The sequence below is a fragment of the Leclercia barmai genome (assembly GCF_049312895.1).
GTDB classification, from domain to species: domain Bacteria; phylum Pseudomonadota; class Gammaproteobacteria; order Enterobacterales; family Enterobacteriaceae; genus Enterobacter; species Enterobacter barmai.
The window spans coordinates 284,136-514,821 of record NZ_JBMNWZ010000002.1; the positions used below are offsets into that span (position 1 = coordinate 284,136).

211 protein-coding genes, 7 tRNA genes, 1 pseudogene and 1 other annotated feature (2 of these 220 only partly in view) are annotated in these 230,686 nt (G+C 56.1%); of the genes and pseudogenes, 85 read left to right on the plus strand and 134 right to left on the minus strand.

The features are described from left to right. On the minus strand, positions 1-1,220 hold the 5' portion of the coding sequence (gene aspS / locus ACOYA6_RS09725; protein ID WP_039030830.1) for an aspartate--tRNA ligase. 553 nt of this gene lie to the left of the window's left edge; only the first 1,220 of its 1,773 coding nucleotides appear in the window; it begins with the start codon at positions 1,218-1,220; the stop codon falls past the left edge of the window. 240 nt (positions 1,221-1,460) lie between these two features. Here aspS and ACOYA6_RS09730 point away from each other — a divergent pair, with 240 nt between their 5' ends. From ACOYA6_RS09730 to cmoB, 5 genes are read left to right on the plus strand one after another with little or no spacing between them, the layout of a single operon-like run. Then, positions 1,461-2,027, plus strand: coding sequence for a hydrolase (locus ACOYA6_RS09730; protein ID WP_422654604.1), 567 nt, complete (start codon positions 1,461-1,463; stop codon positions 2,025-2,027). Continuing rightward, complete coding sequence (locus tag ACOYA6_RS09735; RefSeq protein ID WP_138369353.1) at positions 2,024-2,842, plus strand: DUF72 domain-containing protein; 819 nt, start codon at positions 2,024-2,026, stop codon at positions 2,840-2,842. The genes ACOYA6_RS09730 and ACOYA6_RS09735 overlap by 4 nt, the downstream gene beginning before the upstream one ends. A gap of 51 nt (positions 2,843-2,893) precedes the next feature. Then, the gene (locus tag ACOYA6_RS09740; protein WP_106993335.1) at positions 2,894-3,289 is read left to right on the plus strand and encodes an MAPEG family protein; all 396 of its coding nucleotides are present in this window, start codon (positions 2,894-2,896) and stop codon (positions 3,287-3,289) included. A 40-nt stretch (positions 3,290-3,329) separates the two neighbouring features. Beyond that, positions 3,330-4,070, plus strand: a complete 741-nt coding sequence (gene cmoA, locus ACOYA6_RS09745) for a carboxy-S-adenosyl-L-methionine synthase CmoA (RefSeq protein ID WP_039030834.1) — start codon at positions 3,330-3,332, stop codon at positions 4,068-4,070. Then, positions 4,067-5,038, plus strand: a complete 972-nt coding sequence (gene cmoB / locus ACOYA6_RS09750; RefSeq protein ID WP_422654605.1) for a tRNA 5-methoxyuridine(34)/uridine 5-oxyacetic acid(34) synthase CmoB — start codon at positions 4,067-4,069, stop codon at positions 5,036-5,038. The genes cmoA and cmoB overlap by 4 nt, the downstream gene beginning before the upstream one ends. Positions 5,039-5,306: 268 nt before the next feature. On the opposite strand, the gene cutC is transcribed toward cmoB, so the two are convergent. Together cutC and ACOYA6_RS09760 are read right to left on the minus strand one after the other, a co-directional pair. After that, complete coding sequence (gene cutC / locus ACOYA6_RS09755) at positions 5,307-6,050, minus strand: copper homeostasis protein CutC (RefSeq protein ID WP_422654606.1); 744 nt, start codon at positions 6,048-6,050, stop codon at positions 5,307-5,309. Positions 6,051-6,059: 9 nt separating this feature from the next. Next, positions 6,060-6,620, minus strand: a complete 561-nt coding sequence (locus tag ACOYA6_RS09760; RefSeq protein WP_422654607.1) for a VOC family protein — start codon at positions 6,618-6,620, stop codon at positions 6,060-6,062. Positions 6,621-6,794: 174 nt separating this feature from the next. Between ACOYA6_RS09760 and argS the strand changes: the two genes are divergently transcribed. Then, a complete protein-coding gene (gene argS / locus ACOYA6_RS09765) occupies positions 6,795-8,528 on the plus strand; it encodes an arginine--tRNA ligase (RefSeq protein ID WP_039030838.1) in 1,734 nt (577 codons plus the stop codon). A gap of 77 nt (positions 8,529-8,605) precedes the next feature. Here argS and bglB read toward each other — a convergent pair whose 3' ends face one another. The 16 genes from bglB to ACOYA6_RS09845 form a co-directional block, all read right to left on the minus strand. After that, the gene (bglB, locus tag ACOYA6_RS09770) at positions 8,606-9,745 is read right to left on the minus strand and encodes a beta-galactosidase BglB (RefSeq protein WP_139563136.1); all 1,140 of its coding nucleotides are present in this window, start codon (positions 9,743-9,745) and stop codon (positions 8,606-8,608) included. A gap of 4 nt (positions 9,746-9,749) precedes the next feature. Continuing rightward, complete coding sequence (locus ACOYA6_RS09775; RefSeq protein WP_039030840.1) at positions 9,750-11,333, minus strand: MFS transporter; 1,584 nt, start codon at positions 11,331-11,333, stop codon at positions 9,750-9,752. 260 nt (positions 11,334-11,593) lie between these two features. Continuing rightward, positions 11,594-11,986 (minus strand): flagellar protein FlhE, encoded by a 393-nt coding sequence (flhE, locus tag ACOYA6_RS09780; RefSeq protein WP_039030841.1) that lies wholly within the window; start codon positions 11,984-11,986, stop codon positions 11,594-11,596. Further along, positions 11,986-14,064 carry a flagellar biosynthesis protein FlhA gene (gene flhA / locus ACOYA6_RS09785; protein ID WP_422654608.1) on the minus strand — a complete coding sequence of 693 codons (2,079 nt, stop codon included), beginning with the start codon at positions 14,062-14,064 and terminating at the stop codon, positions 11,986-11,988. The genes flhE and flhA overlap by 1 nt, the downstream gene beginning before the upstream one ends. Next, the gene (gene flhB / locus ACOYA6_RS09790; RefSeq protein ID WP_039030923.1) at positions 14,057-15,205 is read right to left on the minus strand and encodes a flagellar biosynthesis protein FlhB; all 1,149 of its coding nucleotides are present in this window, start codon (positions 15,203-15,205) and stop codon (positions 14,057-14,059) included. Before flhB ends, flhA begins: the two co-directional genes overlap by 8 nt. A 274-nt stretch (positions 15,206-15,479) precedes the next feature. Then, on the minus strand, positions 15,480-16,124 hold the full coding sequence (cheZ, locus tag ACOYA6_RS09795) for a protein phosphatase CheZ (RefSeq protein WP_039030843.1): 645 nt from the start codon (positions 16,122-16,124) through the stop codon (positions 15,480-15,482). 10 nt (positions 16,125-16,134) lie between these two features. Then, positions 16,135-16,524: a chemotaxis response regulator CheY gene (cheY, locus tag ACOYA6_RS09800; protein WP_039030844.1), complete on the minus strand. Its 390-nt coding sequence runs from the start codon at positions 16,522-16,524 to the stop codon at positions 16,135-16,137. Between the two features lie 16 nt (positions 16,525-16,540). Further along, positions 16,541-17,590 (minus strand): protein-glutamate methylesterase/protein-glutamine glutaminase, encoded by a 1,050-nt coding sequence (locus tag ACOYA6_RS09805; protein ID WP_039030845.1) that lies wholly within the window; start codon positions 17,588-17,590, stop codon positions 16,541-16,543. Further along, positions 17,587-18,453 carry a protein-glutamate O-methyltransferase CheR gene (gene cheR, locus ACOYA6_RS09810; RefSeq protein WP_039030846.1) on the minus strand — a complete coding sequence of 289 codons (867 nt, stop codon included), beginning with the start codon at positions 18,451-18,453 and terminating at the stop codon, positions 17,587-17,589. The genes ACOYA6_RS09805 and cheR overlap by 4 nt, the downstream gene beginning before the upstream one ends. A 19-nt stretch (positions 18,454-18,472) precedes the next feature. Continuing rightward, a complete protein-coding gene (gene tap / locus ACOYA6_RS09815) occupies positions 18,473-20,074 on the minus strand; it encodes a methyl-accepting chemotaxis protein IV (protein ID WP_422654609.1) in 1,602 nt (533 codons plus the stop codon). 44 nt (positions 20,075-20,118) lie between these two features. Then, the gene (tar, locus tag ACOYA6_RS09820; RefSeq protein WP_422654610.1) at positions 20,119-21,774 is read right to left on the minus strand and encodes a methyl-accepting chemotaxis protein II; all 1,656 of its coding nucleotides are present in this window, start codon (positions 21,772-21,774) and stop codon (positions 20,119-20,121) included. Between the two features lie 83 nt (positions 21,775-21,857). After that, a complete protein-coding gene (locus ACOYA6_RS09825; RefSeq protein ID WP_039030849.1) occupies positions 21,858-22,823 on the minus strand; it encodes a Csu type fimbrial protein in 966 nt (321 codons plus the stop codon). Then, on the minus strand, positions 22,820-25,204 hold the full coding sequence (locus ACOYA6_RS09830) for a fimbria/pilus outer membrane usher protein (protein WP_422654611.1): 2,385 nt from the start codon (positions 25,202-25,204) through the stop codon (positions 22,820-22,822). The genes ACOYA6_RS09825 and ACOYA6_RS09830 overlap by 4 nt, the downstream gene beginning before the upstream one ends. Then, positions 25,180-25,938, minus strand: a complete 759-nt coding sequence (locus ACOYA6_RS09835) for a fimbrial biogenesis chaperone (RefSeq protein WP_039030851.1) — start codon at positions 25,936-25,938, stop codon at positions 25,180-25,182. Before ACOYA6_RS09835 ends, ACOYA6_RS09830 begins: the two co-directional genes overlap by 25 nt. Before the next feature lie 14 nt (positions 25,939-25,952). After that, the gene (locus tag ACOYA6_RS09840; RefSeq protein WP_039030852.1) at positions 25,953-26,471 is read right to left on the minus strand and encodes a Csu type fimbrial protein; all 519 of its coding nucleotides are present in this window, start codon (positions 26,469-26,471) and stop codon (positions 25,953-25,955) included. Between the two features lie 45 nt (positions 26,472-26,516). Next, complete coding sequence (locus ACOYA6_RS09845) at positions 26,517-27,068, minus strand: Csu type fimbrial protein (RefSeq protein WP_231568148.1); 552 nt, start codon at positions 27,066-27,068, stop codon at positions 26,517-26,519. A 448-nt stretch (positions 27,069-27,516) separates the two neighbouring features. Here ACOYA6_RS09845 and ACOYA6_RS09850 point away from each other — a divergent pair, with 448 nt between their 5' ends. Then, positions 27,517-28,773, plus strand: a complete 1,257-nt coding sequence (locus tag ACOYA6_RS09850) for a dicarboxylate/amino acid:cation symporter (protein WP_422654612.1) — start codon at positions 27,517-27,519, stop codon at positions 28,771-28,773. A gap of 423 nt (positions 28,774-29,196) precedes the next feature. On the opposite strand, the gene cheW is transcribed toward ACOYA6_RS09850, so the two are convergent. The 6 genes from cheW to flhD form a co-directional block, all read right to left on the minus strand. Beyond that, entirely contained in the window at positions 29,197-29,700 is a 504-nt protein-coding gene (gene cheW / locus ACOYA6_RS09855) for a chemotaxis protein CheW (protein ID WP_032611989.1), read from the minus strand. A 21-nt stretch (positions 29,701-29,721) separates the two neighbouring features. Further along, the gene (gene cheA / locus ACOYA6_RS09860; protein ID WP_039030854.1) at positions 29,722-31,749 is read right to left on the minus strand and encodes a chemotaxis protein CheA; all 2,028 of its coding nucleotides are present in this window, start codon (positions 31,747-31,749) and stop codon (positions 29,722-29,724) included. 4 nt (positions 31,750-31,753) lie between these two features. After that, positions 31,754-32,683, minus strand: a complete 930-nt coding sequence (motB, locus tag ACOYA6_RS09865; RefSeq protein ID WP_422654613.1) for a flagellar motor protein MotB — start codon at positions 32,681-32,683, stop codon at positions 31,754-31,756. Further along, complete coding sequence (motA, locus tag ACOYA6_RS09870; protein ID WP_039030856.1) at positions 32,680-33,567, minus strand: flagellar motor stator protein MotA; 888 nt, start codon at positions 33,565-33,567, stop codon at positions 32,680-32,682. Before motA ends, motB begins: the two co-directional genes overlap by 4 nt. 123 nt (positions 33,568-33,690) lie before the next feature. Continuing rightward, positions 33,691-34,269 carry a flagellar transcriptional regulator FlhC gene (gene flhC, locus ACOYA6_RS09875; protein WP_039030857.1) on the minus strand — a complete coding sequence of 193 codons (579 nt, stop codon included), beginning with the start codon at positions 34,267-34,269 and terminating at the stop codon, positions 33,691-33,693. Positions 34,270-34,271: 2 nt separating this feature from the next. Then, positions 34,272-34,622, minus strand: a complete 351-nt coding sequence (flhD, locus tag ACOYA6_RS09880) for a flagellar transcriptional regulator FlhD (protein ID WP_039030858.1) — start codon at positions 34,620-34,622, stop codon at positions 34,272-34,274. A 790-nt stretch (positions 34,623-35,412) separates the two neighbouring features. Here flhD and uspC point away from each other — a divergent pair. After that, positions 35,413-35,841 carry a universal stress protein UspC gene (gene uspC / locus ACOYA6_RS09885; protein ID WP_039030859.1) on the plus strand — a complete coding sequence of 143 codons (429 nt, stop codon included), beginning with the start codon at positions 35,413-35,415 and terminating at the stop codon, positions 35,839-35,841. An 18-nt stretch (positions 35,842-35,859) separates the two neighbouring features. On the opposite strand, the gene otsA is transcribed toward uspC, so the two are convergent. The 6 genes from otsA to ACOYA6_RS09915 all read right to left on the minus strand — a co-directional run bounded on the left by otsA (position 35,860) and on the right by ACOYA6_RS09915 (position 42,670). Next, positions 35,860-37,284 carry an alpha,alpha-trehalose-phosphate synthase gene (gene otsA / locus ACOYA6_RS09890; protein ID WP_039030860.1) on the minus strand — a complete coding sequence of 475 codons (1,425 nt, stop codon included), beginning with the start codon at positions 37,282-37,284 and terminating at the stop codon, positions 35,860-35,862. Then, positions 37,259-38,065, minus strand: a complete 807-nt coding sequence (gene otsB, locus ACOYA6_RS09895; protein ID WP_138369369.1) for a trehalose-phosphatase — start codon at positions 38,063-38,065, stop codon at positions 37,259-37,261. Before otsB ends, otsA begins: the two co-directional genes overlap by 26 nt. A gap of 164 nt (positions 38,066-38,229) precedes the next feature. Further along, positions 38,230-39,210: an arabinose ABC transporter permease AraH gene (araH, locus tag ACOYA6_RS09900; protein ID WP_039030862.1), complete on the minus strand. Its 981-nt coding sequence runs from the start codon at positions 39,208-39,210 to the stop codon at positions 38,230-38,232. 14 nt (positions 39,211-39,224) lie between these two features. Next, positions 39,225-40,739, minus strand: coding sequence for an L-arabinose ABC transporter ATP-binding protein AraG (gene araG / locus ACOYA6_RS09905; RefSeq protein ID WP_138369370.1), 1,515 nt, complete (start codon positions 40,737-40,739; stop codon positions 39,225-39,227). A 68-nt stretch (positions 40,740-40,807) separates the two neighbouring features. Further along, positions 40,808-41,797 (minus strand): arabinose ABC transporter substrate-binding protein AraF, encoded by a 990-nt coding sequence (araF, locus tag ACOYA6_RS09910; RefSeq protein WP_039030864.1) that lies wholly within the window; start codon positions 41,795-41,797, stop codon positions 40,808-40,810. A 315-nt stretch (positions 41,798-42,112) separates the two neighbouring features. Then, a complete protein-coding gene (locus ACOYA6_RS09915) occupies positions 42,113-42,670 on the minus strand; it encodes a DJ-1 family glyoxalase III (RefSeq protein ID WP_039030865.1) in 558 nt (185 codons plus the stop codon). Between the two features lie 543 nt (positions 42,671-43,213). On the opposite strand from ACOYA6_RS09915, the gene ACOYA6_RS09920 reads away from it, so the two are divergent. Together ACOYA6_RS09920 and ACOYA6_RS09925 are read left to right on the plus strand one after the other, a co-directional pair. Further along, positions 43,214-43,717: a non-heme ferritin-like protein gene (locus ACOYA6_RS09920; protein WP_138369372.1), complete on the plus strand. Its 504-nt coding sequence runs from the start codon at positions 43,214-43,216 to the stop codon at positions 43,715-43,717. A 170-nt stretch (positions 43,718-43,887) separates the two neighbouring features. Next, the gene (locus tag ACOYA6_RS09925; RefSeq protein WP_422654614.1) at positions 43,888-45,231 is read left to right on the plus strand and encodes an anaerobic C4-dicarboxylate transporter; all 1,344 of its coding nucleotides are present in this window, start codon (positions 43,888-43,890) and stop codon (positions 45,229-45,231) included. Between the two features lie 79 nt (positions 45,232-45,310). On the opposite strand, the gene ACOYA6_RS09930 is transcribed toward ACOYA6_RS09925, so the two are convergent. Beyond that, positions 45,311-45,562: a DUF2766 family protein gene (locus ACOYA6_RS09930; protein ID WP_422654615.1), complete on the minus strand. Its 252-nt coding sequence runs from the start codon at positions 45,560-45,562 to the stop codon at positions 45,311-45,313. A 95-nt stretch (positions 45,563-45,657) separates the two neighbouring features. After that, positions 45,658-45,741, minus strand: coding sequence for a stress response protein AzuC (gene azuC, locus ACOYA6_RS09935; protein WP_098946254.1), 84 nt, complete (start codon positions 45,739-45,741; stop codon positions 45,658-45,660). Between the two features lie 212 nt (positions 45,742-45,953). On the opposite strand from azuC, the gene ACOYA6_RS09940 reads away from it, so the two are divergent. Further along, positions 45,954-47,375: an MFS transporter gene (locus ACOYA6_RS09940; protein WP_422654616.1), complete on the plus strand. Its 1,422-nt coding sequence runs from the start codon at positions 45,954-45,956 to the stop codon at positions 47,373-47,375. 41 nt (positions 47,376-47,416) lie between these two features. Here ACOYA6_RS09940 and ACOYA6_RS09945 read toward each other — a convergent pair whose 3' ends face one another. Continuing rightward, positions 47,417-48,055 (minus strand): RpiB/LacA/LacB family sugar-phosphate isomerase, encoded by a 639-nt coding sequence (locus ACOYA6_RS09945; RefSeq protein ID WP_422654617.1) that lies wholly within the window; start codon positions 48,053-48,055, stop codon positions 47,417-47,419. 295 nt (positions 48,056-48,350) lie between these two features. On the opposite strand from ACOYA6_RS09945, the gene yecR reads away from it, so the two are divergent. The 3 genes from yecR (at position 48,351) to tyrP (ending at position 50,906) form a co-directional block, all read left to right on the plus strand. Next, a complete protein-coding gene (yecR, locus tag ACOYA6_RS09950; protein WP_422654618.1) occupies positions 48,351-48,692 on the plus strand; it encodes a YecR family lipoprotein in 342 nt (113 codons plus the stop codon). 206 nt (positions 48,693-48,898) lie between these two features. Further along, complete coding sequence (ftnA, locus tag ACOYA6_RS09955) at positions 48,899-49,396, plus strand: non-heme ferritin (protein WP_039030871.1); 498 nt, start codon at positions 48,899-48,901, stop codon at positions 49,394-49,396. A gap of 298 nt (positions 49,397-49,694) precedes the next feature. Continuing rightward, positions 49,695-50,906 (plus strand): tyrosine transporter TyrP, encoded by a 1,212-nt coding sequence (gene tyrP / locus ACOYA6_RS09960; protein WP_422654619.1) that lies wholly within the window; start codon positions 49,695-49,697, stop codon positions 50,904-50,906. Between the two features lie 96 nt (positions 50,907-51,002). On the opposite strand, the gene ACOYA6_RS09965 is transcribed toward tyrP, so the two are convergent. Then, the gene (locus tag ACOYA6_RS09965; RefSeq protein ID WP_039030873.1) at positions 51,003-51,671 is read right to left on the minus strand and encodes a YecA/YgfB family protein; all 669 of its coding nucleotides are present in this window, start codon (positions 51,669-51,671) and stop codon (positions 51,003-51,005) included. Positions 51,672-52,091: 420 nt separating this feature from the next. Here ACOYA6_RS09965 and ACOYA6_RS09970 point away from each other — a divergent pair, with 420 nt between their 5' ends. From ACOYA6_RS09970 to ACOYA6_RS09990, 5 genes are all read left to right on the plus strand, one after another. Further along, positions 52,092-53,213 (plus strand): branched-chain amino acid ABC transporter substrate-binding protein, encoded by a 1,122-nt coding sequence (locus ACOYA6_RS09970; protein ID WP_039030874.1) that lies wholly within the window; start codon positions 52,092-52,094, stop codon positions 53,211-53,213. Between the two features lie 97 nt (positions 53,214-53,310). Next, positions 53,311-54,225, plus strand: coding sequence for an ABC transporter permease subunit (locus tag ACOYA6_RS09975; protein ID WP_039030925.1), 915 nt, complete (start codon positions 53,311-53,313; stop codon positions 54,223-54,225). A 10-nt stretch (positions 54,226-54,235) separates the two neighbouring features. After that, the gene (gene livM, locus ACOYA6_RS09980) at positions 54,236-55,537 is read left to right on the plus strand and encodes a high-affinity branched-chain amino acid ABC transporter permease LivM (RefSeq protein ID WP_197057139.1); all 1,302 of its coding nucleotides are present in this window, start codon (positions 54,236-54,238) and stop codon (positions 55,535-55,537) included. Continuing rightward, the gene (locus ACOYA6_RS09985; protein WP_039030875.1) at positions 55,534-56,409 is read left to right on the plus strand and encodes an ATP-binding cassette domain-containing protein; all 876 of its coding nucleotides are present in this window, start codon (positions 55,534-55,536) and stop codon (positions 56,407-56,409) included. The genes livM and ACOYA6_RS09985 overlap by 4 nt, the downstream gene beginning before the upstream one ends. Then, entirely contained in the window at positions 56,406-57,122 is a 717-nt protein-coding gene (locus ACOYA6_RS09990) for an ABC transporter ATP-binding protein (protein ID WP_039030876.1), read from the plus strand. Before ACOYA6_RS09985 ends, ACOYA6_RS09990 begins: the two co-directional genes overlap by 4 nt. 21 nt (positions 57,123-57,143) lie before the next feature. Here ACOYA6_RS09990 and ACOYA6_RS09995 read toward each other — a convergent pair whose 3' ends face one another. From ACOYA6_RS09995 to ACOYA6_RS10010, 4 genes are all read right to left on the minus strand, one after another. After that, positions 57,144-58,718 carry a phosphoethanolamine transferase gene (locus ACOYA6_RS09995; RefSeq protein ID WP_422654620.1) on the minus strand — a complete coding sequence of 525 codons (1,575 nt, stop codon included), beginning with the start codon at positions 58,716-58,718 and terminating at the stop codon, positions 57,144-57,146. Positions 58,719-59,005: 287 nt separating this feature from the next. Beyond that, positions 59,006-59,287, minus strand: a complete 282-nt coding sequence (locus ACOYA6_RS10000; RefSeq protein WP_422654621.1) for a heavy-metal-associated domain-containing protein — start codon at positions 59,285-59,287, stop codon at positions 59,006-59,008. Then, positions 59,284-59,640 carry a mercuric transporter MerT family protein gene (locus ACOYA6_RS10005; protein WP_039030879.1) on the minus strand — a complete coding sequence of 119 codons (357 nt, stop codon included), beginning with the start codon at positions 59,638-59,640 and terminating at the stop codon, positions 59,284-59,286. Before ACOYA6_RS10005 ends, ACOYA6_RS10000 begins: the two co-directional genes overlap by 4 nt. Continuing rightward, positions 59,618-60,760, minus strand: coding sequence for a transglutaminase-like domain-containing protein (locus tag ACOYA6_RS10010; RefSeq protein ID WP_422654622.1), 1,143 nt, complete (start codon positions 60,758-60,760; stop codon positions 59,618-59,620). Before ACOYA6_RS10010 ends, ACOYA6_RS10005 begins: the two co-directional genes overlap by 23 nt. Positions 60,761-61,304: 544 nt before the next feature. On the opposite strand from ACOYA6_RS10010, the gene ACOYA6_RS10015 reads away from it, so the two are divergent. The 8 genes from ACOYA6_RS10015 to ACOYA6_RS10050 all read left to right on the plus strand — a co-directional run bounded on the left by ACOYA6_RS10015 (position 61,305) and on the right by ACOYA6_RS10050 (position 67,546). Then, entirely contained in the window at positions 61,305-62,288 is a 984-nt protein-coding gene (locus ACOYA6_RS10015) for an autoinducer 2 ABC transporter substrate-binding protein (RefSeq protein WP_039030881.1), read from the plus strand. A 60-nt stretch (positions 62,289-62,348) separates the two neighbouring features. After that, positions 62,349-63,830 carry a sugar ABC transporter ATP-binding protein gene (locus tag ACOYA6_RS10020; RefSeq protein ID WP_422654623.1) on the plus strand — a complete coding sequence of 494 codons (1,482 nt, stop codon included), beginning with the start codon at positions 62,349-62,351 and terminating at the stop codon, positions 63,828-63,830. After that, positions 63,823-64,803 (plus strand): ABC transporter permease, encoded by a 981-nt coding sequence (locus tag ACOYA6_RS10025; protein WP_138369382.1) that lies wholly within the window; start codon positions 63,823-63,825, stop codon positions 64,801-64,803. The genes ACOYA6_RS10020 and ACOYA6_RS10025 overlap by 8 nt, the downstream gene beginning before the upstream one ends. Next, the gene (locus ACOYA6_RS10030) at positions 64,800-65,765 is read left to right on the plus strand and encodes an ABC transporter permease (RefSeq protein WP_422654624.1); all 966 of its coding nucleotides are present in this window, start codon (positions 64,800-64,802) and stop codon (positions 65,763-65,765) included. Before ACOYA6_RS10025 ends, ACOYA6_RS10030 begins: the two co-directional genes overlap by 4 nt. A gap of 20 nt (positions 65,766-65,785) precedes the next feature. Beyond that, a complete protein-coding gene (locus tag ACOYA6_RS10035; protein WP_039030885.1) occupies positions 65,786-66,130 on the plus strand; it encodes a cupin domain-containing protein in 345 nt (114 codons plus the stop codon). Between the two features lie 197 nt (positions 66,131-66,327). After that, positions 66,328-66,810 (plus strand): Hcp family type VI secretion system effector, encoded by a 483-nt coding sequence (locus ACOYA6_RS10040; RefSeq protein ID WP_039030886.1) that lies wholly within the window; start codon positions 66,328-66,330, stop codon positions 66,808-66,810. Then, positions 66,807-67,286, plus strand: coding sequence for a DUF2778 domain-containing protein (locus ACOYA6_RS10045; RefSeq protein ID WP_072036697.1), 480 nt, complete (start codon positions 66,807-66,809; stop codon positions 67,284-67,286). The genes ACOYA6_RS10040 and ACOYA6_RS10045 overlap by 4 nt, the downstream gene beginning before the upstream one ends. Next, a complete protein-coding gene (locus ACOYA6_RS10050) occupies positions 67,286-67,546 on the plus strand; it encodes a hypothetical protein (RefSeq protein WP_039030887.1) in 261 nt (86 codons plus the stop codon). Before ACOYA6_RS10045 ends, ACOYA6_RS10050 begins: the two co-directional genes overlap by 1 nt. A 79-nt stretch (positions 67,547-67,625) precedes the next feature. On the opposite strand, the gene ACOYA6_RS10055 is transcribed toward ACOYA6_RS10050, so the two are convergent. The 6 genes from ACOYA6_RS10055 to uvrY all read right to left on the minus strand — a co-directional run bounded on the left by ACOYA6_RS10055 (position 67,626) and on the right by uvrY (position 71,168). Continuing rightward, positions 67,626-67,712: transfer RNA gene (locus tag ACOYA6_RS10055), tRNA-Leu, on the minus strand. Positions 67,713-67,724: 12 nt separating this feature from the next. Further along, positions 67,725-67,798, minus strand: a tRNA-Cys gene (locus tag ACOYA6_RS10060). 51 nt (positions 67,799-67,849) lie between these two features. Beyond that, positions 67,850-67,925, minus strand: a tRNA-Gly gene (locus ACOYA6_RS10065). 152 nt (positions 67,926-68,077) lie between these two features. Next, entirely contained in the window at positions 68,078-68,626 is a 549-nt protein-coding gene (gene pgsA / locus ACOYA6_RS10070) for a CDP-diacylglycerol--glycerol-3-phosphate 3-phosphatidyltransferase (RefSeq protein ID WP_032612063.1), read from the minus strand. Positions 68,627-68,682: 56 nt separating this feature from the next. Further along, positions 68,683-70,515, minus strand: coding sequence for an excinuclease ABC subunit UvrC (gene uvrC / locus ACOYA6_RS10075; RefSeq protein WP_039030888.1), 1,833 nt, complete (start codon positions 70,513-70,515; stop codon positions 68,683-68,685). Next, on the minus strand, positions 70,512-71,168 hold the full coding sequence (gene uvrY / locus ACOYA6_RS10080) for a UvrY/SirA/GacA family response regulator transcription factor (RefSeq protein ID WP_039030889.1): 657 nt from the start codon (positions 71,166-71,168) through the stop codon (positions 70,512-70,514). The genes uvrC and uvrY overlap by 4 nt, the downstream gene beginning before the upstream one ends. Positions 71,169-71,640: 472 nt before the next feature. On the opposite strand from uvrY, the gene ACOYA6_RS10085 reads away from it, so the two are divergent. Then, positions 71,641-71,865 carry a DUF2594 family protein gene (locus tag ACOYA6_RS10085; protein WP_039030890.1) on the plus strand — a complete coding sequence of 75 codons (225 nt, stop codon included), beginning with the start codon at positions 71,641-71,643 and terminating at the stop codon, positions 71,863-71,865. A gap of 66 nt (positions 71,866-71,931) precedes the next feature. Here the strand turns inward: ACOYA6_RS10085 and sdiA are convergent, their stop codons facing one another. The 16 genes from sdiA to ACOYA6_RS10165 all read right to left on the minus strand — a co-directional run bounded on the left by sdiA (position 71,932) and on the right by ACOYA6_RS10165 (position 92,844). Next, positions 71,932-72,654, minus strand: a complete 723-nt coding sequence (gene sdiA, locus ACOYA6_RS10090) for a quorum-sensing transcriptional regulator SdiA (protein ID WP_039030891.1) — start codon at positions 72,652-72,654, stop codon at positions 71,932-71,934. A 221-nt stretch (positions 72,655-72,875) separates the two neighbouring features. Further along, positions 72,876-73,628: an L-cystine ABC transporter ATP-binding protein TcyN gene (gene tcyN, locus ACOYA6_RS10095; protein ID WP_039030892.1), complete on the minus strand. Its 753-nt coding sequence runs from the start codon at positions 73,626-73,628 to the stop codon at positions 72,876-72,878. Beyond that, positions 73,625-74,293, minus strand: coding sequence for a cystine ABC transporter permease (tcyL, locus tag ACOYA6_RS10100; RefSeq protein ID WP_138369388.1), 669 nt, complete (start codon positions 74,291-74,293; stop codon positions 73,625-73,627). Before tcyL ends, tcyN begins: the two co-directional genes overlap by 4 nt. Before the next feature lie 20 nt (positions 74,294-74,313). Next, on the minus strand, positions 74,314-75,300 hold the full coding sequence (gene dcyD / locus ACOYA6_RS10105; RefSeq protein ID WP_039030894.1) for a D-cysteine desulfhydrase: 987 nt from the start codon (positions 75,298-75,300) through the stop codon (positions 74,314-74,316). A 106-nt stretch (positions 75,301-75,406) separates the two neighbouring features. Continuing rightward, positions 75,407-76,207 carry a cystine ABC transporter substrate-binding protein gene (tcyJ, locus tag ACOYA6_RS10110; protein ID WP_039030895.1) on the minus strand — a complete coding sequence of 267 codons (801 nt, stop codon included), beginning with the start codon at positions 76,205-76,207 and terminating at the stop codon, positions 75,407-75,409. A gap of 88 nt (positions 76,208-76,295) precedes the next feature. Beyond that, complete coding sequence (gene fliZ / locus ACOYA6_RS10115; protein WP_138369391.1) at positions 76,296-76,847, minus strand: flagella biosynthesis regulatory protein FliZ; 552 nt, start codon at positions 76,845-76,847, stop codon at positions 76,296-76,298. A gap of 55 nt (positions 76,848-76,902) precedes the next feature. Further along, positions 76,903-77,622, minus strand: coding sequence for an RNA polymerase sigma factor FliA (gene fliA, locus ACOYA6_RS10120; protein ID WP_039030897.1), 720 nt, complete (start codon positions 77,620-77,622; stop codon positions 76,903-76,905). 94 nt (positions 77,623-77,716) lie between these two features. After that, entirely contained in the window at positions 77,717-78,847 is a 1,131-nt protein-coding gene (locus ACOYA6_RS10125; protein ID WP_039030898.1) for an FkbM family methyltransferase, read from the minus strand. Positions 78,848-78,859: 12 nt separating this feature from the next. After that, entirely contained in the window at positions 78,860-79,987 is a 1,128-nt protein-coding gene (locus tag ACOYA6_RS10130; RefSeq protein WP_039030899.1) for a Gfo/Idh/MocA family protein, read from the minus strand. Then, positions 79,980-81,164, minus strand: a complete 1,185-nt coding sequence (locus ACOYA6_RS10135) for an ATP-grasp domain-containing protein (RefSeq protein WP_422654625.1) — start codon at positions 81,162-81,164, stop codon at positions 79,980-79,982. The genes ACOYA6_RS10130 and ACOYA6_RS10135 overlap by 8 nt, the downstream gene beginning before the upstream one ends. Next, a complete protein-coding gene (locus ACOYA6_RS10140) occupies positions 81,161-82,324 on the minus strand; it encodes a DegT/DnrJ/EryC1/StrS family aminotransferase (protein ID WP_422654626.1) in 1,164 nt (387 codons plus the stop codon). The genes ACOYA6_RS10135 and ACOYA6_RS10140 overlap by 4 nt, the downstream gene beginning before the upstream one ends. Positions 82,325-82,467: 143 nt before the next feature. Beyond that, on the minus strand, positions 82,468-85,860 hold the full coding sequence (locus ACOYA6_RS10145) for a glycosyltransferase (protein WP_422654627.1): 3,393 nt from the start codon (positions 85,858-85,860) through the stop codon (positions 82,468-82,470). A gap of 18 nt (positions 85,861-85,878) precedes the next feature. Continuing rightward, positions 85,879-89,517 (minus strand): glycosyltransferase, encoded by a 3,639-nt coding sequence (locus ACOYA6_RS10150; RefSeq protein WP_422654628.1) that lies wholly within the window; start codon positions 89,515-89,517, stop codon positions 85,879-85,881. 174 nt (positions 89,518-89,691) lie between these two features. After that, on the minus strand, positions 89,692-90,597 hold the full coding sequence (locus ACOYA6_RS10155) for a flagellin N-terminal helical domain-containing protein (protein WP_422654629.1): 906 nt from the start codon (positions 90,595-90,597) through the stop codon (positions 89,692-89,694). A 182-nt stretch (positions 90,598-90,779) separates the two neighbouring features. Continuing rightward, positions 90,780-91,685 (minus strand): flagellin N-terminal helical domain-containing protein, encoded by a 906-nt coding sequence (locus ACOYA6_RS10160; protein ID WP_422654630.1) that lies wholly within the window; start codon positions 91,683-91,685, stop codon positions 90,780-90,782. A gap of 223 nt (positions 91,686-91,908) precedes the next feature. Beyond that, entirely contained in the window at positions 91,909-92,844 is a 936-nt protein-coding gene (locus ACOYA6_RS10165; RefSeq protein WP_422654631.1) for a flagellin N-terminal helical domain-containing protein, read from the minus strand. Between the two features lie 235 nt (positions 92,845-93,079). On the opposite strand from ACOYA6_RS10165, the gene fliD reads away from it, so the two are divergent. The 4 genes from fliD to amyA all read left to right on the plus strand — a co-directional run bounded on the left by fliD (position 93,080) and on the right by amyA (position 96,867). Beyond that, a complete protein-coding gene (gene fliD / locus ACOYA6_RS10170) occupies positions 93,080-94,483 on the plus strand; it encodes a flagellar filament capping protein FliD (RefSeq protein WP_039032567.1) in 1,404 nt (467 codons plus the stop codon). Positions 94,484-94,507: 24 nt separating this feature from the next. After that, positions 94,508-94,918, plus strand: a complete 411-nt coding sequence (fliS, locus tag ACOYA6_RS10175; RefSeq protein WP_039032566.1) for a flagellar export chaperone FliS — start codon at positions 94,508-94,510, stop codon at positions 94,916-94,918. Further along, positions 94,918-95,277, plus strand: a complete 360-nt coding sequence (gene fliT / locus ACOYA6_RS10180; protein WP_039032565.1) for a flagella biosynthesis regulatory protein FliT — start codon at positions 94,918-94,920, stop codon at positions 95,275-95,277. Before fliS ends, fliT begins: the two co-directional genes overlap by 1 nt. Positions 95,278-95,379: 102 nt before the next feature. Beyond that, positions 95,380-96,867 carry an alpha-amylase gene (gene amyA / locus ACOYA6_RS10185; RefSeq protein ID WP_039032564.1) on the plus strand — a complete coding sequence of 496 codons (1,488 nt, stop codon included), beginning with the start codon at positions 95,380-95,382 and terminating at the stop codon, positions 96,865-96,867. A 44-nt stretch (positions 96,868-96,911) separates the two neighbouring features. Here amyA and yedD read toward each other — a convergent pair whose 3' ends face one another. Together yedD and fliE are read right to left on the minus strand one after the other, a co-directional pair. Continuing rightward, positions 96,912-97,325, minus strand: coding sequence for a lipoprotein YedD (yedD, locus tag ACOYA6_RS10190; RefSeq protein WP_039032563.1), 414 nt, complete (start codon positions 97,323-97,325; stop codon positions 96,912-96,914). A gap of 68 nt (positions 97,326-97,393) precedes the next feature. After that, positions 97,394-97,708, minus strand: coding sequence for a flagellar hook-basal body complex protein FliE (fliE, locus tag ACOYA6_RS10195; protein WP_039032562.1), 315 nt, complete (start codon positions 97,706-97,708; stop codon positions 97,394-97,396). A 227-nt stretch (positions 97,709-97,935) separates the two neighbouring features. Between fliE and fliF the strand changes: the two genes are divergently transcribed. The 14 genes and pseudogenes from fliF to rcsA all read left to right on the plus strand — a co-directional run bounded on the left by fliF (position 97,936) and on the right by rcsA (position 109,434). Then, complete coding sequence (gene fliF / locus ACOYA6_RS10200) at positions 97,936-99,621, plus strand: flagellar basal-body MS-ring/collar protein FliF (protein WP_039032561.1); 1,686 nt, start codon at positions 97,936-97,938, stop codon at positions 99,619-99,621. Continuing rightward, positions 99,614-100,609: a flagellar motor switch protein FliG gene (gene fliG, locus ACOYA6_RS10205; RefSeq protein ID WP_039032560.1), complete on the plus strand. Its 996-nt coding sequence runs from the start codon at positions 99,614-99,616 to the stop codon at positions 100,607-100,609. The genes fliF and fliG overlap by 8 nt, the downstream gene beginning before the upstream one ends. Then, positions 100,602-101,309: a flagellar assembly protein FliH gene (gene fliH / locus ACOYA6_RS10210; protein WP_039032559.1), complete on the plus strand. Its 708-nt coding sequence runs from the start codon at positions 100,602-100,604 to the stop codon at positions 101,307-101,309. The genes fliG and fliH overlap by 8 nt, the downstream gene beginning before the upstream one ends. Further along, entirely contained in the window at positions 101,309-102,679 is a 1,371-nt protein-coding gene (fliI, locus tag ACOYA6_RS10215) for a flagellar protein export ATPase FliI (protein WP_139563187.1), read from the plus strand. Before fliH ends, fliI begins: the two co-directional genes overlap by 1 nt. A gap of 20 nt (positions 102,680-102,699) precedes the next feature. Continuing rightward, positions 102,700-103,143 carry a flagellar export protein FliJ gene (fliJ, locus tag ACOYA6_RS10220; RefSeq protein ID WP_039032557.1) on the plus strand — a complete coding sequence of 148 codons (444 nt, stop codon included), beginning with the start codon at positions 102,700-102,702 and terminating at the stop codon, positions 103,141-103,143. After that, positions 103,140-104,336: a flagellar hook length control protein FliK gene (gene fliK / locus ACOYA6_RS10225; RefSeq protein ID WP_422654632.1), complete on the plus strand. Its 1,197-nt coding sequence runs from the start codon at positions 103,140-103,142 to the stop codon at positions 104,334-104,336. Before fliJ ends, fliK begins: the two co-directional genes overlap by 4 nt. A gap of 111 nt (positions 104,337-104,447) precedes the next feature. Next, positions 104,448-104,915 carry a flagellar basal body-associated protein FliL gene (fliL, locus tag ACOYA6_RS10230; RefSeq protein WP_039032555.1) on the plus strand — a complete coding sequence of 156 codons (468 nt, stop codon included), beginning with the start codon at positions 104,448-104,450 and terminating at the stop codon, positions 104,913-104,915. A gap of 4 nt (positions 104,916-104,919) precedes the next feature. Further along, the gene (gene fliM, locus ACOYA6_RS10235; RefSeq protein WP_039032554.1) at positions 104,920-105,924 is read left to right on the plus strand and encodes a flagellar motor switch protein FliM; all 1,005 of its coding nucleotides are present in this window, start codon (positions 104,920-104,922) and stop codon (positions 105,922-105,924) included. Continuing rightward, on the plus strand, positions 105,921-106,334 hold the full coding sequence (gene fliN / locus ACOYA6_RS10240; protein WP_039032553.1) for a flagellar motor switch protein FliN: 414 nt from the start codon (positions 105,921-105,923) through the stop codon (positions 106,332-106,334). Before fliM ends, fliN begins: the two co-directional genes overlap by 4 nt. A 2-nt stretch (positions 106,335-106,336) precedes the next feature. Further along, a complete protein-coding gene (gene fliO / locus ACOYA6_RS10245) occupies positions 106,337-106,711 on the plus strand; it encodes a flagellar biosynthetic protein FliO (protein WP_422654633.1) in 375 nt (124 codons plus the stop codon). Beyond that, complete coding sequence (gene fliP / locus ACOYA6_RS10250; protein ID WP_039032551.1) at positions 106,711-107,448, plus strand: flagellar type III secretion system pore protein FliP; 738 nt, start codon at positions 106,711-106,713, stop codon at positions 107,446-107,448. The genes fliO and fliP overlap by 1 nt, the downstream gene beginning before the upstream one ends. Before the next feature lie 10 nt (positions 107,449-107,458). After that, positions 107,459-107,728 (plus strand): flagellar biosynthesis protein FliQ, encoded by a 270-nt coding sequence (gene fliQ, locus ACOYA6_RS10255; protein ID WP_039032550.1) that lies wholly within the window; start codon positions 107,459-107,461, stop codon positions 107,726-107,728. 2 nt (positions 107,729-107,730) lie between these two features. Then, positions 107,731-108,507, plus strand: a pseudogene (gene fliR, locus ACOYA6_RS10260) (flagellar biosynthetic protein FliR); the annotation flags it as partial. A 303-nt stretch (positions 108,508-108,810) separates the two neighbouring features. Next, the gene (rcsA, locus tag ACOYA6_RS10265) at positions 108,811-109,434 is read left to right on the plus strand and encodes a transcriptional regulator RcsA (RefSeq protein ID WP_039032548.1); all 624 of its coding nucleotides are present in this window, start codon (positions 108,811-108,813) and stop codon (positions 109,432-109,434) included. 92 nt (positions 109,435-109,526) lie between these two features. Here the strand turns inward: rcsA and dsrB are convergent, their stop codons facing one another. Then, positions 109,527-109,715, minus strand: a complete 189-nt coding sequence (gene dsrB, locus ACOYA6_RS10270; RefSeq protein ID WP_039032547.1) for a protein DsrB — start codon at positions 109,713-109,715, stop codon at positions 109,527-109,529. 128 nt (positions 109,716-109,843) lie between these two features. Here dsrB and yodD point away from each other — a divergent pair, with 128 nt between their 5' ends. Together yodD and ACOYA6_RS10280 are read left to right on the plus strand one after the other, a co-directional pair. Next, the gene (gene yodD / locus ACOYA6_RS10275) at positions 109,844-110,071 is read left to right on the plus strand and encodes a YodD family peroxide/acid resistance protein (RefSeq protein WP_039032546.1); all 228 of its coding nucleotides are present in this window, start codon (positions 109,844-109,846) and stop codon (positions 110,069-110,071) included. Between the two features lie 299 nt (positions 110,072-110,370). Then, on the plus strand, positions 110,371-111,183 hold the full coding sequence (locus ACOYA6_RS10280) for a mannosyl-3-phosphoglycerate phosphatase-related protein (protein WP_138369993.1): 813 nt from the start codon (positions 110,371-110,373) through the stop codon (positions 111,181-111,183). Here the strand turns inward: ACOYA6_RS10280 and dgcQ are convergent. The 3 genes from dgcQ to ACOYA6_RS10295 form a co-directional block, all read right to left on the minus strand. Then, complete coding sequence (dgcQ, locus tag ACOYA6_RS10285) at positions 111,165-112,838, minus strand: cellulose biosynthesis regulator diguanylate cyclase DgcQ (RefSeq protein WP_422654634.1); 1,674 nt, start codon at positions 112,836-112,838, stop codon at positions 111,165-111,167. The genes ACOYA6_RS10280 and dgcQ overlap by 19 nt on opposite strands. A 124-nt stretch (positions 112,839-112,962) precedes the next feature. Further along, complete coding sequence (locus tag ACOYA6_RS10290; protein WP_039032543.1) at positions 112,963-113,145, minus strand: YodC family protein; 183 nt, start codon at positions 113,143-113,145, stop codon at positions 112,963-112,965. Between the two features lie 78 nt (positions 113,146-113,223). Further along, positions 113,224-114,141, minus strand: coding sequence for a DUF808 domain-containing protein (locus ACOYA6_RS10295; protein WP_422654635.1), 918 nt, complete (start codon positions 114,139-114,141; stop codon positions 113,224-113,226). Between the two features lie 177 nt (positions 114,142-114,318). Between ACOYA6_RS10295 and yedA the strand changes: the two genes are divergently transcribed. Then, the gene (gene yedA / locus ACOYA6_RS10300; protein WP_422654636.1) at positions 114,319-115,233 is read left to right on the plus strand and encodes a drug/metabolite exporter YedA; all 915 of its coding nucleotides are present in this window, start codon (positions 114,319-114,321) and stop codon (positions 115,231-115,233) included. On the opposite strand, the gene ACOYA6_RS10305 is transcribed toward yedA, so the two are convergent. The 4 genes from ACOYA6_RS10305 to drpB are packed head-to-tail and all read right to left on the minus strand — an operon-like array spanning position 115,205 to position 118,169. Beyond that, on the minus strand, positions 115,205-115,696 hold the full coding sequence (locus ACOYA6_RS10305; RefSeq protein WP_422654637.1) for a very short patch repair endonuclease: 492 nt from the start codon (positions 115,694-115,696) through the stop codon (positions 115,205-115,207). The genes yedA and ACOYA6_RS10305 overlap by 29 nt on opposite strands. Continuing rightward, entirely contained in the window at positions 115,677-117,110 is a 1,434-nt protein-coding gene (locus ACOYA6_RS10310; RefSeq protein ID WP_422654638.1) for a DNA cytosine methyltransferase, read from the minus strand. Before ACOYA6_RS10310 ends, ACOYA6_RS10305 begins: the two co-directional genes overlap by 20 nt. Positions 117,111-117,159: 49 nt before the next feature. After that, positions 117,160-117,855, minus strand: a complete 696-nt coding sequence (locus ACOYA6_RS10315; RefSeq protein ID WP_139563193.1) for a phosphohydrolase — start codon at positions 117,853-117,855, stop codon at positions 117,160-117,162. A 41-nt stretch (positions 117,856-117,896) separates the two neighbouring features. Beyond that, positions 117,897-118,169: a cell division protein DrpB gene (gene drpB / locus ACOYA6_RS10320; protein WP_422654639.1), complete on the minus strand. Its 273-nt coding sequence runs from the start codon at positions 118,167-118,169 to the stop codon at positions 117,897-117,899. A 637-nt stretch (positions 118,170-118,806) separates the two neighbouring features. On the opposite strand from drpB, the gene ACOYA6_RS10325 reads away from it, so the two are divergent. The 5 genes from ACOYA6_RS10325 to ACOYA6_RS10345 all read left to right on the plus strand — a co-directional run bounded on the left by ACOYA6_RS10325 (position 118,807) and on the right by ACOYA6_RS10345 (position 123,545). After that, entirely contained in the window at positions 118,807-119,883 is a 1,077-nt protein-coding gene (locus ACOYA6_RS10325) for a porin (RefSeq protein ID WP_422654640.1), read from the plus strand. A 133-nt stretch (positions 119,884-120,016) separates the two neighbouring features. Then, complete coding sequence (locus ACOYA6_RS10330) at positions 120,017-121,630, plus strand: sensor histidine kinase (protein WP_422654641.1); 1,614 nt, start codon at positions 120,017-120,019, stop codon at positions 121,628-121,630. Next, positions 121,627-122,352, plus strand: a complete 726-nt coding sequence (dcuR, locus tag ACOYA6_RS10335; RefSeq protein WP_039032534.1) for a two-component system response regulator DcuR — start codon at positions 121,627-121,629, stop codon at positions 122,350-122,352. The genes ACOYA6_RS10330 and dcuR overlap by 4 nt, the downstream gene beginning before the upstream one ends. Positions 122,353-122,571: 219 nt before the next feature. Further along, the gene (mtfA, locus tag ACOYA6_RS10340) at positions 122,572-123,369 is read left to right on the plus strand and encodes a DgsA anti-repressor MtfA (RefSeq protein WP_422654642.1); all 798 of its coding nucleotides are present in this window, start codon (positions 122,572-122,574) and stop codon (positions 123,367-123,369) included. Between the two features lie 100 nt (positions 123,370-123,469). Beyond that, positions 123,470-123,545 (plus strand) — tRNA-Asn (locus ACOYA6_RS10345). 89 nt (positions 123,546-123,634) lie between these two features. On the opposite strand, the gene cbl is transcribed toward ACOYA6_RS10345, so the two are convergent. Next, entirely contained in the window at positions 123,635-124,585 is a 951-nt protein-coding gene (cbl, locus tag ACOYA6_RS10350) for an HTH-type transcriptional regulator Cbl (RefSeq protein WP_039030218.1), read from the minus strand. Between the two features lie 96 nt (positions 124,586-124,681). Further along, complete coding sequence (gene nac, locus ACOYA6_RS10355) at positions 124,682-125,599, minus strand: nitrogen assimilation transcriptional regulator NAC (RefSeq protein WP_039030219.1); 918 nt, start codon at positions 125,597-125,599, stop codon at positions 124,682-124,684. Between the two features lie 319 nt (positions 125,600-125,918). Between nac and ACOYA6_RS10360 the strand changes: the two genes are divergently transcribed. Then, positions 125,919-125,994 (plus strand) — tRNA-Asn (locus ACOYA6_RS10360). A gap of 74 nt (positions 125,995-126,068) precedes the next feature. Here the strand turns inward: ACOYA6_RS10360 and ACOYA6_RS10365 are convergent. The 5 genes from ACOYA6_RS10365 to ldtA all read right to left on the minus strand — a co-directional run bounded on the left by ACOYA6_RS10365 (position 126,069) and on the right by ldtA (position 131,982). Next, positions 126,069-126,596, minus strand: a complete 528-nt coding sequence (locus ACOYA6_RS10365) for a fimbrial protein (protein ID WP_039030220.1) — start codon at positions 126,594-126,596, stop codon at positions 126,069-126,071. Between the two features lie 39 nt (positions 126,597-126,635). Continuing rightward, positions 126,636-127,592, minus strand: a complete 957-nt coding sequence (locus tag ACOYA6_RS10370; RefSeq protein WP_422654643.1) for a fimbrial protein — start codon at positions 127,590-127,592, stop codon at positions 126,636-126,638. Beyond that, a complete protein-coding gene (locus ACOYA6_RS10375) occupies positions 127,576-130,035 on the minus strand; it encodes a fimbria/pilus outer membrane usher protein (RefSeq protein WP_422654644.1) in 2,460 nt (819 codons plus the stop codon). The genes ACOYA6_RS10370 and ACOYA6_RS10375 overlap by 17 nt, the downstream gene beginning before the upstream one ends. A 114-nt stretch (positions 130,036-130,149) precedes the next feature. Next, positions 130,150-130,827: a fimbrial biogenesis chaperone gene (locus ACOYA6_RS10380; RefSeq protein ID WP_039030222.1), complete on the minus strand. Its 678-nt coding sequence runs from the start codon at positions 130,825-130,827 to the stop codon at positions 130,150-130,152. Between the two features lie 201 nt (positions 130,828-131,028). After that, complete coding sequence (gene ldtA, locus ACOYA6_RS10385) at positions 131,029-131,982, minus strand: L,D-transpeptidase (RefSeq protein ID WP_039030223.1); 954 nt, start codon at positions 131,980-131,982, stop codon at positions 131,029-131,031. A gap of 237 nt (positions 131,983-132,219) precedes the next feature. Here ldtA and shiA point away from each other — a divergent pair, with 237 nt between their 5' ends. The 3 genes from shiA to ACOYA6_RS10400 all read left to right on the plus strand — a co-directional run bounded on the left by shiA (position 132,220) and on the right by ACOYA6_RS10400 (position 136,843). Next, entirely contained in the window at positions 132,220-133,530 is a 1,311-nt protein-coding gene (shiA, locus tag ACOYA6_RS10390; RefSeq protein ID WP_039030224.1) for a shikimate transporter, read from the plus strand. Between the two features lie 73 nt (positions 133,531-133,603). Then, entirely contained in the window at positions 133,604-135,058 is a 1,455-nt protein-coding gene (locus ACOYA6_RS10395; protein WP_039030225.1) for an AMP nucleosidase, read from the plus strand. A gap of 18 nt (positions 135,059-135,076) precedes the next feature. Beyond that, positions 135,077-136,843 carry an aminopeptidase P family protein gene (locus ACOYA6_RS10400; protein WP_422654645.1) on the plus strand — a complete coding sequence of 589 codons (1,767 nt, stop codon included), beginning with the start codon at positions 135,077-135,079 and terminating at the stop codon, positions 136,841-136,843. A gap of 85 nt (positions 136,844-136,928) precedes the next feature. Here ACOYA6_RS10400 and ACOYA6_RS10405 read toward each other — a convergent pair. Both ACOYA6_RS10405 and ACOYA6_RS10410 read right to left on the minus strand, forming a co-directional pair. Further along, positions 136,929-137,004 (minus strand) — tRNA-Asn (locus ACOYA6_RS10405). Between the two features lie 80 nt (positions 137,005-137,084). After that, positions 137,085-138,560 (minus strand): EmmdR/YeeO family multidrug/toxin efflux MATE transporter, encoded by a 1,476-nt coding sequence (locus ACOYA6_RS10410; protein ID WP_039030227.1) that lies wholly within the window; start codon positions 138,558-138,560, stop codon positions 137,085-137,087. Positions 138,561-138,753: 193 nt separating this feature from the next. Between ACOYA6_RS10410 and ACOYA6_RS10415 the strand changes: the two genes are divergently transcribed. Next, positions 138,754-138,829, plus strand: a tRNA-Asn gene (locus ACOYA6_RS10415). Positions 138,830-138,939: 110 nt separating this feature from the next. On the opposite strand, the gene ACOYA6_RS10420 is transcribed toward ACOYA6_RS10415, so the two are convergent. The 4 genes from ACOYA6_RS10420 to dacD form a co-directional block, all read right to left on the minus strand. Beyond that, entirely contained in the window at positions 138,940-139,275 is a 336-nt protein-coding gene (locus ACOYA6_RS10420) for a DUF496 family protein (protein ID WP_039030228.1), read from the minus strand. A 166-nt stretch (positions 139,276-139,441) separates the two neighbouring features. Further along, positions 139,442-140,500, minus strand: coding sequence for an FUSC family protein (locus tag ACOYA6_RS10425; protein ID WP_039030229.1), 1,059 nt, complete (start codon positions 140,498-140,500; stop codon positions 139,442-139,444). 102 nt (positions 140,501-140,602) lie between these two features. After that, positions 140,603-141,076 (minus strand): DNA gyrase inhibitor SbmC, encoded by a 474-nt coding sequence (sbmC, locus tag ACOYA6_RS10430; protein ID WP_039030230.1) that lies wholly within the window; start codon positions 141,074-141,076, stop codon positions 140,603-140,605. A gap of 121 nt (positions 141,077-141,197) precedes the next feature. Continuing rightward, positions 141,198-142,364, minus strand: coding sequence for a serine-type D-Ala-D-Ala carboxypeptidase DacD (dacD, locus tag ACOYA6_RS10435; protein WP_422654646.1), 1,167 nt, complete (start codon positions 142,362-142,364; stop codon positions 141,198-141,200). A 210-nt stretch (positions 142,365-142,574) separates the two neighbouring features. Here dacD and sbcB point away from each other — a divergent pair, with 210 nt between their 5' ends. Next, positions 142,575-143,999 carry an exodeoxyribonuclease I gene (sbcB, locus tag ACOYA6_RS10440; RefSeq protein ID WP_422654647.1) on the plus strand — a complete coding sequence of 475 codons (1,425 nt, stop codon included), beginning with the start codon at positions 142,575-142,577 and terminating at the stop codon, positions 143,997-143,999. An 87-nt stretch (positions 144,000-144,086) separates the two neighbouring features. On the opposite strand, the gene ACOYA6_RS10445 is transcribed toward sbcB, so the two are convergent. From ACOYA6_RS10445 to ACOYA6_RS10460, 4 genes are all read right to left on the minus strand, one after another. Then, positions 144,087-145,445, minus strand: a complete 1,359-nt coding sequence (locus tag ACOYA6_RS10445) for an APC family permease (protein WP_039030232.1) — start codon at positions 145,443-145,445, stop codon at positions 144,087-144,089. After that, positions 145,435-145,497 carry a membrane protein YoeI gene (gene yoeI, locus ACOYA6_RS10450; RefSeq protein ID WP_138370007.1) on the minus strand — a complete coding sequence of 21 codons (63 nt, stop codon included), beginning with the start codon at positions 145,495-145,497 and terminating at the stop codon, positions 145,435-145,437. Before yoeI ends, ACOYA6_RS10445 begins: the two co-directional genes overlap by 11 nt. Positions 145,498-145,715: 218 nt before the next feature. Beyond that, positions 145,716-146,636 carry a LysR family transcriptional regulator gene (locus tag ACOYA6_RS10455; protein WP_039030233.1) on the minus strand — a complete coding sequence of 307 codons (921 nt, stop codon included), beginning with the start codon at positions 146,634-146,636 and terminating at the stop codon, positions 145,716-145,718. A gap of 40 nt (positions 146,637-146,676) precedes the next feature. Beyond that, positions 146,677-147,501, minus strand: coding sequence for an SDR family oxidoreductase (locus ACOYA6_RS10460; RefSeq protein ID WP_138369976.1), 825 nt, complete (start codon positions 147,499-147,501; stop codon positions 146,677-146,679). Between the two features lie 174 nt (positions 147,502-147,675). Between ACOYA6_RS10460 and hisL the strand changes: the two genes are divergently transcribed. The 9 genes from hisL (at position 147,676) to hisIE (ending at position 154,981) form a co-directional block, all read left to right on the plus strand. After that, positions 147,676-147,726, plus strand: coding sequence for a his operon leader peptide (hisL, locus tag ACOYA6_RS10465; protein ID WP_001364200.1), 51 nt, complete (start codon positions 147,676-147,678; stop codon positions 147,724-147,726). Continuing rightward, positions 147,702-147,825, plus strand: a sequence feature (His leader region). It overlaps the preceding gene by 25 nt. A gap of 45 nt (positions 147,826-147,870) precedes the next feature. Continuing rightward, positions 147,871-148,770: an ATP phosphoribosyltransferase gene (gene hisG, locus ACOYA6_RS10470; RefSeq protein ID WP_039030235.1), complete on the plus strand. Its 900-nt coding sequence runs from the start codon at positions 147,871-147,873 to the stop codon at positions 148,768-148,770. 94 nt (positions 148,771-148,864) lie between these two features. Beyond that, positions 148,865-150,169 (plus strand): histidinol dehydrogenase, encoded by a 1,305-nt coding sequence (gene hisD / locus ACOYA6_RS10475; protein ID WP_422654648.1) that lies wholly within the window; start codon positions 148,865-148,867, stop codon positions 150,167-150,169. Beyond that, the gene (gene hisC, locus ACOYA6_RS10480; protein ID WP_422654649.1) at positions 150,166-151,227 is read left to right on the plus strand and encodes a histidinol-phosphate transaminase; all 1,062 of its coding nucleotides are present in this window, start codon (positions 150,166-150,168) and stop codon (positions 151,225-151,227) included. The genes hisD and hisC overlap by 4 nt, the downstream gene beginning before the upstream one ends. Then, on the plus strand, positions 151,224-152,291 hold the full coding sequence (gene hisB, locus ACOYA6_RS10485) for a bifunctional histidinol-phosphatase/imidazoleglycerol-phosphate dehydratase HisB (protein ID WP_039030238.1): 1,068 nt from the start codon (positions 151,224-151,226) through the stop codon (positions 152,289-152,291). The genes hisC and hisB overlap by 4 nt, the downstream gene beginning before the upstream one ends. Next, complete coding sequence (gene hisH / locus ACOYA6_RS10490) at positions 152,291-152,881, plus strand: imidazole glycerol phosphate synthase subunit HisH (protein ID WP_138369973.1); 591 nt, start codon at positions 152,291-152,293, stop codon at positions 152,879-152,881. The genes hisB and hisH overlap by 1 nt, the downstream gene beginning before the upstream one ends. Continuing rightward, complete coding sequence (hisA, locus tag ACOYA6_RS10495; protein WP_138369972.1) at positions 152,881-153,618, plus strand: 1-(5-phosphoribosyl)-5-[(5-phosphoribosylamino)methylideneamino]imidazole-4-carboxamide isomerase; 738 nt, start codon at positions 152,881-152,883, stop codon at positions 153,616-153,618. Before hisH ends, hisA begins: the two co-directional genes overlap by 1 nt. Continuing rightward, entirely contained in the window at positions 153,600-154,376 is a 777-nt protein-coding gene (gene hisF / locus ACOYA6_RS10500) for an imidazole glycerol phosphate synthase subunit HisF (RefSeq protein WP_039030241.1), read from the plus strand. Before hisA ends, hisF begins: the two co-directional genes overlap by 19 nt. Next, positions 154,370-154,981 carry a bifunctional phosphoribosyl-AMP cyclohydrolase/phosphoribosyl-ATP diphosphatase HisIE gene (gene hisIE / locus ACOYA6_RS10505; RefSeq protein ID WP_039030242.1) on the plus strand — a complete coding sequence of 204 codons (612 nt, stop codon included), beginning with the start codon at positions 154,370-154,372 and terminating at the stop codon, positions 154,979-154,981. Before hisF ends, hisIE begins: the two co-directional genes overlap by 7 nt. 44 nt (positions 154,982-155,025) lie before the next feature. On the opposite strand, the gene wzzB is transcribed toward hisIE, so the two are convergent. Continuing rightward, positions 155,026-156,006 carry an LPS O-antigen chain length determinant protein WzzB gene (wzzB, locus tag ACOYA6_RS10510; protein ID WP_138369971.1) on the minus strand — a complete coding sequence of 327 codons (981 nt, stop codon included), beginning with the start codon at positions 156,004-156,006 and terminating at the stop codon, positions 155,026-155,028. 194 nt (positions 156,007-156,200) lie between these two features. Between wzzB and ACOYA6_RS10515 the strand changes: the two genes are divergently transcribed. Then, complete coding sequence (locus tag ACOYA6_RS10515) at positions 156,201-157,205, plus strand: NAD-dependent epimerase (RefSeq protein WP_138369970.1); 1,005 nt, start codon at positions 156,201-156,203, stop codon at positions 157,203-157,205. 46 nt (positions 157,206-157,251) lie between these two features. Here the strand turns inward: ACOYA6_RS10515 and ugd are convergent, their stop codons facing one another. The 31 genes from ugd to ACOYA6_RS10670 form a co-directional block, all read right to left on the minus strand. Next, positions 157,252-158,418, minus strand: coding sequence for a UDP-glucose 6-dehydrogenase (gene ugd / locus ACOYA6_RS10520; RefSeq protein WP_039030245.1), 1,167 nt, complete (start codon positions 158,416-158,418; stop codon positions 157,252-157,254). A gap of 252 nt (positions 158,419-158,670) precedes the next feature. Continuing rightward, positions 158,671-160,077: an NADP-dependent phosphogluconate dehydrogenase gene (gndA, locus tag ACOYA6_RS10525; protein ID WP_039030246.1), complete on the minus strand. Its 1,407-nt coding sequence runs from the start codon at positions 160,075-160,077 to the stop codon at positions 158,671-158,673. 149 nt (positions 160,078-160,226) lie between these two features. Beyond that, the gene (locus ACOYA6_RS10530; protein ID WP_422654650.1) at positions 160,227-161,339 is read right to left on the minus strand and encodes an oligosaccharide repeat unit polymerase; all 1,113 of its coding nucleotides are present in this window, start codon (positions 161,337-161,339) and stop codon (positions 160,227-160,229) included. Between the two features lie 42 nt (positions 161,340-161,381). Then, complete coding sequence (locus ACOYA6_RS10535) at positions 161,382-162,272, minus strand: glycosyltransferase (RefSeq protein WP_039030247.1); 891 nt, start codon at positions 162,270-162,272, stop codon at positions 161,382-161,384. Positions 162,273-162,287: 15 nt separating this feature from the next. After that, positions 162,288-163,190: a rhamnosyltransferase gene (locus ACOYA6_RS10540; RefSeq protein WP_422654651.1), complete on the minus strand. Its 903-nt coding sequence runs from the start codon at positions 163,188-163,190 to the stop codon at positions 162,288-162,290. Positions 163,191-163,229: 39 nt separating this feature from the next. Further along, positions 163,230-164,201, minus strand: coding sequence for a glycosyltransferase family 2 protein (locus ACOYA6_RS10545; RefSeq protein WP_422654652.1), 972 nt, complete (start codon positions 164,199-164,201; stop codon positions 163,230-163,232). Further along, positions 164,198-165,460 (minus strand): flippase, encoded by a 1,263-nt coding sequence (locus tag ACOYA6_RS10550; protein ID WP_039030249.1) that lies wholly within the window; start codon positions 165,458-165,460, stop codon positions 164,198-164,200. The genes ACOYA6_RS10545 and ACOYA6_RS10550 overlap by 4 nt, the downstream gene beginning before the upstream one ends. A gap of 138 nt (positions 165,461-165,598) precedes the next feature. After that, a complete protein-coding gene (rfbA, locus tag ACOYA6_RS10555; RefSeq protein WP_039030250.1) occupies positions 165,599-166,477 on the minus strand; it encodes a glucose-1-phosphate thymidylyltransferase RfbA in 879 nt (292 codons plus the stop codon). A gap of 53 nt (positions 166,478-166,530) precedes the next feature. Beyond that, positions 166,531-167,430, minus strand: coding sequence for a dTDP-4-dehydrorhamnose reductase (gene rfbD / locus ACOYA6_RS10560; RefSeq protein ID WP_039030251.1), 900 nt, complete (start codon positions 167,428-167,430; stop codon positions 166,531-166,533). Then, a complete protein-coding gene (gene rfbB, locus ACOYA6_RS10565; protein WP_422654653.1) occupies positions 167,430-168,515 on the minus strand; it encodes a dTDP-glucose 4,6-dehydratase in 1,086 nt (361 codons plus the stop codon). Before rfbB ends, rfbD begins: the two co-directional genes overlap by 1 nt. 370 nt (positions 168,516-168,885) lie before the next feature. Next, a complete protein-coding gene (galF, locus tag ACOYA6_RS10570; RefSeq protein ID WP_039030253.1) occupies positions 168,886-169,782 on the minus strand; it encodes a UTP--glucose-1-phosphate uridylyltransferase GalF in 897 nt (298 codons plus the stop codon). Positions 169,783-169,960: 178 nt separating this feature from the next. Beyond that, positions 169,961-171,346, minus strand: a complete 1,386-nt coding sequence (gene wcaM / locus ACOYA6_RS10575; RefSeq protein WP_422654654.1) for a colanic acid biosynthesis protein WcaM — start codon at positions 171,344-171,346, stop codon at positions 169,961-169,963. Positions 171,347-171,357: 11 nt separating this feature from the next. Then, entirely contained in the window at positions 171,358-172,578 is a 1,221-nt protein-coding gene (wcaL, locus tag ACOYA6_RS10580; RefSeq protein WP_039030255.1) for a colanic acid biosynthesis glycosyltransferase WcaL, read from the minus strand. Then, positions 172,575-173,855 carry a colanic acid biosynthesis pyruvyl transferase WcaK gene (gene wcaK / locus ACOYA6_RS10585; RefSeq protein WP_039030256.1) on the minus strand — a complete coding sequence of 427 codons (1,281 nt, stop codon included), beginning with the start codon at positions 173,853-173,855 and terminating at the stop codon, positions 172,575-172,577. Before wcaK ends, wcaL begins: the two co-directional genes overlap by 4 nt. A gap of 51 nt (positions 173,856-173,906) precedes the next feature. Next, the gene (gene wzxC, locus ACOYA6_RS10590) at positions 173,907-175,385 is read right to left on the minus strand and encodes a colanic acid undecaprenyl disphosphate flippase WzxC (protein WP_422654655.1); all 1,479 of its coding nucleotides are present in this window, start codon (positions 175,383-175,385) and stop codon (positions 173,907-173,909) included. A 1-nt stretch (position 175,386) separates the two neighbouring features. Continuing rightward, entirely contained in the window at positions 175,387-176,781 is a 1,395-nt protein-coding gene (gene wcaJ, locus ACOYA6_RS10595) for an undecaprenyl-phosphate glucose phosphotransferase (RefSeq protein ID WP_039030258.1), read from the minus strand. Positions 176,782-176,894: 113 nt separating this feature from the next. Beyond that, complete coding sequence (gene cpsG, locus ACOYA6_RS10600; protein ID WP_422654656.1) at positions 176,895-178,265, minus strand: colanic acid biosynthesis phosphomannomutase CpsG; 1,371 nt, start codon at positions 178,263-178,265, stop codon at positions 176,895-176,897. Positions 178,266-178,374: 109 nt separating this feature from the next. After that, complete coding sequence (gene cpsB, locus ACOYA6_RS10605) at positions 178,375-179,811, minus strand: mannose-1-phosphate guanyltransferase (RefSeq protein ID WP_422654657.1); 1,437 nt, start codon at positions 179,809-179,811, stop codon at positions 178,375-178,377. A gap of 3 nt (positions 179,812-179,814) precedes the next feature. Continuing rightward, on the minus strand, positions 179,815-181,038 hold the full coding sequence (gene wcaI, locus ACOYA6_RS10610) for a colanic acid biosynthesis fucosyltransferase WcaI (protein ID WP_422654658.1): 1,224 nt from the start codon (positions 181,036-181,038) through the stop codon (positions 179,815-179,817). Continuing rightward, a complete protein-coding gene (locus ACOYA6_RS10615; RefSeq protein WP_422654659.1) occupies positions 181,035-181,508 on the minus strand; it encodes a GDP-mannose mannosyl hydrolase in 474 nt (157 codons plus the stop codon). Before ACOYA6_RS10615 ends, wcaI begins: the two co-directional genes overlap by 4 nt. Before the next feature lie 2 nt (positions 181,509-181,510). Beyond that, positions 181,511-182,476 carry a GDP-L-fucose synthase gene (gene fcl, locus ACOYA6_RS10620; RefSeq protein WP_039030262.1) on the minus strand — a complete coding sequence of 322 codons (966 nt, stop codon included), beginning with the start codon at positions 182,474-182,476 and terminating at the stop codon, positions 181,511-181,513. Positions 182,477-182,478: 2 nt separating this feature from the next. Then, positions 182,479-183,600 (minus strand): GDP-mannose 4,6-dehydratase, encoded by a 1,122-nt coding sequence (gene gmd / locus ACOYA6_RS10625; RefSeq protein ID WP_139563218.1) that lies wholly within the window; start codon positions 183,598-183,600, stop codon positions 182,479-182,481. Positions 183,601-183,627: 27 nt separating this feature from the next. Then, positions 183,628-184,176, minus strand: coding sequence for a colanic acid biosynthesis acetyltransferase WcaF (wcaF, locus tag ACOYA6_RS10630; protein ID WP_422654660.1), 549 nt, complete (start codon positions 184,174-184,176; stop codon positions 183,628-183,630). 15 nt (positions 184,177-184,191) lie between these two features. Continuing rightward, positions 184,192-184,938: a colanic acid biosynthesis glycosyltransferase WcaE gene (gene wcaE / locus ACOYA6_RS10635; RefSeq protein WP_138369958.1), complete on the minus strand. Its 747-nt coding sequence runs from the start codon at positions 184,936-184,938 to the stop codon at positions 184,192-184,194. 11 nt (positions 184,939-184,949) lie between these two features. Further along, a complete protein-coding gene (wcaD, locus tag ACOYA6_RS10640) occupies positions 184,950-186,170 on the minus strand; it encodes a colanic acid polymerase WcaD (RefSeq protein ID WP_138369957.1) in 1,221 nt (406 codons plus the stop codon). Next, on the minus strand, positions 186,145-187,362 hold the full coding sequence (gene wcaC, locus ACOYA6_RS10645) for a colanic acid biosynthesis glycosyltransferase WcaC (protein WP_422654661.1): 1,218 nt from the start codon (positions 187,360-187,362) through the stop codon (positions 186,145-186,147). The genes wcaD and wcaC overlap by 26 nt, the downstream gene beginning before the upstream one ends. After that, complete coding sequence (gene wcaB / locus ACOYA6_RS10650) at positions 187,359-187,847, minus strand: colanic acid biosynthesis acetyltransferase WcaB (RefSeq protein ID WP_103792230.1); 489 nt, start codon at positions 187,845-187,847, stop codon at positions 187,359-187,361. The genes wcaC and wcaB overlap by 4 nt, the downstream gene beginning before the upstream one ends. 2 nt (positions 187,848-187,849) lie before the next feature. Beyond that, positions 187,850-188,689 (minus strand): colanic acid biosynthesis glycosyltransferase WcaA, encoded by an 840-nt coding sequence (gene wcaA, locus ACOYA6_RS10655; protein ID WP_039030281.1) that lies wholly within the window; start codon positions 188,687-188,689, stop codon positions 187,850-187,852. 20 nt (positions 188,690-188,709) lie between these two features. Next, a complete protein-coding gene (gene wzc / locus ACOYA6_RS10660; protein WP_039030269.1) occupies positions 188,710-190,872 on the minus strand; it encodes a tyrosine-protein kinase Wzc in 2,163 nt (720 codons plus the stop codon). 2 nt (positions 190,873-190,874) lie between these two features. After that, the gene (gene wzb, locus ACOYA6_RS10665) at positions 190,875-191,318 is read right to left on the minus strand and encodes a low molecular weight protein-tyrosine-phosphatase Wzb (protein ID WP_039030270.1); all 444 of its coding nucleotides are present in this window, start codon (positions 191,316-191,318) and stop codon (positions 190,875-190,877) included. A 5-nt stretch (positions 191,319-191,323) separates the two neighbouring features. Continuing rightward, on the minus strand, positions 191,324-192,460 hold the full coding sequence (locus tag ACOYA6_RS10670) for a polysaccharide export protein (RefSeq protein WP_138369955.1): 1,137 nt from the start codon (positions 192,458-192,460) through the stop codon (positions 191,324-191,326). A gap of 689 nt (positions 192,461-193,149) precedes the next feature. Here ACOYA6_RS10670 and ACOYA6_RS10675 point away from each other — a divergent pair. Beyond that, the gene (locus ACOYA6_RS10675) at positions 193,150-194,733 is read left to right on the plus strand and encodes a TerC family protein (RefSeq protein WP_039030272.1); all 1,584 of its coding nucleotides are present in this window, start codon (positions 193,150-193,152) and stop codon (positions 194,731-194,733) included. 153 nt (positions 194,734-194,886) lie between these two features. Here ACOYA6_RS10675 and asmA read toward each other — a convergent pair whose 3' ends face one another. The 3 genes from asmA to udk all read right to left on the minus strand — a co-directional run bounded on the left by asmA (position 194,887) and on the right by udk (position 198,079). Then, on the minus strand, positions 194,887-196,740 hold the full coding sequence (gene asmA / locus ACOYA6_RS10680) for an outer membrane assembly protein AsmA (RefSeq protein ID WP_422654662.1): 1,854 nt from the start codon (positions 196,738-196,740) through the stop codon (positions 194,887-194,889). A gap of 26 nt (positions 196,741-196,766) precedes the next feature. Then, positions 196,767-197,348, minus strand: a complete 582-nt coding sequence (dcd, locus tag ACOYA6_RS10685; protein WP_039030274.1) for a dCTP deaminase — start codon at positions 197,346-197,348, stop codon at positions 196,767-196,769. Between the two features lie 89 nt (positions 197,349-197,437). Further along, a complete protein-coding gene (udk, locus tag ACOYA6_RS10690) occupies positions 197,438-198,079 on the minus strand; it encodes a uridine kinase (protein WP_032612454.1) in 642 nt (213 codons plus the stop codon). Between the two features lie 344 nt (positions 198,080-198,423). Between udk and ACOYA6_RS10695 the strand changes: the two genes are divergently transcribed. Beyond that, positions 198,424-201,753, plus strand: coding sequence for a diguanylate cyclase (locus tag ACOYA6_RS10695; protein ID WP_039030282.1), 3,330 nt, complete (start codon positions 198,424-198,426; stop codon positions 201,751-201,753). Here the strand turns inward: ACOYA6_RS10695 and alkA are convergent. Next, positions 201,721-202,587 (minus strand): DNA-3-methyladenine glycosylase 2, encoded by an 867-nt coding sequence (alkA, locus tag ACOYA6_RS10700; RefSeq protein WP_422654663.1) that lies wholly within the window; start codon positions 202,585-202,587, stop codon positions 201,721-201,723. The genes ACOYA6_RS10695 and alkA overlap by 33 nt on opposite strands. 133 nt (positions 202,588-202,720) lie before the next feature. Between alkA and yegD the strand changes: the two genes are divergently transcribed. The 7 genes from yegD to baeR all read left to right on the plus strand — a co-directional run bounded on the left by yegD (position 202,721) and on the right by baeR (position 215,290). Then, a complete protein-coding gene (gene yegD / locus ACOYA6_RS10705; protein WP_422654664.1) occupies positions 202,721-204,073 on the plus strand; it encodes a molecular chaperone in 1,353 nt (450 codons plus the stop codon). Positions 204,074-204,317: 244 nt separating this feature from the next. Next, on the plus strand, positions 204,318-205,550 hold the full coding sequence (locus ACOYA6_RS10710; protein ID WP_139563223.1) for an MdtA/MuxA family multidrug efflux RND transporter periplasmic adaptor subunit: 1,233 nt from the start codon (positions 204,318-204,320) through the stop codon (positions 205,548-205,550). Further along, entirely contained in the window at positions 205,550-208,675 is a 3,126-nt protein-coding gene (locus tag ACOYA6_RS10715) for an MdtB/MuxB family multidrug efflux RND transporter permease subunit (protein WP_422654665.1), read from the plus strand. Before ACOYA6_RS10710 ends, ACOYA6_RS10715 begins: the two co-directional genes overlap by 1 nt. Next, a complete protein-coding gene (mdtC, locus tag ACOYA6_RS10720) occupies positions 208,676-211,756 on the plus strand; it encodes a multidrug efflux RND transporter permease subunit MdtC (RefSeq protein WP_422654666.1) in 3,081 nt (1,026 codons plus the stop codon). Beyond that, complete coding sequence (gene mdtD / locus ACOYA6_RS10725) at positions 211,753-213,168, plus strand: MFS transporter (RefSeq protein WP_223073774.1); 1,416 nt, start codon at positions 211,753-211,755, stop codon at positions 213,166-213,168. Before mdtC ends, mdtD begins: the two co-directional genes overlap by 4 nt. Next, positions 213,165-214,568: an envelope stress sensor histidine kinase BaeS gene (baeS, locus tag ACOYA6_RS10730; protein ID WP_039031111.1), complete on the plus strand. Its 1,404-nt coding sequence runs from the start codon at positions 213,165-213,167 to the stop codon at positions 214,566-214,568. Before mdtD ends, baeS begins: the two co-directional genes overlap by 4 nt. Beyond that, a complete protein-coding gene (baeR, locus tag ACOYA6_RS10735) occupies positions 214,565-215,290 on the plus strand; it encodes an envelope stress response regulator BaeR (RefSeq protein ID WP_039031110.1) in 726 nt (241 codons plus the stop codon). The genes baeS and baeR overlap by 4 nt, the downstream gene beginning before the upstream one ends. Positions 215,291-215,326: 36 nt before the next feature. Here the strand turns inward: baeR and ACOYA6_RS10740 are convergent, their stop codons facing one another. Then, positions 215,327-216,070 (minus strand): MerR family transcriptional regulator, encoded by a 744-nt coding sequence (locus ACOYA6_RS10740; RefSeq protein ID WP_138369945.1) that lies wholly within the window; start codon positions 216,068-216,070, stop codon positions 215,327-215,329. 108 nt (positions 216,071-216,178) lie between these two features. After that, the gene (locus ACOYA6_RS10745) at positions 216,179-217,405 is read right to left on the minus strand and encodes a diguanylate phosphodiesterase (RefSeq protein ID WP_422654667.1); all 1,227 of its coding nucleotides are present in this window, start codon (positions 217,403-217,405) and stop codon (positions 216,179-216,181) included. Between the two features lie 303 nt (positions 217,406-217,708). Between ACOYA6_RS10745 and ycgZ the strand changes: the two genes are divergently transcribed. The 6 genes from ycgZ to yegS all read left to right on the plus strand — a co-directional run bounded on the left by ycgZ (position 217,709) and on the right by yegS (position 221,984). Then, positions 217,709-217,948: a regulatory protein YcgZ gene (gene ycgZ, locus ACOYA6_RS10750; RefSeq protein WP_039031107.1), complete on the plus strand. Its 240-nt coding sequence runs from the start codon at positions 217,709-217,711 to the stop codon at positions 217,946-217,948. Between the two features lie 137 nt (positions 217,949-218,085). After that, positions 218,086-218,403, plus strand: coding sequence for a hypothetical protein (locus tag ACOYA6_RS10755; RefSeq protein ID WP_422654668.1), 318 nt, complete (start codon positions 218,086-218,088; stop codon positions 218,401-218,403). Positions 218,404-218,441: 38 nt separating this feature from the next. Next, entirely contained in the window at positions 218,442-218,720 is a 279-nt protein-coding gene (locus ACOYA6_RS10760) for a biofilm development regulator YmgB/AriR family protein (protein ID WP_072036700.1), read from the plus strand. Between the two features lie 173 nt (positions 218,721-218,893). Beyond that, positions 218,894-220,255, plus strand: a complete 1,362-nt coding sequence (gene trhP / locus ACOYA6_RS10765) for a prephenate-dependent tRNA uridine(34) hydroxylase TrhP (protein ID WP_139563228.1) — start codon at positions 218,894-218,896, stop codon at positions 220,253-220,255. A gap of 362 nt (positions 220,256-220,617) precedes the next feature. Continuing rightward, positions 220,618-220,956 (plus strand): hypothetical protein, encoded by a 339-nt coding sequence (locus ACOYA6_RS23100; RefSeq protein ID WP_072036699.1) that lies wholly within the window; start codon positions 220,618-220,620, stop codon positions 220,954-220,956. A 128-nt stretch (positions 220,957-221,084) separates the two neighbouring features. Next, entirely contained in the window at positions 221,085-221,984 is a 900-nt protein-coding gene (yegS, locus tag ACOYA6_RS10770; protein ID WP_422654669.1) for a lipid kinase YegS, read from the plus strand. A 114-nt stretch (positions 221,985-222,098) separates the two neighbouring features. On the opposite strand, the gene ACOYA6_RS10775 is transcribed toward yegS, so the two are convergent. The 8 genes from ACOYA6_RS10775 to thiD all read right to left on the minus strand — a co-directional run. Next, on the minus strand, positions 222,099-222,872 hold the full coding sequence (locus tag ACOYA6_RS10775; RefSeq protein WP_422654670.1) for an ABC transporter ATP-binding protein: 774 nt from the start codon (positions 222,870-222,872) through the stop codon (positions 222,099-222,101). Positions 222,873-222,881: 9 nt separating this feature from the next. Beyond that, positions 222,882-223,745 (minus strand): ABC transporter ATP-binding protein, encoded by an 864-nt coding sequence (locus ACOYA6_RS10780; RefSeq protein WP_422654671.1) that lies wholly within the window; start codon positions 223,743-223,745, stop codon positions 222,882-222,884. Further along, a complete protein-coding gene (locus ACOYA6_RS10785) occupies positions 223,717-224,622 on the minus strand; it encodes an ABC transporter permease (protein ID WP_039031102.1) in 906 nt (301 codons plus the stop codon). The genes ACOYA6_RS10780 and ACOYA6_RS10785 overlap by 29 nt, the downstream gene beginning before the upstream one ends. Next, positions 224,619-225,656 (minus strand): ABC transporter permease, encoded by a 1,038-nt coding sequence (locus ACOYA6_RS10790; protein WP_422654672.1) that lies wholly within the window; start codon positions 225,654-225,656, stop codon positions 224,619-224,621. Before ACOYA6_RS10790 ends, ACOYA6_RS10785 begins: the two co-directional genes overlap by 4 nt. Continuing rightward, entirely contained in the window at positions 225,653-227,269 is a 1,617-nt protein-coding gene (locus ACOYA6_RS10795) for an ABC transporter substrate-binding protein (protein WP_138369939.1), read from the minus strand. The genes ACOYA6_RS10790 and ACOYA6_RS10795 overlap by 4 nt, the downstream gene beginning before the upstream one ends. Positions 227,270-227,305: 36 nt before the next feature. After that, positions 227,306-228,460 carry a mandelate racemase family protein gene (locus ACOYA6_RS10800; protein WP_422654673.1) on the minus strand — a complete coding sequence of 385 codons (1,155 nt, stop codon included), beginning with the start codon at positions 228,458-228,460 and terminating at the stop codon, positions 227,306-227,308. A 344-nt stretch (positions 228,461-228,804) separates the two neighbouring features. After that, on the minus strand, positions 228,805-229,857 hold the full coding sequence (gene fbaB / locus ACOYA6_RS10805; protein WP_039031098.1) for a class I fructose-bisphosphate aldolase: 1,053 nt from the start codon (positions 229,855-229,857) through the stop codon (positions 228,805-228,807). Positions 229,858-229,975: 118 nt separating this feature from the next. Next, positions 229,976-230,686, minus strand: partial view of a bifunctional hydroxymethylpyrimidine kinase/phosphomethylpyrimidine kinase gene (gene thiD / locus ACOYA6_RS10810; protein WP_422654674.1) — the 3' portion only. Its footprint extends 90 nt past the window's final position; the window shows 711 of its 801 coding nt (coding positions 91-801); the start codon falls outside the window, past its right edge; its stop codon occupies positions 229,976-229,978.

A 230,686-nucleotide genomic window follows, 5' to 3' on the forward strand; every position in this document is an offset into this window, starting at 1 on the left:
CCCAGCGCGTCGGCAACCACTTTCTTGTTGTCCGCGCCGAAGAAGATCATGTCGCCGTCCTGGGCTTCAGTACGCGCCAGAATGGATTCAACGATCTCAGCATTCAGGAATTTCGCCACCGGGCTGGTGATGCCTTCGATGCCTTTCGCGCGCTCGGTGACTTTGATGTAAGCCAGGCCTTTCGCGCCATAAATTTTGATGAAGTTGCCGTAGTCGTCAATCTGCTTACGGCTTAAGGCAGCACCGCCAGGTACGCGCAGCGCGGCGACGCGGCCTTTCGGATCGTTAGCCGGGCCAGAGAAGACCGCGAACTCCACGCCTTTCAGCAGGTCGGCAACGTCCACAAGCTCCATCGGGTTACGCAGGTCTGGTTTGTCAGAGCCGTAGCGACGTTCCGCTTCAGCGAAGGTCATGATTGGGAAGTCGCCCAGATCCACGCCCTTCACGTCCAGCCACAGGCTACGGACCAGCGCTTCCATCACTTCACGCACCTGCTCAGCGGTCATGAAGGAGGTCTCGACGTCGATCTGGGTAAATTCTGGCTGACGGTCAGCACGCAGGTCTTCGTCACGGAAGCATTTCACGATCTGATAGTAGCGGTCGAAACCGGACATCATCAGCAGCTGTTTGAACAGCTGAGGGGACTGTGGCAGCGCGTAGAATTTGCCTTTATGAACGCGGGATGGCACGAGATAGTCACGCGCGCCTTCCGGGGTCGCTTTGGTCAGCATCGGGGTTTCGATATCGAGGAAACCGTGATCGTCCATAAAGCGGCGCACCAGGCTGGTGATTTTCGCGCGGGTTTTCAGGCGATCGGCCATTTCCGGGCGACGCAGATCAAGATAGCGGAATTTCAGACGCGCTTCTTCGGTGTTGACGTGGTTGAAATCCAGCGGCAGTGAGTCTGAACGGTTAATGATGGTCAGATCGGTCGCCAGCACTTCGATTTCGCCGGTCGCCATGTCGCTGTTGATGTTCTTTTCGTCACGCGCACGCACGGTACCGGTCACCTGGATGCAGAACTCATTACGCAGTTCAGCTGCCAGCTTTAACGCATCGGCGCGGTCTGGATCGAAAAACACCTGCACGATGCCTTCGCGGTCGCGCATATCGATAAAGATAAGGCTGCCAAGATCACGACGACGGTTGACCCAACCACACAGGGTCACCTGCTGTCCGACGTGGGACTGACGCAGCTGCCCGCAATATTCTGTACGCATGAGATATCCCTTAACTTAGCCGCAGGCTACAAGGTCGCAGCTTTCTGTATGTCAAACTGGATGAAAAAAGGCGGCTATTATACTGGAAATTCCGCCAGACGATAAGAGAGAAGCGCGCCAGACGCGCGTTTGCTGCTCGCATCTTGCATATTCTCACAAAATTTAACAAAAATATCAGACCTGGAACATGCTGGCTCAGCGTAAGGTATTAGCAAGGCTAACTATTTAACAGGAATAACCATGTTCACACTCGACGCCGCCCGTACCGCCCTAGTGGTGATTGATTTACAGGAAGGGATCCTGCCCTTTGCCGGTGGTCCGCATACCGCCCAGGATGTGGTCAGCCGCAGCGCACGTCTGGCCGAAAAATGCCGCGCCAGCGGATCGCCCGTGGTGATGGTGCGAGTGGGCTGGTCCGCCGATTTCGCCGAGGCGCTGAAACAGCCGGTGGATGCCCAGGCGCCCGCCCATGCCCTGCCGGAAAACTGGTGGCACTACCCGCTGTCTCTCGGCAAACGCGATAGCGATATCGAGGTGACCAAACGCCAGTGGGGCGCATTCTACGGCACCGATCTGGAGTTACAGCTGCGTCGTCGCGGTATCGAGACTATTATTCTGTGTGGGATCTCCACCAACATTGGCGTTGAGTCCACCGCGCGTAACGCCTGGGAGCTGGGCTTTAATCTGGTGATCGCCGAAGACGCCTGCAGCGCGGCCTCGGCCGACCAGCATCTCGGCAGCATGACCAACATCTTCCCGCGCATTGGCCGGGTACGCAGCACCGACGAGATTATCAGCGCACTATGATTTATCTGGGGTTACCCCAATGGTCGCATCCGAAATGGGTGCGGCTGGGGATTACCGGTCTTGAAGAGTATGCCCGCCACTTTAACTGTGTGGAGGGCAATACCACGCTGTACGCGCTGCCTAAACCTGAGGTGGTGGCGCGCTGGCGGGAGCAGACCGGCGACGACTTCCGCTTCTGCTTTAAATTCCCGGCCACCATCTCCCATCAGGCCGCGCTGCGTAACTGCGATGATTTAACCGCCGAGTTTTTCACCCGACTGTCGCCGCTGGCCGACCGCATCGGACAGTACTGGGTGCAGCTCCCCGCCACCTTTGGGCCGCGCGATCTGCCCGCGCTCTGGCAGTTTCTCGACGCCCTGCCCCGGGAATTTACCTACGGCGTAGAGGTCCGTCATCCTGAGTTCTTTATGAAAGGCGAAGCGGAGCAAGCGCTTAACCGTGGCCTGCACGAGCGCGGCGTCAACCGGACGATCCTCGACAGCCGTCCCGTTCATGCCGCCGTTGCGCATAACGAAGCCATCATCGAAGCGCAGCGCAAAAAACCGAAGGTGCCGGTGCATGCGGTGATGACCGCCAGTAATCCGATGGTGCGGTTTATCGGCAGCGACAATATGCCGCAAAACCAGGCGCTGTTTGCCGTCTGGCTGCAGACCCTGGCGAAGTGGGAACAGACCGCCACCCCCTATCTTTTTTTACATACTCCCGATATCGCCCAGGCGCCGGAACTGGTCGATGCTCTCTGGCAGGCCTTGCAGGCCGTGGCGCCGTCCATTGGCGATGCCCCCACTATTCCGCAGCAATCTTCTCTTTTCTGATCTCAGCCCCTATCATATGAAATGCCATCTGCCAAAAAACAGGGAGTTTGTATGGTTTGCGCGCTGTATGCGGTGCTGGGTGCGTTACTGTTAATCAAGTTTTCGTTCGATGTTGCGCGCCTGCGGATGTTGTACCGCGTCTCTTATGGCGACGGGGGTTTCTCTGAGCTGCAAACCGCTATCCGCATTCACGGCAATGCGGTGGAGTACATTCCGGCGGCGCTGATTTTGCTGTTGTTTATGGAAATGAACGGCGCGGAGACCTGGATGTTGCATGTCTGCGGCCTGCTGCTGATCCTTGGACGCCTGATGCACTACTATGGCCTCCATCAGCGCCTGTTCCGCTGGCGTCGTTCCGGCATGAGCGCCACCTGGTGTTCGCTTGTGCTAATGGTGCTGGCTAACCTGTGGTATATGCCGTGGGAGTTGGTTTTCTCCCTGCATTAGCGCACAATACGCCCCTTTATTTTTCCCGGATTTTTACGTTATGTCAGATCGCGACACGCTTTTTTCTGCGCCTATCGCCAGTCTGGGCGACTGGACCTTCGATGAACGGGTGGCTGAAGTCTTCCCGGATATGATCCAGCGCTCGGTCCCCGGCTACTCCAATATCATCTCCATGATCGGCATGCTGGCGGAACGTTTTGTTCAGCCAGACACGCAGGTCTACGATCTGGGATGCTCGCTGGGCGCAGCCACGCTGTCGGTTCGTCGTAACATCAAGCACGACGGGTGCAACATTATCGCCGTGGATAACTCTCCGGCGATGGTCGAACGCTGCCGCCGTCATATCGACGCCTGGAAAGCGCCTACCCCGGTAGAGGTGGTCGAGGGCGATATCCGCCATATTGAAATCAAAAACGCCTCAATGGTGGTGCTGAATTTTACCCTGCAATTCCTGGTGCCCGAAGATCGTCAGCTGTTGCTGGACAAAATTTATCAGGGGCTGAACCCCGGCGGCGCGCTGGTGCTGTCGGAAAAATTCAGCTTTGAAGATGCCACCGTCGGCGAACTGCTGTTCAACATGCATCACGATTTCAAACGCGCCAACGGCTATAGCGAACTGGAGATCAGCCAGAAGCGCAGCATGCTGGAGAACGTGATGCTGACCGACTCGGTTGAGGCTCATAAGGCGCGTCTGCACAAGGCCGGCTTCGAGCACAGCGAGCTGTGGTTCCAGTGCTTCAACTTTGGCTCGCTGGTGGCGCTGAAGGGCGGTGACGCATGATTGATTTCGGTAACTTTTATCAGCTGATTGCCAAAAACCACCTCTCCCACTGGCTGGAAACCCTGCCCGCGCAGATCGCCGCCTGGCAGCGTGAGTCGCTGCACGGTCAGTTTAAGCAGTGGAAGAATGCGGTTGAATTTCTGCCGGAGATGACGCCGTATAAGCTGGATCTGCTGCACAGCGTGACCGCCGAGAGCGAAGAGCCGCTGAGCGAAGGCCAGAAGCTGCGTCTTGAAAATCTGATGCGTAACCTGATGCCGTGGCGCAAGGGGCCGTTTTCGCTGTACGGCATGCAGATCGACACCGAATGGCGTTCAGACTGGAAGTGGGATCGCGTCCTGCCGCACCTCTCCGATTTAACCGGGCGCACCATTCTCGATGTCGGCTGCGGCAGCGGCTATCACATGTGGCGCATGATTGGCGCTGGCGCGCATCTGGCGGTGGGCATCGACCCAACCCAGCTGTTCCTCTGCCAGTTCGAAGCCGTGCGCAAGCTGCTTGGCAACGACCAGCGCGCGCACCTGCTGCCGCTGGGCATTGAGCAACTCCCTGCCCTGGCGGCGTTCGACACCGTCTTCTCAATGGGCGTGCTCTATCATCGCCGCTCCCCGCTGGAGCACCTCTGGCAGCTGAAAGATCAGCTGGTCAGCGGCGGCGAGCTGGTGCTGGAGACGCTGGTGGTTGAAGGGGATGAGAACACCGTTCTGGTGCCGGGGGATCGTTATGCCCAGATGCGTAACGTCTACTTTATTCCGTCGGCGCTGGCGCTGAAAAACTGGCTGGCGAAATGCGGTTTTGTGGATATTCGCATCGCGGACGTTTGCGTCACCACCACCGAAGAGCAGCGCCGTACAGAGTGGATGACCACCGAATCGCTGGCCGAGTTCCTCGACCCGAACGACAGCAGCAAAACGATCGAAGGTTATCCGGCCCCGGTCCGTGCGGTGTTGATTGCCACCAGGCCGTGATTTTTGCCGGGTGGCGGCTTCGCCTTACCCGGCCTACAAAACAACATCTGCCATTTTATCCGAAATATTTCGAGTTGCAGCAAGGCGGCAACGCAGCGAATCCCCGGGAGCTTACATCAGTAAGTGACCGGGGTGAGCGAGGCAGCCAACGCCGCTGCGGCTTGAAATATGAAGGATAAAGGATAAAAAAAGGCCCCTGTTGAAATTGCAGGGGCCTGGTACAAACAAGCATCACATTGGGCGACATGATGCGCGGTAAAAACTGGTCTTAGCGGCGATACTGCTCGATTATCGCCTTCATTCGGGCTACCGACTCTCCCTCTACGCCATAGCGGGAATATTCATCCGCTTCGGCATCCGTCGACATCGACAACCCTGTATTGCGATAGCGCATGGGTGATGGCCACCATTTCCCGGCCGAGCTGTGAAGCTCTTTAACCCCTGCCTGTAAAAACGTCTCCAGGTTGGCGGCGCGAACGCCAGCACCCGCCATTATTATTGGAACACCTGATTGCGCTTTTAGTTCCTTAATTAATGAAATACCTTTTTCAGCAGACGACTGCTGGCCGGATGTCAGCACACGCGCCACCCCCAGTTCCGCCAGCTTTTCAAAGCCTTGCTGCGGATTGATGCACATATCGAAGGCACGATGAAAAGTTACCGCCATCCCCTGTGCGGCGGCCATAATCTGGCGCATACGCGGCATATCGATGTCGCCGTCCTCATTCAGCAGGCCGGTCACCAGCCCCGGATAACCCAGCTCTTTCACGAGGGCGATATCCTCGAGCATGGCGTTAAACTCGCCGCTGCTGTAGCAAAAATCCCCGCCGCGGGGCCGGATAATCGGGTGAACCGGAATACGCACCGCCTGACGCACCGATTTCAGTACGCCATAAGACGGGGTCAGCCCGCCCTCTTTCGGAGCGGCACAGAGCTCAATACGATCGGCACCCTGCTCCTGCGCGGTCAGGGCACACTCCATGCTGTAACAACAGATCTCCAGCAATGCCATAAAACCTCCTTATTCTTCGCTGGCGACAATCTGCTCGATTGTCCAGGGGTGGAACTTCACCGTCACGCTGCCGTCGGTCACCGCCAGGGTGGGATTAGGCAGGCGCTCGCGCTCCCCTTTTGGCGAACTGGTTTTCACAAAGATCCCGGGCTGGCTTAACCCCTCGTCAGAGAGCAGCGCCAGGGCGCGGGCATTCAGGGTATCCGGGTCGCCGGGCAGGACGATTTCGATATGCTCCCAGCCTTCGTGCGGGTAGCGTTTTTCACCCGGCCAGGGCAGCTCGACCACAGTAAAGCGCCAGTGGTCGACGCACACCGGCTCGTGCAGCTTAAACAGGCAGATCGGACGGCCATTAATGATGTTTTCCGAGAGCAGCTCGCCGCACTGCTCAAACCCGCGCCGCCAGCGTTCCGCAGTGGCGTTCTGGTGGCAGCGCAGGGAGATGTGGTCCGCCGCGAGCGGGGCGATATCCAGACCCAGGCGAGCGGAAAGCGCCGTAAAGGCGTCGGTGAAACGCGGTAAATCGGCTGCAATGTCCTGCAGCTCGTCAACAGATTGCCAGTTCGCCATCGTTAATACTCTTATCGTCACGCAAAAGCGTTAATTTACTCTGTTGCCCGCCTGCGACCAACCGCTGATTTGAGCCAGTGCTGACGGCAACGGGCAATTGCAGTATACTCCCGGCCTAATTTCTTTAACTGATGCGACAGCATGATGGTCGCGTCAAAAATGTAAGGTATCCCGGTGAATATTCAGGCTCTTCTCTCAGAAAAAGTCAGTCAGGCACTGATTGCTGCAGGCGCACCTGCAGACTGTGAACCGCAGGTTCGTCAGTCAGCGAAAGTACAGTTTGGCGACTATCAGGCCAACGGCGTGATGGCAGTGGCTAAAAAACTGGGCATGGCGCCGCGACAACTCGCAGAGCAGGTCCTGACGCATCTGGATCTCAAGGGTATCGCCAGCAAAACCGAAATCGCCGGTCCGGGCTTTATCAATATCTTCCTCGACCCGGCTTTCCTGGCGCAGAACGTGGATGCCGCGCTGCAGTCCGACCGTCTGGGCGTGGCGCAGCCGCAGGCTCAGACCATCGTTGTCGACTACTCCGCCCCGAACGTGGCGAAAGAGATGCACGTCGGCCACCTGCGCTCCACCATCATCGGTGACGCCGCGGTGCGCACCCTGGAGTTCCTCGGCCACAACGTGATCCGTGCGAACCACGTCGGCGACTGGGGCACCCAGTTCGGCATGCTGATCGCCTGGCTGGAGAAACAGCAGCAGGAAAACGCCGGTGAGATGGCGCTGGCGGACCTCGAAGGTTTCTACCGCGACGCGAAAAAGCACTACGACGAAGACGAAGCCTTCGCCGAGCGCGCGCGCAGCTACGTGGTAAAACTGCAGGGTGGCGATGCCTACTTCCTCGAGATGTGGCGCAAGCTGGTGGACATCACCATGTCTCAGAACCAGATCACCTACGATCGTCTGAACGTGACCCTGACCCGCAAAGACGTGATGGGTGAAAGCCTCTACAACCCAATGCTGGCCGGTATCGTGGCCGATCTGAAGGCCAAAGGCCTGGCGGTCGAAAGCGAAGGCGCGACGGTGGTGTTCCTTGATGAGTACAAAAACAAGGAAGGCGAACCGATGGGCGTCATCATCCAGAAAAAGGATGGCGGCTTCCTCTACACCACCACCGATATCGCCTGCGCCAAGTATCGCTACGAGACGCTGCATGCGGATCGCGTGCTCTATTACATCGACTCCCGTCAGCACCAGCACCTGATGCAGGCGTGGACTATCGTGCGCAAAGCGGGCTACGTGCCGGATTCCGTACCGCTGGAACACCACATGTTCGGCATGATGCTGGGTAAAGACGGCAAGCCGTTCAAAACCCGCGCAGGCGGCACCGTGAAGCTGGCGGATCTGCTGGATGAGGCGCTGGAGCGTGCCCGTCGTCTGGTGGCCGACAAAAACCCGGACATGCCTGCTGACGAGCTGGAAAAACTGGCCAACGCCGTCGGTATCGGTGCGGTGAAATACGCGGATCTTTCCAAGAACCGTACCACCGACTACGTTTTCGACTGGGATAACATGCTGGCGTTTGAAGGCAACACCGCGCCGTATATGCAGTATGCCTATACCCGCGTGCTGTCTGTCTTCCGTAAAGCTGACATCGATGAAAGCGCGCTGGCCCAGGCGCAGGTGACCATCACTGAAGATCGTGAAGCGCAGCTGGCCGCGCGTCTGCTGCAGTTCGAAGAGACGCTCTCCGTGGTCGCCCGCGACGGTACGCCGCACGTGATGTGTGCCTACCTGTACGATCTGGCTGGCCTGTTCTCTGGCTTCTATGAGCACTGCCCTATCCTCTCCGCCGAGAGCGAAGCGGTTCGTAACAGCCGCCTGAAGCTGGCGCAGCTGACGGCGAAGACCCTGAAGCTGGGTCTGGATACCCTGGGTATCGAAACCGTAGAACGTATGTAAAAACAAACCCGGCTTACGCCGGGTTTATTATTTTGTAGCCCCGGTAAGCGCAGCGCCACCGGGGAATTTCCACCAGATCAGAAGAATTTCCGCAGATATTCCGTCAGACACAATATTGCCATCGCCTGACCGTACGGCATCGAGGTCAACGGGATCTGGCGATAGAACTCCAGATCGCTGCCCATCCCGGTCCCGAACGAGGTTTGCAGCAGCTCACCTTCCGGGGAGATGTTTTTGACAATCCCTCGAATGGCTTTTTCGGCCACCTCCGCATACTCCGGCCCCACGTAGCGCTTGCGCACCGCTTTCAGGATCCCGTAGCTGAACCCTGCCGTGGCGGACGCCTCCAGGTAGGAGTTCGGATCGTCGAGCAGCGTATGCCACAGGCCGCTCTCGTCCTGACACTTCGCCAGCGCGGCAATCTGCGCATTCAGCACCTGCACCAGATAACGGCGCACGGCGTTGTTTTCCGGCAGATCCACCAGTTCGAGGAAATCCGGGATCACGATGGTCAGCCAGCTGTTGCCGCGCGCCCAGCGGGCGTTAGCAAAGTTATGCTGACCGTCGTAACTCCAGCCGTGGAACCACAGGCCGGTCTCCCTGTCCATCAGGTTCTGCACGTGCAGCAGGAATTGATACACCGCCTCTTCCACATACTCTGGCTTGTTGAGCAGTTTGCCAATTTTCGCCAGCGGCAGGACGGTCATCATCAGGGTGTCGTCCCACATCTGCTGGTGGTTCTCTTCCGCCAGGGTGATGTGCTGCATGCCGCCGTGATCGGTGCGCGGCATCTCGTTCATCGCCCACTCGGCCCAGCTCTCCAGCCACGGCAGCCAGGCCGGGTTGCGCGTCTCTTCATAGCGATACGCAAGGGTCAAAAACGGTGACATGGTGTTGACGTTTTTAGTGGTGGCCCCTTCGGCAAAGCGATCGGCAAACCAGCTGTCGATGATGTCGCGCATCGCTTCATCCCCGGTCTGGCAGTAATACTGCCAGATACCGTAGAGACCGACCCCGTGGGTCCACTCCCAGCCCGCCCAGCCTTTGGTGTCGATTACCCGCCCGTCGTCCAGCCGCAGTAAAAACTCGCCGGTTTTATCGTGAATGTTCACCAGGTTATGCGTCACTTTTTGGATCAGCGTTTTCAGCTCATCCCGGGCGATAAAACGCTCTGGCTGACGCAGTAACGGGCTATGTTTGACAGGCCAAACCTTCATAATCTTAACCTCTGTTGTATGTCGAATTCAGTGGAGCACGTTCTTTCAGGGACGGTGCAGCGGGCTTATTACGATTCAGATAACCGATGTTGTTGTTACCCCACAGGCAGTCGTAAGGCATACCGGCCAGCATCTCAACCGTGGCGCGGGCCTGCGGTGTGGCGGTCTCCGGCATTGCCCGGCCAGACTCACGCATTTTGGCCGTCTCTTCACGCAGCGTGCTGTGCGTCTGTAAGTTCAGTTTGAAGCGCAGCGACACCAGGAAGCCGCAGATCAGCACCAGGATAGTGCCCACGCTCAGGATCATCAGAATGGTGTGGCTTACCCCTTCCGGCTGCACCTTCTGGCCGCTCACGAAGCCGGACATCTGCATCACAATCCCCACCAGCATGATGGCGCCCGCCTGAGAGGCCTTACGTGTCAGGGTCATGATCCCGGCGAAGATCCCTTCACGGCGCTGGCCGGTGATGACTTCATCCACGTCAGCAATATAGGTGTAGGTGTTCCAGGGTACGTAGTTGATCCCGCCGCGGCCGAGACCCGCCAGCGCAGAAACCAGCAGCAGCAGCGCGTAGATGTCGCTCATGCCTGCGTAATAGAGCCCGGCGTAGGACATGGACGCCAGACCAAACAGCACTACCACCATGCGGTACGACGGCGCAGGTCCGAAGCGGATGCACAGCGGGATCATGGCGATAACGGCGAGGAACTGGAAGATAGCCATGGTGCCCAGCAGGTTGGAGGCCATGGAGGCTTCCTGCATCAGGACGAAGACCACGTAATAGGTGAAGACCGCGTTGAAGACGTCCTGGGCGATATAGCCCCCGAGGTACATCCCCAGATGCTGGCGGAAAATTTTGATCCGCAGTGTGGAACTCAGCTCAACGAACAGACGGTTCAGGCTCTGGCCAAGGGTCAGCTTTTTCTTCTCCTCTTCGGCGCGCAGCGCGGCTTCGCTCCACTCTTCCCGCGGACGTTCCCAGGTGAAGAACCAGACGAAGGTCAGCATCAGGGCGCACAGCACCGAGAACACCAGACTGGCGTAGAAGAAGGAGACGGCGTTGTCTTTACCAAAGTGGGTCAGCAGAATACCCGGCAGGAAAGAGGCCAGAATCGCCGACATCTGCGCCATGGAGATACGCGCGCCGGAGAATTTGGTTTTCTGTTTGAAATCGTCGGTCATCTCCGGCACCAGCGTTTCGTACGGGACCAGAATCATGGTGTAGACGATATCGAAGATCAGATAGGTCAGCAGGTAGTACCAGAAGCCCATATCCCCGACCCACATCAGCGAGTAGCTGAAGACGCACGGGATACCCAGCAGGATAAAGAACTTACGGCGGCCAAAGCGTTTGCCAAGCCAGGTGGTGCCAAAGTTATCGGTCAGAAAGCCCATCAGCGGACTGACGACGGCATCAAGCACCCTTGCCGCCGCGAAGATGAAGGTGGCCTCAATCGGCGTAAGGCCGCAGAAGGTCGTGTAGAAATACAACAGCCAGGCAGCGGTCAGCGCTGTGGTTCCCGCCCCGAGAAAATCGCCCGATCCGTAAGCAAGATAGTTCGCGAGTCCAATTTTACGTGTTTTCATTACCGTCGACCCTGTAAGTTTCAGATGACTCCCGGTTAACCCGGAGCTAACGGGAGTGACTACAGGGTTACAGTAAGAGTATCGCCATCGGGATACCTTTCTGTTTCTGCCATCACGACGGGGCAACTGGCAAAAATGCAAAGAGATTTACTACGCGCGTCACTCTTTTATAAAACAGCGTTTCTCTTGCTTCAAAAGGCGGGGTCAAAAATGAGAGCCAGTCATCAGAATGGCCTGATAACTGGCGAAAAAGCGGGCGTTTAGCGGTAATTCACAATCACTTCGTTGCGCTGGACCTTCAGAGCGGGGATCAGGCGACCGCCGCCGGGGACTTCCCAGATAAAGCGCAGCGGCTCTACGGCGGGCACGTTATTAAAGGCATTTGTCGTGCCGCTGGCCCCGTCCAGTTCGGTGCAGCGAGCCTGGGAGCAGAGCCGCACCCTAAGCCCGGCGGGGATCGGGCCATTAAGCTCATAGCGCCAGGCCACCAGGGTCATCAGGCCAGACACCGGCTGCTTCGCCGACAGCGGGCGTGACGACGCCGCCACGCCACGGTTGGTGAGGGTCAGGCCGATACTGCTGTCCTGCCATGCCCCCTCCCCTGCGGCCTGGGCCATCATTGGCAGGGCCAGTAACCAGAGTAATTTACGCATCACTGGCCTCCAATGCTGGCGGTCATGCGGATGTGGCGATTGTCCGACAGCTCCATATTCGACAGCACCACCAGCTGCGTCAGGCTGCGGCGCAGGAAGCGCGAGAGCAGCGGACGCAGGGCGTGATTGACCAGCAGCACCGGCGGTGCGCCGAGCATCTCCTGGCGCTGTAACGCCTCCTGGGTTTGCGCCAGCAGACGATCCGCCAGCCCCGGCTCCAGACCGCCGCCGCCCTGCAGCGCCTGCAGGAGCAGACGTTCAAGCGGCGTGTCGAGGCCAATAACCTGCACTTCGCCGGTGCCCGGGAACCACTGCTGGGTGATGGCCCGACCCAGGGCCACGCGCACCACCGCCGTCAGTTCGTGCGGATCGTTTTGCAGCGGCGCATGTTCGGCCAGGGTCTCCAGAATGGTACGCATATCGCGGATCGGCACTTTCTCGTCGAGCAGGTTCTGCAGGACCTTGTGCAGCGTGGTCAGGGTCAGGACGCCCGGAACCAGATCTTCGGTCAGCTTCGGCATCTCCTGGGTCACGCGATCGAGAAGCTGCTGCGCCTCCTGGCGGCCAAACAGCTCTGCCGAGAACTGGCCAATCAGGTGGTTAAGGTGCGTTGCCACGACGGTACTGGCTTCCACCACGGTATAGCCCTGGATTTGCGCCTGCTCTTTCAGGGCGCTTTCAATCCAGATCGCCGCCAGGCCAAAGGCCGGGTCAATGGTCTGTTCACCCGGCAGCGTCCCCGCCGCGGTGCCCGGGTTAATCGCCAGCCAGCGCCCCGGATAGGCGTCACCGCTGCCGATCTCAACCCCTTTCATCAGGATACGGTAGCGCGCAGGAGGCAGATCCATATTGTCGCGGATATGCACCACCGGCGGCAGGAAGCCCATGTCCTGGGCGAATTTTTTACGGATACTGCGGATACGCCCCAGCAGTTCGCCGTCCTGCTGGAAATCAACCATCGGGATCAGGCGATAGCCCACTTCCATGCCCAGGGAGTCTTCCAGCTGAACGTCATTCCAGGTGGCTTCCACCGCCTGGGTGTTTTCCGGCATTTTAACCGGTGCAGGCTCGCTCTTCGGTTTGGTTTCGCGGCCACGTATCCACCAGGCCAGCCCCAGCAGCGCGGCGGTAAACAGCAGAAAGACGAAGTTCGGCATGCCCGGCACCAGGCCCAGCAGACCGAGAACCCCCGCCGACAGCATCAGCACGTTCGGGTTGGCGAACAGCTGAGTCACCATCTGCTCGCCGACGTCCTGATCGGTGGCGACGCGGGTCACGATCACACCGGCTGCGGTGGAGATCACCAGCGCCGGGATCTGGGCGACCAGGCCGTCACCGATGGTCAGCAGGGTGTAGCTCTCTGCCGCGTGGCCCATGTCCATCCCGTGCTGCAGCACGCCGACCAGCAGGCCGCCCACCACGTTGATCACCATGATCAGGATCCCGGCGATGGCGTCGCCGCGAACAAACTTACTCGCACCGTCCATCGAGCCGTAGAAGTCTGCTTCCTGGGTCACTTCGGCACGGCGTTTTTTCGCTTCATCTTCGCCAATCAGACCGGCGTTCAGATCGGCGTCAATCGCCATCTGTTTACCCGGCATCCCGTCCAGCACGAAACGCGCGCCAACTTCTGCGATACGCCCCGCACCTTTGGTGATAACCATAAAGTTGATGATCACGAGGATGATGAACACCACGATCCCGATGGCGAAGTTGCCGCCCACCAGGAAGTGGCCAAAGGCCTCAACCACCTTACCTGCCGCAGCGCCGCCGGTATGGCCCTCCATCAGAATGATACGGGTGGAGGCCACGTTCAGCGCCAGACGCAGCAGCGTGGTGAACAGCAGGATCGTCGGGAAGGCAGCAAACTCCAGCGTGCGCTGGGTGAACATTGCCACCAGCAGCACCATAATGGAGAGCGCAATGTTGAAGGTGAAAAGCAGGTCGAGGATGAATGCCGGCAGCGGCAATACCATCATCGACAGAATTAGCAGGATGAGGATCGGCCCGGCCATAATCTGCCATTGGGTCGATTTCAGGTTGCTCGGCAAGCGCAACATTGCCACCAGATTAGCCATCAGAGTCCTTCTCGTTCATAAAATCCAGCGCGGCAGGCACCGGGAGATTCTCAGGTTTCACAGGCCGTTGACCGCCCGCCAGACGCCAGCGTTTCAACTGCCATACCCACGCCAGTACTTCCGCTACCGCGGCGTACAGCTGGCCCGGGATTTGTTGTCCAATTTCTGCATGCCGGTAGAGCGCACGCGCCAGCGGCGGAGCTTCCAGCATCGGAATACGATTTTCATTACCAATTTCACGGATGCGCAGCGCGATAAGCCCTGCCCCTTTCGCCACCACTTTTGGCGCGCTCATTTTGTCTTCGTCATACTGCAGCGCAACGGAGTAGTGGGTCGGGTTGGTGACAATCACATCCGCTTTCGGCACATCTTCCATCATCCGGCGACGTGCGGCGGCGCGCTGCATCTGGCGAATACGCCCTTTAACGTGCGGGTCGCCTTCCATCTGCTTATGTTCGTCACGAATGTCCTGGCGGGACATGCGCAGTTTTTTAATGTGGCTGTAAATCTGGAAGAAAACGTCAAAGCCGACCATCGGGATAATGGAGAGCACCACCAGCAGCGAACAGAGCCCCACCAGATTGAGCGCGTTGCGCATGGCGGTGAACGGTGATTCGCTGATCAGGCGCATCATCTCCGGCCAGTTGTGCCAGATAAAAAATCCCGCCACGCTGCCCATCAGCGTCGCTTTCATCAACGCTTTCAGCAGTTCGGCAGCGGTCTGGGCCGAGAACATCTTCGCGATACCGGGCAGCGGGTTCAGTTTAGAAAATTTAAACTGCAGCGATTTACCGCTAAACACCAGCCCGCCCAGCATTACCGGCGACACGATAGCCACCAGCACCACGCCGGTAATGAGCGGCAGCAGCGCGACCATCGCGCCTTTGATCAGCAGGATAATCTGGCTGAGGATCAGGTTAGGGTCGTTGACCATGCTGTGATCGAAGCGCAACCCGGCCGAGAGCATACCGGCCAGCCTGCGGGCAAGGGACTCCCCGCCTATCCAGATAATGCACACGCCAACTAATAAAATCAGCAGCGAGGTGAGTTCTCGGGATCGGGGTATTTGCCCGTCCTCACGCGCTTTTTCAAGTCGGTGGGGTGTGGGGGCTTCTGTTTTGTCGTCGCTGTCTTCTGCCACGGCAAGCATCTCGCAGGTAGAGGTCTGGACGATATGATGCCAAAGCCGCGCGTGACCAATGGGTTAATTAGGGGCGATAAAAGGGCTGATTTAGGCTATTCGGTCGTGACAGGGAAAATGAGGGGAACAAAACGCCACCTTTACAGGTGGCGTTTTTGCCTGGCGGCGCTTCGCTTGCACAGGCCTACAAGAACCGCGCAATATTATGATATTGCAGATTTTGTAGGCCGGGTAAGCGCAGCGCCACCCGGCAATTCCAGCATAGCGCAGGTTATCAGAAGCCTAAGCTGTCCAGCAGGTCGTCCACCTGGTCCTGGCTTGCCACGACACCGGCTTTGGTGGTGTCGAGCTGTGGGCCATTCAGCAGGCTTTCGTTTTCGCGTTGCGGACGCGCGGAAGGCTCCGGCATGTTCTCCAGCAGCACCATCAACAGCTGGCGCTCAATCTCCTGGATCACGTCCATCATGCGCTTGATCACCTGACCGGTAAGGTCCTGGAAATCCTGCGCCATCATGATCTCCAGCAGCTGCGCATTGGTGAAGCTGGTATGACCCGGTACGGCACCCAAATACTGACGAGTATCGGTGACCAGTTCGCGGGCGTCGGACAGTTCGATTGGGTTTTCGAACCAGTCGTCCCAGCGTTTGGTCAGCGCTTTTGCGCCCTTTTCCATCTCGTCCTGATGCGGCTGTGACGCTTCAACACTGTTCAGCGCACGCTCTGCCGCCTGGGCAGTCATCTGTACAACATAATCAAGACGGTCACGGGCATCAGGAATTGCTTCCGCCGCCTCTGCAATCGCCTGATCCAGTCCCAGTTCACGCAGGCTGTCGCGCAACATACGCGTCAGGCTGCCGATCCGGGCAATTATGTCGCCGGGTGAATGCTCATCCGTAGGTTTAATCGAAGGCTGCATCATCTCCCGTACCTCACATGCCGAGTTTCTCGAAGATCTTACCGAGTTTTTCTTCCAAAGTTGCAGCGGTGAATGGCTTCACCACATACCCGCTTGCGCCAGCCTGTGCCGCAGCAATGATGTTCTCTTTCTTCGCTTCGGCGGTCACCATCAGCACAGGCAGAGAGGCCATGGCGCCATTTGCACGAATGGTTTTGAGCAGTTCCAGACCGTCCATGTTCGGCATGTTCCAGTCGGAAATGACAAAACCAAAGCCGCCGGCGTTCAGTTTGTTCAGCGCATCAACGCCGTCTTCTGCTTCTTCAACGTTGTTAAAACCCAGCTCTTTCAGCAGGTTGCGCACAATGCGACGCATGGTGGAAAAGTCATCCACAACCAAAAACTTGAGCTCTTTGTCCGCCATAAAACTACACTCCTCGTTAAATACGTATTGCCTGTCCGGCACTGATTTTCGCCAGCATTTGCTGACTAACCTGACTAAGATCGACCACTTCGCTGACGCCACCCATATTGATGGCCTCGCGCGGCATGCCGAACACCACACAACTTGCTTCATTCTGGGCGATGGTCCAGGCGCCAGCCTGGTGCATCGCCAGCATTCCGGCGGCTCCGTCGTTGCCCATCCCCGTCAGGATCACCCCAACGGCGTTGCGCCCCGCGTGTTTCGCCACCGAATGAAACAGCACATCCACCGACGGACGGTGCCGGTTAACCGGCGGCCCGTCATGAATTTTGATTTGATAGTTTGCGCCGCTGCGCGTCAGCTCCATATGCTTGTCGCCCGGGGCGATATAGGCATGCCCCGGCAGAACGCGCTCGCCATCTTCCGCCTCTTTCACGCTGATCTGGCACAGCTTGTTCAGACGTTCCGCGAACGAACGGGTAAAGCCTGGCGGCATATGCTGAGTAATCAGAATACCGGGGCTTGAGAGCGGCAATGGCTGGAGTACATGGCGAATTGCCTCTGTTCCCCCGGTAGAGGCACCGATAACCAGCAATTTTTCCGAGCTCAGCAGCGGGCCGGCTTTCAGCGTGGTCGGCGTTGCCAGCGGCTTGTGCGTGGCAACCCGGGCGCGGGCCGCGGTACGGATCTTCTCCGCGATCATCTCGCTGTACGCCAGCATCCCCTCACGAATGCCGAGCTGCGGTTTGGTGACAAAATCCACCGCCCCCAGCTCCAGCGCCCGCAGGGTGATTTCGGACCCTTTGCCGGTCAGCGAAGAGACCATTACCACCGGCATCGGGCGCAGACGCATTAACTTCTCCAGGAAATCGATGCCGTCCATGCGCGGCATTTCGACATCCAGCGTCAGCACGTCGGGGTTATATTTTTTGATTAAATCCCGGGCTACCAGCGGATCGGGGGCCGTCGCCACCATTTCCATGTCGCTGTGGCTGTTGATAATCTCGGTCATGATCTGGCGCATTAACGCCGAATCATCAACTGACAAGACCCTGATTTTACTCATGCTTTATCCTTACTCAGCGCATATACCGTCTGGCCACGCAGGCTAAACTCGCGCACAAGATTGCTGAAGTTCTCCGAGTGCCCGGCAAACAGTAAACCGTCAGGTTTGAGCAACGGAACAAAGCGGCGCAGGATCTCCTGCTGCGTCGTTTTGTCAAAATAAATCATCACGTTACGACAGAAAATGGCGTCAAACGGCCCCGCCACGTTGTACTGCTTCTCCAGCAGGTTGAGCATGGAGAACTCCACCGCATTCGCCAGCTCACTGCGCACCCGCACCAGCCCTTCGTGCGGACCGGTACCGCGCATGAAGTAGCGCTGAAGCTGCTGGGGTGACAGCGTCTTCAGCTCTTCCTGGCGGTAGATCCCGCTCTGCGCTTTTTGCAGCACTTCGGTATCGATATCGCTGGCGATCACCTTCCAGCGGCCCGGCGCGGTGCCCAGGGTGTCGGCCAGGGTGATGGCGAGCGAGTAAGGCTCCTCCCCGGTCGACGCCGCCGCGCTCCAGACGCGATACTCACCGCTGCGGCGGCGCGCATGCTCCGCCAGCACCGGGAAGTGATGCGCTTCGCGGAAAAAGGCGGTCAGGTTGGTGGTCAGGGAGTTGATAAACGCCTGCCACTCCGCGCTGTTCGGGTTGGCTTCCAGCATCCCCAGATAGCGGCCAAAATCATCCAGCTCGAGCGTTCGCAGGCGACGCACAAGACGGTTGTAGACCATGTCCCGCTTGTGATCGGCAAGCACAATCCCCGCACGCTGGTAGATTAACTGACATATCCGACGGAAATGCGCATCGGACAGCGCAAGGCGCTGTGTCATCTGTAACAATAATGACGATTGCCCTGAGGGCAGTGGTGATGTCATAGCGCCTTCTTAATCACTTTCAGGATCCGACTGGCACGGTCTGCGACCGTCCGACTTCTGTTACTGCTTCAACACGTTCATTCACATTAAAAACAGCCACCAGCGAGGTGAGATGATCCGCCTGGCCGGCTAACTGGTCGGTGGCCGCCGCGGCCTCTTCTACCAGCGCGGCGTTCTGCTGGGTCACCTGATCCATCTGGCTTACCGCCAGCGCCACCTGCTCAATGCCGCGGCGCTGTTCATCGGATGCTGAGGCGATTTCGCCCATGATGTCGTTCACCTGGGTGACCGAACTGACGATCTCGGTCATGGTTTTCGCCGCGGTATCCACCAGTTCAGAGCCCTGCTGGACGCGCGACACCGACTCTTCAATCAGCACCTTAATCTCTTTTGCTGCATTGGCGCTGCGGCTCGCCAGGTTACGTACCTCACCGGCTACCACCGCAAAGCCACGCCCCTGTTCGCCCGCACGGGCGGCTTCGACGGCGGCGTTCAGCGCCAGGATGTTGGTCTGGAACGCAATGCCGTCGATAACGCTAATAATGTCGCCAATCTTTTGCGAACTGGTGGCGATCTCATTCATGGTGTTCGCCACCCGGGAAGCCTGTTCGCCCCCCTTCTTCGCCGTCTGCGCCGCGCTCTTCGCCAGGCCGGACGCCTGACGGGCGTTGTCGGCGTTCTGGCCGACGGTGGCGGTCAACTGCTCCATGCTGGCCGCCGTTTGCGCCAGGGACGCCGCCTGCTGCTCGGTGCGCGAAGAGAGATCGTTATTGCCTTCAGCAATTTCGGAGATCCCGGTGTGCATGGCGTAGCTGCCCTGACGCACCTCGGATACCGTCTCACGCAACGAGCCCTGCATCGTTTTCAGGCTGGCGAAAATGGCCGAAATTTCGTTTTTGCCGTACACCGCCACCGGCCGCGCCAGATCGCCTTTCGCAATGCTGTCGAAATGGCTGCTGATGATCGCCAGCGGCTGGACAATCATCTTGCGCGACCAGATCAGCGCGGCGCTGGTGAGTAACGCCGCCAGCACAATCATGGTGGCGAAAATCACCCCGGACATGTGGTAGCTGTTGCGGCTGTCGTTGCTCGCCATCTGCACAAAGCCGTTCATCTCCTGCTGCCAGGCGTCAGTGCTGGCGTCAAACGCCGCCTGCGACTCCTGCACCGGCGCGGTCAGAAAATCGGACAGCTGGTTGTTCTCAAGCCAGGTGGCCTGGTGCTCCAGATCGCCATACCACTGGCTGAAGGCGCCCTGCATGGCTTTTTTCAGCTCGGCGTCTTTAGCACTTATCGCCGCCTGTTGGTTAAACGTCTTATAGAGCTCGCCCGCCTGCTTCAGGCTGCTGCGCGCGGTGGTCATCAGCCCCTTGATGTCATCGGGCGGATAGCTCAGCGCGGTTAAGGTGCCCGCTTTATTCAGTGCCGTACTGGCCTGCAGCAATACTGCCCGGCTTTGGGTAAGCAGCGCGCGCTGTTGATTGCTGCTCTCCATCTCCTGCAAATTCTGATAACCATCGCGAAAAGCCCAGAACGACAAGCCATTACTGCCAACCTGCAACACCCCGCACAGAATCAAAATCAAAAACAGGGTGGTCGAGATACGAATACGATTTAACATCCACGCTCCCATTTAGCGGCCAGCAGCCGCGATTTAACGTACGATCAAAATGTTTCCCAGTTCTCATCTTTTCCGGTTGCCACTGCGCGTGCGTAAGCCGGTGCATTAACCGGCGCGGCCGGTTGCTGGCTGACGCGCGAGGAAACCGTTTTTGTTGGTTCAGAGGTAAGACGAAACGCCGAGACGGCCATCTTCAGACGGCTCGCCTGCTCTTCCAGCTGTGCCGCAGCAGCGGCGGACTCCTGAACCAGCGAGGCGTTTTGTTGTGTGACGCGATCCATTTCCGATACCGCCAGGGCGACCTGGTCGATACCCCGACTCTGCTCATCCGACGCAGAGGCGATTTCACCCATGATGTCCGTTACGCGGGTAACGGCATTCACGATGTCATTCATGGTCTCGCCCGCGCTCTCCACCAGCACCGAGCCGGTGTCGACGCGTGCGACAGAGTCTTCAATCAGGGCTTTAATCTCTTTCGCCGCGTTGGCGCTGCGGCTGGCGAGGTTACGCACTTCACCGGCCACCACCGCAAAGCCACGGCCCTGTTCACCGGCGCGCGCCGCTTCCACCGCCGCGTTCAGCGCCAGGATATTGGTCTGGAAGGCGATGCCGTCGATGACGCTGATGATGTCGGCGATCTTCTTCGAGCTGCCGGCGATGTCATGCATGGTTTTCACCACGCCGTCCACCACCTTGCCGCCGCGCTGGGCGGTTTCCGAGGCACTGTTCGCCAGCTGTGACGCCTGACGGGCGTTGTCCGCATTCTGCTTCACGGTAGCGGTTAACTGCTCCATGCTGGCCGCGGTCTCTTCCAGCGCCGACGCCTGCTGCTCGGTGCGGGAGGAGAGATCGTTGTTGCCCATGGCGATTTCGCTGGTGCCGGTATAGATGGCATCGGATCCCTGGCGCACGTTGGCCACCGTCTCGCTGAGCGAGCGCTGCATATGGTCAACGCTGACCGCCAGCTGGGTGATTTCGCTGCGCCCGGCGATGGTCAGGGTATGGGTCAGATCGCCGCTGGCAATGTGACGGATATGGTCGATGACGCGGTTTAACGGGTTCAGCAGGGTATGACGAATGCCGTACCAGACGCCCACCAGCACGATGGCCAGCGCCAGAGCAAGGATCCCCATTTGCCATTTGGCGAAGGTGTAATCCTTCACGCTGGCATTGAACGCCTCCTGGTTACGCGCGTCGGACGCGGCGACGTATTCACGCAGGGCGGTACCCAGCGCGTTCTGTTTTGACTGCGTTGCCTGGGCGAAGTAGGCGTCCATATTGCCGCTATCAAGGAACTGGATCAGCTCCGTCAGCGCCGCGGCATAGTCCCGGTATTTGTCATTGATGGTCTGGCTCACCTGCTCCATCGAAGGCTGTGGCGCGATGGCGCTATAAGCTTTGAAGTGTTTGTCCGCTTCCGCAAGCGTCGTGCGGGCGCTGTTCATCAGCTCCGTTTGCTGATGCGAAGGGTCTGAAACCATGCGCGCGGAGGCGCGGCTCAGGTTGATGCGCGTTTGTAGCAGGTAATCCCAGGTAGAGGTGATTTCACTTTGTTGAACCCGGAACTCGTTAGAGACCGCAAAACTGTCCTGGTTGGCCTTAATAGAAGAGAAAAACAGACTGCCGGAAACGAGCTGCAGCAAAGCGAACACAGCCAGCACTAACATCAGCATGGTGACAACGCGCATACGGTTCAACATACAACACCTTCTCATAGATTTGTTCTCGGTGTTATCGGCACAACTGACAGGAACTTTACATTTGCGAAAGGGAAAAGCGCGGGTCAGAACGCGACGTCGACCACGAGGGTATCGCTGTAGTTGCCAGCGGGAGGGGTTGTCTGGTTGGGGAGGACACGGGCGGTGTAGTTATAGCTGCGTAACAGGCCGTCGGCGCTGACCTGAGAGGAGGCACCGCTGGACCAGCGTTCGCTGCCGCTGCTGCCCCAGCGGTTGGCGGTGGCTTCTTTGTAGATCTCATAGCTCATGCGGTTGTTGCCGCTGGCCATCCGGCGCACGTTGTTACTGGCGTTGGCGCCGTTATTGATCCCGATGGTGTAGACGCTGCCCTTGGTGCAGGTGACGGAGATCGCCTGCGAGACGGTGGGAAAGTTCTGCACCAGCGGCGCGCTGTTGAAGTTGACGTTCGGGGTGGTCATCGCGCTGCAGTCGTTAGTGACGGTCATATTGAGGGTGAGGCTGGTCAGGGCGGTACCGGTTTGCGGGGTGGTACAGAGCCCCAGCACGCCAACGGAGCAGACGTTATAGCTGACGCTGAAGTTGAGGGTCACCTGATAGGGCCCGGCGCTGACGTTTTGTCCGGCGACGGTGCGGAAATAGAGCGGAATATTGTACTGCGCTGAACCGAGCAGGTTTAACAGCGTCGAGCCGCTCCAGGTGTAGGCCTTGCCAATCTGCACTTCGCTGCTGGTAGCACACCCGGCCAGGCCGCACAGCCGGGTGGGGATCACGTCGGTAATGGCGGCGTTATCGGTGCGCTTCATCGTCGCCCGGTTATTGGCCGAGATGGTGGCCCCGGTGAAGTTCAGGGTCACCGAATCACTGGTCAGCAAATTGAGCACCCGGTCGCAGTTCACTACCAGCGTGCCGGTGGTGGCCACTTCATTACTGCCGCTGAGGGCAAAAGACGTCACGCTGCCAAAGCTGGCGTTGACGGTGCTGACCCGGCACGCCCCCCAGCTGGCGGCAGAGAACATCAGCAGGAGCAGCACCAGCAGCAGGCGTTTCATGGTTCCACCCGGCAGGTCAGCGGTCCATAGGTTTGCAGCTTATGCTCCGGATTGGCGGTCAGCGTCAGGGTCACGTGGCAGCGTTTCCCTTCCGGGGTAGTGACTTCCAGGGCGTTTACATCCGCCAGATCTTCCAGCCAGGCGAGCCCATCGTAGCCCACCACCACCGGCTCCCTCCCCTGACGCCGCACCTGGCTGCCCAGGGGGATCGCCTCCCCTGCACCATCGTGGAGGATCACGCTGGCGACCCGCTCCTGCTCCATCGGGAAGTCGACCAGATAGCCGCTGTTGCGCCGCAGGGCGATGCGCCGTTCGGTCTCTTTCAGGCGGGTGTCGGCGGGTAAGTTGAGGGTGTTGATGCTGTAGCTCGCCGGGTAGTAGGCCGATACGCCGCTGATCAGCAGATAGCCGTTGCGGTTGGTTTTGCCCACCGGCTGGTTTTCATAGCTGACCGGCACGTCCGGCTGCCCATCAGTGCTGACCACCACAAAGGCGTCGTTGATTTTATTGGCGGCAAAGAGTTCCCCGTCCATCAGCACCAGCGAGCCCATCGCCTCGCCCCACCATGTCATCATGTCGCGCTCGCCGTAGCCACCGCCCTGCAGCTCAATATTGTTGTTACGCCACCCCAGCGTCGCCTGCTGATAGTTGCTGGCCTGCGACTGGCGCGCCCACGCCATATTCCAGCTAAAACCGCCGTCGGTGGGCATCGAGTGGTTGTAGTTGAGGCGCTGGGTGCTGCCGGCATCTGGCGTGTTTTCAAAGGTGACGGCGGCGCTGTCGCGCTCGCCAAGGGGGATCTGCAGCGACAGGGCTACGGTCCAGTCGCCCTGCTGCTGATCCCGGCTGGCGGCGAGATAAATACTGCTGCTGCCCCACAGGTTCCGGCTCCAGGAGAGGTTCAGCAGCTCGGTTTTCTGGTCGTCAAAACTCTGCACCCCGATCCAGGCCGCCCCGATATTGCCGTAATCGCCCATATTCAGGGTGAGCGAATACTGATCGGTATTACGGCTCAGGCTGGCGATGGGCTGGTCGTGTTCATCGTAGACGGTGGGCTGATCGTAAAGCGCCAGGTTGCCGAAGCCGCGATCCCGGCGGCTGTGCTGGGTGGCAATGCTGAAGGCGTTGGTGCTGTACTGGTAGCCCCAGTTGATCTGCCCCCCGGTATCGCCGCGCATTTTGCTCTGGGTCCAGGCGCTGTTCACCACCCCGAAGCGCCCGAGCTTAACGATGGTTCCGGCTCCGCCGAGGGCCAGCTCCTCTGCCCCTTCGGCGTGGCCTTCCAGGGTCAGCCAGTCGGTCAGGCCGTAGCGATAGGAGCCGCTGCCCGCCGCCGGGCCGTAGTCAAAATTTTTAATGCCGTAATTACGCCGCAGGCTGCCCAGGGTTACGGCCCCGTCGCTGAGCCCCTGGCGCAGCAGATCGCTGGTGACGTAGAACGGCAGCGTGGTGCTCACCTGGCGACCCAGCGCATCGGTGGTGACCAGCACTGCATCCCCGGCACCGTTGATGTAAGGCAGATTGGTGAGGGTGAACGGCCCCGGCTGCAGGCGGGTGGAGCCCGCCCGATAGCCGTTGACGAACAGATCCACCGAGGTCGGCACCGCCGCTTCGCCGGAAAACTCCGGCAGCGGCCAGGTGACCAGATCCGGGCGCAGGGAGAAGTCCCGCCCGTAGCTGATCCCGCCCATGCGTACGCTGCTGCTCCAGCTCAGGGCGTCGCTGATCACATCCCCGGCGGTCCAGGTCGTGGCATCCTCTTCGTCGGTGAACATCAGGGTGGTGTCGTAGCGGACATACCCCTCCTGCTGCCCGCTGTCGCCGGAGAGATTTTCCCGTACGTAACCGGTGGAGGATAACGATCCCCGGTTGTCAAAATAGCGAAACTCATGCCACAGGGAGGCCTGGCCGCCGCTGTGTTCGGTGTGGTTAGTGTAGAAGTCGTAGTTAAGCAGCGCCCCTTTGCCGAAGTGGGGCGTGCTGCGGGCCATCTGGCCGCTGAAGGGGGTAACGCGCGCGCCGATCCACTCCCGGGGCACGCTGAGCAGCAGCCGTTGCCCGGTGCTGTCGTACTCGGTGCGCACCCCCTCAAGACGGCTGACGTTCACCTCCCCCGGCGGGACGTGCTCGGGGGGCAGTCCGGCGCGGCGCAAATCGGCGCTGGAGACCAGATACTCATCCTGACGCCGGGTAACGGGCACCACCAGCCCGGTGTCGTAGTGGTTGAGGATCAGCGCCAGCTGGAAGACCGCCTCGTCATTCACCGACTGCGGCACAGGCGGCGGAGGCAACATGTCGTCACCAGGATCGGCCCAGCTTGCTGAACTGACGCAGAGCAGGATAAGCATCGACGGCTTCAGTTGACGGGGGCCGACTGCCATTCGGTATCCCTGGCATTAATCTGCGCCCGCATCTGGCCCGGCTGGTCGATCCCTGACGGCAGCGGCCAGCTGCGCGTGCTGCCCGGGAGCACATACCCCAGCAGGCCGTCGGCAAGCGTGCGCTTCTGGCTCCCTTGTTGTAGCGTGACCTGGCTCAGCCGGACATGCACATTGCCCTGATTGCGTACCTGCAGGGCCGGTTTGCCGTCGTCGCGGACCACCCGCCAGTTCAGATCCCGCGTCTCGACCAGGGCGTGGTGTGCCCCGTCCTTTATGGTGGCTATGCCCTGGCCGTAGACAAACAGCGGAATGGAGTAGCGCATCTGCAGCTTCAGCCCCATCTGCGGGGTCTGGTTATCCTGCGGCTGGGGGATCTCGTCCACGATGATGCGGTAGGCCTGCTCCACCCCGGCCGGAACGTTGCTCTGTTTGATAAGACGGATTAACTGTTTGCTGCCCTTCGCGATGGTCACGATCGGCGGGCTGGCGACCACCTCCTGCTGGGCGGTATAGCGTTCAAGACCGTTTTCCTGCCGCCAGCGCACGATCCTCACCTGCATGGTGGTGGCGCTGTTGCCCTGGTTCTGCACCCACAGCTCCGTCGCTTTGGTATCGGCGGAGAGCCACGGGTCGATAGGCCACAGCAGAATGGTTGCCGCCCCGTGGGCGGTGTTGAGTGTGGCACCCAGCGCCATCAGCAGGCACAGCGTGCGGTATCCTGGAATTGCCTTCATCGTCCTTCTCCCTATCACCATGACAAGGTCACGGTGAGTTGATCGGAATAATTTCCGGCCGGGCTGAAGCCGGTCAGAAGCGCCACACCAAAAAGCGGTAGCGCAATGTTGTTGCTGTTGGTGTAGGCCACAGACACCGCCTGATTCACGCCGATCTCACTGTTGGCCGCCAGTGAACTGCTGCTGTACAGGCGATACGGCACCTGGTTTGTCGCCCCGGCCCGCTGCATGTTGCGCACCGAGGTGTAGTGCTGCCCGCCGTCAATGCTCATGCTCAGCGCGACCCCGGGGGTACAGGCGATGGTCAGCGATCCGTTCGGCACAAAGCTGGTGTTGACCTGCCCCCGCTCCACCCCGCTATGGGTACCAAAATCGAGGGTGCCCAGCAGGCCACCGCTGCCTGCTGCGACTGAACAGCCGGGGGTGATAGTGGCGCTCACCTGAAAGGATTGCGTCGTCACCGCATGGCCGTTTCCCGCTGCAAGCAGCATCATGCTCAGGATAAAAAAAGCGCGCACGTTGCCCTCTCCCATATAGCGGAGCGTTATTCAGTTCACGCTCGTTAAAACGTGCTGACGCTAATAGGTGACGCTGACGTTGATGGTGTCGGTGTAGGTGCCGGGCACCACGGTGACACTGTTGCCCCCGCCGGTGATGCGCCCGTACAGGGTGTAGCTGTCGACGCCTCCGGCGGTGGAAGTCACCGGCAGCGGCGCGTTGTTGGCGATGACGTTGTTAAACCCACCGTCGCTGAACAGGCTGTAGGCCACGCCCTGGCCGGTATTCGCCGTATTCACCAGATAGCGCGCGGGGGTGCCAGGCGTGCCGACCACGGTGCCGGGCGCCGTAGAGTTGGTGTTGCCGGTGATGGCGACGGTGTAGCTGGCGGTGGTGCACTGGATCGTGAAGGTGTTCCCGCCGCTGGCCCCGGTGAGCTGGGTGGTCAGCGTGGAAAAGGTGGCCGGATGGGTACCAAAATCAAGGGTACCGAAGTTAATGCCATCCTGAGTCGGCGAGCCGTTAATCAGGCAGCCGTTGGTCAACGTTAAGGTTGCGCCAATGGTGCCGCTGCTGGTGACGGCCTGGGTATTGCCGGACGCCACTGCCAGAAGACCGCCGCCTAACAGCATCAGGAGTTGTTTATTCATTTGTTGCCCTCCGGAACATGTCACATGGGGTTATCACCGTTTTCTGATAACGCTCAGACTGTTAGCACCCATCATGCTGCTGTCCGGGTGGTTATTGTGAAATTTAGTTTATGGTTCGTTGCTCAACCACTTTTCACGGCCCCTCTCATACTTTTACCGTATTGACATAAATTTACTAATTAAAACAATTGAGTAAGAAATTACTTCTCCGTATATCTAAGCAAAACGGGAAGATATATTGCTTAAAATGTGACCTTCATCACAATATATCGCCATCGAAGTTAGCAACAAAACTTATAAATATTAAAAAATTATTGAAATAGCCCGGAAATTACTTCAATTTAGCTAACGGATATATTCATGCGCTGAATAATAAAAAAGAGAGAAATCAGCAAATTCATTTTAACTTATTAAAATCGGGGTAATTTTGGTGGCAAGTGCAAACAGACTCACGGTCTTTATCGTGATCTTTATGCTGGCGGGCATTTTGTCCGGCGCAATGATTCATGAGTATGCGTCAGCGGATGCAATCTCGGCCTGGTCAGACAACATTACGTTACTGACTGACATCTTTTTACGACTGATCAAAATGGTGATCGCCCCGCTGGTGTTCAGCACCCTGACGGTGGGGATTATGCGTCTGGGCGAGACCGCCACCATTGGCCGCGTGGGCGGTAAAGCGATGGTCTGGTTTATCAGCTCCTCAGTGCTCTCCATCCTGGTCGGTCTGTTTATTGTCACCCTGCTCCATCCGGGCAGCGGCCTGAACCTGGCGATCCCAGCCGGTACCGTAGAGACCGGGCTTGCCACCGGCGGCATGACCCTGAAAGGTTTTCTTTCCCATACCATCCCCACCAGCATTGCCGGAGCGATGGCCAATAACGAGATCCTGCAGATTGTGGTGTTCTCGATGTTCTTTGGCATTGCTGGCGCTTCGCTCGGCGAGAAATTCAACGCCCCGCTGGTGGCCGCGCTGGACGTGGTTTCTCACATCATGCTCAAAGTGACCGGCTACGTGATGTACGTTGCGCCGCTGGCGATCTTTGCCGCCATCTCCTCGGTGATTGCCACCCAGGGGCTGGGGATTTTGCTGAATTACGCCTCGTTTATCGGCGGTTATTATCTGGCGATCGTTCTCACCTGCCTGGTGCTGCTGGCGGTGGGTTATATGGTGCTGAAAAACGAGATTTTCCGTCTGGTGAGCATGCTGAAAGATCCGGTGCTGGTGGCCTTCACCACCAGCAGTTCAGAAGCGGCCTACCCGAAAACGCTGGAGCAGCTGACCCGCTTTGGCTGCTCGCGCAATATCGTTTCGTTTGTGCTGCCGATTGGCTATTCGTTTAACCTCGTCGGGTCGATGGTTTACTGCTCGTTTGCCTCGATGTTTATCGCCCAGGCCTACAATATTCACCTGACTTTCTCAGAAATCACCGTGCTGATGTTAACCCTGATGCTGGCGTCAAAAGGGATTGCCGGGGTACCGCGCTCGGCGCTGGTGGTGCTGGCGGCGACGATCCCGAGCTTCCATATTCCGGTGGCGGGGATCCTGCTGTTGATGGGGATCGATCACTTCCTGGATATGGGGCGGTCAGCGATTAACGTGTTGGGGAACGGCGTGGCGACGGCGATGCTGGCGCAGAATGAGGGGTTGCTGGAGGACGGTGAATTGGTCGGGCAGGAAGTTTGATGGATCGTTGGAAAGGTTCCGTTCACCTTATCTTTAGCAGAATATGACGTTCCGGAACCTGTGAACGTGATAAGGGGGCCACCGCGGCCCCCTTATCAATCCCCGCGGCCCCGCGACGAAATCGGTGCTTCGCACTACGCTCACCTCCCGACCTGACGCCTGCGGTCGGCTCAACTCGACATCCTGTCTCGATTCGCCTCTGGCCGCCATCCCTGGCGTCCAGCCCTTGGCATCCGGTCTCCGGTTCGCCGATTTCAGCGGGGACTCAACACCCGTGCCATATTCAGGCAGCGCTGGAACCGTAGGCCCGGCAAGCGTCGCGCCGCCGGGCGTTGATGCAGAAGGCTACGCCGTGCAATAAAAAAGCCGGGTGGCGGCTACGCCTTACCCGGCCTACAGACTGCGTTGCTGTTTTGCGTTTACCTAGGCAACGTGACTCGCCGCCACATCCAGCAGCGCCATCTCATCGCTGTTCAGCAGCTTCTCAATATTCACCAGAATCAGCATACGGTCCCCGAGCGCTCCCAGACCGGTCAGGTATTCGGTGGACAGGGTAACGGCAAACTCCGGCGCCGGGCGGATCTGCTCGGCGGTGAGGGAGAGCACGTCGGACACGCCGTCAACCACAATCCCGACCACACGCTGGCCGAGGTTGAGCACGATCACCACCGTGTTGTCATCATACTCGACGTCGCCCTGGCTGAACTTCACGCGCAGGTCGACGATGGGCACGATAACGCCACGCAGGTTGGTCACGCCTTTAATGAAATCGGGCGTGTTGGCGATGCGGGTCACCTGATCATAGCCGCGGATCTCCTGCACCTTCAGAATATCGATACCGTATTCTTCGTCACCTAAGGTGAAAACCAGGAATTCCTGCCCTGATGGCTCGCCGGCCAGCTTGGTTACATTACTCATACCGGTCATTTTTTTACCTTCTTAACTGAATCAGGCGGCTGTGTGCGCCATACGTTGTTCACGATTTAATCCCTGAAGCGCCGAAACATCGACGATCAGCGCCACACTACCATCGCCGAGGATGGTGGCGGCTGAAATGCCAGGTACTTTGCGGTAGTTGCTCTCGAGATTCTTCACCACCACCTGATGCTGACCAATCAGCTGATCGACCAGCAGCGCATAGCGGCGACCTGCGCTTTGCAGAATGACCACAATCCCCTGCGTGGCTTCGGTTTTGGCGCCGTCCACGTCAAACACTTTCCACAGTTCGACCAGCGGCAGGTATTCGCCACGCACTTCCAGCACGCGCTCACCGCCTGCCAGCGGATGCAGATCTTCTTCACGCGGCTGGAGTGATTCCATCACCGCATTCAGCGGCAGGATGAACACTTCGTCCGCCACTTTTACCGACATCCCGTCGAGGATCGCCAGCGTCAGCGGAAGCAGAATGCGGATGGTAGTACCTGAACCCTGCTTCGATTTGATCTCAACGTGGCCGCCCATCTCCTGGATGTTACGTTTCACCACGTCCATACCCACGCCGCGCCCGGAGACGTCCGTCACCTGCTCAGCGGTGGAGAAGCCCGGGGCGAAGATCAGCATGCCCACTTCTTCATCGGTCATGTTTTCGCTGACCGCCATCCCCTGGGAAATCGCTTTTGCCAGGATGCGCTCGCGGTTGAGGCCCGCGCCGTCATCGGTCACTTCGATGCAGATGTTACCGCCCTGGTGTTCCGCAGAGAGGATCAGGTTGCCGACCGGGGATTTCCCTGCCGCTACACGGTTCTCCGGCAGTTCGATCCCGTGGTCAAGGCTGTTACGCACCAGGTGCGTTAACGGGTCGATAATGCGCTCGATCAGGCTCTTATCCAGCTCGGTGGAGCTACCCATCAGGGTCAGTTCAATCTGCTTGTTGAGCTTACCGGCGAGGTCGCGCACCAGACGCGGGAAGCGGCTGAAGACGTACTCCATCGGCATCATACGGATGGACATCACCGATTCCTGCAGGTCGCGGGCGTTGCGCTGCAGCTGGCCCATGCTGGTGATCAGATCCCCATGGTTGACCGGGTCCAGCTCGTTAGAACGCTGGGCCAGCATCGACTGGGTGATCACCAGTTCGCCCACCAGGTTGATCAGCTGATCCACCTTTTCAACGGCCACGCGGATACTGGTCGATTCGCTGGAACGTGCGGCCGGCTTTTCGCGCTCGCTACGGTTTGGCGCGGCGGATTCGCCCGGCACGGCTTTCAGCGCCGGCGCGGCAGGTGCAACAGCCGGTACCGCAGGAGCAGCCACCACTTCAGCCTCTTCCACCGCCTCGGCCACCGGGGCATCGGTCACGGTTTCAAAGTCGATCTGCTCAGGTTCAATGACAAAACAGAGTACCGCGACCACGTCATCTTTGCTGATGCCGCCGTCGAGGTTAGCCGCCAGCGTGTCTTTGCCTTTCACCACGTTGCTCAGGGTGGCGAGATTGCTCAGCTCTTCTTCCAGAAGGTTAACTTCGCTCTCTTTCAGACCGGACAGCACCACCCGCAGGCGGTCGTCAGCGGCAGGTGCGGCCACCGGGGCAGCATCCACAACGCTCAGTTTTGCCGGGCTGACGGCAACGGCTGCCGTTTCGCCTTTGGCTTCCAGCGCTAACTGACGCAGCGCGTTGCAGATGTATTCAAAGCTGGCAGCGTCCGGCTCTTCCGAGCTTTTATAGGCATCGAGCTGTTCCTGCATAATGTCTTTCGTTTCCAAAAACAGGTTAATAATGTCGGTATTGAGCTGCATCTCACCGCGTCGGGCTTCATCAAGCAGGTTCTCCATCAGATGGGTGGTCTCCTGCAAAATGGTAAAGCCAAACGTACCGGCGCCCCCTTTAATGGAGTGAGCTGCACGAAATATGGCGTTAAGCTGCTCTGAATCCGGCGCCTCAGGCACCAGATCCAGCAGATGTTGCTCCATATCCGCCAACAGTTCGTCGGCTTCATCAAAAAACGTCTGGTAAAAATCGCTAATATCCATGCTCACGCTATCACCTCGGATTGGCTGGTGGCGATGTTGGAACGGCAGCCGAAGGCTCAGGGCCTGGCTGTTTTAAATCATCCAGTGACTCATTCTGGCTTTCGGCGTTTTCATGCAGGATGGCCTGCTCCGCCTGCTGGTTGAGCACTAAGAGACTAATACGACGGTTGATGGCATCTTCCGGCCCGCGGTCGGTCATGCGCATGGTTGCCGCCATGCCGACGACGCGCAGCACTTTGCCATCGTCCAGCCCGCCGATCACCAGCTCACGACGGGATGCGTTGGCACGATCCGCGGAGAGCTCCCAGTTGCTGTACCCTTTTTCGCCACTGGCGTAAGGGAAGTCATCGGTGTGACCGGAAAGGCTGATTCGGTTCGGGATCCCGTTCAGCACCGGCGCAATCGCACGCAGGATGTCGCGCATGTAAGGCTCCACATCGGCGCTGCCGGTTTTAAACATCGGACGGTTCTGGCTGTCGATAATCTGAATGCGCAGACCTTCCTGGACTAAATCGATCTTCAGGTGTGGACGCAGGGCGCGCAGTTTCGGATCTGCCTCGATCAGCTGATCCAGGTCGCCACGCACTTTTTTCAGGCGGCTCTGCTCCATGCGTCTTTTCAGCTCGTCGATGTTCGGCTCGCGCTTCACTTCGCCCTGCTTCTGCGTGTAATCATCTCCACCGCCCGGGATCGGACTGTCGCTGTTGGAGATGCGCGGACCACCCGAGACCGCCGTGGCCAGCGGGGTACGGAAATATTCTGCGATCTGAATCAGCTCTTTCGGGCTGGAGATAGAGATCAGCCACATCACCAGGAAGAACGCCATCATCGCGGTCATAAAGTCCGCGTAGGCGATTTTCCAGGAGCCACCGTGATGGCCCCCGTGCCCTTTATGCTTGCGCTTTTTGACTATGACGATGGGATGGGACTGGTTTTTCATGCGTCCTCAGTGCTCGTCTGCTGGTTTGGGTTCTTCACCGCGCGCACGTGTTCTTCGAGTTCAATGAACGACGGACGCTCGCTGGAATAGAGGGTTTTACGACCAAACTCGACCGCGATCGGCGGGGCATAACCGTTGAGGTTAGAGAGCAGCGTGATCTTCACGCACTGCATCATTTTGGTGGTTTCGGCGCTCTTCTGGCGTAATACGCTGGCCAGCGGAGAGATAAAACCGTACGCCAGCAGGATCCCGAGGAAGGTTCCCACCATCGCGTGGGCGATAAGTGCCCCCAGCTCTGCCGCCGGACGATCCGCCGAGGCCAGGGCGTGTACTACCCCCATGACCGCCGCCACGATACCGAACGCCGGCAGGGAGTCGCCCACCATCGCCAGGCTGTTGGCCGGGACTTCGGCTTCGCTCTCGTGGGTCTCGATCTCTTCATCCATCAACGCTTCGATTTCGAAGGTGTTCATGTTGCCGCTGATGATCAGACGCAGATAGTCGACGATAAACTCGAGCATCATCTTATCGGCGATAATGCGCGGGTAGCTGGCGAAGATCTCGCTCTCTTTCGGATTTTCAATATCGCGTTCGAGGGAGAACATCCCCTGTTGACGCGACTTGGCCATCAGGCGATAGAGCAGCGCCAGCAGGTCCATATACATACTTTTGGTGTATTTCGAACGACGGAACAGTAACGGCAACGCTTTTAACGTTCCCTTGATCGCCTTGCCGTTGTTGCCAACGATAAACGCCCCCACCCCTGCACCACCGATAATAATCAGTTCGGCCGGTTGATAGAGTGCCCCAAGGTGCCCGCCGGTCATCATGTAACCGCCGAAAACTGTACCGAGAACTACCAGGTAACCTAATACGATAAGCACGACATCATCCTTCCGCTAGTGACTTTAGCCAGGAGACAGAGTTCGGGGGTTTACCCACCCGCGGGGCAAAAAAAAGCAGCGGTAATCTCTTACCGCTGCTGGAATCTTGCCCACAGGTTCGGGTTAAACAGCCTGTTCGATCTGTTCATCCAGCAGTTGTGGATTACTATCGGCAACATCCCGGGAAAGTTTACGTCTTTTTACCGCTCGGGACGGTGGTTGGCACAAACTGCAGGCAAAGCTGCCGGCAGGCTGATGCGCGTGGGTGATAAAGTTACCGCTGCAGCAGTTGCAGCGAGACAGCTCAAGCAGTCCGCTCTCTACAAAACGCACCAGCGTCCATGCGCGGGTCAGGGCCAGCAGAGGACCTTCTTCAGGCTGCGGGCACTGCTCGAGGTAAAGCTTGTAGGCTTTAATCACCGCATCAACGCCGCTGCACAAGCCGGTTTTGAGCAGGTACTGCCAGGCATTACAGAACATGGAAGCATGGATATTTTGCTCCCAGGTCATAAACCAGTCGGTAGAAAATGGCAGCATGCCTTTTGGCGGCGGGCTGCCACGTAACTCTTTATAGAGTTTGATAAGACGACCACGGCTCAGCTGGGTTTCGCTTTCAAGCATCTGCAAACGAGCACCAAGCGTAATCAGTTCCATGGCCAGTTGAATGTCACGCGCTTCCTGAACAATGCTCTTCTCACTCATTTTTATGCTCTTTTCTTACGGGCTACGTCATCAGGCTGGCTGATTTCGTTAAGCAAACGGGTAGAAAGCAGAATGCCGGTGTGAACCTGTTGCAGGTCATCCACGCGGGATTCCTGGGTCAGCTGCGTAATGGTCTGGTGATTGTCAAAACGGAACTGGCAAACCAGCTGGTTAGTTTCAGCGAGTTTCACCATCTGCGGCAGTGTTAAACCGCCAAGCGTTGTGGCCATTTCTTCCTGAATGCCCAGCCGGAACATCGCGGAGGCTTTATCCTGGCTAATCAAACGTTGTGCAAGCAATAAATATGACAGGTTGATGTCATAAATGTGTTTTAGCAATTCGGATGTGTTCATTTATCCCTTCCCGAATAACACTTTAATTTCTTGTGCGGTCGACCCGCACCCCGTGATGTCGCCGGGAAAACCCCGGTAAAAAAAAAGAAAAGGCTAAAACGCATAGTTGAATTAAGTTTTGTATCGATGAATCACGTCAAGAAAAACAAAGTTTGTCTCTTACACATTTATCACTTCTTACAATTAACTAAGATTTTTCCTAATTCGCGGCAACTTTACCCGTCCGGTGTAGGACATACAATGTGGCCCTGCCTGAAATTTAAAAAAAATGTGACGCAGATCACATAATTTGAGTGAATTCGAACCAAAAATCCATCAGCACTCCTTCTAATTTGGCTGTTTTATGAGCGATTAAGCGAAGAATATATTCTTCAGCCCCGAATATTCATGCAGAAGTATGAACTAAGACGGCATGTTACTTGCTGGTTATTGACATAACACAAATTTGTAACAACCGAGGATATATCTATCACAGAAACACTTTGTTTATTTCCATAAAAACATAGCTTTACGAAGATAAATGATTGAAGTAATTGCTTTACGTTACCATTCAACAGCTGAAGGGTTCGCGGGAATTTTGTTTAGAATTTGCAGACTTAAATTGTATGATTTACGTTAAGTGAGCGCATTTTGGACGTTTATGCAAGCCTTGCCCTATTCATTGCATAAGAATAATTAATGAATAATTATGATAAGCATCACACTAATGTCACCTTTGGCTCTTGCGCAAAAAAAGCAATCGCGCTAATGCTGAAGTATGTGCCTTAACCACACACTGAAGGTGGGTAAAATGAGCTATTCCCATATCCTTGTTTCTGTTTCGGTTTCTCCCGAAAGTCATCAATTGGTTGCCAAAGCGGTCGCCATCGCCAGGCCAACGCAGGCGCGTATCACGGTGGTCACGCTGATGGCCGAACCGGAGATGTATAATCAACTGGCAGCACCGATGCTGGAAGATATTCGTGGCGTATTACAGGAAGAAACCAGACAATTTCTCGAGGACCTTATTACCCGTGCAGAATATCCCATCGCGCAAACAGTATGCGCAACGGGAGAATTAAGCGAGCAGATAAGTGATATATGTCAAAAGCAGAATATAGATTTAGTGATATGCGGAAATCATAACCACAGTTTTTTCTCGCGCGCAGCCTGTTCCGCGAAAACAATAATCAACAATGCTCAAGTTGACGTGCTTTTAATTCCACTCAGCGCAGAATAAAACGCTGAGTGGAATATATCAGGCCAGTTTAGGGAAGGTTGCGACCTTTTTTTGCAGATTGCTCTCCACGCTGCGGGGAGTAATCTGGTTCAAATCCTCAATGAAGCGGGCCTGCCAGCGGTCGATGTCATTTTCACGGATCACTTTCATCATCTCCGCGTGACGCGATATACGCTCGGTGAGCGGCATATTCAGCGCGCGATGCAGCGCGTTGGCCACGTCGTCCCGGTCGTACGGATTGACGATCAGCGCCGAGGTCAGCTCATTGGCCGCACCGGCAAACTGCGACAGCACCAGCACGCCCGGGTCGGCCGGATCCTGCGCCGCCACGTACTCTTTCGCCACCAGGTTCATGCCGTCACGCAGCGGCGTCACCAGCCCGACATCGGCATAGCGGAACACTTTCATCAGGATTTTGCGCTCAAAGTGCTGGTTCAGGTAGAAGAGCGGCGTCCAGCCCAGCTGGCCGTAACGACCATTAATGCGGCCGGCTTCGGTTTCAAGCTGATGACGGATGTCCTGATAGGCCTGCACCTCGCCACGGGAGGTTGGCGCGATTTGGGTATAGCGGATCTTACCGTGGTGCTCGGGGTATTTTTCCAGCAGCGTCTCATAGGCATGAAAACGTTCCGGGAGCCCTTTTGAATAGTCCAGACGCTCAACGGAAAAGATGTTTTTTACGTTCTTGAGCTCTTCTTTAAGTTGAGCCAGTTTAGGGGGTAACGGCCCGGATGCCTGGGTAGCGATGTCGTCCGGTTCGATGCCGATGGGATAGACCTCGGTGCGAAAACGCTTACCCCATGCGGAGTGTGAATCGTCGTCATGAGCGGTCAGCCGCGTTTTACTGGCGACGCAGTCGAGGAAGGCCAGACGGTCGTTTTCGGTCTGGAAGCCCAGCAGATCGTAATCGCAAAGCTGTTCGAGCAGTTCATCACCCGGCGGCAGCGCGTTGAAGATCTCAGGCGTCGGGAACGGAATATGCAGGAAGAAGCCAATCCGGTTGTTGACGCCGCGCTTGCGCAGCTCTGCGGCAAACGGCAGCAGATGGTAGTCGTGCACCCACACCACGTCGTCCTGTTTGACTAACGGCTGCAGTTTATCGGCCAGCAGGCCGTTGACCCGCTGGTACCCTTCCCAGGCTTCGCGTTTAAACTTCACCAGGTCCAGGCGATAGTGAAACGCTGGCCACAGTACGGCATTGGAGAACTGGCTGTAATACTCGTCGTAATTCTGTTCACTCAGATTAAACGAGGCCCAGGTGATGTTCCCGCGTGTCACCTTTTTTAGCGGTTTATCCTCATCACCGATATCCCCACTCCAGCCAAACCAGAGCCCACCCGTACTTTTTAACGCCCCCAGCACCCCAACGGCCAGGCCACCTGCGCTGGCTTTTTTATCATCCGGGGGAGCGATGCGGTTAGAAACTACGATCAAGCGACCCATAAGGTTTTCTCCTGTTAATTTGCGCTAATTGTTGTTCTTGTTGATGGTTAGCGGCTTTTATTACCCATTGCCAGACGTCAGGTACCGTTGCCAGCCGCCAGCTGGCTTTGGTCTCACCTGCGCCGACCTTTACAGATACCCCTTTAAGCTGATTCACAACGTCAAAGCCATGCTCATCGGTGAGGTCATCACCAAAGAAAATCGGCGTTCTGCCGAGGAAAGGTGCTTCATGCATAAAGGTCGAGATAGCCTCGCCTTTGTGGATCCCCCTCGGTTTAATTTCGACCACGCATTTACCCGGCTGGAGCGACAGCTGCGGGTTGTCGTGCACAATCTGTTCCGCCAGCGCGAAAATATTCTGCTCATATTGCTGGGCCTGACGGTAGTGGATTGCAAATGCCATCCCTTTGGCTTCAAGTTCGGTGCCAGGCATATACAAAAGCGCCGTCGTCAGCTGCGCATGCAGCGTCTGGATCAGATCCGGAGGGAGTGAAACGGATTGCGAATGACCATGGATGTCGCGGCGCTCCGCCCCGTGTACACCGGCAAGGGGGAAACGGTAAGGTCCGGCGAGCTTGTCCAGCTCGTCCATTGAACGCCCTGATATCAATGCCAGTGCCCCTTCATTCAGCTGTGCCAGCTGATTCAATGCCTGGAGTACTTCTGCGGGAACCACTACCTCATCGGGATGCGGCTTGATGGTGGCAAGGGTCCCGTCGAGGTCAAAAAAGTACGCAACGTTTTCTGATAATACAGGCGGTGAAGTTAACGTATCGGCCACCCTGATCCTCCTTACAGTTGGCGAGATGAAAAACTGTTAACATCTCAGTAGCCATGTAAGTATAGACAGTGTGACGGGGCTCGCCATTTGACACCCCCTTCCCGCTACGGCTGGAAAGGGGGGCTACACTTAAAAGTTAGGTCTGGAAAGGAAGGAAAAAACGGTTAAACGGTACGCTTCGCTTTTTGTTTGTAACGGTCGAAGATCACCGCCGCCAGCAGGATGAGGCCACGTACCACGTACTGGGAGAACGGGGAGATGTTCAGCAGATTCATCGCGTTCTCAACGGTCCCCAGGATCAGGATCCCCGCTACCACATATGAGATTTTTCCGATGCCGCCTTTGAGCGATACACCACCCAATACGCAGGCAGAGATAACGATCAGCTCATAACCGATGGAGGTCATCGGCTGTCCGCTGGTCATACGCGAGGCCAGAATAATCCCTGCCGCCGCCGACACCAGACCGGACAGTACAAAGATGATGATCTTGGTACGTACCACCGGAACACCCGCCAGACGCGCCGCCTCTTCATTACCGCCAATCGCCAGGGTATTACGGCCAAAGGTGGTTCTGTTCAGCAGGAAACCAAAGATAATCAGGCAGCCGACGGTCAGCCAGATGGGTGCTGGCAGCCCGAACCAGTTAGCATAGCCGAGGGTGAAGAAGCGCTCGTCTTCGATCCCCACCGCTTTACCGTCAGAGATGATGTAGGCCAGGCCGCGCACAATCTGCATGGTGGCAAGGGTGGTGATCAGGGCGTTGATTTTCAGACGCGCAATCACGAAGCCGTTCACCAGCCCGCTGAGCACGCCGAGCAGCAGCCCCGCCGCCACGCCAATCCACAGGCTTTCGGTCATGTTAATGACCACGGCGGTAGTGACACCGGCACAGGCGATAACCGAGGCGACCGACAGGTCGAAGTCGCCGGAAGCCAGGCAGAACAGCATCCCGCAGGCGACCATCCCGGACATGGAGATCGCCAGGCCCAGCCCCTTCATATTAATAAAGGTGGCGAAGTTAGGAACAAAGATAGCGCAGCCGAGGAACAGCACGGCAAACACCACCAGCATGCCGTATTGATCCCAGATCCGCCCAAAGCTGAAGGCCGACTTCGGCGCTCCGGATGTAGTGACAGAGGACATCTTATTCTCCTTACTCAGGCGACAGCCTGGCTGACTTTAGGCATGGCGAGGCTTAACGCCTGCTGTTCATTCGCCTGTTCATGTAGCAGTTCACCGGCAATGGCCCCTTCACGCATCACCACGATACGGTCGGCCACGCCCAGCACTTCCGGCAGATCGCTGGAGGCGAAGAGCACCGCCACGCCGCGTTTTGCCAGGGCATAAATTACGTTATAGATTTCGTGCTTGGCCCCCACGTCGATACCGCGGGTGGGTTCATCAAGCAGGATCACCTTCATCTCTTCCGACAGCCAGCGGCCAAGTATGGCTTTCTGCTGGTTACCGCCGGAGAGGTTCATGATCAGCTGTTCCGCCCCCGGCGTTTTGATATTGAGGGAACGGATGTGGTGATCGGCATTGCTGACCTCCCAGGTGTCGTTAATCAGACATCCGGCGCGAATGGTCTTGCGGCGGGCCGAAATATTGATGTTGTCCCGCACCGAGTGCACCGGAATGATCCCTTCGGCTTTACGGTCTTCCGGGCAGAGCATCATCCCGGCGCGAATGGCGTGGGCCGGTTTCTGAATGTCGACAGGCTCGCCGTCGATAAACACCCGTCCTCCGGTGATGCGGGTGCCGCCAAATAGCCCTTTCATCAGCTCGCTGCGCCCTGCCCCCACCAGTCCGAACAGGCCGACGATTTCACCGCTGCGCACGGTGAGGCTGATCGGCGTGCGCACGCCCGGGGCTTTCACCTCGTCGAGGCGCAGCAGCTCGCCGCCGTACTGGCGCGGCTCCCAGTGATAGATATCACCCAGCTCGCGTCCCACCATCGCCTGCACCAGCTGGTCGTGGTTGACCTGCTGCATATCGGTGAAGGTGCGAACATAACGGCCATCTTTAAAGACGGTGATCGCGTCGCTAAGGGCGAAGATCTCTTCCATACGGTGCGACACGTACAGAATGATGCGCCCCTCTTTACGCAGCTCGCGGATCACGCGGAACAGGTTCTCGATTTCACGCGCCGACAGCGAACTGGTCGGTTCATCAAAGGCAATGACTTTGGCATTGCGCGCCAGCGCTTTGGCAATTTCCACCATCTGCCACTGGCCAATGGAGAGGTATTTGAGCGGGGTCTGCGGGTCAATATCGAGCCCAAGGTGCTTGAGCTGCAGACCGGCTTCATAGTTGAGCAGCGACCGGTTAACGAACCCGCCTTTATGGGGAAGCTGCCCAAGATAGATGTTTTCCGCCACGGTCATCTCCGGCACCAGATGCAGCTCCTGGTAGATGATGGCGACACCGGCGTTCAGCGCGGCGGTGGTATCCGCGAAGGCCACCTCTTTGCCCTGCAACGCCAGGGTGCCCGTGGTGGGGGCGTAGTTGCCGCTGAGGATCTTCAGCAGCGTGGATTTTCCGGCGCCGTTCTCCCCCATCAGGGCATGAACCTGACCGGCGTAGCAGTCAAAGCTGATGTCGGTCAGCGCGTTGACACCGGGAAAGGTTTTGCCGATGCCGCGAAAAGAGAGATAGGGTGCAGACTGTTGCATAACGTCTCCGAGGATCGAGTAGTGAACGTCTGGCCCCCCGCGACTGCGGGGGGCACAATCACAGTAAATTACTTACCGCCCAGTCCTTTTTTCTCCAGCTCTGCTTTGAAGTTGTCACGGGTGATCAGCACCACGTCGGTAACTTCGGTGAATTTCGCAGGCTCGGCACCTTTGGTGACCCAGTTGTAAAGCATTTCGCTGGATTTATAGCCGTGTACGTCCGGGCTTGGCAGCAGGGAGCCGTAGAAACCGGTAGCCTGAGCTTTAGACAGTTCGCTCACCGCATCCACGCCGTTGATGCCGATACCGATGACGTCAGCGGCTTTGAAGCCCTGGCCTTCGGTGGCGCGCACGCCGCCCAGCACGGTGTTGTCGTTCATCCCGACGACCAGCCAGTGTTTCACTTCAGAGTGCTGCACCAGCATGGAGTTAGCTGCGTCGAAGGCGCCCGGGATGTCGTTAGATTTGGTTGGCACTTTGTAGATCTGTTTTTCCGGGAAGCCGGCCGCTTTCAGGGCATCCATCGAGCCAGTGGTACGACGACGCGCGGTATCCAGTTCGTCGGCGGTGATCGCCATCACCGCAGTATCTTTCACGTCCCAGCCGCGTTTTTGCATCTCTTTATACAGTTCCTGGCCCTGACGCTCGCCGATTTTGGTCGCCGCCATCATCACCAGCGGGACGGTATCCATCGGCGCGCCTTTGGCGTTGACGAATTGATCGTCCACCGCGATGACTTTCATGTCATAGCCGCGCGCTTTCGCCACGATGGCGGAGCCCAGTTTTGGGTCCGGAGTACAGATGACAAACCCTTTCGCGCCGCTGGCTGCCAGGCTGTCGATGGCGTTCAGCGTTTTTTCACCGTCCGGCACGGCAATTTTTATCACTTCAAAGCCCAAATCCTTCCCGGCTTTGTCGGCAAATTTCCACTCCGTCTGGAACCAAGGCTCTTCCGGTTGCTTCACCAGAAAACCGAGCTTTAAGTTCTCCGCCATAGCGGATTGTGACATAACGGCAGCCAGACCGATGGCCGCCAGCGCTTTAGTAAATTTGTGCATGGTTAACTCCAGCTTTAGCGTTCTAATTTGTAGGGGAAAAACAACTCAAATTGGTTTAATCGGACTTAAAACAAGGCATTAGCGCCAGACATGCAGGAAGCGCGTTTGCTTGAGATAGTTTTAGCGGGAAATTAATCATCCATAAGAGAGCGCCATCACACCGCAGAATTACAGTAATTGCGTACATACATTCAGCGAAAAATGACATAACTATGCGGGTATTTGTCGGACAATTAGAAAGGGTGAAAGCAGATTAGTCCATAAGATTAGCTAAGATATCCTTGTGATCCGGGCGCGCTGGCGCCCGGCGTTCTGTTACCAGGGATAATAGATGTGTTCGGCGTGATCGCGCACCGGGGTTTCATCGCCCAGCAGGCGTGCAGAGAGGGTCAGCGCGAAGTCGAAGGCATGGCCCAGGCCTTTGCCGCTGATAAGGTTGCCATCTTCCACCACCGGAGCATCAACGTACTCGCCGTCATGGATATCCTGCCAGAGATCGCCCGAGCAGACGTAGCGACGGCCTTTCAGCAGGCCATTTCCGCCCAGCACGCGTGCAGCTGCAGAACAGATGGGGGCGATGAATTTGCCCGCTTCGTCATGGGCCGCGACAAAACGCACCACGTCGGCACTGGCGGCCAGATTCACGCTGCCCTGCGGCCCGCCCGGTAACACGACGGCGTCATAGTAGCTGTCTATTTTTTCATTGAGGGTGCTGTCCGCGACCATCGGGATATCATGGTAGCTCACTACCGCGCGCGACTCGGCGCAGGCCAGGGTTTCTACCTCAATGTGGAGACGGCGCAGGATATCAATGGTGATAATCGCTTCCGCCTCTTCAAATCCGGGTGCCAGCAGCACCGCAACTTTTGCCATGATGAACTCCGTTTGATAAAAACATAAAACAACGTTTCATTTTCACAGAGAGCAGAGCGTTAAACTCCTTGCTGGATCACATTACGCACTATTTCCTGCGAAAATGATCTCGCGCAATTTTCAGTAGGTGTAAAAAGAAATTAATCATCAGAATTATCCCATCTCACGCATGTTAATTAAGGTTCATATGTCTGCTAAGCACAATTCTGCGAATAATCAAATAAATCCCCAAATAATGTGAATAACCACATAGGGTTAATTAGCAATAAATACATAAATTTCAAGCATTTAATTATTTTTACCATCCGGTTGGTCATGTCATTCTCTTAAACTATTTTAATTTCCTGATGAAAGGTAAGGTTTAGTAAGGATATATTTATAAGGATTTTCTTATAAGCGCACGGCTGATATTATGAATTCAGCCGGTGCCAGAAATGAATATCGGATCACATACACGGAGAACAGAATAACTTTATTCTGTGGTGAACTATCATTAACGCTGATGATTTACCAGGTTACATAAACGAAGATAAGGGAATAGTTATGGCAGTCTCGGATATGATTAACAAGCTCAACACACAGATGAACCTTGAGTTTCACGCATCAAACCTCTACTTGCATCTCAGCGACTGGTGTTCAGAACATAAGCTAAATGGTTCCGCAACCTTCCTGCGAACCCAGGCGCAGAGCAACGTCACGCAGATGATGCGCGTTTTTGATTTTCTGAAACAATCTGGCGCGATGCCGGTTCTGAAGCCAGTGGATATGTCGGATGAATATTGCACCTGCCTGGAAGCCGTTTTCCAGCGCACCCTGGAAGAGTACGAGCAACGCTGCCAGACGCTTCATCAGTTAACCGATGAAGCGCGGAAAATGCAGGACATCTCCACGCTCAACTTCCTGAATGACATTGAAAAAGATCAGCTGCAGGATGGCGTATTACTGAAAACCATCCTCGAAGAAGTTCGCCAGGCGCGCCGCACCGGCATGGGCCTTGAGCAGACCGATCGTCACCTGCTTAACGTTGTAAACTACCAGCATCATTAATCCTGCATATCCTGCTTAATACCCGGCCCTGTGCCGGGTATTTTCGTTAAAAAAACGTTGCCAACTCTTTGCTTTTTATGAATTTTAACAAATCAGATCTGGCTCCCATCGAATAACCCTTCTTCGTGTAATGATTTGCAAAATTTTGCATTCTTACACGAGGGATACGCATGATTACCGTTGAGTTTCTGGTCATTATTTTGTGCCTGCTAATCGGCACCCGGTTCGGTGGCATGGGGCTGGGCCTGATAAGCGGCATTGGCCTTTTTATTCTCACTTTTGTCTTTGGTCTGCAGCCCGGTAAACCGCCGGTGGATGTGATGCTGACCATCCTTGCGGTTATCGGCTGTGCGGCCACGCTACAAACCGCCGGCGGGCTGAACGTGATGATGCAGTGCGCCGAACGCCTGCTTCGGCGGCATCCACAACACATCATCCTGCTCGCCCCGTTCACCACCTGGATGCTGACCTTCCTGTGCGGCACCGGCCATGTGGTCTATACCATGTTCCCGATTATTGCCGATATCGCGCTGAAAAAAGGGATCCGCCCGGAGCGGCCTATGGCGGTGGCATCTATTGCCTCACAGATGGCCATCACCGCCTCGCCGGTCTCGGTCGCCGTGGTGTCGCTGGTGTCTATCCTGGCCGCGCAGCACGGGATTGGTCACGCATTTGGCATTCTGGAAATCCTTGCCATCTCCGTTCCGGCCTCGCTGTTCGGCGTGGCGATTGCCGCTCTCTGGAGTTTGCGCCGCGGCAAAGATCTGGCCGACGACGAGGAGTTTCAGGCCCGGTTGCGGGACCCCGAGCAGCGTAAATTCATCTACGGCAGCACCGAGACGTTAATGAATGAGCGTTTCCCGAAGCAGGCGTACTGGTCAACCTGGATCTTCTTTGCCGGTATCGCCGTGGTGGTGTTGCTGGGTGCCCTGCCCGAGCTGCGTCCGGCCTTTGAGGTGAAAGGCAAAATGACGGCGCTGTCGATGAACCTGGTGATCCAGATGATGATGCTGATTGCCGGGGCCGTGATGCTGATGGTCTGCAAGGTCAATGCCGCGTCCATCTCAAACGGGGCGGTATTTAAGGCCGGGATGGTGGCGATCTTCTCGGTATTTGGCGTGGCGTGGATGAGCGACACCTTTTTCCAGGCGCATCTGGAGGAGCTGAAGATTGCCCTGGAAGGGGTGGTGAAAAGTCACCCCTGGACCTATGCGATAGTGCTGTTCCTGGTGTCGAAACTGGTCAACAGCCAGGCGGCCGCATTGACGGCGGTGGCACCGATGGGATTAATGCTGGGGATTGAGCCGAAAATGCTGATCGCTTTCTTCCCGGCGTCATACGGCTATTTTGTGCTGCCCACCTACCCCAGCGATCTCGCCTGCATCGGCTTTGACCGCTCGGGCACCACGCGCATCGGCAGGTTCATTATCAACCACAGCTTTATTTTGCCGGGGCTTATTGGGGTCAGCTGTGCCTGTGCGATGAGCTATCTGCTGGTAAAGACCTTTATGTAACTGTCATGCCGGGCGACGCTCGTCGCCCGTTCTCATTATTTTCACAAAACCATTTATAAATTCAAAACGTCGGTTTATTTTAGTGAGATTCGCCCTGCGGCGTGAACTTCAGCTCAATCAGCGCGATGGCTTTCTGTACGGCGCGTAGCGTGACGAGGTCGGCCGACGCAGGATTGCTGGCGAAATCGATGTTTTTCAGCTGGCTCGACATCTTTTCGCGCACCTCTGCGGGGGCGATGATTTCAATCACATCGAGAATTTGTTTGATGACCAGCTGGCATGCAACGACGTCAGAGATCAGCTCCTGATCGGCACTGAGGTTTTGAGACATAGGCTTCTCCTGTTTGAAAGGCCGCCATAGTAGCAAAACGTCAGCGCTGATGCGGCGTACAGGCACAAAAAAACCTGCCGAAGCAGGTTTTTTTATCAGAACATCGCGCCTGGCGGTACGTCCTTGAAGGTCTTGCAGTAGGATTCGAACATGCTTTTCAGGATTTTGCGCAATTTCATCATTATGCTCCGGCTAAATGTTATGCAGGTGTTATTGTTGATGCGCTTATAATATGACCTGCATCACAAAAATCAATCTTTTTGTGATATTCATCACGGCAGTTTATTTAAAGCAAAACAGTGTTCCGATTAAAAATAAAAAGAATTCATGGCGTTAGCAGAGAACTTGTTTCTGTAAATTTTTAAAAAAAAGTTTAAGTGGCAGAGGAAAAATGAGCGAAAATCTCTCCGGCAAAGCGGCAAGCGGGATCTCCCCCGCTGCGCTGTTAGTGGCCGGCGCATTCTTTATGGAGTTCCTGGATGGTACGGTGATCGCCACGGCGCTGCCCGACATGGCGAAGAGCTTTGGCGTGCAGGCGGTGGATCTCAATATCGGCATCAGCGCCTATCTCATCACCCTGGCGGTGCTGATTCCGGCCAGCGGCTGGATCGCCGACCGCTTTGGTGCCCGCAAGGTCTTTACCCTTGCCCTGGCCATCTTTACCCTCGCCTCGGTGCTCTGCGGTCTCGCCACCAGCGTCGATCAGTTCGTCGCCATGCGCGTGCTGCAGGGGATGGGCGGCGCGCTGATGGTGCCGGTTGGTCGCCTTGCCGTGCTGCGCACCACGCCAAAACATCTGTTGATTACCGCCATCGCCACCCTCACCTGGCCCGCGCTGGTGGCGCCAATCATCGGCCCGCCGCTGGGCGGCTTTATTACCAGCTACGCCAACTGGCGCTGGATCTTCTTTATTAACGTCCCCCTGGGGCTGATTGCTATTGTGCTGGCGCTGCGCATCATCCCGGATATCTATGAAGAGACGCGCCGGCCGTTCGATACGCCCGGCTTTATCGCCACCTCGGTTGCCATGGTGAGCCTGGTGTATGCCATGGAGATGATGGGGGCGGAGCAGGTGAATACGACGGTTACCCTCGCGCTGCTGGCGATCGGGATGGTGACCATGATCTATGCCCTGCGCCATTTCAGACGCGCCGAGTGGCCGATGATCCGCCTCGATGCCCTGCAGGTGCCCACGTTTCGCGTGACGATGTTTGGTGGCTCGCTGTTTCGTGCCTCCATCAGCGCCGTGCCGTTTTTGCTGCCGCTGCTCTTTCAGGTGGGATTCGGCATGGACGCGTTCCACTCCGGTTTACTGGTGCTGGCGGTATTCGTCGGCAACCTGACCATTAAACCCGCCACCACGCCGCTGCTGCGCGGGCTGGGGTTCAAAAAGCTGCTGCTGATTAACGGCGCGCTGAACGTGCTGGCCCTGCTGGCCTGCGCCTTCCTGACGCCGCAAACCCCGGTGTGGGTCATCATGCTGATCCTCTATCTTGGGGGCGTGTTCCGTTCCATTCAGTTTACCGCCATCAGCACCCTCGCCTTCGCCGACGTGCCTTCGCCGCAGATGAGCTATGCAAACACGCTGTTCTCCACCGCGACGCAGCTGGCGGTCGGGCTGGGGATTACGCTTGGCGCTATCGGGATCCGCATCGGCGAGCTGTTCAGTGAATTGCTGGGGATGGAATCGCTACCGGGGATCAGCTTCCGGCTGGCGTTTGTCGCCATTGCGCTGGTCTGTCTGCTGGGGATGGTGGATACGCTGCGGCTGGTGAAAGATGCCGGCAGCGCGGTATCCCGAAAACAGGCATAAAAAAAGCCAGCGCAAGCTGGCTTTTTACTGATATTGACAACTTAGCCGATAATGCCGCGAACAAAGGCTTCGATCTCTTTGTCCTGGCAGTTCTCAAAGAAGCACTGCTGGAAACGCTGACCGGTCACTGCCGTTTTAACCAGCTCCGGATCGATAGCGCGCAGGGTGTCGAGATAGTTCTCTTTCACCACCGCCGCTTTAACCTGGTTCAGGATGCCCGCGTTACGAACCTGAGGCTCTTTACGCTCTGGCGGATAACCTTCGCCATTACGGCCGGTGAAGGCTTTTTCAAAGATAAAGCGCACGTTCAGCTCAGCGCCCCAGCCGAAGCCTTTCGCGAATGGCAGGGAAAGTGCGTTACCGTTGTTGATCTGCGCATACAGGAAGGCGTCAGCCGGATCGATGCAGTAACCACACACCACGCCCGGGTGGATGTTCAGGGACATCAGCGCGCCCTGGCCGGTACCGCAACCGGTCACCACGAAATCAACTGCTTTTGAATTCAGCAGGATGCTCGCCATGATCCCCAGGTGAATGTAGGTCAGGTGGTGATCGTTTTCGTCGCTCATCCCAACGTTATAAACCGGGAAACCTTTCTCTTCAGCAACGGCGTTCAATTCCTTGAGGATGATGGCGTTTTTTGGCGCCTGGCTGTTTTCCATCATCAGTGCAATTTTCATTCTTCGTCTCCTGAATGCGATGCGGGGCAACCCGCTGTGAATAGCTTACCTGACCAACCTTACTACTAAGCAAACACACTTTCAAATTAAGTGAAAAATAGTTTCAAAAAACAAAGATGCGCTCACAATTTTGCGATCGTAAGGGTTTTTACCGCCGGCTCAGAACCGTATGACACAGGATTGAAGGAAACGGAGGCTCGTGGCAAAGAGAAGGGACAGAACAGGTGGTTATTCCTGGCATTGCGCTGCGCGTCTGGCGCTAGTATAGGTTATTTCAACGCATTCAGAGTGTTCTATGAAGAGATTATGCACGGTCGGACTGGTGCTGCTGCTGGCTGGTTGCGGCATCACCCGCAAGGCTGAAGTCAGCAGCGTCGATGTCAACTCGGGGGTCGTCAGGCTCGATTATGGTCAGCCACTGTTCCAGACCTCTTATGATGATGCTTACGTAACAAGTGGCACGGCAACCCGCGAATGTCAGGCCATGGGATACAGCACGGCACAGGCCTATGGTCAGCCGATCGAAACCTGTAGCGTGATCAGCGGCTCGCTGTGCCTGAATAAAACCGTGACTATCCAGTATCAGTGCCACGGCTATGCCCCCGTCCCTGCCGTTACGACCTCCGCTTATTACTAATTCTGTTGCCAGCGTCTCTGCTGGCAATAATATTCAGAACACGAAACAGAATAATTCTCATTAATATATTTAAAATAGCCGCAATGCGTTTTATTCCCATTCGTATTATAATTTTTCAAATATTTATTTTACTTTTTGCAAATAAATAAATAACAAATTATAGTGGCGCTCACGTTGACCTGTTAATAATAAAACGGAGCTACACCATGCTTAAAACTGAAATGATCGACAAGCTCAATGAGCAAATGAATCTGGAGCTTTACTCCTCCCTGCTTTACCAACAGATGAGCGCCTGGTGTAGCTATCACAGTTTTGAAGGCGCTGCGGCATTTATGCGTCGCCACGCCCAGGAAGAGATGACACACATGCAGCGTCTCTTTGATTATCTTACCGATACCGGCAGTCTGCCGCGCATCAATCAGGTGGCTTCGCCGTTCGCAGAGTATGCGTCGCTGGACGAACTGTTCCGCGCCACCTACGAGCACGAGCAGCTGATCACCCAGAAAATTAATGAACTGGTTCACGCGGCCATGACCAGCCAGGATTATGGCACCTTTAATTTCCTGCAGTGGTATGTGGCCGAACAGCACGAAGAAGAGAAGCTGTTTAAATCCGTTCTCGATAAACTCTCACTGGCCGGTAAATCGGGTGAAGGGCTGTACTTTATTGATAAAGAGCTGTCGACGCTCGACGCACAAAATTAATATACATGCGGCGCCATCGGGCGCCGCGTTATTATTAATGGCAGCAGATTTTACTTTCGTGGTTGAAAAAGCCCGCATCCAGCCGAATAAATTTCCGCGCTGCCAGAAATGCCACCCGTTCCCCCCATTCCCCTTGCGCTGGCGCAGTAATCGCGTTCGGATTTCATCGCCGCCGCGCCTGATTTAACTCGTAAAAATAACTTTACAGGCATTGTAACGTCGGTTTGACGAACCTGCGCTTTTCCCTTACTCTGCGCCGCAGATTTTGTCGTCGTGACGTTGGGTTTTAGAGGAAAACGTGAAGAACAGAACGCTGGGTAGTATTTTTATCGTCGCCGGAACGACGATTGGTGCCGGAATGTTGGCGATGCCGCTGGCTGCTGCGGGCGTCGGATTTGGCGTTACGCTGGTGTTACTGGGCGTACTATGGGCGCTGATGTGTTATACCGCCCTGCTGCTGCTTGAGGTGTATCAGCACGTTCCCGCCGATACCGGGCTGGGGTCGCTGGCCGGGCGTTATCTGGGGCGATTCGGCCAGTGGATCACTGGCTTCAGCATGATGTTCCTGATGTATGCCCTCACCGCGGCCTATATCAGCGGAGCCGGGGAGCTGATCGCCTCCAGCGTCAACGACTGGTTCAACGCCGATATCTCCCCTACTACTGGCGTGATCTTCTTTACCCTGATTGGCGGGGGCGTGGTCTGCGTCGGCACCTCGCTGGTGGATCTGTTTAACCGCTTCCTGTTCTCGGCAAAAATTATTTTCCTCGTGGTGATGCTGGCGCTGCTTGCGCCGCACATTCATAAGGTCAACTTACTGACGCTGCCGCTGGAGAAAGGGTTAGCGCTATCGGCCATCCCGGTGATTTTTACCTCGTTTGGTTTCCACGGTAGCGTGCCGAGCATCGTCAGCTATATGAACGGCAACGTGCGTAAGCTGCGCTGGATCTTTATTACCGGCAGCGCCATTCCGCTGGTAGCCTACATCTTCTGGCAGCTGGTAACGCTCGGCAGCATTAACTCGTCGAGCTTTATGGGGATGCTGGCCAGCCACAGCGGGCTGAACGGGCTGCTGCAGGCGCTGCGCGAAGTGGTTGCGTCGCCGCACGTTGAGCTGGCGGTGCATCTGTTTGCCGACCTCGCGCTGGCGACCTCTTTCCTCGGCGTGGCGCTGGGTCTGTTTGATTATCTGGCAGATCTGTTCCAGCGCAGCCGGACGGTGAGCGGACGCATCCAGACCGGGGCGATCACCTTCCTGCCGCCGCTGGCCTTTGCTCTGTTCTATCCACGCGGGTTTGTGATGGCGTTGGGCTATGCGGGGGTTGCGCTGGCGGTACTGGCACTGCTGTTGCCATCGCTGCTGGTCTGGCAAAGCCGTAAACACCACCCTGACGGCGACTACCGGGTGCCGGGCGGTAAGCCTGCGCTCAGTCTGGTCTTTGCCTGCGGGATCGTGATAATCCTCGTGCAGTTCGGGATTGCGGCGGGTCTGTTGCCGGAAGTGGGATAAAGCGCATTAATGCCCGGCGGCGCTTCGCTTGCGCGGGCCTACGAAGGGTTTTGTAGGCCGGGTAAGCGAAGCGCCACCCGGCAGAAATGGGCGCTGTTAATGCAGACAGCAGTTCTTGAATTTTTTGCCGCTGCCGCACGGACAAGGGTCGTTGCGCCCTACTTTGGTGCCGTTGATCACCGGCTGCTGAGCGACCGGCTCTTGCGGGTTGGCAATCCAGTAGTTATAGAGGCGCAGCGCTGCCGGGCGAATGCCCTCAATGCTCTGCTGGAACTCCTCTTCGGTTAAGGTATCCAGACGATCAAAGTTCTCTTCGGAACCGTGCAGCGCAATCAGATCCAGATCGGCGCGCAGGGACTCCGGCAGGGACGACCAGTCGGTCAGCGCCACGCCGCGCATATAGCCGAAGCACCACTCTTCCACCACGGTATAGGTTTGCCCCTCGACATCGTTCATGCCGAACATCGGTTCAAACTGATCCGGGTAGTCGCTCAGGCGCTCGGCGATATCGTTCATATGCTTGAAGCAGAGATCGATAAAGCGGTTCATCTCGCGATCGTTCTTCCAGCGCGGAATGTTTTTCTCCCCGCCCCATACCGCCACCAGCCAGCGATCCGGCTCAACCACCATCGGGCCAGACAGTACCGCGGTCAGCATGCCGTCGAGTTCTGAGACGTCCATAACGGACTCGTCGTCATGACCGTAGGTCATTAAGGTCTCTTCCAGCCACTCCATTTCGGTTTCGTTTAACGGGCCTTGGGTCATGGTGCTTCTCCTGCAGAATAGATTCGCGTGCAGGGTAACACAGAAACCGTGCCTTCCCCTGCTAATTGCACGGGCTATGCTGGTGCAAAACGGCGCAAATCGTGACCGTTGCACAACTTATGTGCTTTGTTGTTAATGAGATGTGATCCCCGCTGGAATTTCACTTCGTGCTGCCGGGTGGCTTAAAACGGCGCTCTATACTGAAAATTGTCGAAACATGGCAATAGCTGCCCGTTCTGGCAACCATTTTGCTTAACGTTGTTCTGTCGAGGAGATGCGTCAGAAAACCTCGCCTGTTTCTGCAGTTTGTCGTCCGTATAGTGCAGTCCGTTTAGTGCAATGCTTTTGGATTGGGTACGCCGCAGGGCGTTCGGCTACACAGGGTTCGTGCAAAAAACCACTCAGAAAAGGTACATAATAATGTCGCTGAAATTCATCAGAAGTCCTCTTTCTCTTGTAATGGCAGGCTGCCTGGTCACGGCGTTTTCCGCCCAGGCTGATATCGTGATTGGCGTGGCGGGTCCCTTTACCGGGCCGAACGCAACGTACGGGGATCAGTACTGGCACGGCGCAACGCAGGCTGCGGATGACATCAACGCCGCGGGCGGCATTAATGGCGAGAAGATCAAACTGGTGCAGGGGGATGACGCCTGTGAACCGAAACAGGCCGTCTCGGTCGCCAACCGTCTGGTGGACCAGGATAAAGTCAAAGCCGTGGTCGGCCACTTCTGCTCCTCCTCCACCATGCCGGCCTCCGAGGTTTATAACGACGCGGGCGTGCTGGCTATCACCCCAGGCTCCACGAACCCGCAGATCACCGAGCGCGGCATGAGCGACATGTTCCGCATGTGCGGACGCGACGACCAGCAGGGCCAGGTCGCCAGCGATTTCATTATTGATAAGCTGAAAGCCAAACGGGTGGTGATCATCCACGATAAAGACACCTACGGCCAGGGTCTGGCGGATGCCACCAAAGCGGCGCTGGCGAAACGCGGCGTTAAGGACGTGATGTACGAAGGGCTGTCGCGCGGTGAGAAAGACTTTAACGCCCTGGTGACCAAAATTGGCGCCCAGAAGCCGGACGTGGTCTTCTTCGGCGGTTGTCACCCGGAAGCGGGTCCGCTGGTGCGTCAGATGCGTGAGCAGGGCGTGCAGGCGAAATTCTTCTCCGGAGACTGCATCGTCAACGAAGAGATGGTCACCGCCGCCGGTGGCGCGCAGTACACCAACGGCATCTACATGACCTTCGGCAAAGATCCACGCCTGATCCCGGAAGGCAAAGCGGTGATCGAGAAGTTCCGCGCCAGCAAGTTTGAGCCGGAAGGCTACACCCTCTACTCCTACGCCTCTATCCAGGCCATTGCTGCGGCCTTTAAAGCCGCTGGCGGCGCCGATCCGGCCAAAGCCAGCGAATGGCTGAAGGCCAATTCGGTGGATACCGTGATGGGCAAAAAATCCTGGGACAGCAAAGGTGACCTGAAAGTCTCCGACTACGTGGTGTACCAGTGGGACGACAAAGGTAAATATAAGGAAGTGCAGTAACCGGACGGAATCACGCTCAACGTCGGTATGGCGACATGCCGACGCACTATAACCAACGGGCCGCCTCCCCCGCGGCCTGAAACACGAGCGCGCGATGATGGAAACTTTCTTTCTGCAGCAGTTAATCAATGGCTTAACGCTGGGCTCCGTCTACGGATTGATAGCCATCGGCTACACCATGGTATACGGCATTATCGGCATGATTAACTTCGCCCACGGCGAAGTGTATATGATCTCCGCCTACCTCTGCGCTATCGGCCTGGCGCTCCTCTCCTTCTTCGGGCTGGAATCTTTCCCGCTGCTGATCCTCGGCACGCTGGTCTTTACCATCGTGGTGACGGGGGTATACGGCTGGACCATCGAGCGCATCGCCTATAAGCCACTGCGTAACTCAACGCGTCTGGCCCCGCTTATCTCCGCCATCGGCATGTCACTGATCCTGCAAAACTACGCCCAGATCAGCCAGGGTCCGCGCCAGCAAGGGGTGCCTACCATGCTGGACGGCGTGCTGCGCTTCCACATTGGCGAAGGCTTTGTGCAGATCACCTACACCAAGGTCTTTATTCTTATCGCCTCGTTCACCGGCATGCTGGTGCTCACCTGGATAATCAGCAACACCCGTTTAGGGCGGATGTGCCGCGCGGTGCAGCAGGACCGCAAGATGGCGTCGATTCTGGGCATCAACACCGACCGGATCATCTCCCTGGTGTTCGTGATCGGCGCGGCGATGGCCGGACTGGCGGGGGTGCTGATCACCATGAACTACGGCACCTTTGATTTTTACGCCGGGTTTATCATCGGCATTAAGGCCTTTACCGCCGCCGTGCTCGGGGGGATCGGCTCCCTGCCGGGCGCCATGTTAGGGGGACTTATCCTTGGCATTGCCGAGGCGCAGTTCTCCGGGATGGTGAACTCCGATTATAAAGATGTGTTCTCCTTTGGATTGCTGGTGGTGATCCTTATTTTCCGTCCTCAGGGACTGCTTGGCCGCCCTGTCGTGGCCAAAGTATGAGGGAAGCAAAATGACGTCACAGATCGTTTCGCAGCCCGTGGCTCACGACGGGTTTTCACTTAAACGCTGCATCCTCGACGCCATTTTTGCCGGGATGGTCGCGCTGATTATCTTTGGCCCGGTGGCGGGCGTGGTGCTGGATGGCTACAGCTTTAACTTCGAAGGGCGGCGGCTGGTGTGGATCATCGCCACGGTGATGACCGGGCGTTTTTTACTCAGCGCCTTCTTAATGACCGCGCCGGGCAGACGCGTGCTTGCGCGTTTCGATAACGATAACTCGGGGGTGTACGTCCGCCCGCCGGAGTACAAAAGCCGGATGCGCTGGATCCTGCCGCTGATCGTCACCCTGGCGGTCTGCTTCCCGTTTGTCGCCACCAAATACGTGCTGACGGTGGCGATCCTCGGGTTGATCTACGTCCTGCTCGGGCTCGGGCTGAACATCGTGGTCGGGCTCGCGGGGCTGCTGGATCTGGGCTATGTCGCCTTTTACGCCATTGGCGCCTACGGGCTGGCGCTGGGCTATCAGTATCTGGGGCTCGGCTTCTGGACCATGCTGCCGCTGGCGGCGCTGATGGCCGCCGCCGCCGGGGCCTTGCTGGGCTTCCCGGTGCTGCGAATGCACGGCGATTATCTGGCGATTGTGACCCTCGGCTTTGGGGAGATCATCCGCCTGGTGCTGAACAACTGGCTGACCTTTACCGGCGGGCCGAACGGTATCTCCGCCCCGCCCCCCACCTTCTTCGGGCTGGAGTTTGGTCGTCGGGCAAAAGATGGCGGCGTGCCGTTCCATGAGTTCTTCAACCTGACGTTTAACCCGAACCTGAAGTTCATCTTTATCTACGCCATTCTGCTGCTGGTGGTGCTGCTGGTGCTATACATTAAGCACCGCCTGACGCGGATGCCCATCGGTCGCGCCTGGGAAGCCCTGCGCGAAGACGAGATCGCCTGTCGCTCCATGGGGCTTAACCATGTGCTGGTGAAGCTCTCGGCTTTTACCCTCGGGGCTTCTACCGCCGGGATTGCCGGAGTGTTCTTTGCGACTTATCAGGGATTCGTAAACCCCACCTCGTTCACCTTCTTTGAGTCGGCCCTGATCCTCGCCATCGTGGTGTTGGGCGGGATGGGTTCCACCGTCGGGGTGGTGCTGGCGGCCTTTGTCCTGACCGTCACCCCGGAACTGTTGCGTACCTTTGCCGAGTACCGCGTGCTGCTGTTTGGCGTCCTGATGGTGGTGATGATGATCTGGCGACCGCGCGGGCTGATCCGCATCAACCGCACCGGCTTTGCGGTGCGTAAGGGCGTGGCGCCATGAACGGGACCATCTTGAGCGTTGAGCATCTGATGATGCACTTTGGCGGCATCAAAGCGTTAAACGACGTTAACCTTGAAGTCCAGCGTGGTTCGATCACCGCCCTGATCGGACCGAACGGCGCGGGTAAAACCACGGTCTTCAACTGCCTGACCGGTTTTTACCGCGCCTCCGGGGGCAATATTCTGTTCAATACCCGGAGCAAAACCACCAACGTTATTCAGGTCCTCGGGCAAAAATTCCAGCCGGGGGACTGGATCAATCCGGCGCAGTTCGGCCAGCGGTTGTTCTACAAAATGTTTGGCGGCACTCACCTGGTGAACCGCGCCGGGCTGGCGCGTACCTTCCAGAATATCCGCCTGTTCCGCGAGATGTCGGTGGTGGAGAACCTGCTGGTGGCCCAGCACATGCGGGTGAACCGCAACCTGCTGGCTGGGGTGCTGAATACGCCTGCATACCGCAAGGCGGAAAGCGACGCCCTGGACAGGGCTTTCTACTGGCTGGAGGTGGTGGACCTGGTGGACTGCGCTAACCGGCTCGCGGGCGAGATGTCCTACGGCCAGCAGCGGCGGCTCGAAATCGCCCGCGCCATGTGCACCGGGCCGGAGATGATCTGTCTCGACGAGCCCGCCGCCGGGCTGAACCCGGTGGAGACGCACACCCTGAGCAACATCATTCGCTATCTGCGGGATCACCACGACATCACGGTGCTGCTGATTGAGCATGATATGGGGATGGTGATGGAGATCTCCGATCACATCATCGTGCTCGACCACGGGGATGTGATTGCCCAGGGGAAACCGGAGCAGATCCAGCACGACGAAAAAGTCATTGCCGCCTATCTGGGCACCGATGAGAGCGAGGTGAGCGTATGAGTGAGGCAATGCTGGAGTTTCGTCAGGTGGACGTTTACTACGGGGTGATCCAGGCCCTGAAGCAGGTCTCCCTGCAGGTGCATCCCGGCGAGACCGTGGCGCTGATCGGTGCTAACGGGGCCGGAAAATCGACGTTGCTGATGTCGATTTTCGGCCAGCCGCGGGTACGTAACGGGCAGATCCTCTTTTGCGGCGACGATATCAGCCATAAATCGACCCACTATGTGGCGTCGGGCGGCATTGCCCAGGCCCCGGAAGGACGGCGCATCTTCCCGGATATGACCGTCGAAGAGAATCTGCTGATGGGCACCATCCCCATCGGCAATCAGTATGCGGCGGAGGATCTGCAGACGATGTTCGACCTGTTTCCGCGCCTGAAGGAGCGGCGCAAACAGCGGGCGATGACCATGTCCGGCGGCGAACAGCAGATGCTGGCCATAGCCCGCGCCCTGATGAGCCGGCCCAAATTACTACTGCTGGATGAGCCGAGCCTGGGCCTCGCGCCCATCGTGGTGAAACAGATTTTCCAGACCCTGCGGGAGCTGGCGCGCAACGGGATGACGATTTTTCTCGTGGAGCAGAACGCGCACCACGCCCTTAAGCTCTCCGACCGCGGCTATGTGATGGTCAACGGGCAGATCCGCCTGAGCGGCAGCGGCGAAGAGCTGCTGGGCAATCAGGATGTCAGAAAAGCCTATCTGGGGGGCGTGTAACCGTTATGCGGGGCTGACCCGCTACGGATGGAGATCGTCCGGCAGCTGGTCGTAGTCCACCTTTTGCAGCTTAAAGTTGGTCACCCAGGATTTGCCCGCATCCTGCTCCGAGACAAACGGGTAGGACGGCGTCAGCTCTTTCGTCTGGATCCCGGTCCACGCCGAGAAGAAATCGAGGAAATCATTGGCGGAACGCCGGGCGTTGATCAGCCGGTGTTCTGTATCGTCGCTCGACATGATCATAAAAGGTACCTGATAGTTTTGCTGGTAAGCATCACCGTGGGCCATATATTGCCCCCCGGTCAGGCGGGCTTTATAGGTGAGACCGTGATCGGAGAAGTAGACCATCGAGAAAGTTTCGCCGGTGTTTTGCAGCTGCTGATAGAGCTGCTTTAACAGGGCGTCGGTCTGGGTGATGCTGTAGATATAGCAGGAGGTCTCTTTCGACTGCACGAACTCGGCGTATTTGCCCTGGGTGCGTTCACAGGCCTGCGGGTGGGAGCCCATCAGATGCAAAACGATCAGCCGGGTCTCCTTGCGCGGAGCTGCAAGCACCTGCTGCGTCATCTGCAATAAGGCTTCATCCCGGGGATTGTTTTCATCTTCGTAGTAACCCTTTCTGAGAAACTGCACGTCATCGGCCCGCTTGGCAATACTGGCAATGGCCGTATCGTACTCGCCAATCTGCCCCTGATTGGAGAACCACCAGGTCTGGAATCCGGCGCGATTCGCCAGGGTGACAAAGTTGTTCTGATACTCCGGGGTATCACCGCTGACCCGGCTCAGGGAGTGCCCGAGAGAGGTTTGCGTGGAGGCGCTGGAGGAGACAAAATCGGTAAAGAGCGTTCCCTTCACGGCGCTGGCAAAGGGGGTGTTATTCCACTGCCCGCCAAAGGCGCCCAGCGCATCCCGGCGCGCGCTTTCGCCGATCACCACCACGTAGTTCTGGTAGCGGGGCTTTACCCCCAGCACGGTCCAGTTGTCCTTCATTTTGGCCAGTTCCAGCATATGGGCTTTTTCTGTGACCACTTCCCGGTTGTTGATCACCACGTCCTTCACGAAACGGAATACCGGATAGCCCACGTCCATCAGGGTGAAGTTCCCCCAGTACACCAGGTTTTTAAGGGGGGTCATAAAGAAACAGAGGATGGCGAAAACCAGATACAGCATATCTAAACGGCGTAAAGCCTGTTTGGGGATAATTTTACGCCGCAGCGCAATCACGCCTAATGCCAGAATAACAAATGACACCAGGTAGCTGTGCCACGGGAATATCGTCAGGATCTCGACGGACTCATTAAAATTAGTGGAATGTAATGCTAAAAGCGTATTGAAATTAGGCGCACCATAGGCTTGTTGAAAAGGAAAGTACAGGGCGGCCAGCAGACTACAGAGGGCAATAACCCCTTTCTGCAGGCGGGGAGTTATTCGCCAGAGTACTAACAGCACGCAGCAAAATGCCACCGAATAGACTGGGCTGAATGAATAGCCGAAAGAATAGTTTATCAGCACCGACTGCAGATAATAAAAGGCGATCCAGGGATTAATCGTAATATCGCGGATCCACAGGGTATATTTGCTAGCTGTTATATTCATATTTATCGTAATCCGCAGTTTGTCGCAGCGAAACGCTAACGACAAGGATCAACAAACCGCCGGGAAAGGCGATATATGGATAAAAATGGATCGCAGTATGGAGAAACTTATCAAAAGATAGAGTGCGCGGGCGGGAAGATCAACGTTTCGTAACAATATATTTATAAAACTGAAGCCGTATCATCATAATTTATACATAATTGTGTGGTAATACACCTTTCCCGCATTCACGGGAAAGGCTTAAATACACTATATAAAAATTAAGCCATAATGCATTGGCATTATATTTACAGCTTTTCAATATGATTTAGCTTGGCTGAATAACCTGTTTTCGCCACCGCCTTTAATAATGTCTCCGTCGGGAAACCTTCTGCGACGATAACTTCAGTCTGGCGGGTTTTTAATGAGGCTTTTGCCTTCACTACCCCTTCCGTTTCACGCAGCGCCTGGTTGACCGAAATGACGCACAACGAACAGGTCATGCCCTGCACATCCAGCACCACCTTTTGATTTGCGGCGTGGGCAAACAGCGGCAGCAGTAAACATGCGCTAATCAACAGTCGTTTCATTCCATCACCTCATAAACCCAGGCCACCACCGTGGGATAGAACAGTACCAGCAGCAGCACCGGCAGCGAAAGCCAGAACAGGAAACGCATCTGCCCCAGGGTTAAGCGTCCGGTACACCACAGCCGTTTAGAAAAATAGAGCCGCCAGAACACCCGCAGCATCAGCCCCAGGGAGAGCAGGATCATGGGAACTCGCAGGAACTCGAGCTGGCTGAGCCCGGCAAAACCGGCCGCCGAGATGCCAAACAGCAGATACAGCAGCGGCCCAACGCAGCAGAGCCCGGCGGTAACGGCAGCCGCAGCTGCCGTCAGCAGGGTAAGGCCTGCCCCCTTAGCGTTGTTCGGTTGAGACATAGTTGTACGCGAACACCTTTGGATCGTAGAAATTGAGCGGGTCGCCGTCCACTTCGGCATACGGGTAGCCAAAGTTATTGACTGCGCCCTGCTCTGTCGCCGGGTACAGTTCAAAATCGCGCCCGTAGTTGAAGCCCACCCAGTTCATCTCCCAGTTGCCAAACAGATAAGTGTTTACCGCCTGCACATCGGGATCCTGATGGGCTTTTTTCTCCGCCAGACGCATCTTGGTGACGTCCGCCGGGTCGCACGGCAGCCAGCCGTAACCTGCCAGATAAAACTCCGCCCGACAGTGCTGCCCGCCGCTGACGTCCGCCACGCCCGCGCTGTCGGCTTTGCCGAAGGCGCTGGCAGAGTAGCGTTCCAGCTTGTTGGCTCTGCCCAGACGGATACCGAACAGCTCCCGCGCCGGGATACCGCTGGCGCGCGCCAGGGCGACAAACACCGAGCTGATGTCGGTGCATTTGCCGCTGAGCTTGCCGCTTTGCAGAATGGTCGCCACATCGCCGGTGCCGCAGCCAATCACGTCGTTATCGCGCTCCATATGGCTGCTGACCCATTCGTAGATCAGGCGCGCTTTCTTGAGCGGATCGGTCTCGCCTGCGGTAATTTTTTCCGCCGTTTCGCGCACCAGGCCATCCACCGGGGTGTGCGTCGTTGGCAGCAGATACGGCTTCACCGCCAGCGGGTAAACAATTTGCTCCGGCGCCTGCCAGTTTTTCAGCGCGTCGTGCTTCAGCGGCTCCCAGTCTGCGGTTTCGATCTCCAGATCGAGCTTAAGCAGCAGATCGCCTTCGCTTTTCGGCCAGGTCGCTAAAAGGGTTTTCGCACCGTAGGTATTGTTGGTGGTGACGTACGCCTGCTGGTAGTTGCCGGTAAACGACAGCCCGGTCATCTGCTGAAAGGCGGTATCTACCGGGAGCGGGATCCAGAGTTTGACCACGCCGCTGGAGCCCTGCGGCGGTGTCAGCTTATAGGTTTGTGATAAGACAAAACGGCGGCGCATTACCGGGGCGGCGGGTGCTACGTTGGTTTTCACCGTCTGGCTGGCCACGGCCGGGCCCACTAGACCTGCGGCAGAGAGAAGAACGCTATTTTTAAGAAATTGTCGACGCTGCATGGCTATCTGTCCCTTGAAAATGAGTCTGGCGTCGGCGACACGGGCCGCAAGCACAGAGGAACATCACAGAAGACAGGCACTGGCGCGAAGCGATGGGGTTTATTCATCAATAACAGACCTGTTAACTGTGAATGAAAGAAATTTTTGAGACGGTATTAGGCGCTTTTCAGCCCCTGTTGTACAGGCCTGAAGTCAAAAAAAGGGGCTGTTATCCGTAAAAATTGCAGGGAAAAATGCGAGGGCCGACGCGCCGCTGACAGACGACACAAAGATCTTAATAGGTGACGGGAATCTCAAATCAGAGCATTGGCATAATAGTCCATGCCATAAGCCAGTAGTTCCATAACATTATAAATATGAAAACCCTACTGTTAATTCTTTAATGCCGCAGCGTTAAGAGGCTATTTCCCATGGTGTTTTCGGGGGTAAAGTCTGTGAGGGAATGCATTATTTTCACCTAATATTAAAAATGCACACGGGTATGTCAAACAGCGAAACAACGTTATCACTATCATTTATTTTCACCACCATTCAGAGGTATGAGATGAGTAAAATGTGCTTAACAAAATTATTGTCGGCTGGTTTGCTCGGATTGATGGTCTTTTCCACTTCCGCAATGGCGAAAGAAATTGAAGTGGTCAATATTTCAAAGATTGATGGCATGCCCTGGTTTAATCGCATGGGGGAAGGTGTTACCCAGGCAGGTAAAGATCTCGGCATTAAAGCCTCTCAGGTAGGCCCTTCCAGCACCGACGCCCCACAGCAGGTCAAAATTATTGAGGACTTAATCGCGAAAAAAGTTTCAGCGATCGGGATTGTGCCAAATGATGCCGATGTCCTCGAGCCGGTATTCAAAAAGGCGCGCGAGGCCGGCATTGTGGTGTTAACCAATGAATCCCCCGGTCAACCCAGCGCAAACTGGGATGTCGAAATTATTGATAACGAAAAATTCGCCGCCGACAACGTTGAAGAGATGGCAAAAGCCATGGGCGGTAAAGGGGGCTATGTTATTTACGTTGGCAGCCTGACCGTGCCACAACATAACCTGTGGGCGGATTTGTTCGTGAAATACCAGAAAGAGCACTACCCGGATATGCATGAAGTCACCAGCCGTATGCCGGTGGCCGAGAATATCGACGATGCCCGCCGCACCACCATCGATCTGATGAAAGCCCACCCTGACATGAAAGGGATTGTCTCCTTTGGCTCTCAGGGGCCAATTGGCGCAGGCCGCGCGGTGAAAGAGAAACGTGCGAAAGGCAAAGTCTTCGTGTACGGCATGATGATCCCGTCCCAGGCCGCTTCGCTGATCAAAAGCGGTGATATCGCCATGGGCATCACCTACGACCCGGCCTCAGCGGGTTACGCCATTACCGCCGTCGCCGACAAGGTCCTGAAAGGGGAAGAGATTACTCAGGGCCTGGATATCCCGAACCTCGGCAAAGCCGATGTGGATAGCGAAAAACGCATCATTAAATTCCATAAAGTCCTGCGCGTGACCAAAGAGAATATCGACAGCCTGTATTAATTCGCTGGTTCTGCACGCCCTGCTCTCAGGGCGTGCCGTCTGAGCCCAAAAGAGGTAGTCATGGAGCCGTTTATTTCACTGGGTCATATCAGCAAAACGTTCTACGGTGTGAAAGCGCTGGATAATATCGCTTTGACGTTATTTCCCGGGGAGGTTCACTGTCTGGCCGGGCAGAACGGCTGTGGCAAATCGACGCTGATTAAAATTATTTCCGGCGTCTATAAACCCGATCCCGGGTTTGAAATCGTGATCGACGGTAAAAGCTGGTCGCATCTCTCCCCCATCGACTCGGTCAAAGCCGGGATCCAGGTTATCTATCAGGATCTCTCTCTGTTCCCCAATCTCACCGTGGCGGAGAACATCGGTATCCACCAGCATCACCGCAATCTGCTGGTGAATAAGAAAGAGATCCGCCGTATCGCCGCGCTCACCGTGAAAAGCATTGAAGCGGAACTGGATCTGGATGCGAACGTGGAGTCCCTGCCCATTGCCCAGCGCCAGATTGTGGCGATCTGCCGGGCGCTGGCCCAGGAAGCCAGGCTGATTATTATGGATGAGCCCACTGCCTCGCTCACCATGCAGGAGGTAAAAGGACTCCTGCGGGTGATCGGCGATTTAAAGAAGAGGAACATCTGCGTCGTGTTTGTCAGCCACCGTCTGGATGAAGTGCTCTCTATCTCCGACCGTATCAGCGTGCTGAAAAATGGCACTCTGGTGGGCACCTTCCCTGCCAGCGAGATCAATAATAAAAAACTGGCTTATCTGATGACCGGGAAAGAATTTTCGTATGCGGTGCTGCCGCCGATTGAAAAATTGGGCGAGGTGGCACTGACGGTTAATAACCTCACTAAACAGCACCAGTATAAAGACATCTCTTTTAAGCTCCATCAGGGGGAGATCCTGGCCATTACCGGGCTGCTGGGCGCGGGCAGGACGGAGCTGTGCCTGAGCCTGTTCGGGCTTACGCAACCCGATGCCGGGGAGATACTGCTGGAAGGCAAAGCAGTGCATTTCGCCAGCAACCGGGATGCGATCAATGCCGGTATCGGCTATGTCTCTGAAGATCGGATGAGTACCGGCCTGGTGATGGACCAGTCGATCAATGACAATATTATCTCCACCGTTCTCCGACGCCTGAAAACGCCGTTCAGATTGTTAGACAGATCCAGAGCGGACCGCATCGTCTCCGATTTAGTTGAGCAGCTGAGCATTAAAATTGGCAGCGTGGATCTGCCCGTCAATACCCTCTCCGGGGGCAACGCCCAGCGCGTGGCGATTGCCAAATGGCTGGCGATCAATCCAAAGGTCCTGATCCTGGACTCCCCCACCGTCGGGGTCGACATCGCTAACAAAGCGGGGATCTATCAAATCATCTCCGCCCTTTCCCGCCAGGGGATTGCGGTGCTGATGATCACCGATGAGATCGATGAGGCGTTCTTTAACAGCCACCGCATTTTAGTCATGCGCAAGGGTGAGATCGTGGCAGAAATCCTGCCGGAAAAGACCTCGGAAGCGGCGCTGGCGGAGGTGGCGAATGGTTAATACATTTGGGGTGAAAACCCATGAGCTGTTTTTGGGCCTGACCATCATCGTTATTGGCGGCTATCTGTCGTTTGCCAGCAGCGATTTTCTGACGCTCGGCAATATCTACGACCTGATCAACAACTACGCCATGCTCACCATTCTGGCCTGCGGCCTTTTTATTGTGCTGATTTCCGGCGGGATCGATATCTCCTTTCCGGCCATGACCATCATCTCCCAGTACGTGATGGTCACCCTGATTCAGGGCACTACCGGCAACTTTGCCATCGCTTTTGCGCTCTCCGGCGGGCTGGGGCTGCTGCTCGGATTGATTAACGCCACGCTGGTTAATCGCCTTAACGTGCCTTCCATCATTATTACTATTTCTACCCTCAATATTTTTTACGGCCTGCTGCTCTACCTGACCAAAGGAGTCTGGCTGTACAGCTACCCTGAGTGGTTTGAACAGGGAGTGATGCTGTTCAAATTCACCGCCGCAGACGGCTACGACTACGGCCTGAGCCTGCCGATCATCACCCTTTTAGTCGTGGTGGCGTTAACCGGCTTTATCATGAATAAAACCAGCGCCGGACGGATGATTTACGCCATGGGCGGGAATCGCGAGGCGGCCTCCCGGATGGGATTCGGCATCTTTAAAATGCAGCTGTTTGTTTATGGCTATATGGGGCTGATGTCCGGGGTGGCAGGCGTGGTGCAATCCGCCACCGTCTTAACCGTTGCGCCCGACTCCCTGCTGGGCTATGAGCTGACGGTGCTTGCCGCCGTGGTGTTAGGCGGCACCAGCATCGTCGGCGGACGCGGCACCTTGCTCGGCACCCTGCTGGGGGTCATTTTACTGGCCGTATTACAGAACGGCCTAAATTTGTTAGGGATCTCCTCGTACTGGCATACGGTGGTCACCGGTGTCGTGATCGTCACCAGTATCAGCATGACGGCATGGAGTCAGCGCAAAGGTCAGGGAGTCGTCGTATGAGTACCAATAAAACCCAGGATCGCGTCGAGATATACCTGACCGTGCTCATCGCTGCGGTCGTTATCACATTCAGCTTCCTTATTCCTTCGGTGTTCTGGTCGTCAGCCAACTTCCAGTCCATCGCCTCACAGATGCCGATCCTCGGCGTGCTGGCCCTTGCGATGGCGGTGACTATCCTCACCGGGGGGATTAACCTGTCGATCATCGCCACCATGAATGCCTGCGGGCTGGTGATGGCCTGGGTCGCTACCCACTATCCGCCGACCTTCAGCACCCTGCTGCTGGTTCTCGCGGCCGGTTTAGTTATGGCGCTGGTTATTGGCTCGGTAATCGGATTTTTGATCGCCGTAGTGCGAGTTTCGCCGATATTAGCCACCCTTGGCATCATGACCCTGCTGAAGGGCATTAATATCCTGATCTCCAAAGGCTCGGCGATCTCTAACTTCCCGGATTACATTCTGGTCATTAACAGCACCAATGTTCTCGGTATCCCGCTGCCGCTGCTGGTCTTTCTGGCGGTGGTCGTAGTGCTGTGGGTGATCCTCGAAAAATCCGCGTTCGGGCGAACCCTCTACCTGATTGGCTCTAACGAACAGGCGACCCACTACTCCGGGATCAACACCCGTAAAACCCTTATCTGGGTCTATGTGCTCTCTTCAGTCCTGTGCGTGATTGCCGCCCTGCTGATGATGTCGAAACTCAACTCGGCCAAGGCCTCCTACGGTGAGTCTTATCTGCTGGTGTCGATTCTGGCGGCGGTTCTCGGCGGGGTGAACCCGGATGGGGGCTTTGGTAAGGTCTTTGGCATGGTGATGGCGCTTGTTTTATTGCAGATGCTGGAGAGCGGCCTGAACATTCTGGGGGTAAGCAGCTACATCACCATGGCCCTGTGGGGCGGATTGCTGTTAGCGTTTATCTTCCTGAAAGGGGCGCGGCTCTCGCGTCTCTTTGGCAAACCCTGACTACCCGTGGAGGCCACCAGATGGCGTTAAATCTCTTTTCACAGCTTCCCGAAGCGGGTGCGCGTAACGAAGCGGAAATCTTTGACGCGCTGCTCGCGGCACCGGGGCTCAAAATCGAGCGGATCCTCTCCACCGGCCAGGCCAGCCCGCCCGGTTTCTGGTACTGCCAGGCGGAAAATGAATGGGTGGTGGTACTGCGCGGCTCGGCAGGCGTGAAATTTGAAGAAGAAGATGAGGTCAGGGTTTTGTATGCGGGGGATTCTCTGCACATCCCCGCGCAATGTCGTCACCGGGTGGAGTGGACCGATCCCGGGGAGCCGACGGTATGGCTGGCGGTATTTTATGGCAATACACATAGTCCTTAACTCTCGATTATTGCCGTTAAGTTAAACCGAAAACCAAAGTACCCGTATAGCAAGCACATAAAGAAAACCTTTATTTTCATATAAATAACAGTAAGTTATTCATATCGCCTATGGCATTAATTGACTGGAAATTTCCGCAAGTTATTGGTTTATTGTTTGACGGCAATGAGCCTTAACTAATAAACGGAGTTTTCACAATGGCTATACCGGCGTACTTATGGCTTAAAGATGATGGCGGCGCTCATATCAAGGGGTCAGTAGATGTAAAAGATCGGGAAGGTAGTATTGAAATTCTCGCTTTTGGGCACGGACTGCATCTTCCTACAGATAATCTCACAGGAAAAATTACCGGAACGCGCGTTCACAGTCCTCTTAGCTTTCAAAAAGAATTTGATTCCGCCAGTCCCTACATCTACAAAGCGATAGCAAAAGGTCAGACATTAAAAAGCGCGGAATTTAAATGGTATCGGATAAATGATGCCGGTATGGAAGTTGAATACTTCAATATGTTGCTAGAAAATGTCAAGGTCGTCAGTTCTGCCCCTCATATGCTTGACATCAAAAACCCGATGACAGAAAAGCACAATCATTTAGAAAATGTATCCCTTCGATACGAGAAAATCACCTGGAAATATTGTGACGGCAACGTCCAGTTCTCTGATGCCTGGAACGAAAGATGATTCAATGTACGTTTCATCTTAACGGCGGCCAGTTATCAACGCTGAACTGCCCGGGGATTGGTTTTTTTCCTGCTTACTCAGGTAATAAAGGATTTCACAGAAACAATCCCGATTCAGTTGCGAAACCTAAAAGAGGTCCTCTTCCTCCAGGTAAATACTACATCGTTACCAGACCGACGGGCGGATTACTTTCCCGATGGGATGATGCAATAAAAGGGCTAAGAAGCGGATCCGATCGCGACCTTTGGTTTGCTTTGTACCGGGAGGACAGTCTTATCGATGACACTACCTTCATAAATGAAGTGGAAAGAGGCCACTTTCGTTTGCACCCTGCTGGCAGTTCAGGAAACAGCGATGGCTGCATTACATTACCAAACCATGCTGATTATCGGATACTTATGTTCGCTTTGTATCGTTCTCCCGCCATGATGATTACGGCGCAACTAAAAGCTTTTGGAATAATACAGGTATATTGATGAAACCCATTACCTATGTATGGATATGGCTTACAGAACTACTGACCGTGTCAGTCATTTACAGTGTTATGTGTTTCTTCATGCCTGATGAAGCTATTTTTGACTGGTATGAGGAAAGGTACGGCTTTGTTATCGAAACCAAATGGTACGACTGGTACACCTTAATCCTTTATATCATTGCAATTGCATTGACTTCAGGGCTCATATGGCTGACTGCGTATTTGTCCAGGAAAAGACGTGCGGTAGATCTTTTGAAATGAAGCAAATGTAATAAAAAAACCGCCTTGCGGGGCGGTTTCACGACACTGCTTATTGCTTTGATTATTCTTGTCTTTCCCATGGTAGCCGGAGTGGGACTTGAACCCACACAGCGCGAACGCCGAGGGATTTTAAATCCCTTGTGTCTACCGATTCCACCATCCGGCCTCGGGAAGAAAGTGGAGGCGCGTTCCGGAGTCGAACCGGACTAGACGGATTTGCAATCCGCTACATAACCGCTTTGCTAACGCGCCTTAAATCTTTTGTCTTGCGACTGACACCCGCTATTGCGTATGTCTTAAATTTGGAGCGGGAAACGAGACTCGAACTCGCGACCCCGACCTTGGCAAGGTCGTGCTCTACCAACTGAGCTATTCCCGCATTTATCAAGTCATTACGCTAATCACTTGATTTTGCTATCGACTAACGGACCGTGCCGTCGTTCGATGCGTTGCATTCTACTTACCTGACGTTTTGAGTCAACGTTAATTTTCACCCCAACAGATCGTTTGCTGAAAATTACGTCAAAACGATCACTGATCAAGCAAATCGCCACGCGCGGCGTTCAAATATTGCAACATTGACCACAGGGTCAGCACTGCTGCGACCATAAACAGGCCAATACCGGCCCACTCTACCCACTCGTTTGGACGCCACAGCATCCACACCAGTGCCGCCATCTGCGCGGTAGTTTTGACCTTGCCAATCCAGGAGACCGCCACGCTGCTGCGTTTACCCAGTTCCGCCATCCACTCACGCAGGGCAGAGATGATAATTTCACGGGCAATCATGGTCGCCGCAGGCAGGGTGACCCACCAGCTGTGATAGTGCTCAACCACCAGCACCATGGCGATAGCCACCATCACCTTGTCCGCCACCGGGTCGAGGAAGGCGCCGAAACGGGTGCTCTGGTTCCAGCGACGAGCAAGATAACCGTCAAACCAGTCAGTGACTGCCGCGACAAAAAAGATAAGCGCACATGCGAAAGGAGCCCAGACAAAGGGCAGATAAAACGCCAGTACAAAGAAAGGAATGAGCACGACGCGGAAGAGCGTCAGCAACGTAGGGATATTTAATCGCATAGTGACGGTAACTGTTTGTTGTCAGTAATTATTAGCCCTATGTTGCTACAGAGCCCTCAATGTTTCAACGAGTAGTAGATCTTTTCTGCCAGCCCTTGCGAAATACCTGGCACTTTTGCAATTTCCTCGACGCTGGCGTTGAGTAATCCTTGCAAACCGCCCATATATTTCAGCAACATCTGGCGACGTTTTGGCCCGACCCCTTCGATCGTTTCCAGCGTACTGGTGTTTTTCACTTTTGCCCGTTTTTTGCGGTGGCCGCTAATAGCGTGATCGTGTGACTCATCGCGAATATGCTGGATCACATGTAACGCAGGCGAGTCCGGCGGCAGGCTAAAGCCCTCCCCTTCCGGCTCCAGGAACAGGGTTTCCAGGCCGGCTTTACGATCGGTACCTTTTGCCACGCCTAACAACAGCGGATGATGCTTGTCCCAGGTGACGTCCAGTTCGGCAAACACCGATTTTGCCTGGGCGAGCTGGCCTTTACCCCCGTCAATCAGGATGACGTCCGGAATCTTACTTCCTTCGATGGCTTTACCGTAGCGACGGCGCAGCACCTGATTCATGGCGGCGTAATCATCTCCGGGAGTGATATCAGTAATGTTGTAGCGCCGGTATTCCGCACGCAGCGGGCCGTTCGCGTCGAACACCACGCAGGAGGCCACGGTCTGCTCCCCCATCGTGTGGCTGATATCGAAACACTCCATGCGTTTCACCTCCGGCAGTTTGAGCACCGTCGCCAGCGCAACAAGACGCTGATGAACGGTCGACTGCTGCGACAGCTTGGTGGTCAACGCCGTTGCGGCATTGGTGCGCGCCAGCTTCAGGTAGCGGGCACGATCGCCGCGCGGTTTGGTCTGCACGTTTACCCGACGCCCAGCCAGCTCCGACAGCGAATCTGCCAGCAGGGTTTTATCGCTCAGATTAAAATCGAGCAGAATCTCAGACGGCACCGTTCGCATCTGGCTGCCCTGGAGATAGAACTGCCCGACAAAGGTCTCCACCACTTCGCCCAGCTCCGTACCACCCGGTACTTTCGGGAAATAACTGCGGCTGCCCAGCACCTTACCCTGACGGATAAACAGCACATGCACACAGGCCATGCCCGCATCGAACGACACGCCAATCACGTCCAGGTCGTCGCCGTTATTGGAGACGAACTGTTTTTCCGTTACCCGTCGCACGGCCTGGATCTGATCGCGGATCCGCGCCGCCTCTTCAAAGTTCAGCGCCTGGCTGGCCTTCTCCATGCGGGCGATAAGCTGATTCAGCACCTGGTCGTCTTTACCGGCCAGGAACAGGCGCACATATTCCACCTGTTGAGCGTACTCCTCTTCGCTGACCAGCCCTTCGACGCACGGCCCGAGGCACCGACCTATCTGATACTGCAGGCAGGGGCGAGAGCGGTTGCGATAAACACTGTTTTCACACTGGCGAATCGGGAAGATCTTCTGCAGCAGCGCCAGGGTTTCCCGCACCGCGTAGCCGTTAGGGAACGGGCCGAAGTACTCGCCTTTCGCGTGCTTGGCCCCGCGATGGCTAGCGAGGCGCGGATGTGTGTCGCCGCTCAGGAAAATAAACGGGTAGGATTTATCATCGCGCAGCAGCACGTTGTAACGCGGCTGATACAGCTTGATGTAGTTATGCTCCAGCAACAGCGCTTCGGTCTCTGTGTGGGTCACAGTGACGTCAATCTGCTGGATCTGAGCGACCAGCGCTTCTGTTTTGCGGGAGGCAAGATTGCTGCGGAAGTAGCTGGAAAGACGCTTTTTAAGATCTTTCGCTTTTCCGACATAGATAACCGTCCCGCCTGCGTCGTACATCCGGTAGACGCCTGGCTGGCTGGTGACGGTTTTCAGGAAAGCACTGGATTCAAACACTTCACTCACTGACTAATTAGGGTCTCGGCATTGCACAGACCATGACGGATGGCCAGGTGAGTGAGTTCGACATCGCCATGGATGTTCAGTTTACTGAACATTCGGTAGCGGTAGCTGTTCACCGTTTTCGGGCTGAGATTAAGCTGCTCAGAGATCTCATTCACCTTCTGGCCTTTGGTAATCATCAGCATAATCTGCAATTCGCGCTCAGACAAACTGGCAAACGGTGATTCGGTCTTTTCTGGCTCAATCTGGCTGAGCGCCATTTGCTGCGCGATATCGGAAGCAATATAGCGCTGTCCGGAGTAGACAGACCGGATAGCGTTGACAACTTCCTGCGGAGCGGCGCCTTTGCTCAGGTAGCCCGCGGCGCCCGCCTGCATGACTTTTGCAGGAAGGGGGTTTTCAGTGTGAACCGTCAGCATGATCACTTTGGTATCAACCCAGGCGCGCGCAATTTTACGCGTTGCTTCCAGGCCACCGATACCGGGCATGTTCATGTCCATCAGGACGACATCAGCAGTATTCGTCCGGCACCATTTTACGGCATCTTCACCGCAGCAGGCCTCGCCAGCAACTTTTATACCTTTAATATCTTCAAGAATGCGTCGTATCCCTGCGCGCACCAGTTCGTGGTCATCAACAAGAAGGACGTTGATCAAAGGAAATTCTCCAGAATAGGGATAACGCTACAGACAGTTAATTCGGCTCATATTAACGTTTTTTATCGCAAACTGAAAACGTTAAAAAATGCATGCCTTCGATAAGGCTCTCTTTTTTGGAAATTAACTTGTACATCAACTGGAAACAGAAGCCTTGCTCAGTATGGCTCAACCCTCTTTCTTAAGTCAGATGTTTTCAAAAATTGACGAAATTTAAAGGCTATTTTTCCGCTGTAAAAATACCCCATATAATTTTGTAACAATAATTAACGTTTGCATTACCTTAGCCAAACAATAATCACGGTCTACACTTTCAAAAAGTTTAGTCGGGGCTAAGGTTTAATTAAATAAACAAGACGGGTAAAAGTACAAAAAACAACCACTGCATTTTTTTTTACGGCTTGTGGTATACTCCGCCGCCTTGAACTTTGATCTCTGCGCTCAAGCGCCGTTTTTATGATGAGGAAAATAAATGAGCACACCTGATTTTGCCACTGCTGAGAATAATCAAGAACTGGCACAGGAAGTCTCCTGCCTGAAATCTCTGCTTACCCTGATGCTCCAGGCAATGGGCCAGGCCGACGCGGGTCGTGTGATCCTTAAGATGGAACGCCAGATTGCGCAGATGGAAGATTCATCTCAGGCTGAAGTATTTTCCAGCACCGTTAAGCAAATCAAGCAAGCTTACCGTCAATAAAACAAAAACGGCTGAAAGCAATGCATTCAGCCGTTTACTCGTCTGCCACGCAGAACAGAATTGTAGTCAGATAATCCCCGTCGCCGCCGCATAGCAGGCAATCTGCGTCTTGTTTGGCGCATTGAATTTCTTCTGCATATTCTTCTGATGGAAGTTCACCGTATTTTCAGAAATAGAAAGAATGATGGCTATTTCTGCTGAGGTCTTCCCTTCCGCCGTCCATTTCAGAATTTCTTTCTCGCGCTTGCTGAATTTCATTTCAGGTGGCATCACCATTTCATGCTCCAGCCGCAGCAGCGTCGTCAATGCCATTTGCACCAGCATTTGCAGACGCATTTCAACCACTTCCCCCATCATCACGTTTATTGACAGGCTGGTACTGGAAACCGACAGGAATCCCATCGCATGATTTGGCAGCATCAGACACTGGGTGATCCCTTTACGCAGGCCATGATCGCGCGCACCGTCCCATAAGGATTGCGCATCCGCGAACAGAGCATCGTTCCAGGGTAAGTGTCCGTGAACGAAATTTTCGGGTTTCAGTACCGGATCGATAGCGAAATAATTTTCCGCCTGATACTGCGCCATCCACTGTTGCGGATAGGTGGAATGCACCGAAACTTTGGGTCGGGTGAACGGTACCGGATGACGAACGCAGAGGGCAAAGAAATCGTAGCCCAGGCTCTGAGTTTGTCGCTGAAGTTCGGGATATACCTCGTCGGCTGATGTCATCTCCTGAAAACGGAGATAGCATTCCCGTCGCCATGTGAAAAAGTCTAAATCCTTCATACCAGCTGAATGAAGCCCCTGTAAAAGATAATCATTATTATGATTTCTTAAATTAACACATAAATCTTATTTATATGTATAAAATATCGACCCCGGAGTATTTATCTACACATTTTATGCACTTAGGGTGGTTATGACGGGATAAAATCACGGCAGTATACATTTCTGGGGTGAATATTTTGCTCCGGAGATTAATTCCGGAGCAATTAAAAACAAATATGCTATTGCATCAGGAATTTTTCCAGAAATTGCCGGGTGCGAGGCTGCTGGGGATTTGCGAAGAGCTCTTTAGCTGGCCCCTGCTCAACGATACGCCCCTGATCCATAAATATCGCTCTGTCCGCGACATCACGGGCGAAACTCATCTCATGGGTCACGATCACCAGGGTGCGCTTCTCCTGCGCCAGCTGGCGAATGGCATTCAGTACCTCCCCCACCAGCTCCGGATCCAGCGCGGAGGTGGGTTCATCAAACAGGATCACGTCAGGACGCATCGCCAGCGCGCGGGCAATGGCCACACGCTGCTGCTGCCCACCGGAGAGACGACGCGGGTAGCTGGTCTCTTTACCGGAAAGCCCGACTTTTGCCAGCAGCTCGCGGGCGCGGGCGGTGGCTTCCTCTTTGGGTTCGCCTTTGACAATCACCGGCCCTTCAATGATGTTTTCCAGCACCGTGCGATGGGGAAACAGATTAAAGCTCTGGAAAACGAAGCCGACGTGCTGACGCAGACGACGAATCAGCCCCTTTTGCTGACTCAGCGATTTGCCGGTATCAATGGTGATATCACCCACCCGAATAGTGCCGCCTTCCGGGTGTTCCAGCAGGTTGATGCTGCGCAGCAGCGTGGTTTTACCGGAACCGCTGGGTCCGATAATCGCCACCACTTCGCCCTCCTGCACTTCCAGATCGATGCCGTGCAGCACCGTCTGACCGTGAAACTTCTTCACCAGGTTTTTAACGTCGATAGCACTCATTTCGGATCACGCTCCTGGCGGTTAAGCTGGTTTTCAAAATAGTTTTGCAGCGCCGACAGCACCGTCGCCATGATCCAGTAGATCAGCGAGGCGGCCAGATACATGGTAAATACCTCCAGGGTACGCGAGGTGATCAGCTGCGCCTGGCGGAACAGCTCCGGCACCTGAATGGTGGCCGCCAGCGAGGTGTCCTTCACCAGGCTGATAAAGCTGTTGCTGAGCGGCGGCAGCGCCACGCGCGCGGCCTGCGGCAGAATGGCCCGGCGCAGGGTTTGCCACGGCGTCATACCGATACTGGCCGCGGCTTCCCACTGGCCTTTATCAATTGAGGAGATCGCCGCACGCAGGGTTTCTGCGGCATAGGCGGCGGTGTTGAGCGACAGGCCAATCATCGCCGCCGGGATCGGATCAAGCTCGATACCAAACTGGGGCAGGCCGTAGTAGATCATAAAAAGCTGGGCAATCAGCGGCGTGCCGCGGAATATAGAAATATAAAAACGCGCCAGCCAGCGTAGGGGCAGCAGAGGCGACAGGCGCATCAAGGCCAGCAAAAAGCCCAGCACCAGGCCAAAAAACATCCCGCCAATACTCAGCTGCAGCGTAAACACTGCGCCTTTCAGCAGGAAGGGCAACGAATCAATCACCAGTTGGATACTTTCTTGCATTATGATTTTCTGCCTGTGATTTAGACATGAGGATGGTAGGCAAAGAGAGCGGGCGCCCCGCCGGTATGAATAAACAGAATCGGGCCTTCATCTTTGAAGCGCTTCTGCTCGATCCCGTCGATAAGCCCGGCCATGGCTTTGCCGGTATAGACCGGATCGAGCAGGATCCCTTCCAGACGCGCCAGCAGTTTGACCGCTTCCGTGCCTTCATCATTTGGCGTGCCATAGCCCGGTGCGAAGTAGTCATCCCACAGGATGATATCCGCCTTCGCGCTCACCTCCAGCTGCTGCGCCACTGCCTGCTGCAGCGTGACCACCTTCGGTTTTTGATCGGCAATACTGCGTGACACGGTGACGCCAATCAGTTCAACCTCGGGCATGAGCTGCTCCAGCCCTACCGCCAGGCCGGCATGGGTACCTGCGCTGCCGGAGGCCACCACTACCGAGGAGATGCCGACCGCGCCTTCACACTGCTGGGCGATCTCCAGCGCGCTTTCGACATAGCCCAGCGCACCCAGCGCGTTCGAGCCGCCGACCGGGATCACATACGGACGAAAACCCTGAGCTTCAACGCGGGTCGCCAGCTCGTTCAGCTGTGCCACAGGATCGGTCAGCGCGTCGCACATCTCCACCTGCACGTTGAACAGATCCAGCAGCAGACGGTTGCCGTTGCCGAGGTAGTTTTCTGCTTTGGTGCCGATTGGGTTTTCCAGCAGGGCGATACAGTGCAGCCCCAGTTTTGCCGCCACGGCCGCGGTCTGGCGCACGTGGTTGGACTGGATAGCCCCTGCGGTAATCAGCGTGTCGGCGCCTTCACGCAGCGCATCCGCCGCCAGGAACTCCAGCTTGCGCAGCTTGTTGCCACCCATGGCCATGGGCGTCACGTCATCACGTTTAATAAGGATGTCGCGCCCGAGATAGTCCGATAAGCGCGGTAAGTACTCCAGCGGCGTCGGCGCGCCGATAAATTCGAGGCGCGGAAAACGCGTCAGATTCTGTAATGACATGAAAACCTCCATAACCCTGTCTAAGTCTGATTTTTTTATTATGCACGCTGATGGCGAGGAAATAAAAAAGGCGCTTATCAAAGCGCCTTTTTTTTCAGTCAACTGCTTACTTTGTGACGTCTGCCCCGAACCATTTTTCGGACAGCGCCTTCAGGCTGCCGTCTTTCTGCATTTCTGCAATGGCGCCGTCAACGGCTTTCACCAGATCTTCGTTGTCCTTGCGGATCGCCACGCCCGCTTCCTGACGGGAGAAGGCATCACCGGCTACGGCCAGGGTATCTTTGGTTTTCTTCACCAGATCCAGCGCCGCCAGACGGTCAACCAGAATGGCATCGATACGGCCTACGCGCAGATCCTGGTATTTAGTCGGGTCATCATCATAGGTACGGATATCCACGCCCTGCACGTTCTGGCGCAGCCACTCTTCGTAGTTGGTACCCAGACCGACACCGACTTTTTTGCCCTTCAGATCGGCGGCAGATTTAATCGAACCTTCGTTGCCTTTTTTCACCAGCGCCTGGATACCGGAGACGGTATATGGGGTGGAGAAGTCATATTTTTTCTTACGTTCGTCAGAGATGGTGACCTGGTTAATCACCACATCGATACGTTTTGAGTCCAGCGACGCCAGCATGCCGTCCCATTTGGTCGGCTTCAGAGACGCTTTAACGCCGAGGTGTTTTGCCAGCTCTTCGGCGAACTCTACTTCAAAACCGGTCAGTTTACCGTCGTCACCCTGGAAGCTGAACGGAGGATAGGTCCCTTCCAGCCCAACCAGCAGCGTGCCGCGCTCTTTAACTTTATTTAAAAGACCTTCTGCTGCGAAGGTCTTGACGCTCATACCCGCAACCAGCGCAACGGCCATTACACCCATCAGCGCCTGACGACCCAGAAGTGCAAATTTCATACATACCCCGATATCATAGGAATTTTGAGTGTAGTGTAGGGTGTTCGGCCGTAAGGTCAAACACGACTGCGCTACATGTTATTCATTTTTAATATATATCAGAAGTTGTTTCGCGGTGGACTTTCTGCTTCACCGCCACCGGCATTTGCGATTTGTATTGCGCATATTTGCGCAGCGCAATCCGGTAGTTATTGGTGCTGGTCGCAGGCAGCCACGGCTCCAGATTTTCGTCCAGATAACCGTTGGTCAAAAGCTCGCGTGAGATATTTTGCGAGGTCAGATGCTGGCCAAGACGACGCAGACGGACAACATATTCGCGCACCGTTCCATGGCTCATCTCTGTCTGTTCAAACAGGAACTGCTTGAAGCCGATAATGTCGAAAAAGTCGCTCTGCTCTTTACAGTGCAGATCGCCACAAAAACGACATAACGCCACCCACTCTTTCTGCTCTTCCAGCCATCCGGCTTCATCCAGCAGGGTATCGAGACGGGAGATCGCAATTTTATTGACGATCTCTCCACGACGGACCAGCGTGATGCGGTCGAGCAATTTATGGCAATGGGCGCAATGCGTCTGGCTGTGTTTAAAGTCTTTCAGGTAGCGGCTTAGTGGCCGTCTTTTAGATTGCTGCACCGTCATGATAACTCCTGGTTGTCAATACGTTGTGCGGCACTTAACGGGTGACAGGGATCACCTATAACTTACCCAGCTTGGTACGTAAGCGTTTAATGGCCTGACTATGCAGCTGGCTAACCCGCGACTCCCCGACTTCCAGCACGGCACCAATCTCCTTGAGATTGAGCTCTTCCTGGTAATAAAGGGTCAGCACCAGTTGTTCGCGTTCCGGTAAAGCCTCAATGGCTTCCATCACGCGCTGGCGAACGTTGCCTTCCATTAGCTGGTGCAACGGGTTTTCCTGCTGATGATCGTCCGTCACCAGTTCGATGCTATCGCCATGCTCTTCGCGCCACTCGTCGTAAGAGAAGAGTTGGCTATTATTGGTATCGAGCAACATCTGACGGTAGTCGGCAGTGGTGATCCCCAGACGATCCGCAACCTCGGTTTCCGTCGCGTTACGTCCGAGCTCTTGCTCCAGCTGCCCCATCGCCTGCGCCACTTCGCGTGCATTGCGGCGAACACTGCGCGGCACCCAATCCCGGCTGCGCAGTTCATCCAGCATCGCACCACGAATACGCTGTACTGCGTAAGTCGTAAATGCCGTTCCTTGCAGAGCGTCGTATCGGTCAACTGCATTCAATAACCCGATACCGCCCGCTTGTAGCAGATCGTCCAGTTCCACACTCGCCGGCAGACGTACCTGAAGCCGCAATGCTTCATGGCGCACCAGCGGAACATAACGCTGCCACAGCGAGTGTTTATCCATTACACCTTCAGCGGTATAGAGTGAATTCACGATAAACAGCCCTGCGTTAGTTGAGTTATCGGCATGATTATCCGATTCTGGAGGGGTTTTAATCGTGTGAATAGGGGGGGGAATGGGGGGTTATTTAGGATTTACCCACCCAACGATCTTCCGGGATCGCGTAGAACACTAATTCAAATGCTAATTCTGGGTGGTGGGCACGTAAGTAAAACTTGTAGCCCGCGTTCACAGATTGCACAAATTGCGGAATAGTGATCAGATCCTCAGGCTTATGGTAAACGCTAATTGCCAGTACCGGACTGTGTTCCCTAATTGTTATTTCAGCACCCCGTAACGCATTGAGCTCAGCACCTTCAACATCCATTTTGATAAAGGTCGCTTTTTTGCCCTGTAAGATATTATCGATACTGGTTAATGCAATACTTTCCCCTGCAGCAGCTTCATCGCTGAGCCGTGATGAGAGAGCCAGTCCTGATTGGAAATAGAGCCGGGCTTCTTCATGCCAAACACCTTTATTCACGCAGAGGCATGATTTTATATATGCGGTGTTCGCCACAAGCTTATTAAAGTTATCAACGTCAGGTTCGAAGCCAATAATATTTTCCGGCTGCACGAAACCCTGTGCTTCAAACTCTTGCATGAAAGCATTAATGCTGTCGCCATCATAGGCACCACAGTCGACAAACACCTCTCCCTCTTCCAACTGGACAACATCCAGAGGGAAGTAATGTTTCGGTTCGTAAACAGAGTGATACGGTCCGCGTTTAGCACTCAACCGCTGATTGAGAAATGCCACCAGCGTGCGCTTCGATTTCTCATCCGCGAGTTGCTCATAAAACTGGTTTAGTACTTCTGAATTTTCTTCGCAAAATTCAGGCGTATACCACAGGTTCGTATTAACACCGATGAATGCGGGATCGTAAATCAACACTTCGCAGGCCGCTTCACTTAATGTCGCACTCAGTTCAGGTGTCACATGCTGCAAGGCAACGATACCGTTGAAAGCGGTCTTATTAGCAATGAGATCTTCGATAGCAATAACAGGTATGCCATGGAAATCGGCACCTACAGAGATATAAGCTCGGTTTAGTGCGACATAATCTAACTGGATATTCTGGCGCGCCAGAAAATTCCACGTCATCTCGCCCAGGCAGCCAGCACCGTATAGCACCAGAGGGTTACCATTATTTTGCATGCGCTGCAGAGTATCGAAAAAGTAATTATTTTTCTCTGTCAGCAAATTTAATAAGCTCATTGAATCCTCATTTTAAGAGATAGCTGGATTGTTAATACATACACGGCTTGCTGAGTGCGCACTTTGTTGCGTCTTTTGCAAAAAGTCCAGACCACGCTGCGCCGTATCAGCGCCTGCAGAATAAGCGGACTCTTCACCCCGCAAACTCGCTGCAATGTCGGCATAATAGTTGGCGAAAGCTTCAATAAAACCTGCCGGGTGACCAGCTTTGAACCGGCAATAGCGATCATGGTGAGCCACGCGGTTATCGCCTGAAGTGCGATCCACCAGCGAGATCCGGCCTGCACTGTCGCTCATACGCAGCACTTCCGGATCCATCTGCACCCATTCTGCGCTACCTTCCGAACCATAAACACGAAGGCGTAACCCGTTGCGATAACCCATGGCCGCTTTACCGTACCAGTAGTTACAGACCAAATCGTCGGTATAACGCGAGACAATATGTACGGTATCCACAACATTCGGAATGCGTGCGAAAGTGCTGTTTACCGCATATACGTCCAGCGCCTGTTTGTTGGTGAGAAATTCGACCATGTGGTGGACATGAACCCCCAGATCGAGGGATACGGTCGGGATCGGGCCATCGCTACAGCGCCATGATTGCGGTATTGCTGGCGATCCATCGGCCCTGACTCTGGCAAATCCTTCCTGAGGCATTTCGACCATAACCTGCTGGATCTTACCGAGTTCTCCGCTCAGCAAACGCTCCCGCAACTCGCGGATCATTGGATATCCGCTGTAGTTATAGGTCACAAAAAGCTTGCCCGATAAGCGTTCAACTTCATCAGCAATCTCTTTCGCCTCTTCCACGGTTGCGACTAACGCTTTCTCGCAAATAACCGGTAGACGGTACTCCAGACAGGCCAGGATGATTTCCCGGTGGGCAGGCGTCGGCGTCAGAATGACCAGCGCGTCTAAATCCTGATGACACTCTTCCAGCAGCACCATTGCGTCGCGGTAGATCTTTTCTGGCTCGAGGCCCCACTGCTGCCCGGTCTGAAGATTAATGGCCTGGTCCCGACTAAAACAACCGGCGATTAATTTGAAGTGTCCATCCATCTGGCTGGCAATTTTATGAGTCTGACCTATTGCGGAATTTATGCCGCCACCAATAAACCCCAGAGAAAGTGGCTTAAACATCAACATATCCTTCATAAGCATTGAGCAAAAAATAATCTTTTAGTTGCGGCGTCATCTGTAGCAAGGTCGCGTCATCCCTGAACTCAGCAAAAATAAGTCCCGCTCTGTCACCCGGAGCTGGACCCACCAGGGTGCCGGGGCTGGTCAACGGGATCATTTCAATCACATCAGCCGGTAAGGATTTAAACGCGAAGCCCATAAAGCGCATCGGACGATCGACAGAGACGGTGTGGCGCGCAATAGATCTGATCTGTGCCGGTCGGCGTGGCGCAACGGGTGTTGATTTGCCAAGAAACGGCGCGACAAACCAGTCGGCATAGGCCACACCGGTGGAGAGTTCAATCAAGCGGGAATAGAGATCGCCCGGACAGCGTCGGGTTAATTCGATTAGCCAGAACTGCCCTTCACTGGCAATAAACTGGGTATGCAGCAGGCCATCTACCAGTCGCAGATCGCTGACAATGCTTTGCATGCACTCGCTGACCCTGTCGCGCAGCGCCGGTGACAGTTTCTGACTGAGGCTGCTGCTGTTTACCTGCCAGGGATAAACCGTGCAGTATTCATCAACAAAAAACTCGCAGACGATTTCACCGTTGCGGATAAATGCAGAGTGGCTGTAAAGATCGCCTTCGCAAAAATTTTCCACCACATACTGTTTACCCGGCGAGGCCTCGCGTGCGGTTTCGATCGCCGCCTCCAGCATTATCCAGTCGGTCACTTTGGTAATGCCGTTACCGCTGTAGGCATCAACCGGCTTAACCAGCAGTGGTAACGTTAAGCGCCGCGCTTGTTCTGCATTCCAGGCGGCCTGCGGCACGGGCAGACCTTTATTATGCGCCCAGGCACGAAATTTATCTTTCAGGAAAATGGTGTCGCTGACATCAGGTGTATCGAAACCGGGCAGTCCCAGCGCATGTGCAACCCGGCAGCCGCTCAGGTAGGAAACGTCAGTTACGCCCGGAAGCAGCGCCGCGATATTCTCTTCCCGCGCAATCGCCAGCACGGCGTCGGTATGCGCATAGTTTTGCAGGCGTGACGTATCAGCATATTTCATCCCCGCGTCGCCCGCTTTTCCGCTGCATATCAGGGTGCGAAAACCAGCCGCTTTCACGGCATGCTGCAGCGGCAGAGAGGCAAATCCTGCATCCAGCATTAAAGCCTGAGGTAACTGTTTCATCCCGCGCACCTCTCAAGAATAAGTTCCACGTCGTGACTCTCGTCGCACAGACTGGCGGCCCGTTTAATGGTCTCGACGATGCGAAGTTGGTCTTGTACCGAAAGCCCCGGATAAATCGGTAAGCACAGTACCTCTTGCGCAATCTTATTGGCGCAAGGCAGATTCTCTGGCGAGGAGGTAGGTAATCCACGGTACATCGCGAAGGAACTGATCAGTGGGAAGAAATAACGCCGTGTATAAATGTTCTCCGTTTTGAGCAAGTCGTACACTTCATCCCGCGTCAGAGGGAAGGCGTTCTTGATCAAAATCGGGAAGTAGGCATAGTTCCAGCTCACGTCCTCAGGAATCTGAATTAACTCGATGTCATCAATGTCTGCCAGCATCGCGGAATAGCGCTGATAGATCGATGCTCTTTCGTTTAATGCAGTATCGATATGTTTGAGCTGAAGCAGCCCGAATGCGGCCTCAACCTCATTCATTTTGGCGTTGATGCCCGGTGCGACGACCCGGGTTTCACCGGCAAAACCGAAGTTCTTCAGATAATCAATGCGCTGCTTGGTCGCGGCATCATGGCAAACAATGGCGCCGCCTTCGAAGGTGTTAAATACCTTTGTTGCATGGAAGCTCAGAACAGAGAGATCCCCTTGATTGAGAATGCTGACGCCGTTTTGGCGCACGCCAAACGCATGGGCCGCGTCATAGATCACCTTCAGACCGTAGGCGTCAGCAATCTGCTGAATTTTGTCCATTTCACTCGGGATACCGTAACAGTGGACCGGCATAATGGCCGTAGTATTGGGGGTGATGAGCTCTTCTATACGACGGGGATCGATATTAAAGGTATCGGGATCGATGTCCGCAAAGACCGGCGTCAGGCCATTCCATAACAACGTGTGCGAGGTGGCAACGAAGGAGTACGGCGTGGTAATCACCTCACCCGTCACGCGCAGCGCCTGCAGGGCGGTTAAAAGAGCAAGCGTACCGTTGGCAAACAGGCAAATGTGTTTCACTCCAAGGTAGTCCGCCAGCGCCGCTTCCAGCTGCTGATGAAATTCCCCACCGTTGGTCAGCACTTTGTTTTGCCAGATTTGCTCCAGGTAAGGGATAAACTCCTCCAGAGGGGGGAGCAACGGACTGGTGACATACACGTTATCACTCATAAGAGAACCTGTGGAATGAGGGGATTATCACCAATCATAACGAGATCATCTGCTGAGCTATCGGTAAAACAAGGCGTCTTTCGAGGTGTAATTATACGGAACGACGCAAAAAGAATGACAGGCGCTCCGAAGAGCGCCTTTTTTTACATGAACAACGTACGAATTGCAGTCGGTATGTTTTGCGGATCCCAGACGTAAGGGCGAAGTTCGTCGGCGCTAACAGGGTTTCGTTCAGTATTGATCAGTGCCTGCTGCCACTGTTGCGGATCGGCTTTCAGACGCAGGATCGGCAGAGTATTGCGCAGCGAAGGCACGTCGCTGACGATCACCCGGCAGCCCCCTGCAGCAAGCTGAACGGCGAGATAGTCATCCTTAAAACGATTATGGTCGCTGTTCTGCCTGAACAGAACGGCTGAGTGAATGCGGAGTCGTTGCAGTTGTTCACCAGAGAGCCTTTCCCCCTGCCAGCGAACCGTTTCCGCCACCAGCGGGATCCAGGCTTTTGGCCAGTTTCCCAGCAGCACCCAGTCCAGGTGTTCTCGTGTCGCCGCAATTATCCGCCCCACAAACTCCCGCTCTTTGTCTGATAACGAGCCAGGAATACACAAGACGCGTCGACGGGCTGAGGGTTCACGGTCAGGCATTGCAATATCTTCACGCGACAGCAGTACCGGCAGACGTACCGCGGCCATTTTACGTTTAGCGAGCAGAATTTCACGTTCACCCGACCAGGTAAGCCACTGGTTGACCGCAGCATCAGGTGCCGGAACATTATTTACCGGGCCTCCGCTGTCGGCCAGGGCGAGAACGCGCAGCGGAGCGACTGCGTTCGCTGCCACGAGCCGCGCGGATAATGCCGCGTTCGGGGCATCTGTCAGCACCACGGTGCCAGGAGCCGCGCGCAGGATATCGGGAACGGTCAGAGACGGGCTGCCCTGTTTCAGAACGATCTCTCCCTCTGCCGCCATCATTTGAAACAGATGAGTGATACGTTGCACGTACTCAGCCGTTCCGCCATTGTTTATCAGCAGCACGCAGGAGTGCGCCGGAGATAAACTTGTCAGCCAGTTCGCGGGGGCGATGTCAGTAACAAAGAGCGGATCTTGGAGCGCACAATTGCGGTTATAGGCCGGATCGTCGGTGAAATAACGCGGAGCTGACGCCATCAGGAGCTGACGCTGCGGATTTTCGCTCACGCAGACCGCTTCACAGAGGAGGGCATTATCGGAGGCCACCACGCTATATGGCGTCCAGACCGCGAGATAGCCTGACGCACTCAGAGTCAGTGAAGCCACAATATCGATGGCATGTTCATCGTCATAACCGGTGGGCAGGCCCTCAATACGTTGCCAGGCATCGCGTCGGATAAGCAGGCAGTTGCCGCTTAACGCCGAATAGTTTTGATCGCACTGGTAGCGGGACATATACCCCTCTGACTGCCACGGCTCGCCCTGCCCTGCGTGCCCTGCCCATCCCCTGGCCCCCACAATCACCCCAGCGCTTAACAGACGCTGATCGGTGGTGATGATTTTAGGCCCGACGCAGCCCACTTCGGCTCGTACCGCATGGCTCAGCAGCGTCTTAAGCCAGTTTTTAAGGACAAACAGCGTATGAAGATTCAGCAATAACAGATAGTCACCGGTCGCATTTTTTTCGAGATGATTTATCCGGCTGGGGTAATTCTGCTGCGCCTCGCACACCAGAACCTTAAGCGGCATTACGGCCTGTATCTGACGGATGACGTCACGCATCGGCTCGCTGGCGTTTTCACTCACCGCCAGCAGAACCTCTTTGTGCGGCCAGTCGGTGTTATTCATCAGGCTTTCAATACAGCGCACCAGCAGCGCGGGATCGTCTCCGGCATCCAGTAAAATACTGACAGTTTCGTTCTGTGGCGGATGATAAATCAGACGCCAGGCGGCGTTGTTTTGCCTTTCCAGCTGCGCCTCAGGGTAGCCACGCCGTTGCAGGTAAGCGCCGAGGATCTGCTGTTCTTCTTCCGGACTGTGCCGGGAGAAGATCGCTTCTGGCGTAAGCGTCACCACATCGGCGATATGGCCGATAGTCCCGGTGCCCCACTCCAGCAGATAGTGGATGACCAGTTCTGATTCGAACGCGTGACGAAGGTCAGGATTAAACCCGCCCGCCGCCAGCCAGCCCTCGCGCCGGAACCAGACCCGGCGCAGATAGCGGTGCGGCGAAGCGAGGAACAGATCCAGATTGAAATCGGGCTTACGTAGCGGGGTGACTTCACCGTTCACATGACGAATGGCTTCGTCGGAAAATATCGCCTGACACGCCCCCGCCTCTGCCAGCATCTGGCGCATCAGCCCGATGCTCGCGGGCGTATATTCAGCCCCGGCGTCAATGCAGTGCAGCCAGTCAAACGCCTGAGCTTCGGCAAGCCGGGTGATGCACGTTATCCACTCACTCACCCCAACAGAGCAGGCGTTAAAGCGGCTGACGTCGATATGTGACGCGGGGGCAACCAGCAACACGGACTGCGTATCAACACCCTGCTGCGCGAGAGAGGCGAGCGAAGCGGCAATCTCATTCTCCTGCGCATCCTGGCAGAGGATCACGTGCAGTAGCACCGTCTGCGCCGTCAACGCCTGCGGGAGCGTGCGATGCGCCAGCCAGCCCCCGAAAGAGGCCCGGTGCTGCTCCTCATGTTGCTGCTGCGCTTTCGCCTGGGTCAGCGCGAGGAAGTTATCGAGTTGTGTCTCCATTGCTCGCCGTTTTTTCAGCAGAAATTCACGTGCGATATGCAGGCTGGCACGTATGTTCTCCAGGGACTCCGGTGAATCCGAGTATCCAAATCCAGCCCCGCCGATATCCTTTAGCGTCTGCTCATTCAGTGCATACTGCTCATAACCAGGGGCGCTTAACGCCACCACTGGGCAGCCACAGAGGTTTGCCAGTAAACAGGTGCCTGACGATTCATACGTATAAAGCACCCTTCCCCGCTTCAATAGCGAGGCCAGGTCACGTAGCGACAAGGGGTTTTGCATTGAAAGGATGGTGATGTTTTCAGGTAACAATGAAAAATCTATTACTGATTGCGGAATACGGTTCAGATAAAGAAAATCTTTATCTTTTACCGGATTGTCATCTTCGAAAAGCGACAGGTCATAACTCTCAATCCCCAGGATAATGGGATCAGGCTCTTTATCCGCAAATTCGGCCCGGTACCAGAAAAAGAGATCCTCCGGTCCCGCCTCGATCCCATTCCCCATGATCACCCCTTCCCGGTTCAACATATAGCGAACAACAACGGGAGCAGAAAATGGGTTACCGGTTGTCACCTCCGGATAGACGGCAATCCAGGGAGTCCCGCCGGACATCACCTGGCTATAGGCCTCTTCCGTCAGCGCCGGGGCATTCCATTCATCATTAACTTTACAGCCCACCATCCAGGCATTGCCGCCCCGTTCGTTAATGAGATGACAAAGGCGATGTAGTACCTGAATACCCAGCGATGATTCCCGGTAATCCGGAGCCGCAATCAGGTAGGGATAATGTGCCGTAAACATCATGAGTAATCCTGTTTCATATCAAAAATCCAGCCAGCCGTGGCGCCAGTCATCAAGCCCGCCGTCGCGCAAATACCAGTCGCGTTGAACCGCTTCACGCAGCGCATCACCCTGTTGGGTGCGGTATTCAGCATCATTTAAATGAAGCTGAACGGCGTTCATCCAGTCTTTGTATCGGTTCTCTACCAGCGTCACCGGCAGGCCACAGCGGTAAGGGGCAATATCCGTCGCGATGATCGGCACGCCGCAGGTGCCAATCTCCAGCAGACGCAAATTACTTTTGCACTCGTTAAACTGATTAATATCTAACGGTACCAGCGCCAGATCGAGGTTCAGGCTCGCCAGCTTTTCGGGATACATTTCAAAGGGCACGCCAGGGTGGAATTCGCACTGAACGTTGCGCGGCTTCATCCCCATGAACACCCACTCAACCTGGTGCTCCAGCGCTTTGATGAGTGGCTCGATGATCTGCAGATCACCGGTATGCGTACTTCCCCCCGCCCATCCCACGCGCAGCTTTTTACCGCTGCCGCGTTGGCTTTGCAGATGCCCCCATAGATCGGGCGCCAGGCGGTTCTGCGCGATACGGATGTCCTGATGAAAACGACTGTAAGCCTCAGCAAGCGGCGCGGTGGATACCACGACCCGATCGACGCTCTCAAGAATTTTGCGGAAGCTTTTCACGATGTGTTGCGGATAATGGCTGCGGTTGCCGTTTTTCAACGGCACGTTAAGCAGGAAATCATCGTATTCAACAATAATTTTGGCGTCACAAACATTGCGCAGTTGAGTAATAATGTCAGGGAAGCGGCTCCCGGTGAGCGACTCCAGCACGATGACATCTGGCTGCTGCAATGCGGCTTCCATTACACCGGGTATAGAATTGATCAGCCCGCCTTCCATCATCAGATGGCTTTCCATCGCCCTGAACGGCTGCATGATGCGGTAGTTGCCGCACCCGTTCCAGTCCACGTGATGCGCCAGTACCACCGGAAGAGGACGACCGGGCAGCGGGGCATGAATCCGCGCGCTGTTTTCGCTCAGCGTGAACGGGGACCCCGTTTTTTGCATCAATGGATGGTACGACGGATCGTTCAGCAGACCGGTTTTCCACTCGTTGCGAAGTTGCACGTAGTGTTCCAGCATCGGGCGTTCTGGCACCTGATATTTACCCGCCAGTAGGCGCGTTGCGCCCCCCATATGCTTTACGCGGGCGAATGGCGTCCAGACGTTGATATAACCCTGCTGCTGCAGTCGTAACCCCAAATCCACATCGGCGAAATAGATGGGGTAACGCTCCTGGGTAAAGCCGTTGATCGCGAAGAAGGTCTCTTTACGGATCGTCAGACAAGATCCGCTGACGGCAGCCACGTTGTGCGGCGTTTTCAAGTAGTTCTGGAAACCATTGCTCAGGGGATCCGCGCCATCAAAAGCCACTTCCACGCCATTCTGCACGCCCAGCAGATAGCCGCCATGCTGGATCCGGCCATCCTGGTACTCCAGTCGTGCCCCAACCACCCCGACTTCCGGGCGCAGTGCCTGCTCCAGCAAAGCCTCAAGCCAGTCGCCGTCAATAATTTCGCAGTCATTGTCTAAAAAGACCAGCACATCGCCGCGGGCCTGTTGTGCCGCCGCATTCCCCATTTCAGCAAAGTTAAAGGGGGCATCGTAATGCAGGACACGAATCTGCTCGAGCCCCAGTCCGGCAAGATCGTTCAGAAAGCGACAGGCATCGTCGTCAACTGACTGGTTATCGACTATCAACAGCTCATAACGCGTGTAGCGCGTTTTTTCCATCAGGCTTTCAATACAGCGCTGGATCAGCGCAAAGCGATCGCGGGTCGGGATCACGATCGAAACCAGTGGCGTAGCGTTCAATGGGTAGCGCAAACGAGGAAGATGCTCTGCCAGCCCCGCTTCTAAGGAGGCCGAGATACCCAGTCGCGCCAGATGCCCAAGCACGCTCGCCTGACACTGCGCTACAACCTCAGGTGCCTCACTCCAGGCCGTCGCGGGTTGCGGATTTTCCACCAGCACTTCAGGAACATGCGCTAGCGCCGGCACGCCCTGTCTCTCAATCAACCGCCAGATCAGATCGATCGGTGCGGCTTCGGGATAGCGCATGTCAATGCCACCCGCTTCTTTCGCATGTTCCCGGTTAAATAGTATCACCTGGCCGATGTAAGGCTGGCCTCGCAGCAGGTCAATATTGACTCCCGGACGCAGCACCACCAGCGGCTCGCTGCTCTCCTGGTGTGTCATTTCATCACAATAAAATGCACTGGCATCTGGCTTATTGATGGCCTGCTCCATAAAACGCAGCAGCGCATCATCCAACAGGGTGAATCCCTCAGGGATAAGCAGCAACATACGAGCATCACGATGCTCAAGCAGTAAATTGACGTCGGCGTATGACGGAACCACATCAAGCGACTGCACCGCCAGTGTCTGAGCAGCAAGGGAGGCCAGCGTGCGCTGGCACGCTTCGCTCTGCTCGTCACGCGCAATCACCACCACCCCTATGCTGGCCTGTTCGGGCAAAGCCTGAGCAAAGGAGTGCAGCGCTTCACGGCGCGCAGAGGTGATTTTACGATCGTCGAGCCAGCGAGGAATGGAGTACTGCCTGTCTTGCTGGGCCAGCATTGCCTTACTGTGGAACGATAAGGCGTAACGCTCTTTTTCCGTCAGCCTGTGCTCTGTCAACTCAGGCAGATCGGTGAGCAGTCGTGAGAGGTGCAGATCGAGAGCCCAGCGATTTAAAAATGTCTGACGGTGGCTTTGCGCCCACTCCGCTGCCCGCTCATAACCCGTGGTTAATAGCTCAATCCACTCTTCCGCACCCGGGCAAAAACGCAGCGAAGCCCCGGAAAATGCATTGCGTTCGTAGCGAGGCAGATTGTCATCATTCAGATAGCCTTCAACGTAACCATTCAGTGCCAGAAACACCGGTATGCCGAGCGTCAGCGCCCTGGCCGCATGTTGGTCCGTGGCGATAACCACGTCATACCCCGCGAGCCAATCAGGTTCAATACGCCGCGACTGCTGAGACATATCAAGCCATTCAAACTGAATATTTGCCCGGGCTGCGTGCTGCTGGACTTCATACATCTCCGCAGACATCGTTTCGGCAATATAGAGCATTTTTTGCAGGGGACGTGCAGGCGTGGCTCGCGCAACCTCCGCAAAATGAGACGGGATCATCCAGGGTACGATGCGCAACTTGCTCTCCTCAATGCCCGTTTGCACAAGCACAGGATGGCTCAGTTCGCACAGTCCCAGTACCTCGCTCGCCAGCCTGTTTTCAAGCTCTGCACCCCAGGGGATATAAACGTCGTTGTAATCGGTGTAGTGACGGAAAATAAACGCCCCGGTCGTGCGTTGCGTCGTGAGCGCGGTCAGTAATTTTTCACTGAAAAAGCCTTTCACGATCCAGATCAGATCGTAACGGGATCCTGGTTCGCCGCTGGCGTCCGTGATCGCCTGAAAATGCGGATCGCCCGCTAACCGATCCAGTTCGGGCTGCAGCAGTTTGCCGGCTGAGGAGGTGCATAACGTAACGTGCCACTCTTTTGCAAGCAGCGCGTCGGTAATGTCGATGATTTCCGTGGTAGCGGGGGACCAGGCGTCAAACTTGTCAACGCTAATCAAAATTCCAGGCATTTTTTGTCCTCAACGTCAGGGGAGAGACGCTTCCAGGCCTATTTTCGGTAATACGATATTTTGCGCTGAAACGAAAAAATTGAGAGGAAAAGGAGGGGAACGAAACGGGGTTAAATCTGACGATTGGGCATAAAAAAAGGCATCCGAAGATGCCTTTTGTGCGCGTTTTGAAAATTAACGCAGCAGGGACAGCATGGTCTGCGGAACCTGGTTGGCCTGGGCCAGAACAGAAGAGCCAGCCTGCTGCAGGATCTGCGCGCGGGACATGTTCGACACTTCGGTTGCGTAGTCAGAATCCTGAATACGGCTGCGGGCAGCAGACAGGTTGTTCACGGTGTTGTTCAGGTTGGTGATGGTGGACTCGAAACGGTTCTGAGACGCACCCAGCAGGCTACGCTGGTTATCAACTGATTTGATTGCCGCATCGATGTCTGCCAGCGGGCTACCGTTGGTGGTACCACCGGAAGAAACAGTACCGCTCAGCACGTCGAAGCCTTCTGCAGCTGTGCTACGCGCGGTGCCGTTGATGCTCTGACCAGAAGTCTGGGAAGTTGCACCGGAGGCGTTGAACAGGTTGTAGTCGTTAGATTTGCTCAGGCTGATAGAGATGGTTTCGCTATCTTTGGAGCCAACCTGGAAGCTGTAGCTTGCAGAGCCGGTACCGGTGTTCAGCACTTTGATGCCGTTGAAGTCGGTCTGCTTGGTCACGCGGTCGATCTCTTCCATACGCTGGTTAACTTCAGCCTGGATGGAGTCGATGTCAGATGCGGAGTTGGAGCTGTTCTGCGCCTGAACGGTCAGGTCACGTACACGCTGTAAGTTGTTGTTGATTTCGCTCAGCGCGCCTTCAGCGGTCTGCGCCAGGGAGATACCGTCGTTGGCGTTACGTGCAGCAACGTTCAGACCGTTGATGTTGGAGGTGAAGCGGTTAGCAATCGCCTGGCCCGCTGCGTCATCTTTTGCGCTGTTGATACGCAGACCGGAAGACAGACGCTCAATCGCAGTACCCAGAGTTGACTGAGATTTGCTCAGGTTGTTCTGAGTCATCAGAGACAGGGTGTTAGTGTTAATTACTGCCATGATAAGTATCCTTCAAATTAGTCATGAGTTTCGGCATGCGCCAGTGGCTTCATCGCCTTCTCCAGGATTATCGACAGGACACTTTCAAACTTTAGTAATTTTAATGTTAATTTTTTATTTGGCTTTGATTTGAAAAGAAAAAAAGCGCTGACCGGCAGCGCTTTTTAATGACGAACTGACGATTAACGCAGCAGGGACAGCATGGTCTGCGGAACCTGGTTGGCCTGGGCCAGAACAGAAGAGCCAGCCTGCTGCAGGATCTGCGCGCGGGACATGTTCGACACTTCGGTTGCGTAGTCAGAGTCCTGAATACGGCTGCGGGCAGCAGACAGGTTGTTCACGGTGTTGTTCAGGTTGGTGATGGTGGACTCAAAACGGTTCTGAGACGCACCCAGCAGGCTACGCTGAGAGTCAACCGATTTGATTGCCGCATCGATGTCTGCCAGCGGGCTACCGTTGGTGACACCTGCCGCGCTAACGGTACCGCTCAGCACGTCGAAGCCTTCTGCAGCGGTGCTACGCGCGGTGCCGTTGATGCTCTGACCAGAAGTCTGGGAAGTTGCACCGGAGGCATTGAACAGGTTGTAGTCGTTGGATTTGCTCAGGCTGATAGAGATGGTTTCGCTATCTTTGGAGCCAACCTGGAAGCTGTAGCTTGCAGAGCCGGAACCGGTGTTCAGCACTTTGATGCCGTTGAAGTCGGTCTGCTTGGTCACGCGGTCGATCTCTTCCATACGCTGGTTAACTTCAGCCTGGATGGAGTCGATGTCGGACGCGGAGTTGGAGCTGTTCTGCGCCTGAACGGTCAGGTCACGAACGCGCTGCAGGTTGTTGTTGATTTCGCTCAGCGCGCCTTCAGCAGTCTGCGCCAGGGAGATACCGTCGTTGGCGTTACGTGCTGCAACGTTCAGACCGTTAATGTTGGAGGTGAAGCGGTTAGCAATTGCCTGGCCCGCAGCGTCATCTTTTGCGCTGTTGATACGCAGACCGGAAGACAGACGTTCGATTGCGGTACCCAGCGTGGACTGAGACTTGCTCAGGTTGTTCTGAGTCATCAGAGACAGGGTGTTAGTGTTAATTACTGCCATGATAAGTATCCTTCAAATAAATTATGAATCACGCCGTGGAAATTCATACAAGTTATCGTCCAGATACCCACAAACTTTAACGATCGTTTGAAATATAATTCGCAACTAAATTGATCAATTTCGATTCATTAAAGCCAGCAACTACTCATTAACAATTTAATTTGGCCTATAAACGAAAAAAGCGCCGACAAGCGGCGCTTTTAAGCATGGCGTTAAAAAATAATTAACGCAGCAGAGACAGCATAGTCTGTGGAACCTGGTTGGCCTGGGCCAGAACAGAAGAGCCAGCCTGCTGCAGGATCTGCGCGCGGGACATGTTCGACACTTCGGTTGCGTAGTCAGAGTCCTGAATACGGCTGCGGGCAGCAGACAGGTTGTTCACGGTGTTGTTCAGGTTGGTGATGGTGGACTCAAAACGGTTCTGAGACGCACCCAGCAGGCTACGCTGGTCATCAACCGCTTTGATTGCCGCATCGATATCTTTCAGCGGGGTAGTACCTGCAGCAGTACCACCAGTACCACCGGTCACTTTACCTTTCAGAACGTCGAAGCCTTCTGCCGCAGTAGTACGTGCGTTGCCGTTAACGACATCGGTGCCAGAAGCCATGGTTTTGGTGTTCAGGGTAGTACCGGACTGGCCTGCAGCTGCCAGGTTGTAGCTGTCGCTTGAGCTCAGTTTGATCGCGATAGTCTCAGAATCTTTAGAGCCAACCTGGAAGCTGTAGCTTGCAGAGCCGGAACCGGTGTCCAGCACTTTGATGCCGTTAAAGTCGGTCTGCTTGGTTACGCGGTTGATCTCTTCCATACGCTGGTTAACTTCAGCCTGGATGGAGTCGATGTCGGACGCGGAGTTGGAGCTGTTCTGCGCCTGAACGGTCAGGTCACGAACGCGCTGCAGGTTGTTGTTGATTTCGCTCAGCGCGCCTTCAGCGGTCTGCGCCAGGGAGATACCGTCGTTGGCGTTACGTGCAGCAACGTTCAGACCGTTGATATTGGAGGTGAAGCGGTTAGCAATCGCCTGGCCCGCTGCGTCATCTTTTGCGCTGTTGATACGAAGGCCGGAGGACAGACGCTCGATTGCGGTACCCAGAGTTGACTGAGATTTGCTCAGGTTGTTCTGAGTCATCAGAGACAAGGTGTTAGTATTAATAACAGCCATGATGTATTCCTTTAAAAGTTTTAGATTCAGGCATCTGCCTACGGCTTTCTCGCCGCTAACCTGATTATCGACCTCCCCTTTCCAACCTTTAGAAAAAAGATCATTTTTTTAAAAGGACAAACTGCCCGCTATTTTTCCGCTTTATTTCCGCATTGAAAACGATAAAAAAACGCTAATCTTTTTGCAATTTCTGCCGATAGAGCATCCAGCGATTGTCTCAATAAAGGATGAAAAAATGGCAAGTATTAGCTCACTCGGCGCAGGTACCAGTCTGGATCTCAATACGTTGTATGACAATTTACAGACAGCCGAGCAGACCAAACTCACGCCGATTACGCAGCAGCAGACCTCTTATAAAGCGAAGTTGACCGCATGGGGCGTAGTTCAGACTGCACTGACCAAGTTACAAACTGCTTCAGACGCGCTGAAAAATACCTCTGCTATCGCGCAGTCCAAAGTGACCAGCACCAATACCGCATTCAGTGCGACGCTGGCGAGCAGTGCCTCAGCCGGTTCTTACTCGGTAGAAGTGACGCAGCTGGCAGCCGCGCAGACGCTGCTGAGCCCGAAAGTTGCCAGCAAAGATACCGATCTGGGCGACAGCAGCATGAGCTCGCGCACCATCACCATCACGCAGCCGGGTCAGAAAGATCCGCTGACGGTAACGCTGGCCAGCGACAAGACCAGCCTTGCGGATGTGCGTGACGCGATTAACGCCAAGCAGGGAAGCGTCACCGCCAGCATCATTAAAGCGGATGACAACAGTTACTATCTGTCACTGACCTCACGTGACAGCGGTGTCGCCAATGAAATGACGATCACCACCGATGACAGTGAACTGGCGAAATATATCAGCCACGATCCGCTCGATTCATCAACGGGAATGAAGGTTCAGGTCGCGGCCGCCGATGCCATCGTCAATATCAATGGCATCAAGATCACCCGTAGCAGCAACGCCATTACCGATGCCCCAGAAGGCGTGACGCTCAACCTGACCAAAACTAACGTCGGCAGCCCGGAAACCTTGTCGATAGTGAAAGACAACCAGCCGATGACCGATGCGATCCAGGCGTTTGTCGATGCGTATAACTCGTTGCAGACCACCATCGGCAACCAGACCAAATATACCGCGGTTAAACAGGGCGATGGTTCTCAGGACACGAGCAACGGCGATCTGCTGGGCGATGGCACGCTGCGTAATATCCAGACGCGCCTGCGTTCTGCGGTCTCGGCTACACAAGGTTCCGGTTCTCTGTCTTCGCTGTCGCAGTTGGGTATTACCCAGGATGTAAACGGTAAGCTGACCGTGGACAGCACCAAGTTAGGGAAAGCCCTGACGGAAAAATCTACCGACGTGCTTGCATTGCTGTCCGGTGACGGTAAAACCACCGGCTTAGCGACCCAGACCAGCAACCTGCTGAAAGACATGTTAGGGACAGAGGGTTCGGTCAAGAGTGCCACCGATGGTATCAATAAGACGCTGAAAAACCTGTCCGATCAGTACGACCGTGTTAACGCACAGATTACCGCCACCATGGCGCGCTACAAAACGCAGTTCACCAGTTTGAGTCAGCTGGTCTCTTCCATGGATCAAACCGGGAGCTATCTGACCCAACAGTTCAACGCCATGAACAGTTAATGAATGATGAGTTGAGGTTTTACGATGTATACAAAATCGGGAATTCAGGCCTATGCGCAGGTTAGCGTAGAGAGTGCCGTCCTGAGTGCCAGCCCGCATCAACTGGTGGTATTACTTTTTGATGGCGCGTTAAGCGCCATGAAAAAAGCCATTATTTTGATTGAGCAAGGTGATATTCCCGGTAAAGGGCAGGCGCTGGGCAAAGCCATCAATATTATCAGTAATGGTCTGCAGTCAGGGCTGAATCACGAGGTTGGTGGTGAGTTAACCACCAATCTGGACAGCCTCTACGACTACATGACCCGACGTCTTTTACAGGCCAATATTCATAATGACATTGATGCCATTAATGAAGTGGCGGGGTTACTCAATAACATCGCTGATGCCTGGAAAGAGATAGGCCCCAATTCTCAACATATCCGGGACAATTACTAATGGAAGCCAATCTGGGATTGCTCCAACACTATCAGCAACTGCTAACCACCAGCGCCTCGATGCTGGCCCTGTCAAAATCAGGGCGCTGGGATGAGCTGATTACTTTTGAAGTGAAATATCTGACCGCCGTTGAAAAGCTAACACAGTTTCAGGATGCGAATGAAATTGCGCCGCACATACAGGCGCAAATACGCCCGATGCTGCGTCAGATCCTCGACAATGAAATTGAGCTTAAAGCCTTGCTGCAACAGCGTATGGACGAGCTGAGAACTTTGGTTGGGCACTCTTCCCGACAACATAATCTGAATGCAACTTATGGACGTCTCTCTGGCAATATTCTTTTCCCCGCGGATATCTGAACGGGGGTTGATTACAGGCGGGTGAATATATTTCACTATTTCACCCGCTAACTTCTTCCGTCTCGCTCATACTCTCTGTGTTCTTAAACTGGAGCACGGAAGATGAAAAACCCCACCCTTTTGCAGTTCTTCCATTGGTATTACCCTGAAGGCAGTAAACTCTGGCCGGAAGTGGCCGAGCGTGCCGACGGCTTAAACGAGATCGGTATCAACATGGTCTGGCTGCCCCCGGCCTATAAAGGCGCTACCGGCGGCTACTCTGTGGGTTACGACTGCTACGATCTTTTCGATCTCGGCGAGTTCGATCAAAAAGGATCTATTCCCACCAAATACGGTGACAAAAACCAGCTGCTGGCCGCTATCGACGCGCTGAAACGCAACGACATCGCAGTGCTGTTGGACGTGGTGGTGAACCACAAAATGGGCGCCGATGAGAAAGAGTCCATCCGCGTTCAGCGCGTCAACGCCGACGATCGCAATCAGATCGATGACGAGATTATTGAATGCGAAGCCTGGACCCGCTACACCTTCCCCGTTCGCGCCGGAAAGTACTCAGAGTTTATCTGGGATTACAAATGCTTCAGCGGCATCGACCATATCGAAAATCCTGAGGAAAATGGCGTCTTTAAGATCGTCAATGATTACACCGGCGACGGCTGGAACGATCAGGTCGATAACGAGATGGGGAATTTTGACTACCTGATGGGCGAAAACATCGATTTTCGTAACCGTGCGGTAACCGAGGAGATCAAATACTGGGCGCGCTGGGCGATGGAACAGACCCAGTGCGACGGCTTCCGTCTGGATGCAGTGAAACATATTCCGGCCTGGTTCTATAAAGAGTGGATCGAACATGTGCAGGAGGTCGCGCCGAAGCCGCTGTTTATCGTGGCGGAATACTGGTCGCATGATGTCGATAAACTGCAGCAGTATATCGATCAGGTTGAAGGCAAAACCATGCTCTTCGACGCCCCGCTGCACATGAAGTTTCACGAAGCCTCGCGACAGGGTCGGGATTACGACATGAGCCAAATCTTCACCGGCACGCTGGTGGAGGCCGATCCGTTCCATGCGGTGACGCTGGTTGCAAACCACGACACCCAGCCTCTACAGGCGCTGGAAGCCCCGGTCGAAGCCTGGTTTAAGCCGCTGGCCTATGCCCTGATTTTGCTGCGTGAAAACGGCGTGCCCAGCGTCTTTTACCCCGACCTGTATGGTGCCAGCTACGACGACACCGGCGGTGATGGCGAGACGTACCACATCGACATGCCGGTGATCGAGCAGCTCGACCAGCTGATCCTCGCCCGCCAGCGCTTTGCACACGGCATCCAGACCCTGTGGTTCGATCACCCTAACTGTATCGCCTTCAGCCGCAGCGGCACCGACGACGATCCCGGCTGCGTGGTGGTGCTCTCTAACGGCGATGAGGGCGAAAAAACGATCGCGCTTGGGGACAACTACGGCAACAAGAGCTGGAAAGATTTTCTCGGCAACCGGGAGGAGATCGTGACCACTGACGAAACCGGCACCGGCGTCTTTACCTGCAACGGTGGCAGCGTCAGCGTGTGGGTACTGGAGGCGGTGTTGTAAGCGGTAAAGCCGGGCGGCGCTGCGCCTGCCCGGTCTGCAGATCGTTACGGCAACTTGCTTTCGAGCGGATTTTTACTGAGGTAAGCGGCGCACTCGACGGTAGGACGATCGACGCGCTGCAGGATCATCCCGTCATACTCGATGGCCGAGCCTTCACGCTCCAGCGGATAAATATCCAGCTTGCGGGTGACGTTATAAAAATCGTCAGAACGCAGCATGATTTTCCCCGGTACAGCCACTACCCGCTGCCACTGACGGCAATCCAGGGTATCCCCTTCTTGCGTCACCACCAGCGTCGCCATCGCTTCCGGGCTGACCAGGCTGCTTTGCGGCCCTTTCGACTGCCAGTACCCCGCCAGTTCCGCCGGGACAGGATGCTTGATCACGTCCTGATATTTATCGACCTGCACACAGCCGGTTAACGCCAGCAGCCCCGCCATAATTGCTATTTTTTTCATCATGATTCCATGTACGGAGAAAAAAATAGTGTGGCATTAAAGCCGTCGCGTCGCCAGCACCAGAAGGACTAAACCTGCATACTCATCACGTCCTGGTACGCCTGCATCAGCTTGTTACGCACCTGGATGCCCATCTGCATCGACACCGACGCTTTTTGTAAATCGGTCATCACATCGTTCAGCCCGATGCCCGGCGCGCCCATAGTGAATTTTTCGCCCTGCACGCGCGCCGCGGTTTGCGTGTCGCTGATCCGGTCCAGCGCCGCATGCAGCTGGCCCGCGAAGCTGACGGTTGACTGCACGTCAGCCACGTTCTGATTCCGGGCGGTCATTGCCGTTGCCTGAAGCTGGCTGATGACGCCTTCAATCCCCTGTATTGCCATGACTTTCCCCTGATGGTTTTTTACGCGCTCAAGAGTAGCAGTCTGTCAATGAGATAAAGGCGCTAAATAGCGATAAAAAACCAGGTTATTTGACGCATAGAAATTCCCGATTCATCAAATAATGGCACGGCCATGATTATGGAATTTTTGTTGTGTTTGCCGACCCGGGAGTCTGTTTTGTTTCTCCACACCAATAATGAAATCCACGATGAGTCACGAGGTGCGCTATGACTGCGTCAGCAACATCAGGCCCTCAAACTAAATCTCTCGAATGGATGAGCCGCCTGCGCGCGAACCCTAAAGTGCCATTGATCGTGGCAGGTGCTGCCGCCATCGCTATTGTGGTCGCTATGGTCTTATGGGCCAAACAACCTGACTACCGCACCCTGTTCAGCAACCTCTCTGACCAGGATGGCGGCGCTATCGTCACCCAGTTAACCCAGATGAACGTCCCTTACCGCTTCGCGGATAACGGCGGCGCGCTGGAAGTCCCTGCCGATAAAGTTCATGAACTCCGCTTACGTCTTGCCCAGCAAGGGCTGCCGAAAGGCGGCGCGGTAGGCTTTGAGCTGCTGGATCAGGAAAAATTCGGTATCAGCCAGTTCAGCGAGCAGGTTAACTACCAGCGCGCGCTGGAAGGAGAACTGGCCCGCACCATCGAAACGCTGGGCCCGCTGAAGAGCGCCCGTGTTCACCTGGCCATGCCAAAACCGACGCTGTTTGTGCGTGAACAAAAAGCCCCGTCGGCTTCCGTCACCGTTAACCTGCAGCCTGGCCGCGCGCTGGATGAAGGGCAGATTAGCGCGGTGGTGCATCTGGTCTCCAGCGCCGTGGCGGGTTTACCGCCGGGTAACGTGACCCTGGTGGATCAGATGGGCCGCCTGTTAACCAAATCCAATAACGGCGATCGCGATCTGAATGACGCGCAGCTGAAATATGCCACCGACGTGGAAAATCGCGTTCAGAGCCGCATCGAAGCGATTCTGGGCCCGATTGTCGGGACAGCTAACGTGCATGCCCAGGTCACCGCGCAGATCGATTTCTCCGATAAAGAGCAGACCGAAGAGCAATATCGTCCGAACGGCGATGCCGCCCAGGCGGTCATGCGCTCGCGTCAGGTGAATGAAAACCTGCAGGTCGGCGGGCCAAATCCTGGCGGCGTGCCGGGCGCGCTCTCCAACCAGCCTGCCCCGGCTAACACCGCGCCCATTAACGCCCCGGCACAGAACCAGCAGAACGGCCAACAGGCGAACCAACAGCAGCAGCAAACGGCGTCGGCCGCGAATTCCGGTCCGCGCACCAGCAGCCGCAACGAAACCACTAACTACGAAGTCGATCGCACCATTCGCCACACCAAAATGAACACCGGCGATGTGCAGCGTCTCTCCGTGGCGGTGGTCGTCAACTACAAAACCCTGCCGGACGGTAAGCCGCTGCCGCTGACCGCCGAGCAGATGAAACAGATCGAAAACCTGACCCGTGAAGCCATGGGTTACTCCGAGAAGCGTGGCGATACCTTAAACGTCGTGAACTCGCCGTTCAGCGCGGTTGACGATACCAGCGGCGAGCTGCCGTTCTGGAAAACCCAGTCGTTTATCGAGCAGATGCTGGAAGCCGGTCGCTGGCTGCTGGTGGTGATTGTCGCCTGGCTGCTGTGGCGTAAAGCGGTACGTCCGCAGATCGTCCGTCGCGCAGAGGAAGCGAAAGCGCTGAAAGAGCAGACCATGCTGCGTCAGGAAACAGAAGAAGCGGTGGAAGTCCGCCTCAGCAAAGACGAACAGATGCAGCAGCGCCGTGCTAACCAGCGCATGGGCGCTGAAGTGATGAGCCAGCGTATTCGCGAAATGTCAGATAACGATCCGCGCGTCGTGGCGCTGGTCATTCGCCAGTGGATGAGTACAGAAAATGAGTAACCTTACCGGAACGGATAAAAGCGTCATCCTGCTGATGACCATTGGCGAGGACCGGGCGGCAGAGGTGTTCAAACACCTCTCCCAGCGCGAAGTACAGGTTCTCAGCGCGGCGATGGCCAACGTGCGCCAGATCTCCAACAAACAGCTGACCGAGGTGCTGGCAGAGTTTGAGCAGGAAGCGGAACAGTTCGCGGCGCTCAACGTCAACGCCAACGAATACCTGCGTTCGGTGCTGGTCAAAGCGCTCGGCGAAGAGCGCGCGGCCAGCCTGCTGGAAGATATTCTCGAGACCCGCGACACCGCCAGCGGCATCGAAACGCTCAACTTTATGGAGCCGCAAACCGCTGCCGATCTTATTCGCGACGAGCATCCGCAGATCATCGCCACCATCCTGGTTCACCTCAAGCGGGGTCAGGCGGCCGATATTCTGGCGCTGTTCGACGAACGCCTGCGTCACGATGTGATGCTGCGTATCGCCACCTTCGGCGGCGTCCAGCCAGCGGCGCTGGCGGAGCTGACCGAGGTGCTGAACGGCCTGCTCGACGGCCAGAACCTCAAGCGCAGCAAAATGGGCGGCGTGAGAACGGCGGCCGAAATTATCAACCTGATGAAAACGCAGCAGGAAGAGGCGGTTATTACCGCAGTCCGCGAGTTCGACGGCGAACTGGCGCAGAAAATTATCGACGAGATGTTCCTGTTCGAAAACCTGGTCGACGTGGACGATCGCAGTATCCAGCGCCTGCTGCAGGAAGTGGACTCCGAATCGCTGCTTATCGCCCTCAAAGGTGCCGAACAGCCGCTGCGCGAGAAGTTCCTGCGCAATATGTCCCAGCGTGCGGCGGATATCCTGCGCGACGACCTTGCCAACCGTGGTCCGGTGCGTCTGTCTCAGGTGGAAAACGAACAGAAAGCAATCCTGCTTATTGTGCGTCGTCTGGCCGAAACCGGCGAGATGGTGGTAGGCAGCGGCGAGGATACCTATGTCTGATGAACTGCCGTGGAAGGTCTGGACGCCGGATGACCTCTCCCCTCCCCGCGCGGAATTTGTGCCCGCGAGCGTCGCCCCTGCCGAACCCGGCGAGGACGACGACGCGCCCGAATTAAGCGAAGAGGAGCAGCGCGCGCAGCAGCTGGCACAGATCCAGATGCAGGCGCACGATCAGGGCTATGCTGCCGGGCTGAACGAAGGCCGGCAGAAAGGTCAGGATCAGGGCTATCAGGAAGGTCTGGCTCAGGGCCTGGCGCAGGGGTTAGAGCAGGCGCGCTCGCAGCAGGCGCCGATCCATGCCCGTATGCAGCAGCTGGTGAGCGAGTTCCAGAACACGCTTGATGCGCTGGACAGCGTTATCGCCTCGCGTCTGATGCAGATGGCGCTGGAGGCGGCACGCCAGGTGATCGGCCACACGCCGCCGGTAGATAATTCGTCGCTGATCAAACAGATCCAGGGGCTGTTGCAACAGGAGCCGCTGTTCAGCGGCAAACCGCAGCTGCGCGTTCACCCGGACGATCTGCAGCGCGTGGAAGAGATGCTCGGCGCGACCCTGAGCCTGCACGGCTGGCGTCTGCGCGGCGATCCGACCCTGCATCACGGCGGATGTAAAGTCTCCGCCGATGAAGGGGATCTGGATGCCAGCGTAGCCACCCGCTGGCAGGAACTGTGCCGCCTGGCGGCACCGGGAGTCATCTGATGACCGCACGCCTCACCCGCTGGCTCAACACCCTCGACAACTTTGAAACGAAGATGGCGCAGCTGCCCGCCGTGCGTCGCTATGGCCGCTTAACCCGCGCCACCGGCCTGGTGCTGGAAGCCACGGGCCTTCAGCTGCCGTTGGGGGCCACCTGCATTATTGAGCGGCCAGACGGGAACGAGATCCGCGAAGTCGAGAGTGAAGTGGTCGGCTTTAACGGCCAGCGCCTGTTCCTGATGCCGCTGGAAGAGGTCGAAGGGGTTCTGCCCGGCGCGCGGGTGTATGCCAAAAATTTATCCGGCGACGGACTGCACAGCGGCAAACAACTGCCGCTCGGCCCGGCGCTGCTCGGACGCGTGCTGGACGGCGGAGGTAAACCGCTGGACGGCCTGCCCGCGCCCGATACCACCGAGACCGGCGCGCTGGTAACCCAGCCCTTCAACCCGTTACAACGAACGCCGATCGAGCATGTGCTGGATACCGGCGTGCGCCCGATCAACGCCCTGCTGACCGTCGGTCGCGGCCAGCGTATGGGCCTGTTTGCCGGCTCCGGCGTCGGCAAATCGGTGCTGCTCGGGATGATGGCTCGCTATACCCAGGCCGACGTTATCGTGGTGGGGCTGATTGGCGAGCGTGGCCGTGAAGTGAAAGATTTTATCGAGAACATCCTCGGGCCCGAAGGGCGTGCCCGCTCGGTAGTGATTGCCGCCCCGGCGGACGTCTCTCCCCTGCTGCGTATGCAGGGTGCCGCCTATGCTACCCGTATCGCCGAAGATTTCCGCGACCGGGGTCAGCACGTGCTGCTGATCATGGACTCCCTGACCCGTTATGCGATGGCCCAGCGTGAGATCGCCCTGGCCATCGGCGAACCACCTGCCACCAAAGGTTATCCGCCGTCGGTGTTTGCCAAATTACCGGCGCTGGTCGAGCGCGCGGGTAACGGCATCAGCGGCGGGGGCTCGATTACCGCGTTTTACACGGTTCTGACCGAAGGCGATGACCAGCAGGATCCGATTGCCGACTCGGCGCGTGCGATCCTCGACGGCCATATCGTTCTGTCGCGCCGCCTGGCCGAAGCGGGCCACTACCCGGCGATTGATATTGAAGCCTCGATCAGCCGTGCGATGACGGCTCTGATCTCCGAGAAGCATTACGCCCGGGTGCGTAACTTCAAGCAGCTGCTCTCCAGCTTCCAGCGCAACCGCGATCTGGTCAGCGTCGGGGCCTATGCCAAAGGCAGCGACCCGATGCTCGACAAGGCGATTGCCCTGTGGCCGCACCTGGAGGCGTATCTGCAGCAGGGTATTTTTGAAAAAGCCGACTGGGAAAGCTCGATCCAGGCTCTGGAGATGATCTTCCCGCAGGCGTAACCAGGTAGAGGGCGAATGTCATGGCACAACACGGCGCATTAACCACGCTGAAAGATCTGGCCGAAAAAGACGTTGATACTGCCGCACAGCAGCTGGGCGCGATGCGCCGCGGTTACCAGCAGGCGGAAGAGCAGCTGAAGATGTTGATCGACTACCAGCATGAGTATCGCAATAACCTCAATACCGATATGACACAGGGCATCGGCAGCCAGCGCTGGATCAACTACCAACAGTTCATTCAGACGCTGGAAAAAGCGATCGAACAGCATCGCCAGCAGGTACTTCAGTGGACCGAAAAGGTTGACCGGGCGTTGAACGTCTGGCGCGAGAAGAAACAGCGTCTACAGGCCTGGCAGACGCTGCAGGATCGCCAGCTTGCCGCCGCTATGCTGGCGGAAAACCGTCTCGATCAGAAAAAAATGGATGAATTTGCCCAGCGGGCAACAATGAGGACCCCGGAATGATCACCCTTCAACAACTGCTTTCGAGCGACAGCGAACTTACTGCTGGCGTCCGGGGCGGAAAAGCGGCCGATGGCGCGCAGGATTTTCTTGCCCTGCTGGCGGGCGCGTTAAGCGATGCAAAAGGCCAGGGCAAAGAAGCTGGCCTGACGCTGAGCGATCTGCAGGCATCGGGCGGCAAGCTCGCGAAAGCGGCGCTGCAGGCCGGTGCGGCTGACGCCGACGTTGACGCCGATGCCGGTAAGCTGGCCGAACTGCTGGCGCGTCAGGACCTGACGTTCACCGACGAAAAAGCCACCCCGCCGGGGCTGACGCAGAGTCTGCTGCCCGCAGCCAAAAGCGACGTGCTGAAGAGCCTGACCCAGGCGGCGAAAGAGGCCGACAGTAAAACCGAGCTCAGCGAAGAGGAGCTGGCGGGCTTAAGCGCCTTAATGGCAATGCTGCCCCACCAGCAGACCGCAACCGTTGCGGCCCCTCAGCCGGTCAGCGCCACCAGCCTTGACGTGAAGGCGGCAGCCACCAGCGAGCGCGGACGTCAGCCAGCCCTGGATACCAATGCCCTGGGCAGCACGAAAACCGTCGCTCAGGATAAAGATGCGTTGGTTGCCGACAACCAACTGACGCCAGCCGTCGCCGCGACCATCAACAAACAGGCGGCAGAGAGCACTCCGTCCCCGACCGGGCCAACCGCCACGATGGGGCCGATTGTCAGTACTCATACCTCCGTACAGGGGACCTTTGCCGCCGCACCGGTGGTCAGCGCCCAGCTGGGCAGCAACGAGTGGCAGCAGACCATCAGCCAGCACATCACGCTGTTTACCCGTCAGGGCCAGCAGAGCGCCGAACTGCGTCTGCATCCGGAAGATCTTGGCCAGGTGCAGATCACCCTCAAGCTGGATGATAACCAGGCGCAGCTGCAGATGGTGTCAGGCCATAGCCACGTTCGCGCGGCGCTGGAAGCGGCGCTGCCGGTTCTGCGCACCCAACTGGCGGAGAACGGCATTCAGCTGACCCAAAGCAGCATCAGCAGTGAAAACTTTAACGGTCAACAGCAGGCCTCTTCTCAGCATCAGCAGCAGGCATCCCGCTCCGGCAATGCCGGCGGATTTGATGAAGAGAACGATGAGCTGCTGGCGGTACCTGCCTCCCTGCAGTCTGCCGCACGTGGAAACAGCGCTGTCGATATCTTCGCCTAAACCTAAACGCCAGAGGTAGCGTGATTATCCCCGTCTTTTCGACCCTTTGACGGCGACGGGACACGGGATAATCACCACATTAGCAGTTCCGAAACAGGAAGCACGCAACAGATGACTGACTCCGCCATCACCAAAAAAAGTAAGCGTTCCATCTGGATCCCGCTGCTGGTGTTAATTACGCTCGCCGCCTGCGCCACCGCAGGTTACAGCTACTGGCGTATGAATAAAGCCCCTTCAGCCGAAGCCAAAGTAGAGCCACCACCACCGGCTGCACCGGTCTTTTTCGCGCTGGATACGTTCACCGTTAACCTGGGCGACGCCGATCACGTGTTTTACGTGGGCGTTACGCTGCGCCTGAAAGACGAAGCCACCCGCGCGCGTCTGAGTGAGTACCTGCCGGAAGTGCGCAGCCGTCTGCTGCTGCTGTTTTCCCGTCAGGATCCTGCCCAGCTCTCTACCGATGAAGGTAAACAGAAGCTGGTAGAAGCCATCAAGCAAACGCTGGCCGCGCCTCTGATCAGCGGTCAACCTAAGCAGGAAGTCACCGACGTTCTGTATACAGCTTTCATTCTGCGGTAACGACATGGGCGACAGTATTCTTTCTCAGGCGGAAATCGATGCGCTGCTCAACGGCGACAGCGATAAGGCCGACGAACCAAAAGCGGGCCAGGCGGGCGAAAGCGACATTCGCCCCTACGATCCTAATACCCAGCGTCGCGTGGTGCGCGAGCGTCTGCAGGCGCTGGAGATCATTAACGAACGTTTCGCGCGTCAGTTCCGTATGGGGCTGTTTAACCTGCTGCGCCGTAGCCCGGATATCACCGTCGGCGCGATCCGCATTCAGCCGTATCATGAGTTCGCGCGTAACCTGCCGGTGCCAACGAACCTCAACCTGATCCACCTGAAGCCGCTGCGCGGCACAGGCCTGTTCGTCTTCTCGCCAAGCCTGGTGTTTATCGCCGTGGATAACCTGTTTGGCGGCGACGGACGTTTCCCGACCAAAGTGGAAGGGCGCGAGTTCACCCACACCGAACAGCGCGTCATCAACCGCATGCTGAAGCTGGCTCTTGAGGGCTATAGCGACGCATGGAAGGCGATCCACCCGCTGGACGTGGAGTATGTGCGTTCCGAGATGCAGGTGAAGTTCACCAACATCACCACCTCGCCAAACGACATCGTGGTCAACACCCCGTTCCACGTGGAGATCGGCAACCTGACCGGTGAGTTCAACATCTGCCTGCCGTTCAGCATGATTGAGCCGCTGCGCGAAGTGCTGGTGAACCCGCCGCTGGAAAACTCCCGCCATGAAGACCAGAACTGGCGTGAGAACCTGGTCCGCCAGGTTCAGCACTCCCAGCTGGAGCTGGTGGCGAACTTTGCCGACGTGCCGCTGCGTTTGTCGCAAATTTTAAAATTAAAACCCGGCGATGTTCTGCCGATAGAAAAACCCGACCGCATCATTGCGCATGTGGATGGCGTGCCCGTGCTGACCAGCCAGTATGGCACCGTTAACAATCAGTACGCGTTACGCGTTGAGCACCTGATCAACCCGATTTTGAATTCTCTGAATGAGGAACAGCCCAAATGAGTGATATGAACAATCCGTCCGATGACAACACCGGAGCACTGGACGATCTGTGGGCTGAGGCGTTAAACGAACAACAGGCACCGGCCAGCAAAAGCGTTGCCGATGCGGTATTCCAGCAGCTGGGCGGCGGTGACGTCAGCGGTACGCTGCAGGATATCGATCTGATCATGGATATCCCGGTCAAGCTGACCGTGGAGCTGGGCCGTACCCGGATGACCATCAAAGAGCTGCTGCGCCTGACGCAGGGTTCAGTGGTGGCGCTGGACGGTCTGGCCGGTGAGCCGCTGGATATTCTGATCAACGGCTACCTGATTGCCCAGGGTGAAGTAGTGGTTGTCGCCGACAAGTACGGCGTGCGCATCACCGACATCATCACCCCGTCTGAACGTATGCGTCGTCTGAGCCGTTAAGTATGAAAACCCAGGCAATCGTCTCACAACCCTCTGCCGTTCCAGGCTCGCCGCTGCTTCAGGTTAGCGGCGCGCTGCTGGGGATCATTGCCTTTATTCTGATTGTCGCGTGGCTTGCAAAACGCGTGGGTCTGGCGGGCAAAACCGCCGGAGCCCGCGGGTTGAAGCTCGCCGCCAGCACCTCACTGGGCCCGCGTGAGCGGGTGGTGATCGTGGAAGTGGAAGACGCCCGGCTGGTGCTGGGTGTCACCGCCTCACAAATTACTATTCTGCATACATTGCCGCCTGCGCCGGTCTCTGAGGAGAGTCGCGCAGATGTTCAACCGGATTTTCAGTCCGTGATGAAGAGTTTGCTTAAGCGTTCCGGGAGATCGTGATGCGCCGTTTGTTGTCCCTTACGCTGGCAGGCCTTGGCCTGTTTGCTCCCGCCGTGTATGCCCAGCTGCCAGGCCTTATCTCCACGCCGATGGCCAACGGTGGCCAGAGCTGGTCTCTGCCGGTGCAGACGCTGGTGTTTATCACCTCGCTGACATTTATCCCGGCAATCCTGCTGATGATGACCAGCTTCACCCGTATCATCATCGTCTTCGGCCTGCTGCGAAACGCGCTGGGTACGCCCTCCGCGCCGCCTAACCAGGTGCTGCTCGGTCTTTCGCTGTTTTTGACCTTTTTTATTATGTCCCCGGTGATCGACAAGATTTATGTCGACGCCTATCAGCCGTTTAGCGAAGAGAAGATCTCGATGCAGGAGGCGCTGGAAAAAGGGGCGCAGCCGCTGCGTGAATTTATGCTGCGTCAGACCCGTGAAGCCGACCTGGCGCTGTTTGCCCGTCTGGCTAACGCCGGGCCGATTCAGGGGCCGGAAGCGGTGCCGATGCGCATTCTGCTGCCCGCCTACGTCACCAGCGAGCTGAAAACCGCGTTCCAGATTGGCTTTACGATCTTCATTCCGTTTTTGATTATCGACCTGGTGATTGCCAGCGTCCTGATGGCGCTCGGGATGATGATGGTGCCACCGGCCACCATCGCCCTGCCCTTCAAGCTGATGCTGTTTGTTCTGGTGGACGGCTGGCAGCTGCTGGTGGGTTCGCTGGCGCAAAGTTTCTACAGTTGAGGAGCGCGCAATGACGCCAGAATCGGTCATGATGATGGGCACGGAAGCGATGAAGGTCGCCATTTCCGTTGCCGCTCCCCTGCTGCTGGTGGCGCTGGTCACCGGTCTGGTCATCAGTATCCTGCAGGCCGCCACGCAGATTAACGAGATGACGCTGTCGTTTATCCCGAAAATCATCGCCGTGTTTGTGGCGATCATTATCGCCGGGCCCTGGATGCTGAACCTGCTGCTGGATTACATGCGCAATCTGTTCACCAACCTGCCCTACATCATCGGCTAGTCATGCTGCAAGTTACCAGCGTTCAATGGCTTGAGTGGCTCGGCCTCTACTTCTGGCCGCTGCTGCGCATTCTGGCGCTGATCTCTACCGCGCCGATCCTGAGCGAGCGGGCCATTCCCAAGCGGGTGAAGGTCGGTCTGGCAATCCTGATCACTATTATTGTCGCCCCGACGCTGCCGCCGGTAAACGTGCCCATTTTTTCCGCTCCGGCGCTGTGGGTGGGGTTGCAGCAGATCCTGATTGGCGTCGCCATCGGCTTTACGATGCAGTTCGCGTTTGCCGCCGTGCGTACGGCCGGGGAGCTGATTGGCCTGCAGATGGGTCTGTCGTTCGCCACCTTCTTTGACCCGGGCAGCCGGCTGAACATGCCCATCCTCGCCCGTATCATCGACCTGCTGGCGATGCTGCTGTTTATGGCCTTTGACGGCCATCTGTGGCTGATTTCAATGCTGGTGGATACCTTCCACACGCTGCCCATTGGCGGCAATCCGGTTAACAGCAACGCTTTCATGGCGCTGGTCAGCGCGGCCGGGCTGATTTTCCTCAACGGACTGATGCTGGCGCTGCCGCTCATTACCCTGCTGCTGGCAGTCAACCTGTCGCTGGGCTTACTGAACCGTATGGCGCCGCAGCTCTCGGTGTTTGTCATTGGTTTCCCGATTACCCTGACCATCGGTATTCTGCTTATCTCCCTCCTCATGCCGCTTATTGCACCTTTCTGCGAACATTTATTCAGTGAAGTATTTAATTTGCTGGCCGATATCGTGCGCGAACTTCCGACGAAATAATAACCCCTGTGTTTTATATTGTTTCTTTGAGGATATTCCTAAAATAAAGAACGCGAAACATCTGCCAGGATATATCTGATGCGGGTTGAATGTTTTAATGCTACTCACATAATTCAACATTTACTTTACTTTAAGATGTTTCCTGGCAAATTATACGTAACTTTACGGGATAGTGAGTTCGCCTGAAAGTCCTTGTAATGCTCACAGGTAATTTATTTTTTCCATCCCGTTTGGCTGTTATAGAGCTCTCAGGCAGGTGGTTAATTATCGTTATGCATTGAGTGAGGGTATGCCATGTCAACGATCATTATGGATTTATGCAGTTACACCCGGCTAGGGTTAACCGGGTATCTGGCCAGCAGAGGGGTAAAGAAAAAGGACATCAACGATGTACATACCGTTGACGAACTTGCCGCCGCATGCGAGGCCTTTACGCCAGGTGTGGTGTTTATTAATGAGGACTGTTTCATTCACGACCCCGCCAACAGTCAGCAAATAAAGCACATCATTAATCAACATCCCGGCACACTGTTTATTGTTTTTATGGCGATAGCCAATATCCATTTCGATGAATATTTGCGGGTTCGTCAGAATCTTCTGATTAGTTCAAAATCTATTAAACCAGAATCACTGGATGAACTGGTGGGGGATTATTTAAGCAAAGAGATAAAGAGTGTAGCAGAATTTAATTTTCCGACTTTATCATTAAGCCGAACTGAATCCAGCATGCTGCGAATGTGGATGGCTGGACAGGGAACGATTCAGATTTCCGACCAGATGAATATCAAGGCGAAAACCGTATCGTCACATAAGGGAAATATTAAAAGGAAGATAAAAACGCATAATAAGCAAGTGATCTATCATGTCGTTCGTCTGACAGATAATGTGACCAACGGAATTTACGTTAACCTGCGATAACCCCTTCTCCTTTCTTACACGCAATCCGATCTCTGGCTATGCCAGAGATTTTTCATTCCGGTCGGGCCAGCCCGCGCCACCCGACATCCACGCTACTCCTGGCTCTCAACGAAGATACCGTCAGGGTGGCCCAGCTCGTTAAAGAACCAGATCCCGAGCGGGTAATCTTCCAGCGAGACCAGATACATCGTGCCTTCATTAAACTGTTCAACCGCCAGTACAACACCCGGGCGACGCGGCCCGCCATCGGTTTTAACTGTGACCCGATCGTTGACGTTCATAAAATCCTCCTCTGGTTTTGAGCCAGTGTAGAACAAAACGTGAAAACTGGCAGCGTGTTGCCGCGCGATTGCCGCTTTTATCGGCGGTCTATACTTACAGATGAGTTCGGTTAAATGAGGAGTGAGGAATGAAGACCGCAAAAGAGTACAGCGAGACTGCAAAACGGGAAGTGAATGTTGACGTTGACGCCCTGCTCGCCGCAATCAATGAAATTAGCGAGAGCGAGGTCAAGCGGATCGAGGATGACCCTACCCGGGTAAGAGTGAACGACAGGGATTACCATACCTGGCGCGAGCTGGCGGAGGCCTTCGAGCTGGATATTCATGATTTTAGCGTAACGGAAGTGAACCGCTGAGGCGAAAAAAATCCCGGTCATGGGGTGACCGGGATCAAACTTGCTTATGCAAGAAGCACTTGTAAATTCGTTACACCAGGAAATCTGATGTCGGGTAAACATTATCTGCAAAATTTTTGCAAGACAAGGAAATATTCTTCACATTTATAGTTACCGCGCGAAATTAAAATATTAGTTATGGTTCCACAACACGCGTGGGGCGCGGGGTGCGCGGGATCGGTTCCAGACGTAAACCGTTTTAGCGAATTTGCTTTTAAGAAAAATCCTATAAAAGGCCTTTATCAGTTACGGGAGATGCTATGCCTTCACTTGACGATCCGCTGCTCATTTATAGCGATCTGGACGGCACATTGCTGGACATTCACACCTATGACTGGCAGCCCGCGCTTGGCTGGCTGGAGAAGTTACGGGACAACCAGATCCCGGTGATCCTCTGCAGCAGTAAAACCGCGGCGGAGATGCTGGAGATCCAGAGCGACCTGGGCCTGGATGGCCTGCCCTTTATTGCCGAAAACGGCGCGGTGATCCAGCTGGACGTGCGCTGGAACGACCATCCCGACGCCCCACGGTTAATCACCGGCGCTGCCCATACCGACATCGTTAACGTCATTAACCAGCTGCGCGACCGGGAGGGTTATAAATTCACCACCTTTGATGATGTGGATGAGCGGGTGATTGGCGAGTGGACCGGGCTTAACCGCGAGCGCGCGGCGCTGGCGAAGCTGCATGAAGCCTCGGTGACCCTTATCTGGCGCGACAGCGACGAGAGAATGGCCGCCTTTGACGATGCCCTGGCCGGGCTGGGGCTGAAGTTTGTGCAGGGCGCGCGGTTCTGGCACGTTCTGGATGAGCGCGGCGGCAAAGACCAGGCGATTAACTGGCTTAACGAGCAGTACCTGCAGCGCGAAGGCGCGCTCCCCACTACCCTCGGCCTGGGGGACGGCCCCAACGACGCCCCGCTGCTGGATAGCGTCGATTACGCCGTGGTGGTCAAAGGCATTAATCGCCAGGGCGTGGCGCTAAAAAACGACGACCCGGCGCGGGTCTACCATACCCACCAGCCCGGCCCTGCCGGATGGCGTGAAGGGCTGGATCACTTCTTCTCGTCCTGACCCACTACCTGGTTGCGTCCTCGCTGCTTCGCCTCGTAGAGACGGGCGTCGGCGATGGACTGCAGCTGTTCAAAATCGTAATTCCCGCTTTCCTGCGCGCTGCTGACGCCAATCGACACGCTGACGCGGGTCGTCTGGCTCTTTTTCACCAGGATCTCCCGGCGATTGATGCGCTCGCGAATGCGCTGGGCAATCACCATCGCCTGTACCGGGCCGGTGTCCGGCAGCACCACGCAGAACTCCTCTCCCCCAACCCGACCGGCGACATCGCGCTCCCGTATCGTACGGGTGATCAACCCGGCCGCATGGGTCAGCACTTTATCCCCCGCCTGGTGACCAAACCGGTCGTTGACGCTTTTAAAGTGATCAAGATCCATCTGCAACACCGAGTAAGGCTGCTTTTGCTGTTCACAACGCTTCGCCAGCGCTTTCGCGCGCTCAAACAGCGCACCACGGTTATTGATGCGCGTCAGGGGGTCGTGCCAGGCCTGCCACTGGAGCGAGTGCTGCAGGCGGTACATATTGCTGACCATCCGGCGGATCACAATCCAGGAAACGACCAGCATGCCGGTGAACAGCAGCCACAGCAGCGCCAGGGCGATAGTAATACTGCCAAAATCGCCGTTGGCCCCTTCCCTCAGGGTATGGATGCGCAACACCACGCCATCGAAGTGATCCAGATGCTGCCAGTTGACGTAGCGGCTCCCCAGACGGAGATCCCCTTCGGTATCTTTTTCCAGCGCAGCGGCGATTTGCGCCCGCTCACGCTCGTCAAAATGGTTCACATCGTCGGCATTGCTCTCTGAGGTGACGAGCAGGTTAAAACCGTTGTCGTAGAGCTGGAACTCCCCTTCACCGTTGCCGTCTACTGCATCCTGCAGCAATTTTTTGAGCCCGGTAAGGGTAAAGTCTATTCCCAGCGCGCCGTACCAGTAGTGCTGATAATCGACCGGTACGCTGACGGTGACGGTGCCATCCTCCGCCCCTTGGGTAAACCAGCGCACGCTGCGGGTCCGGTTCTCACGTTCCGACTGGCCGGTGTACCACGGGCGTGTTACCAGCTGGTAATAGCGGGAGATAATGTCATTGCCCCAGTCTGCAGGTTCCGTCGAGACGTAAAACCCGGCGCGGGAGACATAGACCACGCGCTTTGCGTGTGCCGCAGGCGCGTCGATTCGCAGCAAATAGCCCATTTCGAAGGCGGCGCTCAACTCTCTTTCAAGCCGTTCTTCGTCGCGTATCAGGCTGGTGGTTTGCCGCACAAAAGCATCAGAAACGCCGTTTAGCGGTAAGGTGCGCCGCACGTCGAACGTCAGCTGCCAGAAGGGTTTTCCCTGCAGATCTCTAAAATGGGAGACAGTATTGTGTAGCACCGTGGAGGCCAGCGGGGTTTCAAGGGCGTCGCGCATGCCGTTGCGAAAGAACAGCAGTTTTTCAACGCTGAATTCAAGCTGTCGATCCAGTGAATTGACCACTGTCTCCAGATGATTTTTCTGGCTGGCGGCGTAGGCATCCTCCAGCACCACAGCCTCACGCCAGGTCAGCAGCGTAGAGAAGATGAGGACGGCAATAAAGCATATATTAACAACCCGGCCCGGATGAAAACGGTGTCGCGCCGAAAAAGCGTCTTTTCCTGAAACGTTATCGTGCTCCACACACTCTCCATGAAAGCCAACTCTGCCCTCCGCATGACATTAACGTCTGGCGGGTTTTGCAATGCTACTGCTGTTGGCGATTATAGCGAACAAAAACGCCCGGCAGTGCCGGGCGTAGCGTGACTTAAGCCATATCCTGTCGCCGGGTGCCGTCACCATGCTGAAGCTCATCTTCACGAAACGCTTCCTGCTTGATGCCGTAACCGTCGTACCAGCGACACTCCACCATTCCGCTTGCATAGCCGGTGACGACCATACGTGGACCGCCGTTTTTAGGCTTAACTTCATCGCTGACCAGAAAGACCATAACCGCCTCCTTTATCAGTGTGAAACTGTATCAATTTAGTCGAGGAATAGAAGTTATGCCTGGTATAGACGCAGCCTATTAATGTGAGCGACCTTGCATTTTTTCGACAACTTTCACTACCGCTACGACGATAAGACCAATGATAAAGCCCAGCACCAGATTCAGTAACGTCGGTAAAATGGCCGCGATAACAGCGCCTTGCGCCTCAGCGAAGTGCTCAATGGCATGATGCAGCGGGGCGATACCGTGTACCACAATCCCGCCGCCGACCAGGAACATCGCCAGGGTGCCAATCACCGATAACGACTTCATCAGCCAGGGTGCAATCACCAGCAGCGCCTTGCCGATCCCCTGTGCCAGCGCGCTGGTTTTCTCGCTCAGCCAGTAGCCGATATCGTCCAGTTTGACGATTAGCCCCACCAGGCCGTAAACCCCGATGGTCACCAGAATGGCGATGCCGGAGAGCACCAGCACCTGATTCAGCAGCGGCGCGTCCGCCACGATCCCGAGGGTAATAGCGACAATTTCCGCCGACAGAATAAAGTCGGTACGGATAGCCCCCTTCACTTTATCGCGCTCGAAAGCGACAGGATCTTTGGCGGCCAGCGCTTCCAGACGCTGTTGCCGCGCGGCCGGGCTCTCCTTCTCCTTGTCTTTACGCGATGCGATAGTGTGGAGGATCTTCTCTGCCCCTTCAAAACAGAGAAACGCCCCGCCAATCATCAACAGGGGCGTAATGGCCCAGGGGATAAAGGCGCTGATCAGCAGCGCCAGCGGCACCAGGATCACCTTATTGATAAAGGATCCCTTCGCCACGGCCCAGACCACCGGCAGCTCGCGGTTGGCGCGCACGCCCGTGACCTGTTGAGCGTTGAGGGATAAGTCATCCCCCAGCACGCCCGCGGTCTTTTTCGCCGCCAGTTTTCCCATCAGTGAAATATCATCCAGCAGCGTGGCGATATCATCGAGCAGTGTTAATAAGCTACTTCCCGCCAAAATAACGTTCCTTTTTTTTGTTAATTACCACAACAGTATGGAGTAAAACCGCGAACCCCGAAACCATCCCGATTAAGTCAACAAATTATTCACATCTGCGACACAATTAAAGGACTCGCCAGAGTGATAGTTTTCACGTTAACTATATGCGACCTTTTTATTACGCCGTGAGGGAGTATGCGTTTCAGGCAAGTATTACCATTAGCGGGCGCGCTGTTCGCGCTCTATATCATCTGGGGCTCCACCTACTTCGTGATCCGCATCGGGGTGGAGAGCTGGCCGCCACTTATGATGGCGGGGGTGCGCTTTCTCTCTGCGGGCGGGCTGCTGCTGGCGTTTCTGTTCCTGCGTGGCAATAAGCTGCCGCCCCTGCGTCCGTTGCTGAATGCTGCCCTGATTGGCGTCCTGCTGCTGGCGGTGGGTAACGGCTTTGTCACCGTCGCCGAACATCAGAACGTGCCGTCCGGGATCGCCGCGGTCGTCGTGGCGACCGTGCCGCTGTTCACTCTCTGCTTTAGTCGTCTGTTTGGCATCAAAACGCGCAAGCTGGAGTGGCTGGGGATCGCCATCGGCATGGCGGGCATTATTCTGCTCAACAGCGGCGGCAATCTGAGCGGTAATCCGTGGGGCGCGGTGCTAATCCTGATTGGCTCGATGAGCTGGGCGTTTGGTTCGGTCTACGGCTCGCGTATTGCGTTGCCGACCGGGATGATGGCCGGGGCCATAGAGATGGTTACCGCCGGGATTGTCCTGCTGACGGCGTCCGTGCTGTCGGGAGAGAAAATGACCGCCCTGCCCGACCTGTCGGGATGGCTGGCGGTGGGCTATCTGGCGATTTTCGGCTCGGTGATCGCGATTAACGCCTACATGTTCCTGATCCGCAACGTCTCACCGGCGGTCGCCACCAGCTATGCCTATGTGAACCCGGTGGTGGCGGTCCTGCTGGGCACCGGCCTTGGCGGGGAATCGCTCTCAAGCGTAGAGTGGCTGGCGCTGGGGATTATCATTATGGCGGTGGTGCTGGTGACGCTCGGCAAGTATCTGTTACCGGCCAAACCGGTGGTTACGCCGTGTCAGGCGGAGAAACCCTGAGCGGGCGAATGCCCTGAGTGTCGATCTGCGCGGTTTTGCCGCCGCTGCAGATCCACTCCTCCAGCCGCTCCATAAGCGCCCTGTCATCCAGCTTCATTCTTCCGCGCAGCGCGCACTCCCACACCACCAGTACCCGCCAGCCCTGCTCCTGCAACAACGTGATATCCCGCGCGTCGCGCGCCACGTTTTTGCCAATTTTTTCCAGCCAGAAATCGGTGCGGGTCGCGGGCACTTTAAACAGGTAGCAGTCGTGGCGATGCCAGAAACAGCCGTGGGTGAAGATCACGCATTGGCCGCTATCGATAACAAAATCAGGTCGTCCGGGAAGCGCGGCGTCCTGCACGCGAAACTTAAACCCGACCTCCGTGAGCAGACCCGCCAGCCGTTTCTCGATAGCGGTGTCCCGCGTACCGATGGCACGCATGTTTTTACTGCGCGTGGCCTTATTGTGAACGTCCGCCATTCGCGGCCCCGGTTTTGCGTTGTTCTACTGCCTGCAGAATACGCGACTCCAGCAAGCGTGCCACGGCGGCAAACGCCGGAACCACCACCGAGTTACCAAACTGGCGATAGGCCTGGGTGTCCGATACCGGAATGCGGAAGCTGTAGCCCTGCGGAGTTTCAAAGCCCATCAGGCGCGCGCATTCGCGTGGCGTCAGGCGGCGCGGACGGTGGCGCTGATTTTCGGCATCATCAAAATTGCGCTCGCCCAGGACTTTATCCCAGCCACGGTCGATGAGGATCTCGGCGCCATCTTTGTAATAGCGTGCCGACAGGGTGCGAGCCACGCTGTGCGGATTGGTGGGATCGACCATCCCGAAGCCAAAGCCGTTGCCCTTGGCCTGATGCTTTTTGGCATAGCGATAAAGATACTTCCACAGCACCGGGGTGAGAATGAATTTGGCGTCCACCACCGGCTCGAGTAGATCGGCAATCGTCGTGCGGCGGGTCGGCCACAGTCCAGGGAGATCGCGCAGCGTAAAGTTGCCCCGCAGGTTGAGATCCCGTCGAAAGCCCACCAGCACGATGCGCTCCCGGTGCTGGGGCAGAAAATGTTTGCCATCGACGATCTTCGGATCGTCCGGGCCGCTGTCCGCCGCATCCGCCACGTCATACCCCAGCTCATCCAGGGTCTGCATGATGATGCGGAACGTTTTGCCTCCGTCATGGCTCTTCAGGTTTTTGACATTTTCCAGCACGAAGATCGCCGGGCGGCGAGCGTCAATAATGCGGACCACGTCGAAGAACAGCGTCCCCTGAGTGTCGCAGGCAAACCCGTGCGCACGGCCCAGCGCGTTTTTCTTTGACACGCCCGCCAGGGAAAACGGCTGACATGGAAAGCCCGCCAGCAGCACGTCATGCTCGGGGATGTTGTCCCGAATGTGCTGCGCCGCTTCTTCGTCAGTGACGCCGCTCTGGTGGCTGAGCGTCACTTCGCGAATATCTTCGTTGAACTGATGCGCGTCAGGATCGCAATACCAGTTGGCCTTGTAGGTACGCACCGCGTGTTTGTTCCATTCGCTGGTAAACACGCACTGCCCGCCAATCGCCTCGAAGCCATGGCGGATACCACCGATCCCGGCAAACAGATCGACAAAGCGGAAAGCATAGTGAGGGTGACAGGCAGGAGGACGCGGGAGCAGGTTTTGCAGCATGCCAAATTCGCCGTCGCTGAGACGATGCCCTGCCCGCTCACTGGTCACCAGCCGCTTGAGGATCGCCGGGCTCCAGTGGCTCTCACCCTGAGCATTCAGAAGATGGGCCAGGGTTCTGGCATCGTAAATTTCCAGCAGTTGGCACAATAACGCCTGAACGGACGCCGTTGATTTTACTGCCAGCAAAGGCGCGGATTCCGTCACTGATACATTTTCCTGCATACATTTAACCGGACCAAAAAGGATGTAAACAGAGTAACACAGAAAGGCCTTACAGACCCTCCCGGAAGCGCTGTAATACCCCGCTGTCGGTGCCTTCGTAATCCCCGCGCAGCTCGGCGCTGAGACGGGCCATAAACTGGATCAGAAAATCGGCGCTCTGGCGCGCCAGTTCGCGTCCGGCCGCGGTCTGCATCGTCCGGGGCAGGCGCAGCAGTTTGGTCTGGAAATGGTCCAGCGCAAACGCGCGGTCGTTCAACTCGCGCCCATCGGCAAAGGGATCGTCCGGATCGAAGAGGGGCACGCCCAGCGCGCCGGAGACGGCAAACACGCGCGCCAGACCAATGGCGCCAAGGGCTTCCAGCCTGTCGGCATCCTGCACGATTTTCGCTTCCAGGGTGTGAGGCGGGATCCCGGCGCTGAAGCTGTGCGCCTCAATCGCATGCTGAACGGCAGCGTAAAGCCGGTTGGGGAAATCCGCAAAGTATTCGCCCAGAATAGCGATCGTCTTTTCAGCGGCCAGTTGCGACGAGCGGCCCCGCTGCGGATGGTTTTTCGGCAGGCTGACAATATCGTGAAAATAACAGGCCGTCAGAATGACCAGAGCGTCAACCTGCTGGTCTTTCATCAGCCGCTGTGAGGTATTCCAGACCCGGCGAAAATGAGAAATATCATGCGCGGTATCATCGCTGGCATGATGCGCCATCAGCCAGTTTTCAAAACGTTGCTGCCACTGCACGAGTTCCATAGCGCTTTCCCTATAGTGAAAAGCCGTACAATAGCAATTATTTACTGGTCTGGCACATCACGCGGACGGGTGTACCAGGCAATACTGGCAAGGATTGCCCCCACTGCGCTTAACGCCATAAAACGTAACATCACCCCCAACAATTTACTGGATATTACACAGGGATCGTCTCCCGCCAGCGAGTCCAGAAATGTAGTGACTTTGCCTATCACCCACAAATAGTGCATCACTGTCCAGATGAAATAGCCGCAAAATGCATAAAAGACCCACAAGGCCAGTATTCCGCCAGGGCTACGGTTGCGTTTTTTTTGCATAATCTTTTCTCCTTTTATGCGATGCCGGGGCAACATTCACATCACCAATCCATATTAATAAATCAATTACATTTTATTATAAAATACACTCCCCCGTTACAGAATCCTCCTTAAAAAAATTAATTAAGTTGATTTAGCGCAATTTTATATTGATGATAATTATTAATTAGTCAGTTACATTCATAAGACCAATGTTTTCCACTAAAAGGTAAATAGCTGTTTCCTGCCGCCGCAAAGCCCGAGAAAATATATTCAACCAAGCGGATAAGTGTGCCATGATGCATGAGGTTATGTGTTTTTTTTGCTTCACCATAACCACCCTCAAATTACCCCTTATTTTCCCGATATTCTTATCGGGATTTTTTTATCCCTTTTTCGCAAGACCATTTCATCACGCAAATAAACACCAAGGCTTCTATTCAAAACTTGAATAGATATCAATTCACAGCAATCATGATTTATAAAAAACCATTCAACAGATATATCAACATTCACTTATTAACATTTAGAAATAATCTAAATAACTTAGTTACATTTATTTTTAAACAGTAAAAACCCGGTCTGAAATAGTATTGACCCGGTACCCCGGAGGGGGTTTCGTATATTCATGAAGAAAATACATGAAAGGGAATATATAATGAAAAGAAAAGTACTGGCAGTTCTGGTCCCCGTTTTATTGAGCGCAGGCGTGGCTAACGCGGCGGAAATTTACAATAAAAACGGCAATAAATTCGATCTGTACGGAAAGATGGTCGGTGAGCGTGTCTGGGACAAGACCGATGATAGCAACAGTGAAAACGCCGATACCTCCTATGCCCGTTTCGGCATCAAAGGCGAAACGCAAATCAGCGATCGGCTGACCGGTTTCGGTCAGTTTGAGTACAACATGCCCGCCAACGCCCCGGAAGGCCAGCAGGAGCAGAGCACCCGTCTGGCGTTCGCAGGCCTGAAATTCGGCGAGTACGGCTCCTTTGATTATGGCCGTAACTACGGCGTAGCCTACGACGCCGGTGCTTACACCGATATGCTCGTAGAATGGGGCGGTGATTCCTGGGTTCACACCGATAACTTTATGACCGGCCGTACCACCGGTGTGGCGACCTATCGCAACTCGGACTTCTTCGGCGCGGTTGAAGGTCTGGATTTTGCGCTGCAGTACCAGGGCAAAAACCATGATAACCAGGTGGAGAAAGCCAACGGCGACGGTTACAGCTCATCAGTTAGCTACAACTTTGATGGCTTCGGCTTCGTGGGCGTATACGGCAAATCTGACCGTACTGACAAGCAGTCTGCTGACGGCTATGGCGAGAACGCTGAAGTCTGGTCCCTGGCAGCGAAGTACGATGCAAACAACCTTTACGCAGCGGTAATGTACGGTGAAACCCGTAACATGACCTGGACCGGTGGCGATGTTGGATTTGCTAACAAAACCCAGAACGTCGAAGCCGTGGTGCAGTACCAGTTTGATTTCGGCCTGCGTCCTTCCCTGGGCTACGTCTATTCCTCAGGCAAAGATCTGGGTGAGAAGAACGGCCGTGGCGGTTTCAACGCCGATCTCGTGAACTATGTTGAACTGGGTACCTGGTACTACTTCAACAAGAACATGAACGTCTACACCGCATACAAATTTAACCTGGTGGACGAAGACGACGCGGCCCGTACCGGCGGTCACTCTGACGACCAGTTCGCGCTGGGTATCGTTTACCAGTTCTGATTGGCCGACAACAATCTGTTAAGCCCGCTGCGAAGCGGGCTTTTTGCTTTCTGCCGCCCTCCGTTTTACATCCCTTTTACAAATTAGCGCCATCAGCGATAATGCCCTCCTTTCTGTATTTACCGGAGTTTCAATGCGCGATTTGCCGCCCCTTCCCCCCACGCACAGGCGCCCAATGAAACTCAACACGCTGGTCACATTGATGGTGTACAGCGTGACGGGCGCGGTGCTGCTGGTGATTTTTGTCCTCTATTTCGCGCAAATCACCCGGGCCACCCGTGACGGGGTGCGGGATACCGCCCTGGCGGTCGCCAGAACGCTGGCCGACAGCCCTGAGGTTATCCGCGGCTTGTCGCTCCCGCCGGAGAGCAACATTATCCAGCCCGTCGCCCTGGCCGTAATGCAGCGCAACAATCTGCTGTTTGCGGTTGTCACCAATATGCAAGGGATCCGCTATTCGCATCCCAACAGCACCCTGCTCGGCAAAGCTTTTATTGGCGACGATCTCCGCCCGGCGCTGGAGGATAAAGAGAATGTCGCCATCAATCACGGGGTGCTCGACGAGGCGCTGCGCGTATTCACGCCGGTCTACAACGCACAGCATCAGCAGATTGGAGTGGTTGCGGTGGGGATCTCGCTCAATAAAGTCGAACAGCAGATAGCCCGCAACCGCTGGGATGCCATCTGGCTGGTACTGTTCAGCGCGCTGCTGGGGGCGCTCGGCGCCTGGGGGCTGGTGAAAATGCTGAAGCGCGTTCTGTTCGGACTGGAACCCTGGCAAATCTCAGCCCTGCTGGAACAGCGTCAGGCGATGCTGCACTCCCTGCGCGAGGGCGTCATTGCCGTGGATCAGCATGGGCATGTGACGATGGTCAACCATGCCGCCCGGCAGATCCTGAATATCAACGCCAGCAGCAATACCCTGCATGAAGCCCCGCTGCTGGCGAACCTTCGCGAGGTGTTACGTAGCGGACATCCTCTTGAGGATCAGGAGATTAACTGCCACGGTCGATTGTTGCTCTGTAATACTCTGCCCGTCAAAAGCGATAATCAGCTGATGGGTGCCATCACCACTTTTCGCGATAAGACCGAAATCAGCGAACTTCTGCAGCGGCTGGACGGCATGGTGAACTATCTCGATGCCCTGCGCAGCCACTCCCACGAGTTTATGAATAAGCTGCATGTGATCCTCGGGCTGCTGCATATGAAGCAATATGCCAGACTTGAAGAGTACGTCCTGCTGACCGCCAATGCCTGGCAGAGCGATGTCGGCACGCTGCAGCGCAACGTCAAATCGCCGGTGGTTGCCGGGTTTTTGCTGAGCAAAATCAACCGTGCCAGAGAACTGGGGGTTAGCCTCACACTCTCTGATGCCAGTCAGGTTCCCGATAACCCGAACGCGCAGCAGGTCGCAGGCCTGGTTACCGTGCTCGGTAATCTGATTGAAAATGCGCTTGATGCCATGGCAACGCAGGGCGAAGGGGAAATCAGTCTGCTGCTGCATTATCAGCAGGGCTGGCTGAGTGCCGAGTTGAGTGACGATGGCCCGGGTATCGCCCCTGAGCATCTGCAGACCATTTTTAGCAAAGGGTTTTCCACCAAAGGTGAGAACCGGGGGGTGGGACTCTTCCTCGCCCGTCAGCAAATCGAAAATCTGGGCGGGGAGATCGCCGTGGAATCTGAGCCGGGCGTGTTTACCCAGTTTTTTGTGCAACTCCCCTGGGACAGTGAAAGGAAAAACGCGTGATACATGTTTTGATTGTCGATGACGATGCCATGGTGGCCGATCTTAACCGCCAGTACCTGGACCGGGTCGAGGGATTTTGCTGCTGCGGCATTGCCACTTCCCTTGCAGAGGCTGAAGCTGTACTTCACTCCCCTGCCCGACAGGTGGATCTGATCCTGCTGGATGTCTATATGCAGCGCGATAATGGCCTGAGCCTGCTGCCGACGATCCGCGCATCCGGGCGTAAAACAGACGTTATCATGATCACCTCGGCCTCGGACGCCTCCACCCTTCAAACCGCCATGCATTATGGCGTGGTGGATTACCTGATCAAACCGTTTCAGTTTCCGCGTTTTGCCGAGGCGTTGAACGGCTGGTGCAAGAAAAAACAGCTGATGGAATCGCACCAGTATTATGAGCAGGCAGACGTTGACCGACTGCTACGCGGTGGTGCGCCGGAGCTGGCGGACAGTCGTCGCCTGCCGAAAGGGTTAACCCCTCAGACACTGCGTACATTGTGCTTATGGATTGATGCCCATCCGGGGACAGAGTTCTCGACCGACGATCTGGCGAACGCAGTCAATATCTCGCGGGTATCTTGTCGCAAATACCTGATCTGGCTGGCGCAGGTCAACATTCTGCACACCAGCATTCACTATGGCGCAACCGGCCGGCCTGTATATCGCTATCGCCTGCGTCCAGAGCAGATTGCCCTGCTCAGACAGTATTGCCACCAGGAGTAATGTCCGTAAAACAGCCTCTTCAGGCAAACATCCTGATTTAGCTCACATATATTGTTATGAGGCGGTAAAGGGCTGTTACTTCTCGTAAGCGGAATGATAAGGTAACCAGCGCACAGGAAGTCTGGTGAGAAGCGAGCAGAAATTCTGACGAGTAATCTGGCATTTTAACAGACCATAACCGTTCAATTTTGTTCAAGTAACAAGTTTGCGAGCAAAGCGATGATTAAGTGGCCCTGGAAATCGAATGAATCCGCCCGAAGCGCGGCGCTGCCGTGGGAAGAGGCGCTGGCGATCCCCGTTCTGTCCACTTTATCGGATGAGGATAAATCGCGTCTGGTACAGCTTGCCATGCGGTTCTTACAGCAGAAACGCCTGGTGCCGCTCCAGGGTTTTGAACTCGACGATCGCAAGAGCACCCGTATTGCCCTGCTCTTTTGCCTGCCGGTACTGCAGTTGGGTATCGAGTGGCTGGACGGTTTCCATGAAGTGCTGATCTACCCGGCACCCTTTGTGGTGGACGACGAGTGGGAGGATGACATCGGGCTGGTTCATAGTCAGCGGATGGTACAGTCCGGTCAAAGCTGGCAGCAGGGGCCGATTATCCTCAACTGGCTGGATATTCAGGACTCCTTCGACGCATCCGGTTTCAACCTCATCATTCATGAAGTGGCTCATAAGCTGGATACCCGTAACGGCGATCGCGCCAGCGGCGTGCCGTTTATCCCGTTACGTGAAGTGGCAGGATGGGAACACGACCTGCACGCTGCCATGAACAACATTCAGGATGAGATCGATCTGGTGGGCGAAAGCGCGGCCAGCATTGACGCTTATGCCGCCACCGATCCAGCCGAATGCTTCGCGGTGTTATCGGAATATTTCTTCAGCGCCCCCGAGCTTTTCGCCCCCCGCTTCCCGGCGCTGTGGCAGCGTTTTTGCCAGTTTTACCAGCAGGACCCGCTGCAGCGTTTGCGTGAAAATGAAGGACCCGGCGAGGGTCCCGCCACGCAAGTACACTAAATCAGCAGCCTGAGTCATAATTAATCAATTGAATCAGGGCGTTGAATTTAGTGTTGACACAAAATAGCGAGGCCATTAATATGCGCCTCGTTCACACGATTCCTCTGTAGTTCAGTCGGTAGAACGGCGGACTGTTAATCCGTATGTCACTGGTTCGAGTCCAGTCAGAGGAGCCATATTTGAGAAGCCCGCTTAAGGAAACTTAAGCGGGCTTTTTGCTTACTATGTTTTAACTGTCAGACCCCGCATGGCGGGGTCGTTCAGGCTATATCTGGTAGTCAATCGCCGCTTCTTCCGGCTCCATGACCTGACGTTTAATCTCATCCACCGACAGCCCGGCGTTGCAAAGTTCGATAAAGCGCCAGACATAGTTGCGCTGCAGCTGCCCCCGCTTAAGCCCAAGCCAGACGGTGTTGGCATCAAACAGGTGGCGAGTATCGAGACGTAGCAAATTCCCCTGCTCGCGCTCGTCGCCGGACTGTTCCGCCACCAGCCCGATCCCCAGCCCCAGCTCGACGTAGGTTCGGATCACGTCAGAGTCCTGGGCGCTGAGCACCACATCCGGCGTCAGCCCTTTGCGGTTAAAGGCTTCATCGATGCGGGAGCGCCCGGTGATGCCCTGGCGATAGGTGATTAACGGCCATTTGGCGATAGCCTCCAGCGTCAGCGGGGAGACCTGCGTCAGCGGATGGTCGACCGGCAGCAGCAGGCTGTGATGCCAGCGAAACCACGGGAACGCCGCCAGCAGCGGATCGTTGCTTAAGCGCTCGCTGGCGATGCCGATATCCGCCCCGCCGTTTTGCAGCAGGACTTCTATCTCCTGCGGCGTGCCCTGGATCAGCTCCAGACGCACATCCGGGAACAGCTCCCGGAAGGCCTTGATCACCGGCGGCAGACTGTAACGAGCCTGAGTGTGGGTGGTGGCGATGGTCAACACGCCGGAGGCATCGTTGGTGAAGAGATCGGCCAGACGGCGCACGTTGCTCGCTTCGTTGAGAATGCGTTCTGCTATGGTCAATAGCGCCTTGCCGGGCTCGGTCATCCCCAGCAGGCGTTTGCCGCGGCGAATGAAAATCTCAATGCCCAGCTCCTCTTCCAGCTCGCGGATATGGCGGCTGACGCCCGACTGGGAGGTGTAGAGCATGTTGGCGACCTCGGTCAGGTTGTAATCCCGACGGGCCGCCTCACGGATAATTTTAAGTTGCTGGAAATTCACGGTTCACTCCGGCGAATCTGACATGACGCTATTGTTAGAGTGTGCCCGTTGTGAGAACAAATAATAAAAACCAGCAACTTATACCTTTATGGAATATCAGCTCACCAGCTGTAGCTCGCGATTCTCCAGTGACGGGCGGCTCACCAGCGACATGAGGATCTCTTTCACCGCCTGCGCCTGTGGTGATAAAGATCCGCGGGCAGAGACATTAAGCGACAACGGCAGGCTCATCGACGGCGAGGAGATTCTCGCCATCCAGCCATTGGCAGCACTTGAAAGCGAGCGCGCGGCGGATTCAGGCAGGACCGTTACGCCCATCCCGCTGGCAATGGCGGCGGTCAGGGTAGATATTGAGTCGATTTCACCGATGATTTTTGCCGTCAGGCGGCGCAGAGAGAAGGCCTCATCGACGCGCAAACGCACGGCGCTGTAATCGCGGGGTAAGAACAGATTCATCTCCGCTACGGCGTTTAAATCCACGCTCTGTCCCGGACAATCCCGCGTGCCTACCAGAAAGAGATCTTCTTTCAATACCGGCTGGCTAGTGATCCCCGCCACAGGGGAACGATCGTATAGCACCGCCATATCCAGCTGCCCGCTGAGTAATTTATCGTTCAGCGCCGCGCCGCTGTTTTCGTGCAGGTAGACCAGCACCTCCGGTAGCTCTGCGCGCACTGCCTGTAATAACGGCATGGTCACAGAAGAGGCCGCCGTGCCCGGCGCCAGCCCAATCGAGACCTGCCCGGTTAGCGTCTGGCCGACATTGCACACCGCAAGCTGCGCCTGCTCACACTGGCGCAAAATAGTGCGTGCATGTGTGTAGAGGATCTTGCCGGCTTCAGTTGGTGTTACGCCGCGTTTCGTGCGGATCAACAGCTGCTGATCGAGTTCACCTTCCAGAGTGGCCACTTGCTGGCTCAGTGCCGGCTGTGCGATATGCAACACTTCAGCAGCCTGGGTCAGGCTACCGATATCGACGATTTTTACGAAGTATTTCAGTCGTCTTAAGTTCATTTTGCCCCCTGTACGAAATGCGTTGCCGGTTCCGGCGCGAATGTACAGAAGGTTTTGCAAGATGCTTGCCAGTTTTTAAAAGAGGTCCGATATGTCCGCTAAGCGGCTGAAAATAAGGAAATCCAATTGCTGTCGCGGCTTTTTGAAGTGAAACAGCGGTTTATGATCTGCCCCATTCGGGGTATATCCGCACCAAAAACGTGCAAACCGCTGTGGAAAACGCCACTTTGCTGATTTTGTCAGCAAACGATACCAACAGGCGGGATCACCCTTTGACAAGTGCACCTGACGTCGATAATATGCGCCCCGTTCACACGATTCCTCTGTAGTTCAGTCGGTAGAACGGCGGACTGTTAATCCGTATGTCACTGGTTCGAGTCCAGTCAGAGGAGCCATATTTAAGAAGCCCGCTTAAGGAAACTTAAGCGGGCTTTTTGCTTTGGTATCGACAGCGCCGACACCATCGGTTTCACTGATACTCGAAAGAGGCCACAATCGCTGAGGAGACATCGCCAGGCATAACTTTACCTGCCTTCGAATAGACACGCGCCTGAAGCTTAAAGGTTGTATTCCCCTCTTCAACGGCACCAATTAATGAGCTGTTATTGCTCAAAATGGCTCCCGTAGATTGCTGGGATAACTCAACTGCGGTATTGGCAGCAGCTTGAGCCGCGTTGTTTGCCCACAGCGTCGCATCTGTGCCGTCCGGGTTGCCAGTAAACGTCACTTTTACGTTAGTGGTACTAGCCGGACAACCGGTCACCGGTAAATCAAAGGTCTTCATTGCTGAACCCGAGCCTGCCCCTTCAAAAGAGGAAGCCTGGAGGGATTGGCCCAGGTCAACGTTTAACGCATCGGAACCACCATTTAATGTAGTACAAGGAGAAGCAATTACTCTCCCGGTAATGTTGATATTAACGCTATCTGCCGCATAAATATTACCCGCAAAAAGTACAGCAGAAATAGATGCGGTCAGATAACATAAACTTTTTTTCATTTTAGCCCACCTTGGCATGATGTTGAGACATTGAACATTTCATTGGTATGTCAGTGTCAACGTTGCGGAAGTATTAGCTTCGCCGACGGTGACGGTATTTCTGGTTTGGTAATAACGGGCAGTAAGAGGAAAGGCTTCTTTTCCGCCGCTGGATGTTTTTAATGCAAGCCTGGAATTAATAACGAGTGGTTTACCGTCATATAATAATTGCACTCCAACGCCTTGCGCGATATTCGTACCTCCTTGATTATTTAAGGCCATTACGCTGGCATCGCTGACATCCGGATTCTGTTGCCCGTTCAGCGTGACATTTATATTGGCGGAACCATCACAATCTAATCCGAGATTCTGGGTACTGGTTTTTGCCGGGGTAAATCCTGTAGTTGTACCAAAATCTGCTTTTGAAACATTGCCTATCGGAAACGTTAAATTAGGCGTAGTCACTGAACATGCAACCTGGGTTATACTCCCACCCGTCATGTTTATTCTCACTACCGTAATGTCTGATACCGTCCAGGTGCCAATGAGTCCGGTACTTAACTGACCAGACTGAATATCACCCGTTTTTATCAACTTATAGATAATCGGGGGGAGTCTTACAGATGCCAATGGCGTATTATCAGTGGACGCTGGATTGTCAAGATATCCCCATGCAAGATCGACAGATATCGCTACGCCAGGAATATTGGTCGCATAAGCATGATTAATTGATGTTGGTACGCCACCAAGATAAAGCATCTTATAATAATTAGTGTTGATATCGCCATTACAGCCCAGCAACATTGAACCCGCCGCCGTTGAGTCTGAATATATTACTGTTCCAACGGGCACATCTCTTTGCACGGTAACGTTATCAGGTGAAAAGCTCAGATTTTGCGTTCCCTGCCCGGAGACAAATGAACAATCAGCAAAAGCATTAAAACTGAAGCACCAAAATATCATTATCATTAAGGCACCAACGCGTTTATAGCCGATAAATTTATTTGCATATTTCATTGATTAAAACCACTCCAGAATCCGCTTCAGATCCCTGAAGCAAATAATTAACTCGACATTTTTCATTCGCTTCCATACCCCAGCGTGCAATTAACTCACCGCGGTTTTTCAGGCCGGTCAGGTAGACCTGGCCCTGATCCCCCACAATAAATCCGGCTGAATTTTTATCGGTGGCAACAGTGACTGTGGCCCCGAACGGAACGGGTTGCCCCGTTGCCCTGGTCAGAGTCATTAATACGCGAGTGCCCACATTGGCTTTATATACAGCTCTCACCACCGCGCCCCGCGTGGGAATGACGGTCTGGGTAGTTAATTCCAGCTCAACGTCATCCGGCAGTGTTTCAGTGTCCAGACTCAGGCTGTTCTTACGATACGGCGAGACATTGCTGGCGATGGTATAACCCCGGTAATCGGTATTCACGCCGGTCTGGCCTGTTACGCCCACCCCCGACGCGCCCGGGGCTTTAATCAGTGCAAGGGTTTCACCAAAAGGCTGCGCCAGCGTCATACCGTCGGCATGCACTATAACGCCTCCATTCAGGCCATAGTTAACCCGCTGCATATTATCGTCAGTGCTATACCCGCCGGTGACTTCGCCATAGGTTCCGTGATAGTCAGCGCTAAGGTTACCGCTATGACCAGTTCCGTCATTGCCATACCCTTGCTGTACACCCCAGCTCAGGGCATTTTCCTGCAACGCCGTGCCGCTCAGACCAACCGTATGGGTTGTATCCCCTTTCTTACTGCTATTCAGGCTGTAGCTGGCCCAGGTATTACTCAGGAAACGATCTAAAGGAACACTTATATTTAAAGCCAGGATCTGGTCTTTATCATAGGTTTTCTCCCCGTCGCTACCCTCTGCGCTCGCGTTATTGCTATAGGTATAACTCAGTCCCCAGGTGATACCGTTCCACGCGTTGTTATAGCTGACGCTGTATGAACTCATCGTCTTGTCAGCGTTCCAGTAATCTTCACGGATTGCGCTGCCGGTGATCGAGCCGAAGGCAGGGCCGAGCGTTTGACTCAGCGTCAATTCAGCGCGGTTACGCCGATGATCCTGCAACGACTGACTGTTGCTATCGGCGTCAAGCACGTCCTGCATCCCGTAATATCCCGCGGTGGAATAGCGATAGCTGGTCGCCGAGAAATTGGTTCCGGTATCGGTAAAGTTTTTGCTATAGCGCACGCGCCAGGCTTGCCCGCTTGTTTTATCCTGCGTCTCAGGGCTCGACCAAGCCTGGGTAACGTCCACAGACAACGCCCCGATCTCACCCATATTTTTACCAACGCCGATAGCGTAGGACTGATAGGGGCTGGACGCCTGTATACCGCCATAAAGGGTTAAGCCCTTCGGTAGACCATACATAGCGGTTCCCTGCATCAGCGGGCGCTTTTCTGCCTGGCTATCACTGGGACGATATTGCCCCCCCGTCAGGCTGTACTTCAGTCGCCCCTCTCGCTGCAGAACAGGCACAGAGGCATAGGGCACGACAAAATCCTGTTCGCTGCCGTCCGCTTCTTTCACCGAAACACTTAAATCACCCGCACCGCCGGTAGGGTACATATCGGTAATTTCAAAGGCGCCGGGGGCAACATAGCTCTGGTAGATGGTGTAGCCATTCTGGCGGATAACCACCTGAGCGTTGGTACGCGCAATACCGCGGACCACAGGGGCATAGCCTTTCTGGCTGTCGGGTAGCATCTCATCGTCGGAGGCCAGCTGCCCACCGCGAAAAGGAATACTGTCAAATACGTCGGAAGGCGATGAACTGTCGCCGAGCGTCAGCTGGCTTTTCAAAGGAACGATGTTGCGCTGGGCATACGTATAAACCGTATCCCACTGCGCTTTACCATCAGAATCGCGGCGCCATGTCATATAGTTACGCAGACGCCAGGGGCCAATATTCACGCCCGGACGCAGGTTCGCGTACTGACTCTGGCTGTTACTGGAGGTGCTATTTCTGCCCCAGGTGTTATCACCGCTGATGCTGTAATTCAGCAGCAAGGCGTTAATGCCTTCGTCCCACATTTCTGGCGCAACATAGCCGCGCGCCTGGGATGTAAGTGCCGCCTGAGGAAAACTCAACAATAGTTTTTGCGCACCAAAGATGAAATCGGCAGTCGCCTTTGGGATCGCCGCAAGATTTGCGCATTCAGGATCTTTATCGAGTCCGGGAAAGAGATCGGTTTTGACACCATAACTTTGCAGCAATCCTATCGACAGACACGGCTGGAGGCTTTGATCGCCTTCGGCCTTTGCCACCGATTTAAAATCAATCTCGCGGGTATCCACCGTCTGATCGTTTACCACGACCTCAACGCGATATTTACCTGGCACCTGCGCGCCACGTGCAAAAGAGGAGAGATCAATACCTCTCATCGAGGGGTTACCCACTTCGAGCAGTGCCGGATTAAAATACTCTTCGGCACTGGCGCTCTGCATAATACCCGGCAACGCCAGCGCAATTAAACAGGCCAGACGAGTCGGTGTAAACCAGGAGTATAATATCTTGCGCATAAAAATTCTTATCCCATGCCCCTGCAGAGTTTCCCCTTTTTAAATAGCGGCGTGATGAGTCTTTCCTACCCCACCAAAATCATTGATCAGTTTGAATGTTACAGGCCCTGAGCTTACGCCAGCCGGTAATGAAAACGTTGCAGACGCCCCCGGTGCAACATAGGTGGGTTCAGGTACGTTTTTTCCCGCAACGGTAATCTCATTAAAATTCATATAATAATTCCCGGGATTACGCACCGAAATATTGTTAGAGGAACGTGTCCATTTCAGCTGGTCAGCAAAATCTTCCGGGTTTTTTCTTTTTAACGAAGCCGGGCGGTATATTAATTTGATACGGGTTTTCACCGCAATCTGCAACGAGTTTGCTTTTCTTTCCGCCGCAGGAATGGCTTTAATATTTAGCCAGAACATTGATTCTTTATTGTCCGGTACACTCCCCGCGCGGACAATCCTCATGGTATTTTCCTGTCCACGATCCAGTCGATACAGGGGAGGTGTAATGACAAAGGGAATTTTCCCGCTGCTATTATCCGGGTTATCGAACCATGACTGAATAAGATAAGGAACGCTATCTGGATTTGAAACGCCGATTGCCGCTTCCTTTTTCCCGCCGTCGTAAATTACGCGCGTTCCGCCAATATTAACGCCCGCACAGACTGACGAGGCGCAAAATAGCGCCAGCAAACCTGTCAAAAGGTTATTTCTGATATGTTGCATAATAAACCAGTGGATTTTAGCTGAAAAAGATACCTGCGCTGTCGTTACAGGGTGATAAATAGTTCGGCAGAGTATTTAGCTTTTCAGCAAATCCAACAATCAAAGCGCAGCGTAATTTTATGCTAAGAGATGCTTTACCCTATTTATAAAGCAAAAACCCGCGCAGAGAAGCTTGCGCGGGTTTTGACTGATGTTGTCAGCTCATTGGCCGAGCGTTGCCACCAGCGGCGTCTCGCGCGCGCCATAGCCGATATTTACCGGCATACCCGACCGGCGCTCCAGTGCTCCGTCAACCTTCACCGCATCCACATCTGCACCGTTGAGCTGCGCGCGCAGCCCTGCCGTCATCGGCAACGGCACTTTATTGCTGGATTCAAATTCCGCGCGATTGCGCGACAGCGGTTCGTGAACTTCGACCCACCGGCCGCCGTCCGGCTCGGTGGTGACTTTAACCGGCTGATCGATAAGCTGCACCCGGGTTCCGACCGGGACATTGTCGAACAGGTATTTGATATCGGCGTTACGCAGACGAATGCAGCCCTGGCTCACGCGCAGCCCGATGCCAAAGTTTGAATTGGTACCATGAATAGCGTAAAGCCTGCCGATATACAGGGCATATAGCCCCATCGGGTTGTCCGGCCCTGCGGGCACAAAGGCCGGCAGCGTTTTGCCCTCTTTGGCGTAGGCCCGACGGGTATTTGGCGTTGGTGACCAGGTTGGCCCGTCCTGCTTGCGCTCAACGGCGGTGACCCAGTTGCGCGGCGTCTCGCGCCCGGCTTCACCGATACCGATTGGGAAGATCTCAACGGTGTTGCTCCCTTTCGGATAATAATAGAGACGCATCTCCGCCACGTTGACCACAATGCCCTCGCGCACCGTCGGCGGCAGGATCAGCTGCTGCGGCACAACCAACTGGGTACCGGCTTTGGGTAAAAACGGATCGACACCCGGGTTGGCCTCCAGCATATTGCTGAGCCCCTGCCCGTGCTGCGCCGCAAACGCCTCCAGCGGCAATTTATTATCATGCGGAACGACGATCGTCTGCGCGCTTCCTACCAGGCGGCTCCCTTCAGGCGGCAACGGATAGCTCACCGCCAGTACATTCTGGCTCACCAGTAAAGCAGTAATAAAACCCAACTTCTTAATACGACCCATCATTCCCTTCCTCTGTCGCTCCACGTGTCTGACAAGCATAGCCTTGTTGCTGCGTTTATAGCCAGCCAACAAATCATCATTACGATGAATATCACCCGTTTAGCTCATGCCGGGATAAAAACGTTTTCAGCTGTCCGCTGTCGCGGTAGTCTCTTACCCGCCGCTGTTTAAAGGCAACCGTAATGTGAGCGATCTTCTTCCTATACCTATAAGAAAATAACCTCAGACAGGATCACTATGGATACCACCCTCGCTTCCTCGTCCCCCGACGGGGCAACACCATCGCTTCAGCGCGCACGCCGCGCGGCCCTTGGCAGTTTTGCCGGTGCGGTAGTCGACTGGTACGATTTTCTGCTGTACGGCATTACCGCCGCGCTGGTTTTTAACCGCGAATTTTTCCCGCAAATAAGCCCGGCAATGGGCACCCTCGCCGCCTTTGCCACCTTTGGTGTCGGCTTTCTCTTTCGCCCGCTGGGCGGAGTGATCTTCGGCCATTTCGGCGACAGGCTGGGCCGCAAACGGATGCTGATGCTGACGGTGTGGATGATGGGGATCGCCACGGCGCTGATTGGTATTCTTCCCTCTTTTGCCGCTATTGGCTGGTGGGCACCGGTTCTGCTGGTCACCCTGCGCGCCGTTCAGGGTTTTGCCGTCGGCGGCGAATGGGGCGGCGCGGCGCTGCTGTCGGTTGAAAGCGCCCCGGCACGTAAAAAAGCCTTCTACAGCAGCGGCGTGCAGGTGGGTTATGGTGTGGGTCTGCTGCTCTCCACCGGACTGGTGTCGCTGATAAGTACCCTCACCACAGACGAACAGTTCCTGAGCTGGGGCTGGCGCATCCCGTTCCTGTTCAGCATTGTACTGGTGCTGGGGGCGCTGTGGGTACGTAAGGGGATGGATGAGTCTGCCGAGTTCGAACAGCAGCGACAGCAACCCGCAGAGCAGCGCCGCCTGCCGGTGATGGACGCGCTGATCCGCCATCCCGGCGCGTTTTTGAAAATTATCGCCCTGCGCCTGTGTGAACTGCTGACCATGTATATCGTCACCGCCTTCGCGCTAAGCTACTCGACCCAGAACCTGGGCCTGCCTCGCGAGCTGTTTTTGAATATTGGCCTGCTGGTGGGCGGCATCAGTTGCCTCACCATCCCCTGCTTTGCCTGGCTGGCGGACAGGTTTGGCCGCCGCCGGATCTATATCACCGGTGCGCTAACAGGTGCCCTGAGTACCTTCCCCTTCTTTATGGCCCTCGAAGCCCAGTCTGTTTTCTGGATTGTAGTCTTCGCCATTATGCTGGCGAATATTGCTCATGACATGGTGGTGTGCGTCCAGCAGCCGATGTTCACCGAAATGTTTGGTGCCAGCTACCGCTACAGCGGCGCAGGGGTTGGCTATCAGGTGGCGAGCGTGGTGGGAGGCGGATTCACGCCGTTTATCGCCGCCGCGCTGGTGACCTTCTCCGGCGGCGACTGGCACAGCGTGGCTATCTATCTGCTGGCCGGGTGCCTGCTCTCTGCCGCGACCTGCCTGCTGATGAAACGCGCCGACGCCTGATCTCACTTTTGTTTCACATACAGGTGACATACTATCGGGTAACGCCGTACACCTGTGGAACAAGGAGACAGAGATGAATAATAAGGGCTCCAGCCTGACCCCGGCTCAGGCACTGGAAACGCTGGATGCGCTGTACGACCAGGCGGTCAACGCCCTGCGCAGCGCCATCAGCAACTATATCAAAGACGGAACGCTCCCCGATCCAGAGGCCAGAATGAATGGCCTCTTTGTTTATCCGTCACTTTCCGTGACCTGGGATGGTAGCGCCACTAATCCACCAAAAACCCGCGCCTATGGCCGTTTTACCCATGCCGGATGCTACTCCACCACCGTTACCCGTCCGACGCTTTTCCGTCCTTATCTGGAAGAGCAGCTGACGCTGCTGTATCAGGACTACGGCGCCCACATCACCGTAGAGCCATCGCGCCATGAGATCCCCTATCCGTACGTTATCGACGGCTCAGAGCTGACCCTGGACCGCTCCATGAGCGCGGGCCTGACGCGCCACTTCCCGACTACCGAGCTGTCGCAGATCGGCGATGAGACGGCGGACGGGATCTACCATCCCGCAGAGTTTTCCCCGCTGTCGCACTTTGATGCCCGCCGCGTCGATTTTTCACTGGCGCGCCTGCGTCACTACACCGGCACGCCCGCAGAACATTTCCAGCCGTTCGTGCTGTTTACCAACTACACCCGCTATGTGGATGAATTTGTGCGCTGGGGCTGCAGTCAGATCCTCGATCCTGACAGCCCGTACATCGCCCTCTCCTGCGCGGGTGGGATCTGGATCACCGCCGAAACCGAAGCCCCGGAACAGGCCATCTCCGATCTGGCGTGGAAAAAGCACCAGATGCCCGCCTGGCATCTGGTCACCGCCGATGGGCAGGGCATTACCCTGATTAACATCGGCGTAGGTCCGTCAAACGCCAAAACCATCTGCGATCACCTCGCGGTACTGCGCCCGGACGTCTGGCTGATGATTGGTCACTGCGGCGGGCTGCGTGAAAGCCAGCTGATTGGCGATTACGTGCTGGCCCACGCCTACCTGCGTGACGACCACGTGCTGGATGCGGTGCTGCCGCCAGATATCCCTATCCCGAGCATCGCCGAGGTGCAGCGCGCGCTGTACGACGCCACTAAAGAGGTGAGCGGCATGCCGGGCGAAGAGGTTAAGCAGCGTCTGCGTACCGGAACGGTGGTCACCACCGACGACCGTAACTGGGAGCTGCGCTATTCGGCGTCGGCGCTGCGCTTTAACTTAAGCCGCGCGGTGGCGATCGATATGGAGAGCGCCACTATCGCCGCCCAGGGTTACCGCTTCCGCGTGCCCTACGGCACCCTGCTGTGCGTCTCCGATAAGCCGCTGCACGGCGAAATTAAGCTCCCCGGCCAGGCCAACCGTTTCTACGAGGGGGCCATCTCCGAGCATCTGCAGATTGGCATTCGCGCCATCGATCGGCTGCGCGCCGAGGGCGATAAATTACACTCGCGTAAACTGCGTACCTTTAACGAGCCGCCGTTCCGCTAATCATAAAAAAGGAAAGTTATGCAAACCACATCACCGCTATCCGCCCTGCGCCAGTGGCTGGAAACCCAGGCGCTGGATGGCATTATCGTGCCGCGCGCCGATGCCTTTCAGAGTGAATATTGCCACCCGCACGACGATATTCTCGCCTGGCTAACCGGCTTCGACGGCTCGGCGGGCCACGCCCTGATCCTGCGCGATCGCGCCCTGCTGTTTGTCGACGGACGTTATCAGGTTCAGGCCCGTGAACAGGTTAATCTGGCCGAGGTTGAGATCCTGCACCTGCACAACGATCCGCTGGCGGACTGGTTGCAGCAGAACGTGGCGGCGGATACCCGAATCGCTTTTGAAGCGATGCTGATGACCAACGCCCAGTACGAAGCGCTGAACGCCAGCCACTGCGAGCTGGTCGCCCTGAATGACTCCCCGTTCGATATCCTCTGGCAGGATCGTCCGGCCCCGCCTGTGGGTGCCATCCGCGAAATGCCGTTGGAGATCAGCGGCGAGAGCAGCGCCGATAAACGCCAGCGCGTGGCCGCTATTCTGGCAAAACAGAACGCCGATTATCTGGCTATCACTCAGCCGGACAACATCGCCTGGCTGCTCAACGTGCGCGGCAGCGATATCCCGATGAGCCCGGTGCCAAACTCGTTTGCCCTGCTGAGCCACGAGGGTGCGGTGGAGTGGTTTGTCACGCCAGAGAAAACCCGCGGACTTCCGTCCGCGCTGCTGGAGAGCCTGACGTCATCGCCTGAAGCGGATTTCCTGACGCGCAGCCAGCAACTCTGTGTGGGTAAACGACTTATGATTGATGCCGATACAGCGCCTGTCGCCCTGCGCTTTGCCGTTGAATCGCAGGGAGAGATCGTCTGGCACGCCGATCCGATCACCGCGATGAAAGCACACAAAAACCCTGTCGAGCTGGCGGGCTACCGCGACAGTCACCATCAGGATGGCGTGGCGTGGGTCAACTTCCTTGCCTGGCTGGCGCACGAGGTGCCGCGTCGCGAAGCCGCTGGCAACCCCATTACCGAACTGGAGGCCCAGGCGCAGCAGCTTATCTTCCGCCAGCAGCGGCCGGGCTTTATCGAACAGAGTTTTGCCACCATATCCGCCTCCGCCGGCAACGCGGCGATGTGCCACTACCACTCCAGCGAGCAGACCAATACCGCCATCACCCGCGCGCATTTTTACCTCAACGATTCCGGCGGGCAGTATCACAACGGCACCACCGACGCCACGCGCACTCTGGCTTTCGGTCCGCTGAGCGAGCAGTGTCGACTGCATTACACTGCGGTGTTGAAAGGCTTTTTATCGCTCATTTCCCTGCAATTCCCGACCGGGACATGCGGGCATCAGATTGATGCTTTTGCGCGGTCTGCGCTGTGGGAGCTGGGGCTCGATTTTGATCATGGCACCGGACATGGCGTCGGCCACCAGCTGCTGATCCATGAAAATCCGCAGCGGATCGCGAAGAAGGTCAACCCCTGGCCGCTGGTGGCAGGCAATATCATGACTATTGAGCCGGGCTATTATCTGGCCGATGCGTACGGTATCCGCATTGAAAACCAGGTGGAGGTGGTAGAAAGCGTGCCGGGCTTCTGCCGCTTCGCGTCGCTGACGCTGGCCCCGATTGATCTGAGCCAGGTGCAGCTGGCGCTGCTCAGCGATAAAGAGATTAAGTGGCTGAATGATTACCACCACCGGGTACGCGAGGCGCTCTCGCCGCACGTTAGCAGTGAGGCCCGTCCGTGGCTGATCGCGGCAACGGCGCGCGTGCACCGGTAGCCTGTACTCGCCCTCTCCTGGCGGAGGGGGCAATCAGAAAAAGCAAAAAGCCCGCTTAAGTTTCCTTAAGCGGGCTTCTTAAATATGGCTCCTCTGACTGGACTCGAACCAGTGACATACGGATTAACAGTCCGCCGTTCTACCGACTGAACTACAGAGGAATCGTGTGAACGGGGCGAATATTAGCGATGCCACCTGGCGATGTCAAAGGCAGAATGCAGTTTTTGCATCGTTTGCCGATTTATTCCCCAGTTTGCACATTCGCTATCCGTTCCTCGGGGATTACCGCCGCATTTTCACGCGCGGGTCGCGGATATTTCCACAGCCAGCGTCCGCTGACCATGCGCCAGTAGAACAACGCGCCGCGTACCGCCCAGTCGAGGAACATCCCCAGCCAGACACCCACCACGCCCATACCCAGCATGATCCCCAGGGTATAACCGGCCACCACGCGACAGCCCCACATCCCGAGCATAGAGACCCACATGGCAAAGCGGGCATCGCGCGCGCCTTTCAGCCCGGCAGGCAGCACCCAGGACGCCGCCCAGATCGGCATAAAGGCGGCGTTAAGCCAGATGAGGATCACCACCACGTCCTTAACGTCCTGCTCATGGGTATAGAACGACGCCAGCAGGCTGGCGAACGGCGCAGTGCCCCAGGCAATGGCGGTAAGCCCGATCGTCGAGAGCCAGAAGACGTGGCGCAACTGGCGCTCCGCCTGGCCGATCTGCCCTTTCCCGAGCCGTTTACCGGTGATGATGGTGGAAGCGGAACCCAGGGCGTTACCCGGCAGGTTGATCAATGCGGCGATGGAAAAGGCGATAAAGTTACCGGCGATGACGTCGGTCCCCATCCCGGCCACAAACATCTGGGTCAACAGTTTGCCGCCGTTGAACAGCACCGACTCAATACTGGCGGGCACGCCGATGCCCATCACTTCCCAGATAATGGCGAAATTGAGCGGCTTGAAATAGCTTTTGAGGCTGATACGCAGCGCCGGATTAAAACCAACCGCCAGCACCACAATAATCGCGATGGCACCGATATAGCGGGAGATCGTCAGCCCCAGACCGGCCCCGACAAACCCGAGCCCGTCCCAGGAGAAAATCCCGTAGATCAGCACGCTGCTGATCATGATGTTGAGGATGTTCATCCCGCCGTTAATCAGCAGCGGAATTTTGGTATTCCCTGCCCCACGCAGCGCCCCGCTGCCAATCAGCGCAATGGCCGCTGCCGGGTAGCTGAGCACTGTCATTTCAAGATACGACAGCGCCAGGGCTTTCACCTCGCCGGTGGCCTCACCGGCAACCACATTGATGATCTCTTCGCCGAAATAGTGGATCACCGCCGCCAGCACAATGGAGAACAGGGTCATGATCACCAGCGACTGTCTGGCAGCCGCCCGGGCCCGGCGCGGATCGCGCTTACCGAGGCTAAATGCCACCACCACCGTGGTACCCAGATCGATGGCCGCAAAGAAGGAGATGATGACCATATTGAAACTGTCGGCCAGCCCCACGCCCGCCATCGCCTCTTTACCGAGCCAGCTCACCAGGAAGGTGCTGAGCACGCCCATCAGCAGAACGCAGGTATTTTCCAGAAAAATAGGCACGGCCAGGGGGGTGATTTCGCGCCAGAAGAGAACTTTGTAGCTCTTACGTTTGCTATACCAGCGCGTGCGCATCACGGCCTGGCGTAAAGCGGAGGTGACGTTCAAAATGGACCTTAGAGAGAGAGTTGAAACTACATTTCAAATAATGAGGGAGAAATGCAGATCCTGCAAAGTATTTCCCACAAAAATATGTTGGTAATTACGACAAACTGATGACAGAATCGGCAGTTGAACAATCCTGGCTAAGATCAGGTTTGACAAAAGTTTTTTCGCCGCTAAGATAACGCTCCACAACGATTCCTCTGTAGTTCAGTCGGTAGAACGGCGGACTGTTAATCCGTATGTCACTGGTTCGAGTCCAGTCAGAGGAGCCACATTTAAGAAGCCTGCTTTCGAGCAGGCTTTTTGCTTTTCCGGGGCGGGTAAACGGCGGCCAAAAAAAAGCCCCCCGACAGGTCGGAGGGCTTAGTCTGTTCAGCGGCGATTATTCGCCTTTGACTTCAGCGTGCTTCATCTCGCCCATCACTTTCAGCTTTTTCGAGATTTCACGACGTTCTTTAGAGATCTCAGCGTTTTTGATGATGTAATCATCTACGCGGTCTTCGTAGTCGCTTTTCATGCTGGCAATGATGCCCTGGATTGCTTCAACGCTCATGCCTGGTTTGATGTAATCGCTCAGGTTGTCCAGCAGCAGAACTCGCTTCTGGTTGTCACGGATCTTCTTCTCAACGTCCTGGATTTCACGTTGCAGTTTGTTCTTGCGGCGGAACAGGCGGACGAATTCCAGAACATCCTGGAACGAAGGCTTAGTAGTTTCCATTTTTACACCCCTGATAATGTGAGATTCGGATTCGTTTAAACAACCGCTATGGCATTAACTTACTGATAGCGATTGCTGATGACAATAATTTTTCCTTTGTCCCTATCATAACCTCAATTTCTGCTGAATCGAAGCAGCAGACAACGCAACCGCGCATAGCCGCTTTTTATTTGCGCAGTGCCCGGCAGATAAGATGTGACAGTAATTCCAGCTGGCGGGCAAGTTCCATGCTCAACCATACATAGCCGTGAATGGGCGTTTCCGCCACGTTTTCACTGCGGTGATCGTTCATCAGCTGACGCAGCTCGGCAACAATTTCATTCAGCCGCTCGGTGTTGGCCAGTATGGGCTGCGGATTGCCTTCGTAAAGCGCATGGGCGATGGTGAGCAGCGTTTGCTGAGTCATCTGCTGCGTCTCTTTGAGCGTCCTGGCATTGAGCATCACAAAATGGCTGGCCCGGGAGGACCAGTGCGCGTTGATCTGCAGTTCGAGCATGCAGACCAGGTTGCGGCTGACGGTCTGGATCGCCTCGAAGATGGCTCGCTGAATATGGGTCTCTTTGCTGGCCGGGGTAATCAGGCCACGCATTTTTACCACGTCGTTGAGGATGGTCTGCAGGTGCTTTTCCAGCCGCGGACGCTCAACCAGGTTGGGTGAAAACCCCGCCTGGTAGACCCGGTTAAAGGCGGTAACGTAGTTCGCCATCTGGATACGCCAGTGTAAAAACGCCCGCTGCGGCCAGATGCCGGTAAACAGCATCGCCAGCAGGGAACCGAGGATAACGTCGCCGCTTCGCCACAGCGCAGTCTGCATGTCCCCGGTCGGCGCGCCAATAACCACCGCGAGGGTGATGCCGATAAGCAGCGCCTGATAGGGTCGTTTACCGAGCGCCAGCCAGCCGCAGAGGAACATGGCCGCCGCGCACCACAGCAGCATCAGCGGCAGAGAGATAAGCTCCAGCTTCAGGGCAATTAACCCCAGCGCCGAGCCCAGAATGGTGCCGCCAATACGCTCGTACGCGCGCGGAACCACGTTCCCCCAGAAAGAGATGGGCCCCATGATGACCACCAGGGTGATGAGCGGCCATGTTCCTTCTGGCACGTCCAGCAGACGCACCAGTAAAAAGGTGAGGATAAACGCCAGTGCGATACGGCAGCCGTGTACGGTGCGGTAATGACGATACAGTCGAATTTCAAAAGGTGTCAGAGACTTGTCGGGGCGCACAGGCTCTCCAGCTTTACGGCAAACCCTGATTGTACTGTGTTTTCTGCCGGAGTTGTGCCCCCCGGCAGAAAAACCCTGGAAAGAGTAAGAATTAGTGGCCTCTTACGCGATACGGTTCTGAACAGGAATAAACATCTCAATATCCCAGAAACCGTCGGCGTTGCCGTCATTCAGATAGCGTTCAAAGCAGGCTTTTGGCGCGATCTGGTAATCGACATCTTCAAGCAGGCTATCGAAAAACAGGTTCCACGGGGTGGCGAAATCGTGGTTCTCGACGCGGGCTTTCGCCACCGCGTAGTCGCCCTCTGCCACTTCGGTGAGGATCACCCCTTCGCTGTTAGGTGGGATAACAAAATCGTCCGGCACGGTGACAACCGTGTCGCAGCGCAGCTTTTCAGCAGGAACTTCATCGGGATTATCGTAGTAAACCGCCACCCACTCCAGGGGTTGGATCTGACGCCCTTCCACCCACATCATCAGTTGCTCAAAACCCTGCTTAACGGTTTGTTCCCATGGGCCAACCATATGAAAACCGGCAATTTTGCGTTTATTCTGGTGCGTGATGCTGTAGTCCATGCTGCCTCCGATTGTTTACTGTATATATATACACTGTAATGCAGAGAAAAGCGGTTTAACAATGATGAACTGTTTATTATGCGAGCAGGCTCGCACAGTCGCCAGCCTGCTCCTTCATACGTTATGCTTTATGATGCAGATAATCGCTCAGACGCGAGAACATCCCGCCTTTACCGACGCTTTCCAGCGTCACCAGCGGCCAGTGGGCCACGACTTTATCGCGATCGTATAGCTCGATCTCCCCTACACGCTGATGGGCGGCAACCGGCGCTTCCAGCTCTTTCTTGTCCAGCACGTACTTGGCCTTAATGTTCGGCACCTCCGCCTTCGGCAGCGCCAGCCAGAAGTCCTGATCGGTGCCGAGCGAAATACGCTCCTTATCGCCGTACCAGATGCGCTCGTTGCCCACCTGCTTGCCGTTACGCAGGATTTGCACGGTATCGAAATTCTGCTGTCCCCAGTGGAGAAGTTTGCGCGCCTGATCCTCGCGACCTTTCGGGCTTTCGGCTCCCATCACGACGGCAATCAGACGGCGCTCACCGTCAACGGCGGAGGCGATCAGGTTAAAGCCGGCGCCGGAGGTGTGCCCGGTTTTCAGGCCATCCACGCTGAGCGATTTATCCCACAGCAGGCCGTTACGGTTCTGCTGGGTGATGCCGTTCCAGGTCAGGCTCTTTTCGCTGTACATGTGATAAAACGCCGGCTCGCCGTGGATGATGGCACGGGAGAGCACCGCCAGGTCGAAGGCGGAGCTGTGCTGGCCCGGCGCATCGAGACCGTGGACCGTTTCAAAATGGGTATCGCGCAGATTCAGCTTTTTGACGTAATCATTCATCATCGTAACGAACTGCGGCTGCCCGCCCGCCACATAGTCGGCCAGCGCCACGCAGGCGTCGTTGCCGGAGTCAACAATCAGGCCGCGGCTAAGGTCGCGCACGGAAACGCGCTCGCCTGCTTTCAGGAACATCAGCGAGGAGCCGTCAAAGACCGGATTGCCCTTTGCCCAGGCGTCCTGCCCCACGGTGACCATGTCTTCCGGCGTGATACGGTGGCTGTCGATAGCGCGATCGACCACATACCCCGTCATCAGCTTGGTCAGGCTCGCAGGATTGCGCTGCTGGTGTTCATTGCCCGCCGTTAAAATTTGCCCCGTCGTATAGTCCATCAGCACCCAGGATCCCGCCTGGATAGCCGGCGGCTGCGGCGCATAGTTAATTGGGTCGGCAGCCAGCGCGGATGAAATGCTCAAAGTGAGTAAAGAAACAGCAATAAACAGACGGCGTTTCAACGGTGTATCCTCAGGTCGTTTAAAATCGTTGACCTTTTTACGGAACTTTTCAGGTTGATTCCTGGATTAATTGCAAAAAAATGTGACAGTACGCATAGTTTTCCCGGACGATGCTTCGCAAATTTGCACGGTTACAGCGCATTTCCTTCGGCGTGCCAGCCCGGATGGTTTACCATAGTGAGGTCACTCATAAACAGGATGGTATTACTGGTGTCTGACTCCGCCGCGCGCCCTACATTTTTATTTCACGATTACGAGACCTTTGGCACCAGCCCGTCGCTGGATCGCCCCGCTCAGTTTGCCGCTATCCGCACCGATGAAGATTTCAACGTTATCGGCGAGCCGGAGGTGTTTTACTGCAAACCGGCCGATGACTATTTACCCCAGCCCGGCGCGGTGATGGTGACCGGCATCACGCCGCAGGAAGCCCGCGAGAAAGGGGTGAATGAGGCAGAGTTCGCCCGTCGTATTCACGACCTGTTCACCGTGCCCAACACCTGCGTGGTGGGCTACAACAACGTGCGCTTCGATGACGAAGTGACCCGCCATATCTTCTACCGTAACTTCTACGATCCCTATGCCTGGAGCTGGCAAAACCGTAATTCACGCTGGGATCTGCTCGACGTAATGCGCGCCTGCTACGCCCTGCGCCCGGAGGGGATCAACTGGCCTGAGAACGACGACGGACTGCCCAGCTTCCGCCTGGAGCATCTGACCCGCGCGAACGGCATTGAACACAGCAACGCCCACGACGCCATGGCGGATGTGTATGCCACCATTGCGATGGCGAAGCTGGTGAAGACCCGGCAGCCGAAGCTGTTCGAGTACCTGCTCAGCCATCGCAGCAAGCAAAAATTAACCACCCTGATTGACGTACCGCAGATGAAGCCGCTGATGCATATCTCCGGCATGTTTGGTGCCTGGCGCGGCAATACCAGCTGGGTCGCCCCTCTGGCCTGGCATCCGGAAAACCGCAACGCGGTGATTATGGTGGATCTGGCGGGTGATATCACCCCACTGCTGACCCTCGACAGCGACCAGCTTCGTGAGCGGCTGTACACGCCGAAAGAGGCGCTGGGCGAGGATGCCGCCGTGCCGGTGAAGCTGGTGCACATCAACAAGTGTCCGGTGCTGGCCCCTGCCAACACCCTGCGCCCGGAAGATGCTGAGAGGCTGGGAATCGACAGGCAGCGCTGCCTGGCTAACCTGAAGTTGCTGCGGGATAACCCGCAGGTGCGCGAAAAAGCGGTGGCGATTTTTGCCGAAGCGGAGCCGTTCATCCCCTCAGAGAACGTCGATGCCCAGCTCTATAACGGCTTTTTCAGCGATGCGGACCGCAATGCCATGAACATCGTGTTAAAGACCGATCCCCGCAACCTGCCCGCGCTGGATATCACCTTTGTGGATGAGCGCATCAGGAAGCTGATGTTTAACTACCGCGCCCGTAATTTCCCCGGCACGCTGGATGAGGCCGAGCAGGAGCGCTGGTTACAGCATCGCCGCAACGTCTTTACGCCGGAGTATTTGCAGACTTACGCGCAAGAGCTGGAGATGCTCTACGGTGAGTATGAAGGCAACGCCGAGAAGCAGGCGCTGTTGAAGGCGCTGTATCAGTATGTGCAGGAAATTGTGTAAGTTCAGGGCATAAAAAAACCGGAGGCGATGTTCTCCGGTTTTTTTTGCTTTGCCCGGCGGCGCTACGCTTGCCGGGCTCAGGATTTGTTATGCAACGTCTTCGTACTGAGGAACCGGGTTGCGGAAGCTTTTGGTCACGCAGGCCAGGTAAATCAGGCCGATACCACCCCAGATCAGACCCAGAACCATGGAGCTCTCTTCCAGGTTGACCCACAGTGCGCCAACGGTCAGCGCGCCACAGACTGGCAGTACCAGATAGTTGAAGTGGTCTTTCAGCGTTTTGTTGCGCTTCTCACGGATCCAGAACTGAGAGATCACGGAGAGGTTAACAAAGGTAAAGGCAACCAGCGCGCCGAAGTTAATCAGGGCAGTCGCGGTAACCAGGTCGAAGTTGATTGCCAGCAGCGCAATTGCACCGACCAGCAGCACGTTCCATGCCGGGGTACGCCATTTCGGATGAACATAACCGAAGAAGCGAGTCGGGAACACGCCATCGCGACCCATTACGTACATCAGACGAGAAACGCCTGCGTGCGCCGCCATACCGGATGCCAGAACGGTAACGCTGGAGAAGATCAGCACGCCCCACTGGAAGGTTTTACCGGCAACATACAGCATGATTTCTGGCTGTGACGCGTCCGGATCTTTGAAGCGAGAGATATCCGGGAAGTACAGCTGCAGGAAGTAAGACGCGCCAATAAAGATCACGCCGCCCAGCAGCGCCGTCAGGAAGATGGCACGCGGGATCACACGCTCTGCGTCTTTGGTCTCTTCAGACAGAGAAGAGATACCGTCGAAGCCCAGGAACGAGAAGCACAGGATTGTCGCACCGGTGATCATCGGCACAACGTGCGCGCCTTCAGACCAGAACGGACGTGAGCTTACCAGCGTACCTGCACCTTCACCGTGGGAAACCCCGTAGATGATCAGACCGACAATCACCGCCACGATACCCATCTGCAGGATAACGATCAGGGTGTTGAAGTTAGCAACGGTCTTGATGCTGCGCAGGTTAGAGATGGTCATAAAGGCCACCAGCGCCACAACGAAGATCCACGACGGTACGGAAGGCACCAGCGCTTCGAAGTAAATTTTTGCCAGCAGAATGTTGATCATCGGCATGAACAGGTAGTCCAGCAGGGATGACCAGCCCACCATAAAGCCAACGGCCGGGCTAATGGATTTCTGAGCATAGGTGTACGCAGAGCCTGCGGACGGGAAGCGGCGAACCAGCTTGCCGTAGCTCAGCGCAGTAAAGAGAATCGCGACCAGCGCAAAGGCATACGCCGTTGCAACGTGACCGTCAGTGAGGCCTGATACAATACCGAATGTATCAAACAGCGTCATCGGCTGCATATAGGCAAGGCCCATCATAACAACCGGAATCAACGTAAGCGTTTTACGTAATTCCACGCGAGAGGTTTTTGGAGTTGCGTTATGCGACATAGTTATTCTCCTTTACGGTGAATACCGCCACGTAAGCGAATGATTGCCCCATTTCTTTCTTCCTCAGCGACAACAACTGTCGGATTTTAGTAAATATCTATCCGGTACGAAGCCCGGCCTCTTGGATTTAAATGATTTTCTTACATGCAAAAAAAAATAACCGACGCCTTTTATATCGTCGATTATTTATATGTTTGCAGCGGCGCATTTTGCCCTGGTTTGGGACGAAAAGGCAAGAGTGCATAGGCCCCGTGCAACAAAAAATTCATACTAATCGCTTGATTTATCGGCTTCGCTTTGCCCATAAACCGCAGCAATAGCACTATTTGCTAAAATTTCCTGCCGCCACCATGCACTCGCCAGCCCAGCGGTCTGCTCATTCCAGCCGATCCATACGGAATCATAGCTGGATTGCGTCATCACCTGCTTCTCAATTAACGCCCCGCTCTCAATAAAGCGCTGAGCTAAATAACGGGGCAGATAACCGCAGCCCAGGCCGCTTATTTGCAGTTCCAGTTTGGTTTTAAAATCGAAGACGGTGATGGCTTCCTGATCGTCAAGCAGCTGTGATGAGGCTGTGAGTGAGTTATCGCCCACCACAATGGCGCGGTAGCTTTTAATGACCCGACGGTTAACCGGCTCCGGCTCCTGGGCCAGAGGATGGTGCGGCGCGATGACGAATACCTGTTCCAGTTGTCCAAGACAGGCAAAACCAAAATCGCTGATCCGGGGCGGCTCATGTAACGCGCCAACGACGATATCCGCCCGCCCCTGCACCAGCGCTTCCCACGATCCCGCCAGCACGCCGTTGATAAACTTAAGCCGGGTGACGCTGTGATGCTGATAGAAGGCTTCAATTAACGGCGCCAGCAGTGAAAAAGGGAAAGTGTCGTCTACGCCGATAATCAGCTCGTTTTCCCAGCCCTGATGCAGCTTAACGGCCTGTTTTTCCAGCTCACGCACGGAATGCAGCACTTCCCGTCCTTTTTCCAGCAGCATCTGTCCGGTGCGGGTAAACCGCGCCCGATGGCCGGTACGGTCGAGGATCTGAATATTGAGGTCGCTTTCGAGCTTATGGACGGTGTAGCTGAGGGCGGAGGGCGTTTTGAAGAGCTTCGCCGACGCCGCAGCAAAGCTCCCCTCTTTTTCCAGTGCATCAAGGATTATAAGGACATCCAGCAGCGGTTTCATGCTCACCCCCTTGTGGTGCGCCTACGCTCCGCCAGCGGCATTACTCCATTGGCATAACCAGCGGATCGGGAAAGAGATACTCAAATCCCAGTTCATGACAGATGCGGTTCCCATCAATCAATTTGCCCTTCCCCTCTCCGGGGGCATCGTGGAAGTGGGGTGGCTCCAGACCAAGCTGACGGGCCATCACCGGATAGAATGTACTGCGTGTTGGATGAGAGGGCGCACATATATTATAGATGTGCCCGCCCTTTGGAGCCTGCAATAGCAGAGTAATCGCGTTAATTACATCCTCCAGATGGACCAGATTGACGCCATGCTGTCCATCAGGCGCTGATTTTCCGGCAAAAAAACGTCCCGGATGACGGCCCGGGCCTACCAGCCCTGCCAGACGTAATATATCCACCTGTGTGCCGGGTAAATTATGCAGCCAGTCCTCCAGCTCTTTTAAAACACGCCCGCTGGCCGTTACCGGCTGGCGCGGCATATTCTCTTTGACGGCGCCTTCGACATCGCCATATACCGAGGTTGAGCTGGTGAAAATAATGCGCGGAATATGATGGGCCAGGGCGCTGTCGACAATTTCCTGCACGGCCTGCAGGTAATAGTTTTCCCCCGGACCTGTGCGACGCGCCGGTAAGGTAATGACCAGCGCATCGACATTCATCAGGGCATCCAGGTCATCGGCGTCGCACACCAGTTCCGGCTCCAGGCGCAACTCCACGCTCTCAATGCCGCACATTCGCGCCGCTTCGACGCCATCTGCGGTGGTTTTACTGCCGGTAACGTGCCAGCCCCGCGCCTGTAACGACATGGCCAGCGGCATTCCAAGCCATCCCAGACCGACAATTGCGACCTTTTTCATGCGTTTTCTCCTGACTTTTACGCCTCTGCTGTAAGGCTACGCCAGCCACGCGGAACTGACAATTGATAGCGCCAATATGAAATCATTTAATGATAAAAAAAAGCCCTTGCTTTATGTAGCGCAAGTGGTTTAGGTTAAACGACATCACATGAATAAGCATTCATCGAGAATTTTATGACACGCGTTCAATTTAAACACCACCATCATCACCATCATCCTGACTAGTCTTTCAGGCGATGTGTGCTGGAAGACATTCAGATCTTCCAGTGGTGCATGAGCGCAAGAAAAAGCCCCCGGAAGATCATCTTCCGGGGGCTTTTTTTTGGACCGTATTCAGGCAAGTTACAACAGGATCATGAGGAACCGACAATGTTAGATAATTCACGTTTACGCATAGCTATGCAGAAATCAGGTCGTCTTAGCGACGATTCCCGCGAACTGCTGGCGCGCTGCGGCATAAAAATCAACCTGCACACCCAGCGCCTGATTGCGCTGGCAGAGAATATGCCGATTGATATTCTGCGCGTGCGTGACGACGACATTCCGGGCCTGGTCATGGACGGCGTGGTGGATCTGGGCATCATCGGCGAAAACGTGCTGGAAGAAGAGCTCCTGACCCGCCGCGCGCAGGGCGAAGACCCGCGTTACTTCACGCTGCGTCGTCTGGACTTTGGCGGCTGCCGCCTGTCGCTGGCCACCCCGGCTGACGAAGCCTGGGACGGCCCGGCCGGGCTGAACGGTAAGCGTATCGCCACCTCCTACCCTCACCTGCTGAAGCGTTACCTCGATCAAAAAGGCGTGCAGTTTAAATCCTGCCTGCTGAATGGTTCTGTTGAAGTCGCGCCGCGTGCCGGTCTGGCTGACGCGATTTGCGATCTGGTCTCCACCGGCGCAACGCTGGAAGCTAACGGCCTGCGCGAAGTGGAAGTGATTTACCGCTCCAAGGCCTGCCTGATCCAGCGCGACGGCGACATGCCGGAAGCCAAACAGCAGCTGATTGACCGCCTGCTGACCCGTATCCAGGGCGTGATTCAGGCGCGCGAATCCAAGTACATCATGATGCACGCGCCAACCGAACGTCTGGATGAAGTGATTGCCCTGCTGCCGGGCGCCGAACGCCCAACCATTCTGCCGCTGGCAGGGGATCAGCAGCGTGTGGCGATGCATATGGTCAGCAGCGAAACCCTGTTCTGGGAAACCATGGAAAAACTGAAAGCGCTGGGCGCCAGCTCTATCCTGGTGCTGCCGATCGAGAAGATGATGGAGTAATTCCACTTTTGCTGCCCGGTGGCGCTGACGCTTACCGGGCCTACGGGTCTAGTAGGCCGGATAAGCAATGCGCATCCGGTAAAAGGAAAATGATATGAGCTTTAATACCCTCATCGACTGGAACACCTGCGACGCAGAGCAACAACGCGCGCTGCTGATGCGCCCGGCTATTTCCGCCTCGGAGAGCATCACCCGCACCGTGGCGGAGATCCTGGACAATGTAAAAGCCCGCGGCGACGACGCCCTGCGGGAGTACAGCGCGAAATTCGACAAAACCGAGGTTAGCGCGCTGAAGGTGAGCGAGCAGGAGATCGCCCTGGCTGCGGCACGTCTGAGCGATGAATTAAAGCAGGCGATGGCCGTTGCGGTGCAGAACATTGATACCTTCCACACCGCCCAGCAACTGCCCGCCGTCGACGTGGAAACGCTGCCCGGCGTGCGCTGCCAGCAGGTGACCCGTCCGGTCGACTCGGTGGGCTTGTATATTCCGGGTGGCTCCGCCCCGCTCTTCTCTACCGTGCTGATGCTGGCGACGCCTGCCCGTATCGCCGGCTGTCGGAAAGTGGTGCTCTGCTCGCCGCCGCCGATTGCCGATGAGATTCTGTATGCCGCTCAGCTGTGCGGCGTGCAGGAGGTCTACAAGGTTGGCGGGGCGCAGGCCATCGCGGCGCTGGCGCTGGGTACCGAATCCGTTGCGCGCGTGGATAAAATTTTTGGCCCGGGCAACGCCTTCGTCACCGAAGCCAAGCGCCAGGTCAGCCAGCGGCTGGACGGTGCGGCCATCGACATGCCGGCCGGTCCGTCGGAAGTACTGGTCATCGCCGACAGCGGTGCAACGCCGGATTTCGTGGCCTCTGACCTGCTCTCTCAGGCCGAGCATGGCCCGGATTCACAGGTGATCCTGCTGACGCCGGATGCGGATATGGCAAAACGGGTCGGCGAAGCCGTGGAACGCCAGCTCGCGGATCTGCCCCGCGCAGAAACTGCCCGTCAGGCGCTCTCTGCCAGCCGCCTGATTGTGGCCCGGGATCTTGACCAGTGCATCGCCATTTCTAACCTGTATGGCCCGGAGCACCTGATCATTCAGACCCGCAACGCCCGTGAACTGGTCGACAGCATCACCAGCGCCGGTTCGGTATTCCTCGGCGACTGGTCCCCGGAATCCGCAGGGGATTACGCCTCCGGCACCAACCACGTGCTGCCTACTTACGGTTATACCGCGACCTGCTCCAGCCTGGGACTGGCGGATTTCCAGAAGCGCATGACCGTGCAGGAACTCTCCCGCGAGGGCTTTGCCAGCCTGGCGGCCACCATTGAAACGCTGGCCGCCGCCGAACGTCTCACCGCCCACAAAAATGCCGTGACGCTGCGCGTTGCCGCCCTGAAGGAGCAAGCATGAATATTGAAGAGTTAGCCCGCGAGAACGTTCGCGCCCTGACCCCGTATCAGTCTGCCCGCCGCCTGGGGGGCAATGGCGATGTCTGGCTGAACGCCAATGAATTTCCGACGCCTGTCGCCTTTGATCTGACCCAGCAGACGCTGAACCGCTACCCGGAGTGCCAGCCGAAAGCGGTGATCGAAAACTACGCCGCCTATGCTGGCGTGCAACCGGAGCAGGTGCTGGTAAGTCGCGGCGCAGATGAGGGTATCGAACTGCTGATCCGTGCCTTCTGCGAGCCGGGCCAGGACGCGGTGCTCTACTGCCCGCCGACCTACGGGATGTACACCGTGAGCGCCGAAACCTTCAACGTTGAGCTGCGCAAGGTGCCCTCTCTTGAAAACTGGCAGCTCGATTTGCAGGGTATCGCCGATAATCTCGACGGCGTGAAGGTGGTGTTTGTCTGCAGCCCGAACAACCCCACCGGCCAGCTGATTAACCCCCAGGACATTCGCGCCCTGCTGGAGATGACCCGCGGCAAAGCCCTGGTGGTCGCCGATGAAGCCTATATTGAGTTCTGCCCGCAGGCGACGCTGGCCGGGTGGCTGGCTGAGTATCCGCACCTGGTGATCCTGCGTACCCTGTCAAAAGCCTTTGCCCTTGCCGGGCTGCGCTGCGGCTTTACGCTGGCGAATAAAGAGGTGATCGATCTGCTGATGAAGGTGATTGCGCCCTATCCGCTCTCGACCCCGGTGGCGGATATCGCTGCTCAGGCCCTTGCGCCAGCGGGAATTACCGCCATGCGCGCTCGGGTGGCGCAGATCGTTGCCGAGCGCGAGTATCTCGTCAGCGCGCTGAAAAACATCGCCTGCGTTGAGCAGGTTTTCGAGTCAGAAACCAACTATATTCTGGCGCGCTTCACCGCCTCGAGTGCAGTATTTAAATCTTTGTGGGATCAGGGCATTATCCTTAGAGACCAGAACAAACAACCCTCTTTGAGTGGCTGCTTACGTATCTCCGTGGGCACCCGGGAAGAAAGCCAGCGCGTTATCGACGCCCTGAATGCGGAGAAAGTATGAGCCAGAAGTACCTCTTTATCGATCGTGACGGCACCATCATTTCAGAACCACCCACGGACTTTCAGGTCGATCGTTTCGACAAGCTGGCGTTTGAAGCCGACGTTATTCCTGTGCTGCTTAAGCTGCAGAAGGCCGGTTTTAAGCTGGTGATGATCACCAATCAGGACGGTCTGGGCACCGACAGCTTCCCTCAGGCCGATTTTGACGGTCCGCACGATCTGATGATGCAGATCCTCTCTTCTCAGGGCGTGGCGTTTGATGAAGTGCTGATCTGCCCGCACTTACCCGCAGACAACTGCGACTGCCGTAAGCCGAAGGTGAAGCTGGTTGAGCAGTACCTCGCCGAAGCGGCGCTGGATAAAGCCAACAGCTACGTGATTGGCGATCGCGCCACCGACATTGAACTCGCCACGAACATGGGCATCGCGGGCCTGCGCTACAACCGCGATACCCTCAACTGGGCGATGATTGGCGAGCAGCTGACCAGACGCGACCGTTTCTCCCACGTTGAGCGCAACACCAAAGAGACGCAGATTGACGTGAAGGTGTGGCTGGATCGCGAAGGCGGCAGCAAGATCCACACCGGCGTCGGCTTCTTCGATCATATGCTGGATCAGATCGCCACCCACGGCGGATTCCGCATGGAGATCGGCGTAAAAGGCGATCTCTACATTGACGATCACCACACCGTGGAAGATACCGGCCTGGCGCTGGGCGAAGCGCTGAAGCTGGCGCTGGGCGACAAGCGCGGGATCAACCGCTTTGGCTTTGTGCTGCCGATGGACGAGTGCCTGGCCCGCTGCGCGCTGGATATCTCTGGCCGTCCGCACCTCGAATACAAAGCCGACTTTACCTACCAGCGCGTGGGCGACCTCAGCACCGAGATGGTTGAGCACTTCTTCCGCTCCCTCTCCTATACCATGGGCCTGACGCTGCACCTGAAAACCAAAGGCAAGAACGATCACCACCGCGTGGAGAGCCTGTTTAAGGCCTTTGGCCGCACCCTGCGCCAGGCCATTCGCGTGGAAGGCGATACCCTGCCGTCGTCGAAAGGAGTGCTGTAATGAACGTGGTGATCCTCGATACCGGCTGCGCCAACCTTAACTCTGTAAAATCCGCCATCGCCCGTCACGGCTACGACCCGCTGGTCAGCCGCGATCCGGATGTGGTCCTGCGCGCCAGCAAACTCTTTTTACCGGGCGTCGGTACGGCGCAGGCGGCGATGGATCAGATCCACCAGCGTGAGCTGGTCGAACTGATTAAAGCCTGTACCCAGCCGGTGCTGGGGATTTGTCTGGGGATGCAGCTGCTGGGCCGTCGCAGTGAAGAGTCTAACGGCGTGGATCTGCTGGGCATTATCGATGAAGACGTGCCAAAGATGACCGATCACGGTTTGCCGCTGCCGCACATGGGCTGGAACCGCGTCTATCCGAAGGCGGGTGATCGCCTGTTCCGCGGGATCGAGGACGGGGCGTACTTCTATTTCGTGCACAGCTATGCGATGCCGGTTAACGCCCACACCATCGCCCAGTGCCACTACGGTGAACCTTTCACCGCCGCAGTGCAGAAAGATAACTTCTACGGCGTGCAGTTCCACCCGGAGCGTTCCGGTGCCGCAGGGGCGCAGCTGCTGAAAAACTTCCTGGAGATGTAATGATTATTCCCGCTTTAGATTTAATTGACGGCACGGTTGTCCGTCTTCACCAGGGCGACTACGGGCAGCAACGCGACTATGGCAACGATCCGCTGCCACGGCTGCAGGACTATGCCGCTCAGGGCGCAGAAGTGCTGCACCTGGTTGACCTGACCGGCGCGAAAGATCCTGCCAGACGGCAGATCCCATTGCTGAAAAAACTGGTCGCGGGCGTGAACGTCCCGGTCCAGGTTGGCGGCGGCGTGCGTACAGAAGAGGACGTGGCGGCGCTGCTCGACGCGGGCGTGGCGCGCGTGGTGGTAGGCTCTACGGCAGTAAAAGATCCGGAGACGGTAAAAGGCTGGTTCAGACGCTTCGGTGCCGACGCGCTGGTGCTGGCGCTGGACGTGCGTATCGATGACCAGGGACAAAAACAGGTTGCGGTCAGCGGCTGGCAGGAGAACTCCGGCGTGACGCTGGAAGCGCTGGTGGATCTCTATCTGCCGGAGGGGCTGAAGCATGTCCTCTGCACCGATATATCCCGTGACGGCACGCTGGCGGGCTCTAACGTGTCGCTGTACGAAGAGGTTTGCGCCCGTTATCCGCAGGTGGCGTTCCAGTCCTCAGGCGGCATTGGTGATTTAAATGATATCGCGGCCCTGCGTGGTACGGGCGTTCGTGGGGTTATCGTTGGTCGCGCCCTGCTGGAAGAAAAATTTACTGTGACGGAGGCGATTCAATGCTGGCAAAACGGATAATTCCTTGTCTCGACGTGCGTGATGGTCAGGTCGTGAAAGGCGTGCAGTTCCGCAACCACGAAATCATCGGTGATATCGTTCCCCTGGCTAAACGCTATGCGGAAGAAGGGGCTGACGAACTGGTCTTCTATGACATCACTGCCTCCAGTGATGGACGCGTGGTGGATAAAAGCTGGGTCGCGCGCGTCGCGGAAGTGATCGACATTCCTTTCTGCGTGGCGGGCGGGATTAAATCGGCGGAAGATGCGGCCAAAATTCTCTCCTTCGGCGCGGATAAGATCTCCATTAACTCCCCTGCACTGGCCGACCCCGAGCTGATCACCCGCCTGGCGGACCGCTTCGGCGTGCAGTGCATTGTGGTCGGGATCGATACCTGGTTTGACGAGGCTACCGGCAAGTATCACGTCAATCAGTATACCGGCGACGAGAGCCGCACCCGCGTGACCCAATGGGAGACGCTGGACTGGGTGCAGGAAGTGCAGAAGCGCGGTGCGGGAGAGATCGTGCTGAACATGATGAACCAGGACGGCGTGCGTAACGGCTATGACCTGGCGCAGCTGAAAAAAGTGCGCGAAGTATGCCACGTGCCGCTGATTGCCTCGGGTGGCGCAGGCACAATGGAGCACTTCCTGGAAGCCTTCCGCGATGCCGACGTTGACGGCGCTCTGGCGGCCTCGGTGTTCCACAAGCAAATTATTAATATTGGTGAGTTAAAAACGTTCCTGGCGAATCAGGGCGTGGAGATCAGGGTATGTTAACAGAGCAACAACGTGCGCAGCTGGACTGGGAAAAAACCGACGGCCTGATGCCGGTGGTGGTGCAGCACGCGGTGTCCGGTGAAGTGCTGATGCTGGGCTATATGAATCAGGACGCCCTGGCGAAGACCCTCGACAGCGGCAAAGTGACCTTCTTCTCACGCACCAAACAGCGTCTGTGGACCAAAGGCGAGACCTCCGGCCATTTTCTGAATGTGGTGAGCATCACCCCGGACTGCGATAACGATACCCTGCTGGTGCTGGTTAACCCTATCGGACCAACCTGCCATCTCGGCACCAGCAGCTGCTTTGGCGACGCCAGCCACCAGTGGCTGTTCCTGTATCAGCTGGAGCAACTGCTGGCGGAACGCAAAACCGCTGACCCGCAGAGCTCCTACACTGCGAAGCTCTATGCCAGCGGCACCAAGCGCATCGCGCAGAAGGTCGGTGAGGAAGGTGTTGAGACAGCCCTGGCCGCCACCGTGAACGACCGGGCCGAGCTGACGAATGAAGCCTCTGACCTGATGTATCACCTGCTGGTGCTGCTGCAGGATCAGGATCTCGATTTAACAACGGTGATTGAGAATCTGCGCCAACGGCATAAATAAAAAAACCGGGGAAACCCGGTTTTTTTTCAGCGGTTGAACCTGTATCAGGCTTTGGCGTTGTAGTTTCGCAGCGCGTTGCGGCCTAACACCACACCGGAGCCGATGATGCCGCCGAGCAGTACCGCGAGGATCAGCACGATTGAACGTTTCGGGCTGTCACGGCGGATCGGCAGATCTGGCTTCATCACGTAGCGATAGGCATGGATAGAGGTCGGATCGATTTTCAGCTTCTGAATATCCAGCAGCTTCTGTTTATTCTGGTAGTAGCTATCGGACAGCGTCAGAGGACGCGAAGACTCGTGGGCAATCATGGATTGCAACGCTTCGGTACCTAACAGGAACATCGTCTCCTGCGTTACATCCTGGGTCTGCTGAATTTTAGGCGTCGTAATGTTTGCCGCCTCGGCGTACTTCAGCGCTTCGGTAATCTGTCTGATACGCAGGTCTTTCTGCTCCTGAGCAATGGTCTCCTGGTTACCCAGAACGTCCTTCAGGGTCAGAACCTGCTGCTTGATGTTGTCGTTGAGATCAACTTCAAGCTCTTTTTGAATTTGCTCATCTACCTGCTGAATGTATTTCGCCACCTGCTTTTGCGCCGCTTCAGCCGAACCATTTACGTAGCTGATGCTCAACGGCAAAGGCTGGCCTTTCACTGATTGTTCAATGATCAGCTTTTCAGGAATGTCCTGGTTTTCCAGCGTCTGGGACAATGCGGAGAAAGAGGCGTTATAACGGGTAATCACGCTCTCCTGAATATCCGTTAATTTCGGCGCATTAGCACCGTAGAGAATGTTCAGCGCGTTGCTATAACCACCAATCTGGGCTGCATCGGGCTGGGTAATAATTGCGGTAGACGTCCACTTCTCTTTGGCAAAAGCCAGGTACACTCCAGCAAGAATCAGTGCGAGGGCGATAAACGCAGCAACGATCCATTTTCCCCGCCACAGCTGGACAACAAGATCAATCAAATCAATCTGCTCAGGGTCACTGCTTCGCGTGACCACGTTATTGTTGTTGTGAGTCATATAGTCCTTAGAATGCAAATAAGCGCAAAGAATAAAGTTTGAGATATAGTTTATCGATTGTTTTCGGATTATCTATAGGAATCCGATGAGCGATATCGAAAATATGATGTTTGGTAACCCTGCGCATCGCGTTATCATACCCCAAATCCGGTACTTAACGCACCGGACATGATAAGTAACAGATGAGGACAGTTATGAAATTTCTGGTCACTGGCGCAGCGGGCTTTATCGGCGCACATGTCAGCAAGCGGCTCCTGGATGCCGGGCATCAGGTTGTAGGTATCGACAACCTCAATGACTATTACGATGTGAACCTGAAGCAGGCGCGTCTTGATCTTTTGACATCCGCGAACTTTACCTTCCATAAGCTCGATCTGGCTGACCGTGAAGGCATGGCCACGCTCTTCGCCGATGAAAAATTCGATCGCGTCATTCATCTCGCCGCCCAGGCAGGCGTGCGCTACTCCCTGGATAATCCTCACGCTTACGCAGAAGCCAACCTGGTTGGTCATCTGAACGTGCTGGAAGGCTGTCGCCACAATAAGGTGCAGCACCTGCTGTACGCCTCTTCAAGTTCGGTTTACGGCCTGAACCGTAAAATGCCTTTCTCGACCGATGATTCCGTAGACCACCCGGTATCGCTCTACGCCGCGACCAAAAAAGCCAACGAGCTGATGTCGCACACCTACTCCCATCTGTACGGCCTGCCGACCACCGGCCTGCGCTTCTTTACCGTATACGGTCCGTGGGGCCGTCCGGATATGGCGCTGTTTAAATTCACCAAAGCCATGGTTGAAGGCAAGAGCATCGATGTTTATAACTTCGGTAAAATGAAGCGCGACTTCACCTACATCGATGATATCGCCGAGGCAATTGTTCGCCTGCAGGATGTGATCCCACAGGCTGACAGCCAGTGGACGGTGGAGTCAGGTTCCCCGGCCACCAGTTCAGCGCCTTATCGCGTCTATAACATCGGTAACAGCTCACCCGTTGAGCTGATGGACTACATCACGGCGCTGGAAGAGGCCTTAGGCATCGAAGCGGACAAAAATCTGATGCCGATCCAGCCAGGCGACGTCCTGGAGACCAGTGCGGATACGACTGCGCTGTATGAGGTCATCGGCTTTAAGCCGCAGACATCGGTGAAAGACGGCGTGAAGAACTTCGTTGACTGGTATCGCGACTTCTATAAGGTTTAAAAAAAAGCCCGGCATTATCGCCGGGCTTTTTTCTTTTACAGCATAATCAGTCGCTGCCAAACAGATCGCGGGTATAGACCTTATCCGCCACGTCAGACAACTCTTCCGCCATCCGGTTGGAGATAATCACATCCGCTTCTTTTTTGAAGGCATCCAGATCGCGAACCACACGTGAATGGAAGAATTCATCTTCCTTCATCACCGGTTCATAAATAATAACCTGGACGCCCTTCGCCTTAATACGCTTCATGATCCCCTGGATGGAGGACGCACGGAAGTTATCCGAGCCGCTCTTCATGATCAGACGGTACACACCCACTACTTTCGGCTGACGCGCCAGAATGGAGTCGGAGATAAAGTCTTTACGCGTGCGGTTCGCATCTACAATCGCAGAGATTAAGTTATTCGGTACCGCCTGATAGTTTGCCAGCAGCTGCTTGGTGTCCTTTGGCAGGCAATAGCCACCGTAACCGAAGGATGGGTTGTTATAGTGATTGCCGATACGCGGATCGAGGCAGACGCCTTCGATGATCTGACGGGTGTTCAGCCCCAGGCTCTCTGCATAGCTGTCCAGTTCGTTAAAGTAGGCGACACGCATTGCCAGATAGGTGTTAGCAAAGAGTTTGATGGCTTCCGCTTCCGTCGCATCGGTAAACAGCACATCAATGTTCTGTTTGATAGCGCCTTCCTGCAGCAGCGCAGCAAAGCGTTCCGCACGCTCTGAGCGCTCACCAATGACGATACGGGATGGGTGCAGGTTATCGTACAATGCCCTGCCCTCACGCAAAAATTCTGGTGAGAAAATGACATTATCGATACCCAGCTCTTCTTTGATCGACTGAGTGAAGCCAACAGGAATGGTTGATTTGATGATCATCACGGCATTTGGGTTAATCGCCGTTACGTCTTTGATCACCGCTTCTACACTGGAAGTATTGAAGTAGTTGGTTTTAGGATCGTAATCAGTTGGCGTCGCAATGATGACAAAATCCGCACCACTGTAGGCATCAACTTTGTCCGTCGTGGCGCGGAAGTTCAGTGGCTTGTTGCTCAGGTAATCCTGGATCTCTTTATCTACAATTGGGGAGATCTTCTGGTTAAGCATATCAACCTTGGCCTGCACGATATCCAGTGCGACCACTTCGTGGTGCTGTGCAATCAGGATCCCGTTGGAGAGACCCACATAACCTGTTCCGGAGATTGTTATTTTCATTGAGTTAACTTCTTTAGATTGAGTGTCCGGGAGCGACGACCGCCCCACCGCAATAAGCAACTTTTGGGGTTTTTACCTCGTATGCTGAGTTGATGTCAAGGCGAATGGCTGGCTGCAGAAAGGCGTGATTACAGTGATTTATGCTGCAGTATAACCTGTCGGATGAATCAGGCGAGGTAATGCAGGGGATTACGCATAAAAAAAGCCCGGTGATGTTCACCGGGCTTCGCTACATGACTGAGTTAAATCAGATTAATCCAGCCACTCAGTGTGGAACACACCTTCTTTATCAGTACGCTTATAGGTGTGCGCGCCGAAGTAGTCACGCTGCGCCTGGATCAGATTGGCAGGCAGTACGGCCGCACGGTAGCTGTCGTAATAAGCAACGGCTGCGGAGAAGGTTGGAACCGGAATACCGTTCTGTACCGCATACGCCACGACGTCACGCAGCGCCTGCTGGTAATCGTCAGCGATTTGCTTGAAGTACGGAGCCAGCAGCAGGTTAGCGATGTCCGCATTTTCAGCGTAAGCATCGGTGATTTTCTGCAGGAACTGAGCACGGATGATGCAACCGGCACGGAAGATCTTCGCGATCTCGCCGTAGTTCAGGTCCCAGTTGTTCTCGTCAGACGCAGCGCGCAGCTGTGAGAAGCCCTGAGCGTAAGAGACGATTTTGCCCAGATACAGCGCACGGCGCACTTTCTCGATGAATTCAGCTTTATCACCTGCCACTTTCGGCTGCGGTCCGGTCAGCACTTTAGAAGCCGCCACACGCTGCTCTTTCAGGGAAGAGATATAACGCGCGAAGACGGATTCAGTGATCAGTGACAGTGGCTCGCCCAGATCCAGGGAGCTCTGGCTGGTCCATTTACCGGTACCTTTGTTTGCCGCTTCATCAAGGATCACATCGACCAGATATTTACCGTCTTCATCTTTCTTGGTGAAGATGTCTTTGGTGATGTCGATCAGGTAGCTGCTCAACTCGCCGTTGTTCCAGTCGGTGAAGGTCTGCGCCAGCTCTTCGTTAGTGAGGTTCAGGCCGCCTTTCAGCAGAGAATAGGCCTCTGCGATCAGCTGCATATCACCGTATTCGATACCGTTATGAACCATCTTCACATAGTGACCCGCACCATCTGGACCGATATAGGTCACGCACGGCTCACCGTCTTCAGCAACGGCAGCAATTTTGGTCAGGATAGGCGCAACCAGCTCATAAGCGTCTTTCTGACCGCCAGGCATAATAGATGGCCCCTTCAGCGCGCCCTCTTCACCACCGGACACGCCGGTACCGATGAAGTTGAAGCCTTCAGCAGAAAGTTCGCGGTTACGACGGATGGTGTCGTGGAAGAAGGTGTTGCCGCCATCAATGATGATGTCGCCTTTTTCCAGGTACGGCTTCAGAGAGTCGATGGCAGCATCGGTGCCGGCGCCTGCTTTCACCATTAACAGGATACGACGAGGCGTTTCCAGGGATTCAACAAACTCCTGAACCGTATAGAAAGGAACGAGTTTTTTGCCTGGATTCTCGGCAATCACTTCTTCAGTTTTATCACGGGAGCGGTTGAAAACGGAGACGGTATAACCACGGCTTTCGATGTTCAGCGCCAGGTTGCGCCCCATCACTGCCATACCGACAACGCCGATCTGTTGTTTGGACATTACATACTCCTGTCAGGTGTGTTTAAGACAATTCTACATCGCGAATCACAATAACAAAATCGTCTTTTTTTTAACAAATAAAAATTAGCGATAAGAGTGATTACAGCCACTTTGGCTACAAGCACAAAATCAGCATGTTAAATGAGCAGTTATGCAGAAGTGTTTTTATTTGAATTAATTGCCATTGCCATTACGAATATCCCCATAGGGGTATAAAGGAAGGGATTTGTAATGGAAACGCCTGCTGAAAAAATAAGCGCGCAAACGATCTGTAGCTTGCGGAGGGTAAATGATTTCAAAATAGTCCCTATCGACAATATAAAAATAGGGAGCACAGATAAAATCACGCCTAACGCTCCTGTTTTATAAAAGAGTTCCAGTGGAACAACTTCAATTCTTCCTCTGTCCAGAATCTGCGCGCCAAAACCATGGCCGAAGACTGAAACCAGACCATTCATCGAGTTCATTATATAGGTGAAGTCCTGAAGTCTTACGGAGTCAGAGTCGCCTGCCCGTCCGCCAACGATAACCATCAAACCCAGCCCTGCCACAACGGCTAACGCAATATAAATTAGATTTTTCATTGCGCCGTTGATTCTGAAACTTGCGATCATCATCGCGATCCCAGCAAACAGGAATACGCCTCGGGTTTCAGTTAAAAATAGTGCAATAACGGTAAGGATAAAGAAAAGATATCGTTTTTCGATAAAGAAGAAAATCGCACCGATGCCGAGGAAGAAAAATGATTTTGCAAAAAAGGCGCCACTCGGCCTGAAGAAAAATTCTGATGTCAGTGAAAGAGCGTTGTAAATAGCGACGGAATTGAGTAGTCCGCCCTTTAGCATAAAAATATAAAGGATGTAAATCGAAGAGGCGATAACGCAAAAAAACTTTACTACTTTAACAAATATGGCTAACGAGTATTCTGTCAACGACTCATTTAATGTACAAAGATATAACAGTATTAACATATAGATGTAAGGCTGAAAATCAAAGGCCATTTCAGACACATCATTTCCGTTAATCGCTCCCGCAAGACAACCGTAGACCGGAAGAGCAATTATTGCAAATATGGTTAGCAGCGTTTTACTGTTTGATCTGGCAGTTAATGTAATTGCGTTTAAAATAAACAGTACGATCGCCAAACCGAAGAAGACATAACGCAACGGCGGTACACCAAGAGGGTCTAACAATCTACCGCCGCCGCCAAAGACAATTTCCATGGTGAGAAGCAGGATAAAAATCCTGTTTAACTTATTCATCGTTTTTTCTCAAAAATTATCATGAGTTTAATTTACAATTATTCAAAAGAAGTTGAGCAGCAAAAGCATACTTAAAATGATTTTATCCCGACCACGTCGTCTCAATTTAGACACAAAAGGCATGAGCATAATGTTATTGCTGTAATTACGCGCATTTGTTATGCGCTTAATCGGGCTAAAGTTGGTTACAAACAGACTTTTTAATTTATAGACTTCAGTTCGGTACCAACCTGAATTGACCAACTTCACCCTTTTCACCCACATTTTAAATGATATGTTGGCGCCGACCTGATTTGAAGAATGCTGGCGATACTTCATTCCGGGGACTGAATCAATATACCAGGTATAGTTGTGTGAACGCGCGTAGGCATAAATCAACCAGTCATGCAAAGATACATCCTGGGCTAATTCATTTGATAACAGGAACTCACGAAATGCGGTTCCTAATTTATTGGTAAAAACATACGTACAGCCCGGGCCTGCTGCTTCAAAGTAATAGTCAAATGCAGCCTGGGGTTGCGCTTTGTCGATCAGACATGTCCTGCCATCTTCCCAGAAAGCAAGGACATTACTTGAATAGGCGTCAACATGTTTACTCGCAATGGTTTCAATTGCGCGCTGGAGTTTATCTGCATACCAGATATCGTCCTGATCGGCGAAAGAGATATAATCATAGCCGTCAAAATTCACATCCATTACCAGGCGGTAAAAGTTCTTTCCGGCAGAACCATATTTATCACCGTAGGGCAAAAAATGAACATTCTTGAAATGAGTGTATTTCTCTGTCAGATATTCCCACGAACCATCGCTTGAAAGATCTATACTGATAAACACATCAACGTTAACTTCAGTTTGCGCTAAGATAGACTCTAATTGTTCATCAATCCAGTTCCGGCCATTATAAACCGCAAGTAAAACTGCCACTTTATTCATTATAAAATCTCAAAATTACTTATGTGCTGTATTAGACGTGCGAGGATTCTCACCTGCTACATTTCGGATACCATCCCAAACGCCAGAGACAAAGGATTTGAAGTAGTTTTTCTTGTCATTTTCATGAAAAATGAGAATGACACTGTGCACTACACAAAATGTAATTTCGCGAAGTGCCAGCAATTTAGGCACATGAGGATAGCGTAGCAAACGAAATGCATTTCTTACACGGTAATATCGTCTTGCAGCCGAGTGGACAGGTACAGTAAAGCCAAACACTGAAAAAGATGAGTTTCCAATAGAATGAATCATGACTGCATTCGGATTTATATATACCAGATGGTCTTTATCGAAACAGCGAAGACACCACTCGGTATCAACATAATCGATAAATAATGAGGCATCCATCATGCCAACCTGGTCGAAGAGAGCGCTTTTAACCAGTGAGCCCGATGAAATAACTACCGATGAAGTGAAGGTCTTTTTCTCGCCACGAGAATAAAGTTTTTCACGAAAGCCATTCTTTTTTATGTGCGTTATGGCATATTCAAAGCCGCGAGCCTCGTCATAAAAAACGGGTGCTGCTATCAGCGCATTATTTTCTGCGGAAAACTGAAGCATGTTTGTGATGAAAGTATCAGGAATTTTGCTATCCTGATCAAAGAAAATAACATTTTCATATCCACTTTCAATACAATACTCAATACCGATGTTCTGCGCTAAGGCGATTCCCTTATTACCTTTCAACCAGCGGTACTCGATCCCTGTTCCTTTCAACTCTTCAGTTTCAGAAGGGCTGTTATCCACGACTACAACATCACATCCCTGGATTTTCAATGATGTTATGGTTTGTGTTAAATCAGAGAGTACCGGGTTATAGGCTACTATAATGGCGCAAATTTCTTTTGTATTATTCATTTAAATTTTCTCAAATAGCATCCTGAGCTCAACATAGCATTATGAAAAATTCAATCTAATGAATAATCCATCAAGCAAATCCCTAATGATTGATTTTTTAGTTGAGTATTTCGTATAGCTGGAACTGAATACTGCTGACAGCAGGTTTTTCCTTTTTCCACCATCAAATATTCCGCCACGATAAACAGTATTAACACAATCCAGATAGTTAAGGATGCTTTCAGACGTTTGATTAATTTGTGAAGTCTGCTGTGATTTACGGATCGCATGAACTAAATCATAGATTTCCCGATAATGGGCGATTCGTTTATTTCTTTTTTTACTATCAAACGCAGCTTTCAATTTACCGGCAAAAGTACTTTTTTTTGCACCAATTTGATTATTTTCATGCTGCCTGTACAGAATCAATTTGTCTTCGACGGGGACCAACGATCCCAGAGCACATGCATTGCTGGCGAGCCAATAGTCATGCGGAATTTTTGCCGGGAACGGCATAACGGTATCAAGAAAGCCTTTACGTACAGCCATAGTGGCACCCGTCACGACATTATTGATGAGAATTTTGTCTAACCTTATATCGCCGTTGGCTGGCGTGAAATTCACGTGATGCCAGAGCGTCCCCAACCTCTCCATAGTATTGTTTATCAGCCAGGCATCAGAAAAAACAACGTTGGCATGACTTTGATTTGAAAAAACCGCCAGTAATGTTTCTGCTTTGTTTTCTACCCAAATATCATCCTGATCTGAAAAGAACACAAAGTCAGCAGTTACATACTCAGTAAGTTTCTCAAAATTTTTGATATAGCCTAAATTGAGTCCATCATGAATGATATCAATATCAATTTGCGACTCTGCTTTTAAGGCTTGAAGAACAGTGAGGGTATCATCCGTTGATCCATCATCTCGTATGATGATTCGGGATGGCTTAACTGACTGAGCAAGAATACTTTCAACTTGCTCGCGAACATAGCGCTCACCATTGTAAGTCGCAAGAATAACTTCGTAACTCATATTTTCCCTCTATGTTTCGTTATACATTCCCGGGAAACGATAATGAGTAAAACGCAATCCACAAATACCCGAATAGTCCATGCATACGCAGCGCCAAGTACGCCATAAGAGTTCACAAGAAAATACAGCAGGGCCAGATAAGGTATGACCTCAATGCAGTGTAAAAAGGCGGTATATTTCGCTTTTCCCAGAGACTGTATGACGGTAAAAGGGATCTGGGCGATAGAGTTAAAGAAAAAGCCCACTAATAAAATCTGGAAAATAGCCTGTGAATGGATGGCATACTGTTCGCCAAGCCATAGCTGCATTATCAATTTTGCCAGGAAAATCAGGATGACGACTAAAGGTAAACACCCAAGCCCCATTATCAGATAGGCGAATCTGATATTTTTCTTTAACTCATCATAGGTTTTTGCTGCGCTGAGTTTAGGGAAAACGGCTCTCGAAAGCGCACCGGGAAGAAGTCCTAAACGCGATACGATTTCAGACGGGGCGGTATAATAACCGACTTTATCAGCACCTAATGAGCCTGAGATAACGAACCGATCAAAGTATACCATCACAGGGCTAATGATGTTGCTAACAGTGATCCAGCCTCCGAAGAAAATCATTCGTCGGAATGTTTCTCTGTAAAAAATAAAACCCGCATTGATGATTTCATTTCTGACAATCACAAATGCAATGATTAATGACAGTAGTCTGCCCACGGCTAAGCCAAGTATTGCAGAAAACAGGGATGGAGAAAACAATACAAACAAGGCCGGTAAGCCTGCGATAATAGAACTACCGAAACTTCTCTGTATATTTAATATTGCGAAACGTTCATCGCCCTCAAGTATGGACATCCATAATTGGTTAAGCAGGAAAGCAGGTATTGTCCAGACGAGGACACGAATAGAGTTTTGAACATCAGTATGATTGGATGCTGTAATATTCAAAAGCGAAATAATATTTGGCGTAAAGACGGAAATGAGGATTGCGCCAAAAACGCTGAACAAAAATAGAAATATAGTTGCTGTAGAAATTATTTTTTTGCGTTCATCATTATTGCCCCGGTAAACGGCAATTTCTCTAACAATTGCACGAGTCAAACCGATATCAAATATGCCTGCATAACCAACAATAGCAATTGCTAAAGTGTAAACGCCAAAAAGTTCAACCCCTAATACCCGAGCAAGATAACCCATTGCCGGGATAGCGATAGCAGTAGGTATAACATAGCCTGCTAAATTCCAGACACTATTCTTAATTAATCCCATTCCGTTTACATTATCTCATCTTAATAAATAAAGGGGCCGTTAGCCCCTTTTAATAACTTTAAGCAAAATATGATGCATTATTCCCCTCCTGGATTTTCATCATTCGGGGTCGGTGCGAAATCATCTGGCCTTTAAATATCAGTAACCTTTGAGCATCTTCAACAAATACTGACCATAAGCATTCTTAGCCAGTGGTTTCGCCAGCGTTCTGACCTGCTCCGCATCAATAAATCCTTTGCGATAAGCAATCTCTTCCGGGCACGCCACTTTCAGTCCCTGACGCTCTTCAATGGTCGCAATAAAGTTGCTGGCTTCAATCAGGCTCTGATGTGTACCGGTATCCAGCCAGGCAAAACCGCGTCCCATCATGGCAACGGACAGACGGCCCTGCTCCATATACAGACGGTTGATGTCGGTGATTTCCAGCTCGCCACGTGGTGACGGCTTCAGGCTTTTCGCCATTTCTACGACACTATTGTCATAGAAATAAAGACCGGTAACAGCGTAGTTACTCTTCGGTTCTAATGGCTTTTCTTCGAGACTGACAGCGGTGCCCTGTTTATCAAACTCAACGACGCCATAACGCTCTGGATCGTTAACATGGTAAGCAAAGACGGTGGCACCGCTCTCTTTATTTACAGCGGAGTCCATCAGCTTCGGCAGGTCATGGCCATAGAAGATGTTGTCGCCCAGTACCAGCGCACAATCATCATCACCAATGAACTCTTCGCCAAGGATAAACGCCTGGGCCAGACCGTCTGGACTCGGCTGGACTTTATACTGCAGGTTAAGGCCCCACTGGCTACCGTCACCGAGCAGCTGCTCGAAACGTGGCGTGTCCTGCGGAGTACTGATAATCAGGATGTCACGAATACCCGCCAGCATCAGCGTGGTCAGCGGGTAGTAAATCATTGGTTTGTCGTAGATTGGCAGAAGCTGCTTGCTGACCGCCATCGTCACCGGGTACAGACGGGTTCCTGAGCCACCGGCTAAAATAATCCCTTTACGCGTTTTCATTTCATCATCTCTTTAATGTGCAAAATGCCCGTAAACGGGCATTTAATTAAAAGTCAGACCGCAGTGGTCGTAAATAGCTCAGCCAGCATCCGTTTAACACCGGTTTCCCATTCAGGTAATACCAGGTCGAAGTTCTGCTGGAATTTCTCAGTATTCAGACGGGAGTTATTCGGACGACGCGCAGGAGTAGGATAAGCGCTGGTAGGAACAGCATTAAGCTTCTTGATCGCCAGTTCAATGCCAGCCTTACGTGCTTCGTCGAACACCAGCGCAGCGTAGTCGTGCCAGGTGGTCACGCCACCCGCAACCAGATGGTAGAGTCCAGCCACTTCCGGCTGCTTCATTGCCACACGAATTGCATGCGCGGTACAGTCAGCCAGCAACTCAGCGCCTGTTGGTGCACCAAACTGATCGTTAATAACCGCCATCTCTTCGCGTTCTTTTGCAAAACGCAGCATGGTTTTCGCAAAGTTATTGCCTTTGCCCGCATAAACCCAACTGGTGCGGAAAATTAAGTGCCGGGCACAATTTTCCTGTAGTGCTTTTTCACCTGCCAGTTTGGTCTCGCCGTATACGTTTAGCGGCGCGGTCGCATCCGTTTCCAGCCACGGCTTCTCCCCGTTGCCAGGGAAAACGTAATCGGTGGAGTAGTGAACAACCCAGGCGCCAATTTTTTCCGCCTCTTTCGCAATGGCTTCAACGCTCGTGGCATTGAGCAACTGTGCGAATTCCGGCTCTGACTCCGCTTTATCCACGGCGGTATGCGCCGCCGCGTTGACAATAACGTCCGGCTTAATGCGACGTACAGTTTCCGCCACGCCTTCGGGATTGCTGAAATCACCGCAATACTCGCTGGAGTGCACATCGACGGCAATCAGGTTACCTAACGGGGCGAGCGCGCGCTGCAACTCCCAACCCACCTGCCCTGTTTTGCCGAACAGAAGGATATTCATTACTGACGTTCCCCGTAGTTCTGTTCAATCCAGGATTGATAGTTACCGCTTTTCACGTTCTCAACCCACTGGGTGTTCGCCAGGTACCACTGCACCGTTTTACGGATCCCGCTTTCAAACGTTTCCTGCGGTTTCCAGCCTAAGGTCTGTCTAATCTTATCGGCATCGATGGCATAACGACGGTCATGGCCCGGGCGGTCAGTCACATAGGTGATCTGGTCGCGATATGAACCCTCTTTCGGCACGATCTCATCCAGCAGATCGCAGATGGTATGCACCACATCCAGGTTCTGCTTCTCGTTATGGCCGCCGATATTGTAGGTCTCGCCAGGCTTACCCTGGGTCACAACGGTGTAGAGCGCACGGGCGTGATCTTCAACATACAGCCAGTCGCGGATCTGATCGCCTTTGCCATAAATCGGCAGCGCTTTCCCGTCCAGCGCGTTGAGGATTACCAGCGGGATCAGTTTTTCCGGGAAGTGATAAGGGCCGTAGTTATTGGAGCAGTTAGTCACGATAGTCGGGAACCCGTAGGTACGTAACCATGCGCGGACCAGGTGATCGCTCGAGGCCTTCGAAGCAGAGTAAGGGCTGCTTGGCGCATATGCCGTCGTTTCAGTGAACAGCGGCAAATCACTAGAGGCAGGATGTTCGTCCGGGTGCGGCAGATCGCCGTACACTTCATCGGTAGAGATGTGGTGGAAACGGAAGGCTTTTTTCGCAGTTTCATCCAGCGTTGACCAGTACGCGCGAGCCGCTTCAAGCAGGACGTAGGTGCCGACGATGTTGGTTTCAATAAACGCTGCCGGGCCGGTGATAGAGCGGTCAACGTGGCTTTCTGCTGCCAGATGCATCACTGCATCAGGCTTATGCTCGGCAAAAATACGGTCCATCGCCGCTTTATCGCAAATATCCGCATGTTCAAAAATATAACGCTGGCTGTCGCTCACTTCAGCCAGAGATTCCAGGTTACCGGCGTAGGTCAATTTATCGACATTAACCACTGTATCCTGGGTGTTTTGAATAATATGTCGTACAACCGCAGAGCCGATAAAACCCGCACCGCCAGTAACAAGAATTTTCACGCGTTATTTTCCGTTAAATGAATACATCGGGATGGTGGCATTCTGAATAATAAATGAACTAAATATCCAGAAACCGGACACGCTACCGCCCCTGGCTTAACAGCTACCAGTGCACTGAACGTGATCGTAATAGAGGTATTTTGCCGTCTATTCCCGTCAACATGGCGACAGGATAGCGCGCAAATCAATTAATAATTGTCGTCTTAAATGCCAGCAGAAACAAGGGAAAAATCTGACTAACGAGACAAAAAGCAAGCAATTAACTTACTGAAATTTAAGAATATATTAAAAAAAGAAAACGGCAGCGTCATTCTCATGGCCCTGATAGCCCGGAATGATCCACTGCCGTTAGACAACGACGAACCAATCGTTAATCGTTGGTTAAGAGCTTCGTCATGCTTTCGCGGAACTTCTGCCCTTCTTTATGGTTACGCAGCCCGTACTGTACAAACGCCTGCATATACCCCAGTTTCTTACCACAGTCGTAGCTGTCACCGGTCATCAGCATTGCATCAACGGACTGCTTCTTCGCCAGTTGCGCAATGGCATCCGTCAGCTGAATACGATCCCACGCGCCTGGCTCGGTACGTTCCAGCTCGGCCCAGATTTCTGCATTCAGCACATAGCGGCCGACGGCCATCAGATCGGAATCCAGCGTCTGCGGCTGATCCGGCTTCTCGATAAACTCAACGATACGACTGACTTTACCTTCTGAATCCAGCGGCTCTTTGGTCTGAATAACGGAGTACTCAGAGAGATCGCCCTTCATGCGCTTCGCCAGCACCTGGCTCCGTCCCGTCTCGTTGAAACGCGCCACCATGGCTGCCAGGTTGTAGCGCAGCGGATCGGCAGAGGCGTTGTCCAGAATAATATCCGGCAGGACAACCACAAACGGGTTATCGCCGACCACAGGACGGGCGCACAGAATAGAGTGGCCCAGACCCAGAGGCTGCGCCTGACGCACGTTCATGATGGTCACGCCCGGCGGGCAGATGGACTGCACTTCCGCCAGCAGCTGACGTTTAACGCGCTGCTCCAGAAGGGCTTCAAGTTCGTAGGAGGTGTCGAAGTGGTTTTCCACCGCATTCTTGGAGGAATGGGTAACCAGAACGATTTCTTTGATCCCTGCAGCAACAATCTCGTCGACGATGTACTGAATCATCGGCTTGTCAACGATCGGCAGCATCTCTTTAGGAATGGCTTTTGTGGCCGGGAGCAAATGCATGCCCAGACCGGCTACCGGAATGACCGCTTTCAAATTAATCATATATCTTCCACCTTAAAATGGTTGCCGAATTATAGCCCTTTAGCCTGGTTTCGCCAGCACGAATTGCTACAAATCTGGAGATGATGTTACGCAATTACAGCGTAAATTCCAGTGGATGCAATCCGAATACCGGCGCTTTAATTCCAGGAATCCTCGCAAAATGCCGGCTGGCTAATATTTAACGCTTCGGCAGTTTAAAATTCAGCCGTTCCGTGTTGATTGTATGATGGTCAATTCGGTCGATATCCACCGAACTTTGCCCCTTCTCATTAACGGCTTTAATGTTCGCCAGCGAGAGCAGCGTCTCGTCACGCGCCATAAATTTCCCGCGCACATCCTTACGCAGATCGAAATTCAGCTTCAGGGCTGGCCCTCGCTCTGCGTCCTGCATGACGTTGATATTGCGCATGAAAAGATGCTGAGGTTTATTGTGCAGTTCAAGCGTTGCCCGTTTCATGTCCATATTGGTGAGCGCCACGAAAGAGGTTTTATTGCCGGAGGAGATCTGTATTCCGCGCAATTTTCGCGCAAGGTTCCAGTTGTCCATCTGGATATTGTTGAGGCGGAAATTCTGCGGTATCGACAAATAATCGCCCTTGATCACCCCGTAGCCAATTAACATCCCGGCGCTGTCGATCATCTCAACATTATCGATGACAAAGTTATCGCAGCCGTATATCGCTACCGTTGCGTTATCAATACCCGCTTTTTTGCTGAAGTCCGGGGTGATATTCCGGGCCTTAACATTACGAATGATAAAGTGTTTGCCGTTTTCAACATGTACCAGCTGGCGGCAGTTGCTGCCGGTAATGTTCGCCACCACGAAGTTCTTAACCGCCTGGTCTTCGGGGTAATTATTATCGTACGTGCTGCCCGCCAGACCGATGCCGATCCCCCAGTTAATCTTGCCGTTGGTACAGTCGATATGGTCGATGACGTGGTCTGAAATCAGGATGTTCTTGTCGTTGATCGCCACGTTCCACTCGATGGCGTCGCCCTGCAGGTAGCTGAAATGACAGTTGGTGATCTTCACCCCGTCCAGCTGATTATGAAATCCCTGACGCAGGATCGCATAGTTGGCTTTGGTGACCCGCAGGTTGTCGATCAGCAGATTGCGCATCACCCGCTTCTGTTTGCCGCCGATATAAATCTGGGTCACCGGGCCATAGCCGCTCATCGCCAGGCCCTGGATCACGCAGTCGGAGCCGCGCACGTCGAGGGTGATGTTTTCGCTACGCCCCTCCCCTTCGCCAATCACCTTGCTGCCATCCTGCAGCACCAGGCGGCCCCGGCCGTTGCCGGTCAGCGCCCCGCGAATGCGCAGGGTTTTGCCTTCGGGGATAAAAATGGCGGCGTTGATATTTTCACAGGTGAGCCCCGCGGGCACCACCACGGTATCACCCTCAGCAAAGGCCTTTTTGAAAGCGGCGATCCCGTCACGAAGGTCATACCGGCTGATGTCTACCGTGGCGCTGTTCGTGGCGGCCCGTACCCCTACCAGCGGCGCGGCCGCCAGTACGGAACAGGTGGTGACAAACGCGCGTCGCGTCATCTCTTTCGGCATATCGCCTCCGTTTAAAGCGTGTGTAGCAGAGTGGCTAACTGTCGATTGATAAGATGTTGGTTGAAATCGGTCTCCACCTTTTTGCGCGCGTTATGCAGCACGGGGGAGAGCTCCTGATGGGCGATGGCGGCAAACCGTTCCAGCTGGTTGGCCAGCGCCTCCGGGTTGTTCTCTTCCACCAGCCAGCCGGAATGGCCGGGCTCGATGAGCTCAGGAATGCCGCTGTGTACCGTGGAGACCACCGGAATGCCCACCGCCATCGCCTCCATCAGGGCTACAGGAATGCCTTCCATATCGCCGTCCGTACCGGTGACGGACGGGAGTAAAAAGACGTCGGCAGCATCAAGCATCGCCTTAACTTCATGGCTGGGCTTGAAGCCTGGCATCTCGACATAGGACTCCAGCTGATACTGCTCGATCAGGGTACGCAGGCGGCGCTCCCAGGGGCCGATGCCCAGAATGCGGTAGTGGAAATCTACCCCGCGCGCTTTCAGCTGGCGGCAGGCTTCGATCGCCACGTGAAGCCCTTTTTTCTCGGTCAGGCGCGCAACAGAGATAATCTGCAGCGGGCTGCCGGGCGCTTTAACCGGCCGTTGGGTAAAGCGCTGCATGTCCACGCCCATGCGCGAAACGGTGATTTTCTCCGGCGGACAGCCCATGGTTTTGAGTCGCCCGGCCCACAGGTCGCTTATTGGCAGCATCATGTCGCCGCGCTGAAAGAGCCGCTGGTATTCAGGCGTATAGTGGTTCAGCACCTCGCGGCTGGAGATATCAATCCCGTGAAACACCGTCGCGATTTTCCCCTCAATGACACCCAGCTCGCGCAGCTTGGCCGCCGTCACCCCGGCCGGTCCAAAGTGGGCGATAAACACATCCGCACGCCAGGGGCGCTGCGTCTGGCCACAAATGGCGGAGAGGATCAGATTGCGCGATTCGGCGCCGTAGCGGGAGACATTCAGCGCCTTCCATGTGCCGGGGCGATGCAGCCCGCGCAGGGTCTGGCGGGCGCGGTAGCGCAGTTTCGCCAGCTTGCCCTGGGGCTCATCCTGCAGCCAGCGGGTCTTGCTGGCCAGGTCATACTGCGTCCAGGCGGCGTGGGTGTTCTGGGTATCGCCCTTTTGCAGGGCGATAATCTCCACGTCATATCCCATATCAATAAAGGCGGTGATCTGGTTAAGCACAAAGGTCTCAGACGAGAGCGGGAATTTCAGTAAGAAGAAACCAACCTTCATTTGCCCTCCCCGACCCGATCCAGCACCGATTTCACCATGTTGATGCCGTTTTCACGTTCGGCCTTCACCGCCACCGCCAGGCGTTCGTTGATAGCCGGAAGCTGGCCGAGCGTGTCCCCAACCATCGCCCCCAGGGAGCCGTCCAGCAGATGGCGAATATCCACCGCCATCTCCGGCATACCCAGCTGCTGCATGATCCCGGCTGACTTGTGCTCGTAGTTAATGGCAATCGCTGGGGTGCCGAAGTTCATGGAGATAATGGCCGAATGCAGGCGGGTGCCCACGGTCAGGTCGCAGGCGCCCAGCAATTTGCCCATCTCCAGGTCGTTAAGTTCGTCCATCACCACGTGATAGCGCGACGGATCGCTGACGTGCTGGCGCAGGTTCAGCGCCACCATGCGGTCATCTTTGTTGTAGCTGTCGATCCCGGTACAGGTGGAGAGCGCCAGCACCTGGTAGCCGCTGTCCAGCACCCGGTTGACCACCTCGGCAAAGGCCTTTTCGTAGGCCGCCTGGGTGGTGCCCAGACGCTTATCAAACGGCGCCAGCTCGCGCAGGGTGATGGCAACGGTCTTCTGCTGCGCGGCCACGTTCAGCCAGTGCTGCACGGCATAGCTCGGGGTAAAGTTCGCTTCCTGATGATCTACCAGCCAGGCGGTATCCACCCCCTGCTCCACTTTGGTGGTGTCGATTTCGCTGCGCTGCATCAGATTCAGGCTCACCGACTCGCGCAGGATCAGCGCGTCACAGTGGCCAAACACATAGTTTGCCAGCTGGTTGAACTGTGGATCCTGGAATGGCCCGACGCTGTGGCCGACCATATACAGCGGCTTTTTCGCCATAAAGGTGCAGAGCGCATGCTCGAACTGCGGCACGCCGTAGAGGTCGACAAAAAACGATCCCCCTACCTGAATGATGGCGTCGTAGCCGGAGAGCAGACGGACAAAATCGGTAAAACCCTGGGCGATGGCGATATTGCGCAGCTTGCCGGTGTCGGTCACGCGGGACAGCAGCACCTGATGCTGATAGCGGCGGCGCAGCACCTTCTTCACGCGGCCCATCATGCCGGCGGCGCTGTTATGCTGCTTCATCTGGCTGTAGAGCGGATCGCCCATTACCGGGCGGTTCAGCAGCCAGGAGGAGCTCACCGGGTAGCGGCTCATCACATCCACTTCTGTCTCAGGCGACAGGGCGTAAATAGCATCCAGCAGGCCGCGCAGGATGGCGCTGTCACCACGGTTACCACAGGTATGGTTGCCCAGAATCAATAATTTCATAATAACCTCTTAAAAGATTCCCCTCCCCAAAGGGTGAGGGGGAGGAAATAATTAACCTGCGCGAAGCAGCGTTTTCATCTTTTCGTTGCGGCAGAACTGGCGTTTGATCTCCACCACCAGCGCGTTGCGCGACAGCACAATCATTACCGCGAAGGCCAGCGCCCCGGCGGCGACCTGCACCGCCAGCAGCGCGGCCAGCGGCAGATGGCCGTTAAGGGCAATCCCTAAGCCATAGCTCACCGCCAGCGTCGGCAGCGAGAGGTAAAACGGTAGCCACAGGCTCAGGATGTACTGGCGGTAGCTGGAGCCCAGCACCGGCTTAATCATCACGAAGTAGCTCAGGACGGTATTGATAATCTGCACCAGCAGGAAGCCCAGCGTGACGCCCATCGCGCCCGCCAGGTGGCCGCCGATAACGATCGCCGGAATAAACAGGAACGTTTTGAATACGTTGAACTTAAAGCTGATATCGACGCGGGCTTTGGCCATCAGCAGCGAACCAATCGGGTTACCGACGGAGCGCAGCAGCCCCACCACGCACAGCAGCTGCAGGATCGGCACAATGCTTAACCACTTCTCGCCAAACACCAGCGGCACCAGATTGCCGGAAACCACCATCAGCCCCAGCAGGGTCGGGAAGTTAATGATCCCTACCACCGACAGCAGCTTGTAGAAGTTGATGCGCAGCTTGTCGGTATCGTCCTGAATTTTGGCGAACGCCGGGAACAGCACGCGGGTGATGATCGGGTTGAGCTTCATCGGCGGTACCACCGCCACGTTGTACGCCAGGTTATAGCCCCCGGCGACGCTGGCACCCAGAATACGGGCCAGCACCAGGGTGGAGAGGTTGGTATTCACGTAGTTGATGATGCTGTCGGCGGTCAGCCACGCGCCGAAGCGCAAGTTAGAGGCCACCGACGCCAGCGAGAAGTGGAACCCCGGACGGTAGATTTTGCGGCCGAAGTAGCCGAACAGCAGGGTGCGCACGGCAGAGTTCACCAGATAACCGAGGATGGCGGTCATCGCCAGCGGCCAGAAGTGGGCGCTGACCACGGTGAAGGTAAACCCGGCCAGCACCGAGCTGGTTTCAATCATGCCGATTTTGCTGAACTCCAGCTCCTTTTGCATCAGGGCGCGGAACTGCTGGCCGTGGGGGATCACCACAAACGCGAACGACAGCGCACGCATCAGGGGGCCAAGTTCAGGGTTGTTCAGGGCGTCAGCAATAAGATCGCTCAGCAGAAACAGCACCACGAACACCAGGATACCCAGGCCGACGTTCAGCCAGTAGAGGGTGGTCAGCTCCAGCTGGCTAATCTCTTTGCGCTGAATAATCGAGTTGGCGATGCCAAAGTCCGACAGCGTATCGGCCAGGGCGATGATCACCAGCGAGACGGTCAACAGGCCAAACTGGTGGCTATCGATAATACGCGCCAGCACCGTCATCTGCACCAGCCCAAGGCCGATGATGATCACCGTGGCGATAGCCGACCACTTTGCCCCGCTGAGGGTTTTTTCACGTAAGCTCATGTCAGTACGCCGCTTTGTTCACAAAGCCTTTAAAGACGGTAAGAAAAACGATTTTGATATCAAACCAGAGGCTCCACTCGCGGATGTACTCCAGGTCAAACTCAATGCGTTTCTCCATCTTCTCCAGGGTGTCGGTCTCGCCGCGCCAGCCGTTGATCTGCGCCCAGCCGGTGATGCCCGGTTTCACTTTGTGGCGCAGCATGTAGCCTTCGATCAGCTGACGATACTGTTCGTTATGCGCCACCGCGTGCGGGCGTGGACCAACGATGGACATGCCCCCGGTAAACACGTTGATAAACTGCGGGAGTTCATCCAGCGAGGTGCGGCGCAGGAAGTTACCGACGCGGGTCACGCGCGGGTCGTTTTGCGTCGCCTGGGTCACCACCGCGTCGTTCTCCATCACCTTCATGGAGCGGAATTTCCACACCATGATCGGCTTACCGTCCATGCCGTAGCGGGTCTGGCGGAAGATCACCGGCCCCTTCGAGGTGAGCTTCACCGCCAGGGCAATGGCGCACAGCACCGGGGAGATCAGCAGCAGGATCAGAGAGGAGAGGACGATGTCCTCCACGCGCTTCAGCACCCGGTTGAGGCCGGAGAGCGGCGTGTCATACAGCGGCACCACCGGCACGCCGTTCACCTCTTCGATACGGGAGTGCAGAATGTTAAAGGTGAACACATCCGGAATGAGGATCACAGAGCAGGTGGTGTCCGCCAGCTTGCGCATCAGAGTTTTAATTCGGGCCTCGTCGCTCATCGGCATGGCGATGTAGACGTTGTGGATCTTGCCCGCTTTGGCATCGTCCACCAGTTGGGAGTAATTACCGGCCCAGTCAGCAGGCACGCCGCCGGGCTGCGCGTCGTGATAGACCCCGACCACATCAAACCCCAGCCACGGCTCTTTGCGAAAACCGTCCAGCAGCGCCAGTCCGGCCGGCATGCTTCCGGCCACCGCCACCCGGCGGGTGTTGTAGCCACGGTTACGCAGCCAGCCCGCGCCAAAGCGGATAAGGGATCGGCAGACCAGCATGCCCACGCTGGTCAGCAGATACCAGGCAAAATAGGTGGCAAAGCGATTATCAAAGTCGTTATTAAAGGCCACCAGCCCGAAGCTGAAGACCAGGCTTAAGGTCCAGTTCTGCAGCAGCAGCTGCAACTCGGTGGTGATTTTGACGCCGCGCCATGAGCGGTAAAAGTCGGTCATCCCGCCGATCATCTGGAAGACGACCAGGGCGATCAGCGCCATCAGCAGGTGCATGTAGAGGAACGGCAGCCCGCTGAGTTTACACACCATCCACAACCCACCGAACATGATGGTGATATCAGAAAAACGCTGCACCATAGAGATTAACGATGCATTCGTTTTGGCTCGCTCGCGCTTTTTTAGATTTGTCATCGTTGTTCCTGTTGTTTATCCCCTCACCCTAACCCTCTCCCCAGAGGGGAGAGGGAATTTGAACACCCTCTCCCCTCTGGGGAGAGGGCCGGGGTGAGGGGTAAGGTCTGACATTACTGATTCAGCAGCGCCATAATGTCCTGCGTTCGCGCCGCCATCAGCGCCGCATCGGCGCGGGATTCCACGTTCAGGCGCACCACCGGCTCGGTGTTTGACGAGCGCAGGTTGAAGCGCCACTGCGGGAAGGTCATGCTGATGCCGTCGGTACGGTCGATCTCCAGCGCGTGCAGGGCAAAGTGATGCTCCACACGGGCAATCGCCTCAGCAGGCGCCGCAAGGGTGCTGTTGATCTCCCCGCTCGCCGGGAAGGCCGTCATGCGGTCACGCACCAGCTCACCCAGCGACTGGCCCTTCAGGCACAGAAGCTCGGTCACCAACAGCCACGGGATCATCCCGCTGTCGCAGTAGGCAAAATCGCGGAAGTAGTGGTGGGCGCTCATCTCGCCGCCGTAAATGGCGTCTTCCTGGCGCATGCGTTCTTTGATGAAGGCATGCCCGGTTTTGGACATCACCGGGGTGCCGCCCGCTGCGGCGACCACGTCCACCGTGTTCCAGGAGAGACGCGGGTCATGGATGATGCGCGAACCGGGGTTTTTCTCGAGGAATGCTTCCGCCAGCAGGCCGACAATGTAGTAGCCCTCGATAAACTGCCCTTTTTCGTCGAACAGGAAGCAGCGGTCAAAGTCGCCGTCAAAGGCGATGCCCATGTCGGCGCCGTGTTCGATAACGGCGTTGCGGGTATCGGCCCGGCACTCCGGCAGCAGCGGGTTCGGTATACCGTTCGGGAAGTTGCCGTCCGGGGTGTTGTGAACCTTCACGAAGGTGACCGGCACGTTGAGCGCTTTGAAGCGGGCTTCGAGAGCATCCACCACCGGGCCTGCCGCGCCGTTTCCGGAGTTAATGACCAGCTTAAGCGGCTTGAGGTTTGCCAGGTTGATGTAACCCAGCAGGTGGTCAATGTAGGCCCCGCGCAGATCGATTTTTTGATAGCTGCCGCGTTTCGCCTCATTCACCGGCGGGAAGTCGTTGGCTTCCGCCAGACGCTGCACGTCGCGCAGGCCGGTATCGCCGCTGATCGGGCGAGCCCCCTCGCGCACCAGCTTCATGCCGTTGTAGTCCATCGGGTTATGGCTGGCGGTCACTTCGATCCCGCCGTCGACGCCCAGGTGGAAGGTGGCGAAGTAGATCTCTTCGGTGCCGGAAAGACCGATATCCAGCACGTCGACGCCCGCGTCCTGCAGCCCTTTCGCCAGCGCCAGCTTCAGCGCTTCGCTGGTCAGGCGCACGTCACCGCCCAGCACGATGGTTTTTGGTTTTAAGTATTCGCCGTACGCGCGGCCAATGCGCCACGCAATGTCTTCATTCAGCTCTTCACCGAGCTTGCCGCGAATGTCGTAGGCTTTAAAACAGGTTAATTTTTGCATCATTACCCCTTTTTCAGGCAACAGTTGGCCCGACCCGGACAGGGCCAATTTAATTTTGTTGTTTTGTAGGCCCGGTAAGCGCAGCGCCACCGGGCAAAATGCGTGAGCGCTAGACCCGCCCGTATCTGTCCTCAAAGCGGACGATATCATCCTCTTCCAGGTACGAGCCGGAGCGCACTTCAATCAGATCGAGGGGGATTTTCCCCGGATTTTCCAGACAGTGGGTCGCCCCCAGCGGGATGTAAATCGACTCGTTTTCACCGAGCAGGGTCTCGACGTTGTCGATGGTGACTTTGGCGGTACCCGCCACCACCACCCAGTGCTCCGCGCGGTGGTGATGCATCTGCACCGACAGCCCCTCGCCCGGCTTAACGGTGATGCGTTTCACCTGGTAGCGGTCGCCCTCGTCGATGGAGTCATATTTGCCCCACGGACGGTAAACTTCGCGGTGAATGTGGTGCTCATGACGGCCATCGGCCTTGATCTGCTCCACCACTTTTTTGACGTCCTGCACCGCGTTGCGATCGGCAATCAGCACCGCGTCTTTGGTCTGCACCACCACCAGGTCCTTCACCCCGACGGTAGTGACCAGGCCAGACTCGGCGTACACATAGCTGTTTTCGGTTTTATGGCTGATCACATCCCCGTGATGGACGTTACCTTCCGGTGACTGGGCGCTGATCTCCCACAGAGAGGACCAGGAGCCGACGTCGCTCCAGCCCGCATTCATCGGCACCACCACCGCATCGGCGGTTTTTTCCATCACCGCGTAATCTACCGACTCCTCGGGGCAGGCGAGGAACGCAGCTTCGTCCACGCGGATAAAGTCCAGATCCGGGTCGACGGTAGCCATTGCGCGTTCGCAGGCTTCGAGGATGTCCGGGCGATATTTTTGCAGCTCTTCCAGATAGCGTCCGGCGCGGAACAGGAACATGCCGCTGTTCCAGTAGTACTCGCCGCTGGCGACGTAGGCCTGAGCGGTTTCCATATTGGGTTTTTCGACGAACTGCGCCACGTTAAAGGCCAGGCTGTCGCCCTCGCCCGGCGTGACGTTGCCGCGACGGATATAGCCATAGCCGGTTTCGGGCAGATCCGGCACGATGCCGAAGGTCACCAGCTTGCCGCTGTCGGCATACGGGATCGCCGCCCGCACCGCTTCGCGGAACGCCTCTTCCTGCTGGATGACGTGGTCTGCCGCCAGCACCAGCATCAGCGGATCGCAATCCGGGCTGCTGCGCTTCGCCGCCAGGGCCGCCAGGGCGATGGCCGGGGCGGTGTTGCGTCCGGCCGGTTCAAGAATGATGTTTTCGGTGAGCTTGTTCAGCTGACGCAGCTGCTCGGCGACGATAAAGCGGTGCTGTTCGTTACAGATCACTACCGGGCTTTCGCAGTCCACGCCGTTAAGACGGTTCACCGTGGTCTGCAGCATGGTGAGCTCCCCTTTCAGGCAGAGGAACTGTTTTGGATAGAGCACGCGGGAGAGTGGCCATAACCGGCTACCTGAGCCACCCGCCATCACAACCGGGTACAACGTATTCTTATTCATGATTTATCCCCGAATATCTGCAATAAACTGGTTCAGCACGTTCTCTTTCTCGAGCGTGCGTTCGGCATAGTCACGCGCTATCGCGTTCTCTTTGGGCATAGATAAGGCTTGTTCGATCCCGCTTACCAGCGCGGGCACCGATTCAGGCTCGACGCACACCGCGATCCCCGGCAGGCTGTCGCACAGCTGGCCCAGCTCGGTGTGGGCCTCGGCGGTGATCACCGCGTTGCCGCCCACCGCCAGAATGTTGGTCAGCTTGGAGGGCAGAACGGCATCCGCCGCGCCGCGCTTTTGCACCACCAGATGGCAATCGGCCATCTTCAGCAGCGCCGGTAAGGCGTCATAAGACTGCAGCGGCAGGAAGCTGACGTTCTGCAGGCCGCGTTCGCGGGCCATTTTTTGCAGCCTTGCCTTGCCACCGCCCTGCCCGACAATCACAAACTGCCAGGGCTGACCGCTGAGCTGTTCGGCGGCCTCAATGACGTTCTCGAGCCCCTGCTTCTCGCCGATGTTGCCCGAATAAAGAATGAGTTTTTTGGCCTCTGGCAGACCCAACTGCTCGCGCAGGGCTTCGGCATCCGCCTGTGTTACATCGCGAAAACGCGCCACTTCTGACCAGTTGGGAAAGAAGATCACTTTCTCCGCCGCCACGCCCTTCTCCTGCGCCTTGTTCATCATTGAGCGCGAGATAGTGGAGACGTAGTCGACGTTGTGCAGGCCGCTGCGCTCGAAGGCGCTGGCCATTTTCGCCACCTTGCCGCCCTTGCCTTTCCCGGCCATTCCCAGGCCCAGCATGGCGTCCACTTCGTAATCCTGAATGTGCAGCAGGGTGCGCGCGCCCGAGAGTTTGCCCAGCAGGCGCATGCCCGGGGTGCAAAACAGGGTTGGCACCACGCCGATAATGCGATCCGGCTTCCAGCGACGTTGCGCCATCAGCGGGAAGAAACTGCTCAGGGCAAAGCTGCCCAGATGAATCAAACGTTTTAAGGTCGATGGCTGCTTCGGCACGTACAGCGGGCAGCGCCAGACGGTGGCGGCGCCCTCTTCACGACGGTAGCGCCAGCTGGAGTAGGACTCGCCCACCTGCCACTCCGGGTAGTAAGGCGGTGCGGTAATGACCCGCACCTCGTGGCCCTGGCGGGCCATCCATTCGACCATCTCGCCGGTGTACTTACCGATACCGGTCAGTTCGGGGGAATAGTTAATTCCGTATACGAGGATCTTCATAGTCCCGGCACTCCGGCCTGCTGCAGAAAATAGGCCCGGCTGTTGTCATGCACGTTATCGCTTGCCAGCAGCTGTTCTGCCGTCTGCCAGCGGTAGTCGTCATGCTGTGCATCAGGCAGACGCAGGTCCGCCCGATCCACCTTCAGGCGAAAACCGAGCACCACGTAGTGGGTGGTGAAATCGGTGCCGGAAAAGTTGTCGTCATAGAAGTGCTGCCAGACACCGTAGAACTGCCCCGCCGTCATCGGCAGACGGAGCCCCAGCTCCGCCTCCGTCAGACGCGCAAAGGCATTTTCCAGCGTCTCGTCTTTCTGCACCCGCCCGCCCGGTACGAACCAGTAGCCCTGCGCCGGGCGGTTGGTACGCTGCCCGAGCAGGAACTCACTGCGCTCGTTCTCCACAATCAGATCGATGGAGATAAGCGGGGTGGAACGCACCACAGTGGCAAAATCTTCCTGACTCAAAAACATAGTTACCCCCGGAATCGGTGCTGGTTTTCCAGGAACCACTGGTACGTGCTGGCCAGCCCCTGCGCCAGCGTCACCTCGTGGAACCAGCCCAGCTGGTGCAGACGGGTCACGTCCAGCAGCTTGCGCGGGGTGCCGTCAGGTTTGGTGGCATCGAACACCACGCGCCCCTTGTACCCCACTACCTGGCTGATGGTGAGCGCCAGCTCGCGGATGGTGCAGTCCACGCCGGTGCCGACGTTGATGTGCGACAGCATCGGCTCGGTGTTCTCCTGCCACACCTCCTGGGCCAGCTCCATCACGTGGATGCTGGCAGCCGCCATATCGTCCACGTGCAGGAACTCGCGCATCGGCGTGCCGCTGCCCCACACCACCACTTCCGGCGCGTTACCGGCCTTCGCCTCATGGAACCGGCGCAGCAGCGCCGGGATCACATGGGAGTTGCTCGGGTGGAAGTTATCGTTCGGGCCGTACAGGTTAGTCGGCATTACCGAGCGATAGTCGCGGCCATACTGGCGGTTATAGGATTCGCACAGCTTGATCCCGGCAATCTTGGCGATGGCGTACGGCTCGTTGGTGGCTTCAAGCGTGCCCTGCAGCAGCTCGCTCTCGGCAATCGGCTGCTTCGCCATCTTCGGATAGATACAGGATGAGCCGAGGAACAGCAGCTTGTTCACGTTGTGCAGGTGCGCCGCGTGAATGATGTTGCTCTCGATCATCATGTTCTCGTAGATGAAGTCCGCCGGGTAGGTATTGTTGGCAACAATACCCCCCACTTTTGCCGCCGCCAGATAGACCTGGTCGATGCGCTGTTCGGCAAAGAAGGCCTCTACCGCTTGCGCATCCAGCAGGTTAAGCTCGTCACGACCGCGCAGCACCAGTTCGACGTTGCCACGTTGTTCCAGCTGGCGGACGATCGCCGAACCCACCATCCCGCGATGTCCGGCAACAAAAATACGTTGTTTGGTCATTCTCAGGACTCCAGCGCGATGGCAACCTCGTAGCCGTGGGATTTGAGCAGGGAGTGTTTTTTCGCCGCTTCGAGATCTTTAGCCACCATTTCGGAGACCATCTCCTGCAGCGTGGTTTCTGGTTTCCAGCCCAGTTTTTCATGCGCTTTGGTCGGGTCGCCCAGCAGGGTTTCAACCTCGGCAGGACGGAAGTAGCGCGGATCAACTTCCACAATCACGTCGCCCGGCTGTACGCCCGGTGCGTCGTGGCCGGTCACGGAAACCACAATGCCCTTCTCTTCCACGCCGGTGCCTTCGAAGCGCAGTTTGATGCCCAGCTGAGCCGCTGCCATCTCAACGAACTGACGCACGGAGTACTGCACGCCGGTGGCGATAACGAAGTCTTCCGGTTTTTCCTGCTGCAGCATCATCCACTGCATCTTGACGTAGTCTTTGGCATGGCCCCAGTCACGCAGGGAGTCCATATTGCCGAGGTGCAGCTTCTTCTCGAGGCCCTGGGCGATGTTGGCGATAGCGCGGGTGATTTTGCGGGTCACGAAGGTCTCGCCGCGGCGCGGGGATTCGTGGTTGAACAGAATGCCGTTACAGGCATACATGCCGTAGGATTCACGGTAGTTAACGGTGATCCAGTAGGCGTACATTTTTGCCACCGCATACGGGGAGCGCGGGTAGAACGGGGTGGTCTCTTTCTGCGGGATCTCCTGCACCAGGCCGTACAGCTCGGAGGTAGAAGCCTGGTAGAAACGGGTCTTCTTCTCGAGACCGAGGAAACGAATCGCTTCCAGCAGACGCAGGGTACCGATGGCGTCTACGTCAGCGGTGTATTCCGGGGACTCGAAGGAGACCGCAACGTGGCTCATGGCGCCCAGGTTATAGACCTCGTCCGGCTGCACTTCCTGCAGAATACGGGTCAGGTTGGAGGTATCGGTCAGATCGCCGTAGTGCAGGTGGAATTTCGGGTTCGTTGCGTGTGGATCCTGGTAGATATGATCCACGCGCTCGGTATTGAAAGAGGAGGCACGACGTTTGATTCCGTGCACTTCGTAGCCTTTTTCCAGCAGGAGTTCCGCCAGATAAGAACCATCCTGTCCGGTTACGCCGGTGATGAGAGCGACTTTAGACATGTTTATTTTCTCCAGACTTATCAGAAGTTATTCAGTTTCAACGCGTTCGCGTATCACCACTGCGGGATTGCCACGGCAAAGCCTGTTTGCCGGTAGCGACTTAAAAACACTGCTGCGCGCGCCAATAACGGTACCGTTACCAATTGAGACGCCGGGGGCGACAAATACGTCGGTCGCCAGCCAGCATTTCTCGCCAATGATTATTGGCTGCGCGTTAATATCAAAATGTTGACTCATATAATCGTGGCTGCCGGTGCACAGGTAGCATTTCTGTGATACCACCGCATTCGCACCAATCGAAATATCGCCGAGGGTGTATAACACCGCGTCATCGCCAACCCAGGCGTTATCCCCTAAGGTTAATTTCCACGGGTAAGTAATTTTTACCGAGGGGCGAATCACTACGTTTTTTCCGATTTTTGCGCCGAAGCAGCGTAATAAAAATGCGCGCCAGCGATACATAATTTGCGGTGACCAGGCAAATAACGTTGCCTGAACGGCCCACCATAACTGCACCTTAATGCCGCCTGCGCCGCGAAACCCTTTTGGCACAGAGAAGCCGCTTAATTCCTGCATACTCTTTCCTTATATTCAGACTTTGTTATATAAGGCTTTGGTTTTACCCGTCGTTTTCAGACGTAATAAATAAGATAATTCCGCGAGCGCGCCCGGCATGCGCAATATTTCGCGCTGAACTTTTTTGGCGTCCTGACATAATTCCAGATTATTCGAGGTTGACACCCCGCCCATCGAAAATTCAGAGACCAGACCCGGCAGGCGTTTAAACGGATAACCGGCTTTATACAGTCGCGCGGTCAGGGCGTAATCCGATGAGACGCGATATTGCAGATCGTACGGGTAAGTTTTTAACCCACTCAGCGGAAAGAAAATCGCCTGATGGCTGGCCGGCAGGCTGTGATAAATATACCAGCCCGGTTTCGCCGCACGGCGTACTTTATTTCCGTCACCAAAATCGAGTAAGGCGTCGCCCATGTACATGGCATTGTCGTTCGCCCGGCTGAGCTGACGCACAAACTGCGCCACGTCGTCATGAAAAATATCGCCGGAGTTCAGGAAAATGGCGTAGCGCCCCTGCGCCATATCGATACCCTTATTCATGGCATCATAGATACCGCGATCCTTCTCGCTGATATAACGTAAGTTATACTCACCGTTGAGCTTTTCGAGAAACTCCGCAGTGCCGTCGTTCGAACCGCCATCCACCACAATCCATTCAAAGCTGAGGCTGGGATCGCCTGCCAGATTGCGCAGCGACCGCCAGGTTTTTACCACACCCTCGTAGTTACGAAAGGCAACAGTAATAACGCTGAGTAACATAAACCACCTCGTTATGAATGCGTAATATTCAGCGCCTTGCGCAAAATAAACGGGCAAACAATTAAGAATGCGTACTCCGGGCTAAATATTGACCCGGTAAAAAACAGCGACACCGGCGTAAAAAGATAAAGCTGTACGCGAAAATTCTGATTATCACCAAAGGCGCTGATCGTCATTTTGAAAACTTTAAACAGATACCACGCCGTTAATAATACTGCGAACCATGAGAAATAAATAATCAGCAGATACAAGCCATTGTCTATTGTTTTTCCGACGTCCGCACCGTTAAAGATTCCGAATGATGCGACATATTCATAAAGTGAGCCGAATCTGACAACGCCGTCAATATGGGTTAAAGAGTACCCAACCATCACCAGCGGACCGATAATACGATAATAAGATGACGACCCTTCGGTACCTAAATCACCCAGACGTTCGGAAATATACGGGAAGGCAAAGACCACCCCGACTAAAAACACTGACAATGAAATGATCGCTAAAGGTAACTTTTTCTTGATCGCCTCTTTATTCAGGTACTGAAACGCCCACTCAAGGAGGTAAAACAGAATAAAGGTCATTACCCCGGAGAACGAACCTGACAGAACAATTCCTGCAAGAATCATAGCATCGCTCTTGGGCGTTTTGATACCAAACTGTTTGATGCTGAGCCAAATTGAGATTAACGCCAGAGCGAAGAATGCCGGTTCGAAATAGAGCGCCGTGGTACGTTTTCCGCCAAATTTAATGAAATTCAGTACATAGCTATTACTGTAAATAAGATATTTCGAAATTATTTCCATCAGGCTACTGCCGCCGGTGAGAATAATTTGCGCCATCTCCAGGGCAGCAATAGAAACGATGATGCCAATGACCAGATAAAAGAACCTGAGGATCTTCCGATAATTGTGCGGCGATATCGTTTTAAAGCGAATACTCCACACCATGCCGATGATAATCACGATATAGACAAACAGCATGGTGGAGGTGACATATTTGCTGGCATCCAGCGACTGACCAAAGATGTAGTTGAAGGCCGTCAGCCCCACGCCCAATCCCAGGGCTATCATCAGCTTCTTCACGCTGATTTTGTCGACAAACAGCAACAGCAGCAGCGGTAAGAAGGTGACGATGGTGATGGGGAAACTTTCCCCCAGCTGGGCAATTTTGACGTTGACCAACAGGTAGACCAGCGGCAGCAGCAGATAGCTACAGATTCTGATAGAACGAGACATACTCCTCCAGCATCTGTTGTCCACTGTAGGCCTGGCGGCTGCGGGCGCGGAACGCCTCAAGGGAGGTGCCGAACACCGCCTGGGCGATCTCCGCCTTCGCCAGCTGCACCAGCGGCAGCACGTCGTTTTCGCTGAAGGTTTTGCCCCCGGATTTTTCCAGCACTTCCCGCGCGGCGTCGCTGTGGGTGGCGATCACCGGCACCCCGATGGAGAGCGCTTCGCACAGGATCAGCGGGTAGTTATCGACCCGGGAGCTGAACACCAGCGCATCCATGCCGTTAAGGGCGCTCATCAGTTTGCGCTTGTCGGTTTCGAAGCCGTGGTTCACCACGTTCGGCCCCTCAAACGGCGAGAATTTACCGAAGGTGTGCAGTTCGATTTTGTCGCCGAGCGCCATCATGTCACGCACCAGCTGCTGGTTAGTTTTGCCGTCGTAGCGCAGATCGTGGGCGACCACGGCGATTTTCGGCTTGCCGGCGGTCACCGCGACCGGGGTCAGCTCGGCCAGAATGGCCTCCGTCGCCACGTCGATGCCGTTGTTGATGATCCGGCAGCGCCCTGCCCCGTACAGGCTGTTAAAGGCATCGGCCACGTGCTGGCTGGGGGAGATAAACTGGCAGCCCAGCGCCAGCATGTCGCGGAACAGCTGGCGTTTGCCGTCCACCAGCTGATGGGCGCGATCCACCTTCACCGGCGGGTAGTTGCTGAGGGTCGGGCATTTCTGGCAGTTGTCTTTCCACCCTTCGCAGCCGTCGGTAAAGGCGCAGCGGCCGGTCACGCTCCAGTGATCGTGCAGGGTCCAGACGAACGTGGTGTCCGGCTTATGGGCCTGCACGTTCTCGCAGAACGCCACCACCTCTGCAAGCCGAAGCCAGTAGCTGTGCAGCACGTGGAAATGCAGCACCACCGGGCCCGGCGTGCGGGTGACGGTGCGGTACAGGCTGTTGAGATTGCCAAACAGGTCGCGGTTAAACAGGCGGAACAGCGCGATGTTGGCCACCGAGGTCAGCCGCGGAGTGTGTTTCACCACATTAGGATAGCGATCGTGGCTGACGCTTTTCTTGCCGCCCTTGCCGTAACCGTAGACAAAGCGCGACTGAAGTCCTTTTTGCAGCGCGCGCTGGTGCAGATCCAGCGCCACCCCTGCCGCCCCGCCCTCGGCGAGACGCACGTTAAATTGCAGAATGTTCATTTGATCACCTTCACGCGGGCCTTCTCGCCCACCACCAGCGCGTTGTCCGGGATGCTGTCGAGCACCACGCTTCCCGCCCCAATAGTGACGTTATTGCCGACGGTGATATCACCGATCATCACCACGTTGGCGCCCAGCTCAACGTTATTGCCGATCACCGGACAGGCCAGGCTGTCCGGGCCGCGGTTGCCAAGGGTCACCCCGTGGCGAATGGTGAAATCATCCCCGGCGACCACGAATTTATTGATCACCACGGCATAGCCGTGATGAATGGTGAAGCGACGACCGATGGTGGCCGCGGCCTGGATCTCGTAGCCGAAGAAGCACTCGGTGATGATGCGATAAAGCACCAGCACCGGCGCCGCCCACAGATTGTTAAGGACGTTCTTTTTGCGCCACACCGAGCAAAAATGGGCCACCCGGTAGGCCAGCACCATGCAGCAGGGGCGCAGGCTCCAGCTGTTTGCGCGACAATCTTCCAGCACCATTATTTCCCCCGCAGTCCATCAGCCAGACGCTTACCGTTACGCACTGAAATCAGGGTCAGCAGCGTGCGCCAGTTCATGCGCTTGTTGCGGATCTGATAGAGCGTAAACAGCTGATATTTGCGGCTGGCGCGGTCGAACTTGTCCCGATGCTTGCGATAGAAGTGGAAGTAGCCGGAGAACTTTTTCGGCGACGAGGTGATCTGCATTTCGCCATGATTGATGTGCAGGATCTGCGTGGCTTCTTCCACCTTCCACGGCTCGCCGTACTCCACTACCATCCGCAGGAAGATGTCGTAATCCTGGGCGGCGGCAAGGGTCGTATCGAACAGGCACTCCTTGAAGCGCCATGCCCAGGTAAAGACCTGATTGCCGATGATATTGCGCTTGTAGAACAGGTGGCGCGAGTACGGCGATTTTGGATACAACGGCAGGCTGGCGGGCTGGGAGTAGACCTCCCCCTCGCAGACGTAGTCGTTGGCGTATAAAAACGCGTGGGTCACCAGGTGATGCTGATGGGACAGGAAGGTCGACAGCCGGTTCGGCGTCCACTCATCGTCATCGTCGATGCCGGTCAGGTACTGGCCTTTGGCCTGCAAAATGGCCTGGTTACGGACCGCACAGGCACCGGAGTTGATGGCGTTGTGGGTGTAGATCACCCGCGGATCGTTCAGGTCAGCGACAAACTTTTGCAGCTGCTCGTACGAGGAGGAGCAATCATCAACGATGATCAATTCCCAGTGGTCATAATCCTGGCGCAATACCGATTTTATCGCACGGATCGCCAGCTGCTGACGGTTCCATGTCGGCATATAAATGGAAATCAAAGGACGTGGTGTCATGGTATTCCCCGAATGGCTCATTACTTGCTGTCCGATTTATATTCGTACTCGTAATACCCGTAATCCTGATACCCGCTGGCGCGGCGGAAGATGGAGTTGAGGATCACCCCTTTCACCGCGATGCCGTTCTGCTCGAAGCGGCTGAGGCTGGTTTCCACCTCTTTCAGGGTGTTCACCGCATAGCGCGCCACCATCAGGGTGGTGCCCGCATGGCGGCCGACAACCGCTGCATCCGTTACCGCGAGGATTGGCGGGGTGTCGATCAGCACCAGGTCATAGTTTTTGCTCGCCCACTCCACCAGCTGGGTAAAGCGCTCGCTCATCAGCAGCTCCGATGGGTTCGGCGGCACCTGCCCGCGCGTGACCAGGTCAAAATTAGGGATCGAGGTCGGCTTCGCGCACTGGCTGATATCGCCCTTGCCCAGCAGAATGTCCGACAGACCGTTCTCGTTGTTGGTGCCGAGCAGCTCGTGGGTGTAGCCCTTACGCATATCGCAGTCGATCAGCAGCACGCGCTTGTTGGTCTGGCTGACCACCGCCGCGAGGTTGGCACAGACGAAGGTTTTCCCGATGGACGGGCTGACCCCGGTGAGCATCAGCACGTTGTTGCTGGCCTGCATCATGGCGAAGTGCAGGCTGGTGCGCAGGCTGCGGATGGCTTCGATAGCCAGATCCGTCGGGTTGCCCACTGCCAGCAGCTGGCTCTGTTTGTAGCGTTTGACGCCGTTGGTGGTTTTGACGCTGTCACGCGACTTCTGCCACTCCGACAGCGGGATGCTGGCGTAGACGTTGATGCCGTGCTCTTCCAGCACCTGCGGGCTTTCGATCCCACGGTTAAACAGGGAGCGCAGCAGCACGCCAACGATGGAGAGCATCAGGCCGAGAATAATGCTGCCGAGAATAATTAGCGCTTTCTTCGGCTTCAGCACGCCCGGCTGGGTGATGGCCGGGTCGACAATGCGCACGTCGCCCACGGTGCTCGCCTCGGTGATCTTCAGCTCCTGCTGTTTATTCAGCAGCTGCATATAGACCTGCTGGCCCGATTCAACGTCGCGGGTCAAACGCAGGATCTCCTGCTGGGTTTTTGGCATCGCGGTGACGCGATTATTCAGCTTCGCCTTTTCCTCTTCCAGGGTCTGGCGTTTTTCCAGCAGCGTGCGGTAGGCCGGGTGACGTTTGGTGTAGAGCTTGGAGATTTCCGCCTCTTTAAAGGTCAGCTCGTTCAGCTGGGCGTCGATGTTGACCATCGAATCCAGCACCGACTTCGCCTCCAGCGGCAGGTCGACGGAGTCTTTATCCTGACGGAACGCGTTGAGCTTGTTCTCGGCCTGATCCAGATGGCCGCGCACTTCCGGGAGCTGTTTCGCAAGGAACTCGAGGCTCTTTGACGCCTCTTCCGACTTGCGCTTCACGTTCTGCGCCTGGTAGTTGCGGGTAATGCTGTTGAGGATGTCGCGGATCTTATCCTTGTCTTCCCCGGTAAAGTTCAGTCTCAGCACCCCGGTGTCTTTTCCGGTTTCAGTGACGGTCAGGTTGCCCTGCAGGTTATTGATCATCCCCAGCATCGAGAATTTGCTGACGGTAAACTCGCTGCCGGTCTGGGCATGAATGGCGCTGACCATCATGCTCACGCCGTCTTTTGTCAGCATCTCCCCCACCTTGCCCTCGGCGCTAAACCCGGCGTCGCTGGTGAGCTGATAGCGATCTTTTCCCAGCACCTCAAGGGTAAAGACCTGGCTGGCCCCCCCGGCAGGAAGCGTGAAGGTGGTCACTTTGACGGTGTCGTTCTGACGGCCCATCAACCGATCCCAGCCCGCGCCAAACACCGGGAAGCTGTTTTTGCTGACGCCGATATCGAGATCCAGATCGTCCACGGTTTTGCCCAATACCAGGCGGGACTGGATCAGCTCAATTTCCGCCTGCGAGGCGGGCGGCTTGTTCGCCAGCGCCGAACCAATGTCCTGCACCAGGGAACTGCCGCTGTTCTGCTCAATTTGCACCAGCGCATCGGCGCTGTAGATCGGCGTGGCGAAGAGGGTATAGATCACCGCCGCAACGGCGAACACGGCGGTAATGCCAATCACCCACCAGCGCGCCTCGACCACGGTGCCGATCAGGCGACCAATATCAATTTCATCACCGCCCGCACTCGGCGCGGCAGAAGGTTTTACGTTTGCTGTCATTATTATCCCTGCTGAACGTTCAGTGCCTGTGCCCACTGGCGGGCAGACTGGTCGAGTAAGGTGTAAACCGCCTCAAACGCTTCGTGGCTTTTGCGATAGGGGTCGGGGATCTCACGTTCGTTATCCCAGTGACCAAACAGCATCACCTTGCCGCGCATTTCCGGTGCGATATCGCACAGGGCGTGGATATGGCGTTTTTCCATCGCCAGGATCAGGTCATAATCGCGGCACAGGCTGGCCGACACCTGACGGGCGCAGTGCCCGTCGAGTGAAAGCTGATGCTCTGCGGCAACCTGACGCGCACGCTCGTCGGCACCTTTGCCCACCAGCGCGCCCAGCCCGGCTGACGCCACGGTGAGCTGCGGTTGATACTGTTTCAAAAGCCGTTCAGCGGTAGGGGAACGGCAGATGTTCCCCACACACACCACCAGAATCTTGTTAAACATCGCTATCACCAGTTGTGGTACTGATGCACCGTATCGGACATCGTGTGGATATTGTTGATGGTCGGCATCAGCTGGTTCATCACACGGTTCCAGCGCGTTATCGGCGCGGTAGTGACATAGACCACGTCATACGGCTGGAGGCGGAAGCTGGTCGCCATCACCAGCGAGGTGGCATCAGACATATCCAGCTGGTAAACGTTGGCAATCTTGCCCTTCGCACCGTTTCCAGTAATCGGACGGATGACGAAGATGCCGCTGGCGTCGGAGGTGCTCATATCCAGTCCTTCCGCGTTGCCCAGCGCTTCGGTCAGGGTCATGCCGCTGAAGTCCATCTTGAGGGTGCTCTGTTTCTTCACTTCACCCATCACGAACACTTTCAGGTCGTCATTGCGCGGCACGAACAGAATGTCACTCGGATAGAGCAGACGGTTCTGACTCAGATCGCCGTTCTGCATCAGGGCCTGCAGGGAGATACGCTCCTCTTTGCCTTTATGGGTCAGCACCGCGTTGCGCCAGTCGGCGCCATCGGTGAGGCCGCCCGCGGCGTTGATGGCATCAAGCACCGTCAACGGCACGTTAGTGATTGGCTGCTGGCCGGATTTATTCACCTGGCCGGAGACGTAGGCTTTTTGCGAGCGGAATGCGGCGATATTAACGTCCACCTGCGGGTCAGCGATGTACTGCGCTAAACGGCCGGTAATATCACTGCGGATCTGGCTAAGGGTTTTGCCTGCAACACGGATCTTGCCGACATAGGGATAGAACATGGTGCCGTCCGACTGGACCCAGTTACCGGCATCGCTGGAGCTACGGTACTGCCCGGCGGGAGTGGTCAGTTCGGGGTGATCCCAGACGGTGACGTTAATCACGTCGCCAGGCCCGACGCGGTACTGGTAGTTGGCGATCTCTTCATCAAGGCTGACGTTAGGTCGCGCGACAACCGGGCGGGGGCGTAATTGTTCAACCAGCTGCGGGGTCATGGGATAAACATTCACCATGCGGTTAATATCAAAGTCAGCGTCCTGCTGTTTAATCACATCCTTGCCCGAGGTTGACATATTGCTGCCGGGAAAGATCGTACAACCACTCATTAAGGTCACAGACACCAATAATGGCATCAATTTCATTTTGGATTTCATCATTGATTATTTATCACTATGGCAGAGTAATTATCCTGTGCATTTAAATAAGTGCGAAGGCGTATTACTTTTAGCATGCAGTCAATAAAAGAGAAATATAACTGGCATCAGTCCTAAAAGAAGCTTATTCGCTCTCAGGCTATTGACAGAATAATCGAGGCTGATTAACACGCTTTCAGGCACGCTACCGCCCTTGGCTTTCAGTTACCAATTCACTGCTTAAACAGCAAGTTAGGGATAAACACCCTCTTTGATAGCGTTTAATGAAAAATATAAAGGACAGGATAATTCCGAACCCAATATAGATTTATCACGTCATTAAACCGACACAGAAATAGCATCAAAAATGACCGCTATTTGATGCTGAAAGAATTGTTGCAGCTATCTGAAAAGCAGGCAAGGAAACATCACCCAAGGCGTGGCTTTTAAGATTAATATTAACGGTCGCATTTCTGTGTTTTTAGGAATAGCTTGATATTGACATTATTAAATACACTTATCGACCTGCGATATTTCTTATTTTACTTTATTCGGATTTATTCCACTATTAGCCCACAGAGTGAGGGGTTTATTTCATACGCGTTAAGTAAAATCTGTGCAGATAAATGCCCGGCTGGCATTGCATTTTTCTGGCGCAGTATCCATGATCGAAATGTGACAATTGTCATATAACGAAAGGTATTACTCTCACTATGGAATGGATAGCAGATCCATCAATATGGGCCGGCCTGGTCACCCTGGTGGTGCTGGAGCTTGTGCTCGGTATCGATAACCTGGTCTTTATCGCTATTCTCGCCGAAAAACTGCCCCCTGCTCAGCGCGACCGCGCCCGCATTACCGGTCTGTTAATGGCGATGATCATGCGCCTGCTGCTGTTGGCCTCTATCTCCTGGCTGGTGACCCTCACCCGCCCGCTGTTTACCGTCCACGGTTTTGGCTTCAGCGCTCGCGATCTGATTATGCTGTTTGGTGGTTTTTTCCTGATCTTCAAAGCCACTGTCGAACTCAACGAAAGGCTGGAAGGTAAGGACAGCGAAAACCCCACCCAACGCCGCGGCGCGAAATTCTGGGCGGTGGTGGCGCAAATCGTGGTGCTGGACGCCGTCTTCTCGCTGGATTCAGTGATCACCGCCGTGGGCATGGTCGATCACCTGCCCGTCATGATGGCCGCCGTGATCATCGCCATCGCGCTGATGGTGATGGCCAGCAAGGCGCTGACGCGCTTCGTCAATGATCACCCGACGATTGTCATTTTATGCCTGAGCTTCCTGCTGATGATTGGCTTCAGCCTGGTGGCAGACGGTTTTGGCTTCCATATTCCGAAAGGGTATCTCTACGCCGCAATTGGCTTCTCGGTGATTATCGAGGCGCTGAACCAGCTGGCGATCTTTAACCGCCGCCGTTTTCTCTCTGCCAACCAGACCCTGCGCCAGCGCACCGCCGATACGGTGATCCGCCTGCTGAGCGGGAAAAAGGAGGATGCCGAATTGGACGCGCAGTCTGCCTCGCTGCTGGCCGACCATGACGACAGCCCGATCTTTGCCCCGCAGGAGCGGCGGATGATTGAGCGGGTGCTGCACCTTAACCAGCGCTCCGTCAGCAGCATTATGACCTCGCGCCACGATATCGAGCATATCGACCTTAACGCGCCGGAAGAACATATCCGCGCCCTGCTGGATAAAAACCAGCACACCCGCATCGTGGTCACCGGCAGCGATCGGGAAGAGGAGCTGCTGGGTGTGGTGCATGTGATCGACCTGCTTAATCAGCAGCTGCGCGGCGAGCCGTTAAACCTGCGGGTGCTGATCCGCCAGCCGCTGGTGTTCCCGGAGGTGCTGCCGCTGCTGCAGGCCCTGGAGCAGTTCCGCAACGCGCGTACCCATTTTGCGTTTGTGGTGGATGAGTTTGGTTCCGTGGAGGGGATCGTGACGCTCAGCGACGTGATGGAGACCATTGCGGGCAATCTGCCGAACGAGGTGGAAGAGATCGACGCCCGGCATGATATCCAGAAGAATGCCGACGGCAGCTGGACCGCCAACGGCCATATGCCGCTGGAGGATCTGGTGCAGTATGTGCCCCTGCCGCTGGACGACAAGCGCGAATACCACACCATCGCGGGCCTGCTGATGGAGTACCTGCAGCGGATACCGCAGCCGGGCGAAGAGGTACAGGTGGGAGATTACGCCCTGAAAACGCTGGAGGTGGAGAACCACCGGGTGCAGAAAGTGCAGCTGATTCCGCTGATCACGCAGGAGGATGTGGATTACGAGGTTTGATGCTGTGGCCCTCACCCCTCACCCTAACCCTCTCCCCATAGGGGAGAGGGAACAGTCAGGTGCGGTCTTTAAGCATGAGCTCGATCGGGTTTTCCCCCTCTCCCCTATGGGGAGAGGGCAGGGGTGAGGGGTGGGGTGTGAAGGTGTTTAAACCTACTGGATCTTTTCCAGCAGCTTCTTCACATCTTTACCGTTCTTCGACTCTTTATTCTTCTCGGCCCAGTCACTTAACCGGCGTTTCGCTTCATCCTGCAGATGCTTACGCATCAGCTGATCCACCTGCAGGCTGTAGTTCAGCGCCTGCCAGTTGCCGTATACGTTCAGCGGGATCGGCGTGGTTTTCAGGAAATCGATCAGCTTGCCTTCGCCAAGCCATCCTTCCAGCACGCGGACTTTAAAGCGGGTATCAGCCGTCTCTTTAACCAGATCCAGCGTGCCGTTTCCTTCAAGGGTCAGCATTGGCGACTCGCCCTGCATATCCTCCAGCGTCACCTGCCCTCTGTCGAGCGTCAGGTCGGTAACGAAGCTGTCCAGACGGGTGGCGTTGTCAAAGTTCTCTTTGACCTTCACGTTACTGCTGCGCTCTACCGCCTGCTGCACCAGCTGCTGGAAGTTAAGCCCTTCCATGCGGGTATTGTGCATTTCCAGATGCGCCTCACCCTGCCAGTTGCGGCGGAAGGCTTCGGCGTCAATCTTGCTGCCGGAGAAGTCACCGGCCATGGTCAGGCTGCCGGTAAGGGCAATCGGATAGTTAAACGCTTTCAGGATGGTGCCGATCTCAATGTTATCAAGACGCGGCTGGAAGGCGGTCTGGGCAGCGGCTTTCCGCACATCGAGTGTACCGGGTAAAGACAGGCTCCCCTCCCCCAGTTTACCGCTCAGCTCCGCAATGGTCAGAAGGCCGTTCTTGTTGCTCAGCTGGCTGCTGACCTGGGTGAAGTCCATTCCGCGCCAGCGCACGCTGTTCGCTTTCAGCTGGACATCGGCGCTAAAGCCGCGCAGGCCGTTATAATCCGGTTCGTCCAGATTAGAGGCGATCACCGGACGTTGCGACCTGGCCTGGGTTTGTCCCTGCTGTACCGCCTCGCTGTTTGTCGCCGCGGCAGCCTGCGCCGGGAGCAGATTTTCCAGATTGAGCTTGTCGAACTGCAGGTTGATGTTCCACTGCGGGTCGGTGCCCAGCAGCACACTGGCCTCACCGGTCAGGGCGCTGTCATTGGCCTGCAAATTAAGCTGATTGAGTTCGAGCTGCTTCTGCTCCTCATGCCACAGCGCCTGCAGCGTGCCCTGCCCGCTGATGCCCTGCGTCGGCAGATCGACGCCGGTCAGCTGCCAGCTGAGTTGCTGAATGTCGGCGCTCAGCAGGTGCGGATAGTCGGAGGCGTTGACGTTGGCGGAGAAGGCCAGGGTCAGATCGCGCTGATTGCGGTTCACCCGGGCGCTAAAGTCGATCTTGCCTTTATGATGCTCATCCTGGTCCATCTGCAGGTTGAGATTGCGCACCGTGACCTGCTCATCCCCTTCGTGCTGGAACACCAGCACGCTGTCGGCCACCTTCAGGCGGCCAATATCAAATGACCAGCCAGCGTCATCCGCTTTATCAGGCAGGGTATTTTCGCGCGGCGCCACGGGGGCTTCGGCATTACGAACGGCTTCGGTTTGCGGGGTGAGCTGGATCACCGCCCCTTTGAGCATCACCTGATTGACCTGGAGCTGATGCGAAAGCAGCGGCATCAACGCCACGTCGAGGCGCATATTGTCAGCAGACACCAGCGGCGCGGAGGCCCCCGGCGCGGTGAGCGACATGCGCCCGGAAAGAATGCTGAGCTGCGGCCAGACGTGCCAGCGCAGCGGGCCATCCAGCTTCAGAGCATAACCGCTGCGCGCCTCAACCTGACGCACCATGTAGGCGCGAAAGTCATTGGGATTGACCAGCAGAACCAACGCTGACAGGCCAGCAACCAGCACCACCAGCAAAATCATCAGCGTGGTCAGAACTCTTCTCATGGCTTCCTCAATGGACCGGTTCGGACTTAGTCTTTATCAATACGACTGGCGACAGCACCCTGCTGGTCGCGATATTTGGCATCCTGGCGGGCGTTATACGGACGTGCCGCCGGGCCGGTTAACGGCTCAAAGCTCAACGCGCCAATCATCATGCCCGGGCGCAGCGCCAGCGGCAGTTTGCCGGCGTTGAAAAACTCCAGCACGATACGTCCGGACCAGCCTGGATCGATACGGTGGGCGGTCACGTGCACCATCAGCCCCAGGCGCGCCAGAGACGAACGCCCGTCGAGCCAGCCGACCAGATCCGCAGGCAGGGTGATGGATTCAAAGGTTACGGCCAGCGCCAGCTCACCCGGATGCAGGTAGAACGCCTCGCCGTCGTCGAGCACGATTTCGTCGCTCATCACCCGGTCGAGTGCGGCGCTGACTTCATCTTTCGGCCCGCTCAGGTCGATAAATGGTGCGGTATGACCGCTAAAGGTACGAAACTTATTCCCCAGACGGACATCCACAGTCACGCCGTTAATGCGCTCGACGGGCGGGCGCGGGGTGATGCTCAGACGGCCTTCGTCCAGCCAGGCTTCAATATCACGGTCACAAAGACGCATCACTTTCTCCTTTCGTGCAGCGCGCCTTCCGGCCTTGCGAGCCGGAGGGCGAACCCGGTTATCTTTGAACGGTACACAATTCGCGCGTGTTATTCAAAAAACTGGCTGATTTTCGCTTTCAGAATATCAATGGCGATGCGGTTTTTACCCCCGCGCGGCACGATAATATCGGCGTACTGTTTGGATGGTTCAATAAACTGCAGGAACATTGGGCGTACCGTTTTCTGGTACTGCGCCATCACGGAATCCATGGAGCGGCCGCGTTCGTTAACGTCGCGTTTGATGCGGCGCATCAGGCAGATATCCAGCGGGGTATCAACAAAAATGGAGAAGTTCATCGATTCGCGCAGACGGGCGTCGGTGAGCAGCAGGATGCCTTCGAGGATAATGACCTTTTTCGGCGCAATGCGAACAGTTTCCTGCAGGCGGGTATGTTCAACGTAGCTATAGACAGGCAGCTCAATGGCGGTGCCGTTTTTCAGAGCCTGAAGATGCTGGAATAACAGGCTGTGATCCATCGCGCTTGGATGGTCATAGTTGGTCTTAACACGCTCTTCCATCGACAGATGGCTTTGATCTTTGTAATAGCTGTCTTCTGGAATAACGCCGATGTGCTCATCGCCGACCTGTTCACGTAATTCACGGTAAAGCGTACTGGCAATGAGACTTTTACCTGAAGCCGATGCGCCGGCGATGCCTATAATGACGCACTGATGAGACTTATCAGTCATAAATTTTTGCGACCTGAGTAACCTGGATGTAAGGAAGGACGACGCCTGAGCGTCAAACGCGGCAATTATAGGGATTTCGTCGGTATGATACCAGCCGAATAGAAATGTTCTGCGAGAGACGTTCAAAGTCCATGCAGAATAATCCTGGCCACCATTAATCCGGTTACTTTTCCAGCACCTGAGATGAAATTATTGCAGGATAACTGTTTAATAACTCTGTGATGTCAATTTATGAGCGCATACCATATAAATTGTAAATTGTTTGTACTAGCATGAACCAAATTAAAAAATCAACGCGTCCGGAGATGACTCCTGGCGGCATGGCGTCTTCGGATAAAGCGGTAATGAATAAAAAATACCAGCGCGTTTTGGTAACTACGCCACATCCTTTACTACGGCTTGTCAGTCTTGGACTGGTTACCTTCATATTCACTCTTTTCTCGCTCGAATTAACGCGTTTCGGAACTTTTTTGGCGCCCTTATGGTTCCCGACCTCCATTATGATGGTGGCGTTTTACCGTCACGCCGGGAAGATGTGGCCCGGCATCGCCCTCGCCTGCAGCCTTGGTAACCTCTCTGCTTCCTGTCTGATCTACTCCTGGGATTCCATTAACCTGTGGTACACGGGTGTCAACGTCGTGGAGGCGTTTGTCGGCGCCCTGCTGCTGCGTAAACTGCTCCCCGGCTACAACCCGTTGCAGAATCTCGGGGACTGGATCCGTCTGGCGATCGGCAGCGCCCTGATCCCTCCTCTGCTGGGCGGGGTGCTGGTCTGGCTGGCGGTGCCCAGCAACGAGCCGCTGCGCAGTTTCATGGTCTGGGTGCTGTCGGAGTCCATCGGCTCGCTGGCGCTGGTGCCGTTAGGCCTGCTGTTTAAGCCGCACTACCTGCTGCGCCACCGCAACCCGCGCCTGCTGTTTGAAACCCTGCTGACCATGGCGGTAACGCTGCTTCTCAGCTGGATCTCCCTGCACTATTTGCCCTGGCCATTTACGGCCATCATTGTCCTGCTGATGTGGAGCGCCGTGCGCCTGCCGCGTCTGGAAGCCTTCCTGGTCTTCCTGGTGACGGTGATGATGGTGTCGCTGATGATTGCCAGGGATCCCGACCCGCTGACCATGCAGAATTTCGGCGCGCTGATCAACGCCCCGTGGCTGCCGTTCCTGATGATGCTCCTGCCCGCTAACGTGATGACCATGGTGATGTACGCGTTTCGCGCCGAGCGTAAGCACATTACCGAGAGCGAAGAGCGTTTTCGCAATGCGATGGAGTATTCCGTTATCGGTATGGCGCTGGTCAGCACCGACGGTCAGTGGCTGCAGGCGAACAAGGCGCTGTGCCAGTTCCTCGGCTACTCCCAGTCCGAGCTGCGCTCCCTTAATTTCCAGCAGCTCACCTGGCCGGAAGATTTAGAGAACGATCTGGAGCAGCTGGACCAGCTCCTGCAGGGCAAAATCAACAGCTACTCGCTGGAGAAGCGCTACTACACCCGCAGCGGCGAGGTGGTCTGGGCGCTGCTGGCGGTGTCGCTGGTGCGTCACGCTGACGGTACTCCGCTCTACTTTATCGCCCAGGTCGAAGACATTAACGATCTCAAGCATACCGAATGGGTCAACAAGCGCCTGATGGAGCGTATTACCCTGGCGAACGAAGCGGGCGGCATCGGCATCTGGGAGTGGGATCTCAAACCCAACGTCATCAGCTGGGATAAGCGCATGTTCGAACTGTACGAAGTGCCTGCCCACGTCAAACCCACCTGGCAGCTCTGGCACGAGTGCATGCTGCCGGAAGATCGCGCCCAGGCGGAGCAGGTGGTGCGCGATTCTCTCGCAGCCCGGGTGCCGTTCAAGCTGGAGTTCCGCATCCGGGTGAAAGACGGGATTCGCCATATCCGCGCCCTCGCGAACCGGGTGCTGAATAAACAGGGCGAAGTGGAGCGCCTGCTCGGCATCAATATGGACATGACCGAGGTGAAAGAGCTGAACGAGGCGCTGTTCCAGGAAAAAGAGCGTCTGCACATTACTCTCGACTCCATCGGCGAAGCGGTGCTTTGTACCGATATCAATATGAACGTCACCTTTATGAACCCGGTGGCGGAGAAGATGAGCGGCTGGCTGCAGCAGGATGCGCTGGGGCAACCGATCCTCTCGGTCCTGCACATCACCTTCGGCGATAACGGCCCGCTGATGGAGAATATCCACAGCGGGGATATGTCCCGCAGCGACATCGAGCAGGATGTGGTGCTGCACAGCCGTAACGGCGGCAGCTACGATATTCACTACAGCATCACCCCGCTGAGCACCCTTGACGGGCAGAATATCGGCTCGGTGCTGGTTATTCAGGACGTTACCGAGTCGCGCAAAATGCTGCGCGAGCTGAGCTATAACGCCTCGCACGACGCCCTCACCCACCTGGCGAACCGCGTCAGCTTTGAGGCCTGCCTCAAGCGGATGCTGCATACCGTGCAGGAGACGCGCCAGCGTCATGCCCTGGTATTTATCGATCTGGACCGCTTCAAAGCCGTCAACGACACCGCAGGCCACGCGGCGGGGGATGCGCTGCTGCGGGAACTCTCATCCTTGATGCTGAGCATGCTGCGCTCCACCGATATGCTGGCCCGTCTTGGCGGGGACGAATTTGGCCTGCTGCTGCCGGACTGCAACACCGAAAGCGCGCGCTACATTGCCGGTCGCATTATCGACGCCATCAACGACTATCACTTTATGTGGGAAGGCCGCCTGCACCGCATCGGGGCCAGCGCCGGGATCACCCAGATCGACGAGCGCAATAACCAGGCCTCCGAGGTGATGTCGCAGGCCGATATCGCCTGCTACTCCTCGAAGAACAACGGCCGTGGCGTGGTGACGGTGTATGAACCGCAGCAGGAGCGGATGCTCAAGGCGCCGGGCACCATCTCGCTGGACGAGCAGTGGCATATGATTAAAGACAATCATCTGCTGATGATCGCCCGCAGCGTCGCTTCGCCACGCATCCCGGAAAGCAGCACCTTCTGGATGCTGGCCCTGCGCCTGTGGACCAACGACGGCGAGATGCTGGAAGAGCACGCCTTCCGGGCCGGACTGGCGGAGCCGGAGCTGATTCACGCCCTCGACAGACGCATTTTGCAGGAGTTTTTCCGCAATTTTGCCACGCCGCTGACCAACAAAGGCACCGGGGTCGCCCTGCCGCTCTCCACCGCCGGTCTTGCCAGCGCCACCCTGGTGGATGAACTGCTGGAGATGCTGCGCGCCTGTCCGCTGCAGCCGCGTCTGCTGCATCTGATCGTCCACGTCAGCGTCCTGACGCAGGAAGATGACGTTACCCACGCCAACCTGCAGAAGCTGCGCGAGGCCGGGTGCCGTATCATCCTGAGCCATGTAGGGCGCGATATGGAGGTGTTTAACCACCTGAGCGCGCAGATGGCCGACTACCTGCTGCTCGATCCTGAGCTGGTGGCAAACGTCCACGGGAATCTGATGGATGAGATGCTGGTGACCATTGTTCAGGGCCATGCCCAGCGTCTGGGGATCAAGACCATCGCCGGGCCGAGCAATCAGCCGATCATGATGGATACGCTTTCCGGCATTGGCATCGACTACATCTACGGCAACACCATTGGCGAGCCGCAGCCGCTGGAGCTGCTACTCAATGCCAGCTACTTCGCCATCAACTGACGGCGTCCAGCCGTCGGTGTACCAGATGTGCAGCAGGGCGTACGAGCGCCAGGGCTGCCAGCGTTCAGCATAGCGGCGTATTTGCGCCGGAGTCATTCCGGCAAAGCGCTGCTTGATCAGATAGTCATCCGCTAAAAACACATCCTTTGCCTGCCAGCCTCGCAGGGCGAAGTAGTTCGCCGTCCAGCGGCCGATCCCGGGCCGGGTCTGCAGCGCTTTGATGGCGCTGTCGATATCATCCGGGGCCTCGGTCGGGAAATCTCCTGCCACCACCGACTGCGCCAGATGGATCAGCGATTCCGCGCGTTTCAGCGGCATGCCCAGCGTCTTCAGCGCCAGCGGATCGGCCTGTGCCACCGCGTCAGGCGTCGGGAAACAGCGGTATTCCGGCGCTTCCGCCAGGGGCTCGCCACAGAGCGCCACCAGCTTAGCGGTCAGCTTCGCGGCCATTGCCACGCTCACCAGCTGTCCGAGAATGGCGCGCACGCCCTGCTCCCAGGTATCCATCGAACCCGGCAGGCGCAGGCCGGGGCGCGCGGCACCAAGCGAGCCCAGTGTCTGTTCAATCTGCTGCGGATCGCAGTGCAGATCGAACAGACGGGTGATGCGCGCCAGGCAGAGATCGGCGATGGGCAGCAGCCCGTCGCTGAGTGCCACCTCCAGCGTGCCGTTGGGCTGCGGCGTCACGTGGATCAGCCCCCGATGCCCCTGGCAGGCGAAGCTGCGGGTGTAGTCGGTGGCGGTCACGGTTTCAATCCCGGCGACCGCACGATCGCCAAGAAATTTCAACATCCAGTGCCAGTCGTAGGGCGGCTGCCAGGTCAGGGTAAACATCGTCGCTCCTTATTTTGTCCTGTCACAGCATAAACGCAGATGGCTCCTTACGCCTTGCTTTCATATTCCTGTTGTCGCCAGCCGGACATTTCGCTAAAGTCTCGCCCCTTCTCAATGGCATGGGGACGCTGACGTGTTTATCGGATTTGACTATGGCACCGCCAACTGTTCAGTAGCGGTGATGCAAAACGGGCAGCCGCAGCTGCTGAAAATGGAAAACAACAGCACGCTGCTGCCGTCGATGCTCTGCGCGCCGACCCGCGAGGCGGTGAGCGAGTGGCTGTACCGCCACCATCAGGTTCCGGCCAACGGCACGGAAACCCAGGCGCTGCTGCGCCGGGCGGTCAGTTTTAACCGCGAAGAAGATATTGATGTGACGCCGGCCAGCGTGCAGTTTGGTCTGTCGTCGCTGGGTCACTACATTGAGGATCCGGAGGAGGTGTACTTCGTTAAGTCGCCGAAATCCTTCCTGGGTGCCAGCGGCCTGAAGCCGCAGCAGGTGGCGCTGTTTGAAGATCTGGTCTGCGCCATGATGCTGCATATTCGCCAGCAGGCCCAGACTCAGCTGACGGATGAGATCACCCAGGCGGTGATTGGTCGCCCGATCAACTTCCAGGGGCTGGGCGGCGATGAGGCTAACCAGCAGGCGCAGGGGATTCTGGAGCGCGCCGCGCAGCGTGCCGGATTCCGCGACGTGGTGTTCCAGTATGAGCCGGTTGCCGCCGGTCTGGATTTTGAAGCGACGCTTGAGCGCGAAAAACGGGTGCTGGTGGTGGATATCGGCGGCGGGACCACCGACTGTTCGCTGCTGCTGATGGGGCCACAGTGGCATCAGCGCCGGGATCGCGAGAGCAGCCTGCTGGGGCACAGCGGCTGTCGTATCGGCGGGAACGATCTGGACATCGCCCTGGCCTTCAGGAGCCTGATGCCGCTGCTCGGCATGGGCGGGCAGACAGAAAAAGGCACCGCCCTGCCGATCCTGCCGTGGTGGAACGCCGTGGCGATCAACGACGTGCCGGCGCAAAGCGATTTCTACAGCGTTGCCAACGGGCGTTTTCTTAACGATCTGGTGCGCGACGCCCAGGACGGCGATAAGGTGGCGCTGCTGCATAAAGTGTGGCGTCAGCGTCTGAGCTACCGGGTGGTACGCAGCGCGGAAGAGAGCAAAATTGCGCTTTCAGATGCCGCAGAACACGCCGTGACCCTGCCGTTCATCAGCGATGAGCTGGCGACGGCCATCAGCCAGCAGGGGCTGGAGGCGGCGCTGGCGCAGCCGTTACAGCGCATCCTTGAGCAGGTGCAGCTGGCGCTGGATAACGGCAACGAGAAGCCGGACGTCATCTACCTGACCGGCGGCAGCGCCCGCTCACCGCTGATCAAAAAAGCGCTGGCGCAGCAGCTGCCGGGCATCCCAATTGCCGGGGGCGATGATTTTGGTTCCGTCACCGCCGGGTTGGCCCGTTGGGCGCAGGTGGTGTTCAGCTAAGGTGGCATTGCCGGGGGCGCTTCGCTTGCCCGGCCTAGTCTGGTGCGGTCTGTTGCCCTCACCCCGCCCTCTCCCACGGGGAGAGGGAGAACACCCTAAAAACGACAACTGGCGTTGCCGTTTTGCTTTTACCTCCATTCAGACAAATCCAGACAGTCTTTCATATTTCCTCCATTTTTCCGCTCAATTGCCTCACTAAACTAGTATTATTTTCCGCACTGTTTCAGGACGAGAACATATAACGATGAAAGGCCGCAATAAATCCCGCTGGGTAATCGCCGCTGGCATCATTGTGGTGGCCCTTGCCGCCGCGTGGTACTGGCACCAAAAGAGTCCTGCACCTGCCGGTGCGTCGAGCCAGACGCAGCGCCCGGCGGGCGGTGGACGCCACGGGATGCGCAGCGGCCCGCTGGCGCCGGTACAGGCCGCGACCGCAGTCAGTAAATCCGTGCCGCGCTATCTCTCCGGCCTCGGCACCATTACCGCCGCCAACACCGTCACCGTGCGCAGCCGCGTCGACGGACAGCTGATCGCCCTGCACTTCCAGGAAGGGCAACAGGTGAAAGCCGGCGATCTGCTGGCCGAAGTCGATCCCAGCCAGTTCAAGGTTGCGCTGGCCCAGGCTCAGGGACAGCTGGCCAAAGATCAGGCCACCCTCGCCAATGCCCGCCGCGATCTGGCCCGTTTCCAGCAGCTGGTAAAAACCAACCTCGTCTCCCGTCAGGAGCTTGACGCCCAGCAGGCGCTGGTCAGCGAAAGCCTCGGCACCATCAAAGCCGATCAGGCCGCCGTCGCCAGCGCACAGCTGCAGCTCGACTGGAGCCGCATCACCGCCCCGATTGACGGGCGCGTGGGCTTAAAACAGGTGGATATTGGCAACCAGATCTCCAGCGGAGATACCACCGGGATTGTGGTGCTGACCCAGACCCACCCTATCGATTTAGTGTTTACCCTGCCGGAAAGCGATATCGCGACCGTCATCCAGGCGCAGAAAGCGGGCCAGACCTTAACCGTTGAAGCCTGGGATCGCGCCAACAAGCAGAAGCTCAGCGACGGTACCCTGCTGAGCCTCGATAACCAGATCGACACCACCACCGGCACCATCAAGCTGAAAGCGCGCTTCAGCAATCAGGACGACGCCCTGTTCCCGAACCAGTTCGTTAACGCCCGCATGCTGGTGGCGACCGAAGAGAACGCGGTGGTGATCCCGACCGCGGCGCTGCAGATGGGTAACGAAGGCAACTTCGTCTGGGTGCTGAACAGCGACAACAAAGTCAGCAAACATCTGGTGAAACCGGGTATTCAGGACAGCCAGAACGTGGTGATTGCCGCCGGACTGTCGGCAGGCGACCGGGTGGTGACCGACGGTATTGACCGTCTGACCGAAGGGGCAAAAGTGGAAGTGGTGGAAGCCCACACCGATACCCCTGCTGAGCCTGCGAAACGCGAACATAAAAAACAGGGAGCGGACGCCTGATGCAGGTAATGCCTCCGAGCGCCACGGGCGGCCCGTCGCGCCTGTTTATCCTGCGCCCCGTCGCCACCACGCTGTTGATGGTGGCGATCCTGCTGGCGGGGATCATCGGCTACCGCTTCCTGCCGGTCTCTGCCCTGCCGGAAGTGGATTACCCCACCATTCAGGTGGTGACGCTCTACCCGGGCGCCAGCCCGGACGTGGTGACCTCGGCCATTACCGCCCCGCTGGAGCGCCAGTTCGGGCAGATGTCGGGCCTGAAGCAGATGTCCTCCCAGAGCTCCGGCGGCGCGTCGGTGGTGACGCTGCAGTTCCAGCTGAGCCTCTCCCTGGACGTCGCCGAGCAGGAGGTTCAGGCCGCGATCAACGCCGCCACCAACCTGCTGCCTTCCGACCTGCCTAACCCGCCGGTCTACAGCAAGGTTAACCCGGCGGATCCGCCGATCATGACCCTCGCCGTCACCTCCTCCGCCATGCCGATGACCCAGGTTGAAGACATGGTGGAAACCCGCGTGGCGCAGAAGATCTCCCAGGTCTCCGGCGTCGGGCTGGTGACCCTCTCCGGCGGCCAGCGCCCGGCGGTTCGCGTGAAGCTCAACGCCCAGGCCATTGCCTCTCTCGGGCTGACCAGCGAAACCATCCGCACCGCCATCAGCAACGCCAACGTTAACTCGGCGAAAGGCTCTCTTGATGGCCCGACCCGGGCAGTAACGCTTTCCGCCAACGATCAGATGCAGTCTGCCGATGAGTATCGCCAGCTGATTGTCGCGTACCAGAACGGCGCGCCGATCCGCCTCGGCGATGTGGCAACCGTCGAGCAAGGGGCAGAAAACAGCTGGCTGGGGGCCTGGGCTAACAAGCAGCAGGCGATCGTGATGAACGTCCAGCGTCAGCCGGGGGCGAACATCATTGATACCGCTGACAGCATCCGCACCATGCTGCCCACGCTCATCGACAGCCTGCCGAAATCGGTCAGCGTCAAGGTGCTGTCGGATCGCACCACCAATATTCGCGCCTCGGTCAGCGACACCCAGTTTGAGCTGATGCTGGCGATTGCGCTGGTGGTGATGATCATCTACCTGTTCCTGCGTAACGTCCCGGCGACCATTATCCCGGCGGTGGCGGTGCCCTTGTCGCTGGTCGGCACCTTCGCGGTAATGGTGTTTCTCGACTTCTCGATCAACAACCTGACGCTGATGGCCCTGACCATCGCCACCGGCTTCGTGGTGGATGACGCCATTGTGGTGATCGAGAACATCTCCCGCTATATCGAAAAAGGCGAAAAACCGCTGGCGGCGGCGCTGAAGGGGGCCGGTGAGATCGGCTTTACCATCATCTCCCTCACCTTCTCGCTGATTGCGGTGCTGATCCCGCTGCTGTTTATGGGTGATATCGTCGGGCGTCTGTTCCGCGAGTTTGCGGTGACGCTGGCGGTGGCAATTCTGATCTCGGCGGTGGTCTCCCTGACCCTGACGCCGATGATGTGCGCCCGGATGCTGAGCCATGAATCCCTGCGCAAGCAGAACCGTTTCTCCCGCGCCTCGGAGCGGATGTTCGAGCGGATCATCGCCGCCTACGGACGCATGCTTGCAAAAGTGCTCAACCATCCATGGGCGACCCTCGGCGTGGCGCTGGGCACCCTCGCCCTGAGCGTGCTGCTGTGGGTGATGATCCCGAAAGGCTTCTTCCCGATCCAGGATAACGGCATTATTCAGGGCACCTTGCAGGCGCCGCAGTCGGTGTCGTTTGCCAGCATGGCCCAGCGCCAGCAGGCGGTGTCCGAGGTGATCATGAAAGATCCGGCGGTAGAGAGCCTGACCGCCTTTGTCGGCGTGGATGGCACTAACCCGTCCCTGAACAGCGCCCGCCTGCAGATCAACCTCAAGCCGCTGGACGATCGCGACGACCGGGTTAACACGGTGATTGAGCGACTGCAGAGCGCCGTGGCGAAGGTGCCGGGCGTGGAGCTGTACCTGCAGCCGACCCAGGATCTGACCATCGACACCACCGTGAGCCGCACCCAGTATCAGTTTACGCTGCAGGCCACCAGCCTCGATGCCCTCAGCACCTGGGTGCCGCAGCTGGTGGACGAGCTCCAGCAGCTGCCGCAGCTCTCCGACGTCAGCAGCGACTGGCAGGATAAAGGTCTGGCGGCGTATATCAACGTCGATCGTGACAGCGCCAGCCGCCTCGGCATTACCATGGCGGACGTCGATAACGCGCTCTACAACGCTTTCGGCCAGCGTCTGATCTCCACCATCTACACCCAGGCCAACCAGTACCGGGTGGTACTGGAGCACGACACCCGGCAGACGCCGGGGCTGGCAGGGCTGGATACCGTTCGCCTGACCAGCAGCAGTGGCGGGATTGTGCCGCTGAGCGCCATTGCCAAAGTGGAAGAGCGCTATACGCCGCTGGCGGTGAACCATCTGGATCAGTTCCCGTCCACCACCATTTCGTTTAACGTCCCGGACGACTACTCCCTGGGCGAGGCGGTGCAGGCGATTACCGATGCGGAGAAAAACCTCAGCTTCCCGACCGACATCCAGACCAAATTCCAGGGCAGTACCCTGGCGTTTCAGGCCGCGCTCGGGAGCACCATCTGGCTGATCGTCGCCGCGGTGGTGGCGATGTATATCGTGCTGGGCGTGCTGTATGAGAGCTTTATCCACCCGATCACCATTCTCTCGACCCTGCCCACCGCAGGCGTGGGGGCGCTGCTGGCACTGATGCTGGCGGGCAGCGAACTGGATGTGATTGCCATTATCGGGATTATTCTGCTGATCGGTATCGTCAAGAAAAACGCCATCATGATGATCGACTTTGCTCTCGCCGCCGAGCGCGAGCAGGGGATGTCGCCGCGTGACGCGATTTTCCAGGCCTGTCTGCTGCGTTTCCGCCCGATCCTGATGACGACGCTTGCTGCCCTGTTAGGCGCGTTGCCGCTGATGCTCAGCACCGGCGTGGGTGCCGAGCTGCGTCGTCCGTTAGGGATCGGCATGGTGGGCGGTCTGCTGGTGAGCCAGGTGTTAACCCTGTTCACCACGCCGGTGATCTACCTGCTGTTTGACCGCCTGGCCCTGTGGAGTAAAAGCCGCTTCCCGAAACGTGAAGAAGAGGAGGCGTAAGTGAAGTTTTTCGCCCTCTTCATTTACCGCCCGGTGGCGACGATTTTAATCTCGCTTGCCATTACGCTCTGCGGCGTGCTCGGCTTCCGGCTGTTGCCGGTGGCCCCGCTGCCGCAGGTGGATTTCCCGGTGATCATGATCAGCGCCTCCCTGCCGGGCGCGTCGCCGGAGACCATGGCCTCGTCGGTGGCTACGCCGCTGGAGCGCTCCCTCGGGCGCATCGCCGGGGTCAACGAGATGACCTCCAGCAGCTCGCTCGGCAGTACGCGCATCATCCTTGAGTTTAACTTTAACCGCGACATCAACGGCGCGGCGCGTGACGTGCAGGCGGCCATCAACGCCGCGCAGAGCCTGCTGCCAAGCGGCATGCCGAGCCGTCCGACCTACCGCAAAGCCAACCCGTCCGATGCGCCGATCATGATCCTGACGCTCACCTCGGACACTTACTCTCAGGGGCAGCTGTACGACTTCGCCTCCACCCAGCTGGCGCAGACCATCGCCCAGATCGACGGCGTGGGCGACGTGGACGTTGGCGGCAGCTCCCTGCCCGCGGTGCGCGTGGGGCTGAATCCGCAGGCGCTGTTTAATCAGGGCGTGTCGCTGGATGACGTGCGCAGCGCCATCAGCAACGCCAACGTGCGCAGGCCGCAGGGGTCGGTGGAGGATGGCAGCCGCCGCTGGCAGATCCAGACCAACGACGAGCTGAAAACCGCGGCGGAGTACCAGCCGTTAATCATTCACTACAACAACGGTGCGGCGGTGCGCCTGAGCGACGTGGCCAGCGTCACCGACTCGGTGCAGGACGTGCGTAACGCCGGGATGACCAACGCTAAACCGGCCATTCTGCTGATGATCCGCAAGCTGCCGGAAGCCAATATCATTGAGACGGTGAACAGCATCCGCGCCCGTCTGCCGGAGCTGCAGGAGACCATTCCGGCGGCCATCGATCTGCAGATTGCCCAGGATCGCTCCCCCACCATTCGCGCCTCGCTGGAGGAGGTGGAGCAGTCGCTGATCGTCTCGGTAGCGCTGGTGATCCTGGTGGTGTTCCTGTTTCTGCGCTCCGGGCGCGCGACGCTGATCCCGGCTGTCGCCGTGCCGGTGTCGCTGATTGGTACCTTCGCCGCCATGTATCTGTGCGGCTTTAGCCTCAACAACCTGTCGCTGATGGCCCTGACCATCGCCACTGGCTTTGTGGTGGATGACGCCATCGTGGTGCTGGAGAACATCTCGCGCCATCTCGAAGCGGGGATGAAGCCGCTGCAGGCGGCGTTACAGGGCTCACGGGAAGTGGGCTTTACGGTGCTCTCCATGAGCCTGTCGCTGGTGGCGGTGTTCCTGCCCCTACTGCTGATGGACGGCTTGCCGGGGCGTCTGCTGCGGGAATTTGCGGTGACGCTGTCGGTGGCGATTGGCATCTCGCTGTTGGTGTCCCTGACCCTGACGCCGATGATGTGCGGCTGGATGCTCAAACGTAGTCCGCCGCAGTCGCAGCCGCGCAAAAAAGGCTTTGGCCGAATGCTGATGGCCCTGCAGACGGGCTACGGGAAATCGCTGAAATGGGTGCTGAACCATACCCGGGTCGTCGGGCTGGTGCTGGTGGGCACCATCGCTCTCAACGTCTGGATGTATATCTCCATCCCGAAAACCTTCTTCCCGGAGCAGGACACCGGGGTGCTGATGGGCGGGATCCAGGCTGACCAGAGCATCTCCTTCCAGGCGATGCGCGGCAAGCTGCAGGACTTTATGAAGATCATACGCGAAGACCCGGCGGTGGATAACGTTACCGGCTTCACCGGCGGCTCGCGGGTAAACAGCGGGATGATGTTTATCACCCTGAAGTCCCGTGACGCGCGTAACGAAACCGCGCAGCAGGTGATCGACCGCCTGCGGGTGAAACTGTCCAAAGAGCCGGGAGCGAATATGTTCCTGGTGGCGGTGCAGGATATCCGCGTCGGCGGGCGTCAGTCTAACGCCAGCTATCAGTACACCCTGCTGTCGGACGATCTCGCCGCGCTGCGGGAGTGGGAGCCGAAGATCCGCAAGGCGCTGGCGGCATTACCGCAGCTGGCGGACGTGAACTCCGACAGCCAGAACAACGGCGCGGAGATGGCCTTAACCTACGATCGTGAAACCATGTCGCGGCTGGGCATTGACGTGAGCGCCGCCAACAGCCTGCTGAATAACGCCTTCGGCCAGCGGCAGATCTCCACCATCTACCAGCCGATGAACCAGTACAAGGTGGTGATGGAGGTCGATCCGCGCTATACCCAGGACATCAGCGCGCTGGATAAGATGTTTGTGATTAATAACGACGGCAAGGCGATCCCCCTCTCCTACTTTGCCCACTGGCAGCCCGCTAACGCGCCGCTGTCGGTGAACCACCAGGGGCTGTCGGCGGCGTCGACCGTATCGTTTAACCTGCCGACCGGCTCGTCGTTGTCGGAGGCCAGCGAGGCCATCACCCGCACCATGACCCAGCTTGGCGTGCCGTCCTCGGTGCGCGGCAGCTTCGCCGGTACCGCCCAGGTGTTCCAGGAGACCATGAAATCGCAGGTGATCCTGATCCTGGCGGCCATTGCCACGGTCTATATCGTGCTCGGGGTGCTGTATGAGAGCTATATTCATCCCCTGACCATTCTCTCCACCCTGCCGTCGGCGGGGGTGGGCGCGCTGCTGGCGCTGGAGCTGTTTGGCGCGCCGTTCAGCCTGATTGCGCTGATAGGCATTATGCTGTTAATCGGCATCGTGAAGAAAAACGCCATCATGATGGTCGACTTTGCCCTGGAGGCCCAGCGCAACGGCAACATGACGCCGCAGGACGCCATCTTCCAGGCCTGCCTGCTGCGTTTTCGCCCGATCATGATGACCACCCTGGCGGCGCTGTTTGGCGCCCTGCCGCTGGTGATCTCCAGCGGTGATGGCGCGGAGCTGCGCCAGCCGCTCGGGATCACTATTGTCGGCGGGCTGGTGATGAGCCAGCTGCTGACGCTGTACACCACCCCGGTGGTCTATCTGTTCTTCGACCGCCTGCGGGTGCGTTTTTCCCGTAAACCCAACGAGACGGTAACAGGCCCATGACCGATCTTCCCGCTAACGTTCGCTGGCAGCTGTGGATTGTCGCCTTCGGCTTCTTTATGCAGTCGCTGGATACGACCATCGTCAATACCGCCCTCCCCTCCATGGCGAAAAGCCTCGGGGAAAGCCCGCTGCATATGCACATGGTGATTGTCGCCTACGTGCTGACGGTGGCGGTGATGCTGCCCGCCAGCGGCTGGCTGGCGGACAAAGTGGGGGTGCGCAATATCTTCTTTACCGCCATCGTGCTGTTTACCGCCGGGTCGCTGTTCTGCGCCCGGGCGGAGACGCTGAACGAGCTGGTCATGGCCCGGGTGCTGCAGGGCGTCGGCGGGGCGATGATGGTGCCGGTGGGCAGGCTGACGGTGATGAAGATTGTGCCGCGCGAGCAGTATATGGCGGCGATGACCTTCGTCACCCTGCCCGGCCAGGTGGGGCCGCTGCTGGGCCCGGCCCTTGGCGGCGTGCTGGTGGAGTATGCCTCCTGGCACTGGATCTTCCTGATTAACCTGCCGGTGGGCATCATCGGGGCGATTGCCACATTGTGTCTGATGCCGAACTACAAAATGCAGACCCGGCGCTTTGACCTGGTGGGCTTTTTCCTGCTCGCGGCGGGGATGGCGACCCTGACCCTGGCGCTGGACGGACAAAAGGGGCTCGGGATCTCCCCGCTGGCGCTGGCCGGGCTGGTGGCTATCGGGGTGGTGTCGATTCTGTGGTATCTGTGGCACGCCAGGGGTAACGACCGGGCGCTGTTCAGCCTGACGCTGTTTCAGAACACCACCTACCGCCTGGGGCTGCTCGGCAGCCTGGCAGGGCGCATCGGCAGCGGCATGCTGCCGTTTATGACCCCGGTCTTTTTGCAGATTGGCCTCGGCTTTTCGCCGTTCCACGCCGGGCTGATGATGATCCCGATGGTGCTCGGCAGCATGGGGATGAAGCGCATTGTGGTGCAGGTGGTGAACTACTTTGGCTATCGCCGGGTGCTGGTATCCGCCACGCTGGGACTGGCGCTGGTAAGCCTGCTGTTCATGGCCGTCGCGCTGCTGGGCTGGTACTACGTCCTGCCGCTGGTGCTCTTCTGCCAGGGGATGATCAACTCCATCCGCTTCTCCTCCATGAATACCCTGACGCTGAAAGACCTGCCCGATGAGCAGGCGAGCAGCGGCAACAGCCTGCTGTCGATGATCATGCAGCTGTCAATGAGCGTCGGGGTCACCATTGCCGGGCTGCTGCTGGGCATGTACGGGCAGCACCAGCTCACCGCCGACAGCGCCGTCGTCCATCAGGTGTTCCTCTACACCTACCTGAGCATGGCGCTGATCATCGCCCTGCCGGCCTTTATTTTCGCCCGGGTTCCGGATGATACCAGCAAGAATGTCGTCATCAGGCGGCGCAAAAGGAGTGAACCATGAAGTTCTGGCGACCGGGCATTACCGGCAAGCTGTTTCTGGCCATTTTCGCCACCTGTATTGTCCTGCTGATCACCATGCACTGGGCGGTGCGGGTCAGCTTTGAGCGCGGCTTTATCGACTACATCAAACACGGCAACGAGCAGCGGCTGCAGGGCTTGAGCGATGCCCTCGCCGAGCAGTACGCCCTGCACGGCAACTGGCGCTTTTTACGCAACAACGACCGCTTTGTCTTTCAGATCCTGCGCTCGCTGGAGCACGACACCGACGACGATCGCCCCGGCCCCGGCATGCCGCCACACGGCTGGCGCACCCAGTTCTGGGTAATCGACCAGGATATGCGGGTGCTGGTCGGCCCGCGCGCCCCGGTGCCGCCGGACGGTACCAGGCGGGCCATTACGGTGAACGGCAATGCCGTCGGCTGGGTGATCGCCTCCCCCGTGGAACGGCTGACGCGCAATACCGACATCAACTTTGACCGCCAGCAGCGCCAGACCAGCTGGCTGATTGTGGCCCTGTCCACCCTGCTGGCGGCGCTGGCCACCTTCCCGCTGGCGCGCGGCCTGCTGGCGCCGGTCAAGCGGCTGGTGGACGGCACCCACCGGCTGGCGGCGGGGGATTTTTCCACCCGCGTCGATACCCGCAGCCAGGACGAACTGGGCAAGCTGGCGCAGGACTTTAACCAGCTCGCCAGCACCCTTGAGAAGAATCAGCAGATGCGCCGGGACTTTATGGCCGATATCTCCCACGAGCTGCGCACCCCGCTGGCGGTGCTGCGCGGCGAGCTGGAGGCGATCCAGGACGGGGTGCGTAAGTTTACGCCGGAATCGGTGACCTCATTGCAGGCGGAAGTGGGCACCCTCACCAAGCTGGTGGACGATCTGCATCAGCTGTCGATGTCCGACGAAGGGGCGCTGGCCTATCAGAAAGCGCCGGTGGATGTGATTAATATTCTGGAGATGGCCAGCGGTGTCTTCCGGGAGCGCTTTGCCAGCCGGGATCTGCGCATTGAGCTGTCGCTGCCGGAACACGCGGTGGTGTTTGGCGATCGCGACCGGCTGATGCAGCTGTTCAACAATCTGCTGGAAAACTGCCTGCGCTACACCGACGCGGGCGGCGCGCTGCGCATCTCCGGCAAATGTGAAGAGCAACGCTTCGCCCTGACCTTTGCCGACACCGCGCCCGGCGTCTCTGACGAGCAGCTCAACAAGCTGTTTGAGCGCTTTTACCGCACCGAAGGGTCCCGCAACCGCGCCAGCGGCGGCTCCGGGCTGGGGCTGGCGATCTGCGTGAACATCGTTGAAGCCCACGGCGGCACCCTCCGTGCCGCCCATTCGCCTTTTGGCGGGGTTAGCATTACAGTAGAGCTACCGCTGGAACGCGATTTATCGAGAGAAGCATGACTGAGTTACCCATTGACGAAAACACACCCCGCATCCTGATTGTGGAGGACGAGCCTAAGCTTGGGCAGTTATTAATCGACTATCTGCGGGCGGCGAGCTATGCCCCGTCGCTTATCAGCCATGGCGATCAGGTGCTCTCTTACGTGCGCCAGACCCCGCCGGATCTGATCCTGCTCGACCTGATGCTGCCGGGCACCGACGGCCTGACCCTGTGCCGGGAGATCCGCCGCTTCTCCGAGGTGCCGATTGTGATGGTGACCGCCAAAATCGAAGAGATCGACCGCCTGCTGGGGCTGGAGATCGGCGCCGATGATTATATCTGCAAACCCTACAGCCCGCGCGAGGTGGTGGCCCGGGTGAAGACCATTCTGCGCCGCTGCAAGCCGCACCGTGAGCTACAGGCGCTGGATGCGGAAAGTCCGCTTATTATCGACGAAGGCCGTTTCCAGGCGAGCTGGCGCAGCAAGCTGCTGGACCTGACGCCGGCGGAATTCCGCCTGCTGAAAACCCTGTCCAGCGAGCCGGGGAAAGTGTTCTCCCGCGAGCAGCTGCTGAACCATCTGTATGACGATTACCGGGTGGTGACGGATCGCACCATCGACAGCCATATCAAAAATCTGCGCCGCAAGCTGGAAGCGTTGGATGCCGAGCAGTCGTTTATTCGCGCGGTATACGGTGTGGGGTATCGCTGGGAAGCGGATGCCTGCCGGATCGGCGGGTGAAGGAAGAAAAATTACCCGCTGCGGCGGGTAATGGCATCAGAGGACGTCAGCCGCCCCGTGCGCCGTAATGACATAACCCTGCTTTTGCCAGTGCTCCAGCTGCTGGCGCTGTTCATCCGACAGGGTTTTACCTGCCCAGACGAGAATATGCTGGCCCGGGAAGAACTCCGGATGGGGTAACTCCAGCGGTTCAGCAAAGACGTTGATGCGCCACCCCCGGTGCGACAGACGCCACGCCTCCATCCACAGGCGGGTACGATCCTCAACCCCCCAGCCAATGAGCAACGCATCCCTGCCCGCTTTGGTACGCGAATCGGTCAGGCTGGTGATCGCCTGTTCGATCAGAATGCCGTCCAGCATGCTGCCCATAATGCGCGCGGTAGCGTGGTCAAGGCTTAAGGTCTCCCGCACGGGAATAAACACGTTGTCGATCAGGACGTCCACAGGATGGTGCTGACAGAAAATCGCGATCTGCGCCCGCGATTTAGCCGGGTTCACCTGGCGCAGCGTGCCCATCATCTCTTCCTGCAGCACACCCCAGTTCCCTGGCTCAGGGGCTTTGTCCCCATCCAGCAGGGCTTTTACCTTACCCACCGGTACGCCACGCTCAATCCAGCGCTTGATCTCTTCAATGCGCTGTAGATCGTCGTCATCAAATTGCCGATGTCCGCCTTCACTACGCTGCGGCTTTAGCAGGCCATACCGGCGCTGCCACGCACGCAGAGTGACGGGGTTGATGCCGCAACGTTCTGCCACATCGCCAATACTGTAAAAGGCCATCAATTCCTCATGGCTGATCAATATATTCATCGTTCAAGGTAACGAATCTCACCGGGCTGTACAACTCGTTATATTGTACAACAGAATTGTATCACTGCCCGGTGAAGGTTAAAGAAGAACCTCCTCGCGCGGCTCAGGCCACGAAACTGGCGGGATCCCGGCCAGTTCAGGGTGGGCAAACAGGTGCCCCTGGAACTGAGAAACGCCTGCAGATTCGAGCCACATCCACTCTTCCGGCTGCTCGATACCCACTGCGGAGATCAGAATTTCTAAAGCTGTACAACATTTTATGATCGCGAGCACAATTGCCTGCCGCGGTCCGCTCTTGTGAACGTCGCGAATCAGATCGCGATTAATCTTAATTCTGTCTGGCTGGAACTGCGCCAGCAACAGCAGACCGGCAAAACCACCGCCAAAGTGGTCAATCGCGACGCCAATACCTGCGGCTTTTAACTCGCGTACCGCACCGGTGAACTCATCCAGACGGGAGATCACTTCGTGCTCGGTAAACTCCACCACAATCTGCTCTGCCACCAGTCCGTTGGCCTCTATCTCACGAATCAGATAGTCGACCGCGTTGGGAATATTGACCAGCGTCATCGGTAAAAGGTTCACTGACAGGCTCTGTTCACCCAGCCCCAGCTCCTTTGCCATCGCAAAGGCAACGCTCTTGCTTTTAAGGTCGGCTTCATAAACAGCATCCCCTTCCAGCCCCTCAAACCAGCGCTGGGCAGGCTCCCCTTCCGGGGTGCGGATCAGGGCTTCGAGAGAGACAACTTCGCGGGCCAGCGGGTCGATAATCGGCTGGAACGCGAAGCTGCACGACTCGCTGTAACGCCCCGGCAGGGTGCGTACGCTGGGATCTTCGCTATCAGGAACAAACACCCAATGGTCCCCTGACGGCAGCTCAAAGTAGTTCTCTTTTTCACTCTCCTCGACGAAGGTTCTGAAGAAGTGCAGCGCCCTGTCGTTATAAAACATCTGGTACTTTGTGGTGCCCTTGTCCAGCACGTTTTGCAGCACTTCGTGACGGTCATAGTGGCGTAAATCAAACAGTTCCATGCCGTACTTGCCGAAGCGCCGGGCGCGGGAATAATCGCACAACAGTTCCACCACGTTGTGGTGACGCGGGTCTTCACAGATCGCGCGGTAAATGGCTCTTACATTCTCCTCAGGTCCTTCGAGCAGCTGAAAAAAGAGCTTGCCAGTAAACAGAAGAATGCCGCTAACCCCGGCTTCTTTGTTTTTTTCATTTGCTGCAACAACCATGTCTTCCAGCACGGTAACCGGTACGTCGTCACGAAAATGACTACGGTAAATGATGGTAGTGAGCATAGGGTTTCCAATAGAGGAGGTGAATGAAAGTCCACAGTATCAGATGGTTCGCTTAACTTCTTATAAGCTTCCCCGGACGAAGTAAATTCCGTCACCTGTACCCGCCATAACGACAAAAATCGTCGCCAATGTACAATCTTTTTAGCTTGTTTTACAAATTTTATCTATTTTAACTTACTGAATAATATGGATTAGCACGTAATGGTAAAAATATATTTGTTAACTTGTACAATTGGTGTGTACAGTATTTACAAGTTAACAAGATATTAACCTTCTAAATACAGCGGATTTCAGGAGTGACATATGCGCGAGAACGGGTACTCACCGAACACAGCCAATGCCATTGCCCAGTACTTTAACAAAGCAAACCAACCCTCCCAGCAGGAGACGCTGGGTCAAATTGTGGTTGAAATTCTACGGGAAGGAAAAATCCTCAATCGAAAAGCCATTTGTACCCGTCTGCTTTACCGGATGGACCAGGCTTCGGATCGGGAAGAGGAGAGCCGTTATCAGACGCTGGTTGGCCTGCTGTTTGATCGATAAACGATACGCCACAGCATATGATTACCTTGTTTTTTGAGTCAGTTTTTTCTTTGCGACAGATTTTTTATACTGTCACGACAGACTGACTTTATGCCGCATCTCTTCCTGCAGGAAGATGCGGCGACAGAGACGTAGTTATGAACAGAAGTGACCATGAACGATTAACTGACGAACTTATTGGCGAAGCTACTCTTTCTTTGCTCAAAGATAACGGCCCCATAAGCATGAAGCTGTTGCTGGAGAGGCTGCAACAGATGTTATCGATTGAGCGGGACGGGCAGCGGCGGAACGTGCTATCCCAAATTATTCTGGAAATTTCCAACGATGGTAAGGGTGGCACCCGGCGTAATACCAAAAGTGAGCAGCAGGAGTGGGACACGGATGGTCGACACAGCAGCAGCAATGTGTATCCCCTGTTTGGCAATAGCCCGCAAGCCAACAGGAATAAGCATTAACTGCACCATTAATTTATTAACTGAACCGGTGTGACACTATGAGCCAGGCTATGCTCCAGAAAAATGACTTTTACGATGAACTGCCCAATGCTGCATTGTCCAACTACTTTCGTAGTGCCGGTGGTTTGCTGGCCGAAGAGTGGGCGCTGCTTCAAACTGTGACAGGCGCCATTCTGGATGCGAAGGAACCGCTGACTAATAAAGCGATTATTTTACGTTTGATCCATGAGATCGAGTCTACGCGCGACGTTGTCCGCGCCGATATCATTCGTAAGACCCTGGAAATTATTGTCGATCATACCCAGGACGACCTCTGATTGCCCCATCCCTGAGCTAAACGCCGACGGTACTGTCCTGCCGTCGGCCTTTACTCACTCAATGGTTTACCTCCCCTTCCCGCAGCGCTACAATGCCCGCCCTTAATGTATGGGATCTCCTCCCGGCGCCCACCCGTGTGCGCATCTGACCTGTCATCAGAACGAGAACGAACATGTTTAAACCGGAACTCCTCTCCCCGGCGGGAACGCTGAAAAATATGCGTTACGCTTTCGCCTACGGCGCCGATGCCGTTTATGCGGGCCAGCCGCGCTACTCCCTGCGCGTGCGTAATAACGAATTCAACCACGAGAATCTGCAGCTCGGCATCAACGAAGCCCACGCGCAGGGTAAAAAATTCTACGTGGTGGTGAATATCGCCCCGCATAACGCCAAGCTGAAAACCTTTATCCGCGACCTGAAACCGGTGGTAGAGATGGGCCCGGACGCGCTGATTATGTCGGACCCGGGTTTGATCATGCTGGTGCGGGAGCATTTCCCGGAGATGGACATTCACCTCTCGGTGCAGGCTAATGCCGTGAACTGGGCGACGGTAAAATTCTGGAAACAGATGGGGCTGACCCGGGTGATTCTGTCCCGCGAACTGTCACTGGAAGAGATCGAAGAGATCCGCACCCAGGTGCCGGACATGGAGCTGGAAATTTTCGTCCACGGCGCACTGTGCATGGCCTACTCCGGCCGCTGCCTGCTCTCCGGCTACATCAACAAGCGTGACCCGAACCAGGGCACCTGCACCAACGCCTGCCGCTGGGAATATAACGTCCAGGAAGGCAAGCAGGATGAGGTGGGCAATATCGTCCACAAGCACGAGCCTATTCCGGTGCAGAACATTGAGCCGACGCTGGGCATCGGGGCACCTACCGACAGCGTGTTTATGATTGAAGAGGCCCAGCGCCCGGGTGAATACATGACCGCGTTCGAAGACGAGCACGGCACCTACATCATGAACTCCAAAGATCTGCGCGCCATCGCCCACGTTGAGCGCCTGACCCAGATGGGCGTGCACTCCCTGAAGATCGAAGGCCGCACCAAGTCCTACTACTATTGCGCGCGTACCGCCCAGGTTTATCGCCAGGCGATTGACGACGCGGCGGCAGGCAAACCCTTCGACAGTACCCTGCTGCAAACTCTGGAAGGGCTGGCGCATCGCGGCTACACCGAGGGCTTCCTGCGTCGCCACACCCATGACGACTACCAGAACTACGAATACGGCCACTCCGTTTCCGATCGCCAGCAGTTTGTCGGCGAGTTCACCGGCGAGCGCAAGGGCAACCTCGCGGCGGTGGCGGTTAAAAACAAGTTTCTCGTGGGCAACAGCCTGGAGTTGATGACCCCACAGGGCAACATCAACTTTACTCTGGAGCATATGGTGAACGGCAAAGGCGAGTCAGTCTCCGTCGCGCCGGGCGACGGTCATACCGTCTGGCTGCCAGTACCGGAAGAGATCAACCTGGAATACGCGCTGCTGATGCGTAACTTTGACGGCGAAAACACCCAGGCGCCGCACGCTAAGTAGTGAAAAGGGGTTATTTTTTGGTATGAGATGATTCTTAGAATTCGATCACATACCGCTGCGTTTGATGCGGGTATTATTGCAGGCGCTGAAAAACATAACCCATAAATGCTAGCTGTACCAGGAACCACCTCCTTAGCCTGAGTAATCTCCCTTACGCAGGCTAATTTTTTTGTCTGAAATTCCCCCTCTCCTCTCTTTCTGCGCATCTGACGTACTATTGCCCCCCCTTAACGTAAATTTGTTTCTATTTACGACGAGAAGCCCCTTTAATTATCAATTTATTAAAGGCAGGGTATTCATACACATATCAGATGCTATTCTTCTTACGAATGAAATTTCACTTAAGGAGAAGGAGGAGATATATGTACTGGGTGGTTGAAAACAGGATGGTTTGCCCTCGTACTGGAACAATTTTTATACACGTACTCACCGTTAAAAATCTCAGGCTGATAATCTGGTATAAAGGAGATTACTTTATCAGCACCGGATCGGTTCTTGTCACCAGCCCCTTCGGAATTGCTATAGATGGCAAAATCAGAGCGTTACACATCCTTCGAACATTCCCGTATACATCAAAACTTTGGTCATCATTTGTTGAAAGCTCAGGCTGCCCCGGCAACGAGGGTGGGCTGATTATCCGCTGTCCATATCGCCAGCACTGTATGTTCGCGTTATGTCCTTATGGCGCACTACCGACCTAAACCGTCTGGACCGAGTGGCGTAAACCCGAGCTCGCCACTCATTTAATTTCTCGCCTTTCATCCTCTTCTTAACCGCTTTTTCCCGCGCTGCGATACACTTCTTGAAGATCAGCACAGGAGCAACGTGGATGGCGACCTATCCGGCAAGTTTATTAATTCTCAATGGTAAAAGCGCGGGCAACGATCTGTTGCGCGAGGCGGTGACACTTTTACGCGACGAAGGCGTTCATATCCACGTGCGCGTGACCTGGGAAAAAGGCGACGCGGCGCGCTATATCGACGAAGCCCGCACCCTCGGCGTCGAGACGGTGATTGCAGGCGGCGGCGATGGCACCATCAACGAGGTAGCGACCGCATTGATTAATCTGCAGGGCGACCACCGTCCTGCGCTGGGCATTCTGCCGCTCGGCACCGCCAACGATTTTGCCACCAGCGCCGGGATCCCGGAGGCGCTCGATAAGGCTCTCCAGCTGGCGATTGCCGGTAAAGCCACGGCGGTGGATATTGCCCGGGTGAACGACGAAACCTGCTTTATTAATATGGCGACCGGCGGGTTTGGCACCCGCATTACCAGTGAAACGCCTGAAAAGCTGAAAGCGGCGCTGGGCGGCGTTTCTTACCTGATCCACGGCCTGTCCCGACTGGATACCCTGAAACCGGATCTGTGTGAAATCTGCGGCGAGAACTTCCACTGGCAGGGTAACGCGCTGGTGATTGGTATCGGCAATGGCCGTCAGGCGGGCGGCGGGCAGCAGCTGTGCCCGGACGCGCTGATCAACGACGGGCTGCTCGGGGTACGTATCATTACCGGCGATGAACTGCTCCCGGCGCTGTTCACCACCCTGACCAAAGCGGAGGACAGCCCGCATCTGGTGGATGGACAGTCGGCGTGGTTTGAAATCCAGGCTCCGCACGGGATGACCTTTAATCTCGATGGCGAACCGCTGAGCGGCGACCGTTTCCGCATCGCGCTCCTGCCAGGGGCGATCCAGTGCCGGCTGCCGCCGGATTGTCCGCTTCTGCGCTGATAAGTGCGGCCTGATGCCCTCACCCCGACCCTCTCCCACCGGGAGAGGGTGCAAACACTAAAAACGGTAACATGCGTTACCGTTTTGCTTTTACCTCCGCCGCCGGGCAAAAAACTAATATACCGCCACCTCCCTCGCCATCTCGCGGGAATACTGCTGGCTGGCGTTGACCAGCATCCGGGTGTAATCGGTTCTGGCCTGCCCTGCCACCAGATCGTCCACCGACAGGGTTTCGAGGATCTTGCCGTACTGCATCACCGCCACCTTCTGGCACAGATGGGCAATCACCCCGAGATCGTGGGTCACCATCAGATAGGTGAGTTTCGACTCGCGCTGCAGCTCCGCCAGCAGGTTTAAGATCTCAGCCTGTACCGACACATCCAGCGCCGAGGTAGGTTCATCGAGCAGCAGAACCTGCGGCTCCAGGATCAGCGCCCGGGCAATCGCCACGCGCTGGCGCTGGCCGCCGGAAAGCTGATGCGGATAGCGATCGCGGAAGGCGCGATTGAGGCCGACCTTATCCAGCAGGGCGTGAATGCGCCGATCCCGGTCGTTGATGCCGTGAATTTGCAGCGGCTCTTCCAGAATATCGCCGATGGTGTGCCGGGGGTGCAGCGAACCGTAAGGGTCCTGAAACACCATCTGCACCAGACGGCAGCGCTGGGGGCTGATGCGCCGCTCCAGCGGCTGGCCGTTAATCGCCAGCGCCCCTTCCCAGTGGGTGAACAGCCCCGCCAGGCATTTCAGCACCGTGGTTTTGCCGGAACCCGACTCCCCCACCAGGCCGTAAATCTCCCCCGGCTGGACGTTAATATTGACGTCGTACAGAACCTGGCTGCGTTTTTCCCCTTCACCGAAGGCCAGATTCAGGTTTTTTACCTCGATCATCTTTGCTCCTTATTCGGTCAGCCAGCTGGCCTGACGCTGCAGTACCGGCAGCACCGGGCGGCGGCGGTTCATCTCTGGCAGGGCGTTAATCAGCCCCTGCGTATAGGGGTGCTGCGCATTGTGCAGATCGCAGGCGGCGATGGACTCCACCACCCGCCCGGCGTACATCACCAGCACCCGGTCGCAGAAGCTGCGCACCAGGTTGATGTCGTGGCTGATAAAAATCAGCCCCAGCCCGCGGGACTGGACTAAGTCGTCCAGCAATCCCAGCACCTGCAGCCGCACCGAGACGTCCAGCGCCGAGGTAGGCTCATCGGCGATCACCAGCTCCGGGTCGGTGATCAGCATCATGGCGATCATGATGCGCTGTCCCTGCCCGCCGGAGATCTCGTGCGGGTAAAGGTGATAAACGCGCTCCGGCTGGCGAATACGCACCACGTCCAGCATCTCCAGCACTTTAGCTTTGGCCTCCGCCTTGCGCCCCGGATGGTGGGTCAGCCAGGCTTCGGCGATCTGATCCCCGACGCACACCACCGGGTTAAGGGAGTATTTCGGATCCTGCATGATCATCGAGATGCGCTTGCCGCGAATGCCGCGCATCTGCGCCTCGCTGACGGTGCGTAAATCGACGTCGCCAAACTGCATCCGCGTGGCGGCGATCTGCGCCTTTGCCGGATGCAGACGCAGCAGCGCCCGCCCGACGGTGGATTTCCCGGAGCCCGACTCGCCGACTATCGCCAGCTTCTCCCGGCCCAGCTGAAAGGAGACGCCGCGCACCGCGTTGGTGACCGCGCGTCCGTTGATAAAGTCGACGTGCAGATCGCGCACGTCGAGCAGCGGCAAATCAGTTGCTGCGAGGATCGAGGATGTCACGTAAGCCATCTCCTAAGAAGTTGAACGCCAGGCTGTTAATCAGGATCGCCAGCCCCGGAATAGTCACTACCCACCAGCACTCCATCATGTAGGTGCGCCCGCTGGAGATCATCGCCCCCCACTCCGGCTCCGGCGGCTGTGCGCCAAGGCCAAGGAAGCCAAGCCCGGCGGCGGTCAGGATGATCCCCGCCATGTTCATGGTGATACGAATAATCACCGACGGCAGGCACAGCGGCACGATGTGACGCCACAGCACCCGTACCGGAGACGCCCCTTGTAAACGCACGGCGGAGATAAAATCGGCCTGGCGCAGGGAGAGGGTTTCGGCACGCGCCAGACGGGCAATCGGCGGCCAGGCGGTGATCGTAATGGCGATCACCACGTGTTCCAGCCCCGGGCCGAGCGCTGCGACAAACGCCAGCGCCAGCACCAGGCTCGGGAAGGAGATAAAGATATCGGTGACGCGCATCAGGACCGCATCCACCTTGCCGCCAAAGTACCCGGCGGTGACGCCCAGCAGCAGCCCCAGCGGGCCGACGGTGACCGACACCAGCAGCACGATATAGAGCGTGATGCGCGAGCCGTACACCAGGCGGCTGAAGATATCCCGGCCAAACTCGTCGGTGCCGAACCAGTGCTGCGCGTTCGGCGACACCAGGGCGTTATTCAGATCCTGCACCAGCGGGTTGTAGGGGGCGATCCAGGGCGCGAAGGCGGCGACGATCAGCAGCAGCAGGATGATGCCGCCGCCGATAGCCGTCAGGGGGTTACGCGCCATCTGCCCGGCAAAGCCGAAGCCGCGGCGGGCCATGCGCGCCAGGCGCTGGCGTCCTTCGCTGCGAACGCCTTGCAGCGGTGTATCCAGAGAAACGGTCATGATTTCGTCCTCGGGTCGAAGAGTTGATACAGCATGTCGGAGAGCAGGTTGAGCATCACGAAGATCATCCCCACCAGCAGGACGCAGCCCATCACCGCGTTCATATCGCCCAGCAGCAGGCTGCCGGTAAGATAGGAGCCAAAGCCCGGCCAGGAGAAGACGGTTTCAATCAGCACCGCCCCTTCCAGCAGCGAGCCGTAGGCCAGGGCCACCACCGTCAGCAGCTGCACGAGGATGTTGCGAAACGCGTGGTTCCAGATCACCTGACGCTCGGTTAAGCCTTTCACCCGGGCGGTGATGATGAACTCCTGGGACAGCTGGGCCAGCATAAAGCTGCGGGTCATACGGCTGATGTAGGCCAGGGAGTGGAAGCCCAGCAGCGAGGCGGGCAGCACCAGGTGGTTAATGGCGTTCCAGAACACCGCGCTATTGCCTGCCAGCAGGGCATCGACGGTCATCAGCCCGGTGCGGCGCGGTACAATGCCATCCAGCCCTAAATCCAGCCGTCCGGCGCCGCCCACCCAGCCGAGCCAGGCGTAGAACAGCAACAGCCCCATCATCCCCACCCAGAAGATCGGCGTGGAGTAACCGGCGAGGCTGATGATGCGCACCACGTAATCCGAGACGCTGTTACGACGCGACGCCGCCAGCACCCCCAGCGGAATGCCCAAGCCCGCACCGACGATAATCGCCATGGTGGCCAGCTCAAGGGTCGCCGGGAAGACGCGCAGAATGTCGTCCAGCACCGGTTTGCCGGTCAGCAGGGCGTTGCCAAAATCGCCGTGCAGCAGGTTGTTGAGGTAGATCCCAAACTGGGTCAGGAGGGATTTATCAAAGCCCAGCTGCTGGTAGACCTGCTGATAGGTGCTCTGGTCGGCATCCGGGCCGACAATCGCCAGCACCGGATCCACCGGCATCACGCGGCCAATGAAAAAGGTCAGCACCAGCAGGCCGAACAGCGTCACCAGCACCTGGGTTAAGCGCTTTGAAAAACGCCGGGTGCGGGAGCCTGGGGCGAGTATCGCTACACTCATTTTTCACCTCCGGTTTTGTACACTTCCCGAAGGAAGGTGGTGGCGGACGGATGCGACTGGAAGTTTTTGACCTCATTACGCACCACCACCGAATCAACCATCTGCGACAGCGGGATCAGCGCCGGGATCAGCTGGTCATAGCGCACCTGAATCTGCTGGTAGTCGGCGATTTGCTTTTGCGGATCGCGCTCCAGCAGGGCCTTGTCGATCATCTCGTTCAGCGGCTTGTCGTAAAAACTGGTACGCCAGCCCTGGAAGTTGGTCAGCCGGGCCTCGTCGCTGTTGTCCGGGTTGTAGACCAGCGCCCGCAGGCTGGAGTGCGGATGCGGCTCCACGCCGCTGCCGCCGCGCCCGACCAGCATGTCGAACTTACGCTCGCGCATCGCGCCGTAGATCTGGTTCCCGGTGCCGGTGATGATTTTGGCGTTGATCCCCGCCTGCATCAGGGTGGACTGCACGGCGATGGCGATATTGAGGAACGGCTGATCCGCCAGCACCCGCAGGGTAGTGTCGAAGCCTTCCGGGTAGCCCGCTTCCGCCAGCAGCTTTTTGGCGCGCGGGATATCGAGTTTGTAGCCCGGGTCCGGCAGCGTGGAGGGCATCCCCGCCTTGATCGGCCGCTGGTGCAGCACGCCGTAGCCCGGCATCAGCGCCTTGTTGATCCCCTGATAGTCAATGAGATAGCGCACCGCTTCGCGCACCTTCGGATTGGCGAAGTGCGCCTCCTTCATGCTCATCGCCACGTAGTAGACCGTGCCCTTCTGCACGGCTTCCACCGTCAGCTGCGGATCCTTACGCAGGGCGTTAATGTCGGCCACCGCCATATTGCTGGCGATATCCAGATCGCCCTTCTCCACCATCAGGCGCAGGGTCTGCGACTCCTGGAAGTGGCGCAGCACCACGCGGTTCATCTTCGGCTCTTCGCGCCAGTATTTCGGGTTCCGCTTCATGCGCAGCACGTCTTTTGCCTGCCAGGTCTCCAGCATAAACGGTCCGGAACCGGCTTCGTTGGTGGTCAGCCAGCGGTTGCCCCAGTCGCTGTTCACCTCGTGGCTGAGCACCGTTTTGCGATCCAGCACGCCAAGATTGCCCAGCGCGCCGAGGGAGTAGATCACCAGTTGCGGATCGTTGGCCTTCGGCAGGGTGAGCTGCACGGTGTAGTCATCCAGGGCTTTCACCTGCTGGTCGATGTTCTTCTTTGAAAACCCGTAAGATTTCCACACCGACGCCTGGGCAAGATTCAGGTGCAACAGGCGACGCATGGACCACACCACGTCTTCGGCGGTAAGCGGGTTGCCGGAGTGGAAGGTCACGTTATCGCGCAGGTGGAAGGTGAGGGTTTTGCCGTCCGGCGAGATGTCCCAGGATTTCGCCAGCGCCGGTTTGACGTTGGTGAGGGTATTGGGATCGAGCTCCACCAGTGAATCGTAGAGATTGACCACAATGCCGACCACCTCGTTGCCGGTCATCGCGGCCGGATCGAGGGTCAGCAGGTTGTTCATGTTCATACCGATGATGAGCTGATCGGGCGGCGTTTTTGCATACGCCGCGCCGCTCCCCATCATCAGCGAGAGCGCGAGTAAACACGCCCCGGTGAGGGAGTTTTTCTTCATCTGTGTATACCGTTTGTAGGGTAGAAGTTTTATTTATCAGTCGTGGCTGAGGGTATTGGCTTCGATATACGCAAAATTAATGTCTTCGCCCAGTCCCGGGCGATCCGGCAGGCTGACCATGCCGTTTTCATCCATCGGGTCGATGAGGCTGTGCAGATATGCCGCGGGCTCGTCGTAGTCGAGGAACGGATGCAGCAGACCGCGTTCGTACCAGCGGCAGTTTTTAATAGCGCCGATCACCGCCAGGCTGGCCGCGCCGTTGCCGTGCACTTCGCAGTCCATGCCGAACGACTCGGCGAGGTTGGCTACCTTCAGGGTTGGCGAGATGCCGCCTACGCCATTGGCGCCCGCACGCAGGATGTCGCACGCTCCGGCTCTTACCCAGTCGGCGCGGCTGTGGTGCTTGCCGCCCAGGCTTTCCGGCCCGACGATGGGAATGGAGAGGTTTTCAGCCAGCCAGGCGTAGGAGGCCATGCTCTCCTCTTCCATCGGCTCTTCAAACCAGGCGAAGTTGAGTTTTTCCAGCTCTTTACCGATCCACAGTGCTTCCGCACGGCTGTACCAGTGATAGCCGTCGATCATCAGGTCGATATCCGGCCCGACCGCCTCACGCACCGCGGCGCAGGCTTTGATATCCATCTTCGGATCCGGCGCGAAAGAGACCGGCGGCATCCAGGTGTGGAGCTTGATGGCCTTGTAGCCGCGGGCGACCAGGGTTTCTGCGAAGCTCGCGTACTCTTCCGGGGTGGAGAGGCCACCCGGCAGGTCGTCGCCGCACATGGTGCTGCCGTAGGCAGGCACTTTGTCGCGGTAGCCGCCCAGCAGCTTCCAGACCGGCATATTGAGCTTGCGGCCAATCAGATCCCACAGCGCCTGCTCAACGAAGCCCAGCGCGCGTTCGGTCAGCTGATGGGCGCTGCCGCGCTGCCAGTGGGCCAGCTCTTGCCAGATCTTTTCGCGGTTAAAGGCGTCCTGGCCGATCAGCACCTTACGGAAGAAGGTGTTGACCACAAAAGGGCGCACCACTTCCGGCGGTGCAAAAGAGTACCCTTTGGTGCCATCGTCTGCGGTAATGGTCAGCATCGCCATTTTAGCCAGGCTTTCCGGCCCCGGATGAGAGTGCCCGGCGCTGTCGGAAACCCGGCGGGTGGGATACTGAAAGACGGTGACGTTTACGGATTCGATTTTCATTTATTGTCCTTAAAACTGCGTAGGTTCAGCGTGTTCTTTCATTTTGAAAAGCCGTTTCGAATCTAACTTTAAGCGCAAAATTCATCCACTGCCTTAGACAAATTCCGCTAAGCGTCGACCGTTTTTTGTGCATCTGCACGGGGGGGAGTGATACTTTTCACAAAAGAGAGGGGAAATGTGAGGTGGATCGGGAGGGGTGTTTGAATGAAATGAAATGGGGTTTCGATCATGTCCGGAGGGGGACAAATCCCCTCACCCCGGCCCTCTCCCCAAAGGGGCGAGGGAGTGGAAGTCCCCTCTCCCCTATGGGGAGAGGGTTAGGGTGAGGGGAGAGGGGTTAGGGATTACGCGATAGTCACCTTCTTATCCAGATAGACGTCCTGCACCGCATTAATCAGCTTCACGCCATCCGCCATCGATTTTTTAAACGCCTTACGACCGAGGATCAGCCCCATGCCGCCCGCGCGTTTATTGATAACGGCCGTGCGTACCGCATCGGTGAGATCGGTTTCGCCCCCCGCTGCACCGCCGGAGTTGATGAGCCCCGCGCGGCCCATATAGCAGTTCGCCAGTTGGTAGCGCACCAGGTCGATAGGGTTGTCGCTGGTCAGTTTGCTGTAGACCCGATCGTCGGTATAGCCAAACTTGACCGCCTTATAGCCGCCATTATTTTCGGCCATTTTCTGCTTCACAATATCCGCCCCGATGGTGGCCGCCAGATGGTTGGCCTGTCCGGTTAAATCGGCGGAAACGTGGTAATCCGTGCCGTCTTTATTAAAGGCCGGGTTACGCAGATAGGCCCACAGCACCGTCACCATTCCTAACTCATGGGCGCGCTCAAAGGCGGCGGAGATCTCCTCAATCTGACGGCGCGACTGCTCTGAGCCGAAATAGATGGTCGCCCCGACCGCCACCGCGCCCATGTTGAACGCCTGCTCGACGCTGGCATAGAGGGTCTGGTCATATTCGGTTGGATAGCTCAGGGTTTCATTGTGGTTGAGCTTGACCAGGAACGGAATGCGGTGCGCATAGCGCCGGGAAACCGACGCCAGCACGCCATAGGTAGAGGCGACGCAGTTACAGCCTGCTTCAATCGCCAGTTCAACGATGTTCTTCGGATCAAAATAGAGCGGGTTGGCGGCAAACGACGCACCGGCCGAGTGCTCCACCCCCTGGTCCACCGGCAGGATCGACAGATAGCCGGTTCCGCCCAGACGCCCGGTGTTATACAGCGTCTGCATATTTCGCAAAACCGCTGGCGGGCGGTTGTTGTCGATCATCACGCGGTCGACGTAGTCGTGGCCAGGCAGATAGAGCTGGTCGGCTGGAATAGTCATACAACGATGCTGTAACAGGCTGTCGGCGTCTTTGCCAAGCAACTGCGCAATATCAGTCATAGTTTTGCTCCCCTTAGTGCCGACAGGCTGTCGGCATGTTTTCTCCAGGCTCACAGGATTGCGAGCCCCCTAAGCCTGGTCTGTGGGTAGCGAATTTTCCAGCTATGGGCGGTAACCTTTACCACCACGCATGGAAATGGTGGACCGGACCCATGCCCTGCCCCACCTCCAGCGTGTCCGCCTGCGCCAGCGCGCAGGAGAGCCAGGTTTTGGCCTCGCGCACCGTATCCGCCCAGCTATCGTGACGCGGGCGCAGCGCAGCCAGCGCGGCCGAGAGGGTGCAGCCGGTGCCGTGGGTGTTTTTGGTCTTCACGCGCGGGGCGGTAAAGCGCACCGTTCCGTCGGGGGTAAACAGCCAGTCGGGGCTCTCGGGATCGTCAAGATGACCGCCCTTCATCAACACCGCTTCACATCCCATCGCCAGCAGGGCATAACCCTGCTCTTTCATCTCCTGTTCGCTGCGGGCGTGAGGGGCATCGAGCAGCGCTGCGGCTTCGGGCAGGTTTGGCGTGATCAGCGCCACCTGCGGCAACAGCTTTTTACGCAGCGTTTCGACGGCAGAGGGTGAAAGCAGCGGGTCGCCGCTTTTCGCCAGCATCACCGTGTCCAGCACTACGTTTTTAACCTGATGACGCAGCAGCTGCTCCGCCACGGCCTCGACGATATCGGTTTCGGCCAGCATGCCGATCTTGGTGGTGTCGATGCGCACATCGCTGAACACCGATTCCAACTGCGCCGCCACAAAATCGGGTTCAATACGATAGACCGACTGCACTCCGCGGGTATTCTGCGCCACCAGGGCGGTGATCACCGAGCAGCCATACGCCCC

Coding starts and splice junctions, on each gene's coding strand:
- ACOYA6_RS09730 (WP_422654604.1), top strand. CDS start 1,461: ATGTTCACACTCGACGCCGCCCGTACCGCCCTAGTGGTGATTGATTTA.
- ACOYA6_RS09735 (WP_138369353.1), top strand. CDS start 2,024: ATGATTTATCTGGGGTTACCCCAATGGTCGCATCCGAAATGGGTGCGG.
- ACOYA6_RS09740 (WP_106993335.1), top strand. CDS start 2,894: ATGGTTTGCGCGCTGTATGCGGTGCTGGGTGCGTTACTGTTAATCAAG.
- cmoA (WP_039030834.1), top strand. CDS start 3,330: ATGTCAGATCGCGACACGCTTTTTTCTGCGCCTATCGCCAGTCTGGGC.
- cmoB (WP_422654605.1), top strand. CDS start 4,067: ATGATTGATTTCGGTAACTTTTATCAGCTGATTGCCAAAAACCACCTC.
- cutC (WP_422654606.1), bottom strand. CDS start 6,050: ATGGCATTGCTGGAGATCTGTTGTTACAGCATGGAGTGTGCCCTGACC.
- ACOYA6_RS09760 (WP_422654607.1), bottom strand. CDS start 6,620: ATGGCGAACTGGCAATCTGTTGACGAGCTGCAGGACATTGCAGCCGAT.
- bglB (WP_139563136.1), bottom strand. CDS start 9,745: ATGAAGGTTTGGCCTGTCAAACATAGCCCGTTACTGCGTCAGCCAGAG.
- ACOYA6_RS09775 (WP_039030840.1), bottom strand. CDS start 11,333: ATGAAAACACGTAAAATTGGACTCGCGAACTATCTTGCTTACGGATCG.
- flhE (WP_039030841.1), bottom strand. CDS start 11,986: ATGCGTAAATTACTCTGGTTACTGGCCCTGCCAATGATGGCCCAGGCC.
- flhA (WP_422654608.1), bottom strand. CDS start 14,064: ATGGCTAATCTGGTGGCAATGTTGCGCTTGCCGAGCAACCTGAAATCG.
- cheZ (WP_039030843.1), bottom strand. CDS start 16,124: ATGATGCAGCCTTCGATTAAACCTACGGATGAGCATTCACCCGGCGAC.
- cheY (WP_039030844.1), bottom strand. CDS start 16,524: ATGGCGGACAAAGAGCTCAAGTTTTTGGTTGTGGATGACTTTTCCACC.
- ACOYA6_RS09805 (WP_039030845.1), bottom strand. CDS start 17,590: ATGAGTAAAATCAGGGTCTTGTCAGTTGATGATTCGGCGTTAATGCGC.
- cheR (WP_039030846.1), bottom strand. CDS start 18,453: ATGACATCACCACTGCCCTCAGGGCAATCGTCATTATTGTTACAGATG.
- tap (WP_422654609.1), bottom strand. CDS start 20,074: ATGTTAAATCGTATTCGTATCTCGACCACCCTGTTTTTGATTTTGATT.
- tar (WP_422654610.1), bottom strand. CDS start 21,774: ATGTTGAACCGTATGCGCGTTGTCACCATGCTGATGTTAGTGCTGGCT.
- ACOYA6_RS09825 (WP_039030849.1), bottom strand. CDS start 22,823: ATGAAACGCCTGCTGCTGGTGCTGCTCCTGCTGATGTTCTCTGCCGCC.
- ACOYA6_RS09830 (WP_422654611.1), bottom strand. CDS start 25,204: ATGGCAGTCGGCCCCCGTCAACTGAAGCCGTCGATGCTTATCCTGCTC.
- ACOYA6_RS09835 (WP_039030851.1), bottom strand. CDS start 25,938: ATGAAGGCAATTCCAGGATACCGCACGCTGTGCCTGCTGATGGCGCTG.
- ACOYA6_RS09840 (WP_039030852.1), bottom strand. CDS start 26,471: ATGGGAGAGGGCAACGTGCGCGCTTTTTTTATCCTGAGCATGATGCTG.
- ACOYA6_RS09845 (WP_231568148.1), bottom strand. CDS start 27,068: ATGCTGTTAGGCGGCGGTCTTCTGGCAGTGGCGTCCGGCAATACCCAG.
- cheW (WP_032611989.1), bottom strand. CDS start 29,700: ATGACCGGTATGAGTAATGTAACCAAGCTGGCCGGCGAGCCATCAGGG.
- motB (WP_422654613.1), bottom strand. CDS start 32,683: ATGAAAAACCAGTCCCATCCCATCGTCATAGTCAAAAAGCGCAAGCAT.
- flhC (WP_039030857.1), bottom strand. CDS start 34,269: ATGAGTGAGAAGAGCATTGTTCAGGAAGCGCGTGACATTCAACTGGCC.
- flhD (WP_039030858.1), bottom strand. CDS start 34,622: ATGAACACATCCGAATTGCTAAAACACATTTATGACATCAACCTGTCA.
- uspC (WP_039030859.1), top strand. CDS start 35,413: ATGAGCTATTCCCATATCCTTGTTTCTGTTTCGGTTTCTCCCGAAAGT.
- otsA (WP_039030860.1), bottom strand. CDS start 37,284: ATGGGTCGCTTGATCGTAGTTTCTAACCGCATCGCTCCCCCGGATGAT.
- araH (WP_039030862.1), bottom strand. CDS start 39,210: ATGTCCTCTGTCACTACATCCGGAGCGCCGAAGTCGGCCTTCAGCTTT.
- araG (WP_138369370.1), bottom strand. CDS start 40,739: ATGCAACAGTCTGCACCCTATCTCTCTTTTCGCGGCATCGGCAAAACC.
- araF (WP_039030864.1), bottom strand. CDS start 41,797: ATGCACAAATTTACTAAAGCGCTGGCGGCCATCGGTCTGGCTGCCGTT.
- ACOYA6_RS09915 (WP_039030865.1), bottom strand. CDS start 42,670: ATGGCAAAAGTTGCGGTGCTGCTGGCACCCGGATTTGAAGAGGCGGAA.
- ACOYA6_RS09920 (WP_138369372.1), top strand. CDS start 43,214: ATGGCAGTCTCGGATATGATTAACAAGCTCAACACACAGATGAACCTT.
- ACOYA6_RS09925 (WP_422654614.1), top strand. CDS start 43,888: ATGATTACCGTTGAGTTTCTGGTCATTATTTTGTGCCTGCTAATCGGC.
- ACOYA6_RS09930 (WP_422654615.1), bottom strand. CDS start 45,562: ATGTCTCAAAACCTCAGTGCCGATCAGGAGCTGATCTCTGACGTCGTT.
- azuC (WP_098946254.1), bottom strand. CDS start 45,741: ATGAAATTGCGCAAAATCCTGAAAAGCATGTTCGAATCCTACTGCAAG.
- ACOYA6_RS09940 (WP_422654616.1), top strand. CDS start 45,954: ATGAGCGAAAATCTCTCCGGCAAAGCGGCAAGCGGGATCTCCCCCGCT.
- ACOYA6_RS09945 (WP_422654617.1), bottom strand. CDS start 48,055: ATGAAAATTGCACTGATGATGGAAAACAGCCAGGCGCCAAAAAACGCC.
- yecR (WP_422654618.1), top strand. CDS start 48,351: ATGAAGAGATTATGCACGGTCGGACTGGTGCTGCTGCTGGCTGGTTGC.
- ftnA (WP_039030871.1), top strand. CDS start 48,899: ATGCTTAAAACTGAAATGATCGACAAGCTCAATGAGCAAATGAATCTG.
- ACOYA6_RS09965 (WP_039030873.1), bottom strand. CDS start 51,671: ATGACCCAAGGCCCGTTAAACGAAACCGAAATGGAGTGGCTGGAAGAG.
- ACOYA6_RS09970 (WP_039030874.1), top strand. CDS start 52,092: ATGTCGCTGAAATTCATCAGAAGTCCTCTTTCTCTTGTAATGGCAGGC.
- ACOYA6_RS09975 (WP_039030925.1), top strand. CDS start 53,311: ATGGAAACTTTCTTTCTGCAGCAGTTAATCAATGGCTTAACGCTGGGC.
- livM (WP_197057139.1), top strand. CDS start 54,236: ATGACGTCACAGATCGTTTCGCAGCCCGTGGCTCACGACGGGTTTTCA.
- ACOYA6_RS09985 (WP_039030875.1), top strand. CDS start 55,534: ATGAACGGGACCATCTTGAGCGTTGAGCATCTGATGATGCACTTTGGC.
- ACOYA6_RS09990 (WP_039030876.1), top strand. CDS start 56,406: ATGAGTGAGGCAATGCTGGAGTTTCGTCAGGTGGACGTTTACTACGGG.
- ACOYA6_RS09995 (WP_422654620.1), bottom strand. CDS start 58,718: ATGAATATAACAGCTAGCAAATATACCCTGTGGATCCGCGATATTACG.
- ACOYA6_RS10000 (WP_422654621.1), bottom strand. CDS start 59,287: ATGAAACGACTGTTGATTAGCGCATGTTTACTGCTGCCGCTGTTTGCC.
- ACOYA6_RS10005 (WP_039030879.1), bottom strand. CDS start 59,640: ATGTCTCAACCGAACAACGCTAAGGGGGCAGGCCTTACCCTGCTGACG.
- ACOYA6_RS10010 (WP_422654622.1), bottom strand. CDS start 60,760: ATGCAGCGTCGACAATTTCTTAAAAATAGCGTTCTTCTCTCTGCCGCA.
- ACOYA6_RS10015 (WP_039030881.1), top strand. CDS start 61,305: ATGAGTAAAATGTGCTTAACAAAATTATTGTCGGCTGGTTTGCTCGGA.
- ACOYA6_RS10020 (WP_422654623.1), top strand. CDS start 62,349: ATGGAGCCGTTTATTTCACTGGGTCATATCAGCAAAACGTTCTACGGT.
- ACOYA6_RS10025 (WP_138369382.1), top strand. CDS start 63,823: ATGGTTAATACATTTGGGGTGAAAACCCATGAGCTGTTTTTGGGCCTG.
- ACOYA6_RS10030 (WP_422654624.1), top strand. CDS start 64,800: ATGAGTACCAATAAAACCCAGGATCGCGTCGAGATATACCTGACCGTG.
- ACOYA6_RS10035 (WP_039030885.1), top strand. CDS start 65,786: ATGGCGTTAAATCTCTTTTCACAGCTTCCCGAAGCGGGTGCGCGTAAC.
- ACOYA6_RS10040 (WP_039030886.1), top strand. CDS start 66,328: ATGGCTATACCGGCGTACTTATGGCTTAAAGATGATGGCGGCGCTCAT.
- ACOYA6_RS10045 (WP_072036697.1), top strand. CDS start 66,807: ATGATTCAATGTACGTTTCATCTTAACGGCGGCCAGTTATCAACGCTG.
- ACOYA6_RS10050 (WP_039030887.1), top strand. CDS start 67,286: ATGAAACCCATTACCTATGTATGGATATGGCTTACAGAACTACTGACC.
- pgsA (WP_032612063.1), bottom strand. CDS start 68,626: ATGCGATTAAATATCCCTACGTTGCTGACGCTCTTCCGCGTCGTGCTC.
- ACOYA6_RS10085 (WP_039030890.1), top strand. CDS start 71,641: ATGAGCACACCTGATTTTGCCACTGCTGAGAATAATCAAGAACTGGCA.
- sdiA (WP_039030891.1), bottom strand. CDS start 72,654: ATGAAGGATTTAGACTTTTTCACATGGCGACGGGAATGCTATCTCCGT.
- tcyN (WP_039030892.1), bottom strand. CDS start 73,628: ATGAGTGCTATCGACGTTAAAAACCTGGTGAAGAAGTTTCACGGTCAG.
- tcyL (WP_138369388.1), bottom strand. CDS start 74,293: ATGCAAGAAAGTATCCAACTGGTGATTGATTCGTTGCCCTTCCTGCTG.
- dcyD (WP_039030894.1), bottom strand. CDS start 75,300: ATGTCATTACAGAATCTGACGCGTTTTCCGCGCCTCGAATTTATCGGC.
- tcyJ (WP_039030895.1), bottom strand. CDS start 76,207: ATGAAATTTGCACTTCTGGGTCGTCAGGCGCTGATGGGTGTAATGGCC.
- fliZ (WP_138369391.1), bottom strand. CDS start 76,847: ATGACGGTGCAGCAATCTAAAAGACGGCCACTAAGCCGCTACCTGAAA.
- ACOYA6_RS10125 (WP_039030898.1), bottom strand. CDS start 78,847: ATGAGCTTATTAAATTTGCTGACAGAGAAAAATAATTACTTTTTCGAT.
- ACOYA6_RS10130 (WP_039030899.1), bottom strand. CDS start 79,987: ATGTTTAAGCCACTTTCTCTGGGGTTTATTGGTGGCGGCATAAATTCC.
- ACOYA6_RS10135 (WP_422654625.1), bottom strand. CDS start 81,164: ATGAAACAGTTACCTCAGGCTTTAATGCTGGATGCAGGATTTGCCTCT.
- ACOYA6_RS10140 (WP_422654626.1), bottom strand. CDS start 82,324: ATGAGTGATAACGTGTATGTCACCAGTCCGTTGCTCCCCCCTCTGGAG.
- ACOYA6_RS10145 (WP_422654627.1), bottom strand. CDS start 85,860: ATGATGTTTACGGCACATTATCCCTACCTGATTGCGGCTCCGGATTAC.
- ACOYA6_RS10150 (WP_422654628.1), bottom strand. CDS start 89,517: ATGCCTGGAATTTTGATTAGCGTTGACAAGTTTGACGCCTGGTCCCCC.
- ACOYA6_RS10155 (WP_422654629.1), bottom strand. CDS start 90,597: ATGGCAGTAATTAACACTAACACCCTGTCTCTGATGACTCAGAACAAC.
- ACOYA6_RS10160 (WP_422654630.1), bottom strand. CDS start 91,685: ATGGCAGTAATTAACACTAACACCCTGTCTCTGATGACTCAGAACAAC.
- ACOYA6_RS10165 (WP_422654631.1), bottom strand. CDS start 92,844: ATGGCTGTTATTAATACTAACACCTTGTCTCTGATGACTCAGAACAAC.
- fliD (WP_039032567.1), top strand. CDS start 93,080: ATGGCAAGTATTAGCTCACTCGGCGCAGGTACCAGTCTGGATCTCAAT.
- fliS (WP_039032566.1), top strand. CDS start 94,508: ATGTATACAAAATCGGGAATTCAGGCCTATGCGCAGGTTAGCGTAGAG.
- fliT (WP_039032565.1), top strand. CDS start 94,918: ATGGAAGCCAATCTGGGATTGCTCCAACACTATCAGCAACTGCTAACC.
- amyA (WP_039032564.1), top strand. CDS start 95,380: ATGAAAAACCCCACCCTTTTGCAGTTCTTCCATTGGTATTACCCTGAA.
- yedD (WP_039032563.1), bottom strand. CDS start 97,325: ATGAAAAAAATAGCAATTATGGCGGGGCTGCTGGCGTTAACCGGCTGT.
- fliE (WP_039032562.1), bottom strand. CDS start 97,708: ATGGCAATACAGGGGATTGAAGGCGTCATCAGCCAGCTTCAGGCAACG.
- fliF (WP_039032561.1), top strand. CDS start 97,936: ATGACTGCGTCAGCAACATCAGGCCCTCAAACTAAATCTCTCGAATGG.
- fliG (WP_039032560.1), top strand. CDS start 99,614: ATGAGTAACCTTACCGGAACGGATAAAAGCGTCATCCTGCTGATGACC.
- fliH (WP_039032559.1), top strand. CDS start 100,602: ATGTCTGATGAACTGCCGTGGAAGGTCTGGACGCCGGATGACCTCTCC.
- fliI (WP_139563187.1), top strand. CDS start 101,309: ATGACCGCACGCCTCACCCGCTGGCTCAACACCCTCGACAACTTTGAA.
- fliJ (WP_039032557.1), top strand. CDS start 102,700: ATGGCACAACACGGCGCATTAACCACGCTGAAAGATCTGGCCGAAAAA.
- fliK (WP_422654632.1), top strand. CDS start 103,140: ATGATCACCCTTCAACAACTGCTTTCGAGCGACAGCGAACTTACTGCT.
- fliL (WP_039032555.1), top strand. CDS start 104,448: ATGACTGACTCCGCCATCACCAAAAAAAGTAAGCGTTCCATCTGGATC.
- fliM (WP_039032554.1), top strand. CDS start 104,920: ATGGGCGACAGTATTCTTTCTCAGGCGGAAATCGATGCGCTGCTCAAC.
- fliN (WP_039032553.1), top strand. CDS start 105,921: ATGAGTGATATGAACAATCCGTCCGATGACAACACCGGAGCACTGGAC.
- fliO (WP_422654633.1), top strand. CDS start 106,337: ATGAAAACCCAGGCAATCGTCTCACAACCCTCTGCCGTTCCAGGCTCG.
- fliP (WP_039032551.1), top strand. CDS start 106,711: ATGCGCCGTTTGTTGTCCCTTACGCTGGCAGGCCTTGGCCTGTTTGCT.
- fliQ (WP_039032550.1), top strand. CDS start 107,459: ATGACGCCAGAATCGGTCATGATGATGGGCACGGAAGCGATGAAGGTC.
- rcsA (WP_039032548.1), top strand. CDS start 108,811: ATGTCAACGATCATTATGGATTTATGCAGTTACACCCGGCTAGGGTTA.
- dsrB (WP_039032547.1), bottom strand. CDS start 109,715: ATGAACGTCAACGATCGGGTCACAGTTAAAACCGATGGCGGGCCGCGT.
- yodD (WP_039032546.1), top strand. CDS start 109,844: ATGAAGACCGCAAAAGAGTACAGCGAGACTGCAAAACGGGAAGTGAAT.
- ACOYA6_RS10280 (WP_138369993.1), top strand. CDS start 110,371: ATGCCTTCACTTGACGATCCGCTGCTCATTTATAGCGATCTGGACGGC.
- ACOYA6_RS10290 (WP_039032543.1), bottom strand. CDS start 113,145: ATGGTCTTTCTGGTCAGCGATGAAGTTAAGCCTAAAAACGGCGGTCCA.
- yedA (WP_422654636.1), top strand. CDS start 114,319: ATGCGTTTCAGGCAAGTATTACCATTAGCGGGCGCGCTGTTCGCGCTC.
- ACOYA6_RS10305 (WP_422654637.1), bottom strand. CDS start 115,696: ATGGCGGACGTTCACAATAAGGCCACGCGCAGTAAAAACATGCGTGCC.
- ACOYA6_RS10310 (WP_422654638.1), bottom strand. CDS start 117,110: ATGCAGGAAAATGTATCAGTGACGGAATCCGCGCCTTTGCTGGCAGTA.
- ACOYA6_RS10315 (WP_139563193.1), bottom strand. CDS start 117,855: ATGGAACTCGTGCAGTGGCAGCAACGTTTTGAAAACTGGCTGATGGCG.
- drpB (WP_422654639.1), bottom strand. CDS start 118,169: ATGCAAAAAAAACGCAACCGTAGCCCTGGCGGAATACTGGCCTTGTGG.
- ACOYA6_RS10325 (WP_422654640.1), top strand. CDS start 118,807: ATGAAAAGAAAAGTACTGGCAGTTCTGGTCCCCGTTTTATTGAGCGCA.
- ACOYA6_RS10330 (WP_422654641.1), top strand. CDS start 120,017: ATGCGCGATTTGCCGCCCCTTCCCCCCACGCACAGGCGCCCAATGAAA.
- mtfA (WP_422654642.1), top strand. CDS start 122,572: ATGATTAAGTGGCCCTGGAAATCGAATGAATCCGCCCGAAGCGCGGCG.
- nac (WP_039030219.1), bottom strand. CDS start 125,599: ATGAACTTAAGACGACTGAAATACTTCGTAAAAATCGTCGATATCGGT.
- ACOYA6_RS10365 (WP_039030220.1), bottom strand. CDS start 126,596: ATGAAAAAAAGTTTATGTTATCTGACCGCATCTATTTCTGCTGTACTT.
- ACOYA6_RS10370 (WP_422654643.1), bottom strand. CDS start 127,592: ATGAAATATGCAAATAAATTTATCGGCTATAAACGCGTTGGTGCCTTA.
- ACOYA6_RS10375 (WP_422654644.1), bottom strand. CDS start 130,035: ATGCAGAGCGCCAGTGCCGAAGAGTATTTTAATCCGGCACTGCTCGAA.
- ACOYA6_RS10380 (WP_039030222.1), bottom strand. CDS start 130,827: ATGCAACATATCAGAAATAACCTTTTGACAGGTTTGCTGGCGCTATTT.
- ldtA (WP_039030223.1), bottom strand. CDS start 131,982: ATGGGTCGTATTAAGAAGTTGGGTTTTATTACTGCTTTACTGGTGAGC.
- shiA (WP_039030224.1), top strand. CDS start 132,220: ATGGATACCACCCTCGCTTCCTCGTCCCCCGACGGGGCAACACCATCG.
- ACOYA6_RS10395 (WP_039030225.1), top strand. CDS start 133,604: ATGAATAATAAGGGCTCCAGCCTGACCCCGGCTCAGGCACTGGAAACG.
- ACOYA6_RS10400 (WP_422654645.1), top strand. CDS start 135,077: ATGCAAACCACATCACCGCTATCCGCCCTGCGCCAGTGGCTGGAAACC.
- ACOYA6_RS10420 (WP_039030228.1), bottom strand. CDS start 139,275: ATGGAAACTACTAAGCCTTCGTTCCAGGATGTTCTGGAATTCGTCCGC.
- sbmC (WP_039030230.1), bottom strand. CDS start 141,076: ATGGACTACAGCATCACGCACCAGAATAAACGCAAAATTGCCGGTTTT.
- ACOYA6_RS10445 (WP_039030232.1), bottom strand. CDS start 145,445: ATGTCGCATAACGCAACTCCAAAAACCTCTCGCGTGGAATTACGTAAA.
- ACOYA6_RS10455 (WP_039030233.1), bottom strand. CDS start 146,636: ATGAAACCGCTGCTGGATGTCCTTATAATCCTTGATGCACTGGAAAAA.
- ACOYA6_RS10460 (WP_138369976.1), bottom strand. CDS start 147,501: ATGAAAAAGGTCGCAATTGTCGGTCTGGGATGGCTTGGAATGCCGCTG.
- hisG (WP_039030235.1), top strand. CDS start 147,871: ATGTTAGATAATTCACGTTTACGCATAGCTATGCAGAAATCAGGTCGT.
- hisD (WP_422654648.1), top strand. CDS start 148,865: ATGAGCTTTAATACCCTCATCGACTGGAACACCTGCGACGCAGAGCAA.
- hisC (WP_422654649.1), top strand. CDS start 150,166: ATGAATATTGAAGAGTTAGCCCGCGAGAACGTTCGCGCCCTGACCCCG.
- hisB (WP_039030238.1), top strand. CDS start 151,224: ATGAGCCAGAAGTACCTCTTTATCGATCGTGACGGCACCATCATTTCA.
- hisH (WP_138369973.1), top strand. CDS start 152,291: ATGAACGTGGTGATCCTCGATACCGGCTGCGCCAACCTTAACTCTGTA.
- hisA (WP_138369972.1), top strand. CDS start 152,881: ATGATTATTCCCGCTTTAGATTTAATTGACGGCACGGTTGTCCGTCTT.
- hisF (WP_039030241.1), top strand. CDS start 153,600: ATGCTGGCAAAACGGATAATTCCTTGTCTCGACGTGCGTGATGGTCAG.
- hisIE (WP_039030242.1), top strand. CDS start 154,370: ATGTTAACAGAGCAACAACGTGCGCAGCTGGACTGGGAAAAAACCGAC.
- wzzB (WP_138369971.1), bottom strand. CDS start 156,006: ATGACTCACAACAACAATAACGTGGTCACGCGAAGCAGTGACCCTGAG.
- ACOYA6_RS10515 (WP_138369970.1), top strand. CDS start 156,201: ATGAAATTTCTGGTCACTGGCGCAGCGGGCTTTATCGGCGCACATGTC.
- ugd (WP_039030245.1), bottom strand. CDS start 158,418: ATGAAAATAACAATCTCCGGAACAGGTTATGTGGGTCTCTCCAACGGG.
- gndA (WP_039030246.1), bottom strand. CDS start 160,077: ATGTCCAAACAACAGATCGGCGTTGTCGGTATGGCAGTGATGGGGCGC.
- ACOYA6_RS10530 (WP_422654650.1), bottom strand. CDS start 161,339: ATGAATAAGTTAAACAGGATTTTTATCCTGCTTCTCACCATGGAAATT.
- ACOYA6_RS10535 (WP_039030247.1), bottom strand. CDS start 162,272: ATGAATAAAGTGGCAGTTTTACTTGCGGTTTATAATGGCCGGAACTGG.
- ACOYA6_RS10540 (WP_422654651.1), bottom strand. CDS start 163,190: ATGAATAATACAAAAGAAATTTGCGCCATTATAGTAGCCTATAACCCG.
- ACOYA6_RS10545 (WP_422654652.1), bottom strand. CDS start 164,201: ATGAGTTACGAAGTTATTCTTGCGACTTACAATGGTGAGCGCTATGTT.
- ACOYA6_RS10550 (WP_039030249.1), bottom strand. CDS start 165,460: ATGGGATTAATTAAGAATAGTGTCTGGAATTTAGCAGGCTATGTTATA.
- rfbA (WP_039030250.1), bottom strand. CDS start 166,477: ATGAAAACGCGTAAAGGGATTATTTTAGCCGGTGGCTCAGGAACCCGT.
- rfbD (WP_039030251.1), bottom strand. CDS start 167,430: ATGAATATCCTTCTGTTCGGCAAAACAGGGCAGGTGGGTTGGGAGTTG.
- galF (WP_039030253.1), bottom strand. CDS start 169,782: ATGATTAATTTGAAAGCGGTCATTCCGGTAGCCGGTCTGGGCATGCAT.
- wcaM (WP_422654654.1), bottom strand. CDS start 171,346: ATGCCGAAAGAGATGACGCGACGCGCGTTTGTCACCACCTGTTCCGTA.
- wcaL (WP_039030255.1), bottom strand. CDS start 172,578: ATGAAGGTTGGTTTCTTCTTACTGAAATTCCCGCTCTCGTCTGAGACC.
- wcaK (WP_039030256.1), bottom strand. CDS start 173,855: ATGAAATTATTGATTCTGGGCAACCATACCTGTGGTAACCGTGGTGAC.
- wzxC (WP_422654655.1), bottom strand. CDS start 175,385: ATGAGCTTACGTGAAAAAACCCTCAGCGGGGCAAAGTGGTCGGCTATC.
- wcaJ (WP_039030258.1), bottom strand. CDS start 176,781: ATGACAAATCTAAAAAAGCGCGAGCGAGCCAAAACGAATGCATCGTTA.
- cpsG (WP_422654656.1), bottom strand. CDS start 178,265: ATGCAAAAATTAACCTGTTTTAAAGCCTACGACATTCGCGGCAAGCTC.
- cpsB (WP_422654657.1), bottom strand. CDS start 179,811: ATGAATAAGAATACGTTGTACCCGGTTGTGATGGCGGGTGGCTCAGGT.
- wcaI (WP_422654658.1), bottom strand. CDS start 181,038: ATGAAGATCCTCGTATACGGAATTAACTATTCCCCCGAACTGACCGGT.
- ACOYA6_RS10615 (WP_422654659.1), bottom strand. CDS start 181,508: ATGTTTTTGAGTCAGGAAGATTTTGCCACTGTGGTGCGTTCCACCCCG.
- fcl (WP_039030262.1), bottom strand. CDS start 182,476: ATGACCAAACAACGTATTTTTGTTGCCGGACATCGCGGGATGGTGGGT.
- gmd (WP_139563218.1), bottom strand. CDS start 183,600: ATGTCTAAAGTCGCTCTCATCACCGGCGTAACCGGACAGGATGGTTCT.
- wcaF (WP_422654660.1), bottom strand. CDS start 184,176: ATGCAGGAATTAAGCGGCTTCTCTGTGCCAAAAGGGTTTCGCGGCGCA.
- wcaE (WP_138369958.1), bottom strand. CDS start 184,938: ATGTTACTCAGCGTTATTACTGTTGCCTTTCGTAACTACGAGGGTGTG.
- wcaD (WP_138369957.1), bottom strand. CDS start 186,170: ATGTCTCGTTCTATCAGAATCTGTAGCTATCTGCTGCTGCCGCTGGTC.
- wcaC (WP_422654661.1), bottom strand. CDS start 187,362: ATGAACATTCTGCAATTTAACGTGCGTCTCGCCGAGGGCGGGGCGGCA.
- wcaA (WP_039030281.1), bottom strand. CDS start 188,689: ATGACACCACGTCCTTTGATTTCCATTTATATGCCGACATGGAACCGT.
- wzc (WP_039030269.1), bottom strand. CDS start 190,872: ATGACAGCAAACGTAAAACCTTCTGCCGCGCCGAGTGCGGGCGGTGAT.
- wzb (WP_039030270.1), bottom strand. CDS start 191,318: ATGTTTAACAAGATTCTGGTGGTGTGTGTGGGGAACATCTGCCGTTCC.
- ACOYA6_RS10670 (WP_138369955.1), bottom strand. CDS start 192,460: ATGATGAAATCCAAAATGAAATTGATGCCATTATTGGTGTCTGTGACC.
- ACOYA6_RS10675 (WP_039030272.1), top strand. CDS start 193,150: ATGGAATGGATAGCAGATCCATCAATATGGGCCGGCCTGGTCACCCTG.
- asmA (WP_422654662.1), bottom strand. CDS start 196,740: ATGAGAAGAGTTCTGACCACGCTGATGATTTTGCTGGTGGTGCTGGTT.
- dcd (WP_039030274.1), bottom strand. CDS start 197,348: ATGCGTCTTTGTGACCGTGATATTGAAGCCTGGCTGGACGAAGGCCGT.
- udk (WP_032612454.1), bottom strand. CDS start 198,079: ATGACTGATAAGTCTCATCAGTGCGTCATTATAGGCATCGCCGGCGCA.
- ACOYA6_RS10695 (WP_039030282.1), top strand. CDS start 198,424: ATGAATAAAAAATACCAGCGCGTTTTGGTAACTACGCCACATCCTTTA.
- alkA (WP_422654663.1), bottom strand. CDS start 202,587: ATGTTTACCCTGACCTGGCAGCCGCCCTACGACTGGCACTGGATGTTG.
- ACOYA6_RS10710 (WP_139563223.1), top strand. CDS start 204,318: ATGAAAGGCCGCAATAAATCCCGCTGGGTAATCGCCGCTGGCATCATT.
- ACOYA6_RS10715 (WP_422654665.1), top strand. CDS start 205,550: ATGCAGGTAATGCCTCCGAGCGCCACGGGCGGCCCGTCGCGCCTGTTT.
- mdtD (WP_223073774.1), top strand. CDS start 211,753: ATGACCGATCTTCCCGCTAACGTTCGCTGGCAGCTGTGGATTGTCGCC.
- baeS (WP_039031111.1), top strand. CDS start 213,165: ATGAAGTTCTGGCGACCGGGCATTACCGGCAAGCTGTTTCTGGCCATT.
- baeR (WP_039031110.1), top strand. CDS start 214,565: ATGACTGAGTTACCCATTGACGAAAACACACCCCGCATCCTGATTGTG.
- ACOYA6_RS10740 (WP_138369945.1), bottom strand. CDS start 216,070: ATGGCCTTTTACAGTATTGGCGATGTGGCAGAACGTTGCGGCATCAAC.
- ACOYA6_RS10745 (WP_422654667.1), bottom strand. CDS start 217,405: ATGCTCACTACCATCATTTACCGTAGTCATTTTCGTGACGACGTACCG.
- ycgZ (WP_039031107.1), top strand. CDS start 217,709: ATGCGCGAGAACGGGTACTCACCGAACACAGCCAATGCCATTGCCCAG.
- ACOYA6_RS10755 (WP_422654668.1), top strand. CDS start 218,086: ATGAACAGAAGTGACCATGAACGATTAACTGACGAACTTATTGGCGAA.
- ACOYA6_RS10760 (WP_072036700.1), top strand. CDS start 218,442: ATGAGCCAGGCTATGCTCCAGAAAAATGACTTTTACGATGAACTGCCC.
- trhP (WP_139563228.1), top strand. CDS start 218,894: ATGTTTAAACCGGAACTCCTCTCCCCGGCGGGAACGCTGAAAAATATG.
- ACOYA6_RS23100 (WP_072036699.1), top strand. CDS start 220,618: ATGTACTGGGTGGTTGAAAACAGGATGGTTTGCCCTCGTACTGGAACA.
- yegS (WP_422654669.1), top strand. CDS start 221,085: ATGGCGACCTATCCGGCAAGTTTATTAATTCTCAATGGTAAAAGCGCG.
- ACOYA6_RS10775 (WP_422654670.1), bottom strand. CDS start 222,872: ATGATCGAGGTAAAAAACCTGAATCTGGCCTTCGGTGAAGGGGAAAAA.
- ACOYA6_RS10785 (WP_039031102.1), bottom strand. CDS start 224,622: ATGACCGTTTCTCTGGATACACCGCTGCAAGGCGTTCGCAGCGAAGGA.
- ACOYA6_RS10790 (WP_422654672.1), bottom strand. CDS start 225,656: ATGAGTGTAGCGATACTCGCCCCAGGCTCCCGCACCCGGCGTTTTTCA.
- ACOYA6_RS10795 (WP_138369939.1), bottom strand. CDS start 227,269: ATGAAGAAAAACTCCCTCACCGGGGCGTGTTTACTCGCGCTCTCGCTG.
- ACOYA6_RS10800 (WP_422654673.1), bottom strand. CDS start 228,460: ATGAAAATCGAATCCGTAAACGTCACCGTCTTTCAGTATCCCACCCGC.
- fbaB (WP_039031098.1), bottom strand. CDS start 229,857: ATGACTGATATTGCGCAGTTGCTTGGCAAAGACGCCGACAGCCTGTTA.